The sequence below is a fragment of the Flavobacteriales bacterium genome, from assembly GCA_016712535.1.
Taxonomy (GTDB): domain Bacteria; phylum Bacteroidota; class Bacteroidia; order Flavobacteriales_F; family PHOS-HE28; genus PHOS-HE28.
This window is the reverse complement of record JADJQW010000002.1, coordinates 1,787,819-2,018,504: the sequence shown is the minus strand read 5'-3', so window position 1 is coordinate 2,018,504 and position 230,686 is coordinate 1,787,819. Positions and strand designations below refer to the sequence as shown.

The following is a 230,686-nucleotide window of genomic DNA, read 5'->3' as shown; positions in this document are numbered from 1 at the left end:
AGGAAAACCCGGCTGAAGCGCTGCGGGATCTCCTCCAACAGGCAAAGGCCCAGCCGACCGCCAAGGCTGTAGGCCACCAGCGCGGCTTTCTCGACACCCAACGCGTCGATGAACCCTGCGAAGTAGGCAGCGATCTCCGACGGCGCGAAGGGCGCATCGGCACGTTCCGGGTAGCCCGGACTATGCCCGTGGAAGTGCAGGTCGAAGGAATAGATGGTGAAGCGCAGGCCGAGGGCGCTTTCGAGCACATGGAAATCGGCGCCGGTGCGGCCGAAGCCGTGCAGGGCAATCAGGGGCTCAGGGCCGTTCCCATAGACTCGATAAGCGAGCGTAGTTCCGTGGGTGAAGAAGCGGAGCGGCGGAGCGGGTTGCACGGGGACAAAGGTGGAGAGGCCTGCAATGCCCCCAACTTCGCAACCGAACCGAAGCAACCGGCACCGGGGCCCGTCGGTCAACAGAAGCATGCGCGGCATTACGACCCTCTTCATCTGCCTGGCCTCGGGCCTGAACGCGCAGCACCTCAACTATGCCGAATGGCTGCACCGCGCCATGGCCGATATGCGCCTGGCCCCGCGATACGGCGACCAAGGGAAGAATGCCGCGCAGAAGGCCTCCGATGCCGAATTCGTTGCTGCCGTGCTCGCCGTTGACCCTGTGCCGCGCACCGCTTCGAGCCGCTTGGTGGATCACGGATCGGCCTTGCTCGCCGCCGGCGATCAGGTGCAATCGATGATGCGCTTCAACCAGGCGTGGCTGGTGGACAGCACCAACGCCGATGCCTACTGGGGCTTCGGGAACTACTTCCTCGCGCTCGACCGGCCGGCCATGGCCCTGCAATGGTTCAAGCGTGGCGCTGAGCTGGACCCCACCCACGTGCGCTCGCTGCTGGGACTGGCCACCGCCGCGCTGGCCGAGCAATACGCCACGCGCGCTGAGAACCCCGCGCATGCCGATGAATTGGTTGCCGCTGCCTTGACGGTGCTCCTGCGCGCCGAGGAGCTCGCGCCCAATGACCCGGCCATCGCGTACCGATTGGCCGTGTGCTACACGGTGCGCGGGGAATGCGAGCAGGCACGGAAGCAGCATCAGCGCTGCTTGGGGCTTCCGGGGTGCGCGCCAGACGCTGGTTTCGAGGCCCAGCTACGGGCCAAGTGCCCATGACCCGCCGTTGCCCGCGAACCGGTACTTTGCGGGTCCCCTTCCATCCATGCGCTCACTCACATTCCTCTTCGTCGGCTTGACGGCTTTCACTCGCGCGCAGACCCCCTGCGTGAACGGGTTCGCAGGGCCCTACCCGTGCAGCAACATCGACCTGATGGCGCAGCTGTCCTTGACCCAATTGGGCACCAATACCAACATCGCCGACCTCTGGGGATGGACCGATCCGCTCACGGATAAGGAGTACGCCATCGTGGGCGGCCGCACGGGCACCAGTTTCGTGGACATCAGCCTCGCCACCGCCCCGGAGCTCATCGGCTTCCTGCCCTCGCACAACAACGTGGCCTCACTCTGGCGCGATGTGGATACGCACGGCAATTGGTGCTTCATCGGCAGCGAGGCGGCCGGGCATGGCTTGCAGGTCTTCGACCTCACGCGGCTGCGCGATGTGACCAACCCGCCGGAGACCTTCGCCGCCGATGCACGCTTCGGGGGCTTCGGCAACAGCCACTCCATCTTCGTGGATAAGACCGAGCCCTACGTGTACGCCGTGGGCAGCAACATCGCCAGCGGCGGACTGGTGGTGGTGAACGTGAGCAATCCGCTGGCACCGACCCTCGCAGGCACCTTCCCCTTCGAGGGCTACATCCACGAGAACACCGTGTTCGACTACATCGGGCCGGACACCGATCACTTGGGCAAGCGCATCAGCTTCAATTTCCACATCAATGCCAACGACCGCGTGACCATCGTTGACGTGACCGATAAGAGCGACATGGCCCTGATCAGCACCACGCCGCCCTACACCAGTCCCAGCCTTTGCCACCAAGGCTGGCTCACCGAGGACCACCGCTACCTGCTGATGAACGACGAGGGCGACGAGAGCTCGTACACCTACAACACCCGCACCCACATCTACGACGTGCAGGACCTCGACGAACCCGAGTACCTGGGCTACTTCAGCGGGCCGAACCCGAGCATCGACCACAACCTGTACGTGCACCGGAACCTGGTGTGGGAAGCCAACTACACCAGCGGCCTCCACGTGCTCGACGCGGCGAACGTGGGCAACGGGCAATTGAGCCTGTCCGCCTGGTTCGATACCTATCCGGCGAACAACGGGAAGACGTACAGCGGCGCGTGGGGCAACTACCCCTACTTCGGGAGCGGCAACATCATCATCAGCAGCTTTGGCGAAGGGCTCTTCATCGTGAAGCCGCGGCTCTCCCTTCGCGTAAGGGCCATGCTCGAAGGGCCCTACGATGCGGATACGGGCCTGATGCACGACTCGCTCCGCGTGAAGGGACTGCTGCCCTTCACCGAGCCCTACACCGCGCTCGGCTATGCGCACGCGGGCGGCGGCGCGGAGACCACCTCACCCGCCGCGCTGGCCATCAATGGCCCGGACGCGATCGTGGATTGGGTGGTGCTGGAACTGCGCGATCCCGCCGACCCTTCGGTCGTGCTGGCCTCCCGCAGCGCATTGATCCAGCGCGATGGCGACATCGTAGGCACCGACGGCGCCTCTCCGGTGCAATTCAGCCTGAAGCCCGGGCCCTACCATGTGGCCGTGCACCATCGCAATCACTTGGGGGTGATGACCGCAGCAGCCCTGGAAGTGAGCGTGGCCCTGCGCAGCTGCGACCTCAGCGATGGAAGCACCGCGCTCTACGGCATTTCGGCCACCAAGCCCATGGGTCCGGTGAATCCGCTCTGGGCAGGCGATTGCCAGCGCGATGGCGTGTTGCGCTACACCGGCGAGGACAATGACCGCGACCCGATCCTGACCGCCATCGGCGGAAGCACGCCAACGGCAACGGCCACCGGCTACCTGGGAACCGATACCAACATGGACGGCACCGTGCGATACACCGGCACCGGCAACGACCGCGACCCCATCCTGGTGAACATCGGCGGCAACGTGCCCACCGCCACGCGCAACCAGCAATTGCCGTGAGCGATGGCCCGATCATTGCCAACTTCGCCGCACCTGAATCGAACCATGAGAACAATCGCCGCCCTCGCGCTCGCGCTCCTCTCCTTCCCCGCTTCCGCCCAGCTGCTCTCCTTCGATGAATGGTACGCGCGCGCGGACCAGGACCCCTACCTGAAGCCGCGCTTCGGCGACTACGGCCCCGAGGTGGTGAACAACACGGTGGACGAGGACATCTTCACCGTGATCATGAACAACCGCAACCGCCAGCGCGCGCTGAGCGACAGCCTCTGCAAGCTGGGCTTCGAGCGGCTGAAGAAGAACGATCATGTGGGCGCCATCAAGCGCTTCAACGAGGCCTGGCTGGCCATGCCGATCAACCCCGAGGCGCACCGCGCCTTCGGCGCCTTCTTCCGCAGCATGAAGCGCCCCCTCGAGGCGCACGAGAACTACCAGATGGGCATCGCGGTGGACAGCACCTACGCCCCGCTGCTGAAGGAAGAGGCCGATGTGTACATGGAGCAGCGCTACCACATGCAGCAGGAAGGCCGCGACAAGAAGGCCGAGGAGTTCACCCTGAAGGCCCTCGATCTGTACAAGCGCGCCTATCGCCGCATGGGCAAGGACCCCGAGGTGACCTACCGCCTCTTCGAGTGCTACACGCTCACGCTGAATTGCCCCAAGGCGTGGGAGTTCCACGACAAGGTGGTGGCCATGGGCGAGAAGAGCGTGGAGGATGTTTACCTGAACAAGCTGAAGGCGCACTGCGTGCGGTGAGGGAGCGAATGCTCTGAACGCAGAAGCCCGGCGAAGAGCTGAGCTTCCATTTTTCTGATCATCCGATCCTCTGATTCGCCTTACCCCCGCACCAGCTTCCGGTACTTCATCCTATGCGGCACGATATCACCGCCCAGCCGCTTCTTGTGGTTCTCCTCGTATTCGCTGAAGCCGCCCTCGAACCAGTAGACCTGGCTGTCGCCTTCGAAGGCGAGGATGTGGGTGCACACGCGGTCGAGGAACCAGCGGTCGTGGCTGATGATGACGGCGCAGCCGCTGTAATCCTGGATGGCCTCTTCGAGCGCGCGCAGCGTGTTCACGTCGAGGTCGTTGGTCGGTTCGTCAAGCAGCAGCACGTTGCTGCTCTGCTTCACGGTCATGGCCAGGTGGAGGCGGTTCCGCTCGCCGCCGGAGAGGATGCCCACTTTCTTGTTCTGGTCGGTGCCGCTGAAGTTGAAGCGGCTGAGGTAGGCGCGTGAGTTCATCACCACGTTGCCGAAGGTGATGTTCTCGAGGCCGCCGGTGAGCACCTCGTACACGGTCTTGTCGGCCACCAGGTCCTTGTGGCTCTGGTCCACGTAGGCCATCTGCACGGTCTCGCCGATGGCAATGCTGCCGCTATCGGGCTTCTCCAGGCCCATCACCATGCGGAAGAGCGTGGTCTTACCGGCGCCGTTGGGACCGATGATGCCCACGATGCCGGCGGGCGGCAGCGCGAAGCTGAGGTTGTCGATGAGCAGGCGGTCGCCGTAGCCCTTGCTCACGCCCTTGAACTCGATCACCTTGTCGCCGAGGCGCGGGCCGTTGGGGATGAAGATCTCCAGCTTCGCCTCCTTCTCCTTCACGCTCTCGCTCTGCATCTTATCGTAGTTCTGCAGACGCGCCTTGCTCTTGGTGCGGCGCGCGCTGGCGTTGCTGCGCACCCATTCCAATTCCTGCTTCAGCACGCGCTGGCGCTTGCTCTCGGTCTTCTCCTCCTGCGCCATGCGGGCGGTCTTCTGCTCCAGCCAGCTGGTGTAGTTGCCCTTGTACGGGATGCCTTCCCCCCGATCCAATTCGAGGATCCAGCCTGCCACATTGTCGAGGAAGTAGCGGTCGTGGGTGATGGCGATGACGGTGCCTTTGTACTGCTGCAAGTGCAGCTCGAGCCACGCCACGCTCTCGGCATCCAAGTGGTTGGTGGGCTCGTCGAGCAGGAGGATGTCCGGCTGCTGCAAGAGCAGGCGGCACAGCGCCACGCGACGGCGCTCACCGCCGCTGAGCACCTTGATGGACGAATCGCCCTCGGGGCAGCGCAGCGCATCCATGGCCACTTCGAGCTTCTGGTCGATGTTCCAGGCATCGCTCGCCTCGATCTTGTCCTGCAGCACGCCCTGCCGCGCGATGAGCTTGTCCATCTTGTCGGGATCGGCCAGCACGTCCTCATCGGCGAACTTGTTGTTCACCTCCTCGTACTCCTTCAGCAGGTCCATGATGGGCTGCACGCCTTCGCGCACGATCTCGATCACGGTCTTGCTCTCATCGAGCTCCGGCTCCTGCTCCAGATGGCCGATGGTGTAGCCGGGGCTGAGGTGCACATCGCCGTCGTGGTTCTTGTCCTTGCCCGCGATGATGCGCATGAGCGTGGACTTACCGCTGCCGTTGAGACCGAGGATCCCGATCTTGGCGCCGTAGTAGAAGCCGAGGTAGATGTCGTTGAGGATCTTCTTGCCGGAGGGCAGGGTCTTGCCCACCTTCACCATATTGAAGATTATCTGGCGGCCTTCTTCGGACATGGATGGAAAGGTTGAGGGTTGAAGGTTGAATCCATGGCAGGTTGAGGGTTGCTCAACCGCGACGGGAAGCGAAGGAAAGCCTAGCGCTTTCGGGCCGCGAATATCTCCAATCGCGGCCACTCTTTGTAGAGCACCGGCTGATCGTAGTTGCCGGCCTGCAAGCCGCACCGGGAGATGGCCTCCGGGGGGCTGGGGCCGCCGCGCTTGCCCAAGGCCAGCCACAGCGTGGAGCCAACGGGCATCTCCCCTTTGTAGGAGATGATCTGATGCAAGCGCTCCATCGGCATGCCTTGCGCCAGCAACTCGAAGCTGACGATGCGCTCCCAGCGGGCATCGAAGCAGAGCCGGTCGTCGGCCCTCATGCTGGCGATGATCAGTGCAGCCCCCGGCCGGGTCTCCGCTTGATGGCCCATCCGGGCCTTGGCCTCGCCGAGACCGGAGGCATACACGGCCAGGAGCGCCACCGAGGCCCATGCGGTCCGGCTGCGCTTGCCCATGCTCTTCACCAGTTTCTCCTGGATCAGCTTCAGCAGGTAGAAGAGCGCGATGGCCGAGCCCATGCAGAAGAAGAACAGCATGTACGCCCACAGGTAGGCCGGGCCATCCTCCTGGAGCGCGATGGCGAGCGGCACGGCGCCCAGCAATAGGGAGAAGATGATCGCCCTGAACTTGCCGGAGACATAGGTGGCGTGCATCACCCCGCAGAAGCCCAGGAGCAGCAGCCAATCGTAGGAAGGGTCGGCAGCGAACATCCAGAAGTCGATCACGCGATCGGCATAGCCGGCACTGAAGGTCGCCCAGGTGTCCTCGCCTTCGCTCTGGTGGATGAAGAGCCCATCGACCCCATGCTCGATCACCACCGGCATGTACAGGAGCGCGGTGGACAGCATGAAGACCACCACCGCGAGGCCGAGCATGGTCAAGCGCTCGTTCAATGACCGCTGGTACTTGCCCATGAGCGTGAAGAGCACCCAGAGGAAGGCCATGGCGGCGGTGAACACCGTGGTGGTCACGCTCCACATGCCCACCGCGAGGCAGAGGCCCATGATGGCCGCGCTCCATGGATTGTTCTCGCGCACCAGGTGCCGCGCCACGAGCAGGGCAGCAAGGAAGGCGCACCACGAGAGGCTGTAGCCCAAGGCCAGGGCGCTCAGCTCGATCAGCGGCGGGCAGCCGGCCACCATCGCAAGGGTCATGAGCGCGATGTACCGGTTGAACAGGCTTCGGGTGAGCATGTAGAACAGCGGCATGGCCAGCACCCCGGCAAGGAAGGCCGGGATGCGCAGGCTGAAGGTGCTCAGGCCGAACAGGCTCGTGCTCACCTTCACCAGCATGGTGTGCAGCACGTGGTTGATCGGCAGGCTGTAGTCGGTGAGGATGGCCGTGAACGATTGCGTCCCGAAGGAGACGTACATGCTGGCCTCATCGATCGTCACCGGTTCGCTCAAGAGCCAGGCACGCAAGGCCGCGCCCACCAGGATCAGCAACGCGGCGAACCGCTTGTGCGCGGCAGAGGTCTGCTTGCTGTACCGGCCGATCGCTTCGCGCAGGTCGTGCTTGAACCAATGCCAGGCCGAGCCTTGCTCGCGTTCCTTGCGCTTCGCGCGGCCGCGCGATCGATGGCGGAGGCCTGAACGGCTCCTGCTGCTGGGCCTGCTGGGCTCGTGGTATCCGGAAGCGCTCACGCTCTTGGTGTCTGTGGTGGGTCAGCGATTCACCTCCTGCATGCTCACGATGCTGTCCACCACGTACTTGCTGTGGCCGCGCCAGGGCAGGGCCGCGAGGTACTCCCGGTAGTGCAGGTTGAATTGCTTGCCGCTGTTGGCCATGAGTTGCTGCGCCACGGCGTCGTGCTCCACCGAGAACAGGAACTCGAAGCTCTGCAAGGTGCCTGCCTGGCTGCGGATGCCGGTCTGGATCATCTTGCCCTCGTAGGTCTTGAAGAGCACGCCCTTGTGGACGACGTAGTTCAGCTCACCGGCCTTCACGCCCGTGCCGAACACCCACCAATAGCGGAAATACCCTGCAACTGCCAGCACGATGGCCAAGACGGCTGCGATCTTCCAGAGATGCCTGCGCATGGTGGCGAATGTACCGGGACCGGTGCCACGGCGCAATGACAGTCGATTTCAGCGCTTCGCCGCCTTGAGCGTGTTGAGCAGCAGGCTGGCGATGGTCATGGGCCCCACGCCGCCGGGCACGGGCGTGATCCACGCGCACTTGGGCGCCACTTCCTCGAAACGCACATCGCCCAAGAGCCGGAATCCGCTCTTGCGCGAAGGGTCGTCGACGCGGTGGATGCCGACATCGACCACCACGGCGCCTTGCTTCACCATGGCCGCACCGATGAGCCCCGGTTTGCCCGCAGCCACGATGAGGATATCGGCCTCGCGCGTCACGGCGGCCAAGTCGCGCGTGCGGCTGTGCGCCAGGGTCACCGTGCAATTGCCGGGATCGCTGTTGCGGCTCATGAGGATGCTCATGGGCGTGCCCACGATGTTGCTGCGGCCCACCACCACGCAGTGCTTGCCGCTGGTGGCGATGCGGTAATGGCGCAGCAGCTCCACGATGCCGCTGGGCGTGGCGGGCAGGAAACCCTCGTGCCCCAGCACCATGTTGCCCAGGCTCACCGGGTGGAAACCGTCGACATCCTTGGCGGGGTCGATCGCCAGGGTGACCGCATCGGCATCGAGGTGATCAGGCAAGGGCAGCTGCACGATGAAGCCGTCGAGATCAGCGTCGGCGTTGAGCGCCTGCACCTGCTTGATGAGTTCCTGCTGCGTGGTGGATGCCGGCAGGCGGATCAAGGAGCTCTTGAAGCCCACCGCTTCACAAGCCTTCACCTTCGCTTCCACATAAGTGCGGCTCGCGCCATCATCGCCCACGAGCACGGCCGCCAGATGCGGCGCACGGCCTCGCTTGGCCAGCACTTCCGCGGCTTCTTGCGCGATCCGCTGCTTCAGCGCATCGGAGCAGGCACGGCCATCGAGCAGTTGGTAGGTGGCCACTTCACTCATGCCACAAGGCTACGGAATCACTCGATTCGGCTGACTGCGCAGATTCTCAGGGGTTGGCCGCTTTCGGCCGCCGCAAGGTCCACACATACATGTGCACGCCTTTGTCCAGCGCCACCACATCCTGGCCGGTGACCTCCCAGCCCTGCTTTTCCAGTTCCTGAACCTCTTGGAAGAAGTTGAGCATGTCGAGGTCGCGCTTGCTCATGTTGATCGCTTTCAGGTCGGTGACCTTTGCCGGGATGCCGGTGCCGAAGACCCCGAGCTTGCGGATGCCCGGCGAGAATTCCACGGAAGCGTAATCGTGCACCACTTGCCCGGAAAGGGCTGCGGCGATCAGCACGAACACGGTTGACAGGATGAGGTGGCGCATGACGCAAAGATGGTGGCGCACCTTTGCCCGGTGAAGTTCCAACGTCTGCTGAGTTACATCTGGCCAGTTCCGGTGGAGCGCATCACCGGTGCGTTCGGCCCGTTGGAGGCCCGCTACGAAGAGGGCCGCCTGGTGCTGAACAGCGCGCAGGGCAACCAATCGTTCGGGAGCTTGCATCGGGTGTGGAAAGCCGTGTTCACCGGGCTAGGCGTGCAGGGAGCACCGCCGGGAGAGGTGCTGCTCCTAGGGCTTGGTGCGGGGAGCGTGCCGAGCATCCTGCGGGGTGAATGGGGGCTCTCCTGCCCCATTACCGCTGTGGAGATCGACCCGGCCATGATCTCGGTGGCCGAGCGGCATTTCGGACTTCGGTCATGGTCAGCGCTCACGGTGATCGAAGGTGATGCGATCCTGCAGGCGCATGCGCTCAAGCAGCGGTTCGACCTGGTGGTGGTGGACCTCTTCAATGACCTGGACCTGGCCCGCGGTGCGGACACGCTCGGCTTCGCCCACGCCCTGCGCGACCGATGCTCCGGCACCCTGTGCTTCAACACCGTGGATTACGACGCCCCGAGCGGGGCGCGGTGCGACAAGGTGCTCGCCAATCTGAAAAGGGTTTTCGGCTCGGTGGACGAATTGCGGCTCGAAGGCGTCAACAGGGTGTTCATCGCCCGTTGACAGCTGCCCGCCAAGCCCCATTGACAGTTGCCCCGTCGGCCCGACCTTTGCCATCGGCCGCCCGCCTGAACCTTCGGATGATCAGCAGGATAACCATCGCACTGGCGCTGATCGCCTCAGCATGCCCGCTGCTGGCTCAGCCACCGGCCTGCTCCATCGTGCTGGGTCCCGATGAGACCATCTGCCAGGGTGAAACGGTGCAGCTCAACGGCCCGCCCGGCTTCCCGACCTACAGCTGGAGCAATGGTGACGCGACGCAGAACACCACGGTAGGCGCCGCCGGGGTGTACACCTGCACGGTGAGCTACCCCACGGGAAACCTCGCGGTGAATCCCAATTTCAGCAGCGGCAATACGGGATTCACCAGCATGTTCAACTATGCCCAGCCGCTCACCACGGATGGCAATTACTGGATCGGCAGCAACGCCAACCTCTTGCACAACCAGTGGCAAGGCACGGGCAATGGATCCTTCCTGATGGTGAACGCGGGCTGGATGCACCCGGGCTTCCGCTTCTGGTGCCAGACCCATCCGGTGTGCCCCGGCCAGACCTACACCATCAGCTTCCGAGCGATGTCACTGGCCACGCAAGGCCCGCCGATCCTCGCCGTGTTCGTGAATGGCAGCTGGACCGGGGATGACATGCAGCTGCCCAGCCAGCAAGGCGTTTGGCAGCAATTCAGCACCACTTGGACCGCTCCTGCTGGCGTCACGAGCGCCGATTTCTGCGTGCAAGTGAGCAGCGGACACGGCATCGGCAACGACTTCGGGTTCGATGACGTGAGCCTCAGCGCCACGGTGACCCTCAGCGACGATGTCGAGGTCTTCGTGACACCGCTCCCCGCCTTCGATCTTGGACCGAACGTCACACTATGCGATGGCGAGACCCTCGTGCTCGATGCCACCGTGCCCGGAGGAAGCTATCTCTGGCAGGATGGGAGCACCGATCCCACCTACACGGTGAGCAGCGCCGGGAACTACAGCGTCACGGTCACCGCCAACAACTGCACGGCCACTGACGCCATCACCATTGGCTACAACCCATTGCCGGTCTTCGACCTGGGCCCCGACCTGCAATTGTGCACAGGCGACTTAGCCGTGGTGGATGCCACGACGCCTGGCGCCACCTACAGCTGGATGGATGGCAGCAGCGGGGCCACGCACGGCGTGAATGCCAATGGCATCTACGGCGTCACGGTCACCGTGAACGGATGCTCGGCCTACGACGAAGTGGTGGTGGACTACAATCCGTTGCCGGTGGTGAACCTCGGTCCCGACCAGCAGATCTGCGCGGGCCAGCAAGTGCTGCTCGATGCCACGGAGCCCGGCGCCACCTATCTGTGGAATGATGGATCGGCCGGCGCAACGCTCACGGCCGCATCAACCGGAACGTATTCGGTAACGGTGACGCTGAACAACTGCTCCGCCTCCGATGCGATGGACCTGGTGGTGATCCCGCTGCCCGTGGTGGATCTGGGACCGGATCAGACCGTTTGCCCCGGAACGAGCATCACGCTGGATGCGACATTACCCGGCGCTGCTTATGCATGGAGCAACGGTTCCGGTTCGCCTTCGATCACGGTGAGCGCGCCCGGCACCTACAGCGTTGATGTCACGGTGAACGGGTGCAGCGCGAGCGATGCCTTGGACCTCGTGAACTTCAGCCTGCCCGTGTTCACGCTCGGCCCTGACCAGACGATCTGCGCGGGCGATGTCGCCACCTTCAGCGCGACCGTGGCTGGAGCGAGCTATGAATGGAGCTCGGGATCCGCGGCGAATTCCATCACCACCGGCAACGCAGGCATCTACTGGCTCGACGTGACCACCAACGGCTGCACCGTGCGCGATAGCGTGCTGCTCACGGTAACTCCCCTGCCACTCGTGGATCTCGGCCCCGACCTCAGCCTTTGCCCCGGACTAAACGCCACCTTGGATGCAACGGTAGCCGGCGGCACCTACGCTTGGAGCACGGGCGGTGTGACACCGAGCATCACGGTGGGACCGGGCAACTACGATGTGACGGTGACGGCCAATGGCTGCAGCGCGAGCGATGCGATCATCATCGGCGCATTCCCCGCCGCGCAAGTGGATCTTGGAACCGACCTCACGCTATGCCCCGGCGATCAGGTGCTGCTGGATGTGGCGCAGCCCGGTGCCAGCTACCTATGGCACGATGGAAGCACGGCCGCGAGCTACACGGCGCAAAGCGCTGGCGTGGTGAGCGTGCAGCTAACCGATGCGAATGGCTGCGTGGCCACGGATGCCATCAACGTGGCCGTGCAAGCGCCGCTCCCAGTGAACCTCGGGCCGGATGCCGATATCTGTCAAGGCGATCAGGTCCTGCTGGATGCCACTACGCCGGGCGCAACGGCCTACCTCTGGAGCACCGGTGAGATCACCCCCACCATCACCGTTTCCAGCACCGGCAATTACGATGTCACGGTTTCGCAAGGCACCTGTGCTGTCTCAGACGCCATTCAAGTGACCGCCCAGCCCTTGCCGGTGATCGACCTCGGCCCGGATCAGACCATCTGCACCGGCGATGCCGTCACCCTCGATGCATCGTTGGCCGGTGCGGGCTACGCGTGGAGCACCGGTGCCATCACCTCATCCATCGTGGTGACCACTGGCGGTGCGTACAGCGTCACCCTCACGAACCTGGCGGGATGCACTTACTCCGATCAGATCACGATCGTGGAAGCCACGGCTGATGCGATCGACCTGGGCCCGGACCTGGTGCTCTGCGATGGGGAGTCGGCGATCCTGAGCGCTGCACTGCCCGGCGCGAATTACCTCTGGAGCACTGGCGCCACCAGTGAGGCGATCACCGCCAGCACATCCGGCACCTATTGGGTGCAGGCCACGCAAGGCCTGTGCAGCGTGAGCGATACCGTGCTCATCGCGGTGCTCCCCATGCCCCAAGTGCAGTTGCCACCCGACCAGCAGCTCTGCGATGGCGAATCCTTGATCCTTGATGCGACCTGGCCCGGGGCGAGCTATCAATGGAGCACGGGAGAGAGCAGCTCGAGCATCACGGTGCAAGCAAGCGGCAGCTACAGCGTGGTGGTGGACCTCAATGGCTGCACGGCCACGGACGCCGTCGATGTGGCCTTCACCGTGCCACAGGCATTCGATCTGGGTCCTGACCAGAGCCTCTGCGCAGGCGACCAAGCCACCTTCGACCCGGGCATCGCCGGGGCCATCTATCTGTGGAGCACCGGCAGCAATGCGCCCACGATCACCGTGAATGCCTCGGGAAGCTATTGGGTGCAGATCACCCAAGGAACGTGCGTGGAATCGGATACCGTAGACGTGGTGGTGCTCGACCCCGGCGCCATTGAATTGGGCCCGGCCATCTCAGCGTGCGATGGAGAGACCGTCCTGCTGGATGCCAGCCTGCCCAATGCGACGTATGCATGGAGCACGGGCGCAACGACGCCGACCCTTGACGTGACGGATAGCGGAACCTATAGCGTCACCGCTACCGTTGGCTTGTGCAGCGCGAGCGATGACGTGACCGTCACCTTCCTGCCCTTGCCGGTGTTCGATATCGGTCCTGACCAGTCCATCTGCCCGGGTGCGGCGGCCACCTTCGATGCCACCACGCCGAACGCCAGCTACCTCTGGCAGGACGGCAGCACGGCTCCCACCTACACGCTCTATGGCGAGGGACCAGTGAGCGTGACCGTGACGGTGACGGGTTGCTCTGAAGATGATTCCGCGAACGTGATCGCGCTGCCTGCGCCCGTCGTCAACTTAGGAAATGACACCACGCTTTGCTCAGGAGCAAGCCTCACGCTCTCTGCTGCCCAGCCGAATGCCGCCTACGCATGGAGCACGGGTGCGAGCACGTCCACCATCTCGGTGAATGCGGCCGGCACCTACACCGTGAGCGTGGACCTGAACGGATGCACGGCGAGCGACGCGATCAACGTGAGCGTCTTCGACCCTGTCGGGCTCGATCTCGGCGATGATCAGTTGCTCTGCCCCGGCGAGAGCGCCACGCTCGCGGCCAACATCGTCGGACAATACGAATGGAGCAATGGCGCTGTGACCGCAAGCATCAGCGCAAGCAGCGCCGGCACCTATTGGGTGAACGTGACGCAGGCCGCCTGCGTGGCCACCGATACCGTGGTGGTGGCTTTTGTGCCGCTTGGTGCTCCTGAGCTCGGGGCACCGATCACGCTCTGTGAAGGAGACAGCATCCGACTCTCCGTTCCGCCATCTTCGGCAAGCGTGCAGTGGAGCACCGGCGCCACCGGCGATACGATCACCGTGAGCAGCAGCGGCACTTATTCGGTCACGCTCGCGCTCCAGGGCTGCTCGGCGTCCGACGAGGTACCGGTGACCGTGCTCGACTTCATCGACGCGATCACGCTCGGGACTGATAGCACCTTCTGCCCCGATGCGCCCTTGGTGCTTGATACCGGATTGCCGGATGCCGCGCACGAATGGAGCACAGGCAGCACCGAGTCATTCATCACCGTGTCGTCTGCCGGCCTTTATACCGTGGAGGTCACCAGCGATTGCATCGATGCCACGGCGAGCATACGTGTGGTGGAGGGCATCTGCGGCCCCATCATTCACGTGCCCAATACCGTGACGCCGAACAACGACGGCAAGAACGATGTGTTCGGCGCGTCGTATTACGGCCCGATGCGCGATTTCACGCTGGAGATCTTCGACCGCTGGGGCGAGCGCATCGCCAGCCTCGACCACCCGGACAAGACTTGGGATTGCACGGCAGGTGGAGCCCCCGTTCCCGATGGCGTTTACGTGTGGAAGATCCGCTACCGTGCGCGCGCCGAGGATGGCGCGAAGGCGGAAGAGCTGATCGGGCACGTGAATGTGCTGCGCTGACGCTCACGGCACCTCCAGTCCCTCCTCCTTCCAGATCGCGCGGCCATCGGTGAGGCGCACGTATCCGATGCGGCCATCGCGCTCAACGCGCGCGATATCGTCGCGCATGAGCTTCACGCCATCGTAACGAAGCGCCAAGGCCACCTTTCCGTTGGCGCGAAGCAGGCCTGTTCCCTCTGTGCCGGTGGCGAGCCAGAAGCCGAAGTCCGTTGCAACAAGGTTGCTGAAACCCGGCGGCACGATCTCCTTGCCGGTGCTGTCGATCAAGCCGAAGAGCGCGCCTTGCCGCACGCGAGCGATGCCGTCCGACATTTCGCCCGCCTGTTCGTAGCGGTTATCGAAGAGCACGTTTCCGTTCCGGTCCGAATAGCCCCATTTACCCTTCTTGCGGACAGGGATCAAGGCGCCGGTGGCTGGGCCGATATCGGAGAACACGCAAGGCAGCACGCGTTCGTTGCGCGTGTTGATCAGGCACCGCTTGCCCGCGCTCTGCACCTCTGCAAGGCCGTTCGTGAAATCGCCCCACCCTGCCACATCGTCGGTGGCCTCGTACTCAAGGGGGATCGCTATGCTGCCCGTTGGCGTGATATAGCCGCAGCGCTTCCCTTCAACGACCAAGGCGAGGCCGTCGCGGAAAGGTCCGATGTGATCGTAGCGCAGCGGGACAAGCACATCGCCGAAAGGGCTGATGAGGCCTGTCCTGCCATCCTTCCGCGCGCGGCTCACCGCTCCATCGAACCCTTCGATCCAATCGTATTCCGCCGGAACAACCACCCCGCCCTTGGCATCGATGACACCGAAGCCTTCCTCTTGCTCCACCACGGCCAATCCATTCCGGAAAGTACCCGCCGAAACGAAGCTGAACGGGATCACCACCTCTCCGCGCGGGTTGATGAAGCCGTAAGCGTCATCGCGCTGCGCGTAAGCCAGCCCGCCGCTGAATTCGCCCACATCCGTGAAGGTCATGGGCACCACCAGGTCGCCGTTGCGGTCAACAGCGCCCACCCGGCCGCTGCGCTCCACGGTGCTGGTGCCCTCCACCGGGTCCGACACCTCGTCGTACTCGATGGGCACCACCACGCGACCGCTGCGGTTGATGGTGCCGGTCCGTCCGGCGCGGCCCACCAGGGCTTGCGCGCCTGCGAAAGGCTCTGCCCATTCCAGATCGGCCTTGATGCGCTCATTGCCATCATCATCGACATAGCCCCATAGGCTGTCCCGGCGGAACGGCAGCAGGAAAAGGCTCGCGGTCTTGTAGTCGCCCACGAGCTCCTCCACGAACGGGTAGTCGGGGTACTTCTGCAGGAAACGCGTGATGGCATCGGTGCTGAGGTCGCGCGTGTACTGCTCATAGATGGCGCGCCAGGCATCGTTCACCCTGCGGTTGCGCGGATTCTCACGGATGAATGCCGCGTACTCTTCCATCGTGCGGCCGGGCGTGCTCAGGCGGAACACCTCGTCCTCGGCCTGCTGCACCCATGGGTTATCGGGGTGCTCGATCAGGAAGGCGCGGAATGAAGCGAGGTCGCGGCTTGCCGTGCGCTCCCGGTACACGGCCTCGTTGTAGCGGCTGCGCGCCTCGTAAACCTCTCGCGCCTGCGGGTAGCGGTTCAGGTAGTCGAGGTAGGCCTGCGCTGATTCGCTTCACGCGCCGCTTGGAACGCCAGATGATCGCGCACGGCTTTAGCCTCTGCCACGAAGGGGCTCTGCGTGTAGGTGTTGATGTAACGCTCGTAGGCGGCGATGTCGTTGGCACCCTTGGCACGCTCCCAGCCGAGGCGGAAGGCATGGTTCTTCTGCTCTTCGATCACGGCATGGCTCACCCCGGCCTTGGCGATGCGTGCCCGCTCCTTATCGGGCGCCACGGTGAACGCGGCATCGGCGCGCATGATGAAAGCGTAGCACGAATCCTCGTCGTGGAACGGGTTGTTGGCGCGCCCGCTGATCACGCTGAGGCCGTACCAGGCCGCTGCCGGGTGGCGCTTGGCCTGTTGGCGGAAGAGCTTGCGCGCGAGGAAATAATCATGCACTTCCAGCGCTTCGAAGGCCTTCTTCAGCCGATTGCTGAAAGGCGATGCCACGGGTGCCGAGAACACTTGCGCCAGTGTGAGCGTTGCCGCCAGCGCGAACGTTGAGCGCGAAGGAGTGAACCCCATGGCGGGCAAAGCTACCCGGGCACTGGGGCCCCATGCCGCACCTTTGTCCGCCGCGATCGACCGGCACGTGTTGATGGAAGCGCGAATACGAAGCATCGAGCGGTGGCTCACTCCGCGCCACGCGCGTTTCGCCCTTGTCACGCTCGCGCTGCTCACCTTGGCCTTCGGGGTCGCGCTGCGCGATGTCCGCCTCGACCACGACTTCGAGCGCTTCTTCCCCACCGACGACCCCGAACTCGACCGCTATCTCGGCTTCCGCGAGCGTTTCGGCGGCGATGATGACTTCCTGCTGATCGGCGCAGCGCATTCGCCATCGGTCTTCGACAGCGCCTTCCTGGCCCGCTTCGATGCGCTTGCCGATGCGCTCAGTGAAGCGGACCATGTGCGCAAGGTGACCTCGGTCACGAACTCGGAAGAGCCCCGGCTCACGCCCGTCGGGCTCTTCGCGGTGCCTTGGCTGCGCTGGGAAGCGGATAGCCTTTTGAGGGTCGACAGCGCGCGCGTGTGGAATGACCCGTTGCTGCGCGAGGCCCATTTCGCGCCCGACGCCGGAGCCATGCTCATGGTGCTGCGCGCAGAGCCCGGCCTGAGCAAGGAGCGCAGCGATGCACTGTTCCTTGCTGTGCAAAGCGCAGTTGAAGCAAGCGGCTTGGAGAACGTGCGGATGGGCGGCCGCATCCACGGCCAGTACTGGTACATCCAGAAGATGCAGCGCGAGCTGGTGCTCTTCTTCTCGGTCTCGGTGGCGCTGCTCGCGATCTTCCTGGCGGCTGGCTTCCGCACCTGGTGGGGCGTCGTGGTGCCCATCACCGTCGTAGGCCTCTCGGTGCTCTGGCAAGTGGGGATCATGACGCTCATGGGCAAACCGCTCACGGTGCTGACCATGCTCTTGCCGACGATCCTGTTCGTGGTGGGCATGAGCGACGTGGTGCACATCCTGCAGCGCTACATCGAGGCCTTGCGCAGCGGCCAGGCGAAAGCCCGCGCGCTGGCGATCACCTACTACGAAGTGGGCCTCGCCACGTTCCTCACATCGCTCACCACGGCCATCGGCTTCGCCACGCTCGTGTCCAGCGGGATCCAGCCCATACGCGAGTTCGGCGTCTTCACGGGCATCGGCGTTTTCGTGGCCTTCTCATTGGCCTTCACCTTGCTCCCGGCGCTGCTTCTGCTGCTGCCCACGCCCGTGCAGGCCGGCGTGCGCATCGAGGCGAGCACCTGGCATTGGCCGCTGCACCGGCTCCTACGGTTCGTGCTGAAGCGCCGTGCATGGATCGTGGCAGGCTCGGCCATCCTCTTCGTCGCCTGCTTGCCTGCCATCCAGCTCCTGAAGGTCGACAACCACTTGCTCGAGGATTGGCCCGATGATGATCCGCAGAAGCAGGATTACTTCTGGTTCGAGGAGCGGTTCGGCGGCGTGCGGCCCTTCGAATTGGAAGTGGAGGCCACGAAGGGCGATGCCTGGAGCCTTGCTGCCTTGCGCGAGATGGACCGCGCCGAATCGTACCTGCGAAGCGAATACGGCGTGAGCGCGGTGATGTCCCCATCGGTGCTGATGAAGGCGATGAACAAGGCGGCCAATGGTGGCGATCCCGCATTCTTCACGCTGCCCGAGGACGAAGCGGTTGCGCACCGCCTGGCGCGCATGGCCCGGACAGCGCTCGGCCCAGCTCTGCTTGCTTCTCTGGTGGACAGCACGGGGACTCGTGCCCGGATCGCGGGACGGGTCCGGGACGAGGGCGGCCACGTGTTCCGCCAGCGCAATGCCGCGCTCAGCCATTTCCTCAGCGCGAACAGCTCTGAGACACGCATGTGGCAGACCGGCATGGCTTTCCTGATCGACCGGAACAATGAGAAGCTCAGCAACCAGCTGCTCATGGGATTGAGCATTGCTTTCGTCCTGATCGCAGCGATCATGGCTTGGGTGTTCCGCGACGCGCGCATGACCATCGTGGCGCTCTTGCCGAATGTGCTTCCCCTGGTCATGGTTGCGGCGCTCATGGCCTTCTCGGGCATCGCCATCAAGGTGAGCACCGCCATCATCTTCACCATCGCCTTCGGCATCGCTGTGGACGACACGATCCATCTGCTGGGCAAGCTCCGGATCGAGCTGCGCAAGGGGCGTTCGGTGCCATTGGCGATGAAGCGCGCCTTCCTCTCCACGGGCAAGGCCGTGCTCATCACCAGCATCATGCTCTGCTCGGGCTTCGTCTCACTGGTGTTCAGCGGCTTCGCCAGCGTGTTCTACATGGGTTTGCTGGTGAGCAGCACGCTCGCCTTCGCGCTGGCTGCGGACCTGCTTCTGCTGCCTGTTCTTGTCATTGCCTTGATCCGCGCACGTAGGATCCAGGCCTGAAAAGGAGAAGCCGCTCGGTGGAGCGGCTTCCCATGAGGATCTGCTCAGTACAGAGGATCAAAGGCTATCCCAGAGGCCCTTGAAGTCAGGCTGATCCATGAAGTGGTCCTTCCCGAGCGCCGCGTACTGCTTGGCCCGGTCGCGCTGGCCTTTGCTGACCAGGTAGTCCGCGTAGCGGATCAAAGCGTTCTTCAATTGCGTCTTCTGATCGCGTGGCAGCGTGCCCACATCGCCTGCAGCGGCCAGCACCTTGTCGAACTCCTTCACGCTGAGGTCCCCTTCCTTGTTCAGGTTGCTCTTGTACTGGCACATGGCCAGCAAGAGCCACGGGCCAGGGTTCTCGGGGTAGTACCCGACCATGCCATCGAAGATCTGCTTCGCCTTGCTCACGCCCTTGGGGTCATCGAGCAGGTTCTCACCGGCGGTGAAGGAAACGGTGTTGAGCTCCGCCCAGAAGTCCTCGTAGTTGCTGAAGAACTCCTTGTCCTTGTCCTTCTTGCGGTACTTCTCGGCCCATTTGATCGCATCGCGCGAGGCCTTGGGATAATCGGCGTTGTACTTCTCCTGCTTGCTCATCTCGAAGAGGCACATGCTCACGTACAGGAAGGGGAGTGCATCCTTCTTGGTATCGTCTCCTTGCGTGTAGCCCTCGGCCTTGTAAATGCACTTCTCGTATTTCTCATCCACGAAGAGCACGAGCAGGTCCTCGTAAACGTGCTTCTGGGCTTGTGCGGAAAAGGCGAGTGCGAAGGCCGTGAGGGTCAAGAGCTTCTTCATGGTGCTGTGCATGGCGCCCGCTTGGCAACCGATGTGCCGAAGGTAGCGCGACGCACCGAAAGTGGCCTGCTTAGCGCTTCATTTGCCCCGTGCGCATCGACATCCTCACGGCATTGCCCGACCTGCTCACCAGCTGGTTAGGCGAGAGCATCCTTGACCGCGCCCGGAAGAAGGGGGTCGTTGACGTTCAGGTGCATGACCTACGCGCATGGACCCTGGACAAGCACCGCCGGGTGGATGACTATCCTTTCGGAGGCGGCGCCGGGATGGTGATGCAGGTGGAGCCCATCGACCGCGCTATTGCGGCCTTGAAGGCGGAGCGCGAATACGATGAAGTGATCTACATGAGCCCGGACGGCCAACTGCTCGACCAGCCCTTGGCGAACCAATTGAGCACCAAGGGCAACCTGATCCTGCTCTGCGGGCACTACAAGGGCGTCGATGAGCGGGTTCGGCAGCATCTGGTCACACGGGAGGTGAGCATTGGCGACTACGTGCTCACCGGCGGGGAATTGGCTGCGGCCGTGCTCTGCGATGCCGTGATCCGCTTGCTCCCCGGGGTGATCGGCGATGAGACCTCGGCACTGAGCGACAGCTTCCAGGATGGCTTGGTGGCTCCGCCCGCCTACACCCGTCCGGCGGAATACAAGGGATGGCAGGTACCCGATGTTCTCCTCAGCGGCCACGAAGCCCGAATTGATGAATGGCGGCACGCCCAAGCCGTGGAACGCACCCGGCAGCGCAGGCCGGGCCTGCTGCCGCCGGAAGGCGGAGACCCAGTGGGTTAACGTGACGGAAAGATCCTTACTATTGCGGCCCAATTCCGGGACCGTATGCCCCTGCATCGCAAGGGCCGCTGGGCAACCCGCTAACACCCAAGGTCATGGACCGCATCAAGCAACTCGAGAAAGAGATCGCCCCACTGAAGGAAATGCCTGCATTCAAGGCCGGCGACACGCTCACCATCCACTACAAGATCGTGGAAGGCAACAAGGAGCGCATCCAGCAATTCCAAGGCGTGGTGATCCAGCGCAAGGGAAGCGGCAGCACCGCCACCTTCACCGTACGCAAGATCAGCAATAACGTGGGCGTGGAGCGCATCTTCCCGGTGGCTTCCCCCTTCATCGACAAGATCGACGTGAATAAGCGCGGCGATGTGCGGCGCGCGCGCATATTCTACCTGCGTGATCGTCGCGGCAAGAGCGCCCGCATCACCGAGAAGCGCCAGGCCCTCGCCGAGCAGAAGAGCTAGGCCCATACGGCATCTGAACAGAGGACCGTCGAGCGAAGGCTTGGCGGTCCTCTTCGTTCAGGCCCTGCCCTCCCCGCCTACCTTGCCCGCCGTGAAGCGATTCCTGGTGATCCAGACCGCCTTCCTGGGCGATGCCGTTCTGGCCACAGCCCTGCTGGAGAAGCTCATCGCTTTCTTCCCCAATGCCTCCATCGACCTTGTGGTGCGCAAGGGAAACGAGGGCTTGTTCACCGGGCATCCGTTCCTGAACAGGATCCACGTCTGGGATAAGCGCCAGGGCAAGACGCGCGGCCTCTTTCGCGTGATCGGAGAGCTTCGCAAGACCGAATACGACCACATCATCAACTGCCAGCGCTTCTTCAGCACAGGCTTGATGACCATCCTCGCCCGTGGCAAGGAGAAGATCGGCTACGACAAGAACCCGCTGAGCTTCCTGTTCACGCGCAAGGTGAAGCACGTTATCGGCGATGGCCGGCACGAGGTGGACCGATTGAACGGACTGATCGAGCACCTGACTGATGGATCGCGACCGATGCCCGCCCTGCATCCCGAACCGGGGGAGATCGATGATCTCAAGGCCGAGATCGCTCTGGGCACCAAGGGTGGAAATGTGGGTTACGTGACCATTGCGCCCGCTTCAGTTTGGTTCACGAAACAGTGGCCGGAGCAGAAGTGGACCGAGTTGATCAAGGCCATGCCTCCGGAGGATCGCGTGCTGCTCATCGGTGCGCCCGGTGATGCCGGGCTTTGCGAGCGCATCGCGAAAGGCGCTGGCCGCGGTGAAGTGCTGGCGGGCAAGCTCTCCCTGCTCGGCACTGCCGCCCTGATGAAGGGCGCAACCATGAACTTCGTGAACGACAGCGCGCCCCTGCACATCGCCAGCGCCATGAACGCGCCGGTGACAGCCATCTTCTGCAGCACGGTGCCGGCCTTCGGCTTCGGGCCGCTGCACGCCAACGGCCGCGTGATGGAAACCAGCGAGAAGCTCGATTGCCGGCCGTGCGGGCTCCATGGGCACAAGGCCTGTCCGAAGGGGCATTTCAAGTGCGCTACGGGCATCGAGGCCCGAACCGCCATTTTCTGACCGCCTGATACTCTGATCTTCTGATCACTTTCGCCCCATGACCTACGAGAAGCTCCTCTACAACTTCACCGATGGCGTGGCCACCCTCACGCTCAACCGCCCCGACAAGCTCAACAGCTTCGACCGTCAGATGTCGGAGGAGGTGATTCACGCGTTCGATGGCTGTGCAGCGGATTCAAGCGTGCGGGCTGTGCTCATCACCGGAGCTGGCCGTGCTTTCTCCGCCGGGCAGGACCTGGCCGAGGCCATTGCCCCCGGCACCAAGATCGAGGACATCCTCACCACCCAGTACAACCCCATCGTACGGCGCATCCGTGCGCTGAAGAAGCCGGTGATCGCCGCGGTGAACGGCGTAGCGGCCGGTGCCGGGGCCAACATCGCTTACGCCTGCGACCTCACCCTCGCCGCCGAGAGCGCCAACTTCATCCAGAGCTTCATCAACATCGGCCTGATCCCCGACAGCGGCGGCACCTTCACGCTCCCGAGGCTTGTGGGCATGCAGCGCGCTTTCGGGCACATGATCCTGGCGCCCAAGGTGGGCGCGAAGGAGGCCGAATCGCTGGGCATGATCTGGAAGGCCGTGCCCGATGCCGAATTGATGAGCGAGGCCACGGGTCTGGCGAAGAAGCTCGCCGCCATGCCCACCAAGGCCATCGCCCTCACGAAGGAAGCGCTGAACCGCTCACAGGGCAGCACGCTTGATGCCCAGCTCGACGTCGAGAATGAGCTGCAGACCATCGCCGGCGCCAGCTACGATTACAACGAAGGGGTAACGGCATTCCTGGAGAAGCGGAAGCCCGTATACAAAGGCGAGTAGCTCCATCCCATTCACCAGCACCATCGGCCATACGGGCCGACAATCGAAGATCGATACGCTATGGAAGCATTGAAGAAGATCGCTGTGATCGGCGCCGGCACCATGGGCAGCGGCATCGCGCAGGTAGCCGCGCAGGCTGGGCACCAGGTGGTACTCTACGATGCGCGCCGCGAGGCGGTGGACAAGGCGCTCAACGGGCTGCGCAAGACGCTCGATAAGCTGGTGGAGAAGGGCAAGCTCGCGAAGGAGCAGGCCAATGGCATCCATGGCCGCATCGCACCGGCAAGCGAACTGAAGGAACTCGCGGGCAGCGGGCTGGTGATCGAGGCCATCATCGAGGATCTGGCCATCAAGAAGAAGCTCTTCGCGGAGCTTGAGGGCATCTTGACCCCGGGCGCTGTGCTCGCAACGAACACCTCATCGCTCTCCGTAACGGCGATAGCGGCGGCTTGCGCGAAGCCCGAGCGCGTCATCGGCCTGCACTTCTTCAATCCGGCTCCTATCCTGCCCTTGGTCGAAGTGGTGCCCGGCCTGATCACCGATCCAGGACTTGGCGCGCGCATGACGGATATAATGCAAGCCTGGGGCAAAGTGCCCGTGCTGTGCAAGGACACGCCCGGCTTCATCGTGAACCGCGTGGCACGCCCTTACTACGGCGAGAGCATCCGCATCTTCGAGGAAGGCATCGCCGACATGCCCTCGATCGATACCGCGTTGAAGACCTACGGCGGCTTCCGCATGGGCCCCTTCGAGTTGATGGACCTGATCGGCAACGACATCAACTTCACGGTGACGAAGACAGTTTGGGAGGCCTTCCACTACGACCAGCGCTACAAACCGAGCCTGACCCAGCAGCGCCAGGTGGAGAGCGGGCGCTTGGGCCGCAAGAGCGGAAGGGGCTATTACGGCTATGGCGATGGCGAAGCCATCCCCAGCGCGCATGTGGACATGGTCCTGGGCAATACCATCGTGGAGCGCGTGCTGGCCATGCTCATCAACGAAGCCGCCGACGCCCTTTTCTGGGGCATCGCGACTGCGAAGGACATCGACCTGGCCATGACCAAGGGCGTGAATTACCCGAAGGGCCTTCTGGCCTGGGGCGATGAACAAGGCCCGGCGCATTGGCTGGACGTGCTCGAGCGCCTGCAAGCGGAGTACGGGGAAGACCGCTACCGCCCTTCTCCCCTGCTCCGTCGCTTGGCCAGCGCCGGGACGCGATTCCACTGAATTCAGACCTGGATCCGGTCCCGAAACAAACTTTTGCATTCATTTATTTACCACGGAAAATATTTGGCTTTCTTCGCGGCCCAATTCACCAACACCAATCATGAAATCCACAGTCCTTTCCATTGCCGCCATGGCCACTTTGCTGGTCGCTTGCGGTCCTTCTGAGGCGGAAAAGCAAGCCGCACGCGAGAAAGCCGTTGCCGACAGCCTTGCCGCTGTCGCTGCTGCAGAGCACAACTACACCATCGACCCTGCCGCGAGCGTGCTCAATTGGGCCGCAAAGGTCACCGGCCCCGCCCCTTATGGCCACAGCGGAACCATCGCCTTCAACAGCGGTTCCTTCACCGTGCAGGGCGGCGTTCTCACCAAGGGGGCCTTCGAAGTGAACATGACCTCGATCAACCCGACCGACGACGCCTACCAGCCAGAAGGCAGCGAGCAGGGCACCAAGAGCCAGCTCATCGGCCACTTGAGCACCCCTGACTTCTTCGACAGCGCGAACCACCCCACCGCCAAGCTCACCGTTACCGGTGGCAGCGGAAACACGGCCACGGCCGACCTCACCATCCGCGGCACCACGAACGCGGAGACCAGCCCCGACATCGTGATCACGGAGAATCCCGATGGCACCGTGAAGGCCAGTGGCAAGCTGGTGTTCGACCGCCAGAAGTACAACGTGGCCTGGAAGCACTACTTGAAGGATGCGATCCTCGCCGACAACATCGAACTGACCGTTGAACTGAACGGCAAGGCCGCCCAGTAACCGGTTGGTGAAAGAGGGGAGCGCTCGCCGCAAGGCGGGCGCTTCTCTTTTGGGGCTAGGGGTTATCTCAATAACCCGCTCGGGCTGCGCGAGGGCCTATCGCGCCCATGCTTTGTTGTGAAAGCCTCACAGAGCAAACGGCTACGCTCGGTTATCACGCCTCGCCCGGTCGCGAAATACCTCTCGCTCGCTTCCAAAGGCATTCTTGGGATAGCCTCTAGTTCAACGCCTTCGCCAGCCATTGGTTGAAAGGGCGCATGGCCAGCCAATGGTCCATGAAGGCTTCCATGAGCTCCGGGTCCGTGACAAGCTTGGCCGGCCGCTCGGCAGCCACGTAGAACTGCTTGTTCGCGATCAGCGGCTCCTTGGCAACATGCGCCTTGAACTCCGGCGGCAGCACCTTGTTCGCCTCGCCCTGCACCTCCTTGAATAGCGCAACGAAGGGCTTGTCTCCGATCGCCTTCCGGAATCCCTTGCCATCGCGCATGATCGCCGTGCGGATCGCGCTCAATTGGTCCTTCTCCGGCTGATAGCAGCCACCGTAGAACTTCACCGCTTCCGGCCCAAGGGCGAAGTAGATGCCCGGTGTTGAATGATCCTTGCGACCAGCAGGCGAGATGATCGCTGAAGCCTCAAGCTTGTAGGGCGTCTTGTCCTTGCTGAAGCGGATATCCTTGTTGATGCGGAAGATCGCCTCCTTCGGCTCGATGGCGACGTCCTTGTCGTGCTTGGCGATGCGCTTGATCGCCTCCGCTACGAAGGCCTCGAAGGGCTTCTTCACACTCGATTCGTAACGCTTCCGGTTGGCGTCGAACCATTCCTTGTTGTTGTTCTTCGCGAGGTCCTTGAAGAACTTGTTGAAGTCGGGCGTGAACCAGGCCATTGGCAGAGATTTGCGACCAAGGTAGAAGCGGCATTGATCCGTGGACGGCACCACGCATGGGCAAGTTGACGCACCGTTCAGCGATGACGACCCCTCTCGGCACCCTGTGCATCGAGAGCGATGGTGAACGCATCGTCCGGACCGCGTTCCAAGAGACGACGGGGCCGATCGGAGCGACCATGGACCTGCATCATGAAGCCGAGCGTCAATTGCGCGAATACTTCGCAGGTGAGCGCAAGGCTTTCGACCTGCCCTTGCGAATGGCAGGGACACCATTTCAACGGTGCGTTTGGGAAGCGGTACGCGCCATCCCGTTCGGGCGGACGACGAGCTATCAGTCCATCGCGGGCCATTTGGGCGGCAATACGGCAGCGCGCGCCATTGGCCACGCGAATGGCGCCAATCCCTTGTTGATCCTGGTGCCTTGCCATCGCGTGATCGCAAGCGACGGCGCGCTCACCGGATACGCTGGCGGCCTGTTCCGGAAGCAGTGGCTGCTGCGGCACGAAGGCGCCATCCCAAGCGCGCTTTTTGAATGAGCGCGTGAACCCTTCTTCGCGGGGCGTGTACCGCATGGCCAAATCATCAACGCCATGCTCGCACGCGCACTCGCACTCCTCGTCGCAATAGCTGCTTCCCGACCCATCTTCCCGCAGGCCATGGGCAATCTCATGTACGAGGCCAGCAGCCGCATGTGGCTGCAACAGGCCGAGCAGCCGGTGAAGGCCACCATCCAGGGCAACATGCTGGTGCTGGAGGTGAACGCCATGATGAACGCCACCGCCGACAGCTACCTCGCGATCTTCCACATCACGCAATTGGGCCAGAGCGCACAGGAGGCCGACAGCCTGATCAACGCGCGCATCGCCGCATTCACGGCGCGTGTGAAGAAGCACGGCGTGAAGGAATCCGACGTGTTCATGGACATGCTCTCCTTCGTGCCCGTGTACGAGATCGAGACCACGCGCAAGCTCTTCAGCAAGACCTACCAGGAGGTGCCCGCCGGCTTCGAGATCCAGAAGAACATCCATGTGCGCTTCACCGATGCACGCATGCTCGACAAGCTCGTGAGCGCCGCGGCCATCGAAGAGATCTACGACCTCGTGAAAGTGGACTTCTTCGTGGCCAAGCAGAGCGCCTGCTACGATACGCTGCGCCTGTTCGCCCATCGCCTGCTGCAGCAGAAGCTGGACAACTTCGCGAAGCTGGGGCTCAAGGTGAGCGAAGGGCATCGCCTCGCCGCCGAGCAGAACGGCGCCTATTTCCCGCTTGACCGATACGCGGCCTATAAGAGCCGTGTGCAGACCAGTTTGAACAGCCGTCGAAAGGGCCAGTTGGTGAACGATGTGCGCCAGCCCAGCAGCTTCTTCTACAACAAGGTGCCCTACGGCAAATTCGACATAGTCCTGCACGCCGAGATCACCGAGCCGCCGGTGCAGTACACCTACAACCTCACCATGCAGGTGCAGCTGCCCGAGGGCTTCCCCAAGAAGGAGGCGAAGGACATCGTGAAGTACGTGTGGATCACGGACAAGGGCGACATGAAGGAACTGAAGCTCTGACCGGTTACCTGGCAACGTGGCGTGCATTGAGCGGTCAAATCACCGCTCATGCTCGCCCTTCTGCTCGCTGCCACTTCACTTGTCACACCCTACTCGGAACTCAAGGCATCCATCGAGAGCAAGAGATCGGCCTTCAATGATGAGTACTCCACCACCGACAGCCTTGGCAAGGCCCGCGTGGTCGACAACGCGCGCAGCTACCTGTTCGACCGCATCACGCTCGACATCCTCCCTGCCTGGCACGGCACCAAATGGGACTTCAACGGCACGACGCGCACACCGAGGCAAGGCACCATCGCCTGCGGCTACTTCGTGAACACCGTGCTGCAGGATGCGGGCTTCCGGTTGCCGCGCATCAAGTGGTCGCAGATGGCGGCGGAACCCATCACGGTGAAGACCTGCCACGTGATCAAGCGGTTCCGGAATAGGCCCGTTGGCGAAGTGGAAGCCTGGCTTCGTTCGCAGGGCGATGGGCTCTACAAGATTGGACTGGACAATCACGTGGGATTCATCGTGGTACGCGATGGACAGGCTCGCTTCATCCATAGCAACTACTACCAGCGCGAGGTGGGCGTGATGAGCGAGCCGCTTGAAGGCAACAACCCGTTGGCGCATTCGCGGTACCGGATCGTAGGCAGGTTGCTCGGCGATGCCATGATGATCGCATGGATCACTGGAGCGGATCTCACGACACTTCCCTGACCGCTAGTTTCGGCGCATGGAAGACCGCGATGCCTTCGAGGCGAACAGGCAGCTCTGGAACGCCCGCGTGCCGCACCACCTGGCGTCACGCATGTACGACGTAGATGGATTCTTGGCGGGCAAGAGCTCGCTTACGGACATCGAGCTCGATCTGCTCGGCGATGTGACCGGCAAGCGCATCCTTCACCTGCAATGCCACTTCGGTCAGGACACCTTGAGCATTGCGCGCATGGGTGCGGAGGTCACCGGGCTCGACATCTCGGATGCCGCGTTGGAAGAGGCGCGCAAACTCGCAGCACGATGCGGATCGAAGGCCGATTGGGTGCTCAGCAACGTGGTGGATCATGTGCGCGAACTCGATGGGGAATTCGAAATCGTCTTCACCAGTTACGGCACCATCGGCTGGCTGCCCGACCTGAAGCCATGGGCCGCCAATATCAAGCGCTACCTCAAGCCAGGCGGCCGTTTCGTGTTCGTGGAGTTCCATCCGGCGGTTTGGATGTTCGACAACGACTTCACGCACGTGCAGTACTCCTATTTCAACCGGGAGGTGATCGTGGAGCAGGAACAGGGCACTTACGCGGATCGCGATGCACCGATCAAGCTCGCATCCTACGGATGGAACCACGACCTGGGCGAAGTGCTCACGGCACTGATCAACGAAGGCCTGGTACTGGAGCGCTTCATGGAGCTTGATGGCTCGCCGCATGACAGCTTCACGAACACCGTGCGCGGCTCCGATGGGATGTACCGCGTGAAGGGCATGGAAGGCAAGTTGCCCATGGTGTATGGGCTGACCATGCGCAAGGCCTGAGGCCGTCCACACCCGCCTGTTCGCCAAGGGCAGCTCCTGCCCTGCTCTTCGCACGCGCGCCTTCGCTCCTTTGCGGGCATGGCGCTCAGTCGTTTCTGGACCTTCATCCTCATCCTCAGCATCGCATACGTGATCGTGATGCTCAGCGTGGGCAGGCAATACAGCCTGGGCATGCTCGTGAACGGCAAGCAGGGCGATGCGGTCGTGGTGAATGAGCTCGACACCGCAGCGCTGCAAGGCACTCCGCTGCTCGCGCACATGCGTTCGGCGGGCGAGGCCGGCGTTGAGGTCGATGGCGACCGCTACGTGCTCAACGGCACCGGCATCATCAAGGTCACTCGCGGCAAGCAGCCGGCGGATGGCCTCTTCGCCACCTGCCGAAATACCATCATGGACCTCTGGCTCCCGCTGATCGGTTACCTCACCTTCTTCTGCGGCCTGCTCAACCTGCTCATCGATTCGCGAGCCATGGAGAAGGTGGCCCGTGTGCTCTCGCCCGTCTTTCACCGCGTATTCCCCGAGCTGCGCAAGGACCATCCGGCGTATGGCTTCATGACCTTGAATTTCGCCGCCAACTTCCTCGGCCTCGACAGCGCCGCCACGCCCTTCGGCCTGAAAGCCATGGAGAGCATGCAGGACGACAACGCCGAGAAGGACCGCGCGACCAATAGCCAGATCATGTTCCTGTGCCTGCACGCGGCAGGCCTCACCCTGCTGCCGACCAGCATCATCGGCTACCGCGCGGCCATGGGCGCCGCCAATCCCGCCGATGTGATGATCCCGCTCATCATCACCAGCTTCGTGGGCACCTTGGCCGCGCTCTTCATGGTGGCGGCCAAGCAGCGCGTTAATCTCCTGAACGTGCCGGTGATGGGTGGTGTGCTGCTCGTCACCGCGATCATCGGCGGACTCATGGCCTACATCGGATCGCTGGCTGGCGCGGCCAAATTCCATTTCACTGACAACCTCAGCAACGGCATGCTGCTGGTGATCATATTCCTGATCGTGGGCTACGCTTTCCTCATGGAGCGCTTTTTCAAGGAGAAGGGCACCAATCTCTTTGACAGTTTCGTTCATGGCGCCAAGGACGGCTTCACCACCGGCCTCCGCGTGCTGCCTTACATGCTGGCCATGCTCGCTGCGCTCAGCATCTTCCGCAACAGCGGCCTCATGGGACTGGTGATGGACGGCCTCTCCTGGGCCATGGCGCAAGTGGGCGTAAGCAAAGAGATCATCGACGCCATTCCCGTGGCCCTGATGCGCCCTTTCAGCGCGGGCGGCTCGCGCGGCTTCCTGCTGGATGCCATGAAGACCTACGGGCCGGACAGCATCACCGGCCAGCTCGTGTGCCTCTTCCAAGGCGCCGCTGAGACCACCTTCTATGTGGTGGCGCTCTACTTCGGCAGCGTGGGCGTGAAGAACATCAGGTACACGCTCGGCATCATGCTCTTGGCGGATCTGGTGTGCGTGATCACCGCGATCGTAGTGGTTGGCTTGTATTTCTGACCTTCGGCCTGCACGAACTTCGCGGCATGGAAAGCACCCGTCGCGAAGTGACCGCCGAGTTGAGCGGCCTTCCCTACCGGACCACGATAAGCGCACGCGGCATCACCGCTATCGCCGATGAGCCTTTGGACCATGGCGGTCAGGATGCCGGGCTTCGACCGCACGAGTTGCTGCTGAGCGCCTTAGCGAGTTGCACGGCCATAACCTTGCGCATGTACGCCGACCGCAAGCAATGGGACGTCGGCGGCATCAGCGTGCATGCTGCGCTCGACCGAACGCAGGAGGGCCGAACGATCGAGAGCCGCATCCACCTCGAGGTCTCCTTCAGCAAGGAAGTGCCCGCCGATCAGCGCGAGCGGCTGTTGCAGATCGCGGGGGCCTGCCCAGTGCACCGCACGCTGGAGAGCCCCATCACCCTGACCCGATCCCTGAAGCCATGAGCAAGGAGCACGAATACACCAACGGCGAGGTCACGATCGTCTGGAAGAAGGACCTGTGCAGCCACAGCACCAAGTGCTGGCGCGGTTCGCCTTCCGTGTTCAAGCCGGGCCAGCGTCCATGGATCCAGCCCGAAGGAGCGAGCACTGAAGCCATCATCAACCAGGTGAAGCAATGCCCTAGCGGCGCGCTGAGCATCCGGAAGAATGATGCTGGAACGGCGGCTTCAGGCAATTCGGATACGGCCGTTCGCGTGGAAGTGAGCGCCAACGGGCCCTTGCTGCTGAAGGGCAGGATAAGCCTGGTGCATGACGATGGCCGGGCTGAAGAACGCGATGGGCCGACTGCGCTCTGCCGATGCGGGGCTTCGGCGAAGAAGCCTTTCTGCGACGGCTCGCATCGGCGGGTCGGGTTCACCGGCAGTCATTGACCGGCCCAGTGCGGGCAACCTGACCAAGAGCAGATAGCGCACCACGACTCGGGCCTACCTTTGCACCGTAACGCCATCATGTTCGCGCAGGACCCGAAGCACGTGCCCTTGACCCCCGCCCAGAAGGCGCGGCGGATAAACCTGAACCCGGATTTCTATGGCACCTTCGCCGAGATCGGCGCAGGGCAGGAGACCGTACGCCACTTCTTCCGCGCAGGGGGCGCTTCGCAGACCATCGCGAAGGCGATGAGCGCCTACGACAAGGACTTCAGCAACGCCATTTACGGGCCCGAGCCCGGCAATCGGTTCGTATGCGAGAGCCGGTTGAAGAACATGCTCCGACATGAGTACGGCCTCATCATCGACCGCCTGGACCGACAGGAGCATCCCACGAAGCGCTTCTTCACCTTCGCCAACACCGTAACCACCAGCACCTTCGAGAACCCGCACGGCGGGCACGGGTGGATGGGCGTGCGCTTCCAGACGGCCCCCGACCAGCCCACCAGCGATGTCATCGTCCACTTCCGGCTGCACGATCCGGACATCAGCCTCCAGCAGGAGTGCATCGGCGTGCTCGGCGTGAACCTGCTGTTCAGCGCCCTCACGGATTGGGAGAACCCGGGCCACGTGATGGACTCGCTCTATGACAACGCGAGCCGGCACGTGATGGAGATCGACATGATCCAGATGAACGGGCCAGCTTTCCGGCATGTGGACAACCGGCTGCTCAGCCTCCAATTGGTCAAGCGCGGCTTCACCGATGCGGTGCTCTTCGGCCCGGACGGCCAGAACCTGCAGGCCAGCGAAACCCTCTACAAGAAGAACATCCTCGCCATCCGCGGCAGCTTCCGTCCCGTGACCAAGGTCAACATCGACATGATCATGAACGGGTACAACATGTTCATCAAGGAGAACAAGGTTGACCGGCAGAAGCTCCAGGTCCTCTTCGAGATCACGCTCAGCAACCTGAAGAGCGATACCGGCGATGTGGACGAGAAGGACTTCATCGACCGTGCTGACATCCTTTGCTCCTTGGGACAGACCGTGCTCATCAGCAATTACCAGGAATACTACAAGCTGGTGGAATACTTCAGCCGGTACACCAAGGCGCGGATGGGCCTGATCATGGGTGTCACCAACCTGGTGGAGGTGTTCGATGAGAAGTACTACCGCCACATCAACGGCGGCGTGCTCGAGGCCTTCGGCATCCTCTTCCACCGCGACCTGAAGATCTATGTGTACCCGAGCCGGCCGAATGCCACGGCCGAGATCATGACCACCGGGAACATGACGGTGCATCCGCGCATGCGCCCGCTCTACGATTACCTGCTCTTCAACCGCCGCATCGTCGATATCACCAGCGTCCACCCGAACGTGCTCCACATCTTCAGCAAGCAGGTGCTCGACATGATCCGCGCCGGGCAGCCGGGCTGGGAGGCCTTGGTGCCCCCTTATGTGGACAACATGATCAAGGACAACCGCCTCTTCGGGTTCAAGTCCATCCAGGAAGGCGCCAAGGCCTGAACGTTACGCCGGGGCGCTGCGGGCATTGTATCATCATGCGCGCGCTCGCTTCCGCAGCTTCAGTCATGCTGCTGTCCTGCGTCTGTGCCCAGCAAGGCCCGTCCGTAGGCTCACGCTTCGTCCCGCCCACCGGAGCCGCCCGGGTACCCGCTCCTGCCGGCAGCTTCGCGCACTATCTGCGGAATCTGCCTTTGCTCCAGACCCACGCCCCTGTGCTCCTTTACGATGGAACGTTGAAGCACCGGCAGGACGCTCATGCTGCTGTGATCGACTTAACCGTGGGCAAGCGCGACCTGCAGCAATGCGCCGATGCCGTGATGCGGCTCCGCGCGGAACACTTGTTCACCACGGATCAACAGGATGAAATCGCCTTCGATTTCACCAATGGCTTCCGCGCAGAATGGAAGCGCTGGCGCCGAGGCGAGCGCATCAGGGTCAGCGGCAACCGGTGCAGCTGGGTGAGCGGCGCCAAGGCCGATTCGTCGCATGCTGAGCTGCTGCGTTTCCTCGATCGCGTGTTCAACTATGCAGGCACCCTGAGCCTTGGCCGAGAATTGAAGCATGCTAGCGATGCACCGATCGCGCCCGGCGATGTCTTCATCCAAGGCGGAAGCCCGGGTCATGCCATGATCGTGGTGGATGCCGCACGCGCGCAGGATGGCCGCACCTTCTTCCTTCTAGCCCAGAGCTATATGCCGGCGCAGCAGATCCACATCGTGCGCTGCCCCACTGAGCGTTATGGCGCCTGGTACACCATCGATGGCGATCGACTAGTGACTCCGGAATGGAGCTTCGATTGGAGCGACCGGAAGCGTTGGCCCTGATTCCGAGCGATAGCTTGGCCGCCATGCCTGCCAGCAACCATGGCCTCCTGCACCGCGACCACACCGGTGCCATTTATGCGCTCTTGGTGATCGGGGACGAAATCCTGACCGCTGGCGGCGATGGCTTCCTGCTCTCTTGGACCCCCGATGCCCCCGTGCGCACAACAGCCATCGCCCGTTTCCAGCACCCGGTGTATTGCTTGGCGCACGACTCTCTTCGTCAGCTGGTCCATGCCGGCACCAGCAACGGCGACCTTCACGTGATCGATTACGCCCAGCGCAAGCTGCTCACCAGCATCGCAGCGCATCCGCGTGGCACCTTTGGCCTGCTGCCTCTTCCGGATGGAGGCGTGCTCAGCGTGGGCGGCGATGGGAGCTTGGCCCGCTGGTCCGGGAATGAGCGGGAGCACGAAGCTCCTTCGCGCCGCATTCCGCTCGCGGAAGGCAAGGTCCGGGGTCTCGCCTTGAGCCCGGATGGCCGATTGCTCGCTGTGGCCTGCGGCGATGGGCGCCTTGAGCTGCTGCACGCTTCGGACCTGAATTCCGCTGGGGCTTGGCACGCGCACGCGGGCGGAGCGCTCTGCGTGGCCTTTCACGCTAACAAGCCCGTGCTCCTCAGTGGCGGCAAGGATGGCCATTTGCGCGCATGGCGAATGGATCATCTTGGCGAGCAGGTCGTGGAAGCACCTGCGCATCGCGGGGCCATCTATTCGATAGCGCAGCAAGGGGACGTGATCGCCACCGCTTCCCGAGATAGAACCATCGGCATCTGGGATGCGGGCACCCTTGATCTGAAAAGGCGCTTGACCGGTGGCCATTCGCACAGCGTGAATACGATCGGCTGGAAGGGCGAATCGCTGATCAGTGCAAGCGATGACCGCCGGCTGATCCGATGGAGCCCCGATCAGAACGGGTAGACCACCGGGATCAACAGCACCGCCAAGACGAAGAAGATCAAGCTCAAGGGCAGGCCCACGCGCATGAAATCGATGTACTTGTATTGGCCGGCCGTGTACACCATGGCATTGGTCTGGTAGCCGATGGGTGTCATGAAGCTGGCGCTCGCGGCGAAGCACACCGCCATGATGAACGGAGTAGCGGAAACCCCCAGTTCATTGGCAACGCCGATGGCGATGGGCGTGACCAACGCGGCTGTGGCCGTATTGCTCACGATCTCCGTAAGCATCATGGTGAGGAAATAGATCCCAGCCAGCACGGCCAATGGCCCGAATGGGCTGAGGACCATCACGGCCTTGCCGGCGATCAGAGCATCGAGACCGCACTTGTGCATTCCGGCCCCCAAGCTGAAAGCGCCGGCCATGAGGAAGACCACCTTCCATTCGATGGCCTCGTAGAATTCCTTCATGGAGAGGCACCCGGAGAGCACGATCAGGATCACGCCGACCAGCGCTGCCAGGACCACGGGAACTGCCGTGAGGCTGCTCACAAGCACAACACCGAGGATCACAGCGACCGCGATCCAGAAGCGCCGCTTGTCGAATTCGGCCATGCCTTCCTGCTCGGCCAGGATCGCGAAAGGCGAATCCGGGGAGCGCTCCATTTCCTTGAGCGTGCCCAAGTAGTGCGATTTCACTTCCGCTAGGATCACATCACCGCTGCGCAGCACGGTATCGTGCAGCCGGTCATGCACCACATCCTCCCGGTGCCGCACGGCCAGTGGCACCGCGCGATAGGTGCGGATCAGATCGGCCTCGCGCAGCGTGATGCCATTGAGCGGGCTGTTCACCGTGATCACCAGCTCGACCAGCTTGGTTCCGCGGGTCCGCAAGTCGTCCCCAGCCAGGTGCATGGTGGTCTTCACCGAGATGTTGGCGCGGTCCTTCAGCGCCCGGATGCGCTCCACGTCACAGCGAACCTTCAGCAGGTCGCCCGCTTCAAGCACCATGTCACCGGGCGGCAGAACGAAACGCTGATCGTCCCGGACGATCTCAATGATGTCCATCTCGAGTTCACGCACCAGCGCACTGTCCATGATGCGCTTGCCCACGAAACGCGCACCGGGCAACAGTTCCACTTCCGTGAGGTAGCCGCCCATGCCGAATTTCTCCCGCAGGTCCTCTTGTCCTTTCCCGCCGGGCAGCAGCTTACGCCCCACAAGCACCATGTACGCGATCCCTACCACGAGGAAGACAAGGCCGAGCGGAGCCAACTGGAACATGCTGATCCCGCCTGCGCCGAGCTTGGCACTGAGGCCGCTTACCACGATGTTCGTGCTCGTTCCGATAAGTGTGACTGTTCCGCCGAAGATGGTCGCGAAACTCAAAGGAATGAGCAGCTGGCCAGGGTGCATGTTGGCCGCGCGAGCCAGCTGAACGGCCACCGGTATGAACACCGCGACGATGGGCGTGTTGTTGACGAAGGGGCTGATGCAACCCACCAGGAGCATGAAGATCAGCAGGCCCACAGCCTTGTTCCGGCGGAATTGCTCGCTGAGGCGCGGCCCTACGGTGCTCAGAGCACCCGATTTCATGATGGCCGCGCTTAGCACGAACATGAAGGCCACGGTGATGGTCGCCGGGTCACTGAAGCCGGAGAGTCCCTCATCTGGAGTAATCACACCGGTGGCCACCAGCGCACCCGCGATCATCAGCGCCACCAGGTCGATGCTGAGCTTCTCGCTGATGAAGAGCGCGAGCGAAACCGCCACGGTGCCAGCAACGATCCATTGATCCGGTGTAAGGCTCATGCGGGGCCGAAAGTAGCTGGGGCCGACTGAGCGAGCAGCCGATCCATCAGGGACCCGAGAGGGTCCATCGGGTTCACTCGATCGTGAACTCCTGCGAGAGCAACAGGTCCTTGGCTTCCACGCTCAAGGTGTGCTTGCCACGAGGCAATTGGCCTTTGTCGAGGCGCCTCACCAACTCGCCAGTGAGTGCCTTGCCCTCTTCGCGATAGATCACCCTTCCCTGCTGGTCGCGGATTTGAAGCACCACCTTTCCGATGCGATGGTGATGCTCGAGCAGGATGCTGACGAAGGCTGACCCTTTGGTGCAATGCACTTGCAAGCGCCCGGAACCAGTACCTCCATCGGCGCGCGCCGAAGAGGCTGAAAAGCTGGCTAGGAAAACGGCGAGTATCAGGGCTCGGTACAGCATCCCTTGGGAAGAGAAGGCGAAATTAGGGCAGAAAGCACTGGGATCCAAACCGGCCCATCCGCCAGCTAGCCATGGCTGGCCTGCAGCAGGTTGTTTCCTTGCGCGGTTCGCACAGCAAAGGTGAAGCCCTGTTGCAAGCCGTAGGCACCGAAGGCCCCATCTGCCCGGATGGCCAAGAAGCCTACTTGCATCTTCGATAAGTCCTTGTGCTTGCGCCGGATCCGTTGCACCGCCTCGCGGCATGCTTCCTCAGGCTCCATGCCTTGGCGCATCAATTCAACCACGGTGTGGCTGCCTGCGATCCGGATCACCAATTCACCGACACCGGTCGCGCAAGCAGCGCCCGCTTCACCATCAACGAAGAGGCCCGCACCAATGATCGGACTATCTCCCACCCGACCATGCACCTTGTAGGCCATTCCGCTGGTGGTGCAGGAACCCGCTAACCGGCCCTGCGCATCCATGGCCACCATGCCGATGGTGTCGTGGTTCTCGATGTTGGCCACCGGGGAATAATCAGATGTCTTCAACCACTCCTGCCAAGCGGCGCGTACTTCGGGCAGATCAACCTCGCGGGGGCTGAAGCCATTCCCGGCTGCCCATTGCTGAGCGCCGGCGCCAACGAGCATCACGTGCGGGGTGCGCTCCATCACTGCGCGCGCGATGCTGACCGGATGCTCGTACCGTTGCACGAACGCCACGGCACCCGCCCTTCCGTCGTGGTCCTGGATGCAGGCGTCCAAGGTGACATGGCCATCGCGATCGGGATTGCCGCCGAGCCCCACGCTTCGATTGGTGAAGTCGCTCTCCACGACCATCACCCCTTGCTCCACGGCGTCGAGCACGCTTCCTCCATTCTGCAGCACTTCCCACGCCTTCTCGTTCGCTGGCAGTCCATGGTCCCAAGTGCTCAGCACCAAAGGGCCATCGGCACGCGCACCAGGCACCTTCTGCCGCAGCGCTCCTTCGCTTCGTTCACCGCAACCGGCCAGGTAAGCGGCTGACCCAGCCAATCCAAGCTGGATGAAACGGCGACGATGCAATGCCATGCGGATGGGGCTTGAACTGGGTGCTGCGCCCGCAATGTAGCAGGCCTGCTTCATGCGCAACGGCTTTCCTTTGCACGCCATGTTCCGATATGCGTTTGCACTCCTTGCCCCGGTACTGACGGTTTCGGCGCAACCACCGCCCGGCTATTACGACTCCGCGCAAGGCCTCACTGGCGAAGCCCTTCGCGCTGCGCTCAATGAGATCATCAGCCCTCATTCGGTGCTCGCCTACAGCCAGCTCTGGTCGGCCTTTGCACGAACCGATCGGAGACCGGACGGGAGCGTATGGGACATTTACAGCGATGTCCCGGGCGGTACCCTGCCCTACAGTTATCAGTTCGTGTCGGATCAGTGCGGCACGTACAACGGTGAGGGTGATTGCTTCAACCGGGAGCACTCCTTCCCGGTGAGCTGGTTCAATGATGCCCTGCCGATGAACACCGACCTGAACCACATCTTTCCAACGGATGCCTGGGTGAACCAGCAACGCGGCAATTTGCCTTATGGCACGGTGGCATCCGCCTCTTGGACCAGCCAGAACGGAGGCAAGCGCGGCCCTTGCTCGTGGCCGGATTGCAGCGGCACCGTGTTCGAGCCGATAGACCCCTATAAAGGCGATCTGGCACGTGGGCACCTATACATGCTCACGAGATACTTGAACGAATCCGCCAACTGGCCTGCGCCTATCTTGTCAACAGGCGAGTTCCTGCCCTGGGCGGAAAGCGTGCTGCTTGCATGGCACACGCTGGATCCCGTGAGCGCCAAAGAGCGTGCTCGCAACGATTCAGTGTATGTGATACAGGGCAACCGCAATCCATACATCGATCACCCGGAATGGGTCACGTCCATCTGGGGACCCGAGGCCGGCTTGGGTGAAATGGCGCGGCTTCAAGCGCGTGTCCAGGTGATTGACGATGAATTGGTCATCACCAGCTCGTATCAACTGACGCAGAGCGCTGCGAGCATCATCGACGCTACCGGACGTGAGATCCTCCGGGTCAGCATGATGCCGGGGGCGCGTCAGCATCCCTTTCCCGTTCCCAAGCGGCGTCTATCTGCTCCGCCCGCAATCGGTGCCGGGAGCGGTGAGATTCGTGCGCTAGAGGGCATTTCCATTTTTTTCTTGTTGCGAGCGATGAGGGTCTGGCGCCCAGATGAGGCGCAGAAACAGAGCCTAGCCGCAGCTGCGTGAGGCTTCCCGCAACGAAGCATGGGCGTCAAAGGTCCTCGCGAAGCCCGACTGATGATTTTAAGTTGCTCTTTAGTTCGAGCGCATCACCTTGAAGGGCTGCATGCTCGAATCAGAAGAACGCACCACATAAGCTCCTTCGGGTAAGCCCGACAGATCAAGGGTGGCTATGCCGGCACCAAGCCACTCGGCCAGCACAATGCGCCCACCGAGGTCAATCACTTCCACCATCCCATTCAACGGCATATGGAATCGAAGTGGGCCGTGGGTGGGATTCGGGTATGGCGCGCTGCTGCTCTCCGGTGCTTCGGCCACATCTGTGCTCAGCCCGCATGTGACGGTCTGATTGCACGCGAGCTCGCTGAGGAAGAGTGCGGTCCAATTCAAGGCGTTGGCCTGGTCGGTGCTCAAATAGCCAACGTGACCGGTGCCAGGGTAGCTCTTGAAGCAATTCACCATTCCCACGTGGTCGGCGCGCAGGTGGATATCATGGCTGCCGCTGGCCGTGAGCCCGGTTGGAAGCCCCACCACATAAACAGGCGCCGTGTAATAGGGCACCACGCCATCGCCCACTTCGTGGATGCTGGCAAGAGGCGGGTCGCCGACGTTGATCCAACTCGAATCGCCAATGGCGCCGCTGAAGCTGTAGCAGGCCAAGGCCCTGCTTGAATAGCCGGGGTTCCCGCTGTTGCCTTCAATTCCGCCAAGACTGGCCATTTCAGGCGCGATCACCGCCGGCACCTCGCTCTCTTCATCCAGGTACATGGCATGCACCGCGCTGATCGCTCCGGCGGAAACGCCGCCAATGAAGATGCGGGTGGTATCGATTCCATAGGGATTGCCAAGCTCCGCAACGCTCTTGCGCAGGTAGCGCACGCAGGCCCGCATATCGTGGGCGCCGCGCATCACCGCACGCGTGGTGGTGGTCTGGTTGGGCAGGAAGAAGCCCACGCGGTAATCATTGGCCACAGCCACATAGCCGCGCTTCGCGAAATCGGTACAGATCGGGGCGACATCGGCACGTGCACCGCCGACGAATGAGCCTCCGAAGGCGCAGATCACCACTGGACGCAATGCCAGCGCATCACCAGTTGGCTCATACACATCCATCCGCAGGGTCTGGTTGCTGCCGCTCACGCCGGTGTTACTGCCGAAGACTACCGCGCTGGTAACGGTGACATCGGGGAAGAGATTGGCCGTTGAATACCTGCCGTTCGCGCATTCCTGCCCAAAGCTGGCGCCGGTCGTGATCAAAGCCAGCGCTGCCGCGTAGTGGTGCTTCATCTCATGGTTTGGTTAAGGTGCTGCAAAGTAGTGGGTTCTGAGCAACGGCAAACGCCCAAATGACCGGTAGCAGGTTCGCTGGCACGCGATTCGCAAACCGCGGCTGCCAAACAAGGCCAACCATGAAAAAGCAACTCGTCGTCCTTGCTGCCGCCCTGCTAACCGTGAACGCGGCCGCCCAAGTCCAGATCAACCCGCAAGCGGGAGTCAACTTCCAGAACATCACGAATCCAGGCCTGGGCTTGGAATACAAGGCCAATGTGGGCTGGCAGCTCGGCGCCGACCTGCGCTTCGGGAACCGGCTTTTCTTCCAGCCTGGAGCGCATTTCGGTCGCAGCTCAACGGCTTACAAAGTGCTGAACAACGACACACTCCTCTTCGAGGACGACCTGGTTCGGACCAACCTGAAACTGAATGCATTGGTAGGCTACCGGATCATCGATAGCTACCAGTTCGACCTGCGCTTCATGGTGGGACCCACTTACGACGTGCTGCTCAGCGTCGACAACCGCAACGACGAAATCGGGTACAACCGTGGCGATTACCGCAAAGGGCTCCCTGAACCTTGATGCCGCCTTGGGCTTCGACATGGGACTATTCACCGTGCAACCGGGCGTGAGCTTCGGACTCAGCCGGGTCTTCAGTGATAATCCTACGGTTCAGGACATCGGCTCCCGTTACCTCACCTACGGCCTCACGATAGGGATCAATCTCGGCGACGACGATAAGTAGGCGCCCATCTCCTCGCGCAACGCCTCCTGGCATCAGGGGGCGTTGCTCGTTCGAAGCGGGCCTACTTCACCACCACCAAGCCGGCCTTGCGCCATGCAGCGATCCCCCCCTCGAGATGCTGCACGCGATAGCCCTTGCCCACCAAGTGCTCCAACGCCTGTTCGCTGCGACCTCCACTGTGACAATACAAGAGCACGGGCCTGCTGGCGTCAATGCGCGAGAACGCGGCCTCATAGTCCGCCGCTGTCCAGTCAAGGTTGATGGCACCGGCAAGGTGGCCGCCGCTGAATTCCTGGGGCGTCCGCACATCAATCAACTGGTGGGTGCCCAAAGCTGCAAGCCGCTGGAATTCGGACGGGGGCAGCTCCTGCGGCGCCGCCTTCGCTGCGGATTGAACCGGAGCTTGCACTTGAGCGAGCGCGCAAGGCGAAAGTACCAGGGAGCTGAAGGCGAGGAGGAATGCGTGTTTCATGTTGCTTACCATTAGAGCAGTGCCGTCCAACCACCGCCATTGGCCGCCTGTTCAAGACCAGCAGCCTGCAGCATGCCCAAGGCAACCCCGCTACGTGCGCCGCTGCGGCAGCAGAGAACGATAGGCGGCTCCATGCGTCGGATTTCCTCAATGCGCAGAGGGAGCAGATCGAGCGGGATATTCACCGAGCCGGGCACATTCCCCTCTGCGAATTCCTCAGGGGTTCTCACATCAATGATGGTGGACATGGTGCACCGTTTCCAGTTCGGGTGGAGCTGATGGGAGTCGAACCCACGACCTCGTCATTGCGAACGACGCGCTCTGGCCAGCTGAGCTACAGCCCCGAGGGGTGGGCGAAGTTGCGAAGGATCGGCGAACCGCAAGGTGCCCCGTGCCGTATGAGGCCGCCATGCAACGGAGCGTATTCCTCGCGCTCGCGCTGGCCGCGAGCTCAAAAGGCGCATTAGCCCAAGGCGATCTGGCTTACATGCCGATTACGGCACCGGCCATGACCGCTGACGATGAGCGAATCGCCATGTTGGAGACGAATGACCCGGATATCGTGGAAATGCGTTTCCCACCCGGCACTTACCGGGTGGACCTCCTCAATGCCAATGGCAACGTGGTGGAACAGTTCGAAGCCTCTGAACGGATGGACTTCGACCTTTCGGAAGTCAGAACTGGCACCTGGACCCTTCGGGCCTGCACCCCGCTCGGGTTCCGAGTTCGCCGGTTCGTTGTGCACCAACGAGCCGGGCGCAATTGGATCGTTGAGGCCCAGCCTGTTCGGAGCAAGAAGCGTTGATGCGCTTCTGCCCGCGCCGATCGCTGAGCATCCGAACAAGCGAGGGACGAAACAAGCCGTCCAGCACTGACGTATCGGCCAAGCAATCCACATCCATGCGCGCCCCCGTAAGCTACTACCAAGAGGTCCTCGATAAGATCAGCCACGCAGACCATCGCACCTTCAGGAAAGAGCTGCGCAAGGCCTTCAAGCGCTTACTGCCGGAGGAGCGCGAAGAATTGAAGCGGTGGTTCCGCACCGCTTGCGTTTGCAGGCCAGCCCTGTCCGCAGGACTGGGTCGAAAACCGTGATCAGTTGAAATAGCGGCTGTTCCAGGCGTCCTTGCTGAACTGCCCGAAGAAGGCGAACCATCCGAAGAGGGTGAAGCCACTGATCACCATGAAGCTCCAGAAAAGGAACAGCAGCCGTTTGCCGTTCATTAGCGGATAAGCCGCATCGCCAATCAGGCTCGATGGCATGAGCGAAGCGAGCAGCACAGAGGCCGCCAACACCGCCAAGGCCAGATTGACCGGCTTTCGCACCACCCAGAACGCGAAGGCCCGCACTGGCGATAGGTCGCCGCCCCAGCGCGCGACCAAGTAATACTGATCACCGCCAATCGGGACGAACAGCAAGGGATCGACCTCGCTATCGCAGAGCTTGAACTGCCCCGACGGGGCCATGATCATGTAACTCGTCACGGTTTGTCCGACGCGCCGCTCGACCTGCCTCATGCCATAGATGGCTTGGCCCGGGATGGCCCCCTTGTAATAGGCACCTTCGAGGAACCGAAGGCGATGCTTGATGCAGAGGGCACGGATGGCACTGAGCGAGTAGACCCTTTCAGGCTCGGCAACCGGCAGATCAATCGGAATCGGTCTTCGTGAGGCGCGCAAACAGGCGCGCAACAGTTCATCGCGGTGAGCTTCATCAGCCAGCAGCTCATGCACTTCTTGGAGTACGCTGGCTTGTCCCAAGAGGACCTTTTCCAGCCGCTCGCGCTCGGTATTCGTGGCCATCGGTACGATCTCTGTTGCGTACGGATAACGCTGTCGGTCGCCGATCAGTTCGTGGGCATCACAGGCCCTGCTCGGGCTCAGGCAATTCGCCGGCGCCTTCGGCTTCAGCCGCCTCGGCCAGGCGCACATGCTCAGGGGCGTCACTGGCTACGGTTGAGCGCACCGTGCTATTGGGCGGCAGAACGCCGCACTTGCCATTCACCTCCATTGGATTGCGGAAGGTCCCTTTCTCGACCACCACATTCCAAACGGACTCGAAGGGCACCACGAACCGCACAGGCGATTCCTCGAAGAAGCCGCCGTAGTAGGTGTGGGTCTTGCCCTGCTTGTAGTGCTTGAAATCGCGGCCGGTCATGAACTTCACCTTGGTGGCCACATCGATGTCAACCTCGATGATCTCCTTCTTCTTCAGTTCGAAGGTCTTGTGCAGGAACTTCATGGCGCTTGCTTGTTCGGGGTCGAATATAGTGGGGCTCAGAGCTTCACGCTGAGCACTGGGAAGTTGGTATGGTTCACGATGTCTTCGGTGAGGCTGCCGTTCACCACATGGAAGAAGCCCTTGCGGCCGTGGGTGGCCATCGCAATCATGTCGGCATCGATGCTCCGGCTGAAATTCAGGATTCCCTCTTCGATGCTGAGGTCATTATAGATGGTGGCCGTGTACTTGCTGAGCTCGTGCCGTTGCAGGAAGGCGTCGATGGCCCTAGTGCTGTCCTCGCTGCGCTCGAAGGACTTCGGCGTGTTCACCTTCAAGAGGTGGATGCGCGGATTCCAGACCTCGATCACCGGCCTGAAAGCGTCGAATTTCTCCACATCCGCGGGGCTGAAATTGCTGGCGAAGACAAGATCATCGACCCGCAGGACCTCGGCGTGCTGCTTGATCACGAGCACGGGCATGGGTGCGGTGCGCACGATCCGCTGGGTGTTGGACCCAACGATGCCGCGAAGCCCGGTGGCGCCGTGCGAGCCCATCACGATCAGGTCCGCGGCGGCGATCCGGTCATTCTTGAAGACTTCGGTGAGGGAGAGCTGGCGCAGCATGAACTTCTTCAGCTCGAGGCCATCCAGGAAGGTCAATTCGGGCACGCGGTCGAGCCGGGCCTCGATGTCCTCGCGGAGCTTCTGGTTCTCCGGATGGAAATCGGTCATCTGCTCATACACATGCACCACATCGATGCAGGCGCCGGTAGCGCGGCCAATGGTTGCGGCCACACGCAGTGCGTCCGTGGCGCAGTCAGAGAAATCGTAAGGGACGACGATCGTGCGGATGCTCATGGGGTAGTCGGATGGGCCGCTGAAAGGTATGCGGCGGATGGATTCACGGAAAGCACAGTCCTCATCCTTTTACTTTCGCCCCAATGCCGAGCCTGCCAGCCTTCCGTTCCGGCCCCACGGAGAAGGCGCCTTCCATTCTCTTCGAACCCGCCACGGGCCTGCTGGAGTTGACCGGCTGTTCAATTCCTGAGAATGCTCAGCGGGTCTACGACCCCCTTTTCGATGCCGTAGAGGCATACGCTGGCGCCCCGCTCCCCCGCACCGTGATCCGGATCGGCCTCACCTATTTCAATTCCAGCACCGCCAAGTACCTGCTCGACTTGCTCAAGCGCTTCGAGGACATGCATGCTGGCGGCCAGTCGAAAGTCGTGCTTGAATGGCGGCATGCACCCGACGACCTGGACATGAAAGAAGCCGGAAACGACTTCCGGAGCCTGCTGGAGTTCCCGGTGAAGCTGGTGGAGGATCTCGTTTGACCTACCGGCCGGAAGCCGCCTCGACCCATTCCCGCTCACTGATGGCAATGCCATCGCGGAAGTGCACGACTTGGCCCCAAGGATGCGTCACCTTGCGGTAGACAATCTCCACCCCGTTCCGCGACACCCGCCTTTCCAAGACCACGGCCCTGCCTTCAACATACGTGCGCTCTTGTATGCCATCCGGCTTCGCGGCTGCTTGTTCCCTTGCGGACTCTGACACCTGCGGAGCTGTGTTCTTGATCTCGTGTCGGACCGGTGGGACAACCACCTGCTTCTGCTCGATAACAGGCGGACGCAACGATCCGGCAGCGGTTGCAGTCGGTTTCGTCCCAGGGTCGGGGTCAAGCTCAACCTTCACCTCCGGCGCCGTTCGCTCGGGCTCAGCGAGCTTTGCCTTCGCGGCCTCCGCATCACGCTTGGCAATCAGCGCTTGCAGGTCCTGGATCTTCACTTTCGGGAACACATTCAGCGGACGCAGCGATCGCGCCTCCTTGTATTTCTCCAGCGCTTCATCGAAACGTTGCTGTTGAAAGAGGGCTTCCGCCTCGGTCATGACACCCTGGAAACGAACGTCCTTGGCGGCATTCTCTTGTTCGGCCTTGGCCACACGGGCCCGCTCCTTCGCGCTCATGCCAGCGAACTCCGGCGTGAGGCTCTGCTCGGGTTGGGCACGAGCGGCCCAAGCAGCAAGCACGAAAGGGACGAGGAGCGCGATCCGCATGGGGACTGGCCGAAGGTACCCGGGTCGAACACGGCACTCCCAAGGAAGCACCCGCAGTTCCCACCGGTCGGCGTTGATACGCACTCCGTGCCCTGCCTGTTGCCCAATGGCCGAATACCTTCGCGGCCTTGAACGAAACAGCCGCCGAACAGCGTTCTGCCCAATAATCCACTGCCATGCGCACCGCCTTCCGCCTTTTCCCGGCCCTTGCCATCCTCGCCGCCTGTGAAGGCGACCCCACGGAGAACCCGCAGTACCAGCAACTTGCCGAGGACGCCAGCCGGGCCCAGGTTCAAGTGGCTGAGCGGGACAGCACCATCAATGCGTTGTTCGGCACCATCAACCGCATCAGCGACAACCTGCGCACCATACGCGCCAAGCAGGGGCAGCTCGGACAGCCCGCTGATGGCGTGGAGAAAGCTGATCTGGAGCAGCGCATCATGGAGGACCTCGGAAGCATCGATGGTTTGATCAGCGAGAACAAAGAGCTGATCGCCCGCTTGCGCAAGCAGGCGAAGGCGTCAGCTGCCAGCATCGGCGAGCTGGAAAAGACCATCGCCGGGCTCGAAGGCAGCATTGCCGAGAAGGATGAGGAGATCGGTTCATTGAAGGAGCAGCTCGCCAGCTCCAACAGCTCATTGGCCACCTTGATCGAGATGTACCGCGACAAGAGCCAGCTGAGCGACATGCAGCGGATGGACCTGAACACGGCCTATTACGCCATCGGTACCGCTAAAGAGCTGCGTTCCAACGGCGTGCTCACCAAGGAGGGCGGCGTGGCCGGCATCGGTTCGGTGAACAAGCTGAACGCGGAGAACCTGCCGAAGGACTACTTCACGCAGATCGACATCACCCGCACGCAAGAGATCACGCTGGCGGCCAAGAAAGCCAAGCTGGCCACCACGCATCCGGCTGGCAGCTACCGGATCGAGAACGGGGAGAGACTCGTGATCACCGATGCCAACGCGTTCTGGAGCGTGAGCAAGTACCTGGTGGTGGTGGTTGAATAAGGAGCGGTTCAGCTCCCTTTCGTGCCGCGCACCAGCAGCTCGATCGCGTCCCACATGCCCGGTTCGATCTGCTCCAGCAGATTGAACTGGCCTGCGCCCTTCAGCCATTCGCCGCCATCGATGGTGACCACTTCGCCGTTGATGTAGGCGCTGTAAGGCGAGAGCAGATAGGTGATGAGATCGGCCAGCTCGTGATGCTCGCCCAAGCGGCCAAGCGGCACCTTCTTGCGCATGTCGAACTTCTCCACCAGCTCGCCGGGCAGCAGGCGGCTCCAAGCACCCTTGGTGGGGAATGGCCCCGGCGCCACTGCATTGGTGCGGATGCCATGGCGCCCCCACTCGGCAGCGAGCGATCGCGTGAGCGCCAGCACGCCCGCCTTCGCGCACGCACTGGGCACCACGTAGCCCGAGCCGGTCCATGCGTACGTGGTCACCACGTTCAGCATGCACCTGTCCTTCTCCCCTTTCGCGATCCAATGCTTGCCGAAGCTGAGCGAGCAATTCACCGTGCCGATGAGAACGATGTCGATGATGGTGCGGAAGGCCTTCGGGCTGAGCCGCTCTGTGGGGCTGATGAAATTGCCCGCCGCGTTGTTCACGAGCGCGTCGATCCTTCCCCAACGGGCCAGCACTGCATCGCGCATGGCGTCAACCTGATCGGCTTCGCGCACATCGCAGGCCACGGACATCACCTCACCGAGGGCCGCCATCTCGTTGGTCGCCTTGTCGAGCGATACCTGCTTTCGGCTGGTGATGGCCACGCGTGCGCCCAAGCGCAGGCATTGCTCGGCCATGCTCCGTCCCAGGCCCGTCCCACCGCCCGTGATCACCACCACCATGCCATTGAGCGCGCCATCGCGCAGCATCGGAGCCTTCTGTTCCATCGCCATCGGTTTGCGGCCAAGATACCCGGAGCTTGCATCCGCAGCCGCAGCCGCTGGTAACTTCGGCGACCCAATCACCAGCAATGACCAAGGACCGCAACCTGGAAACCGCCCGCCTGCAGAAGGAGATCGGCAACTACATCGGCTTGGGCAAGGACAGCCTCGTCTTCAGCTTCTCCGCAAAGGGCAAGAAGTCGCAGCTGCACCTGATCACGGTGAACCCGAACCACAACCAGAGCTTCCTTTTCCACGCCACCACCGGCAGCGACAAGGTGGATGCGCTTCGCGAGATGCTCGACTACGTGAAGACCTACAAGGAGCGAACGAGCAGCTACACCGTGCAATGGAGCGCCCGCGGCGACAACGGCCTGCAGACCTCTTACTTCCGCGCCAAGAATGTGCTCGAGGCCCTCGATAAGCTATTCTACGACCGCGACCCCAACAGCATCACCGTGTTCAGCGTGATGCTCAATCCGATCACATGAACACCGTCAGCGGTTGACAGAAGGCGGTCCCCGATTGCGCGCTGCCTGCCGCCCACTGCTTCCCCTCCCGCTCCATGCTCCGCGCCCTTGGCCCGCCTGATTTCCTCGGGCTCACCGCGCCCATCATCGACGTTCGCTCACCGAAGGAATTCGCGCAAGGGAACATCCCGGGCGCTAGCTCCATTCCGCTATTCACCGATGAAGAGCGTGCCATTGTGGGCACCTTGTACAAACAGGTCGGCCGCGAGGCCGCCGTGCTCGAAGGCTTGCGGATCGTGGGCCCAAAACTGGCCCCCATCGTTGAGCAGTCGCGTGCCTTGGCGCCGGATGGGCGCATCCGCGTGCACTGCTGGCGGGGCGGCGAACGCAGCGCCAGCGTGGCCTGGCTGCTGGACAGAGCCGGCTTCGCCGAAGTGAGCACCCTGCGCGGCGGCTACAAGGCCTTCCGGAATCACCTCCTTGCTTCGTTCGCGGAAGAGGTGGACCTGCGAGTGCTGGGCGGTTACACCGGCACGGGCAAGACCGAAACACTGCGGCATCTGCGCGAACTCGGCGAGCAGGTCATCGATCTCGAAGCGCTGGCGCACCACAAGGGTTCTTCGTTCGGCGCCTTGGGCGAATCGCCGCAGCCTACGACTGAACAATTCGAGAACCTGCTCTGGCTGGCCTTGAGCAGCCGCAAAGCGCATAAGCCCATCTGGGTGGAGGACGAGAGCATCATGATCGGCCGTTGCAAGATCCCTGATGCCTTCTTCAACAGCATGCGCACGGCGATGCTCTATTTCGCGGAGATGCCGCAAGGCGAACGCGCTGACCGGCTGGTGGAGGATTATGGCCGCTTTGACCCCAACGATCTGGCCGCAGCGGTGAAGCGCATCGAGAAGCGCCTTGGTCCGCAGCACTGCAAGGCCGCGATCGAAGCGCTTGCTGCCGGCGACTTGCGCACCGTGGCCTTGATCATGCTCACCTACTACGACAAGACCTATGCGCGCGGCGCTTCGCAGCGCGACCCTTCGCGCGTGCTCCGCTTGCCCGCCACCGCAACCGACCTTCGCGGCCTTGCGCAACGCGCCATCACCCTGGCCCATGCCACCTGAACCCTTCCGCCTCACCCAATTCAGCCACGGTGCCGGTTGCGGATGCAAGATCGCGCCCGCCGTGCTCGACCAGGTCCTTAATAGTGAGCTCGGCACTTTCCCGGACACGAGGCTGCTCGTGGGCTATGGCTCGAAGGACGATGCCGCGGTGTACGACATCGGCGGTGGACGCGCCTTGATCAGCACAACCGACTTCTTCTCGCCCATCGTCGATGATGCCTTCGACTTCGGCCGCATCGCCGCCACCAACGCGCTCAGCGATGTGTACGCCATGGGCGGAAGGCCATTGCTTGCCGTCGCCATACTCGGCTGGCCGGTGGAGAGGCTGCCTGCAGAACTGGCCGCGCGCGTGCTGGATGGCGGACGCACCGCCTGCCATCAAGCCGGCATCGCGCTCGCCGGCGGCCACAGCATCGATGCGCCCGAGCCCTTCTTCGGCTTGGCCGTGACGGGCGAAGCGCCGATCGCGCATGTCAAGCGCAACAACACGGCCCAAGCGGGCGATGCGCTCCTGCTGACCAAGCCCATCGGACTAGGCATCATGGCAACGGCCATGAAGCGCGGGGCCTTGAAGCCGGAGCATGCGGGCATCGGCACCGATGTCATGGTTCAGCTGAACAGGGCGGGTGAAGCGCTCGGTGCATTGCCCGGGGTGCATGCCATGACCGACGTCACCGGCTTCGGCCTCCTCGGCCACCTTCTGGAAATCTGCGAGGGAAGCGGCCTGCGCGCAACGATCGACCTCGATCGGGTACCGGTGATCCCCGAAGCGCGCAGCTACCTGCAGCAAGGCTGCTATCCCGATGGTGCGTTCCGCAATTGGAAATCATATAGTACCAAGGTGGAAGGCGCCGGTGCGATGGAGCGCATGATGCTCTTGAGCGACCCGCAGACCAGCGGCGGCTTGTTGATCTCTGCTTCCGAAGAGACCGTAGAGGCCGTTGCAGCCATCTGCGCTTCGCATGGCACGCCCGCCTCACTCATCGGCCTTCTTCGAGAGCAGGTCGACGGCCCATGGGTGCTGGTGTCATAGCGGCCGTGTTTTAGGGAACGCACCTAGCTTCGCCGCACAGGCACACCATCCACTTAACTATTGAATCATGGCTCGGGAACGATTGAAGAAAGAAGAGCTCGACCGCTTGCTGGGCGAACTCTTCGGCGAGCGGCGCTTGCTCATGTACAAGCTCGACCGCGTGCGCAAGGCGATCAGTGAACTGAAGACCCTTCGCGCGAGCAAGGCACTGAACGAGGCAGCACCGGCCGATGGCGAAGCACCCAAGCGCGGTCCGGGCCGCCCGCCCGGCAGCGGCAAGGGCAGGCGCCGCAAGCTCGGCCGTCCGAAGAAACGCCGCGTTGTGGGCGGTTACCGCTTGAACAGCTGGGACAACATGATCGTGGCCGCGGTGACCGGCGCCAACCGACTGCTCACGAAGCAGGAATTGCTTGCGCACAGCATCGCGTGGGCCAAGAAGAACGAGCCCAAGACCAATAAGGCCGGCGTGGAGGTGAAGCTCACGCGCACCTTGCAGAAGCTCAGCGGCCGCCGCGCCGTGCTGGGCAAGCACCGCAGCGGCAAGCTGAAGGGCCTGCACTACGGCATCATGGATTGGTTCTTCCACGGCAAGCTGCGCCAGGAGCACAAGGACAAGGTGGTGCTGGGCAAGAAGTAGCGCATCGCTGCTGCCCGAACCGCACCGGTACCTTTGGCGTTCACCGCCGAACGCTGAAGCACCCGCATGCGCGCCTTTACCATCCCTACGCACTACCGCAGCAATCTGGTCGGCAGGCTCAAGGCCCACCGTAAAGCACAGGACCCGCGCAAGCGCGACCTCTCTCCTTCACTGCTCGACCTGGGTCCTGTCCGCTTCGTCTTCGCCCGCCACTTCGGCTTCTGCTATGGCGTGGAGAATGCCATCGAGATCAGCTACAAGGCGCTGGAAGAGAACCCCGGGAAGCGGATATTCCTGCTCAGCCAGATGATCCACAACCCCGCGGTGAACGATGACCTCACCGCGCGCGGCATGCGCTTCATCCAGGACACGCATGGCCAGATGCTCATGGACTGGAGCGAGCTCACCGCCGACGACATCGTGATCATCCCCGCCTTCGGAACCACGCTCGAGACCGAAGCGCGGCTCAAGGCCATCGGCATCGACCCGCTGAAGCACAACACCACCTGCCCCTTCGTGGAGAAGGTGTGGAACCGCAGCGCGCAGCTCGGCGAGAAGCAGTACACCGTGGTGATCCATGGCAAGGCCAGGCACGAAGAGACGCGCGCCACCTTCAGCCACACCGCCGCCGGAGCGCCCGCGGTGATCGTGAAGGACATGGCTGAGGCGCAGGAGCTCGGCCGCATCATCAGCGGTGAACTTCCTGCTTCACGCTTCCACGAGTTGTTCGGTACGCGCTGCACACCGGGCTTCGACCCGGCCAAGGACCTGCAGCGCATCGGAGTAGTGAATCAGACCACCATGCTGGCCACGGAGACACAGGCCATCGCCGACCATTTGAAGCAAGTGATGGCCGCGAAGCATGGAGAAGCCGGACTGAAGAACCACTTCGCCGACACGCGCGACACGCTCTGTTACGCCACCAACGACAATCAGGACGCTACCTACGAATTGCTGAAGGCCGATGCCGACCTCGCCCTCGTGGTGGGCGGCTACAACAGCAGCAACACCAGCCATCTGGTTGAACTGCTGGAGCAGAAGTTCCCCACCTATTTCATCCAGGACGAGAGCGAGATCCTCAGCGCGGAATCGATCCAGCACTTCAACTACCCCGCGCACGCCATGGAGAGCACGCGTAACTGGCTGCCCGCGAAGCGCCCGCTCACCATCATCATTACCAGCGGCGCCAGTTGCCCGGACACGCTGCTTGACCGCGTGATGCTGAAGGTGCTTGGATACGTGGAGGGGGCGAAGGACCCGGAACGGGCCGTTGCGGACCTGGCCATTTGAGCAGCGGGCCGCTCTTGCTGCGAAGGGAAAAGAAAAGCCCGCACAGCGCCAGGTTCAAGGAACCCATGGAATCACATGGGCGGGACCGCGATGATGGTTTCCGTAATCCTCTTGTGCCCTAAGGCATCCGCCCGAAAGCGGCTGAGGCCCGCCGTACGCCACCCAGGGTGCAGTCCCTGATGGAAATTGTTGGTTCCGATGAACAGCTGGACTATGCGGGCTTCGCGTTGACGGCCTGATGGCCGATGTGATGCTCGATAGTGCGATGGAAAGAACAGTGGGACGAATGTAAGGGCATGGCGGGGCCGATGCGATGATTTTCGCCAGCGATTCATTTCCGCGATCCCAGCATCATGGCACCGCCGACCATCAACATGATCGGCACGGCACCGGCCATGGACAGCATGGCACCGTTCTTCCACAAGATGAAGGTCGACCAAGCGCCTGCGGCAATGAGCAGTGCGCCGATGAAGCCCTTCAAGTAACTGTAGCTGCCGGGATCCTTCTGCGCATGCACCTTCAGCTCAGCCTTGCCGATCTGCTGCAGGATGAAGGCCATTTGATCCGGCCCCAGGCCTTCCGCCGCCAACCACTCGCGCACTTGCGCGCCGGTGCGGCCGTGCTTCTTCAATTCAAGCCCATCACGGATGTACCGGTCGATGTCGGTGGGCATGCCTATTCATGATCGCGGCCATAGCCCTGTTGCCGCTCCTTCCACAACTCCTCCTCCGCGCGCAGCACCGCCTTGAGTGAGTCGCTCACGTCCTTCTGCTCGAATCGGTCGAGGTCGGGCTGGCCGGCATCGACCCATGCCGTGTACCAGAAGCTGCCCACCGCGGCAATGCTGGCGTTCATGCGGCGCTCGACCATTCCTTGCATCTTGTCCTCATACGCTTCGGCATACTCACGGGAGTAGAGGCGCATGCCGCCGCGTCCACGGTCCTCAAAGGTGTAGCGACGGTCCTCGGGGAATTCCTGGCTCAGGCGCTTCTCGATGCCCAGCACGCTATCGAGCAACTGGTGGCTCACGAACACGGCCTCCCAAGCTGCAGAGAGCGGATCCTTCACGTATTCGGCCCGGCCCACGAGGTGATCATAGTTCTCGGCGCTCAACTCGGGTATTCGGCTCTCCCAGAAGGCGTGGATGCCGTGCTGGCCGGTGAGCTGGCCGTTGTAGTTCTCGGTGGTGTGCAAGGGCACGTGCGCATCGCCGATGTAATGGCCGATATCGGCGGCATAACGGAGGATGCGGTCCACATCGCCGCGCATGAAGGCTCTCACCAACCGGCCGTGCATCACTTCGACGTGCCATGGCACAATGCCGTAGGCCTTCAGGGTATCCTCGCTGTACTTGGCCACGGCATCGTTCCATTTACGGGGCATCGCGGCGAAGGGATCCTGGCCGCCCTTGGCATAATGGTCGATGTCGATGTAGTGGCGCTCGGCCTCACCGGCAACGGCATAGCGGCGACGGTCGGGATCCACGGCGTGGTCGCTGATGAAATCGATGTGGCGCTTGAAGAAAGGGAAGAGCTCGGGCGGCAGCGTGTAGCAGGCCATGCGGTTGATGCGCTTGTGGCCATAGAAGCCCCAAGCGTTGGCGGTGGGCGCTGTGCCAGGTGCCAGCAGCAGTGCCACGGCGCCGAGGAGGAGCAAGCAGATGAGGGTGCGGCGGATCATATGGATTCAGGCGGCATGCGCACGAGTTCCCCGTCGCGGAGCATGGGGATCACACGGCTCTGATCGGGCGTGAGGCAGTACTTGGCATCGGGGAGCAGGTGAAGCTGCTCGATGCGACGCCGACGCGGCGCGGCTTTCAGGATGCTGAGGAAATTGTCGCGCGCGGCCATGAACATGTACTTGGCGGCGATGCTGCTGTCCTCTTCCACGCCGAATTTCCCGCTGTCGAGCAGGCGTTCCATCACGGCACCGGCATATACGCTGTCCTCCAGGTTGAATTTGTCCTTCCAGCCGGAGCAGAGCAGCAGGATGTTCTCATTCTGCTTCACCAGCCATTCGCTCAGCGCGCTGAGGTTGAGGAATGATCCGATCACCAGTTTGCGGGCATCCTTGGCCAGGTTGATGGCCTTGGTGCCGTTGGTAGTAGTCATCACGATGGTCTTCCCGCGCAGGTCCTGCCCCACGTATGCGAGCGGCGAATTGCCGTACTGGAAGCCTTCAACCACTTCGCCGTTGCGCTCGGCCGCGGCGATGTAGCCCGGCCGGCCGATGTATTGACGGGCCTCTTCGATGGTGCTCACCGGGATGATGCGGTCAACGCCATGCTCGAAGGCAGCCACCATGGCGCTGGTGGCGCGCAGCACATCGATCACCACCACGATGCCCATGTCCTGCGCGTAGAGCGGGTACTGCGTGGGCACGAAGCACGCCTCCACACGGTACTTGTACTCGCTATTGACGATGGGTTCCTGCATGCGGAGAAGTCCCCACAGAGATACGCAATCAAGCGTGAACGAAGGCGCCCGTGGGAGAACGCCGATGATCAGCCCTGAGTGAGGAAGGGCATCTTCATCACCACGCCCTTGAGCTGCTTGCCGCGCGCATCGATGCTGATGGCAGAGCCGGGCGCGCTCAGCGCCGAGGGCACGTAAGCCATGCCGATGGGCTTGTTGAGGGTGGGGCTCATGGTGCCGCTGGTGACCACGCCGATCGCGGCTCCGGACGCGTCCACCACGTTCATGCCATGGCGCGGGATGCCACGGTCAATGAGCTCGAAGCCCACGAGCTTGCGGGAGGTGCCATTGTCCTTGTGCGCCTTTATGGCCGCGCTGTTGGTGAAGTCCTTGGTGAACTTGGTGATCCAGCCCAGTCCGGCTTCGATCGGCGAGGTCGTGTCGTCGATGTCGTTGCCATAGAGGCAGAAGCCCATCTCGAGGCGCAGGGTGTCGCGCGCGGCAAGGCCGGTGGGCTTGATGCCGAATGGCTTGCCCGCTTCCATGATCGCGTGCCAGGCCTTCTCCGCCAGCGGGTTCGGCATGTACACTTCGTAGCCGCCTGCACCGGTGTAGCCTGTGGTGCTGATGAGCACCAGGCCCACGCCTTTCATCTCGGCGTACATGGCCGTGTAATAGGGCATGCTCGCGATGTCCTCCGTGAAGAATCCCTTGAGCGTGTCCACGGCCTTGGGCCCTTGCACGGCCAACAGGCTCATGTGATCGCTGATGTTCTCCAGCTTCGCATCGAAGGTGTTGAGGCTGTTGATCCAATTCCAGTCCTTCTCGATGTTGCTGGCATTCACCACCAGCACGTAATGGTGATCGTCCTGATGCTGCATGCGGTACACCAGAAGGTCGTCAACGATGCCACCCGTAGCGTTGGGCAAGCAACTGTACTGCACCTTGCCAACGGTGAGCTTGCTGGCATCGTTGCTGGTCACCTTCTGGATCAGGTCCAAGGCGCCCGGGCCGCGCACGATGAATTCGCCCATGTGGCTGACATCGAATACGCCAACGCTATTGCGCACGGTGCTGTGCTCATCGATGACGCCGCTGTACTGCACAGGCATCAGGTAGCCTGCGAAGGGCACCATCTTGGCGCCGAGCGATTCGTGGATGCTGGTGAGCGCGGTGCGCTTCAATTCGGTGGTGGTCTCGCTCATGTGCGTTGCAGGATTTCGTTGAAGTGCTGGAGGTAGCGGTCGCGCCAGGCGCGGGTCGAATAGCGTGCTTCCACCGTGCGCCGTGCCTCTTCCCCCATGCGGCGGCGAAGGTCGGCATCAGCGATCAAGCGTGCGATGCTGTCCACCCATTCCTCGGTGGTCCGCGGCAAGTATCCGTTCACGCCGTTCTGGATGATCTCGGAGTTCACCCCAACCGGGCTCATGAGGGTGGGGATCCCGAGGGCCATGTATTGCAGGCCCTTGAGGCCGCATTTGCCGCGCGCCCATTCGTCATCTGGGAGTGGCATGATGCCGATGTCCATGGCACGCAGGTCATCGAGTTCGGTGTCCTTCCGCCAGGGCAGGCCAGTGATGCCCAGTTCCGGCACGCGAAAGCTGCCGTCGCCCACCACGCGGAAGCAGACCTGATCGCCGAAACGCTCGTGGATGGCCTTCAGCGCCGGAATGGCGTACTGGAAATGCTGGATGGTGGTGATGCTGCCGCTCCAGCCGATGCACACGGGACCGGGAGAACGGCTCGTGCGCGGTGTGTATTCATCGGTGTCGATGGTGGTGGGCACCACGTGCACGTTGGCATTGAATTGCCGGGCGTAATCGGCCAGGTAATCGTTGCCGGCGAAAACGCGGTCGGCCAGGGCGATGAGCTTGCTGGTCTTGCCCGCGTCCTTCACCCAGCGCCAGCGGCGGTTGGCGGCGCTCACGTTGCTGAGCCAGATGCTGTCGTCGAAATCGAATACGATGCGCGCGCCGAGCTTCCGGCATTGGCGCTCGAACCAGGTGCTGCGGGTCATCAAGGCCTCGCGCTGGATGAAGACGATGTCGAATTCCTTGAGCCTGGCCAGGTCGCGCTGACGGTGCATGAAGCACTTGGCCACGAAGCGCAGCTTCTTGAGGAAATGGCCGGGGGCATAGAAGTAGGCGTCGTCGCTGGGACCCACCAGATAGCTCAGCTCGCAGCGGTAGCCCTGGGCCTCCAGATGCGGCATGTACTGCTCGAACCGGAAGCGCTGGCTGGGATTGCGGCCCGCGCGGTGCGGCGCCACGAAGAGGATCGAGGGCATCGGATGGGCGGCCGAAGATAGCCGGGGCCTATTTCACCATCCAGCTCGGCGGCAGGCCTTGTTCGATCTCGATGTGGCTGAATCGGCTGCTCTCGCGGGCGCCGGTTGCCCTGGCCCAGGGCGCCATGCGCGCAAGTCCTTCGGCCAATGTGGTCTCCCGTCGCTTGCCGAAGATGCGCTCCACCTTACTGTGGTCGCTGAAGGCGAAGACGACCTCATTGCGGGCGTCGAGGTGTCTCACTTCACCCTTGATCCCCATCGCCTCCTGCACCAGCGTGGCCAATTGGTTCACGGTGCAAGGCGTGTCGGCGCCCACGTTGAAGACCTCACCGAAGGCCGAGGGCGTGAGCGCCGCCGTGGCGATGATCGGCGCGATATCGCCGATGTAGGTGAAGGCGCGCTTCTGCTCGCCATCGCCGAACACGGTCATGGGCTGGCCCTGCATCAACTGGTTCATGAAGATGCCCACCACGTTGCGGTAGCGGTCGCCGAGGTTCTGGTACTCGCCATAGACGTTGTGCGGGCGGACCACCACGTACTCCAGCCCGAACATGTGCCGGGCGGCGTAGAGGTCCATCTCCACGGCATACTTGGCTACGCCATAGGGGTCCTCGGGCTTGGGCACCATGTCCTCGCGCATGGGCGGCGGCAATGCCCCGTACACGGCGATGCTGCTGGTGAACACGAAGCACTTCACCCCGTGGCGCACGCTGGCATTGATCAGGTTGATGCTGCCGATGAGGTTGTTGGTGTAGTTGAAGCGGCGGATGAAATGGCTGAGGCCCTCGGCGGCATAAGCGGCCAGGTGGTACACGTAATCGAAGCGGTGCTCGGCGAAGAGGCGCTCGACCAGGTCATGGTCGGTGATGCTGCCTTGCACGAAGACGGCGCGCGGATCCACCTGATCGGCGAAGCCGCCGCTGAGGTCATCGAGCGCCACAACAGTGTGTCCTAGCGACAGCAATTCCTTGACGACATGGGCGCCCATGAAGCCGGCGCCTCCGGTGACGAGTGAAACGGGCATGCGAATGGATTGGGGCGAAGATGGCGGTTGAAGACGTTGGCAGGTGCGCGTGGATGCCAGCCGCGATCAGCCGAGGTGCTCATTCAGCGCATGCTGGATGCGCGCATTGATGTCGCTGGTATCCGCGGGCACGAACGCTTTGCCCGTGATCCGCTCATACAATTCCACATAGCGGTCCGTGACGCTCTGCACGAACGCATCGTCCATCACCGGCACCTGCTGGCCCTCTTTGCCCATGAAGCCGCCGGCGATGAGCCACTCGCGCACGAACTCCTTGCTCAATTGCTTCTGCCGCTCGCCCTTGGCCTGCCGTTCAGCAAAGCCATCGGCATGGAAGTAGCGCGAGCTGTCGGGCGTATGCACCTCATCAATGAGCAGGATGCGGCCATCGGCTGCGCGGCCGAATTCGTACTTGGTATCAACGAGCAGCAGGCCGCGCTCCTCGGCCATGCGTGATCCCTCCGCGAAGAGCGCCAGGGCATAGCGGCTCATGGTTGACCATTCCTCGGAGGTGCACAGTCCGCGCGAGAGGATCTCATCGGGCGTGATGTCCTCATCGTGGCCCTCGTCGGCCTTGGTGCTGGGGGTGATGATCGGCCCGGGCAGGCGATCGCTCTCCTTCAATCCTTCCGGGAGCGGGGCACCGCAGAGCATGCGCTTGCCTTCGGCATAGGTGCGCCAGGCATGGCCAGCAAGGAAGCCGCGCACCACCATCTCCACCTTCACCGTCTCGCAGGCGTGGCCGATCACCACGTTGGGATCGGGCTGGGCGGTGGCCCAATTCGGAGCGATGGCAGCCGTGGCCTTCAGCATATGCCAGCTGAGCTGGCTCAGCACCTGGCCCTTGTGCGGGATGCCGCGCGGCAGCACCACATCGAATGCGCTGATGCGGTCACTGGCCACCAGGATGATGCGGCCATCGCTCAGGGTATACACATCGCGCACCTTGCCGCGATAGACCTTCTGGATCAACGGGTGGCTCAGTTCGCTGCGGATGAGCGTGGTATCGGTCGTGGTCATGCTAGTCCCCTTCTTCGTTCTTCATTCTTCATTCTCCATTCTTCATTCTCCATTCTCCATTTTACATTCTCCATTCTTCATTCTACATTCTTCATTCTTCATTCTTCATTCAAATTCCCTCCCCTCATCCCTCCCCCTTCCGCTCATGCTCCGCGAACGCGCCCAGCACGCGCGTCACAAGCTCGTGCCGGATCACGTCGCGCACATCGAGCTCAATGATGGCGATGCCCGGCACCTGCCGAAGCATATCAACCGCCGGCATCAATCCGCTGGGCTGCCGGTCAGGCAGGTCCACCTGGGTCACATCGCCGGTGATGACGAACTTGGCGTTGCGGCCCATGCGCGTGAGGAACATCTTCACCTGCGGGAGCGTGGCGTTCTGCGCTTCATCGAGGATCACGAAGGCATTGTCGAGCGTGCGGCCGCGCATGAAAGCCAGCGGCGCGATCTGGATCACGCCTTCCTCCAGGTATTCGCTCAGGCGCGCTGCCGGGAGCATGTCCTTCAGCGCATCATACAGGGGCTGCAGGTAAGGATCGAGCTTCTCGCGCAGGTCGCCGGGCAGGAAGCCGAGGTTCTCCCCCGCCTCCACCGCAGGACGTGTCAGGATGATGCGGCGCACGCTGCGCTCCTTCAGCGCCTTCACCGCGAGGGCCACCGCCGTGTAGGTCTTGCCGGTTCCGGCCGGGCCGATGGCGAACACCATGTCGCTCTCGCGCACGGCCTCCACCAAGCGCTGCTGATTGGGCGTGCGGGCCTTCACGCGCAAGCCGGCGTTGCCGAACACGAGCACGCCGTCCTCACCGTCTCCGCCATCGCGGGGGGCATCGCCGCCGCCCATGATATCGTCGAGCACCTTGCGCGGCAGCTCGTTGTACTTGGCCACATGGCCCAGCAGCTCCGCGAAGCGCGCGTCGAAGAGCGCGATGTCCTCGGGGGCGCCGCTCACCTTCACGGTGTCGCCGCGCGCCACGAGGCTGAGCTTGGGGAAGAGGCTGCGGATGATCCGCAGGTTGGCGTCGTTGGCGCCGAGGATATCCACGGGATCAACGCCCGTGATGGTGATCAGCTTCTCGCTCAAGGTTCAGCGGCGGTGTGTTGAGAACTTCCCGGAATGGCGTTTCACCGCCCTCTAGTTTTGACCGCCCGAAGGTAGAGGCTATCCACCACGCGCGATGGCGATCATCACCCTCACCACCGACATGGGCACCAAGGACCATTATGTGGCCGTGGTGAAGGCGGCGATCATGCAGCAGGAGCCGGGCGCAACGGTGGTGGACATCACGCACGAGGTGAAGCCCTTCCACACGGCCATGGCGGCGCATGTGGCCCGCAACGCCTTCCCCGCCTTCCCGTCCGGCAGCATCCACATCATCGGCGTGAACCCTGAGGCCGATGCCATCACCGCGCACGTGGTGGCGCGCCATGAGGGGCACCACTTCATCACCGCCGACAATGGGATCCTGCCGCTGGTCTTCGAGGGCAAGCCCTACGAGGCCTTCGAGCTCACCATGAAGCTCGACGACCACCATGCCGCATTCCCTACGCGCTCGGTGTTCGTGAAAGCGGCCTGCCACCTGGCGCGCGGCGGCACGGCAGAGACCATCGGGCGCAAGATGACGGCGCTGCGCGAGCTCATCGGCTTCGCGCCCTCGATCCAGGAGAACGCCATCGTGGGCCGCGCCACCTACGTTGACCATTACGGCAACGTGATGACCAACATCAAGCGCGCGCTCTTCGACGAGATGCACGGCGGGCGCACGTTCCGCATCCGCTTCGGCCGCACCGCCAACGACCTCACGAAGATCCATTCCACCTACGGCGATGTGCCCAACGGCGTGTGCCTGGCCTTCTTCAATGCCAGCGGGCACTTGGAGATCGCCGTGAACAAGGGCAGCGATGGCAACGGCGGCGGCGATTCCAAGCTGCTGGGCCTGCACGAGGGCGATGCCGTTCGCGTGGAGTTCGGCGCGAAGCGGTAGAGCAATTAGCCCCTAAGCGTTCAGAATTCCAGCGCCTCGGTTTACCGAAGGAGGAATCGCCGTGGTTCTGGCTCGGGTACCGGCTGCCAGCGGCCATCCAAGTCTCACACCATGCCCTTGGTGCCTATTGTTATGATCGGCCCGAAAACAGGGTAAGCCTACAGTCGGAAATTGCGGCTCCGGTCCCGCAGGGTCCGCCTCGCTCGCGCACCATTCAATGCGCGGCGAGACCCATGCGGAGGTATTCGCGCGTGGGCGGGCGATCGGCGAAGACCCTGCGTGGGCAAAAGCTTCAAAGCTGCTGGGCCTGCACGAGGGCGATGCCGTGCGCGTGGAATTCGGCGCGAAGCGGTAGAGCAATTAGGCCCTCAGCATTCAGAGTTCCAGCGCCTCATTTTACCAATGGGTGAATCGCCGTGAATCTGGCTCGGGTACCGGCTGCCAGCGGCCATCCAAGACTAACACCATGCCCCTGGTGCCTCTTGTAATGATCGGCCCGAAAACAGGGGAAGCCTACAGCTGCGGTACTTGTTGGTGGCGGCATCGGTGTATACTGTACTCAGAGTATTGTTCCCGCATGCCGCCATCGGTTAAAAAGCACACAACACAAAGCAAGGCAGCCAAGTACTGTCGTAACGCGATAGATCCACTTGTTCGCGAGCATTCGCTCCTTTCTTCTTGCGGCGGACTCATGCTCAAATGTGTGGAAATATGTATGAACCCGACTCTTGAACCTTCGGTATGCAAGATACTCGCACAACAACATAAATATCGTTATGCACAAGCCTGCTTTGTACTTGGTCGTGTAAGGAATGTCAGGGATTCCTTCTAGTGCACTTGTTGATATCATGGTCAGAGTACATAGCGCCAAGAATGCCAGATTCACGAGCACGATGAGCGCTAGCCATATTGCTGCGTCGAACAAGGCGCTACTGGATTGCACATCGACACCTGTTCTTTCGGCGTGAATGGAGGCGCGGTGATAGACAAAGTATGTGATGTACTCAATCATTCATCGTGAGTTGAATTTCATCTCTGCAGGGTCTTCGCCGAAAGTAACCATTCCCCTGCCTCCGATGGGTCTCGCCGCGTAAGGCAAGCGGGCGGGCGGGGCGGACCCTGCGGCACCGTCCTCTTCGAATGCAGGGTTCACCATGGCGCTCCTATGCCACCGATGCAGCCGTGCTCCTCTTTCGCCTGCACCGGCGCTCTGCGGATGCGACCTGCGAGCATGCTGAGCTTGGTCATCCAAGAACCACCGGGCCACGCCGCCCACGCGCCAAGCGTCCATCTTCCACCACGCGCGGCGCTACATTCGGCCGGGCATGATGCAGGTGCGCAACGGACTCCTCTCTTTCCTCGCAGCGATCGCGGCGGTCGCCTGTTCCGGTCAGGCCCGCTTCATCGAGAACAAGGGGCAATGGCCCGATGCCGTCCGCTACAGGGCCGAGCTCGATGGCGTGGTGCTCTGGGCGCAGGACGATGCCGTGCTCTTCGACCTATTCGACGCCAAGGCCCTGCACGATGCTCATGCCAATGTGAAGGACCCGCTGCCGGAGACGCTGCGTCACCACGCCGTGTGTATGCGCTTCGTGAGCGCCACAGCCGGAGGCAGGGCCGATGCCGCGCAAAGGCTCACGGGCCTCCACAGCTATTTCCTGGGCCGCGATCCGAAACGATGGGCGGGCGGTGCGCGCGCCTTCGCCGAAATGAGCCTGAGGGCGATAGCACCCGGTTGCGATGCCGTGTTCCGCGCAGGGCGCAGCGGCGCGAAGTACGATCTGGTGGTCGCCCCGGGCGCTGATCCCGCGGCCATCCGCATCGCCTTCGAGGGCGCCGACAAGGTGGAGCTGCGCGGCGCGGCGCTCGTGGTGCACACCTCGCTCGGCAGGCTCACGGAGCGCATCCCCATCGCCTACCAGGAGATCGATGGCGAACGGCGAACGGTGCATTGCCGCTACACGCTGCGTGATGGGATCGTCGGCTTCAAGCCCGGCGACTACGACAAGCGCCACCCCCTCATCATCGACCCCACCTTGCGCTTCGCCACCTACTCGGGGTCCTTCAGCAACAACTTCGGCTACACGGCCAGCTTCGATCAGCTCGGCTTCCTTTATGCCGGCAGCACGGCTTTCGGCAACCAGTTCCCCGTGACCACCGGCGCCTATCAGACGCAATGGGCCGGCGGTGCGGGCCAGCAGAACGGCGGCACCGACATCGCGATCACCAAGTACGACACCACGGGCACCTTCCTCGTGTGGAGCACCTACCTCGGCGGCAACGGCGATGAGATGCCGCACAGCCTGTTCGTTGATGGCAACGATCAGCTCGTCGTGCTCGGAACAACCGGCTCCACGGATTTCCCCACGCCGGCCACCACCTACGACAACAGCTTCGGCGGCGGCAGCGCCGTGACCCCTGCAGGCCTGGGCATCTCATACCCGAACGGCAGCGACATGGTGGTGGCGCGCCTCAGCGCCGATGGCAGCGCGCTGATCGGCAGCACCTACCTCGGCGGCGCCGCGAACGATGGCCTCAATACCGCCACCGGACTGAAATTCAACTACGCGGATGAGGTCCGCGGCGAAGTGCTCCTCGACCCCCAGGGCCGCGTGTGGGTGGTGAGCTGCACGCAGACCCAGAACATGCCCACCACCGCCGGTTCAGCGCAGGGCGCCTTCGGCGGCGGCAGCCACGATGGCTATGTGGCGCGCTTCAATCCGCAGCTCACGCAATTGCAGTTCGGCAGCTACCTCGGCGGCAGCGGAGCCGATGCGTGCTACAACGGCGACCTCGACGCGCAAGGCCGCTTGTATGTGTGCGGCGGAACGGTGAGCAGCGATCTGCCGGTGAGCAGCGGCGCGGTGCAGGGGGCTTTCAACGGCGGGCCTGCGGATGCCTTCGCGGCACGCTTCAGTGCCGATGGCGGCATCATCGAACGGCTCACCTACTGGGGAAGCAGCGGGTATGATCAAGCCTATTTCATCGAGCTGGACCAGCCCGGCAATGCCTTCCTCTTCGGGCAAACCAACGCGCCCAACGGTCAGCTGATCCAGAATGCGCCGTACAACATTCCCGGCGGCGGGCAATTCATCACCAAGCTCGATCCCAATCTGAGCAATGTGCTGCTGAGCTCTCGCGTGGGCGCAGGCGATGGCACGCCGGACATCTCGCCCACGGCCTTCCTCGTGGATGTCTGCGACAAGATCTACACGAGCGGGTGGGGCAGCAGCGCGGGCGGACTGGGCGGCGGCCTCACCACCACGGGCCTGCCCGTCACCGCCGATGCGCACCAAGGCACCACGGCCGGCCACGACCTCTACCTCGCGGTTTTCGACATCGACATGACCGCGCTCGACTACGCCACATACTACGGCGGTGCGCAGAGCCCCGAGCATGTCGATGGCGGCACAAGCCGCTTCGACCGGCGCGGGCGCGTGTACCAGAGCGTGTGCGCCGGCTGCCAGAACAACGACGATTTCCCCACTACGCCAGGGGCCTGGAGCGCCACCAACAACAGCAGCGGCTGCAACAACGGCGTCCTCAAGTTCGATTTCGATGCACCGCTCACCATCGCGGCCTTCCTCGCCCCCGATACCGTGTGCGCGCCCTTGAGCGTCGCCTTCACCAACCTGAGCAGCGGCGCCACGAGCTACCTGTGGGATTTCGGCGACAGCCAGACCTCCACGGCGTTCAGCCCCACGCACAGCTATGCGCAGCCTGGCACCTACACCGTGACCCTCACGGCCACGAGTCCCGTTACCTGCAACGGTCAGGACGTCACCACGCGCACGGTGACCATCGCCGCCGCGGGCCCATCGCTGCAGGCCATGAACGACACGCTCATCTGCGGGCCGATCGCTTCATTCGATCTCATCGCCACCAGCTTCGGCACGGCGAACACCTGGCATTGGAGCAGCAACGCGCAGTTCACTGACATCCTGAACAGCACCTTCTCAGACAGCACCGGCACCGTTGCGCCCGCCGTGAGCGGCACCTATCACATCCGCGTGAGCAATGGCTCCATCTGTACCGCGCGCGACAGTGTGCAGGTCACCATTTCACTCGGAGCCATCGCCGTGAGCGGTGAGCAAGGGATCTGCGCGGGCGATACCGCCGTGCTCACGGTGAGCGGCGCCGACCCCGGCTCCAGCATCGCTTGGTCACCTGCAGAGGACATCATCAACGGGCAAGGCACCGCATCGGCCCTTGTCGCGCCGGTGGAAGCGACCACCTACGGCGTTAGCGTGAGCTCTCCGCTCGGCTGTTCGTGGTCTGGCACCGTCACCGTGAATGTCTCGCCGCTCTTCGGGAACACGGTAACCGCAACGGCGGATCAAACGCTCGTGCTTCCGGGCACCACCGTGCAATTGCTGGCCACTCCGAGCGCGGGCGTGACCTATTCATGGCAGCCCGCCGGCGCTGTGAGCGATCCCGCCATCGCGAACCCCACAGCGGTCATTCAGCAGACCACCACCTTCACCGCCACCGTGAGCGATGGCACCTGCACGCGCTCCATTCCGGTCACCGTCAGGGTGTACGAATTGCGCTGCGAGGAGCCGGACATCTTCGTGCCGAACACCTTCACGCCCAACGGCGATGGCGCGAACGACGTGCTCTTCGTGCGCGGCCGCCACATCGAACGCATGGAATTCAAGGTCTTCGACCGCTGGGGCGAGAAGGTCTTCGAGAGCACGGATCCCTCCTTCGGCTGGAACGGCGAGTACAAGGGAAAGCTGGTGGATCCGGCCGTCTTCGTGTACCACCTGAAGGTCTGGTGCATCGATGGTCAGGAGTACTTCACGAAGGGCAATGTGACCGTGGTGCGATGAAACGCGCGAGTGGTGAGTACCAAGTGGTGAGTGGTGAGTGGGGCGCAGCTTCTGTGCTGGGTGCGCCCCACTCACCACTCACCACTCACCACTCGCAGAGCGCTTGGATCGTATTGCTCTTCTCGTTGCTGATGACAGCGCAGAACACGTCCGCCCAGGACATCCACTTCTCGCAGTTCTTCAACGTGCCCATGGGATTGAATCCCGGGGCGATCGGGCAGTTCGATGGTGACTACCGCGCGCATGGCGTCTTCCGTCAGCAATGGCGATCGGTCACGGTGCCCTACCGCACCTTCGGGCTGGGTGGTGATGCGCGCGACTTCAATGGCGTCAAGGGCCTTGGCCTCGGTGCCTGGCTCTTCAACGACCGCGCGGGCGACAGCCGCATGAACCAATTCCACTTCAGCCTCGGCGGCAGCTGGACCGAGACCCTCGATGCGCGCGATCGCCACTCGCTCACGGTCGGCGCGCAGTTCGGCCTCACCTCGCTCACCATCGACAACAGCGGTCTGAGCTTCGACGCGCAGTACAACGGCTTCACCTACGATCCCAGCCGCGACAACGGCGAGGACTTCCAGCGCTATGGGCTGCTGCACGAGGATATCCATGCCGGCATCGTCTATCGCTTCGTCCACTCGCCGCGCAACTGGCTGCAAGCGGGCTTCGGACTCTACAACCTCACCAAGCCCGGCGTCGGCTTCCTCAACGAGCCCAGCATCCCGCTCGACCGCCGCGCGGACCTGCACGCCCTCCTTTCCGTTCGTGTGCATGACGACATCGACGTGCTGCCTGCGATCCGGTGGATGGCGCAGGGCACCTTCCGCGAATTCGACCTCGGCGCCAATGCGCGGTACATCCTGCTCGAGCGCTACGGCCTGAAGCGCGCCCTCCTTGCAGGCGTTCACCTGCGCGCACGCGACGCCGGCTTCATCTTCGCCGGCCTGGAGCGCGACGACTGGACCTTCGGCATGAGCTACGACATCAACACCAGCGACCTGGTGCCCGCCAGCCGGAACCGCGGCGCCATCGAGTTCACGGCGATCCGCATCTGGAAGAAACGTCCGCCGGTGCCGGTGCGCTTCAAGGCTTGTCCCGAGCAATTGTGATGAACCACTGATGCGCGGCGCCGATTGAACCACGGATGGACACCGATGAACGCGGATAGGACTTTGGCAAACAGCGTGATGAAGAGATCATTGGCCTGCATCGTCCTACTCTGTGCAGCTATCCGCGTGGATGCGCAGAGCATCGAGCAATGGACGAAATGGGGCGATGCCGCCATGGCGCGCGGCGAGCATTACGGCGCCACACGCTTCTACGACGGAGCGCTCGCGATCGACGGCGGACGCATGGGCCTGCAATGGAAGCAAGCGGAAGCGTGCCGATTGAGCCACCAGTACGACCGCGCCGCCGCCTTCTATGAGCGCGTGCAGAAGAAGGACCAGGGCCGCACCTACAAGGACGCGCTGCACTGGCTCGGCGAGATGCAACTGAGCATGGGCGACTACGAAGCCGCCGAGCGCACCTGGAACAAGGTGCTGCAGAAGGAGAAGGATAAATCCTCAGTGCTCGCCAAGCGCGCCGAGAATGCGCTCATCGGTTGCGGGCTGTCCCGCACCTTGAGGCCGGACAGCCTGATCGCATTGGAGCACCTGCCGCAGCCCGTGAATACCTACGACAGTGAATTCGGGGCGCGCATCGGCCCGGATTCCGCGCTGCACTTCGCCAGCCTGCGCGGCCAGCTGAACAAGAAGGGTGAAGTGGAGGACACCGCCGCGTACCGCACCGTGATCATGCGCAACGGCTCGAAAGGGCCGGAGCCCTTGTCGGGTTCGGTGAACGGCCCGGGCGAGAACGCGAACATCGCCTGGAGCCGCGATGGGCAATGGGTCCTCTTCACGCGCTGCGAAGCCCGATGCCGCATCCACATCGCACGAATCGATTCTTCAGGACGCATCGGCGAAGCAAGCGTGCTGCCCGGCATCGGTGACGAGGTGAGCAGCACGCAGCCCATGATCGCGTGGTGGGATGAGCGCGAGATGCTGCTCTTCGCCAGCGATCGGGCAGGTGGCGCGGGCGGATGGGACATCTGGATGGCCGAGTTCCACGACGGAAGCGTGAGAAACCTGTCAGCGCTGGATCGATTCGTGAATTCGCCAGGCAACGAGCGCTGCCCTTGGTACGATGAGGCCGCGCGCACGCTCTGGTTCAGCAGTGATTTCCATCCCGGCCTCGGCGGCTACGACATCTTCCGCAGCACCTGGGGCGCCGATGTGTTCAGCCATCCGATCCATGCCGGCCTGCCGATCAACAGCCCGGCCAACGACCTCTATCCCGCCAACTACCGAACTCTCGGTGAATTCTGGCTCACCAGCAACCGCAAGGGATCCTTCGCCAACAAGGGCGAGACCTGCTGCAACGACCTCTATCGTTTCCGCCTGCCTGCGGAGCGCGAGCCATCGGATACGCCAATAGCGCTAGAAGTGAACGCCGACCCTGAACCGGAATCGCCGGCGGAGAAGCTCATCTCCTTCGCGCGCGCCTTCCCGGTGAAGCTGTACTTCCACAACGACGATCCGGAGCCGCGCTCCTGGGCCACCACCACCGAACAGACCTACGATGCTTGTTATGCGCGCTACAAGGAGTTGATGGCTGAGTACGAGCTTCAGTCCGCGGATTCCGCAGGCGTGCAGCGCTTCTATGCAGAGGAAGTCGATGGCGGGTGGCGCGCGCTGGCCGAGTTGGAAGGCATCATCTACCCCGTGCTGGAGGAAGGCCGCAGCATCACGCTCGAAGTGCGCGGCCACGCCAGCCCGCTGGCACGAACCGACTACAACCGGAACCTGAGCATGCGCCGCATCGAGAGCCTGCGCAACCACCTGCGCGCGGTGGATGGCGGCCGATTCATCCCTTATCTCGAAGGTTCGGCAGCCAATGGTGCACGGCTTACGGTGAAGGAGCTGCCCTTCGGCGAGGAGCGCTCGGCCACGGGCGTGAGCGACGACCTCCGCGATACGCGGCGAAGCGTCCACAGCGTGGCCGCAATGGCCGAGCGCCGCATCGAAGTGGTGGGCATCGGCATGGAGACGCGCACGGCGACGAACATGGGCGTGCGGATCGCGAAGCACGTGGGCATGCTGCGGCAGGATGAAGTGCGCACGGTGCCCTACACGCTGGTGAACACCGGATCAACGCCCATGAAGCTGCTGAGGGCCGATGCCGATTGCGGATGCACGACCGCCGAACTGCCCGATCGGACGCTGGCGCCCGGCGATAGCGCCGTTGTGGAGGTCACGTTCAATGGCCGGGCGATCATCGGCCCGCTGCTGCGCCTCGTGTACGTGGAGACCGACGGCGACCCTTTCCGCTTCGAACTGGTGCTGGAAGGCGTGGTGGAGTGAGGCCGGCCGTCTCTCTGCTACTTTTGGAACATGCGCAACATCCTGTTCATCCCCATGCTCCTCGCAACCGTCGCGCGCGCACAGGATTGCAGCATCCCTTTCACTGAGCCGCTCTTCGGCGTGCAAGTGGAGAGCGATATCTGGTACGGCAATGCCACGCGCTTCAACGGCGGCACCGACAGCCTTCGCCTCAATCTGTACAAGCCCGTCGGCGATGGGCAGACCGATCGCCCGCTGGTGGTGCTCATCCACGGGGGCGGACTGATCGAAGGGCACCGCAACGACTTCAATGCGCTCTGCGATCAACTGGCCTCCTACGGCTACGCGGCGGCTACCATCAGCTATCGGTTGGGCTACTACGGCAACGGCATCCTCGAAGCGCCCTATGCCTACGATCCGAATGAATTCCGCCGCGCTGCTTATCGCGCCATGCAAGACGCCAAAGGCGCCATCCGCTTCCTGAAAGGACGCAGCGCGCTCGATAGCACCAGCACCACCAGCGTGATCCTGCTCGGTGCCAGCGCGGGCGCGATCACCGCCATGCACGCCGCGTACTTGGACCAACCCGGTGAGAAGCCCGCGAGCTGCAGCACCATCGGTCAAGTGCAGCACTTCTTCAACTTCTTCCCGCGCCCGGATCTGGGCGGCGTGGAAGGCGACCTGAACCTGAACGGGCACAGTGCGAGCGTGCTCGGCGCAGTGAATCTCTTCGGAGCGGTGCTCGACACGGCATTCATCGGTTCGACGCAGGATCCAGCGCTCTTCTCCTACCACCAGACCGGAGATCCCGTCGTGGGATGCAGCATGCAACAGCCCTATTGGGGCATCGGCTTGGGCATGCCCGATCAGCAGCCATGGCTCCAGGGATCATGCACCATTGATCTCCGGATGCAGCACCTAGGATTCTCTGCGGACCGCTATCACTTCCACCTGCACACCGGCAACGAGCACACGGTGCATGACCCGGTCGCGGTGCTCGCGGAAGCCGCATCGTGGATGCGTGACCTTTTCTGCTTCCCGACATCCATCACCGCAGTGGATTCCTTCGATGCCTTCAGCATTCATCCGAATCCAGCGCATGGCGTTGCCTGGATCACGATGCCGCTTGGAACAGCGGGGGAATTGGAGCTGTTGGATCCGCTTGGCCGGTTGGTCTCAAGCACCTCCCTGACTGCCCGGCTCACCGAATTGGACCTGCGTTCATTGGCCTCTGGCACCTACCTGGCCCGATTGCGGCACCACGGCGGCGCGCGCACGTTCCGATTGGTCCTTGATTGAGCACCGAAGCATATGGGCGGGAACTGCTGTTCACGCAGCTCCCGCCCTCACGCATTCATCACAATGCCATCACCATCGCCTCGAATTCGCTGAGCGTTGTCGACGAGAAGGTGATCGCCTAGTTCAAGCCCAAAGCGGCCATCGCATCGGTCACCGAACTGGAATAAACACCTCCGATGTTCGATAGCGCGATGATCTTGATGTTCAATCCGACCGGGACCGTGTAGTAACCGCCCAGGCTGAACACATTGCTGTTCGATGCCGGCATGCACGCGATTGAGTTCTGGTCCGGGAACACCAGCCACATCAGCGTGTTCGAATCATCGTGGCCGTCAGGACAGGTCACTTGCAGGGTGGTCTGTGCACCTATGCCCATGAACGCATCGACATTCACCCAGCCCAGCGAATCATTCGGGAATCCATAGCCTGTGCTGTCCTGCCCCAGCGGAAGGGTGTTATCGAACGGATTCCAGACGATCGTGCCGTCGGAGGCCAGGACACCGCTGAAGAGCGACATGGTCGGATCCGTCCCGTTGGGCGCGGGGACATAGACCTGGCCGGCATTCTCAGCGAGCTTCAGCGGCTCACCGCCTTGGGTGGCATTCAGATAGTACTGGCCACCGCTCCGCAGCAGCGCCAATTGCCCGTTGTCATTGCCCAGGGTCTGCTTATTCAACCAGAGCATCTGCCCAAGGGTCAAGGCCTCTACCAGTTCCACCTGCACCATGCCTGACACCACGCTGCCGGAAACGGTACGGAAGGCATTCGGCGCGAAATAGATGCCGGTACCCGAAGAACCGTTGATATACCCGCCGGCCGATGCCGGAACCGTGAAGGTCTGTTTGGCGTCATCCACATGTCCATGAAAGAGCGCCCTCATCGCATTCACCGCAGGAGCACTCGGCGTTGGCGACGGTGCGCCGGGCTCATCCTTCTTACAGCCGACCAGGGCGATTGCGGCCACAAGCAGGGCCGTTGCGAATTGCTGCGTTCTCATCGTGGTTGTGTTTTGCGAAAGGATCATTCCCTTCGTGCATACTACACGATCACCGCGGCCGCTCGGTTGGGTGGCCCTGCGGTTCCCGAGTGGATCCGGGATCAGGCATTGCCGCGCGGACGCGCGCAGAGAGCCAGTCCCGCGAAGGTGAGCGCACCATTCACCAGCAGCAGCTCGAAGCCGAAGCTGTAGCCTCCGAAGAGCTCCTTGCTATAGAGGTCGAGCAAGTACGTGATCACAGGAGAGAGCACGGCCACCAGAGGCACCCACGCATCGCGCACCGCGAAGCGCGTCATCATCCCGAAGGCGAAGAGCCCGAGCAGCGGCCCGTACGTGTAGCCCGCCACCTTGAACACGGTCTTGATCACGCTATCGTCGTTCAGTGCCTTGAAGAGCAGGATGAGCACCACCATCACAGCGCTCATGATCAGGTGAACGCGGCGGCGCAGGGCCAGGCGCTGCTCCTCCGGCCGCTTGTCGATCTCCAGCACATCCACGCATACGCTGGTGGTGAGGGCCGTGAGCGCGCTGTCGGCGCTGGAGTATGCCGCGGCGATCAGGCCGAGGATGAAGAGCAGGCCCGCTGCAATGGGCAAGGTGCCGCCCGTGGCGATCATCGGATAAATCTGATCGGCCTTCGCGGGCAGCGCGATCCCGAAGCGATCGGCATACAGGAAGAGCATGGCCCCGAGGGTGAGGAAGACCAGGTTCACAACCACCAGCACCAAGCTGAAGGAGACCATGTTCTTCTGGGCTTCGCCGATGCTGCGGCAGCTCAGGTTCTTCTGCATCATGTCCTGGTCAAGGCCCGTCATGGCTATCGCGATGAACATGCCGCCGAGGAATTGCTTCCAGAAATAGGTGCCGGGCTTGGGGTCATCGAAGAAGAAGACGCGGCTCAGTTCGCTGGCATTCACCTGGGCCAATGACTCGCCGATGCCCCAGCCCATCTTATCCCCGATCAACGCCACGGTAAGCCCAACCGCCAGGAGCATGAAGAGCGTCTGCAGCGTATCCGTCCAGATGATGGTGCGCATGCCGCCCTTGTGCGTGTACAGCCAGATGAGCGCGATGGTGAGCACGGTAGTGAGCACGAACGGCACATGCAGCGCATCGAACAGCAGGTATTGCAGCACAATGGCAACCAGGTAGAGCCGCGCTGCGGAGCCCAGGCTGCGGCTGAGCAGGAAGAACCACGCGCCGGTGAGGTAGCTGCTGCGACCGAAGCGCTGGCCGAGGTAGCCGTAGATGCTGGTGAGCTGCAGGCGGTAATAAAGCGGCATGAGGACAAAGGCGATCACCGCATAGCCCGGCAGGTAGCCTAGCACCATCTGCAGGTAACTGAACTGCTCGTTGCCCACCATGCCCGGCACGCTGATGAAGGTGACCCCGCTGAGCGAGGCGCCGATCATGCCGAAGGCCACGATGTACCAAGGGCTCTTGCGCTCGCCGAGGAAGAAGGCGCTGTTGCCTGCGCCGCGCGAGGTGATCACCGAGATCGCATACAGCAGGGCGAAGTAGGCCGCGATGACCGTGCTGACGAGCCAGAGCTTCATGGGGCGAAGGTGGGCGACAGGCTCCGCACTTGAGCCGGAACAGCGGCTGATCTTCATCTAACACGCGATCGTGGAAATACGCTCCGGGCTGCGCTCCGCGTTCTTCCAATGAGCGCCATTCCTTCGCTCCATGCTCCGCAAGCTCGTCTCCCGCATCCCAGCCCGATTCCGCAACCGGTACGGCCTGGTGGCGGCATTGATGCTCGCATGGATCACCCTCTTCGCGGATAACGACATCTGGACCCTGTGGAAGAACCACCGCGCGCTCAGCTCCATGCGCGACCAGCGCGAATGGTACGATCGAGAGCTGGCCCGCACCAAAGAGCAGCTCGCCGAGATCGCCAGCGACAAGGAACTCCTGGAGAAGTTCGCCCGGGAGCGCTATTTGATGAAGCGGGACAACGAGGACATCTTCGTGCTGGTGGCGGAGAGGTGATCACCTCGAACCGCAGCACCGCTCTGGCATGGCCGTGCACAGGTCCTCGATCAAGCGTTCGGTGCGCAGCGCACGTCCATGCCCGCGGAGGTGGTACCAGCTATCGTAGAAGAGCGAGTCGGCGAAAGCGTACCGGTCCGGATCGCCGATCACCGTGAGGCCATGGGCCAGCAGCTCATCCTTCAAGCGCTGGTTCACCGCGGGGTTATAGATCGTATCGGCCATGCTGGAGAAGCCGAAGGCCACATGGGCGCCCTTGGCCTCCGCGCGATCCACCAGGTTCGCTGCAAGCTCCCAGAACGATGGGGCGATGATGAGGGTGTCATGCACATCGCGCTGCGGATCGGGCCATCCGACCTGCGGAGCGTTCAAGTGATTCACCACATCGCCGTTGGGCAGGAACCGGCGGTCGTTGTATCCGGGTGCTTTGCCATGCAGCAGCCAGTGCTCCCAATGATCGCGCAGGGTTTGCAGGTGCAGCGCGGCCAAGCTGGCGATCAATCGAGGACGTTGACGCCAAGGCACCAAGGTGAGCGCCTCAGGCCGGTAATCGACCACGGTAGCGAGCGCATCGGGCGAAGGGTCAGGCAGCTGGTAGGTGCCGCGCTCCAGGCAAACGAGGAGTAGGTCACCCTCACCCGTGGCGGCAAGCGCCTCATCGGCGATGAAGCGGAAGCCCAGCAACGCGGTGAGGCCCATGTTCGCCACCGGCATGCACAGCGCGCGCCCGAGCCGCTCACTGTCCACGCCATAGGCCAGGTTGCTGCCACCTACCAGCACGGCCTTGGGAGAGCCGATGGCACGCAGCCGGTCGTTCTTCAGGACGGTGCTGCTCATGTAGTCAGATGGCGCGGCGGGCGGCCCCCAATGCATCGCCGCCATGACCATTGCGCCGAGCACCGCTGCGAATCGCAGTGCGCGGAACGTGAAGCGCAAGGCGTCAGAAGCGGAAGTAGATGAAGGCATGTTCGGTGAAGAGCTGCATGCGCAGCCCAATGACGATGATGAGGAAAAGGTACACGGCCCAACGGAGCGCACGATGGCCGCCGATGCGTGCCAGGCCATGCTGTTCGCGCCTCGAGCGCCATTCGGTGGCGAGCATGAGCAAGGTGGGCCACCAGATGGCCCATCGCGCCCAGTCTGAGAGTTCGTGCCTGCGCAGGTTGATGTTGGCGGCGATGTGGTACAGGTGCGACGTGGCACCTTCGAGGGTCGGTGCCCGGAACAGGACCCACGCTGCCAGTACGGCCAGGAACACCAAGGCCATGCGCGGGATGTCCCGCCAAGTGGGCTCGGACCGCAGGCGCGCGCGGCGCGTGGAAAGCACCTCCGGCGCGTAATACGCGCCATGGAGCAGGCCCCATCCGATGAAGGTCCAATTGGCGCCGTGCCAGAGCCCGCTCACGCTGAACGTGATGAGGATGTTGCGCAATCTTCCGGCCTTCGCGCGAGCGCCGCCCAAGGGCAAATACACGTAATCGCGCAGCCAGCCGCTGAGGGTCATGTGCCAGCGCCGCCAGAACTCACCGATGCTCCGGCTGAAGTACGGGTAGTTGAAATTTCGGCTCAATCGGAACCCGAATAGGCGCGCGCATCCGATGGCGATGTCGCTATAGCCGCTGAAGTCGCCGTAGATCTGGAATGCGAAGCACAGCGCACCGAAGAAGAGGGTGACCCCGCTGGTAGCGCTCGCGTCCATGCCGAAGACCGCATCGGCCATGGCGCCCAAGGGATCGGCCACGGCCAACTTCTTGAAGAAGCCCCAGAGCATCTGTCGGAGCCCATCGGCGGCGAGCGCTGCATCGAAGCGTCGGGGCGCCTCGAATTGCGGCAGCAGGTCTCGCGCTCGCTCGATGGGGCCGGCCACCAGCTGCGGGAAGAACGCGACGAAGGCCCCGAACGCGATCGGGTCGCGTGTTGGCTGGAAATGCCCACGATAGACATCGATGGTATAGCTCAGCGTCTGGAAGGTGTAGAAGCTGATGCCGACAGGCAGCGCGAGCCGAAGGACCGGCAAGTGAGGATCCATGCCCATGGCCCGCAAGAGCTCGGCGGCGCTCTCCACGAAGAACCCCATGTACTTGAATGCGCACAGCAGCCCGATGTTGATGCCGATGCTCAGGACCAACCATGCCTTTCTCCGACGGGCTCCGGCATCTGCGTGAAGCCGCGCAGCGATAATGTAGTCAGCCGCTGTGCTGAGCCAGAGCAGGCCTAGGAATCGCCAATCCCACCACGCATAGAACGCCCAACTGGCCAGCAGCAGGAAGGCATTCTGCACGCGCCTTTCGCGGAACACCCACCAGTACAGCGCGAACACCGCCGGGAGGAAGACTGCGAACGCGATGGAATTGAAGAGCATGGCCGATGCGAAGAAAGGGAGTTGGGCACCAGTGGAGGCCTCACCTAATGCCTGCTGGCCATTCGGCCGTTCAGAACCTAACGGCCATGCATGCGGTTATGGCTGTGTTGTCCTGCGTGGTCCCGTGGATGCTCTCGAAGAGCGCATCCACGCCATGGAAGGTCCTTCCTTCCAGGCGCACCCATGCATCGGGCGCCACCAGCAGGTCCAGGCCCAGTGAATAGCCGAAGGCGGTCAAGCCATGCGGTGTTCCGGTTGGCACGATCACCTGGCCCGGATCGGTGTAGTACTCGATTCGGCCGGACGGGGCGAAGCGCTCTCCGATGCGCCGTTTCACGATGCAGACCGCGCCGGCCCACTCGTTCCAGGAATCACCTTCGGCCTGCTGCAGACCTGCGTCCAGGCACAGTTGAATGCCCCAAGCGCCTTTCTCCCAGGAGAACCAGAGGTTGTTGAAGATCCTGTAGAACCCCAGGCTATCCGGGGTGTCGCTTCCAGCGAAGGTGCTCCAGTTGAGCTTCACGCGGCTGCTCGGGGTCCACAGCAGCTGCGTGCCGAAGCATGGGATGTTGTTCTGGATCCGCCTGATCCGCTGCCAGCCATTCACGTGGAGCGCGGCGAGCTCGATCTTCTTTGAGATCGTCCAAGTAAGCCGGGCGCCGCTGAGGTAGTATGGTGAGTTCTCCGCGACGATGCTCCGCGTGAGGGTCCAGTTGTCGATGCCGATGGCCGACTCCATGCCGATATGCGAGGTGAAGACGCCGGCATCGAGCCAAATGGCCCTGTTCCGGCTCAGCTTGATTCCGACCCGCGCTTCGTTGATGTTCCTGAGCAGTTCAGGTTCAGCAATGAGGTTGGCCTGCGGGTAGGTGCCGGCCATCAGCCCGAAGGCCGCCCGTACGCGAGGCTTCTCGAATGTGAGATGCAGCAGGCCGAGATTGAGGTCGGTTTCGTTATGCCGATCGTACTGGTAAAGGAAAGGTGGGCGATCATCGTCCTTGCTATGCCCGAAATCATAGGCATGGTAGGCATCGACATAGCCCATGAATCGCAGGATTCCGCCCGAAAGCGAATCAGTCATCTGCGCACGCGCGGTGCAGGTCATCAGCAGCGCAGCGATCAGCAGCGCAGGGATGGGCCTATGCATCATCACGGTGCGATCAAATGCCTGCCCGGCTCCTCGAAGGCGAATTCACGCGCCTTGCCCGATCTCCGGTGGTTCACGATAACCGGCAGGATGCCGGATCCCTCGAGCGGCGCCATGGCATCGTAGGTGCAGTCGCCATAGGCATCGCGGAATTCCCAGAGCTCGATTCCCCGCTCAGGGTCAATCAGCCAGGCGCGCACTTCAATGGTATCCTGCTTCGGGTCCATGGCATGGCTCACAAGGCTCACGCAGCGCAGGCGGATTGCCTCACCGTCGGTAGGTGCCGGGCGATCAACGATCGCATGGGCCAAAGGCCCGTCGGTCTCGTTGGTCACGAGCCAATTCCCGCTCACCTGCATTTGCCGGTGGTGTATCCAATCACTCGGGGCATACAGGGACCAAGCGCCGTTCAAACGCTTAACGCCGATCCGGTCCAACCGGCCTCCGCGCTGATCGGCTGGGATCGGGGCCGGGCGCACGTTCAATTCCTCCAGCGCCCGCGCTTGCAACCGAACGTGCTTGTGCTGGGCCATGTCGCCGGGATCACTGGCCACGCGAGCGCGCCATACCGTGTCATTCCCAGCTGCTATGAAAACCGCGTGGTAGCCCGTCCTGAAATCGCGCAGCAAGAAGGTGGTGTCGTTATGCACGAAAGGCTCTTGGGCGCCGGATGGATAGGCTCCCGCCATCAGCACGGAGAACGCCCCGAAGCGCAAGATGCGCGTCAAGCCGCTCCGCATGGCTCAATGGTGATGGCCACCCTCGCCATGCACATGGCCGTGGGCCAACTCCTCTGCCGTGGCCTCACGCACATCGGTCACTTCAACGCTGAAGTGCAGTGTGACGCCGGCAAGCGGGTGGTTGCCATTGAGCACCACTTCCCCATCCTTCACCTCCAGCACGCTCCATACGCGATGGTCAGGGGTCTGGAACTGCATGCCTTCCTCTACCGTCTGACCGCCGAATTTCTCCACTGGAACGCGCTGCATCAGGCTGGGGTCCACCTCGCCATAGCCTTTGGCCGGCTCCACCTGCACGTTCATGCTGTCGCCCTTGGCCTTGCCTTCCATCTCGGCTTCCAGCCCCGGCACGATCATGCCGCTGCCGTGTATGTACGCGAAGGCATCCCGGCCCGCGCTCGTATCGAGCAAACGGCCATCGCCATCGTTTAGGGTGTAGTGGAACGAGACCACGGAGTTCTTGGCGATGCGCATGGGTGAACGAATGGGCGGCGAATGTAGCCGTGGGGCGGTTTCGGGCATATGCCTGCGGGCAGCAGAGCAATGTCCCGCGCAGCCTACTTGAACGGCCTTTCGCAAGTGCCTCAGAATCCTACATTTGCGCCCCGCCAGCGGAAGGCAATCCGCCAAGGCCAGCAGCAATGAGCAAGAAGACCATCGAAGCGGCGCAGAGCCAAGACATCGACCTCGGGCAGGTGTACACCCGGACCGAACTCATCCTGGAGAAGAACAAGAAGCCGATCACGTATGGGGCGATCGGCTTGCTGGTCGTGGTCGCCGCGATCCTCGGGTACAAGAAGCTCTATGCAGAGCCGCGCGCCACGGAGGCTGCGGAGCTGATCTGGAAGGCCCAGTACTACTTCGAGATCGATTCACTCAACAAAGCGCTGAACGGCGACGAGATCTACCCCGGCTTCATCAGCATCGCATCGGATTACGGCGACACGCCGAGCGGGAAGCTGGCGCATTACTACCTCGGTTCCATCTACATGCAGCAGGAGCAGTACCAGATGGCGCTCGATAGCTACAAGGAGGCCGATTTGGATGACGACGTCCTGCGCGTGATGGCCGTGGGCAACCAGGGTGATGCACTCGTGGAACTCGGCCAGGCCGCCGATGCCGTGAAGCTCTTCGAGAAGGCCGCTGGCATGGTGCGGAGCGACTTCACCACGCCGATGTACTTGATGAAGGCTGGCATCCTGCACCAACAGGCCGGCAGCTGGAAGGATGCCCGCAAGGCCTTCGAGCGAATCGCCAAGGAATTCCCGACCAGCAACGAGGCCAGCCAGGCACGCAAGTATGCCGGGCTGGCTGAGGCCATGGGCGGCTAGTCAAGCGCCATGTCCACGGCGGAGAAGCACCTCTCGCATTACGACCCGGCCGGCGTCCCCAGTGGCGCCGGTCGCCGTTTCGCCTTGGTGGTGAGCGAATGGAATGAAGAGGTGACCGATGCGCTGCGGAAGGGTGCCCGTGAGACGCTGATGAAGCATGGCGTGGCCGAAAGCGACATCGTGGAGCGCTGGGTGCCCGGAAGCTTCGAGTTGGCGGCCGGAGCGCAATTCCTGCTTGAGCGCGGCGGGCTGCATGGCGTGATCTGCCTGGGCAGCATCGTGCGCGGCGAGACCCCCCACTTCGATTATGTGTGCCAGGGCACCACCCAAGGCATCATGGCCGTGGGCCTCAAGTTCAGCGTGCCGGTGATCTTCGGGGTGCTCACGGACGACACCCTGCAGCAGGCCCGAGACCGCAGCGGCGGCAAGCATGGCAATAAGGGCGTCGATTGCGCGGTGGCTGTCCTGAAGATGGCCGCGCTGAAGTCCGAGGGCTGAAGCCCCTGGGTCCCGGATATGCCACCTTTGCCGCCCATGAGCAACGCGTTCGACCCGATCGAGGAAGCCATCGCCGACCTGCGTGCAGGAAAGGCCATCATCGTCGTTGACGATGAGGACCGTGAGAATGAAGGCGACTTCGTTACCGCAGCCCGCAATGCCACGCCTGCCATGATCAACTTCATGGCAACGCATGGACGCGGGCTCATCTGCGCGCCCCTCACCGAGGAGCGCTGCGCGGAGCTCGGCCTCGACCTGATGGTGCAGGACAACACCGCGCTGCACGAAACGCCCTTCACGGTGAGCGTCGACCTCAAGGGCCACGGCACCACCACCGGCATCAGCGCCAGCGACCGCAGCAAGACCATGCTCGCGCTGATCGACCCCGCCATGCAGGCCCATGACTTCGCAAGGCCCGGCCACATCTTCCCGCTGAAGGCCCGCAAGGGCGGCGTGCTCCGGCGCACCGGGCATACGGAAGCAGCCGTTGACCTGGCGCGCATGGCAGGATTCGAGCCGGCCGGACTGATCGTGGAGATCCTGAATGAGGATGGCACCATGGCGCGCCTGCCGCAGTTGCAGGAGATCGCCAAGCGATTCGGCCTCAAGCTGATCAGCATCGAGGACCTGGTGGCCTACCGCATGCGGACAGAGCGGCTCGTTGAGCGCATGGTCGATGTGCAGTTGCCCACGGAGCACGGTGATTTCAAGCTCATCGCGTACAAGCAGAGCACCACCGGCGAGGAGCACCTGGCCCTGGTGAAGGGAGAATGGAAGCCCGACGAGCCGGTGCTGGTCCGCGTGCACTCATCATGCGTCACCGGCGACATCTTCGGAAGCTGCCGATGCGATTGCGGCCCGCAATTGCATCGCGCCATGGAGATGGTGGAGCGCGAAGGCCGTGGCGTGATCGTGTACATGCAGCAGGAAGGGCGCGGCATCGGCTTGTTGAACAAGCTGCAGGCCTACAAGCTGCAGGAGCAAGGCGCTGATACCGTGGAGGCCAACGTGATGCTCGGCTTCGACATGGATGCGCGCGATTACGGCGTGGGCGCTCAGATCCTGCACGACCTCGGCGTTCGCAAGATGCGGCTGCTCACCAACAACCCGCGCAAGCGCACCGGCCTCATCGGCTATGGCCTTGAGATCGTCGAGAACGTGGCCATCGAGATCGCCTCCAACCCGCACAACGAGCGCTACCTCCGCACCAAGAAGGAGAAGCTCGGGCACAACCTCAGGCTCAAGGGCTGATCAGTGCTTCTTCTTCCTCCGGAACAGCTCGCCGACCGTATCGAAATCGCGCCGGAGAACGAGGCCCGCGCCTTGGGTGGTAGGCGCCTGATCGGCCTGGATCAGGTTGCGGTCGTTGGTGAGCGAGAAAGCACGCGCGCGGAAGCGGCCTTCGCGGGTGATCAGGTACTCCAGCTGGAAATCGCCGATGAGCGCGCTGCTCGCGTTGGTGCTGGTGGCTCCGTAATGCACGCCCACGTTGGTGCTGAATAGCAGCCGCTCGTTGAAGAACTGCTTGCTGAAGGCCACCTCGAGCTCGTCCTGCGTGATGGCATCGCCGGGCCGGTAGTTGAAGCCCAGGTCGAAATCGTTGCTGAGGCCGCTCAGCCAATTGCTCACCTGATTGCTCAAAAGCTCGCTCGCCGCGGTGCTCGCCGTGTTCCCTGCCGTTGAGCCCGCCGCCGCCGCACCAGCCCCGGCGTAGAGGGGCGGCTCCAAGAACCGGTTGAGCACGATCAATGCGAACACCTGGCGCCCCATCTCCTGGTCGGTGCTGAGCACGCTGGCCACTTGCGCCTTCAGGTTCTCATCCACCTGCTGCAACCGCACATCGAAGCCGATCTCCGGGTTCATCATCTTCTCACGCAGCTTCATCACCACTTCCACGGGCACCCGCTGGCGGTGGCTGTCGTTGCGCTCGCCCGGTGGTACAATGTCATACAGCGGGGCCTTCAAGCGGTAGATGGCCTGCAGGTCCAACTGGGCATCGAAGGGGTCGCCGTACCAGGTGATGCGGCCGCCGGGCTGCACGGCGAAGCGCTTGTTCACCACATTGCGCAAGGTGAAGAGGTAATCGCCCTCAGTGAGGGTGACCATGCCGCTCATGCTCAGGTCGCCGCGGCTGGTCACGCCCAATTCCACCAGGCCTTCGCCCCGGCCGCTCATGATGTCGCCCACCGTGGGATCGAAGATCAGCTCGAAGCGCGCGTCGGGGGTCACGGTGACCTCCATGCTCAGCGAAACGCCGGTAAGGTCCACATCGGCCTCGGCACCGGTGGTATCGATCGGCCCGAAATGCACGAACGAGATCGGCGACACCTCCATGCTTCCACCAACGGGCAGATGGATATCGGTGCCGGGCGCAGTCGCCGCTTGCACGCTCACTTCCAGCGAGCCCTTGGAACCGCTGACGTTGAAATCGCCTGTGGCGTATGCCGTCCCATAATAAAGGCTGTTCATGGCCTCGGTGGTGTTGAGCACCTGCACGCGGTCCAAGGCTCCCCAGATATCATAGCTCCAATCGCGCAGGCCGATGTGCGCCACCGTGGCGCCGACGCGGGCGATGTGGCCCTCATCATCGCGCATGATCGCGCGGTCAACAGCGAATAGCTCATCACCGATCCGCACCCGCGCATCACCGGTATAGCGGGTGTTCAGGTAATCGATGCGCAGGGAGGCAGCCGTGAGGTCGATCGCGCCATTGAGGTCGGGCTTGGCCAAGGTGCCGGTGAGCGCCACCTGCCCTGTGGCGTGGCCCGCGAGGCTGCTGAGCCCTTCCGGCAGATACGGATTGGCCAGCCCCAGGTCGAAGCGGTCCAACAGCAGCAGCATGTCGAGCTCGCCCTGGTCGCGCAGCCCGAGGCGACCGGTGAAGTCAAGGGCCTTGATCGTTCCCCGTTCCACGCGGCCATTCAGGTCGAGCGCACCCTGGCCTTCGAGCCAGGAAACGGCAAGTGCCACATCACCGACCTGAGTCTTCGCTACGCGCACGCTATCGGCCTTTGCCGCGCTCACCGCGTGCGGCGTTCCGTAAAGGTCGAAGAGGCGGCCGTCGGCGCTCAGTGTCCCGTTGATCGCCGGTCCATCGATCAATGGGGCGAAGTTGGCCAGCTCCAGGGAATCGAGCTCGAACGACAGGGCCTGCTGCGGATCGCGCGCGATGGTGCCGTTGAGGGAGACACGCTGCCTTCCATTGCGCATGTCGAGCTCGTGGATGCGCACCGTGGTGGAATCGATGCGTATGCCTGCGCGCTCCGTATTGGCCCATTCGCCAAGGCCGAAGAAGAGGCGAGACGGCAAGAGTTCCAGCGCCACGGACTTTGGGCCGAGCACTTCGCCGGTGAAGGAGAGATTGCCATTGGTGCCGCCGCTGCTGGCATTCCAGCCGAGGTCGATGTCGAGTTCGTCCTGGTACGCCTTGCCGGTTGCGCCCGTGCCGCTGAACCAGAGGCTATCGCCGAAGTGCTGGCGCGTGCTCTTCACGGAGAACGCGAGCAGGTCCAGGGTCTTATCGGCGATCACCACCAGCGAGTCGAATCGTGTGGCGCCATAGCGCGCGCTGGGCATCACCGCGTGCAGGCCCAGGTCGAAGGTGCGCGTATCGAAGCTGCCGCTGAAGGTGGCGCCTGGGGCGATCTGCGCATCGGGCAGGAAGAGCCGCAGGACCTCCTTGGTATCACGCAGGCGGACATTGAAGCGGAAGCGCTGCTCATCCTGCGCGTAGCTCACCGTGCCCAGCAGCGAAGGGAAGACGCTGCGCAGCACATGGCCCAGCGCAGCGGGCAGCTTGGTGGGCAGGAAGGGCCCGATCACTTCGGCTTCCGCGAACGAGGCATCGAGCCGGAGGAGGTTCTCACCGTCGCGGCGATCGCTGCTGAGGTGCACATCGCCCAATTCGAATTCATCATCGCCTCGGCAATAGGTGATGCCTTTCAGATGGAGGTCTCCAAGCAGGCTGTCTGGCGATAGGCGACCGCGGACAGCGGCATCAAGGCTCAGCGAGCTGTAGCCGGGCTCCGTGACGAAGCCCAGATGATAGAGGTCGGCATTGTGCAGCTTGGCCGTGAAATCGACCTTCGGCCAGCGGCCACGGAAATCGGCAAGGCCACTGAATCGCAAGTGCAGGTCGGGATCGTCGGCCTCGAGCTCGCCATCGAAGAGGTTGCGCGCCAGATGGCCCTTGGCATGGATGCCGCCGATCGTGCGGTTGTTGATGGTGAAAAGCGGGAAGTCGCCCTCGAGGTCCACCTCCATGTCGCGCAGCGCGCGGCCATTCGCCTTCAATTGCACGTTGGCGGTAAGCGGGCCGATGAGGCTCGTGCCGAGCAATGGCCCCAGGCGGAAGCCCTCGGTTGCCATTCGGCCATTGATGCTCCGGCGCTGCGTGATGGTGTCGCGGTTGTAGGACACATCGGTTCGCAAGACACCCAAGGCGGTGCTTGCCCGACCGGTTGCCGTGTAGGAACGCAGGAATCCCGTGAAGCGGCCGCGAACATCAACATCGCCGAGAAGATCGGCTTCTGGAGGCAGCTCGAGCCTGGTGCCTGAGGTGAAGGGCGGCATGGGCACCTGCTTGAGGTCGGCGAGCGCGGCGTGCATGTCCTCCACATCAATGAGCATGAAGGTCTCGGCGATGTCGGGAAGGCCGCTGAGCTCAGCGCTCCCCTCGAACCAAGAGCCTTGGCCGAAGCCGATGCGCAGATCGCGGCCCTTGAGCTCGCTCACAGTGCCGCGCACACGGCCCCTCACGGTCATCGGGAAGCGGATGCCTTCAAGCTCCGGGGCGAACCACGCGATATCGGCCATGTCCACCAAGGAGCTGTCGAAGTCGGCGCGCAACTGCACATTGGTGGTGAAGTCGCTGAAGTCCGCCCAGCCCTGGCTCAGCAGCTTCAGCTCACCGCGCGCACGGCTCATCGGCGTTCGCAGGTCCATTCCTTCCACCACAACGCCGCTTGGGCTCACATGCGCAAGACCGGTAAGGCCCTCGACGCGCAAACCCGACCGCTCGGTGAAATGAGCGCGATCCAGCAGCGCACTGATCGAATCGCCGATGGCCTCGAACCGATAGCCCTGAACCGTGGCATTGGGGATGTCGATGTGCTTGAAATCGACCCCGAATGGCGCCTGCACGGCGTTGGCATCGTGGAAGCTGAAATGGAAGCCGCTGATGTCGAATCGCGTGCACTGGATGGTCCAGTCACCGCCCGATGCCGAGCTGTCCTCGGAGGCGAGCGTGTTCAAGAGCAGCGTGAGGTTGCTGTTCGCATCGCCCTCGGCCGTGACCAGGTTGAATCGCGCATCGCGCAGGGCCAGGTTGCTCACCGTCAGGGTCCGATCGCTGGTGCTCACGCGAAGCCCGCGCACACCGAGGCTCGGTACATGGAAGAGCGTATCACCGCGCAGGTCGCCCACGAACACCCCTTCGAGCCGCACCGCGCCATCAATGGAGAGCGCTACACGGTCGATGGTGATGGTGGCACCCATGCGATCGCTCAGTTCCGCTGCGAGCCAGCGCGCCACGGCGGTCTGCACGCGCGGGAAGAACAAAGAAGCGCAAGCGCCGAGCAAAAGGACGAGCAGGACCAGGACCGCACGGCCGAACCAGCGCAGAGCGGTTTTCATGAATCGGTATGTGCGCTCGCGCTTCAGCCCTCGGATAGCTTTGCCGCGCCCTGCCAACTACCAGGCCGCTTCCGGCCAAAAGTAGCCGGGGCATGCATGACCGCCCCGAAGCCCTTGCTGATACTCGGAATCGAGAGCAGCTGCGACGATACCGCCGCAGCCGTGCTGGCCGATGGCGTTGTGCGGAGCAATGTGGTGGCCGGCCAGCTAGCCCATGCGCTCTGGGGCGGCGTGGTGCCCGAATTGGCGAGCCGTGCGCATCAGGAGCATATCGTGCCCGTGGTGCACCAAGCGCTTCGAGAGGCCAGCGTGCGTGCAGAGGACCTCGACGCCATCGCATTCACGCAAGGCCCTGGGCTCATGGGCTCATTGCTCGTGGGCGCCTGCTTCGCGCGCAGCATGGCGCAGGCCCTGGGCAAGCCGCTGATCGCCGTGGACCATTTGAAGGCCCATGTCCTGGCGCACTTCATACGTGATGCTGAAGCGCGCCCGGTGCCCTCCTTCCCTTTCCTCAACCTCACCGTGAGCGGCGGCCATACCCAGCTGATCGTGGTGGAAGCCCCGGACCGCATGCGCATCATCGGCACCACGCTCGACGACGCTGCCGGCGAAGCCTTCGACAAAGGCGCCAAGGTGCTGGGCCTCCCCTATCCCGGCGGCCCGTTGATCGATCGCCGCGCGCAGCACGGGGATCCATCGCGCTTCGCGCTCCCTTCGCCGGTGATCAGCGGCCTCGATTTCAGCTTCTCGGGGATCAAGACCGCTTTCGCGAACCTCGTGCGGAAAGGCCAAGCGTCCGATCCCGCATTCATGGAGCGCGAGCTCCCGCACCTGTGCGCCGCTCTGCAGCACAGGATCGTGAGCGAACTGCTGGCCAAATTGCGGAAAGCGGCCCATGCCCACGGCATCCGCCAAGTGGGCATCAGCGGTGGCGTCAGCGCCAACAGGGCTTTGCGCGAGCGCGCGGCCGCGCTCGCGGCTGAAGAAGGCTGGGAGCTCTTCCTTCCGCCCTTCGCCTATTGCACCGACAATGCCGCCATGGTGGCCATGGCCGGCCATTTCGCGCACCTGTCCGGCCAGCATGCCACGCTGGACACCGTACCGGTGGCGCGGTGGTGAGGCTCCTTATTTTCGGCCCGCCATGAGCATCCAGCACGATTTGGAAGAAGCCCTCCTCGAAGAGGTGCAACTCGAGACCGGTCGCTTGCGCGAGATCGTCCTGCACAATGATGACGTGAACACCTTCGACCATGTGATCGAATGCCTCGTGGCCATCTGCGGGCACGACCCGATACAAGCGGAGCAATGCGCTTGGATCGTGCATCACAATGGCAAGTGCTCCGTGAAGCGCGGCACCTTCGATCAGCTCGAACCCAAATGCACCGCCTTGCTCGATCAAGGCCTCAGCGCCGATATCCAATGAAGAAGATCATCAAGCGTTCCGCGATCGCCCTCGCCGCCATCGCGCTCATCGTCGCTTGTGCCAAGGTGCCCATCACGGGCCGTCGGCAACTGAACCTGGCCAACGAGAGCCAGCTCATGGCCATGGGCGTTGCCGAGTACGGGAAGTTCCTCAACGAGAACCCGCCCATGCCCGATAACGACCCGCGCGTGCAGCAGACCCGCAAGGTGGGCCAGCGCATCGCAGAGGCCGCCACGCGCTTCTTGAACGAGAACAACATGTCGAGCCGTGTCGCAGGCTTCGAATGGCAATTCAACGTAGTGAATGACAACACCGTGAACGCATGGTGCATGCCCGGCGGTAAAGTGGTGGTGTACACCGGCATACTCCCGGTCACGCAGGATGAAGTCGGGTTGGCGGTGGTGATGGGGCACGAGGTCTCGCATGCGATAGCCCGTCATGGCAACGAGCGCATGAGCCAGGGCCTGGCCCTGCAATTCGGCGGCGTGGCGCTGGAGGTGCTAACCGGTGAGAACCCCGGCATGGCGCGCGACCTGTTCCTTCAGGTGTACGGCGTGGGCGGTGCTTTGGGCATGCTCTCCTACAGCCGCAAGCACGAGACCGAAGCCGATAAGCTCGGGCTCGTGTTCATGGCCATGGCGGGCTATGATCCACGCGAGGCCCCGAAATTCTGGGAGCGCATGAGCCAAGGCGGCGGTCAAGCGCCTCCGGAGATCCTCAGCACCCACCCCAGCGATGAGACCCGCATGCGCGACCTCGAGGCTTTCATGCCTGAGGCGCTGAAGTATTACAAGCCCGGGAATTGAAGGTCGAACCGGCATCCCGCCGGTTGACCAGTTCTCCGGCCCATCTATAGAACCCGCACGCATGCAGCTCCTGCTCATCTCCAACTCCACTATGCCGGGTGAGCCCTTCTTCACGTGGCCGCGTGCGCATGCCCAGTCCTTCCTCGTTGGCCGCTCACGCATCGCCTTCGTGCCCTTTGCGGCCGTTGAGGCGCAGTACGATGCCTATGCCGATCGCGTGGCCGAGGTGTTCTCCTCCTTCGGCAAGGAACTCTTCAGCCTGCACCGCGAGACCGACCCCGCCAAGGCACTCGCCAGCGCCGATGCCGTGGCGGTGGGCGGAGGCAACACCTTCCTGCTGATCCGTGCGCTGTACCGCAAGAACCTCATCAAGCCCATTGCTGAGAAGGTGCGCAGCGGTATGCCGTACGTCGGCTGGAGCGCCGGCGCCAACGTGGCCTGTCCTACCGTGATGACCACCAACGACATGCCCATCGTGGAGCCGCCGAGCATGCGCGCGCTGCATTTGGTGCCCTTCCAGATCAACCCGCACTATACCGAGGCCACGATACCCGGTCATGGCGGCGAGAGCCGCGACCAGCGCATCGCCGAGTTCCTGGCCGTGCACCCCGGGATGCCCGTTGCCGGATTGCGTGAAGGGTCACTGCTGCAGGTGAATGGAAGCACCATGATGCTGGAAGGCATCGGCATGAGATTGTTCCGCCACGGGCAAGCGGCGAAGGAGCTCGCGGGAGGGATGGAATTGCCGGTCTCACTGGCCGGGGCATGAACCGACTTCTCGCAGCCACTGCTTGCGCGCTGATCGGCTTCACCGGTGAGCTCGCCGGGCAATGCCGATGGAGCGATGAGAAGGAGGGTTACAGCACCATCCGCAGTTCCACGATCAAGCGGGAAGTGATCTCGTTCATCGATTGGGTTTGGGAGTATGAAGGCACGGGGACGAAACCCGCGATGCTCCACCTGAAGGGGAAATCGGATTGCGAAAGCTGGGCGAGCTTCAATGGGCATGGGGTCGATGTACGCATCACCTCTGCGCCATTCGATAGCACGAAGCATAAGCTCACCTTCGAGGCGAACGGCTATCCGGCATTGTGCGAGATCGATGGTCGGCCTTTCCGGGGAACCGATGGCGCTGTTCCGCGCGTCGCGATCAAGCGGGTCACTGTCACGATTGACTCCATGCGGGTTCAGTTGCCCACTTCAGCATGGAATGACCTGTATCAACCTCATTTCTGCGGCCAACACTCAACCGATGGCCTCTATTGGACTTGCCATGCGGTGCGATCACTGGATCGGCAGCGTGTGTACATCCACATGAGCAATAGCGACGGCGCTGGCAGCTATGAGGTGGTCTGGATCTTCATCAACGGCAAATACGTTCGGCGGGTGATTGCAGGACCGCCTTGAGCGCTTCACCCCTCCTACTTTCGGCCCGCCATGAAAGAGTTCCTGAACGACATGGGGATCAGCGCGCTGCTGCTGCTGAAAGTGGCGCTGATCGTGGCGGGCGCCTTCGTTGCGGAGCGGCTCATCCGGAAGGCGCTCCGCCGCCTCTACCTGCGCAGCGGCCAGGGCTTTGAGGACCGGACGCGCTACCGTTTCTTCCGCAATGCCACACGCTTCCTCGTGGGCCTGATAGCGCTGGCGGGCGTCATCTACACGGTCCCATCCTTCAAGCATCTGGCCGTTACGCTCTTTGCAGGCGCGGGCATCTTGGTGGCCATCCTGGGCTTGGCCACGCAGCGCGCCTTCAGCAACATCATCAGCGGCATCTTCATCGTCAGCTTCAAGCCCTTCCGCGTCGGCGATCTCATCAAGGTGGGCAGCGTGGATGCCGGCATCGTGGAGGACATCACCCTGCGGCACACCGTGATCGTCACTTTCGAGAACCGGCGCATCATCATCCCCAACGCCGTCATCAGCGATGAGGTGATCGTGAACAGCAGCATCAACGATGAGGCCACCTGCGAGTTCGTTGAAGTGGGCATCAGCTACGAGAGCGACCTGGACAAGGCCATGGCCGCCATGCAGGCCGAATGCGAGGCCCACGCCGACGCCCTCGACAAGCGCACGCCAGAAGAAGCCAAGCGCGGTGCACCGAAAGCGCTGGTGCGGCTGGTGCGCATCGAGGATAGCGCGCTCCTGCTCCGCGCATACGTCTGGGCCAAGGACCCGGTCACTTCGCGCCAGATGCACTACGACCTGAACCGGAGCATCAAATTGCGCTTCGACCGTGAAGGCATCACCATCCCCTACCCTCAGCGCACCGTTCATGTGAGCGGCCCCATCACCGTGAGGAACGCATGAAGAAGGTCCGTGCACGATCTGGCAAGGCCGGCCTGCCTCCCGGCGCGCTCGTGCATGTGGGCGATGACGACCTGGCGCGATTGACGACGATCGACCTCTTCACCTATTCATCGAATGAGGTGAGTGAACAGCGATTGAAGTCCATCGAGGAATTCGCGGACCTCGCGCCTGACCGGAACGGCTGGCTCAACATCGACGGATTGAACAGCGAGCGCATGCTGGCGCGCATCGGCGAGCGCTTCAACCTGCACCCCCTGCTGCTGGAGGACATCCTGAACACCGACCACCGGCCCAAGGTGGAGGAGTACAGCGACTGCCTTTTCGTGGTAAGCCGCATGCTCGGCCTCGATGAGGAGACCGGCGGCATCCAGCAGGAGCAGATCTGCTTCGTGCTGCGCAAAGGGCTGGTGATCTCCTTCCAAGAGACGCCCGGCGATGTCCTGGACCCCATCCGCGAGCGGCTGCGCAAGGACCTGGGCCGTGTGCGCCGATGCGGCAGCGACTACCTCCTTTATGCCTTGCTCGATGTGATCGTGGACGAGTACTTCGCCATCGTGGAGCGCCTGGGCCAGCGCATCGAACAGCTAGAACGCAAGGTGGTCACGCGCCCGGGCAACGAGGACCTGCACACCATCCAGGAACTGCGCGGGCTGCTCATCACCGTGAACCGGTACGTGACGCCCATGCGCGAGCTCGCAGGCCGCCTCAACACCATCCAGAGCGAGCTCATCGACAAGAGCACGCGGCGCTACATCAATGACCTGCAGGACCACACGGTGTACATCGCCGAGACCATCGGCACCTTCCGCGAGATGCTGCTGAGCGTGGAGAACACCTACCACGCCGGCCAGAACCTGCGCATGACGCAGGTGATGAAGCTGCTCACCATCATCAGCACCATCTTCATCCCGCTCACCTTCATCGTGGGCATCTACGGGATGAACTTCGATCACATGCCCGAGCTGCGCTGGCACTACGGCTATTTCGCGGTGATGGCCGTGATGCTGGTGATCGCGCTGGTGATGCTGGCGTGGTTCCGGCGGAAGCGATGGTTGTGAGGGGCGCGAGCCGCGACCCGGTCCATATCATGGTTTACCAGTATTGTGGCACCTTGGAGACCCCGGCATTTTTGCCCCGATGGTGACGCAACGATATTCCCTGGTGCTGGTTGATGACCAGAGCATCTTCCTCGATGGCATCGAGAGCCTTCTGGAGCGCATGCCCGAAGTACATGTGATCGGCAAGGCGCACAACGGCCGGGCCGCTTTGGAACTAGTGGCCGAGCACAAGCCCGATCTGGTGCTCATGGACATCAACATGCCGGGCATGGACGGCATCGAAGCCAGCAAGCGCATGCGCAAGGCCAGCCCGGAGACCCGGGTGATCGTGCTGAGCATGTATGGCCATCGGGAGTTCGTGCTCGAACTGCTCGATAGCGGCGTGGGCGGCTACCTGTTGAAAAGCACGAGCAAGGATGAACTGATGGCAGCGATCCGAACCGTGGCCGAAGGGAGGCAATACATCGCCAAGGAACTCAGGGCCTTGGCGAAGGAAGCCGACCGCCATGCCGACCGGAACGGAGAGACCAAGTACGGGCCCCTCACCAGCCGTGAGGTGGATGTGGTGAAGCTCATCCTGAAGGAACGCACCACCCAGGAGATCGCCGAAGCCCTTTTCCTCAGCGTCCCCACGGTGGAAACCCACCGAAGGAACATTTTCCATAAACTCGACTGCCGCAACATCGCCGGCCTGGTGAAGTACGCCATGGAGCGGGGATGGGCGGAGTGAAGCAACCAAATACCATTAGCCGATGAGCTGGATTATTGAAGGACCTGGACCCACGGAGATCGGTAAAGAGTACATCGCGTCGTACAGCAACCCGGGTGGATGGAGCATCGACTATCCCGAGACCACGCGCGGCGAGGATGAGGAGGAGCACCTCATGTTCATCAACCTTTACATGAAGCGGGACACTGTCAACTCCCACACTGTCGACTGGCATCTCGACCAGTTCAAGCAGGGCGATGACGAAACGGAAGCCTGGGTCCTGCAGATCCATACGGATCCTTCTGAAAAACCGAGCGAGATCAATGGAAGGAGGAAGCCGGTGACGCTGTCCACGTCAGGAGGGGGCGGCGCGGATGGTAAAAAGACGACCCCGAACGTGTTCGAGACGGCCAAGGGGCGCCATGTGGTCCTGAGCGGCCCCCGCGTGCGACCGATCAGCCCGAAGGTCGCACCGTCGATTCTGGACCGGATCCGCCGATTCCTGAGCGGCAAATGAGCTTTCGGCTGTCCGCAGCCGTCTGCCAGGCCGCTCTGGCTTCCTGGGCGAGCGCACAATCGCTTTGCGGCCTTTCCCGCACCGACGAATGGCGCGTCCGGGATTTCTGCGACACCTACCGACCGGCTGAGAACAAAGTCCACATCTGGAGCGGAGAGCATTATGGGTGGTGCGAGTGCCCGATTCGCACGAGGCCGGTATTGCCGGGCGCGGCGGCTGATTCGCCCGAGGCATTCACGGCGCAGAGATTCGCTTACCTGGGGTTTCAGCTTGCAGCTGCAGCTGGCAAGATCGATCGCCAATTTCTGATACGCGGTATTCAGCGCGCTGGTGATGTGAACAAGGGGCAAGCCTTATCTGACACCCTCATCTGGGTGAATGATCTGGCTCCCTGCTACCCGGAACGAGCAGTTCTGGGAATACTGGAGGCATATGCCAACGCAGGAATCAGTCAGCAAGGCGGACTCCACGTGCAGGTCGATGTACTCGATGCATCTGATCATCGATTCATGAGCGTATACAGCCGCCGCGTGCAGGACCAAACGAGAAGTGAGGATTGGCTGCTTATCGAGATTCCAAGGCCGTTGCTCTGGCACCCGGGCATGAGTTATGAATTGCTCGCATTCATGCTCCTGCATGAGATCGGGCATGGACTTGAAGCTTCGGCGACGGTACGGAGTTTCTGTTCGGAGGCGCTGGCCGATCACTGGGCCGCGCACGTCGCCTTGCCTGCTCTTTACGGAGCCGAAGCAGCTGCGGGCATGCGCATCCGGATCGCGCGCCAGTTCGAATCTTACTTGCGCTCTGTGTACACGGAAGCCAGCCATGCGCGTTCGACATGCAGCCGTGAGGCCGTGAAGGGCTATCCGGCGATGGACTGCAGGATCCAAGGGATCCTGGACCCGTTGTTCATGGACCGCAACGCGATGACGGAGAACGACTACCCGGACAGTTGCTGGTCATCGCCCGAATGCGAACCGGTAGTCAACGACTCCGCAGTCTGGCCAAGCGGCGCCTGCACGAATGGGCTGAACTGCATTGCTTATGAGAGCCATCTCCTGTGCAACGACCCAAGGCTGGAATTGACCGTAGAATCCGCTGCCGCCAGCTTCATCGAGGACCTGTTCTCCCTTTGCGCAACACGTCCGGATATCTGCTCACAGAAGCAGCGCCAAAGCGGGAAAGGGAACACGACCGTGATGGATGCCAGGAGATTGGAACGGATGCTGAGGCGGGCACGGAAGCGCCTCGATCCCATCAAGGGTCGGAGCGATGAGGCCGTGAAGCGGCGGTAAACGCACAGCCATGGGTTGCTGCAGGAATCTGCTCATCCTACTCCTCTTCTTCCACCTGCATGCTGCGGCACAGCATTGGCCCGCCTATGGGGATTACAAGCGCCACTTCGACAGGAATGAACCGGATTCGCTGGATGCCTTGGCGCGCAGGCTGGCTGCCGATTCCGATCCGGCCGACCAGGACTTCATCGAGCTGATAAGAGCCACCGCCGCATTCCGGCGTGATGACCTGGAGAACGCGCTATTCATGCTCACCGACCTGGAAGCGCGTGCTGACCGAACCGCCCCTCTCCTGAAAGGCATCGTGCTGCGCCTGCTATCGGTGACCTACAGCAACCTCGGTGCGCATGACCGTGCGGTGACCGATGCGGCTGCCGGCATAGCAGTCCTCCAGGACACGCCTTACAAGGAGGAACTCATGGCGTCCTGGGTGGTGAAGGCGGAAGCGCTCATCGCGTTGAACAAGCTGGAGCAGGCCATGCACGCCTTGGAGACCGCCCAATCGCTCGCGGATACGACCAGGTCGGACCGAGGTGCAAGCATGATCAGACTGGCCATGGGATCGATCCGGTACAAGCAGGGCCGCTATGAGGAGGCCCGCGCTGACTTCACCGAAGCCAGCCGCATCGCTGTGGAAGGGGGCCACTACCGCATCGCGCAAGCCGCCATTGGCAATCTCGGAGGCGTGGCCACCATGCTCGGCAGCTTTGCCGAAGCAGAAGCCATCTACCAGAACCTTCTCCGGATCCTGGGCCGCAAGAGCCCGGAGATCAGGGCGAGGCTGCACGGCCAGCTAGGCTACATCCGCTTGGAGCAAGGCCGCTATGATGAAGCCATCGTGAGCTGCCGCAGAGCCATCGCGCTGGCCGATAGCATCGGCGACCACAGGAATGCCGCAGACGCGCAGCATGACCTGGCCTATGCCATCTGGTCATTGCATGGTGCGGCGATGGCCGAGGGGCAGATGAGGGCGGCCCTCCTCGCATTCGATTCCCTGAATTGGCTGGAACGGGCGCAAGCCGCGCATTACGACCTGTATGAACTGCTCAAGGAGCTGGGGAGGCACGAGGAGTCAGCAGAGCACTTAGCACAATACGCGCAGATCTCCGACTCGTTGGGTCGTTCCAAGCACTCAACGGAGATGGCGCGCTTGGAGATGCTCTTCGAGACCGAGCGCAAGGAGCATCGTATCGCCGAGCAGCAACAAGCCCTAGCGCTCAGCACGGCCGAGAGCCGACGCCGCACCCTCCAACGCAATGCCCTCATCGGCGCCACCATCGCCTTGGGGCTCGTGGCCCTCCTCCTCTACCGTGTGCTGCGCCACCGCCAGCGCATGGCCCGCCAGCAGAAAGCGCTGCACGACCAGCAGGTGGACCAGCTCCTGAGCCAGCAGGAGATCAAGAGCATCAACGCCATGCTTGAAGGACAGGAGAAGGAGCGCGACCGCATGGCCAAGGACCTGCACGACCGGCTCGGCAGCATGCTCGGCGGCATCAAGGCGAACATGAGCGCGCTGGAGGACCGCGTGGAGGCCATGCGGCAGGACCAGCAGTACCAGAAGGTGACCCGCCTGCTGGATCAAACGGTGAGCGAGCTCCGCCACATCAGCCACGACATGGCCGCCGCCACCCTCAGCCGCTTCGGCCTGGAGAAGGCCTTGAACGACCTGCGCGATACCATCCACATCAGCGGGCGGCTCCAGGTCGAGTTGAACACCTTCGGGCTGGATCAACGCCTCGAGCGCGGCGTGGAGATCACGGTCTACCGCATCGTTCAGGAACTGGTGAGCAACGTGCTCAAGCACGCGAAGGCCGATCAACTCACCATCGGGGTGACGCGCGCGCCGGGCCGCCTGAGCGTGGTGGTGAGCGACAATGGCGTGGGCTTCGACCCCAGCACGGCCAGCAACGGCATGGGACTTAGCAACGTGCGCTCGCGCGCTGCTTCCCTCGGTGCCACCGTGCAAGTCGATAGCGCTCCGAGCAAGGGCACCACCGTGAGCGTGGAGTCCCCGGTATTGGAGTGAAGCAGCATTCGACCATGCTGCATCCGAACCTCTTCGATAGAACAAGTCGTAGTTGGTCGCGCATCTTGAGCACAGCCGCTCTCCAGGTGCTGGTCATCGGCACCATGCTCGCGCAGCATTGGCCGGCCTATGAGCAGTACCGTCGAATCGCACAGCAGAACGCTGCGGACGAGCTGCGGTCCATGGCCAAGAACTGGTCAGCCTCAGTGGACCAACGCGAACGGCATCTGGGCCTCCTCGCACTGGCCACGGCCGAGCTGCGCTCTGAGGACTACCGCGTTGCCTTGAACCTCCTGGACAGCATCCGAAGCACAGTGCCCGCCACAGAGGTCGCCATCCGGAGCACCGCGCAGAGGCTCATGGCCAATGCGTTGACCCTGCTGGGCGACCCGGAGCGAGGAAAACAGGAAGCCGAAGCGGGCCTGCGCCTGCTGCCTGATACCGGCTTCATGCGGGAACGGATCGGGCTCATGAACGTGAAGGCCGAAGCACAGCTGTTCCTGCCGGACGGGTTGAACGACGCGTATGATCAATTCGCACGGACTGCCCGCGTGGCGGACTCTGTTGGCTTCGCGCCCGGACATAGCGGATCCGAGAACGGCATGGGCCTCATCCGTCTCAACCAGGCGCGCTACGATGAAGCATGGAGCCATTTCACCGAGTCGCTTCGGCTGGCCCGCGTCGCAGACTCCGAGATGCTCATGCAGAATGCCGTCGCCAACCTCAGCATCACCGCGACGATGGACGGCCGATACGAACAAGCCCTCCGGTTATGCGACAGCCTGCTCAACGAACTGGGCGACCGGAGCCCTGAATTCAGGATGATGCTGCACGATGAGAAAAGCGTGATCCACCGCCGCAACGGCAGGTTCGATCAGGCCCTCACCGAGCTTCAGCGCGCACTGGCCCTGACCGACCCGGCCAACGAGAGCATCCATCAAGCCAAGCTGCTGCAGAGCGTCGCCATCACCTATTGGCAGCTTGGCCGGCATTCCGATGCGTTTCGCACCATGAAGGAAGTGATGGCGGCGGCAGGTCGACTGGGCATGACGGACTTGATGTCCGAAGCCCATTTGGAGCTGCATGACTGGCACGCCAAGCAAGGGAACATCGCAGAAGCGCTCCGGCATCTGCAGGCGCACAAGGCCCTCAGCGATTCGCTCCAGAGCGCGCGGTACGATGAGCAACTCGCGCGATCGGAAGCCCTCTACGGCGCGGAAAAGAAGGATCACCGCATCGCCGAGCAGCAGCAGGCGCTGACCATCGCCGCCGCTGAAGATCGCCGGAAATCCATCCAGCGGAAGGCGTTCATCGGCGCCAGTTCGCTGCTTGGGCTCATCGCCCTACTCCTATTCCTTCTCCTGCGCCACCGCCAGCGCATGGCCCGCCAGCAGAAAGCGCTGCACGACCAGCAGGTGGACCAGCTCCTGAGCCAGCAGGAGATCAAGAGCATCAATGCCATGCTCGAAGGACAGGAGAAAGAGCGCGACCGCATGGCCAAGGACCTGCACGACAGGCTCGGCAGCATGCTCGGCGGCATCAAGGCGAACATGAGCGCGCTCGAGGACCGCGTGGAGGCCATGCGGCAAGATCAGCAGTACCATAAGGTGACCCGCCTGCTGGATCAAACGGTGAGCGAGCTCCGCCACATCAGCCACGACATGGCCGCCGCCACCCTCAGCCGCTTCGGCCTGGAGAAGGCCTTGAACGACCTGCGCGAAACCATCCACATCAGCGGGCGGCTCCAGGTCGAGCTGAACACCTTCGGGCTGGATCAACGCTTGGAGCGCAGTGTGGAGATCGCCGTGTACCGCATCGTTCAGGAACTGGTGAGCAACGTGCTCAAGCACGCGAAGGCCGATCAAGTCACCATCGGGGTAACGCGCGCGCCGGGCCGTCTGAGCGTGGTGATGAGCGACAACGGCGTGGGCTTCGACCCCGGCACGGTCAGCAACGGCATGGGGCTTAGCAACGTGCGATCCCGCGCCGCTGCCATCGGCGCTAACGTGCAGGTTGACAGCGCGCCAGGCAAGGGCACCACGGTGAGCGTGGAGTGCGTGGTGGTGGAGTAGTGCAACGATCATTCATGGTTTGCCAGTATTGCCGACAGGTCGGTACGTGCGCTGGTTTGTATCGCCCGGATCCATTGGGCCAAACCACGAACACCATGAGAACCTTGCTGCCCTCAACCCTCATTGCCTTGTGCATCATTTCCTGCGGTCCACCGCGCAACCAAGCTCCTATTTGCTGCGAGCATGCACCGAACGAACCGGGCATGACGAACCTGGCGCCGCAAAAGGGTCTTGAGCCGGACAGCGTGAGCCCGAATGCGGCAGACCTCCTTATCGATCCGATATACACAGGTGTTCGCGTGCTCGGCGAAACGAGTTATGTGTTCCAGACCTGCATCAGGAACCTCGGCAATAACTGCGCGGACAGCGATCAGTCCTATGCGATCATCACGCTTCCGCAGCAGACCAAGGTGAGAAACGTATTGGCGATCTCCCTGCACCGCCCTGCGCGCTTCCTGCACTACGCGCAATGCCAAGGGCAGCTCACCGTGCGGCTCGACTCGCTTTGCCCGAAGTACAGCGGGAACTTCTTAGCGGTCCAGGTCGATCGATCACCCTATCGACACCCCGAATGTGCACCCGCATTCTCCGTGCATGTATACAGCACCACTCCAGACCCCGACCCCAGCAATAACTACTGGTGGTGGAGGAGGCAGTGCGGGGGAGGCAGCGACGATTGGACACCGGACGACCCGACATGGGGACCGCAGTGACCACAGTGCACCGCCAGCAACGGGGATCCGGAAGACATGCGCTTCCGGATCCCGCATTTACACCCGAGGTTGGCCGAACAAGAGATTCATGGTTTACCATGATTGTATATGGCCCTTGGCTCAAAGAGGTTTGTTCATCCATAGCAAGGCCACATGCGCCCAATCTCCAGCGTTCGTATTGCGGCATGTCTTTGTGTGTTGCACGCCGGTATTTGTTCTGTGCGTTCCAACAACCTCCAAGTAGGTCCAGCCACTCTCGTTGATGCCGATCCGAACGATGGTTCCGCCCAGGTGCAGTTCGATATCGGCTGGGAGAACAGTTGGCGGGTGAGCACGGCGCCGAACAACTGGGACGCCGCATGGGTCTTCTTGAAGTTCAGGGCCGGGATGTCCGATCCGGTCCTTTCCAACGTGAACAGCGCCGGCAATGTGATCACGGTCGCCAGCACATCGGGCCTTAGACCCGGCATGCCTGTGCATGTGGTGGGGGGAACGGGCGCCTTCCCAATGTTCACCCAGGTCCTCGCGGTCACCTCCACCACCACCTTCACCACCACTTCCTTCCCGACGATGGCGCTGAGCAATGCCACGGTCCGCGCCGTGCGTGTGTGGGAACATGCCCAACTGGGGCCGAACGGCACCCATCTGGCCCCACCCGGCGCGACCATCAGCGTCGGGTGTGCCGAGGTCGGACCGCCCTATTCATCCACCAATCCTGGAGTGGGCGTGTTCATCCATCGTTCTGCGGACGGGACGGGCACATTCACGGCATCCGGTTGCGCGCTCACCTGGATGCTGGGCGGTCAGGGGATCGTGATCGGTACACCATTGGAACTCTGCGTGCATGCCCTTGAGATGGTGCTCGTTCCCACAGGCAGCTACTACGTTGGTGGCGCGGGCACCAACGCCTTCCGGAACGGCTCCGGCGGCTCTACCCCACGACATATCACTTCAGAGGCCTACATCGTTTACGCAACTGCCTTCAATGTGACCTTGTCCTATGGAGGTGCAGGTCTTCAAACTGACTTTGGCGGAGGCTTCCCGAAAGGCTATGAGGCGTTCTACTCCATGAAGTACGAAGTTGCGCAAGGGGAGTATGCGGCCTTCTTGAACAAGCTGACCCGTGAACAGCAGGCGGCCATGGTCACCACGAACATCGGGTTAGGCACGTTCGCGGTGGTGAACAGGTACGTGATGACCAACACGGCCGCGATGATGAACCGATCCGCGATCCGATGCCCGGCCATCATGGATCCGCTCTTGCCTGTGACTTTCGTGTGCGATGCCGACGGCGATGGGATCGGCAATGAGATGGATGATGGTGAATGGACCGCTGCCAACTATCTGAACGCACCGAGCGCGCTGGCCTACTTGGACTGGTGCGCGCTGCGTCCGATGTCGGAGATGGAGTTTGAGAAGGCTTGCCGAGGCCCTACGTTTCCCATCGCCGGCGACTATGCGTGGGGCGGCAATACGGCATCCATCGTATTCCCAACCGCACAAGCAGGCGCATTCACGGCCACCGAATCAGTTGACGATCCAGCGAACACCAGTTACGGCTCACTCGCACCTATCGCAGGACCATTCCGCAACGGCATGTTCGCCGAACCAAGTGCAAGCCGAGCTTCCGCCGGTGCGTCCTACTATGGCATCCTTGACCTGAGCGGAAATGTCGCAGAGTACACCTTCTCTGCCAGCTACCTTTCGTTGTGGAGCCTGAGAATCCTGCACGGCGATGGTTTGCTCGCCCCGAACGGCGCCATGAACGTGTTGAGTTGGCCGCCAGATGGTTTCTACGGAATCGGTCTAAGGGGCGGGAGTTGGTCGTCCATCGCACAATACCAGCGGGTCTCGGACCGCACCATGGCCGCAGTCGTAAATACGCTTCGCTATGCCGACAGCGGTACACGAGGGGTGCGCCGCGCAATTCCTTGACCCATGGATCGGCTTGGTGTGCATCGATCGTGTTTCCCCAACGTTGTGTCTCTGCTCCGCCAATGCGCCTGCTGCCTCATTTGCTTTGCCACCAACACGGCTGCACAATTCGGCGGAGGAACGGGTACCGGAAATGCCAGCTCATGTCTTCCTGCCATGATCATCCTGCCGGTGGAGATGCTCTGGATGGAAGCCGCCTGCGACAAGGGCAAACCCTTGCTCACCTGGGCCACCGCCACCGAGCAGGACAATTCGCACTTCGTGATCGAGCGCAGCAGTGATGCGGAGCAGTGGGAGGAAGCCGGGCGCGTGGCGGGTGCTGGCCACAGCCAGCAGGTGACCGAGTACGCGTGGCGCGATGACGCCCCCCTCCCCTTCTCCACCGTGTACTACCGCTTGCGGCAGGTGGACCTCGATGGCCGCGAGGAGGTGTTGGCAGCGCTGCCGCTGGAAGCCTGCGGCCGTGCGGGCGTGGAACTGATCGTGCTGCCCAACCCCACCGATGGCCCCGTGGAAGTGCGATGGAACGCGCAGGAGGAAGCATCAAGCATCCGCGAGCTGCGCGTGCTGGATGCGCACGGGCGCGTGCTCCTCAGCGAGCGCGTGAACGGCGATGCCTCGCGGGCCACGATGGACCTAAGCGGGTTGGCGGCCGGGGTGTACTCCGTCATCGGCACCGGGACTGCGGGCGCGCAGGTGAGCAGCACGCGCGTGATAAGAAGATGAACGATGTGGCAAGGTCTTGATCCATGACCCCTCGCACTCGAAGCCTATCTCCAACCGGAACATCAACTGCACCAACTCCTCGCTCCATGCGAAAGTTTCTCCGCCAACTCGCCGCGCTCAGCGTCCTTGCCTTCGCAAGCACAGCCGTTTTGCGCGCGCAATGCCCGGATCCCAAACCACTCGAGCTGCGCTTGAACCTCGCCGGCGCGTGCGACCCTGCCGCCTCGGAGCCCCTGATGTCCGATTCGCTGCGCGTGCATGGCGTGGTGCCCTTGACGGAACCCTATGCCGCGTTGGGCTACACGCACCGGGGCGGCGGCGGTGGAGAGCTCATGCATGCATCGTTGCTCAACATCACCGGCCCGCATGCCATCGTTGACTGGGTGGTGGTGGAGGTGCGGCATCCCAACGACCCCGGCAAACGCATAGCAACGAAGAGCGCGCTCCTGAAGCGCAACGGCGAGGTGATCGCCGCGAATGGGCAGCCGCTGTCGTTCTGCGTGGATGCTGGCCGCTACCAAGTGGCAGTACGGCACCGGAACCACCTGGGCGTGATCACCAACCGCTCGGTGCTGCTCGATGGCAACCCCGTCCTTGTTGACTTCAGTAACGCCGAAGCCCCCAATAACACGCGCGGTGGGACGGACGCCCTGCAACCCCTGAATGCCGACAGCACGCTCTGGGGCCTCTGGCCCGGCGATGTGAGCTTCGATGGCACCGTGCGCTACGTGGGGCAGGACAACGACCGCGACCCCATACTCGTGAACATCGGCGGCAATGTGCCGACGGAAGTGACCCATGATCAATACACCAACCCGGATGTGAACCTGGATAGCCGCGTGCAGTACGTGGGCCAAGGCAACGATCGCGATCCAGTGCTCGTGGCGATAGGCGGGAACGTGCCCACCGATGAGCGGGAGGATTACATACCGGATGATTCGCTGGTATTCAAGCCGAACGTGCACTTCGTCGATTCCACCGAATGGGTGCTGGACTACGGCCAAAGCGAGCTGGATAGTGGCAACGTGATGGTGTTCGACATTCAAGGACCAATGCCGACAATCGCCGCCGGCCATACGCTCGTGGTGTATGCCGCTGGGGGATGGATCCGGGTTGTTTCCAACGTCACTCTGGATGGCAATACTGTGACCATCGAGTCGGTGCCGGGCAACTTCTTGGACATCGTGGAATCAGGCGAAATGCAATACGAGTTGCAGGTCAATTCAGATGCGGCAAGCGCCTCTTTCGGGCCGCTCTCTATTACCCTCCCTTCTGGGTTCGGTATTCAAGGTGGCCTCATCGACTTTTCGAACAGCCTCAATTTCGGTTTCCTGGAAAGAGCAAGGATCAACTCAACAGGTTTCGTTGATGTCTGGCGGGGAGTAGAAGGCAGCATTGCGGCACAAGGAAGATTAGCGCTCCAAGGAGCCTTGAATGGGCCTCCAGTTGAAACCCCTCCGCTGTTCCTTGGGGCGGTGGCGTTGCCTGGCCCGTTCGGTATCCCGATTCTGGCGCATTTCACCGCGCAGGTTTCGCTCGAAGGGAGCTTCGCTGGTGCAGCAGGGTACGATGCGCTCTTCAACATGAACGGCACAGTGAGCGGCGGGGTCAAGCATGGAGAAAGCGGAAACGAACACTTCTTCCACATGCATGCGTCCTCGCCTTCCATTGTCGTCCAGGACTCCGGTCCGGCTAACGTGAACATTGGTGCGGATCTGGATGGCATCCTTAAAGCGACTCTGCTCATCGGAGGTGTCCCAGTAGGAGGATACCTCGAGATCGGGCCAAGCTTGCGATTGGAGACTGCGTGGAGCGCCGAAGGCCATCATGTGGCATTAACCACGACTGGCAAACTCACGTTGGGCGTTGGTCTGACGAACGGTGACGAGGAATGGGCAATTGAGGGTTCGTGGTCAACACCCCCCTGTAGTCGAGTGGAAGGCCCCCGGTCGGGTCGAGTACGTATCAGGTTCGGATCAAGTTGGAACCTTGGAAACCGTGTTGCCAGCGCCAATCATCGCCCGATCACTTAGCACCTTGGTCGCAGGCGGCACCGAACTGGCCAATTGGCCTTCTGCTGGTAATCTTGTCAAGTTCGAGCCGTGTGCCACCTGTGGCACCGTTGCACCTGCTGAGGAGCCTACGCAAGCGGATGGAACCGCGCAGCGGAATTGGACCCTTGGTCAAGGACAGCCCGGCGTTTCCACGCAAAGCATGGTGGTTTCCCTCAAGGACGGCAACGGCAACCATGTGGATGGAAGTCCATTCTCTGTGGTTGCTGAGGCTTCGCCGCTGCGACTAGAACTGGTCGGCGGAAACAACCAGCAAGGCCTGCCCAACATGGACCTGCCCGGAGGACTGGAGTTCCGTGTGGTCGGCTCGCTTTCACCTTTTGCCCCCGTCCCGAATATCACTGTCGACTTCGATGTGGTCTCCGGCGGTGGGGAGATGATCACCCCGGAAGTGGTGACTGATGCAACGGGTTCCGGTTATGGCCTCTGGACCTTGGGGAGCTACGCCGATGGGGAACAGGAAGTAGTGGCTTATTTGCTCGATGCCGAAGGGAACCATGTGGAGGGAAGCCCCATCCATTTCACGGCCACGTTCAGGCCATTGCGTGTGCTGGAAGTGACCAGCACAAATTGCGTTACGGATCCCGGTACCGCGTGTGAAGAAAAGACCCTGCAGCTTGTGAGCGATTTCGGGAATATCCAATTCAATTTTGACCACCCAATCGCTGGCATACCGGTGAATTTCGAGGTGTTCGGTGGCGGCCAGGTCGGCGCCGCCACGGCGATCTCGGATGCCAATGGATACGTCACTTTGAATTGGACCTTGGGTACAAATTGCCTGGACCATCAACGCGTTGAAGCAACACCTGAAGTCCCAGGGAGCATTGAAGTCGTTCCGCCACATGTGGAGTTCAATGGCTACTTCGGACTTGTCGATCTCGCGTTTCCGGAATTCTCCGGCAACGAACAAGCCGGCGTTTCCTTCCAACCACTGTCTCAACCTCTACGGGTGAAGGTGACGGATCAGAATGGAGACCCGGTCCACGACAACGTAGTGGCCTTCGTCGTCAACTCCGGAGGCGGCAGCGTGACGGCAACCGACGCCACCGACGCGCAAGGGATCGCAGAAGCCACATGGGTCTTGGGCGATCACGCAGAGCCCCAAGAGGTCATAGCCTCAAACCTGGATGATTGCAACTACAGCGTGGGCGCTCCCCTCCTGTTCACGGCCGATGTCCCTTGCCCCCTCACCGTCACCGATATCGATGGCAACGAATACGACGTCGTCAACCTAGGCGGCAAGTGCTGGACAAAGCAGAACCTTCGCGTGACGCACTACAATAATGGCGTTCCCTTGCGCGACACACTCACCTTGGAGCAATGGGGCATGGAGTGGAATACGGATTGGTTCATATCCGGTGGATTCAACCACCCTCCGATCGCGTATTTCCCGAACCCCTTGGGCTCGTACGCAGGCCATTTGTACATGGGCTATCAACCTGGCCTTCTCTGCCCCGCAGGATGGCGGGTGCCCCGGGCCAGTGAATGGAGCGCTTTGATGACGTTCGCTGCGTATGCGGGTCTTGGGTGGACGGACCCGGACGGATTCAACGCGGGCCCTTATGGAACAATACATGCCGACATAGGATCATGGGATCCAGCACTCATTGGGACAACACCGATTCCCGACGGTGCCCTGTTCTGGACATCAAGTCGTGTCGATCCGGATTTCATCACCCCCTACTTCCGTTACGCATCCATCTCCACTTCGGCCCCAGGCTCTGGTGTGATCGGTATCAATCCCTCCATCAACGGATACGCATGCCGCTGCATCCGCGGTGCTGAGAGCAACTCGATGTTCGAGCCCTAGAGGAGGCCTGCAGCTCCGAACCATAGGGTTGCGCTCGTTTCGCGATGCGCCATTGCGTGAGCGCGCATCGTTATGCTCCTTTACTTTGCACGCGAACGCATGGCATTCAACCGCATCTCCGGCATCTGCGGCCTTAGCTGGTCGGCACTGCTCATCGCTGTTGCCGGTGCCGCTCGCTCCGCTTTCCGCTGATGGAATCGCGCGCCCTCCCCGTGCCCCGGCTCATCGCAGCCGCCCACGCGCAAGGGACTTCCATGCATCACATATCGGAAGCAAGCTCCAAGAAAGTCGGTCACCATGGCCTTCTGCGCTTGCCATTGCCCCCTTACCGCTGACCTATGAAGACCCGCTACGTCGACCTCATCGAGCAGACCTTCGACTTCCCGAAGGACGAATTCAAGCTCGACGGCGAGAACCTAATCTGGAACGACCTGCCGCTGGTTGACCTGCTGAAGAAGCACGGCACCCCGCTGCGGATCACCTACCTGCCCAAGATCGGCGAGAAGATCGAGATGGCGCGGAGCAGCTTCGCCAAGGCCTTCGCCGCGCACGACTACCAAGGGAAGTACGAGTACTTCTACTGCACCAAGAGCAACCACTTCCACTACGTCATCGACCAGGTTCTGAAGAAGGGCGTGAACCTGGAGACCAGCAGCGCCTACGACCTGGAGATGATCGAGCTGCTCATCGAGCGGGGCCGCATCACCAAGGACAGCACCATCCTCTGCAACGGCTTCAAGGACGAGCGCTACATCAAGGGCATCGGCCGCCTGGCCAACCGCGGATTCAAGGTGGTGCCCATCATCGACAACATGGGCGAGATCTACGCCCTGGACGAGGTGATCGAGGGCCACTGCGACATCGGCATCCGCATCGCCGCCGAGGAAGCGCCCAAGTTCGAGTTCTACACCAGCCGCCTGGGGATCGGCTACAAGGACATCATCCCCTTCTACATGCGCAACATCAGCAAGCAGAAGAAATTCCGCTTGAAGCTGATGCACTTCTTCATCAACACCGGCATCACCGACACCGCCTACTACTGGAACGAGCTGAGCAAGTGCGTGAACGTGTACTGCGACCTCTGGAAGCTCTGCCGCACGCTGGACACGCTCGACATCGGCGGCGGACTGCCCATCAAGAACAGCCTCAACTTCAGCTTCGATACCGACTACATGATCGGCGAGATCGTGGGCCGCATCAAGGATGTGTGCGAGGAGAACAAGGTGCAGGAGCCCAACATCTTCAGCGAGTTCGGCAGCTTCACCGTGAGCGACAGCGGCGCCACCTTCTTCAGCATCGTCTATCAGAAGAAGCAGAACGAGAAGGAGCGCTGGGACATGATCGACGGCAGCTTCATGACCACCCTGCCCGACACCTGGGCCATCAGCAAGCGCTTCATCATGCTGCCCGTGAACAACTGGCACGACGAGTACGAGCGCGTCTTCCTCGGCGGCATGACCTGCGACAGCGACGACTACTACAACAGCGAGCAGCACGTCAACGCGATCTACCTGCCCAAGTACAACGAGGAGAAGAAACAGTACATCGGCTACTTCAACACCGGCGCCTACCAAGACACCTTGGGCGGATTCGGCGGAATCCAGCACTGCCTCATCCCCAAGCCCAAGCACGTGCTCATCGACCGCCTGCCTGATGGCACACTTGTCGATTCCGTCTTCGCTGAGCAACAGAGCGCTGAGCGCATGCTTCAGCTCTTGGGCTACCTGCCGGTGGAAGAGGCTGTCAAGCACGCAGGCGCTTAAGCCTGAACCGGCCTATCCGCAGGATCGCGCTCAAGGCTGCGCCAGGATGGCCGCTCCGAATTGCTGGAGGAGCGCACTGCCTTCACGCACTGGGATGCGCTTGCCGTTGAGGTAGGCCGTGATGAAAGCGTCCTTCACGCCAAGGCGCACCGCCTCATCCTTGCGGATGCGCGCAGCATCGAGGTCCATGTAGCGGCCCGTGGTGTAGCGCACTTTCGCGCTCTCGGTGAGCTCGCTGTTGAGCGGCGTGATGTTGAAGAGCTTGTCGAGCGGCACCGGACGGCTGTATACGCCGACCTGCACGGTGAAGAAGAGGCCCTTGATGGTCTCCACCTGCTTCGCAGGAGCTGCGCCCGGCACATTGTAGTAGGCCGCAGCCTCGGTGCTCGGAACGAAGGATTCCACGATCTGCTGCGCGCTGGCGGGATAGCGCGCGAGGATCGCAGCGTCATCCGCAGGCTCGCTGGCCTGCACGCCCGCCACCGGCTGCTTGATCACGATGGCCGGCGGCGCAGCGGGCACTGGCGATTCCACCAGGCGTGCAGCAGGTTCCTCGGATCCCCCACGGACCCGGATGGGTCTTTCAGCAAGCTCGGCCCCTTGTTGCGTGGCACGCATGGCCTCGCCGAGCGAGATCCGCTTGCCATCGCGGTAGGCCACCACGAAAGCATCACGGTAGCCGCGCTCACGCACCAGGTCCTTCGCTGCGAGCGCTCCTTGCGCACCCGTGAAGAGGCCCGCGGTGTAACGCACCAGCCCATTGCCCACGGTCTCACCCATCACAGGGGTCATGTCGCTGAAGGCCTCTTGCGGGATGGGCTTGCGGAATGCACCGATCTGCACTTTGAACACGATGCCCGAAGGCAGGTCCACATCCATCGGAATCGCTGCCTCCCGGCGAGCTGTCGGCTCATTCAGCACGAAGAAATCCTCAACCAGCTCGTCGGGCATGCGGAAGGTCGATGGCTGGAGGGGTGAGGGCTGACCGCCTTCGCCAAGCGCTTCGGCGATCGGAGAGGTTGTGGGAATGGCCGGTTGAGCGCCGCCGTTCGCCGCCGCATCCGAAGCAGCGTCGGCCCTTCGGTCCGGCAACGCAGGTTGAGAGCTTGAAGATTGAGCGGTCGCGGATTGAGGGGCCGATCCTGGTTGCGCAGTCAGCTCGCGCCCGGCAGCAGCCTGGCCGCGCGATTCCGCTAGCAATGCTTCCGTCCGGCGCGCGCGCTGCTCGATGGCCATCAGCTCGCTGCTGCGCTCCTCCGGCAGGGCCTGCAGCATCACGCCGGCCTGGGCCTCGTTGATGCCGGCAGCGCCACGCAGGCGCGAGGCGATATTGCTGAGCGAATCAGCCTTCAATTCAAGCTGCACGGCGCGCGCATCGAGCAGGAGGGCTCGGCTGCTGGCTTCTGCTGCGGTGATGCGGCCGTCCACGGCATCGCGCTCAGCGGATCGCGCTTGCTGGCGGAGCAGATCAGCGACCTCGCGGTTGCTCTTCGCTGCGCCTTCAGCGTCCATAGCAGCCTCGCTCTGCTCCATGGCCAGCGCCTTCGCTTGGAAATAGCGGCTGGCATCACCTTCCAGCAGCACCAATCGCTGCTCTTCCGCGGTGAGGTAATAGAACTTCACCAAGCGCTCGCGCAAGGCCTTCGCCTTCACTGCTTCCTCGGCCATGCTGCTCAGATCGGCACTTTCCGTCGCGCTCCGCAGCGATGCCGCGTGAAGCGAATCGGAGATGGCGCGCTCGCGAACGGCCAAGGCTTGCAAGCGGTCCCGGTCGCGCTTGCGGGCAGTGGTGGCGCTGTCGGCCAACGCGGCAGCGCGATCCGCAGCTTCCTGTGACCGTTGCTCCAGCTCCGCGGCATCCCGTGCCTTGCTCTCAGACCTTACCACGAACAAATCGGGGTCGCTCTCCGGATCGAACGTCGCAGCGTTCAGCGTCACGGTCTCGGACTTCATGAAACTCTCATACAGCCGTGCGGGCACCTTGTCCTTATCAGTGAGTCGGCGCTCGGCCTGCGCAATGGCTTGCGAAGCGCCGCTTGAGGGTGCAATGGAGTTGACGGGCCCAGTGCCGGCCTTCCTCGAAACGGAATCCGCAAGCGCGCCGCTTCCAGCCTGCTGAACCTCACCGGTTGAAGCTCGATCGGACAAGGCATCCTTGCTCTCAAGCGACGGAGCAACGGCGATTCCCTCCAGACTCACTTCTCGATCCCCGATGCGCGCAGGGGGCTCGGCGGCCGATAAGGCCGGATGCTCTCCCGTCTCGGATGCCGCAGCTTCCGATGAAGGTGCAGCCGCCTCCTGGCTCGGCTTCGTGGCCTGCTGCGTGAGCATGGGCTCGGCAGGAGCAGGCTGTATGCCCAGCACGCGTGCGGCCACTTCCTCATAGCTGATCTTCTCGCCACGGCTGTGCTTCTCGCCAGCCAGGTAGTTCTGCACCGTGATGGCCTTGTCGGCAGCTTGCAGCGCGAGCAGCTCATCCCGATAAGCACGGCGGTAAAGGCTGTCACGGAGCACGATGTCCTCGCTGCGGTCAGCGCGTTTGCGCAACTGCGCTGCCCGATCATTCAGGCCATTGGCTTCGCTTGCGAATTCGCGGGCCATGCCCAGCAGGGGCTCATCCGGAGCGAGGCCCCGCTTGGCCGTAAGGGCTTCAACCCGCTTCAGGCTATCGGCAGTGGACTTCCATTCCTCGCGCATGAGGAAGGCGCTGCGCTGACCGAGATCGGTGCGGATGATGTAGCGCTCGTCGATGAGCTGATCGGTCTTCTTCCTCAGCTTGTCGCTCTCTTTGCCCAGCGGCATGCCAGCGAGCTGCTTCTCCATGGAATCGATGCGCGTGGACAGATCATCCATGCGCGCCACATCAGCATCGCGGAAGGCGATCGCATCACTCATCCCCTTGGCGGTGCTGCGGTGCTCCACCTTGCTGCTGAAGACATCGCGGGCGTATCGGTCAATGGCGACATAGCGATCCTTGATGGGATCCTGACCCGGCGAGTAATGCGATGTCTCCGCCTCTGCGATCACGTCAGAGGCCTGTCCCCCTCCTCCGGCCAGTTCGGCTTGGCGCTGCGCGATGGCCTGTTCACCCCGTGCCAGATGCTCTTCGCGCATGCGCCTCAACCGGTCAACACGCGGCAGCACGGCCTCCGCCTGTTGCGGGGCCATGTTGAGCACGGCCACCTGGCGCTGCATCTCGGCACGAAGGCTGTCGGCGAGCATGCTCTCGATGCCATTGATGGCGTCGGCGCGCGCGTCAAGGTCCACCAGGCGTTCCGCGCGCTGGAGATCGGATGCGTATTCCTTGTACAGATCAGCGATGATGGTCTCATCCCGAGCAGCGCTGTTGAAGCCCAGCGCCGGTACGCTCATGTCGGCAGGCACTTCGGGCTCTGCCTCAGGAGTGCCTGCTTGGGCATCCAATCGTGCCAAGCTCTCTTCGATGGCCGTGATCCGCTGCTGGATCTGTTCGCGCTTGGCACGGTCGCGCTCGGCGCCTGCCAGCTGCTGCAATTCAGCGCGCTCATTCTCCAGCACGAAGCGCTGGTCCGAGGCTCCGTCCGGAGCAACGCCATTCAACCCCTGGCTTTGCTCAAGTTCGGCTTCCCCGGCTTCTTGGGCTTCGGTCGCAAGACGTTCTTCGGTGCCGCTGGTCCGCGTCACTTGAGCGATGGTGGCGCTCTGGACCGTGCGATCCGTGGTGCCGGTCGAGGGCTGCGTGGTGCTTCGATTGGCAACGCGCTGCGCATCCTCAGGCAAGCCACGGTCCTCGGTGCCGCTGGTCTGCGGTGCTTGTGCCGCAGTCGTGCTGCGCACGTTCTTATCACCGGCTGCACTCGCAGGCAATTCTGCGTTGCGCGCAGCCTCCAGGCGTTCATTCCTGTCGGCATTGCGCTCGGCGGTCCGTGTGGAGTCGCGTTGCTCGCCGATGGCCTGTGCTGCGCTCGCGAGGTCCCAATCGAACGCGCGGGTCTCCGCCTCCGAGCGCTGGGCCATGGCGGCGGCGTCGAAGCGCTCATCAATGGGCAATGCCGCCACGCGCTGATCGGTGCTGCTGATGCGCATGCCGAGCTGCTCCGATTGCGCCGCAGTGAGTTCGGATCCGGCTCCGCGCTCGGTGGTCTGGGTCAGGTGCCGGGTCAGCGAGGCTTGCCCTCGCACCACGGCGGTCTGTCGCTCAGCGATCTCTGCCCTACGGACGGCGGCTTGCGTCTCGTCGCGGAGGGCTTGCTGCTGCTGCTCCAGTTCAGCGATTCGCCGATCGAGTTCCTCCTGCTTCGAGCGCGCGCGCGACTCGATGCGCTCACGCTTCAACCGCGCAAGGCCATCAGCCAGCTCGCTCTCTTCATCGCGCTTGGCCTTGGCCATCGCCAGCAGGCGAGCGGCTTCCTTCTCTTGCTCCTGCACATTGCGCCGCGCTTGTTCCGCCGGCTCCTGGGCCAATTCGGGTTTCGCGCGCTCATCCAAGCGCAGCTTCAGCGTTCGCAGATGGGCCAGTGCCTTCTCATCATCCTTCGCAGTAATGGCGCCTTTCAGGTCGCTGCTGAGCTTATCGGCCTCTGCCGCCCGCTGGCGCGAGTTGAGCGCGGCCGTGCTCAAAGCAACACCCGTTGACTGCGCCGCTCGAGCCCGCATGGCGGCTTCTCGAGCGCGTTGCCGTTCAATCGCTGCCTCGGTCATCAGCGCGTTCCGCTGTTGCTCATCATCGGTGATGGCCGATGCGCGTTTCACCAGGTCGTCTGCCTTGAGCGCGGCCTTCTCGGCTTCCTGAGTCGCATCCAGCGCGATGGCGAAGGCTTCTCCGGCCATGGCTTGCTCTTCCAGCGACTGCGCCTCTCGCTCGCGCGCATCGTCACTGGCTAGCTGAAGCGCCCTGGCCTGGTCGATGTCGCCGGTGAAGCCAGCGCGCGTGAGCAGATCGCCCGTTGGCTGCTCGACTGGCTTGGGGACCTCGGCAACGACCTCTCGCGTGCTCACATCGAGGCGCGCGCGGCGCTTGATCTCATCAAGGGCCAGCGCAACCATGTCCTCGCCGAGCGGGTCGTCGAAGTAATTGCGGATGGTGAGCCGCTCCAGGTCCCCGTTGCGGTCGAGGATGAGCTCTTGGCGATAGGCGCGAGGGCCTTCGGCCTTGGGCACATCCACCACGCCCGTGTGCGTTTTGCCCGAGGGGCCGCAATCCACGCGATAGCGGTACCGGCCGGCACGCGGCAGGCTGAGGGCATAGTTCCCGTTGATGTCCGTTCGCACGACAGCCACTTGCTCCTGCGTGAGCATGTCCTCCACCACGATGCTCGCCTTGCGGTCCTCCTTGTCAAGACTGCTGGCATAGGTGCCCTTGAATACGGTGATGTTAACCGGGGCCTGCGCTGTGCCCACGCGGTACACGTGCAGCATGCCCTGCTTGCTGTTGCGGCCACTGGCGAAGCAGGCTTCCTTCTGCTCGGCATCCACGATGTACAGGATATCATCATCGGGCGTGCTCACGGCGAAATCGAGGTTCTCCGGTCGGCCGAATGCGTCGAGGCCCTTGTCGTATCCGGCCCGGAACACATCGTAACCACCCATGCTGTTATGGCCTTTCCCGCTGAAATAGAAGGTCTTCCCGCTTGGGTGCATGAAGGGGAAGTCCTCGTCCTGTTCGGTGTTGATGTAGCCCGCGAGCTTCACCGCCGCAGCGTACGTGCCATCGGGCAGCAGCTCCGAACGGTAGATGTCGAGGCCGGTGGCGCCATCCTTCCCGTAGCTGCTGAAGTAGATGGGGCCGTTGCGCTCAGGCAAATGCACCAGGCTGCGGTGCTTGCGCTTCTTGTCGAGGCTGGTCTTCAATTCCTCCGGGAGCACGACCAGGCGCCCGCCGATATCGGCGAGGTCGTAGAACCGGAAGAAGTCCGCGTCCGCGACTTCCACCTTGCTGCGCACGGTGATCTCCTTGAGGTTGCTCAGGAGCTTCTCGCCATTGCGGCATTGCTTCTGGAGCGCCTCCACCGGGTAGGCGGCGAGCAGCTTCTTATCGGCGGTGCCCAGGAAGCGCTGATAGGCTGTCTGGGCTTCCTTGAAGCGGTAATTCAGGTGATAGGCGCGGCCGAGCCAGTACCACGCGAGCGGATCAGTGGTGGGTGCATCCGTGGCGAACTTCAGGTGGCCGATGGCCTGCTCCTTATCGGCACTGCCATGCAGCAGGCATGCGCCGAAGCGGTAGTTGAGCGTGCGATCGGACGGCGTCAGGCTGACAAGCTGAGAATACAAGGGCATGGCTTCAGCGAACCGCTGCTCTTGAAAGAGCTGGTCGGCCTTTGCACGCACTTGCTGGTCACCGCCTTGGCCAAGGGCCAGGACAGGGAGGAGGAAAGCGCAAACTATGCCCGAGGTACGGGTCATTATCCGAGAGTGGCCGCTTGTACCGCAACCGAGGTGCTTGGGTTTCACTGTGTTCCGCTGCTCTTCCCAGCGAGGCTCAGGCGGTTCTCCTCGCCGCGCAGCAAGCGGCCGATGTTCTCGCGGTGCGTGTAGAAGACCATGGCGCAAAGCACGATGGCGAAGCCCACCTTGATGCGGCTCTCCTCATCCCAAACCAAGGCGACCGCCAGCGGGAAGGCCAATGCGGCGACCAAGGAGCTCAGCGACACGTAGCGCGATGCGAGGAAGACGATCGCGAAGACCGCCACGCACACCCCAGCCGCACCAGGATGCACCGCAAGCACCCCGCCCAAACTGGTGGCCACGCCCTTGCCTCCGCGGAAGCCCGCGAACACGGGATAGAGATGGCCGAGCACCGTGGCGATCACCAGGGCCACTCGGAACCACATCCACGGTGCCGTATCGGGCTGCAATTCCGTGAAATTGGGAAGCACGCGGACCGGAACGAAGCCCTTGAGCACATCGATGAGCAGCACCGGTAATGCTGCCCGTGGACCGAGCACGCGGAAGGTGTTGGTGGCGCCGGCATTGCGGCTGCCGTGCTCGCGCACATCAATGCCGAAGAAGGCGCGCCCCCACCAAACGCTGGTAGGGATGCTTCCGCAGAGATAGGCCAGAAACATGGCGAACGCTCCGTACACCCATGGAAAGTCCATCGTTCAATGATCTGCCGATGGAATGGCATGACCGATTGGTGCGTGCCGTTTCATCGTGGGGTAAAAATAACCGCGTCCGGATGCGGGCCCCGACCCTGCCCGGCAGTTTGCAACGACCCGGATGTTATCAACCGGCAGGATGCCAGCGCATTCACCCCCCCGGGATCCTCCAGGTTCACACGTTGAAGAGGAAGTGCATGACGTCGCCATCGCGCACGACGTACTCTTTGCCTTCCGTCCGCAGTTTACCGGCTGAGCGGCAGGCGGCCTCGCTGCCAAGCGTGGTGAAGTCGTCGTAGCCGATCACTTCAGCGCGGATGTATCCCTTCTCGAAATCGCTGTGGATCACGCCTGCAGCCTGTGGTCCGGTATCACCTTGGTGAATGGTCCATGCCCGCACCTCTTGCACACCAGCGGTGAAGTAGGTCTGGAGTTTCAGCAGATGGTAGGCGGCGTGGATCAGCTTGTTCACGCCCGGCTCTTCCAAGCCGATGTCCTTGAGGAACATCTCTCGCTCTTCGGGGGTCTCCAAGCTGGCGATCTCCGCCTCGATGGCCGCTGTCACGAAGATCACTTCCGCGTTCTCGCCCGCTACGGCAGCTCTCACCCGCTCCACATGCTCATTGCCCTTCACGGCGCTCTTCTCATCCACGTTGCACACGTACATCACGGGCTTGGCGGTGAGCAACTGGAACTCATTGAGCAGCGCGGGGTCGTCGTTCGCGGTGATGGCCGTGCGTGCGCTCTCTCCTTTGAGCAGCGCGGTCCGGATGCGTGTCAGGAGGTCGAAGCGGCGCTTGGCCTCTTTCTCCCCGATGGATGCCTGCTTCTCCACCTTCTTGATCCGCGCCTCAACGGTCTCCAGGTCCTTGAGCTGCAGCTCGATGTCGATCACCTCCTTGTCGCGCACGGGATCCACGCTGCCATCCACGTGAACCACGTTGGGGTCGTCGAAGCAGCGGAGCACGTGCAGGATGGCATCGCACTCGCGGATATTGCCGAGGAACTGATTGCCCAGCCCCTCCCCTTTGCTCGCGCCCTTCACCAGTCCGGCGATGTCCACGATCTCCACCGTGGTGGGCACCACGCGCTGCGGCTTCACCAACTCGGCGAGTTTGCTGAGGCGCGCATCGGGCACGGTGATGGTGCCCACGTTGGGCTCGATGGTGCAGAAGGGGAAATTGGCCGCCTGCGCCTTCGCGTTGCTCAGGCAGTTGAACAAGGTGCTCTTGCCCACATTGGGCAGCCCGACGATTCCGCACTTCAAGGCCATGGCTACTTCCCGGATTTCAGGGCCGCGAATGTAGGTGACGGGTCCACGCGCCGACCGCGATGCCGTCCGCCCTGCGCAACAAGCTGGTCATAGCCTCGATCCTTTCCCCCCGTATGTTCGCCCAATCATGCGCGAAGCAGCCTTCATCAAGCGCAACCAAGCGAAGTGGCAGCGCCTAGAGCGGAGCGTGGAAGGCCTTGCGCAGCTCAGCGGCGATGAGGCCAGCGCCCTCTACATCGAGCTGAACGACGACCTGAGCTACGCGCGCACCTTCTATCCGCGCAGCGCCGTGGTGGGCTACCTCAACGGCCTCGCCTTGCGCCTGCACCACCATATCTACCGCAACAAGCGTGTTCCGCGCGGGCGCTTCATCACCTTCTGGACGGAAGAGGTGCCCTTGGCCGTTTACGCCGCGCGGCGCGATCTGCTGCTCTCCTTCGCGGTGTTCGCCGTGGCAGTGCTGATCGGAGCCGTGAGCACGGCGCACGATGAGACCTTCCCACGCCTGATCCTGGGCGACTATTATGTTGACATGACCCTTGACAACATCCGCCAGGGCCGCCCCATGCATGTGTACGCCGATGAGGATGGGACCTTCATGTTCCTGCGCATCACCATCAACAACATCAAGGTGGCGCTCACAGCTTTCGTGGCGGGCATCTTCCTTAGCATCGGCGCCATCTACATCCTGGTGCGCAATGGCATCATGGTCGGCGCATTCCAGTGGTTCTTCCACGAGCAAGGGGTGCTGCGTGAGAGCGTGCTCACCATCTGGGTGCATGGCACCTTGGAGATCTCGGCCATCGTCATCGCGGGCGGCGCTGGGCTGTGCATCGGCAATGCATGGCTCTTCCCGGGCACCTACTCGCGAGGTGAGAGCTTCAGGCGCGGCGCCAAGACAGGCCTGAAAGTGGTGCTGGGGCTGGTGCCTGTCTTCATCCTGGCCGGATTCCTCGAGAGCTTCGTCACCCGTCACGCGCTCACGCTAAGGCCTTGGGTGGCCAGCACCATCATACTCGGATCACTCGCTTGGGTGATCTGGTACTTCATCATCCTCCCCTACCATGCACACCGACGAACCCGTTCAGCTGCGCAAAGCGCGTGATTTCGGACAGATCTTCTCGGACACCTTCGCCTTCCTGCGGCAGGAGTGGCGGCCTTTGATCCGGGCCATCGCGCTTGTGGGATTGCCGGCCGGGCTGATCGGCGGCTTCCTTTCCGGTGACGCGCTCGCAGGCGTGCAGCAGTTCCAGATCCGGGCTGATGGCGACCCCGAAGGCGCTCTGGCACTGCTCGGATCCAGCATGATCGGCCTGGTGCCCGGCATGCTGCTCCTATTGGTCGCGTGGTCGCTCGTGGTCGCCATGGTGCACGAATACCTGCGGGCGTACCACCTCGGCGAGCACCATCTGCTCCAATCCGGGGACATCATCAAGCGCGGCTTCGCACAGATCGGCCCCTACTTCGGCGCCTCCTTCCTGAGCGGATTGCTGGTGCTGCTCGGGCTCCTTCTTTGCGTTCTGCCTGCGATCTATCCGGCAACCGTGCTCTCGCTGGCGCTGGCGGCGCATGCCATCGAGCGCACGGGCGGCGCGGGCGCATTGGGGCGCTCCAACAATTTGGTGAGCGGAGACTTCTGGCCCACGCTCGGATTATCGATCGTGATGCTCATCGTGAAGGGCATCATCGACCAGGTCATCGTCCTGCCCTTCACCATCGCGGGCCTGGTGATCGGCGTGAATGCGGGACTGGAATCGGCCATGGAGGGCGGCCCGCTGGAATTGCCAGCGTGGATCAGCGTCTTCAATGCCATCAGCACCGCCGTGCAATGGTGCGCCCAGATGCTCACCTATCCCTTGGTGGCGGTGGCCTACGTGATGAAGTACTTCAGCCGCGTGGAAGAGACCGAGGGCATCGGGCTCAAGGAGAAGATCGCGGGCTTCGACCAAGCGTAGGAATGGGAAGGCTTCTGCTGCTCTTCGCGCTCTTGCTGGCGGCTGCTCCGGCCTTCACCAGCGCGCCTTCCGACAGCCTCGCCCCCGATGAGCGCCCTTCCGTGCGCGCGTTCAATTCAGACCGCATCGACCAGTTGCGCGCCGACCTCGACTACGACAGGGACCTGCGCCGGGCACCGAGCCTGTGGGACCGCTTCAAGCAATGGCTCTTCTATTGGCTGCAGCGCATCCTCGGCTCGCGCGCCGGGGGCTTCGTGGTGGACAACCTCATCTACCTCATCAGCTTCCTCGCGATCCTGCTCGCCATCGTGGTGCTGAGCCGCAACGGCCTGCGCAACATCTTCCATGGCGCACCGCGCAGCGTGGGGCAAGTGATCACGGCCGAAGAGGATATCCGCGCCATGGATATCCCATCGCTCATCGCGCAGGCCGAAGCCGCAGGCGACTGGCGCGGCGCCATCCGATTGCACTACCTGCTCGTGCTGCGCAAACTGGTGGACCAAGGGCTGCTCTCCTGGAGCCCTGAGCGCACCGACCGCGACTACATGCGGCAATTGAAGGACCCTGCGATGCGCGCGCGCTTCACGAATGCCGCGCTCATCTTCCAATGGGTCTGGTACGGCCACGCCGAAGTGGACCGCGCGCGCTACTCCTCGTTCCAGCGCCCCTTCCTTGAATTCGAGCAAGCCCCGGCGCGATGAACCGATTCGAGAAGCGCCTGCTGATAGGGCTTGGCCTGCTGATCGTGCTGCTGGCCGTGCTGGAATCACTCGCGCCGAAGCCGATGGATTGGTCGTGGTCGTTCTCGCGCCACCACAAAACGCCTTACGGCGCCAAGTACTTCTACGAGCGCCTGCCCGAGCTCTTCCCCGAGGTGCGCGCCGTCACCGACCCGATCACGACCACTGCGGGCGAGCGCCTCTATGACGAGCTCGCCTTGTCGGAACCGGTGAACCACGTGCTCATCAACCATCACCTTTCGCTCGATGGATATGCGGCAGAGCAACTGCTCGCCCTGGTGGCCATGGGCGATCACGCCTTCCTGTCCGCGCATTGGTTCGGCAACGACCTGGCTGATACGCTCAATATCACGGTGCAGCAGGATTTCAACGTGCAGGAAGACACCTGCGATATCCGCTTCGTGGGCGAGCAACGCATGGCCAACGGCGTTTTCCGCTTCGCGCGAGGGTTTCCTGGCGCCTTCTTCACCCGTTACGACACCGCCCGCACGCGCGTGGTGGCCGTTGATGGTGCCGCACGTCCCGTGCTGCTGCACATGCGCTGGGGCGATGGCCGCATCGTGCTTTGCAGCGCGCCCCTGGCCTTCACCAATTACAATCTGCTGAAGGACCGGAATGCGCAGTTCGCCGCTGCGGCGCTGAGCCTGTTGCCGCCGCGTCCGCTCTGGTGGGATGAGTACCAGAAGGCCGGCCGCATGGAGAACACCTCCTTCTTCCGCTTCGTGCTGAGCCAGCCTGCGCTGAAATGGGCGCTCTACCTCGCGGAATCGCTGCTCGTGCTCTTCACCTTGGTCTACGTGAGGCGCCAGCAGCGTGCCATTCCAGTGATGGAGCCTCCGCGCAACGCCAGCCGTGAGCTCGCCGATACCATCGGCCGCCTGTACTGGCACAAGGGCGATCATGCCGGCATCGCACGCACGCTCATCCAGCATTTCAAGGAGGATGCTCGCGCACGCGCGTACCTGCGCTCGTTCGCGTACGACGACGAGACCATCAGGCACCTCGCCACCAAAGCCGGCATGCCCACTGACGAGATGAGCCGCCGCCTCCGGAACCTCGAACGCATTGAAGCGGCGCCGCGCCTGAGCGAGGCCGAGCTGCTCGCGCTCAGCAACGAACTTCACGACCTGCGCCAACGCATCCCCTGATCCATGACCGACGAACACACCCCCTACATGCCGCCCGCGGCCCCCGGCCACATCCCTCCCCCAAGCGACGCCGCGCCGGACCACGGCGGCTTCGTGCCGCATGTGCCGCTCACCGAATTGCAGCTCGCTACCGAACGCTTGCGCCAGGAGGTGCGCAAGGTGATCGTGGGCCAGGAAGAAGTCGTCGAACTGCTGCTGGTCGCGCTGCTCAGCGATGGCCATGTGCTCATCGAGGGCGCGCCAGGACTGGCCAAGACGCTCATGGCGAAGCTGCTCGCTCGCTGCGTGCGCACCGGTTTCTCGCGCGTGCAGTTCACCCCGGACCTCATGCCCAGCGACCTGATCGGCACCAGCGTATTCGACCCGCGCACCACCGCTTTCGAGTTCCGTCCAGGCCCCATCTTCAGCAACATCGTGCTCGTGGATGAGATCAATCGCGCGCCTGCCAAGACGCAGAGCGCGCTCTTCGAGGCGATGGAGGAACGCCAGGTCACCGTGGATGGCCGCACCTATCCATTGGCACCGCCCTTCATGGTAGTGGCCACGCAGAACCCCATCGAGCAGGAAGGCACCTACCGCTTGCCGGAAGCGCAGCTCGACCGCTTCCTCTTCAAGCTGAATGTCGGCTATCCGACGGTGGAGGATGAGACCGCGATCCTGATGCGCGCACAGCAGGGCCGTGAGCTGCTCAGCGCCGATGCCATCATCCCGGTGATCGGCCCCGAGGAACTGGAGCGTGCACGCTGGCTCACGCGCCAGGTGCGATGCGAGGAGAAGCTCTTGCGCTACATCGCCGCCATCGTCGACCGCACGCGCCACGATGGCTCCTTGATGCTCGGCGCATCGCCGCGCGCATCGCTCGCCATCCTCAGTGCCTCGCGCTCCAGCGCTGCCGTCGCCGGCCGCGATTTCGTTACCCCCGAAGATGTGCAGGCCATGGCCCCCCATGTGCTCCGTCACCGCGTGCAGCTCACGCCCGAGCGCGAGATGGAAGGGCTCAGCCCTGACCAGGTGGTGCAGCAGCTCGTGAAGCAGATCGAAGTGCCGCGCTGACTATGACCCGTCAGCTGCGCAGCATCTTCCTCACCCGCCGCTTCTTCGGGATCGGCTGGGCCCTGGTGCTGCTCTTCGTGCTGGGCTGGGCGTGGGATCCACTGCTGGTGACAGCGAAGCTCTGTGCGCTGGCCTTCACGCTCGCGCTGGTTGCCGAGCTCTTCCTCCTCTTCGGCCCGCGCTCCGGCCTGCACGGTGCGCGACGGACGTACGACCGCTGGAGCAACGGCGACCAGAACCCGGTGACCATCGAGCTCGAGAGCGGTTACGGCATAGCCATGAGGCTGCGCGTGATGGACGAGCTCCCGCACCAGTTCCAGAAGCGCGACCTGGTGTTCCAGGGCGGCATCGGCGCGTGGGCGAAGCGGGAGTTCATTTACCATGTGCGGCCCGTGCAGCGGGGCTTGTACCGCTACGGCGCCATCAACGTCCTGGTGAGCAGCGTGCTCGGGCTGATGGAGCGGCGATTCGTGCTCGATGCGGATAAGGAAGTGGCCGTCTACCCGAGCTACCTGCAGCTGCGCAAGTACGAACTGCTCGCGATCAGCAACCGGCTCACGCTCGCGGGCATCAAGCGCATCCGCCGCGTGGCCCACCAGAGCGAATTCGAGCGGATCAAGGAATACGTGCCGGGCGACGACCGACGCACCGTGAACTGGAAGGCCAGCGCGCGCCGCGGCCGATTGATGGTGAACCAGTACCAGGACGAGAAGGCGCAACAGGTCTTCTCGCTGATCGACACCGGCCGGGTGATGAAGATGCCCTTCGAGGGCCTGAGCCTGCTCGACTACGCGATCAATGCCGCACTGGTGATCAGCAGCATCGCCATGCGAAAGGAGGACCGCGCCGGGCTGCTCACCTTCAGCAGCACCCCGCACGATTTCGTGCGCGCCAGCCGGCAGCGCGGCCATATGCAGCACATCCTCCAAGCGCTCTACGCCCAGGGCACCGACTACAAGGAGACCGACTTCGAAGCGCTCTACATGGCCGTGCGCCGCGAGCTGCACCAGCGCAGCCTGCTGCTGCTCTTCACCAACTACGGGAGCGTGCAGGCCATGCACCGCCAGCTGCCCTACCTGCAGCGGCTGGCGCGCCAGCACCTGGTGGTGCCCATCTTCTTCCTCAACACCGAGCTCGATGAGGACCTGCGCCACCTGCCCACCGACACGGAGCAGGTCTACGTGCGCGCCATCGCTGAGAAGATGGCCCATGAGAAGCGCCTCATCGCGCGCGAGCTCGAGCGACACGGCCTGCCCGCCATCCTCTGCCGACCGCAGGACCTCACGGTGAGCGTGATCAACCGGTACCTGGAAATAAAGGCGAGGGGACTGCTGTAGGCGAGCTTTGTCATGTGCTGCTCCCCCACCGCCAATACATTTGGCCGCTGAATCCCAACGCCATGACCGTAGCCACCAAGAAGAAGGTCCACAATTACAGCGCAGGCCCCTGCATCCTGCCGCAGGAGGTCTTTGAGCAGGCGGCGCAAGCCGTGCTCGACTTCGAGGGCAGCGGCCTCAGCATCCTGGAGATCAGCCACCGCAGCAAGCCCTTCGAGGCCGTGATGGCCAAGGCGCAAGCGCTGGTGAAGGAGCTGCTGGGCGCGCCGGACCATTACCAAGTGATCTTCCTCGGCGGAGGCGCCAGCCTGGGCTTCCATATGGTGCCGCTCAACTACATGAAGATGGGCGGCAAGAGCGCCTATGCGAACACCGGCGAATGGGCCTCGCGCGCCATCAAGGAGAGCAAGCTCGCCGGCGAAACCATGGTGGTGGCCAGCAGCGAGGACAAGAACTTCTGTTACATCCCCAAGGGCTTCGAGATCCCGGCGGATGCCGATTACTTCCACTTCACGAGCAACAACACCATCTTCGGAACGCAGTGGAAGCGATTCCCGAGGTCGCCCGTGCCGGTGGTGTGCGACATGAGCAGCGACATCTTCAGCCGTCCGGTGAACGTGGCCGACTTCGCGCTGATCTACGGCGGCGCGCAGAAGAACATGGGGCCCGCTGGCGCAACGGTCTACCTCTTCGACCCGGAGCGCACCGGCAACACCGGCCGCAAGCTCAGCCCCATGCTCGACCTGAAGAACCACGGCAGCAAGGAGAGCATGTACAACACGCCACCGGTGTTCGCCGTGTACGTGAGCATGCTCACCATGGAATGGATGAAGAGGTCCGGCGGAGTTGCCGAGATCGAGCGGCGCAACAACGCGAAGGCCAAGCTCCTGTACGATGCGGTGGACCGGCTGCCGCTCTTCAAAGGCACCGCCGCCATCGAGGACCGCAGCACCATGAACGCGTGCTTCGTGATGAGCGACGCCGCGCTGGAACCCGCCTTCGATGCCCTTTGGAAGGAAGCCGGCATCAGCGGCATCCGTGGGCACCGGAGCGTGGGCGGCTACCGCGCCAGCATGTACAATGCCCTGCCCATCGAGAGTGTGCAGGTGCTGGTGGACGTGATGGAGAATTTCGCACAGAAGAACGGATAGACCTTCAACCTTCGCCGAAGGCTTCGGCAGATACCATGCGCATACACGCCAACGACGGCATCTCGGCAGCAGCCAAGGCCCGCTTGCAGGAGGAAGGGTTCAACGTGACCACCGAGCACGTGCCGCAGGAGCAGCTCGCCACCTACTTGAACAAGGAAAAAGTGGATGTGCTGCTGGTGCGCAGCGCCACCAAGGCTCGTCGCGACCTGATCGACGCCTGCCCCAGCATCAAGCTCATCGGCCGGGGCGGCGTGGGCCTCGACAACATCGACGTGGCGCACGCCCGGAGCAAGAACATCCCGGTGGTGAACACTCCAGCCTCTTCCAGCATCAGTGTTGCCGAACTGGTGATCGCGCACCTCTTCACCCTGATGCGATCGCTGCATAAGAGCAACCGCCGCATGGCTGGTGAGGGCCGCACCAAGTTCAAGGAGCTGAAGAAGGAATACGAGAAGGGCTTCGAGCTTCGGGGCAAGACCCTCGGCGTGATCGGCTTCGGCCGCATCGGCCAATGGACCGCCCGCTATGCGCTGGGCTGCGGCATGAAGGTGATCTATTCCGACAACCACGCCACTGCCGACGTGCTGGAACTGGAGGTCGGCGGCGCGATCGTGCGCGTGCCCGTGAAGATGGTGAGCCTTGATGACCTCTTGAAGCGGAGCGATGCCGTGAGCCTGCACGTGCCCGCCCAGAAGGATGGCCGCCCGGTGCTGGGCAAGCGCGAGCTCGGCCTGATGAAGCCCGGAGCCGTGCTGGTGAACACAGCCAGGGGCGGCAGCGTGGATGAGGATGAATTGCTCGCGTCGATCAAGGAGGGCCGCTTGCGCGGAGCCGCGCTCGACGTGTTCTTGAATGAGCCCGAACCCCGAGCTGATGTGCTGGCCGAGCCCGGCTTGAGCCTGAGCCCGCACATCGGGGCCGCCACGGCCGAGGCCCAGGGCCGCGTTGGTGATGAGCTGGTGGAGCGCATCCTCGCTTGGCGCAGTGCCGCAACTGTGAGCTGAACGATCCGAGCGGGAGGGAACCACAGATGGACACGGATGCTCACGGATAAGCTCTGCATCCGGTCCATGCGCATCCGTGTCCATCCGAGGTCGGATTCCCCTCACAGCGCGCACAATCCTTGCGCCGCATGATCGAGCTGCGCCCCTTCCGTGCCTGGCGCCCCGCGCCAGAGCGAGCGCATCTGGTGGGTTCGCGCACCTACGTGTCCTACTCCGAGGAAGAGCTCGCGCAACGCCTTGCGGAGAACCCGCACAGCTTCCTGCATGTGCTGCGCCCCGACGATTCGAGCAACGCCAAGCTCACGCGCACGGAGCGCTTCCACCGCGTGCGCACGGCATTCAAGGGCTTCTGCGATGCAGGCACCATGGTGCGCGAGGAGCGTCCCGCCATTTACCTCTACGAGCAGGAATCTCGGGGCAATATCACGCGCGGCATCGTCTGCGGCGTGAGCACGCAAGCGTACCGCGATGGCCGGATCAAGGTGCATGAGCAGACGCTGACCGCGCGCGAGCAGCTGTTCGCCGAGTACCTCGGCAGCACGGGCATGAATGCTGAGCCGGTGCTTCTGGCCACGCCCGATGGCGCCGCGTGGGAGCCCTTGCTCGACCCGTTGCTGAATACGAGGCCCGCCTATGCCTATCGCACGCGCGACCTGGTGAGCCATCGCCTTTGGCCCATCACGGAACGGACCATGCATGAGCGTTTGCAGCGCGCCTTCGCCGAGGTGCCCGCGCTCTATATCGCCGATGGCCACCACCGGCTGGCGAGCAGCGCGCGCCTGGCCGGGTCGCGCGGCCTCACGGATGTGGATCCCGCCTTCTGGTGCCTGGCGTACATCGTGCCGCGCAAGCAGCTCTACGTATTCAATTTCGATCGCGTGGTGAGTGACTTCGGCGATTCGCACGAGGGCGCGTTCCTTGAGGCGTTGTCGCGGATCGGCAACTTGGCACCCGCACGGGGCCCCTTTGCCGCTCCGGGCATCATCGGGGTGCGCACGGAAAGGGGCTGGCACGCGCTAACGCTCCCTGCACTGAGTGAGCCCTGCGCAGCGGCCGATTGCCTGGATGCCGCACGCCTGAGCTCCTTGGTGCTCGGCCCGGTGCTCGGCATCCACGATCTGCGCACTGACCCCCGCGTGGGCTTTGTGCCCGGCACGGCTGGCACCGCCGAACTGGATCGGCGAGTGGAGCAAGGAGATGCTGCGGTCGCCTTCCACCTGCATCCGGTGAGCTTCGAGCAACTGAAGGCCGTCTCCGATGAGGGCGGCACCATGCCCCCGAAGAGCACCTACATCGAGCCGAAGCTGCGTAGCGGCATGCTGGTGTATTCGTTGGAGGAAGTTTGAATCACTCCGTGCCGGATCACCCACCTTGAAGAGGCTGATCGCTAATTCTTGATTCCTGATCGCTGATTCGCGCGGTCATTGGAATCAGGAGTAAACGGGCTCGGCATCGAAAGAGGCCGCTCGCATCGCAACTTCGCCGCATGCAGGAGAACACACCCTTGGCCGAGCGCATGCGCCCGCGCACCCTCGATGAGGTGGTGGGCCAGTCGCATCTGATCGGGCCGGATGGCGTGCTGCGCAAGGCCTTGGCGGGCGGTATGCTGCCGAGCATGATCCTGTGGGGCCAGCCGGGCGTGGGCAAGACCACGCTCGCCCGCTTGATCGCGCAAGGGCTGACGCGCCCATTCCATACGCTGAGCGCGATCAACAGCGGCGTGAAGGATGTGCGCGAAGTGATCGAGCAAGCCGGCGGCGCAGGCCTCTTCGCACGAAGCGCCGTGCTCTTCATCGACGAGATCCACCGTTTCAGCAAGGCACAGCAGGACAGCTTGCTCGGCGCCGTGGAGAAAGGCACCATCACCTTGATCGGCGCCACCACGGAGAACCCGAGCTTCGAGGTGATCGGTGCGCTGCTCTCGCGCTGCCAGGTGTACGTGCTCGAGCCGTTGGCCGAAGAGCAGCTCCTGGAGCTCCTGCAGCGGGCCATGGCAAATGATGCGGAGCTGAGGGCGCGCAGCATCGAGCTGCGCGAGTCCGCGGCGCTGATGCGCGCCAGCGGCGGCGATGCGCGGCGGCTGCTGAACACATTCGAGCTCTGCGTGAAGGCCGCCGGTGACCCGGCCGTGATCACCGATGCGCTCGTGGCCGAGGTGGCGCGGACCTCAGCGCGCTATGACAAGCAGGGCGAGCAGCACTACGACATCGTGAGCGCCTTCATCAAGAGCATGCGCGGCAGCGATCCCAACGCGGCGGTATACTGGCTGGCGCGCATGGTCGAGGGCGGCGAGGACCCGCTCTTCATCGCGCGCCGCATGGTGATCCTGGCCAGCGAGGACATCGGCAATGCCAACCCGAATGCGCTGCTGATGGCCACCACCGCGATGCAGGCCGTGCAGATGATCGGTTGGCCGGAAGGCCGCATCATCCTCAGCCAATGCGCGGTGTACCTGGCCTGTTCGCCGAAGAGCAATGCGAGCTACCTGGCCATCGGAGCCGCCCAGGCCGAAGTGCGGCGCAGCGGAGACCTGCCCGTGCCGCTGCACCTGCGGAATGCCCCAACGAAGCTGATGAAGGATCTCGGCTACGGCTCGGATTACCAGTACAGCCATGATGGAGCCGGCAACTTCGTGGATCAGGAATTCCTGCCCGAAGCGATCAGCGGGAAGTCCTTCTATGCGCCGGGAGACAATCCGAAGGAGCAGGAATACGCACGGATGCTGGAACGGCTGTGGAACGGCAAGTACTTGGGGAAATCTGAAACATGATCGCTGAAGCGCCGAATCGCTCCCGGCTTTGCTTCAGCATTCGCATTTCCTTGAGCAGGCTCACCCGGCCCGCTCCTGCTCCAGGAACTGCTGGTGCATATCGTAGATGATGCCGAGGCTCACCATCAGGCCTCCGATGGACTGCTCGAACATCTGCCAGATGATATCCACCACCACGTGCGCCATGCCATGCTTCGCGAAGCTCATGCCCAGCACGAAGATCACCAGGTACACGAAGAAGCCGATGCCCGCCGATAGCAGCATGGACATGAAGGGGAAAGCCTTCTTCAAGGAGATCCACTCATACGCCACGGCTTTGTGCGTGGCAATGGTCTGACCCAAGCCCAGCACCAGGTACACCACGGCTGCCAGTGCGAGGTAGAGCCACTTCGGCACCGTGAGGTCCTGCATATCACTGAGCACTACCCCATGCCAGACGTAGGACATGCCGTACATGACCGCGGTCGAGAGCAGCCAAGGAAGCAGGATGAAGCGTCGGAGCGGATTCATGCGTCTAGGACCCAGGCAATGTTACGGAAGCGGACCGCCAATGGAGGTGACGGATGCTAGCCCTACATTGCCACACATGGAGAACGAGCAGAGGCGTGGCGTGGTTGCCTTGCTGCTGGCGGCAGTTATCATCGGCGCTGCGCCCGCCTGCCGCAAGGTGAGCGAGAAGCCCACTTGGGACATCGACCTGCTGGCCCCGTTGGTGCGCACCACCTTCACCCTGCGCGATCTGCTGCCCGATTCGCTCCTGGTCACGGACCCTGATGGCTCGGTGACGCTGGTGTACAGCGGCGAGCTATTCGACCTGAACCTCGACACGGTGCTCACCGCTCCCGACACCACCTTCGCTTACCGCTACGGCCTTCCCTTCGCCGGTCCGCTGGACCTGCCCGCCGGCGTGAACTTCTTCAACCAGGTCGATGTGCAGCGCTTCGACCTCGATGACCTCGCGCTGCGGCAGCTGATCCTGCGCGAAGGCACCCTGGAACTGCGCATGACCAACATGGTGCAGAGCCGCATCCTCGGGTCCATCGAGATTCCCGCAGCGCAATTCGCCGATGGCGGCACCACCCTGAATACCGAGGCCGACGCCGGAACGCCAGCACAGCCCACGGTATCGATCTCCACACGCGACCTCGCCGGAGCCCGATTCGACCTGCGCGGCCCTCAATTGAATACCGTGAACACGGTGCAGACCATCGTGGGTGCGCGGCTCGACCCCGACGGCCAAGGCGCCACCATCACCGACCAGGACAGCCTGATCCTGGAGGCCAGCTACTTCGGCCTCGTGCCCGAATACGCGCGCGGCTTCTTCGGACAGCGCGAGGTGAGCGCAGGTCCTGCTGAAGAAGACCTCGGCCTCTTCGACGCGCTCGTGGGCGGGACGCTCGACCTTGATGCAGCCACGCTCAAGCTGAAGGTGGAGAACGGCTTCGGGGTTGACCTGCAGCTGCGCATGCGCGAGCTCACAGCCATCAACACGCGAACCGGCAACGAGGTCCAACTCGCTCATGCGCTCTTCAACGGCCCGCTGAACCTCACGCGCGCGCTCGATCTGGGCACAGGTCCGCAGCCCACCTATGCGGAGCGCACGCTCAACGTGGGCAACAGCAACCTCACGGATTTCATCGAATCGCTCCCCGATCGCGCGCGCTACCGGATCGACCTCGCGCTGAATCCGCTCGGCGATATCAGCAACGGCAACGACTTCCTTTACCACAGCAGCAAGCTCAAGGCGAGCATCGATCTCGAGGTGCCTCTTCGGCTGATCGCGAATGAGCTGACCTTGCAGAGCATCAGCACGCCGGACCTGCCCGGCACCGCCGAAGGGCATGCCCTCCGCAGCGGAACCCTGCGCCTCTTCGCCACAAATGGCTTCCCCATGGCCGCTCGCATCGTGCTCGACCTCATCGATGGCGATGACGATGTGATCGGCAGCATACCGGTGAATGGCATCGCAGCATCGGGCGTACTTGGTGCGGACGGCCTGGTCGTGAACCGGACCAACAGCCAGCTCTCGGCGGAATTGGACGAAGCCCTTGTCGACCTGCTGTATTCGGGCGCCCGACTGCGCACGCGCGTGGCTTTCACGACCGCTGACCAGAGCCAGCACTTGCGCCTGCTCGACAGCTACGCCCTCGACCTGCAGGTGACGCTCGAGGCCAACTACATGGTGAATGGCGATGAGTAGGTGGGCCACGCTCCTGGCTTTCTCATCAGCATTGGCCGTGGCGCAGGCGCAGCAAGCGCTGCCGAGTGACCCGCTTCCGCCGCGACCGCCAGACAGGCTGCACGCCCTGATCGCTGCGCACGACCGCGCGCTCATCGTTGAAGGCGGCCTCGATTACAACGCCAACAGCCTGTTGAACGAGATGCCCGTCGGGCTCTGGCGCGGCGCCTACCTGGACCGCGAACTGCGCGCTCGCTCACGCGACGCCATGCGCATCCGCAACAGTGCGGGCTACCTCATCGATGCACGCGTCACCTATGTCGGACCTGTGCAGGAGCGCTGGCGCCCGGAGGTAAGCGTGGCGCATCATGAGCACATGGGCGTGCGTTTCCCTGCGGACCTTTTCAACCTCACCTTCTTCGGCAACGCTGGCTACGCCGAGCGCCGCGCCGACCTCGGCCCTTCGGCCTTCACGCGCGTGCGTTTCCAGACCATCGGTGCGGGCGTGCGCCATGCCCGCCAGTCGCACTATGCGCGCATCGATCTGGTGATGGGCCAGAGCCACGATGCCGCCGACATCCGCTGGGCCGACCTGTTCACCGGCGCCGATGGCCGCGTGCTGCGCGCCAATGTGAACGGCGATTACCTCCGGAGCGACACGGTCAATAGCGCCATCGGCACCTTGAACGGCCTGGGCCTCTCCTTCTCAGGCCGATGGCAAGCGCCCATCACGCGCAACCTGCGCGGCATGCTGATCGAATTCGAGGCGCAGGATTTCGGATTCTGCTCGTGGGGCCGCGGAAGCCAGCGCCTCACGCGCGACACCGCTTTGGCCTTCGAGGGCCTCACCGTGGACAATATCCTCGAACTCGATCAGGCGCTGCTCAGCGAAGAGAGCATCCTCGATACGCTGGGCATCCGATTCTCCACGTCACCTTATACCGCTTGGCTTCCCTTCCGCTTGAGCGCGCGGCTGCGGGGGCAGTTAAGCGATCGTTGGAAAGGCTCCATCACCGTTGATCAACGGAACCTGCCAGGTTACGCGCCGCAAGTGGCCCTCGCTGCGGAGCATGCCGTGGGCTCGGACACTGATGCCGGCCTCACGCTGAGCATGGGCGGCTTCGGCGGATTGCGGTTAGGAGCCAGCGCAACGCATGTGATCGCGGAGCACTGGATGCTCGTGGCCTCCACGCCGCACCTGCCAGCCTTCTTCACGCAGCGCACGCGCGGTGCTGGCTTCGCATTCCAAATGGCCTATGTGTTCTGAGCCCATGAGCAAGCTCAGCCCGAAGCAAGCACGCCATGCAACAGAGGCCAAGATCCGGGAAGGTCTCAGCCGGCAGCAGGCGTTCGATGGACTCAAGGCCGAAGGCACGGGCCTCGAACCTCGACGTGAAGAGCACAGCGGACCAACGGACGGTCATCATCTTCCCGCCTGAGCCCGTTCATCCTTGAGCCCATGCCCTGGCTGTTCCTCGTCATCGCCGGCCTGTTCGAAGTAGGCTTCGCCACTTGCCTGGGCCAGGCCAAGATGGCGGAGGGCAGCACGCGCCTGGCCTGGCTCGCGGGATTCGCCGTTTGCCTCACGATCAGCATGCTTCTGCTCTACAGGGCTGCGCAAGCGCTTCCCATCGGCACAGCGTACGCGGTGTGGACAGGCATCGGCGCGGCGGGCACCGCACTGGTGGGCATCGCGCTCTTCAAGGAACCCGCTGACTTCTGGCGACTCTTCTTCCTCTTCACATTGATCGCCTCCATCGTGGGGCTGAAGACCGTGACGCGCTAGCGCTCAAGCCCCGCTCCGCCATAGCAGCGATGCATCGCCGTAGCTGAGGAAGCGGTAGCCATTGGCCAGCGCATGCCCGTAGATGCGTCGCCAATCGGGCCCGACAAAGGCGGCCACGAGCAGCAGCAAGGTGCTCTGCGGCTGATGGAAATTGGTGATCAAACCCTCCGCGATCCGGAATCGATAGCCCGGAGCGATGAGCAATCGCGTGCGCCCGCTCAGCAGCGATTCGCCACGCGCATCCAGATCGGCGATCACGGCTTGCAAGGCGTCAGTGGCTGAAGGCTCCGCTCCGGCACGATCATAAGGCTCCCACTGTCCCACGTCCATCGATGCGGCTTGTTCGCCATGGATCAATCGCACACCATGCCAATAGAGGCTCTCCAGGGTTCGCATCGCCGTGGTGCCCACCGCAACGATTGGCCCCGCGCCTGCTTGATCGACGATGGCGCGCAATGCATCACGCGCTATCCGCACCTCCTCTTGGTGCATGGAATGGCCATCCATGCGCTCGCTCTTCACCGGAAGGAAGGTCCCAGCGCCCACGTGCAGGGTGAGCCTTGCCCGCTCGACATCCTTCCGAGCGAGCTGATCCAGCAGCGCTGGCGTGAAGTGCAGGCTTGCCGTGGGCGCGGCCACTGAGCCTTGATGCTCGGCGAATACCGTGTTGTAGCGCTCCTTGTCCGCTGGTGCATCAGCGCGCTTCATGTAGGGCGGCAAGGGCACATGACCCAATGCATCGAGCACCTGCGAGAAGCTGAGCGCTCTAGGCTCCCATGCGAATCGGACCTGCTCGATGCCGGTGCGCACGGCACGCAACACAAGCCCATCCGCTCGCAGCAATAGCTCCTCCCCTTCGCGCCAGCGCTTGGCGTTGCCAATGAAGCAATGCCAGGTGCTCCCGTCCCTTGCTTCGAAGGCGAGTTCAACGGGAGCGCCATCAACCGGAGAAAGGCAGAGCACTTCGATGCGCCCCCCGGTGCTGCGGTGGAAGACCAGTCGGGCATTCACCACCCGCGTATCGTTGAGCACGAGCAAGGAACCCGATGGAAGCTCGTCCGCGATCCCGCTGAACACGCGATCCGTGATCCGGCCATCGCGCCAGACCAGCAGCTTGCTGGCATCGCGGTCCGCGAGGGGCTGCTGCGCGATGCGCTCCTCCGGCAAGGCATACGTGAAATCGGCGATGGAAAGCCCGCGCGGATGCATGCTGCATGTCCGGTCCTGCCGGAACGGGCGCGAAGATCGATGCTGCGATCAGCGCTTCACCAACCGAGCGAAGAGGCGCTCAACCGCGGAACTGAGCTCCACCGTATAGGCACCTGGAGATGCGTCCTTCAGGTCGATGAACAGGAGCTCTCCCGTTCCGCGCTGATCCAGCACCATGCGGCCTGTAGCATCGAGCACGCGGATCCGCATGGCGCCGGCGCCGCGCTGCCGGATCATGACCTCGCCTTCGGTTGGATTGGGCCAGATGCTGACCCCCTCAGCGGAGGGCTCCTCTACGCTTACGATCCCGAGCGCTTCGGTGATGGCGCGGTAGGCGTTCACCTTGCCCATGCCCCAGCGCAAGCTGCCACCGGCCGGGATCACGCCCGTGTGCACATCCGTCCTAGCGGTGGATTTGATGGCCTCCTTCACTTGGGCCGGCGTAAGCGTTGGGTCGGCATCGAGCAGAAGCGCTGCGATGCCCGCCACCACCGGCGACGACATGCTGGTGCCGGAAAGACGCGCGAACGCGTAAGGCTGGCCTTGGAAAGTGATGGTCTGGTTGGGGTTGTAGCTCGCGTCGGTGAAGGAGCTGATGGCCGAAGACACGCTCATCCCCGGGGCAGCGATGTCGGGCTTCACGCGTTCATCGAGGGTGGGGCCGAACGAGGAGAACGAGGCGATGGTGCCGCCTTGCACGCTGCCGTTGCTCAAGAGGTATTCGCTGCTGAAGGCCGCCACGCTGATCAGGCTCTCGGTCGTGGCCGGCTCACTGATGCCGTACTGGGTATCGCCCGCGGCCCAGCCCGCCACGGAGGCTTGAAAGGCTTGTCCCCAATTGCCCACGTCGGTCACCAGTTCGGTGATGTTCCACGCGTGCACGGTGCCGCTGGGGGCGGTGGCCTTCAGCACCACTTTCAAGTAGGCGCTTCGGTTCTTCACCCGGAGCCGGAAATGCGGGCGGCCATTGAGCGGATGCGCCGCATCGGCGGTGAGGTTGAAGAAGACCGTGTCGTTGCCGACCACGATCAGGCTGTCGGAATACGGCTGCTGCGTGGCCGTGTTGTACCACGGCGATTCGGCCTGCACCTGATTGCTGTTGTTGGTGATGAGGAAGCCGGCGCTGAAGGCTTGTCCGGCTTCGCCCCACAGGCTGATGCTCTGTCCCCACATGTTCGCATTGGCGGCGTAGTTGTAGAACTGGATGCGCGAGCGGAGCGTGTCGCCGGTGAAGGCCTTCTTCAGGTGGAACTGCACATCGCCGTTGTTGCCGGCCGAGTTCACGAAGACCACGCCTTGGGCCGAGAGCGCATCGATGGCCTGGCTCAGGAGTGAGTTGCCGTCGAGCGTGCCGATATGATGCAACCCCCAGCTCTGGTTGATCACGAGGCGCTTCTGGTCAGCATCGGCGATCTGCTTCATCCAAGCGTAGCAATCGATCACGGCGGCTGCATCGATCAACCAGGTGGCCAGCAGGAATTGCGACTCGAAGGCCACCCCGCGATAGGGCGTCCCAGCACCGCTTCCGCCCGTGATGCCCGCCACGTGCGTGCCGTGGTAATGGTAGCTGTAGATGTTCGCCGTGTCGGATCCAGCGGCCATCAGCTCAGCAGGACTGCTGTACTCGGTTCCATAGGGGAATCCGGCCGGTGAAGGCCCGGCTTGCTTGTATTGGTCCCACGCCGCGCGTATGCGGGTCTGTGTGAGCAACGTGTCGTAGAGGTCAGGGTGCGTGTAGTCGAATCCCCAGTCGCAGATGCCGATGAGCACATCGCGTCCGGTGTAGGGCATAGGCAAGTTGATGCCGCGATGGACGCTGTCAGCGCGCGTGGTCCAGAGCACTTTATCCATGTCCGGGCGCGCCTGACCGGCCAATTCGAGGTAACCGATGCCGGGAATCGCGAGCGCTTCCTCCAAATGGTAGGCATCGACCCGGATGGAAACGATGCCACCGATGCGCGCGCCGATGGTGACATTCCCGCTCGCGGCAGCGGCTGGGTCGAATCCGTCATCCTCCTTTCCAAGGAAGCCCACCATGCAACGGCCGTGCACCCACGCCACCGGATGGACGCCTTGAGCGAGTTCCGAGAGCTTGCGTGCATCCGGCTCCTTTTCGGCAAGGGCCTTCAGGAAAGCGATGTCGGCCCTGGTGGCCGCGGGCATCTTGGGCTGCGCGATCAAGGAAGAGACCAGCAGCGAGCACGCAAAGGCAGTGAAGATCCGCATCGGCATTGATTGAAGGACCGAAGTAACGGCACCCTCGCCGTCCGCCGGCAACGATCCTACTTTCGCACGCTTTCAGTTGATTGATGAGTGCCGACCGATTGATGCAGCTGCGGGCCTGGCTCGCCGAAGAGCCGGGCGACGCCTTCCTGCGCTATGCGATCGCCTTGGAGCTGAAACGGCTGGGCGAATCGGAGCAGGCCATCGCGAGCCTTGAATCGCTGCTCGGCGAGAAGCCTGAGCATATCCCCAGCTACTACCAGCTCGCCGTATTGCTGGCCGAGCTGAGCCGGTTCGATGAGGCCATCGCGTGCTGCGAGGCCGGCATGCTGCGCTGCATCGTGGCTGGCGACCAGAAGGCTCGGAACGAGCTCGCTGCGCTGAAAGAAGGGATCGCCGACGCATGAAGCGGCGAGGCTGGAAACCCTGGCTCTTGCGCGCGGCTCTTGCCTGGGTGCTCTTCGTCGCGCTTGTTTCCGTTGCGCTCCATCCCTATTGGGCGGTGACACGCGCCAGCGGCAGCCGCACATTGGTGGTTGAGGGCTGGATGCATGACCAAGGCCTGGAAGCCGCGGCCGATCGATTCAAAGAAGGCGGATACGAGCGGATCGTGGTCACCGGCACGGAAAGGCCATTCGCCTACTACTTGGATCAAGGCGATACGCTCATGCTTCAACTCCCCGCTCCCCGCAAAGCGACGGTTGATCTGCGCATGACGGGATTGCCGGGGGAAACGATCATCGTGCAAGCCGATGGCCGTCCGATCATCCACCATGCGCTCGGGAAGCACGAAGAGTCCTTGCACGCTTCTGCGCAAGCGCTCGGCTCGGTGAGGATCATCGTGGCGACGCCGGGCGCCCTGCCTGCGTCCCATGCTGCGGCCTTCCTCAAAGGACTGCGCATCAATGGCGTCAACGCGCACGGTGAAAACGTCCATGTGAGCATCGCGCATGCTGATGGCTCACGCACTGAGGGCACGCCGAGCTTCGCGCACCACGGCAAGCAGAAGCTCCTCGCCTTGGGCATCGATGCGGCCCGCATCACCGTGCTTCCATCGTGGAGGGTGGAGCGCAGCAAGACCTATAGCGCCGCGCGTGACATGGATGCGTACGCCCGGCTGAACGGCATCGCCGCCTACGATGTGGCAACGCTCGCGGTGCACGCGCGCCGCACCTGGAAGATGCATCGCATCGCGCGTCAGGGATCGCCGGTGGGCATCGTGGCGCTCGACGACCCATGGTGCCGCCGCTGGAGCTGGTGGGGCAATTACTACGGGTGGTACCAGGTGATCAAGGAGAGCATCGCCTTGCCCGCGCCCTGGCTGGTGGACAGGCTGAGCGAGGAAAAGGAGGGTCTCAGCGCACCAGAGCCTCGGTGACCACCGTGCCTGTGCATGCATCGGGCACCGTCATGCCCACGATCATGCTGATAGTGGGCACGATATCGGTGATGGACGTGCGGCGCAGCACGCTTCCCGGACGAATGCCCTGACCATAGAACAGGATGGGAACGTGCGTATCGTAATTCCAGCCGCTGCCATGCGTTGTGCCCTTGGCCGGTGCGGCCCCGTAGCCCTCGAAGTAGCCCGGGCGATAGGCGAAGAGCACATCGCCGCTGCGCTGCGGCATGAACCCGCGCTGGAGCGAGCGCCGAAGGCCCTCCGTGTATGCGAAGCGCGAGAGGTCGCTCGCGGTGATCGCCTCGGCGATGAGGGGATCCGAAAGCAGGAAATCCGCTGCTGCGCGTTGCACGCGCTCGGCGTCGAGCTTCTTCGCGCGGATCAGCGAATCGTTGAGGAAGACCTGCTCGTTGATCAGGCGACGCACCCACTTCCCCGGGCCGAAACGCCGCGCAAGCTCGGCATTCAGCTCGCGCTCCATGGCCGCCGCATCCGGATAGCCAGCGCTTCCCTTCAGTGAAGCGAGGTATGCGGGCACATCCAACGCCGCGTGATCCGCAGTGAGGAACACCGTGTACGCATCCGGTCCCACGCGTTCGTCGAGTTCCTCGAGCAGCCGCGCGATGTCCAGATCCAGGCGCAGGTACATGTCCTCCAGCTCGATGGCGCGCGGTCCAACGCGGTGACCGAGGATGTCAGGACTGCTGTAACTGAGCGCGAGCAGGTCGGTGGCCGCGTCGGCGCCGAGCTGCTCGGCTTCGATGGCGGCGAGGGCGAAGTCGGTTGTGAGCGTATTGCCCCACGGCGTGTAAGCGATGATGCCGGTCGACCCGCTCGCTTTGTGCAGAACCGTCAGGTCAATGGGCAAAGTGGGTGCGCCGGCCCCGGTGAGGGGGATCTCATACGGGTTGTCATCCGGAAGCGGCGAGTGGTATCGATCACGCGGCAGCAGGAGATCCCAAGTGCGCCCGAGGTAGCTAGCCGCCAAGCGCTCGCCGTTGAAGCGCTCCACCCACGGCGGCAATTCGCGCATGTACCAGGTGCTCGTGCCGAAAGCGCCGTCAGTTCCGCCGCCGAACCAATACGCTGCATCGCCGGTGCGCCCAATGGGGAGGATGGCTCCGCGGTCCTTGAAGGCAATGCCGATGGTGCGGCTCCGGCCATCGAAGCGCCGCTCCAGTTCATCGGCGATGGTCGTTGCCAGAAGGTTCATCGGCGACTTGCGGCCGGCCACGCTATCGATGCCCAGACCGTGGATGGTGTCCGGACCGGCAGCGCAGTAGAGCGTCCCGCCGGTGGCGCGCGCATACATATCATTGGCCACCACGCCGTGCCGTGAAGGGGTGGTCCCGGTGAAGATGCTGGCATGCCCCGGCCCTGTCTCGGTAGGCACGTAATCAAAGTGCGCATCCCGTAGGAAGGCGCCCTTCGTGCAGAGCCGCTTGAATCCGCCTTCGCCGTAATTGTCCCAGTAGCGGTAGATGTAATCGGTGCGCATCTGGTCGATCACGATGCCGACGATGAGCTTGGGCGGTTGCTGGTAGGCCGGCGGTTGTGCGAAATGGGCTAACGATGCAAGCAAGAGCATGCTGACGTGCAGGATGCGCAACGCGTTCAGATGCGTCACGCCAGAGGATGCGCAGAGCGCCCTATACCTCGGCTCACTAAAGGATCCGTGCAGCATTGGTGAGCCAACGGGTCGCGCTCGCATCGCTTCACGGAGCCTCGCAGTGACAGCCTCACTTGCCCTTAGTGACGTGGTACGCGGGAAATGGCTCATGAGCTCTTGGCAATGATATAGAACACGGCCAGGCAAGCAACCACGCCGATGGCGATGTTGGCCGCTGCCATCAACGCCTGCCCTTCGCGCAGCAGCAGGAAATTCTCATAGCTGAACGTGCTGAAGGTGCTGAAGCCGCCGCAGAATCCAACGGCGATCATGGCCTTCAGCGCATCGCGGCCTTCGAACTGAGGCTGCATGCGGAGAATGAGCCACGCGAGCATCCCGGTGGCGAGGACGTTGGCGAGGAGCGTTGCCCAAGGAAAGGCGCCCTTCAAGCCGATGGCCAGCACCACGCGCGTGACGCCGAAGCGCGCCACGCTGCCAAGCCCGCCACCGATGAAGACCGCGATCCAGGTGTTCATGATGCCGAAGCTCGTGCTTGCGCGATGAAGCGCCTGAAGGTGAGCGCCGCAAGTGAACCGATCGTTGCCCCGTAGAGGCCGCCCACCAGCACATCACCGGGGTAATGCTTGCCGAGATAGACACGGCTGTAGGCGATGAGCCCGGCCCATGCGAGCAAGGCCACCACCGCCCAGCGCGGCTTGCGGTTGAGCACGCTGATCATGAATACCGCGATGGCGAAGTGGTTGCTGGCGTGCGAGGACACGAAGCCGAATCGGCCGCCGCAATCCTTATGAACCAAGTGGACGAGCCCGTTAAGCGATGGCTCATGGCACGGGCGCAGGCGCTCTACCGTCTCCTTGAAGAGCAGCACGGAGCCTTTGTCGCTGAAGAGGATCATGACGGCGATCAGCGGCAGCGACCAGAGCAGCGCGCGATCGCCATGCCGCTTGAGGATGAGCCAGAGGAAGAAGGCGTACACCGGGAACCACAGCACCATGCTGCTGGCGGCCTCCATGAACACGTCGAAGAAGCGCGAATGCGCGCCATTGATCGCCAGGAAGGCCTCGCGGTCGATGGCTTCGAGGCGCTCCCAGCTGCTCATGCGCTCCACTCCGGGAATTCCGACCTCTGCTCCACGGGCCGGTGCAGCAGCCTCCAAAGCTTGTCCTTGAGCTCATCGAGGCCGATGCGGGCCACGCTGCTGATGAGCACGCTATCCACATCCTTCGGCAGTTCCTTGCGGAGCTGCTCCATCATCTCAGCATCCAGCATGTCGCACTTGGTGACGGCGAGGAGGCGCTCCTTGTCGAGCAGTTCCGGCGAGTACTCCTTCAGCTCATTCACCAGCACACGGTAGTCGTGCGCGATATCGTTGCTGTCCGCGGGCACCATGAAGAGCAGCACGCTGTTGCGCTCGATGTGGCGAAGGAAGCGCAGTCCGAGTCCTTTGCCTTCATGCGCGCCCTCGATGATGCCGGGGATATCGGCCATCACGAAGCTCTGGTGGTCGCGGTAAGGCACCATGCCGAGGTTGGGCGTGAGCGTGGTGAAGGCGTAATCGGCGATCTTGGGCTTGGCTGCCGTGATCACGCTGAGCAAGGTGCTCTTGCCGGCATTGGGGAATCCCACGAGGCCCACATCGGCCAGCACCTTCAGCTCCAGCTTGAACCACTTCTGCTGACCGGGCTCGCCGGGTTGCGCGAAGCGCGGTGTCTGGAAGGTGCTGCTATGGAAGTGCTGGTTGCCGAGCCCGCCGCGGCCGCCTTTAAGCAGGACCACCTCTTGTCCGTGCTCAGTGATATCGAAGAGGGCCTCACCGGTCTCATCGTCCTTGGCCACCGTGCCCAGCGGCACCTCGATCACCACATCCTTGCCGCTCAGCCCGCTGCTCTGATTGCTGGTGCCCATGGCGCCATCCTCGGCGATCACGTGCTTGGTGTAGCGCAGGTGCAGCAGGGTCCAGAGCTGGCTGTTGCCGCGCAGGATCACATTGCCGCCACGGCCGCCATCGCCGCCATCGGGACCGCCCTTGGGCATGAACTTCTCTCGGCGCAGGTGCGCGCTCCCTTTGCCGCCCTTGCCGGAGCGCGCCTCGATGCGGATGTGGTCGATGAAGTTCATGCCGTTCGATCGCAGGTGGTGGATTGAAGGTTGGAGGTTGAAGGTTGTCCGCTCCGGTAATCGCTACTCAACCTGATCCTCCCTTCGGCGGGAATGCCTGCATCATTCAACACTCAACCGACAGCTTGGATCAACCGCTGCGTGATCTCCCCGATGCCCCCCACCCCATTGATCGCTTTGAACTTGCCCTGCGCAGAGTAGTACTCCTTCAGCGGAGCGGTCTTGTTCTCGTACTCACGGATCCGGTTCCTGACCACTGCTTCATCCTGATCATCGGCACGGCCGCTGGTGGCGCCCCGGCCCAACAAGCGCTTCACCAGTTCCTCCTCGGGCACTTCGAGCGCGAGCATCACCGTGATGGGCTCGCTCTTCGCATTCAGCATGCCATCGAGCGCTTCGGCCTGTGCCTTGGTGCGCGGGAAGCCATCGAAGATGAAGCCCTCGGCCTTGTTGTTGGCGTCGAGCTTGTTGCGGATCATGCCGATCACAATGTCGTCGCTGACGAGCTCGCCGCGGCCCATGATCTCCTGCGCCATCAGGCCCAGCTCGGTGCCCGCATCCTTCTCGGCGCGGAGGATATCGCCCGTGCTCAGGTGAACGAGGCTGTACCGGTTGATGAGGAATTCACTCTGTGTGCCCTTGCCGGCGCCCGGTGGGCCGAAGAGTACGATGTTCAGTTTGCTCATGTCTTGTGAAAGCGCCTTGCGGCTCAGGGTTCTGCGATCTTGAGGATGCCGGGCAGGTTGCGACCAAGACCATCGTGGTCGAGGCCGCTGCCCACCACGAAGGCGCTGGGGATGTTGAGCGCCACGAAGTCGATGGGGATCTCCTGCTTATAGGCATCGGGCTTGAAGAGCAATGCAGCGATGCGCACGCTGGCGGGGTGGTGCTCAGCCAACGCGTCCATGATGTAGCGGATGGTGCTGCCGGTATCCACGATATCCTCGAGCACCACGACATGGCGGCCCTCGACGCGCTCGCTCAGTCCGATGAGCTCGCTCACCTTGCCGGTGCTCCGGGTGCCATGGTAGCTGGCCACCTTCACGAAGGTGACCTCGCACTCGATGCTGAGGCGCTTCACGAGTTCCGCAGCGAAGAAGAAAGCCCCGTTGAGCACGCCTATGAGCAAGGGACGCTTGCCCGCGTAATCGGCATTCAACCGGGAAGCCACCCGGTCAATCGCAGCAGCTACCTCCTCCTCCGGGATGAAGGGCACGAAGTCCAGATCATGCAAACGCACTCGCGACATGGGCGGCGAAGGTAGGATTCGGGCCGCGGGCCTTCGGCATCAAGGCATCACCTGCCTGTGACACGCGCTTCCCCCGCCGTGGGCGACCTTCGCCCGCGGAAATCAGTCTTCACGGATATCCGACCCATGCAGTTGAGCATCATGCACAGGATCACGCTTGCACCGGCACTGCTGTCCTTTGCAGCCGCACAGGCCCAGCCCTGCGCCGGCAGCATCGACCTCGGTCCCGATATCACGCTCTGCGATGGACAGACCGCGCTGCTCTCGCCGGGCACGGGCTACCTGAGCTATTCGTGGACCGGCGGCACCACCGGCAGCTCGCTCATGGTAGGCACGGCCGGCGTGTACTACTGCACGGTGCAGGAGCTCGATGCCGGCTCGAACCTGGTGGTGAACGGTGATTTCTCCGCTGGTGCCAGCGGCTTCACAAGCGGTTACATCCCCGGCACGGGCGGAACTTGGGGTCTACTGTCCAACGAAGGCCAGTATGCCGTGGCGAGCAACGCCAGCGCCACGCACAGCAACTTCCCGCCTTGCACCGATCACACCGGTGGGGGCAACATGATGGTGGTGAACGGCGCAGCCACCGCAGGCGTCCCGGTATGGTGCCAATCAATCACCGTTGCGCCCAATACGAGCTATGCGTTCTCGGCCTGGCTGTCGTCCATGGTCGCGCAGAATCCAGCGGTGCTCCAATTCACGATCAACGGTCAGCCCTTGGGCAACACCTTCACAGCGGCTTCCAGCACCTGCCAGTGGAACCAATTCTACCAGATCTGGGCATCGGGCAGCAATACCACGGCAGACATCTGCATCACCAACCAGAACACCTTCGCCAGCGGCAACGATTTCGCGCTCGACGACATCTCCTTCACGCCTTTCTGCGATTACACCGACAGCGCAACGGTGATCGTGAACCCCTACCCCGAACCGGACCTTGGCCCCGATCAGGTGATCTGCGGCGGCGGCACGGTAGTGCTGGATGCCACCACGCCCATGGTGGACACCTACGTTTGGAACGATGGCCTGGCTTCCGGTGCGCAGCTCACCGTGACCACCAGCGGCACCTATTGGGTGAATGTGCTCAATGGCGCATGCTTCGGCCGCGATTCCGTGGATGTGACCTTCGTTCCGCAGCCGAGCGTGGACCTCGGTCCCGATCGAACAGCCTGCACTGGCGATAGCGTGGTGCTCTTCGCCGGAGCGCTCGACGCCGACTACCTCTGGCACGATGGCTCCACGCAGGACTCATGGACCGGCTACGCGAGCGGCGTGGCCTGGGTGCAGATCGCCCAAGGGCCATGTGCCGCATCGGATACGGTGATGATCACGCTCGACGCATGCGACGTGGTGGTGGTGATCCCCAATGTGTTCACACCGAACGGCGATGACCAGAACGCGCAGTTCAGGCCCATCACGCTTGAAGGCGTTGACAACCTCGAGCTCCTGGTCTTCAATCGCTGGGGTGCCATGGTTTACAAGGCCAAGGGCCTGGACTTCGCTTGGGACGGCCGTTCGTCGGCCGGTGAAGTTGTTCCCGATGGCACGTACTTCTGGACGCTCACCTACAGCGGGCCGAAAGGACCGGACCAGCAGCACGGCACGGTCACGCTGCTCCGCTGATCAGCAGGCGGCCGTCAGTGGAAGAACTGCAGCACCTTGCTCCACAGCTTGCGCGTGACGAGCAGCGGCGGCGCGTTGAGCCCATTGATGGCCCATGAGCGGCGCACTTCGCGATTGGCCCGCAGGATCAGCTTCAGGTTGCCGTTGCTCATGCCGCCCAAGCGGAAGCGCACGAGCACCTCGCGCAGATGCACGGTGGGGACCTGGTGCTTGTAGAGGAAGCGCAGCAGGATCTCGTAATCAGCGCCGATGCGCAGATCCGTGTTGAAGTGGCCGAAGCGGTCGTAAACGCTCTTGCGGATGAAAGTGCCCACATGCGGCGGCATCCAGCCCTTGCGGAAGTTCTCCCGGTGATAGGTGCCGCTGAGCCAGGTGCGGTGCACGCGATAGATGTCCTTCTCATCCACCATGATGATGTCGCCATAGACGGCCTCGGCATGGCTGCGCTGGAAAGCACCCACGATTTGCGCGATGGTATCGGGCGTCATCAGCAGGTCGCCCGCGTTCACGAAGCCGATCACCTCACCCGTGGCGCGGGCAAGGCCCTTGTTCATGGCGTCGTAGATGCCTTTGTCGGGCTCACTCACGAGGATGTCGATCCCGCGCTTGCCGGAAACCTCCGCAGGGTCTCCGCCTCGGGACCCTGCGGTTTCGGTGCGCAGGGTCCCCTCGTTCCTCAGGAGACCCTGCGCTGATTTGCGGTACCGCTCCAGAATCTCCACAGTGCCGTCCGTGCTCGCGCCGTCGATCACGATCAGCTCGATGTCCGGATGCGTTTGGGACAGGACGCTGTCGAGCGTCTCCGCGATGACCGGAGCGACGTTGCGGCAGACGGTGATGAGGGAGACTTTCATGATTGCACCAGAGCCACCAAACATGGAAGGGCCTGCGAAGATGCGGATGACCATTGAAGGAATGCGAACACCGGGCCCAAGCCATCGGATGCTCCGAACCTCCACGAGCCCTCGGAATTCCCGATGCGGCCATCCCGCCTCAACGGAAGGGGCAAGATCACTCTACAACGATCCGCGCCGATCCAATGGCCCCGTTCGATGCACTCACGTTGACGAGGTACAGCCCGCACGCCAGAAAGCCCTTGGCCAGGTGGACAGAATTGGTCGTGATGTTGTCCATGGTCTTCACGACTTGGCCAACCGAATTGGTGATGGTGATCCTGCACTTCGCATCACCCGGGTTCTCGAACCGTAGAGTGGACGTCTGGCTGAACGGGTTCGGAAAAACGGAGAGTGCGATGCTCCGTGCTTGCTCTTCCACCCCCACATGCGCCGGAAAGGTCATCCTCCAAAGGCTTCCACCATGCTCGATCACGAAGAGCTCGTTGCCCACCTGCACCGCATCGATCGGCTTATAGAATCCGCCCACGATGCTCGAGGTGGTCATCGTGTAGTTGTCGATGCCCGCATCGTGCAGGAGCTTCATGTGAACAAGCTCACGGGAGGTATCCACGAATGGGCATGGGCTCCCCCAGGGCGAAAGCGGAGTGTATCCTGTGCTATCCCCTCCCGGCATGAAGCTCAGCACGAAACCATCCCCTCGGTACGGTGCGGCCAGCGTGCTGTCACGATCGAAGAGCAGCCCAACGGGCGATCGATGGGCCGTGAACGAGGTGATCCAAGCGCCCTCGTCACTTGCATCCCGCACTTCGCCTGTTATGGGATCCCGGAAGAAGTCAGCAGCCTCGCCATAGTTCCGGACCGGTTCGGTGAATATGACCCCTGCCGGGGCGGCCGGGAACGTTGGATCATCAGCGAGCCAACCATTCTGATAACCGCCGCTGAGCGGATTCACCAATGGGTCCATGTCCGCATCATAGGGCGACACCCGGAGCGGGTTGTCGTTCCCGCCCATGCTCCATGGGTATCCATAATGCCTGCCCGGCCTCAACCAATTCAGCTCATCCGGGTCGTCCCGTTCCCCGGAGTTATCGATGGCGAATAGCTCGTCGTTGCCATCCCAAGCCATATCGTAAGCGTTGCGCGTTCCAGAGGCGAACACGTAGCCGCTGTTCTCGAGCAGCGCTGCATCATTCATCAGCACTGCGCCCTCGGTTCCGATGGGGAACCTCAGGATAAGGGTGGTCAACGGGACTTCACGAAGACCCGGATACGCTCCGTTGTTGGTCCGGATCTCACCCAAGTGCGTCCTTGCCCCGCTCGATACGAAGACATAGCTGCCCGATGGGTCAACGGCGACACCGGTGAACCCATGATCCCCCCCGCTGCTTGCCGTGGGATAAGGCTCCGTGGTCACCATGTCCACCCATACCCGGCTTCCATCGGATTGCAAGGTTCCCTTCACCACCTTCCCTATCCCCGTCACGCTCGACCAGATGTTGCCAGAGAGGTACATCACGCTATCCAGGATGCACATGCCCTGCAACGCGCTGATTCCGTGATCATCGGCCGTGTACTTCAACGATGAGCTTGCCGGACCCGAAGGCGGAACGAGCACCTCATGGATCTCTCCTCCGATGGTGGAGTAGTAGAAATGCCCGGTAACCGATTGATGAGCAAGCTTGGTCGCTCCGGGCATTGCCAGGAGGATCGAATCGACCGTGATCCCTTGCACCAAGGGAACAACGCGCTGAGCAGTAGCCGCGAGCACTGCTGTCACGAAAAGGGCAGATACGATGATCTTCTTCATGGCTCTCGGCTTAGGCTTGTTGATCAACAGGTCAGTGCGTTATGCGATTCAGATGTCTCCAGTCCCATGAACGCTGCTCCGTCCCTCTCGGCCGTGAACGCTGAGATTCGATGCCATCCCCGAACTGAACGATCACCCGCTCCCTCACCGCCACCGCCGGATTCCCCTGATAGATCGTGTGAAACCTCCGCAGGGTCTCCGCCTCGGGACCCTGCGGTTTCGGTGCGCAGGGCCCCCTCGTTCCTCAGGAGACCTTGCGCAGATTTGCGGTAACGCTCCAGGATCTCCACCGTGCCATCCGTGCTCGCGCCGTCGATCACGATCAGCTCGATGTCGGGATGCGTTTGGGACAGGACGCTGTCGAGCGTCTCGGCGATGACCGGGGCGAAGTTGCGGCAGACGGTGATGATGGAAACCTTCAACGGTGTATTTGTTTTACCTCAAGTAATCGCGCTGGGCTTCCTCTTCCAAGCGCATCCTATCCCTAGAAGCTGCGCGACGCGCATGATCGAGAAACGGGATGCTCGTAGTGATCTCGAACCGCCAAGGCAAGACATTGCTATCGACGTCAAAGTTCCTATGGATCCTGCATGCAAAATCCAATCGACTTGCATGGCCGACCATGAACACTCCGCCTTGCTCACAATCCCATTGCTCATTGTACATCCAGCCCTCATGTTGAGCAACAAAGCGCCGGACTGCAAGGCTATCAATGACATCCATGGTGAACCAGTAATGCCTCCAAAGAATCTCTTGATGGCAGCCACGTACCATGTCTCCATCAAACGGCCAATAAGGGTTCTCGGCTGAGTGCTTGGACCATTCCTCAACCCAATTGATCTCCGACACACGCGCAGACCCCGTATCCGATGATGGTACGATTTCGACCAGCTCCTCCTCGACAACTTCGGGATTGAGTGCTTGCCTGGCTTCGCGCGGGTTCGACCAATTGACACAATCCACATCCACATAGTATCTGATCGTAGTGTCCCCCAAGGTCTTCGCAAAGTGAATCATGCCGCAGGGCATGTCGGATACGCGATATCCATCTGCGACGAGATCATCCAACGTAAGGTCAGACCTCAGCTCGAACGGATGCCAAGGAGGCGCCACGGGCGTTCGAGAACGGAACTGCGGGGCAACGAGAAAAAAGCCTGCCGTCAACGCAGCACCCAGACCGAACGCCATTAGCCACTTTCCCGCTTGCATGGTCAGCCTAGTGAAATCACCCGCTCCCGCACCGCTACCGCCGGATTCCCCTGATAGATCGTATATGCGCCAAGGTCCTTGGTGGCCACACTGCCCACGGCTAGCACGCTGTGGTTCTTGAGCGTAACGGAAACCTCCGCAGGGTCTCCGCCTCGGGACCCTGCGGTTTCGGTGCGCAGAGTCCCCACGTTACTCAGGAGACCTTGCGCAGATTTGCGGTACCGCTCCAGGATCTCCACCGTGCCATCCGTGCTCGCGCCGTCGATCACGATCAGCTCGATGTCCGGATGCGTTTGGGACAGGACGCTGTCGAGCGTCTCGGCGATGACCGGGGCGACGTTGCGGCAGACGGTGATGAGGGAGACTTTCAATGGACTGCTGCTTCAATATTACCCACGAAGGAACGGGCTTCCAGAAAACCGCAAAGGACATTGATTGATAAGAGCAACATTATCGAGCAACGTTCTTGTGTCCGTGGCGCTCTTCCAAGATCTGCTCGCTTACTGAGAACGGCGTGTGCCGGCCAATCCTCCAATTCTCTAAGACGCGATCCGTCCGTACAAGTATCCAGTCTGAGTATAACATCTGACTTGGATAGCGACTCCATGGCAAGCTGTAGCTGGCCTGGCTGAATCGAATTACCACCGAATCACCATAGAGCGATTCGAACAGTTTCGGGAAACTTTCAGTCATGAGCGGGAGTTCATAGCTCGTTCGAGGATCGAACATCAACGGGTTGCTTATGGTGCCTTGAACTGCTTCCCCACTCTGCATTGGGTATAGATGAACGCCCGTGTAGCACCCAAAACCGCTGAAAGGAATCGAATCCGCTATGCCATTCCGGTAAACAACCAAGTCTGTTTGCAGTCTGCTAAGCGGGGTACCCCAGCTATGCCAGTAGAAACGTTCGCGTGAGTGATTCTTCAAACCGATCTTAATGGTGTCCAGAACGGTGAGTTGGCCCTCATCAATGTCCCACGTAACAGGCCTCCGTTGTTTCCCTGCGACCTCCACGGGCCAGAAGTCCTGATTCCCTTCAAACAACTTCTCAGCTATGAACCACTCGAAGTGTGCACGGGTGGCCAATCCCTCCTTCACCCCCATTCTGAACCACAGATAAAGGCCTAGGACTGCCAGAAGCACAATCGAGAGGACGGCGATGGTGATGTATTTCAACGCCCGGTTCATTTCATGAGCCCAAACGAATGAATCCTATCCCGAAGTATCATCCTGAATCACCCGCTCACGCACGGCCATCGCCGGATTCCCCTGATAGATCATGTAAGCCTCCAGGTCCTTGGTGGCCACGCTGCCCACGGCTAGCACGCTGTGGCTCTTGAGCGTAACGCCCAAGGTGACGATGGCCCCCGCTCCCACCCAGCTGCCATCCTCCAGCACCACCGGCTTGCTGTACGTGGGGTAATCGACCTTCTTGTAATCGTGGCTGCCCTGGATGATCATGGCGCCTTGGCTGATGACGACGTTGCTGCCGATGGTGAGCATGTCGAGATTGTCGAGCCAGACGCGCTGGCCGATCCAACTGTGATCGCCGATGCGCAGCTTCCACGGGAACTTGATGTTCACACCGGGATGGATCACAACGCCCTTCCCCACCCTGGCACCGAACAGGCGCAATAGCGAGGGCTTCGGCGAGCGGAACGGGAAGCCCGGATTGAGGAAGAAGAGCGCGTTGGTGAAGTACCAGAGCGTGCGCTTAACCACGCCCGCTCCGGGATCGAAGGTCTTCGAGTTGTCGAAGCGGGAGAGATCGACGGAGGGACGGGTCATGACATGAACATCGCCAGGCTTCGTTCCAAGCCCGTGGCATCGGTCAAATATCGCTTGCCCAAAGCGGAAGCGCCCAACGCCCACACCTCATAGGCAGATCCATCCATTCCGACCAATTGCGCCAGTAACGAATCGAACTTCTCCGGCTCTTCCAGCGGCAGGTCCCAGCCCGCGCTCTTCGTTTCCAGCCCTTTCCACGGCGTGCGATCGCTGATGATCAACGGCCTGCCCGCCACCAGCGCCTCCAGCATGGTGTGCCCGAAGTTCTCACCCACGCTGGGCATGAAGACAGCGTGCGCCTCGCCGATCACGTGCGCCACGCGATCCTGATCGATGTGGCCGTGCATGACCACGGCAACGTTCTGCGGCAGCCTCGCCACCGCTTCCAAGCATCGTTGGTAATAGGCTTGGTCATACACGGTGCCGTACAGGTCGAAGCGGACATTCCCTTCGAGCTTCATCAAGCGCTCGATCGCGAAGAGCGTGTTCTTCTCCGGTGCGATGCGGCCTACGCTCACCAAACGGAGCTCGCCTGGCTTCTTCCCGATCGGCATCGGCTCCTGTTGCTCGAGCTTCCGACCAAGGTTGGGCACCAGGTGCACCTTCACCTCCTTGCCGATCCAGCGCTTGATATCATCGACCTCTTCCGCATTCGTGGCCTGGAACTCCACGCCCCGGAAGCAACCCGTGGTCTTCATGGCCAGCAGGAAGGCGCGCTTCTTGGCTGCGCTCTGCCGCATGGGCCCGCGCGCCAGCATGCCGCGCACGGCCACGATCCGTCGCTGCTTGGAGCGTCGCAGGATCCATAGCGGCGCGATGGTGCTCCACTTGGAATAAAGGCCATTGATGTACACCACGTCCCAAGCGCGCTCCTCCAACAGGGCTTTCCACTGCTTCAAAGTGCGCTGCATAGTAGAGGCATGCCAGACGCGCTCGCCACGATCCGCCGTGATCCACTGATCGCGGATGATCCCCTTCGGCGGTGATTTCTCAGTATAGTCGCGGTCGCCGGTGACGATGTGGAAGTCGACCCGGCCGTGCAGGTGATCCACGAGGTTCACCATGCTCCGCACCGGTCCGCCCGCCTTGAAGAAGGGTTTGTACCAATCGATGAAGACGAGGACCTGGGGGCGCAAGGCAGAGCGGGGATCGTTAGCTTGAGGCGGTTGAGCGTTGCAGGTTGACCGGGGTTGCGGGTTGGTCGTCCCCCATCAATTCGTGCGCCGTCCTGGCCCAGTGCGCGGGACTCCACGCCCGGCCCAGTTCCATGCTCCGCTGACCCATTGCGCGCAATTCAGCATCGGTGCTGAGCATGAGCATGCGCAATGCTGTCTTCAGCGATGACTTATCCCCAGCAATGAACCGGAAGCCGTTCTCGCCTTCTTTCAGGAAACGCTCGGACGCGCCCACGGCGGAGCTGAGCACGAGCGGCACAGCGGCGCATGCATGCTCCTGCACCACCACGCCCCAGGGCTCATAGGTGCTCGGCAATACGAAGGCGCCGGCCATTGCCACGATCCCCCGCATCTCCTCCGGCTGCTTGAAGCCGAGGTGGGTGATGCGCGGATGCATGCCCGACGGCGAAGCCTTCACCTGCTCATGCAGTTCGCCGGTGACGGCGAAGTGCAGTTCCCAATCCCCAGCGTCCCCTGAATCGCACAGCTCCGCGAAGGCATCGCAGAGCAACTGGTGGCCCTTGGTGGGGATATAGCGCGCCACGCAGAGCAGCCGATGCGGCCACTGCTCGTTGCGCATGGCCAAGATCCGCTCGCCCAGCGGCACGAAGAGCGCGGTGTCAGCGGAATAGAAACCGGTTCGGATCCCGTCCGGCTTGAAACCGAGTCGGAGCGCGTACTCCGCCTGGGCCTTGCCCGTGACCCAAGCATGCGTGAACGACCGATGCAAGCGGATGCGCGCAACGAGCGCATTGGCCCATTGCTTCCAATGCCCGCGCCAGGCGGTATCGAGCGCGATGATGGAAACGCCACCCAGATGCTTCGCTTCGGCAGCGGCGCGCAGGTAGTCCTTGTCAACCCAGCCGCTGGTGATGGTGAGTGCTGGCCGAAGGCGAGCAACGAGATCCACCATGGCATCACCCGTGAGCGATGCACGCTCGTGAACGGTGATGCGCGGGTGGAAAGCCAGGGAGAAGGGCGCCTCCTGATTCACCGGCCAGCGCACCAGATGGACATCGGCATCGGCTCGCTCCACCAGCGCATTGAGACAGGCAAGGACGTATGGCGCCAGCTCGGTGTAGAGCACCAGGATGGTGGGTCGCTCGCTACGGCTCACGGCGGCCAAGGTATCCGCCAGCGATCAGCGCTGCACGCGTATGCGGATATCGAAGAGGCTGCGCGAACGCCCGCCCGCCGCGAACTTGCGCCGGTAGTGCCTCACCCATAGCACGATGAGCGGAACACCGATGAGGGTGGGCCAGAGCCATTGCAGCCAACGCGGCTGGATCATCCCGAGATTCACTGCGCTGAAGGCCGAGACCGTGGCGATGTAACCGCCCAGGAAACCGGTGATGTGCGCATAGAGCCATTCTCGCTTATCGTTGTTGGTGCTATAGAAGCGCTGCAGGTCGCGCCACACGAAGAACAGGCCGATGGTGCCGAAGACCGTGAAGATGACAGGGCCGCTGGTCTTGTGGCCGAGCGCAAGGTGAATGGCGCCCCAGAGGAAGATGCCGCCATTGACGATGCCCGCCGCGATCATGAGCGCGCGGTCCATGGTGCGCGGCCGCTGGCCCTCGTGCAGCTTCTTGAGGTAGAGGGCCCGGTAGCCGCTGGCGATCATGTGGAAGGCGAATACCGCAACCATGGCCATGAGCCAATTGTCGCGGACCACGCCCAAACCGATCCCGGTCACGGCCACCGCAGCCATGCTCCAGAAATAGGACTTGCCCCAGCGCCGGTGCCAATCGCCGCCCTTGCGCGAGACCATGGCCAATGGCGCCACGATGAGGGCAATGAAGCCGAAGAGGGCGTGGAGGAGCGTGAGAGGGGGCATGGAAAGCGAATCACTCGACGAGCAACCTCGCACGTTCGTGCTGTCGATGGTCGGACCGAATGATCAATTCATAGAGGCCAGGCCGCAGGTCCGGAACCGTGATCTGGTCCTGGCCAGCCGTCAACTTTCCGGAACTAGCGGTCGATCCAACCATCGTGACCAATTCCCATATGCGCATCTCTTCTGCTGATCTTACGGATAAGAGGCCACCGCTCGAAATCGGGTTCGGATAAACGAGGCTCCGGGCGGATTCCGGAGGATCAGCGATGCCCACAGGATCCATGAACGTCGTGATCGTATTCGAAGCCGTGAAGGCATTCTCATCAGTCCTCACAACGAAAACCGCGCGAGGACCCGGTCCAGAGCCCTCGATCCATCCAGCTGCAACGTATCCTTCACCCGGCACTGAATCGACCCCTAGGCCCATGGACCGGTTGCCTTCTCCATAATTCGACCCGGAAATGAACCCGCCATCTTCCGCAACCCGCGTGAGTATCATATCGGAATTGGAGCCGACCGTAGTGTATCCGGTGATGACGAACCCGGACCCATGGGCGCGCTGAATCGCCGTTGCCTTAGCGTCCGTTTCGTTCCCGATGTACCGATCCCAGAGGAAGCCACCGGCACCATCATAGCCAGCAAGCATGATCTTCTGCGCCGCCGATCCTGCCCTTGAACGCCCGCACACAACAAGGTTGCCATTGCTGCCAACGGCAACGCCTCCGAAAGACACGTCGGCCGATGAGGTCCAAGTTGCTTCCCAAAGTTGAGCGCCGTCCGTATCGAGCAGCAGGAGAATCCCATCATCGTCACCATCAACAATCGTCCGGCGGCCAACCAGCGCGATGGTGCCATCCATCCGAACGGCCGCACCGTTGAACTCGGTGAAGAAAGGAGCTTCCAGCGCATAGCTCCAGACCGGGTCCCCGTCCCAATCGACTCGGATGGCGAAACCTCTTCCTTGAGGCACGGCTTCACTGTACGAAACACCATGAAGCAGGAATCCACCCTCCAGTGCCACCATGCCCCGGCACAGGTCCCAGTCCGCATCGCCGTAGTCCGTCGACCACAGAACCTCACCGGAATCATTGGTCCGCACCAAGCGCATATCATAGTTCCCGTTCTGCCCATCACCAACCGTGCAGGCAATCGCGAATCCGCCGTCGACCTCTGCGCATGCCACGGCCTGATCAACATCCGCTCCCCCGAAAAAGCGCGACCAAAGAAGCGTGCCGCCGTCATCCAACCGAAGCAGATAGATATCGCCCGCACCGTTCCCGAAGCTGCCCGTGCTCCCGGCAACCAGGAATCCACCATCCGAACAGGAGATCACGCTTGCGCCATTGTCGGAGCCGGATGCACCGTAAGTCCTGCGCCATGTGGATTGACCACTTGCGCAAAAACCGAGGAAGATGGCGGTGATGAGAAGCAGCAGAGACGGCACTGTGGCAGGGCGCATGAGGAACGCGAAATTACCGTCGTGACCGTTGATTCGCCGCCAAAGCCCGCCCGCTACTTTCGCCCCATGCACTCAGCGCCGCAGCCATCCGCACCCGCAAGAAGAGCGGTTGCGCTGCGCGGAGCATGGATTCCACGGGCGATTCTCCTGCTCGTTGCGCTCGCCTTCATCCTCCTCAAGCTGCCGTATTCGGGCCTGCCCTATTACTGGGATGAGGCATGGGTGTACGCCCCTGCGGTGAAGGCCATGCACGAGAACGGCATCAGCTTCTTGCCATGGGCGATTCCGCCTGAACTCTCACGCGGGCATCCACTCTTCTTCCATGCACTCGGAGCACTGTGGATGAGCGCATTCGGCGACTCCTTCGCTGCGATGCACAGCCTTGCTCTTTGCGTTTCCATCCTGCTCCTGCTTTCCACTTATTGGCTGGGGGCGCGCTTGGGAGGTGAATGGATGGGCGCCTGTGCGGCGGTGCTTGTCGCGGCGAGCGAGATGCTGCTTGCCCAAAGCGGCCTGCTGCTTCCTGAGGTGACGCTGGCGCTGCTCATGACGCTTGCTGCAACGGCCTATCTCGCACGGATCCCTTGGCTCTATCTCCTCACTTGCACGCTCGCGCTCTGGACAAAGGAAACTGCCGTGGTGCTGGTGATCGCCGTGGCCATGACGCATGCGTTGTCGCGCTTCTACGGCGGCAACTGGCCAGGATCCAGGGCTTGGCTCCGATGGTGGGCGCTGCTCTTGCTACCCGTTGGGATTGCTGGATCCTACTACCTGCTGCAATGGTGGGAATCCGGATGGTTCTTCTTCCCGGAACATCTGGAGATGATCACCCGGTCAAGGCTGGACATTGCTTTCAAGGCCAAGCTGGCATTCACCAACGCATTCGAGACGGAAGGCCTCCAGTACCTGACGCTAGCTGGTTGCGTGGCGGCTCCATGCCTCCTGATCCGCCGCGGTGCTGCACTGAGCATCTTGTCCGCGCTTGCGTTCACCGCCGCGATCAAGATGCTCTGGGGCCGCTGGCCGGTGCCCGCGAGCATCCAATTGCCTGCTGTCCTCATCGCCTTGGCGATCGGCATCGGATCGCTTTCGCTGCTCATCCGCCGGACTGAATGCCAGCTTCATGTTCCGGTTTTCCTGTTCGGCATCCTTTGCATCGGGCTTTGGGCATTCACCTCCTTGAACTTCTTCACGCCCCGGTACCTGTTGCCCATCCATCCATTCCTTGTGATGGGCGTGCTGGCGAGCTTGCATGCTTCAGGCCTCTCGGGCAGGGCTTGGGCGCTTCCGGCCGTGTCTGCGGTCATGGCGGCCACCATGCCCGCATCACTCGGCACCGATGGTCATATCGGTGATACGCGATTGAACTACCGCGATGCCATATCGATGCACAAGCAACGCATCGGATTCTGCGACCAGAAAGGCATGCACGACGCTCGCATCATGGCTTCTTTCACGGACTCGTACTACATGAATCATCCGGAGGCAGGTTACCTCGATGGCTCTCCGGTGTTCAGCGGCTGTGGGCCAGGGCCCATGCCTGAAGTGGAATACGCCTTCGTCGATTATCAATCCAGGAAGGAGCTGAGCGATGAACTCAAGGACGCCGGCTTCATCCGGATTGCCAGTTTCAGGTCCGGCCCGGCCTGGGGCGATGTGTATCAACGACGCTGAGCATCAAGCTCCGCCCCTCCACCCCGGTACCTTCGCCCCATGTCCCCCGCCGCGCTCCGCAACTTCATGATCTTCCTGGTGGTGCTCATCGCCATCGACCTGTATGCCTACAAAGGTGTGAATACCGCGCTCGCGAATCACAGCGTGGCGTTGCGGCGCATTTTCCGCTTCCTCTACTGGGTCATCAGCATCGGCCTGCTGGGCATGATCGTGTACGTGGGCTTCAACTTCCGCGACCCCGAGGCGCGCCGAGACCACAGCTTCGCGTTCAGCATGGTGGCGCTCTTCCTGCTCTTCTTCCTGCCCAAGATCGTCATGGTGGTCTTCCATGGCCTCGACGACCTGCTGCATCTGGTGCGCTGGGGCTGGGACAAGCTCACGCCCGGGCCCGTGGATGCCGCCGGCGAAGGCATCGACCGCGCTCGCTTCCTGAGCCAACTGGGCCTTATCGTCTCAGTGGTGCCCTTCGCAGGCGTGCTCTACGGCGTCACCAAGGGACGGCGCAACTTCAACCTGGCGCGCGTACCCGTAAGGAGCAGCAAACTGCCCGAGGCCTTCAACGGCCTGCGCGTTGTGCAGATCAGCGACATGCACTTGGGCAGCTACGGCGGCGACCTGAGCGTGGTGCGCAAAGGCGTTGACCTGATCATGGCCGAGGGGCCAAACCTGATCCTCTTCACCGGCGATCTGGTGAACGACTTCGCAGAGGAAGCCGAGCCGTTCATCGCTGAGTTGGCGCGGATGCAGGCGCCGCTCGGCAAGTTCTCCATCCTCGGCAACCACGACTACAGCGATTATCCGAAGTGGGATAGCCCTGAGCTGAAGGCCAAGAACCTCGAGAAGCTCAAGCGCATCCATGCCGAGATGGGCTTCCGGCTGCTGCTCGATGAGCACTTGCCCTTGGAGCGCGATGGCGAGCGCATCGGGCTGCTGGGCGTGCAGAACTGGGGGCACCGCTTCCAGCAGTACGGTGACTTGCAGAAGACGGTGCGCGGCAGCGAGAGCTTCGCCTATCGCATCCTCATGAGCCACGACCCCACGCACTGGGAGCACCAGGTGCAGGGCACGGGCATCGACCTCACGCTGAGCGGCCACACGCATGGCGCGCAACTGGGCGTGAAGCTCGGCAGCACCACCTATAGCCCTGCGCAATGGGTGTACAAGCACTGGGCGGGCCTCTATGCCGAGGGCGATCAGCAGCTCTACGTGAATCGCGGCTTCGGCTTCATCGGCTTCCCTGGTCGCGTGGGCATGCCGCCGGAGATCACGGTGCTTGAGTTGACCCGTGGTTGAATGGGCTGAGGGTTGATTGCGAGGCCGGTTGGGGGTTGGCCGATCACGGGAACACCCTCGCCGCCTCTGCCACGCATCGATCCAACTGCTGGAGGTTGAGCCCAGTGCTCACTCCGCGCTCTTCCAGGCTCCGAGCGAAAAGCTCCATCTGCAGGTTGCCCACGAGTTCATCCTCGGCCATCGGGCAGCCGCCATAGCCTTTGATGGCGCCATCGAAGCGGCGGCAACCGGCATCCCAAGCGGCATCGGTCTTCTGCTTCCAATTGTCCGGCGTGCAGTGCAGGTGCGCGCCGAACTCCACGGCCGGCAGTGCAGGGATGAGGGCGGAGAACATCGTGGAGATATCACCGGGCCGCGCCACGCCAACGGTATCGCTGAGAGCGATGATGCGCACGCCCAGCTCGTTCACCAGCCGATCGACCCAGTGCAGTGCGACCTCGGCGTTCCACGGATCGCCGTACGGATTCCCGAAGGCCATGCTGATGTACACCACCAGTTCCTTCCCAGCCGCGCGCGTGATCTCCGCGATGCGCGCGATGCGGCCCCAGCTCCCTTCGATGCTCGTGTTCGTGTTGCGCTGCTGGAAGGTCTCGCTGATGCTGAACGGGTAGCCGAGACAGGTGACGCTCGCCTGTTTCACCGCCTCCTCCGCGCCGCGCTCGTTGGCCACGATCACGAGCAGCTTGCTGTTCGATCCGCTCATGTCGATCCGGGAAAGCACCTCGCCGGTATCGGCCAATTGCGGAATGGCCTTCGGGCTCACGAAGCTCCCGATGTCGATGGTATCAAAGCCCACCTTGAGCAGCTCATTCAGGTAGCGCACCTTCACCTCCGTGGGAATGAAGGGCACGATGCCTTGCATGGCGTCGCGCGGGCATTCGATGAGTTTCACCGCTTCCATGCCGCGAAAGATCGATTGATCCGCTTCACCAGCGAAGGCCCTTCATACACCAGGCCGGTGTACACCTGCACCAGATCGGCGCCCGCCTCCAATTTCTCCATCGCCGCCTCCCATGAATCGATGCCGCCCACGCCGATGATGACGGTGGGCCTCGGCAGGCGCTCGCGCAAGCAGGTGATCACCTCCGTGCTTCGCGCCCGAACCGGTGCTCCGCTCAAGCCTCCTGCGCCAACGGACTCCAGTTCAACTTGCGTCGCGTGAAGCCCTGATCGCTCGATCGTGGTGTTGGTGGCGATCACGCCCGCGATGCCGCTCTCCTTCACTACTGCCACGATATCGTCCAATTGGCCATCGCTGAGGTCCGGGGCGATCTTGAGCAGGATCGGTTTGGAAGCTTGAGGAGTTGAGGAGGTGTTGGTTGAAGGTCGAATGCTCTTCTCCCTCAACGCGCGGAGGATCTCCAGCAAGGGCCCTTTCTCCTGCAACGCGCGCAAGCCGGGCGTATTGGGGCTGCTCACGTTCACCACGAAGTAGTCCACCGCGTCATGGAGCGCATCGAAGCAGGCGATGTAGTCGTCGATGGCCCGATCATTCGGAGTGTCCTTGTTCTTGCCGATGTTCCCGCCGACGATGATCCCTGGCCTCCGATTGCGCAAGCGTTCCACGGCCGCGTGCACGCCGCCGTTGTTGAAGCCCATGCGATTGATGAGCGCACGGTCCTTCTTCAGCCTGAAAAGCCGCGGCTGCGGATTGCCGGGCTGTGGCTTGGGCGTGAGCGTGCCCACCTCGATGAAGCCGAAGCCGATGCGCGCGAGGGCATCCACATGTCTCGCATCCTTGTCCATGCCCGCTGCGAGGCCTACAGGCGATGGAAAGCGCAAGCCCATCACGTCGGTGGCCGCGGCACGCGGCGGCTTGGCTCCCCCCACGAGCGAGAGCATGCCGGGAATGCGCGATGCGATGCCCAGCAGCCGGAAGGTGAGGTGATGAGCGCGCTCCGGAGGGAGCAGGAAGAGCAGTGGACGGAGCAGCGCGTACATCGGCGGCGGAGCGATCGCTAAGGGGTCTCGTTAAGCCGTATCAGCTCAAAGGCCTCCCATGCGCCGACATCCTTGCGATCGGCCGTGAGGCAGGTGTAGCAGGCATTGCCTTCGGCGAGTTGCGCCGCCAGATGCATCCCTTCGAGCGTGCGCAGCGCAACACGGCCTTCCGGCAGTTCAACCAGTTCGATGGTCTCCTTCTCGCCGATGCTGTCACGGTCGGCCACTGCCTGGCGCAAGCCTTCACGCTCGAAGCAGACATGCTTGCCATTGCTCGCGCGCAATGCGAAACGGCCGCTATCCATCGGCACGAGCTCGAATTGCTCCCAGGCCCCGATGCTGCTGCGATTGGCCATCAGCGCTCCGTAGCGCGCAACCCCTTCGGCCTGATCCGCGCAGATGTACTGGCCATTGGCGGCTCGCAAGGCCACCATCTCATTAAGCTTGGGAGCCGATGCTTCCGCGGCATCGGCAGGGGTATTCGATTGTTGCGTTGGGCCGCAGCCAACCAAGGCCGCGCTTGCGGAGAAGATCAGGGACCGTGCGACTTGTTTCATGGTTCTTGCAAAGGCCGCAAAGGTGGCACATGCGGGCCGAATCGTCAGGCATGGGACGAGCAGCGCCAGTACTATTGCGGCGCTCCCAGCGTTGGCCAGGACATGCGCGCATCCGTCATCCTCCTGCTCATCAGTTCGAGCAGTTCCATCGCACAGCCCAGCGGGCCCTCCGAGATCCATCGCATGGTGCGCTTGAATGACAGCATCTTCGTGGACCGCTTCGAGATCGGCGTGGCGGATTGGCTGGAATTCATGCACGACGGCGATGGCACTGCGCCGGATCCAACCGTGCTGAAGGAATTGCCCTATGCGTACCTGTTCGCTCCCGCCTCCGGCGAAGCGCGGAGCTTCCGCAGCTTCGGGGTCTTCACCCGCTTCCGGATCGGCGTTCGATCCGACAGCCTGCGCGCACGATCGCAGCGGCACAAGGCTGAAGGTTACGCCCATTATCCCATCGCCGGCATCAGCTACGAGCAAGCCCTTGACTATTGCGCCTGGCGAGGCGATCGGTACAACGAAATGCTTCGCGCGCAGGGAGACACCATGTTCACCGTCATCTACGAGCTCCCTAAGGCGCGCGAGATGGATGCGCTGCTCACGGAAGCAGATAGCACGAACGGGATCTGTCCCTTGTTCAATTACGACTGCGCGCCATGCCAGGCCCAATTGAAGATGGGTCGCCGCCGGGCCTTCGTCCATCCTGGGAAAGAACTCACCCCTGTCACCGGATACGCGCCGGACGCGCTCGGGCTGTACAACCTGCGAGGTAACGCGGCTGAGCTGACCGCCTCCCGTGGCGTTGCCAAGGGCGGGTCCTTCATGGAACCCGCTGGGCAATGCGCCCAAGGCTGGTCGCAGCCTTACGACAAGCCGGAGCCCTGGCTCGGCTTCCGTTGCATCGCTCGCGTGAAGGCCCACTAGCCCGGTACCTTCGCGGCCCTTCCGATGCCTTTCCAACTCATATCAGAATTCACCCCGACCGGCGACCAGCCCGAGGCCATCCGGCAATTGGTGGAAGGATTGCGCGATGGCGTGCCGGCGCAGACACTGCTCGGCGTCACCGGATCGGGCAAGACCTTCACCGTGGCGAACGTGATCGCGCAGGTCGATCGCCCCACGCTGATCCTGAGTCATAACAAGACGCTGGCCGCTCAGCTCTATGGCGAGTTCAAGCACTTCTTCCCGAACGACCGCGTGGAGTACTTCGTGAGCTATTACGACTACTACCAGCCCGAGGCCTACCTGCCCACCACCAACACCTACATCGAGAAGGACCTCTCGGTGAATGAAGAGATCGAGAAGCTCCGGCTCAGCGCATCGAGCGCGCTGCTGAGCGGAAGGCGCAACGTGATCGTGGTGGCCAGCGTGAGCTGCATCTACGGCATTGGCAATCCAGCGGAGTTCAAGCACACGGTGGTGGAGCTGAACAAGGGCATGAAGGTGAGCCGCAATGCGCTGCTCCACCGCTTCGTTTCGGCGCTGTACAGTCGCAAGGACATTGAGCCTGGTCGCGGCAACTTCCGCGTGAAGGGCGATGTGGTGGAGGTCTTCCTCGCGTACGCCGATGAAGGCATCCGCATCCACTTCTGGGGCGATGAACTGGAGCGGATCGAGCGCTTCGACCTGGGCACCACCAAGACGCTGGAGACCGTGGATCAAGTGACGATCTACCCGGCCAACATCTTCGTGACCAGCCGCGAGACGCTGAACGGCGCCATCCACAGCATCCAGGAGGACATGGTGAAGCAGGTCGCCTTCTTCCAGGAGATCGGCAAGCACCTGGAGGCGAAGCGCCTCGAGGAGCGCGTGAGCCACGACCTGGAGATGATGCGTGAACTGGGCTACTGCAGCGGCATCGAGAACTACAGCCGCTACTTCGACCGGCGTGAAACGGGCCAGCGCCCCTTCTGCCTCCTCGACTACTTCCCCGACGATTTCCTGATGGTCATCGACGAGAGCCACGTCACCGTGAGCCAGGTGCAGGCCATGTACGGCGGCGATCGCAGCCGCAAGCGCAACCTGGTGGAGTATGGCTTCCGCCTGCCCAGCGCGATGGACAATCGCCCGCTGAAATTCGAGGAGTTCGAGGGCATGATGGGACAGACCCTCTTCGTCAGCGCCACGCCAGCTGACTACGAATTGCAGCGCAGTGAGGGCGTGGTGGTGGAGCAAGTGGTGAGGCCAACGGGATTGCTCGACCCGCCCATTGAAGTGCGTCCGAGCAAGGACCAGATCGACGACCTGCTCGAAGAGATCCGCAACCGGACCAAGAAAGACGAGCGCGTGCTGGTGACCACCCTCACCAAGCGCATGGCGGAGGAGCTCGACGAGTTCCTGCGCAGGAACGGCGTGAAATGCAAGTACATCCACAGCGACGTGGAGACCCTTGAGCGGATCGAGATCCTGCGCCAGCTCCGCTTGGGCATGATTGACGTGCTCGTGGGCGTGAACCTCCTGCGCGAAGGCTTGGACCTGCCGGAGGTATCGCTCGTGGCCGTGCTCGATGCGGACAAAGAAGGTTTCCTCCGCAGCAACCGCTCGCTCACGCAGACCGCTGGCCGCGCGGCACGGAATGTCAATGGCCTGGTGGTCTTCTACGCGGACAAGATCACCGACAGCATGCGGCGCACCATTGATGAGACCGAGCGCCGCCGCGCCAAGCAGATGGCGTACAACGCGGAGCACGGCATCACGCCCACGCAGATCAAACGCGACAGGGCCGATGTGCTGAAGCAGACCTCGGTGCTCGAGATCCAAGGCCCCACGCCCAAAGCCTACCTCGAACCGGAACCGGTTTACAGCCTCGCCGCCGATCCGGTGATGCAATACATGAGCACCGATCAGTTGGAGAAGAATGCCGCTCTGCTTGAGGCGCAGATGCGCAAGGCGGCCAAGGAACTCGACTTCATCGCGGCGGCCCAGCTGCGCGATGAGTTGTTCGCCGTGCAGAAGCTCATGGAGCTTCGCCTGCAAGCGAAGCCGTGAGTAGTCGGGCGTGAAAGGTGAATCGTCGTCGCGGTGATTGCCTTCGGCGAAAAGGGGCTTCGGTGATTCCCATTGAGCTTCCGAGAGTGGCCTGTGCTGGAACGTTGGCGGCTGTGGCGAGGCGTTTACTTTCGTCCGCGAACCACCCCTCATTGAACCAGAACACCGATGAACCGAATCCTACTCCATGTTCTCGGGGCCACGCTATTGGCTCCGGCATTCACCAACGCCCAGGTCAGCTTCGGCGGACAACCGCTTGGGCTTGACCAGGCCTACTTGCCTGCACCGCCGCTGGTGGTGATGCCCGAAGTGGATGCCAACGCGCTCATGGTGGAGGACGAGGCACGCATCGCAAGCGGCGTCAAAGGGCCCTACCGCTTCGGTTTCAACCACGCCACGGACATCAGCACGGAGAACAGCGGCGCATGGACCACCCTGCCTAACGGAGAAGGGGTTTAGCGGGTAGCCATCGCATGCCCCGGCGCCTTCAGCATCAACTTCGAGTTCAACGATTACGTGGTGCCCGATGGCGGCCAGGTCTTCGTGTACAACGAAGCGGGCGAAGTGCTTGGCGCTTTCACGGCCGAGAGCAATCCCGGCCACACGGAACTGGGCGTTACGCAACTGCCCGGCGACCGCATCACCATCGAGTACATCGAGCCTTTCGCCGTCCGCGGCGAAGGCCGCTTGCGCATCGGGCAGGTGACGCACGCTTATCGCGACCTGTTCCGCACCCTGAAAGGCTTCGGCACCAGCGGGAGCTGCAACAACAACGTGATCTGCCCCGAGGGCGATCCCTGGCGGCCGCAGATCCGGAGCGTGGCCATGATCACCGTGGGCGGAAGCGGCATCTGCACCGGGCAGCTGATCAACAACTGCAACAACGACGGCACCCCGTACTTCCTGACGGCGAATCACTGCTTGGGCGGCAACAATAGCTGGGTCTTCCGCTTCAATTGGAACAGCCCTGTCTGCAGCCCAACCACCAACGCGCCCACCAACCAGACCGTGAGCGGCAGCACCTTGAAGGCCAACAACGCAGCGAGCGACGTGGCCCTGCTCCAACTCAACAGCACGCCGCCCGCCAGCTACAATGTGTTCTACACTGGCTGGGACAAGAGCGGCACCGCCCCAACGGCCAGCACCTGCATCCACCATCCGGATGGTGACATCAAGAAGATCAGCTTCGACACCAACCCCGCCACCCAGGCGAGCTGGGGCGGCGCCGCCACCTGGCGCATCGCCAATTGGGAGGACGGCACCACCGAGCCGGGCAGCAGCGGCAGCGGCCTCTGGAACCAGAATGGCCTGCTCATCGGGCAGCTCTATGGTGGCACTGCTTCATGCAGCAACAACATCAACGATTACTTCGGGCGCTTCAGCACCAGCTACCAGTACCTGCAGACGTGGTTGGGCAACTGCGGCAACACGCTCCAAGGCTACCCGCTCACCGTGGGCATGGATGAGCCGACAGCTGCCGGTGAGCTGGCCATTGCCCCGAACCCTGCGCAAGGCTCCATCACTATTGGCCTTCCAACCGGCATGCGCAATGGCGGTCGGCTCACGGTATTCGATGCCTTGGGCAAGCTAGTCGCGCAGCGCAGCCTCACCAGCGGAGTCGAGCGCGTGACCTTTGAACTGGGCGACCAGCCTGCAGGCCTGTACTTCGTGGAGGCCACGGCCGAGGGATACCACCGCGTGCAGCGCCTGGTGATCGCGCGCTGACCCCTTGCCATGCCATTCTGAAGGACCGTTGGAGTGATCCAGCGGTCCTTCGCATCTTGGGCCTCGTCTATCTTCACGCAGCCAAACCAGCGCGCATGGCACCATCGCTACGCCTCTTCTCCACTCTCCCGCTCTTCCTCGCCGCGCTTTCCGCGTCGTCACAAATCGCCTTCGGCGGAAGGCCGATCGGGCTGATGCCCAAGGGACCTGCGCTGCCGCCTGCGCAAACGATCACCCTCCCGGCGGTTGATGCCGCAGCGCTGATCGCCGAGGACGAGGCTCGCTTCGCTTCCGGCATGAAAGGCCCATGGCGCTTCGGATTCAACCACGAGGTGGATATCCGGAGCGAGGCGCATGGCACCTGGCATGTGCTGCGCAATGGCGATCGCGTGTGGCGCGTGGCCCTTGAATGCCCGGGCGCCTTCAGCATCAACTTCCGGTTCAACATCTTCGACCTTCCTGAGAGCGGCCGCGTGTTCGTGTACAACGAGAGCGGCCAGCATCTGGGGGCCTTCACTGAGGCAAGCGCGAAGCACGGTCGCCTGGGCGTTACGCAACTGGCCGGAGAGCGCATCACCATCGAGTACCACGAACCGGCATCAGCCGCCGGGCAAGGCCGCCTCGCCATCGACCGTGTCACGCACGCCTATCGCGATACGCAGGGATTCACGCGCGGCTTGGGCGATAGCGGCTCATGCAACATCAACGTGATCTGCCCGGAAGGCGACGATTGGCGCGACCAGATCCGAAGCGTAGCCATCATCACCACCGGCGGCAATGGCTTCTGCACCGGCACCATGCTCAATAATTGCGCGCAGGATAGCACGCCTTACTTCCTCACCGCCAACCATTGCCTCAGCCCCGATGTGGCCGACTGGGTCTTCCGCTTCAACTGGGACAGCCCCACATGCGACCCGACCGAGGATGAGCCGGCCCTGGAGACCGTGAGCGGCTGCGTGCTCCTCACCAGCAACACCGGCACCGACATGGCCTTCCTCGAACTGAACAGCATCCCGCCCGTGGAGTACGATGTGTACTACGCCGGATGGGATAAGAGCGGGGTCACGCCCGATACCGTTTGCGGCATCCATCATCCCAGCGGCGACATCAAGAAGATCAGCCTCTCCTACAGCCCGATCACGCAAGCCAACATCGATCTGGGAACCGGTGCTGCGGATTGCTGGCAAGTGACCGTTTGGGATGCCGGAACAACGGAGCCCGGCAGCAGCGGAAGCGCCTTGTTCAATCAGGACAAGCGCGTGATCGGCCAACTCTATGGCGGCGCAGCGGATTGCACGAACAGCGTGGACGATTATTACGGCCGCCTCGATGTCAGCTGGCCCTTCATCGAGCAATACCTCGGCACCTGCGGCGATACGCTAGCCGGCTTGGGCGACGCGGAACCGATCATCGCGTACGACGCAGCCATCACCAGCATCGTGAACATCCCCGAGTTGATCTGCGGCGACAGCATCATCAGCCCGATCGTCACCTTGAAGAACAACGGATTGGCGGTGATGACCAGCGCAGTGATCACCTATGGGCTGGTGGGCGGCACTCCCTTCGTGTTCAACTGGACAGGTTCGCTTCAAGTGCTGCAGACCATGAATGTCCCTCTTCCACCGATCGTGGCCGCCACTGGCGCGAATACCCTGTACGTGACGGTGACCTGGCCCAACGCCAACGAAGACCAGGTGCCGGACAACGACACATGGTTCTACTCCTTCAACGTGAGCAATCCGGGCGGCACCGTGCAGCTCCTGCTCACGCTCGATAATTGGGGCAGCGACATCACCTGGGAATTGGCCACGCAGTCGGGCACGGTGCTCTACGAGGGCGGCCCTTACCCTGACCTGGAAGAAGGCGAGCTATACACCTCCTCCTTCTGCCTCACCAACGATTGCTATTCGTTCACGATCAACGATGCGTTCGGCGACGGCATCTGCTGTGATGAGGGCGAAGGGAGCTACGTGATCATGGACTCCGATTCGACGCTGCTCGTGGAGAGTGATGGCCAGTACGGCGAGCAGGATGTGCAGACCTTCTGCGTGGAAGTGGTGGGCATGCCGGAAACGGGATTCGGGCCGCAGATCGCCCTATACCCAAATCCTGCCCACGGTCAAGTGATGCTGCTTGCAGGGCGCGCGATCCAGAGCGTGCGCGTGCTGGACGCCACGGGGCGAGTCATGCTGGATCAGCGCGTTGGCTCCGACTTGGCCACGTTGGGCATCGAGCAACTGGTGGCCGGGGCCTACCTGGTTGAAGCGATCACGTCCGAAGGCCGTGCAGTGAAGCGGCTGGTGGTGCAGTGATCAGTGCTTGAGCGCGTAGTACAGCGTCTTCATGCACTCGTTGTTCACCATGATCATGCCCGCTTCGCTCTCCCACCAGCGCGCGGCATCGTAATCCTTGCCGGGCGCCGCGCGCACCAGCACCTCAACGCCCGCTGGCGCCAATGCCTTCCGGAAGACCTTGCCGGCGCGGCGCGTATGGAATTCCGTGGTGACCACGATCACCTTCCGCAGGCTGTTCTCCACGGCGAAGTCGCGCACGGCGATCGCCTCTTCCTGGGTGCTGGTGCCCACTTCCAGGAGCACCGCTTGGCCACGCTGCGCGCTGTCGAGCAATGCGGCGTCAAGGCCCAGTGCTGCCTCCGTCCGCGCGATGCCGTACAGCTGGAGGCGCTCATCGGTGATCCCCCCTGTGAATAACAGGCGCGGCGCCCAACCAGCGCGCAACAGCTGCGAGCCCACCGGTGCCCGTTCGATGGGCGCTCCGCCGAGCACCACGATCGCATCGGCCTGTGCCAATGGATCCTCTTCGATCAGCCAATTCCCGAGCGCGCGCATCAGCGGTACCCGTGCGAGCCAGAGGGCCATGAGCACGGCGGCAAGCACCAAGAATCGGCGCGACCAACGACCCGTGCGGGTTCGGAACGGCTTCACGGGATCGTGCATCTCAATAGGCGCCGCTCCGGCGACGCAGTGCCCATTCCGCAGCGAGCAGCATCAGCACCGTGAAGAAGATCCAGCGCATCTCGATCAGATCGGTGAATCGCGGCTGCGAGTAGGAGCGCGACGAGGCCCGGTTATCGGCGTTCAGTGCCTCCGGTATCCCGCCCAACTCAGAAGGGGCCAGGACCTTCCCGCCCGTGCGCGCTGCGATGTCAGCCAGGAGCGCGTGATCGGCAACGGTCGTCACTTGCTCCAAGGTCACCGCGCGCACATGCACCTCGCCTTGAGCAGTCATGCGCTCGCCTTTGTGCTGGGCTTCGGCCTTCCAGGTGTAGCGGCCTACAGGCAGCATGCCGGCGCTGGCGCCATAACCGTTCGCAGTGGGATTGAACGCGAAGGGATAGTCCCGTCCCTCCTCGTCCTTCAAGGTGATGGCCACTTTCGCATCAGGCACGGCCTCATAGGCGGCGTTGTACACCTCGGCGGTGAATTGCACTTGCTCATTGGCAGGCACCACGGGCGGATGGTCAACCCGGAAACGCTTCTTGTCGGCCTTGAGCGAGAGGAACTGCGCCAGTTTCCGGATCAACCGGTCGAAACGGTCATGGTTGCCATGCAATTGGTGATCGGCCAGGCGCCACCGCCAGATGCCCTCGCCGCAGATGGTCGCGCTGCGTTGGCCATCTTGCTGGGACACGGCGATCAGCGGGGCCTCGGTGCGCACGAGCCCCACGCGCTGCCAGGCCAGGGCCGAGGCTGACCGGCTCAGGCTGTATTGCCCGAACGGCACTTGCAGCGGTGGATAGCGCTCGATGGCCTGCACCAGGTCCGCCTCGAGGTTGAAGGTCGCGAAGTCCTTCGCGGCCACGGCTTGCGCATCGGTGATGGCCGGCCTGCTGTCGCTGACGCGCACTCCGGCGAGCAGCGCGTTGTAGGCATCCATGCGCGTGCCCGACCCGAGCACGATCAGCATCGGGATGCCTTTGGCCTTTGCGCCCTCAACGAAGGCGCTCGCCGCTGAACTGGACCCGGGCAGCTGGTGCAGCACGATCAAGTCGTAGCCCGCCGGCACGCCATTGAAATCACCGGCATAGGCGAGTTCCACGGCGTAGCCCTCCACGCCGCTCAACGCCGTGCGCAAGGCGCCGAGGTCAGGATGCGGCGCTGCAGCCAGGATCAGCACCTTCTGCCGGGCGTCGAGCACTTCGATGTAGAAGTCCTGGGTATTGTTGACGATGCTGGCCTCCTCGTCCACCGCTACCACTTCAACCGTATAGCGCTGCGTACCGGCTGCATCGGCTTTCACGCTGAATGCCGATTCGTGCAGGTAAGGGTCGGCGCCGATCAAGAGCTCCTGGGTCGCGATCACCTCGGCGCCGCGCTTCAGCAGAACGCGCGTGCGCTGGCCCTTGAGGTGCCGGGCCGCGATGCGTGCGCGGACCGGGAACTCGTTGCCGAGGAAGCAGATGCGGTTGTGGTCAACGGCTTTCACGGCAAGGTCTGGCCGCACGGTCGTATCACCCAGGGCGATGGTGAACACCGGCACCTGCAAGCGGTCGGCATCGAAGCGCGGATCACGCCCACGGTTCACGATGCCATCGCCGTCGATGATCACCGCGGCAAGGTCCGGTCCGCTCAAGCGGTCGTGCACCTCGCGCAGCGCCTGGCTCATGTCCGTGGCCAGCGCATCCTGAGCGTAGCTGAGACCTTCCGCAATGGCGTCCCCGTAGGTGAATGACCGCACCACGAAGCGCTCGCCCAGCGCGGCCTCCAACTGCTGCATGCGCTCCGCATGCACCATCCGCATCGCCGCGGTATCACCGCTCAGCAGCAGCGATGCCGAGCCATCGTGCAGCAAGGCCACCACCGGCTTGCGCACCTCGCGCACCAGCATGCGCAGCATGGGCTCCAGCAGGAAGAAGGCAATGATGGCCACGGCTAAGGCGCGCAGCACGGCCAGCAGCAAGTTCACTCGCGGCGCGAACCCCTCCCTCCCGGCCTGCTTGCGGTAAAGCCACCACGCCAGCAGCGCGCCCAGCAACAAGCAGAGCGGCGCCAGCCAGAGGGAATGGGCCGTGGTGAGGTGCATGCTCAGCTGGTGGTTGAGGGTTGGAGGCTTGCCCGCCGGTGGCAGGTTGAGCAACTGGCTGGTTGAGGGTTGGGGCGCGAAGATCGCCTTGAGTGACCTTCAAGAGCACGCACGGAGCAATACTGGGGGCAGGGCGCAGCTGGATTGAACCATCGAAGACAGGATCCTGCGCGATCCACCTGCAAGAAACATGGCGGAGCTCTACCTGATGCACGACGGTCCGCGACTGCTCGTCAACCCTCGACCTTCCGCACCATCCCCCAGGCTCATCAAGCTCTCCCCTACGTCAGCATCCCCCCGCACACGTTGATCGTCTGCCCGGTGATGTAGGCGCTGAGGTCGCTGCCGAGGAAGACGCAGGCGTTGGCCACATCGGCGGGGGTGCCGCCGCGCTTCAGGGGGATGCCCTCGCGCCATTGCTCCACCACTTTGGGGTCGAGGGCACCGGTCATCTCCGTCTCGATGAAGCCGGGGGCGATGGCGTTGCTGCGGATGTTGCGGCTGCCGAGCTCCAGGGCCACGCTCTTGGTGAAGCCGAGGATGCCGGCCTTGCTGGCGGCGTAGTTGGCCTGTCCGGCGTTGCCCTTTACCCCCACCACGCTGCTCATGTTGATGATGCTGCCGCTGCGCTGCTTCAGCATGGTGCGCATCACGGCCTTGGTCATGTTGAAGACGCTCTTGAGGTTGGTGGCGATCACGACATCGAAATCGGCCTCGCTCATGCGCATGAGCAACTGGTCCTTGGTGATGCCCGCGTTATTCACCAGCACATCGAGCTTGCCCCAGGCGGCCACCACCTGGTCCACGGCGGCCTGCGCGCTGTTGAAGTCGCCAGCGTCGCTCTGTATGGCGAGCACGTTGCGGCCGCTCTTCGCCTTGAGCTCATCGGCCACCGCATTGGCCTTGTCGGGGCTGCTCACGTATGTGAAGGCCACATCGGCTCCTTCTTCGAGGAAGCGTTCGACGATGCCGCGACCGATGCCGCGCGATCCGCCGGTGATGAGGGCGGTTTTTCCGGTGAGTAGTGCCATGCGGCGAAAGTAGCTGCGCATCCGTTGCCCAAGGGCATCCGGTCAATGGCCCGCCCGGCCCTGCTCGAGCGCGAACACATGCCGCAGGATGCCTTCGGCTGGCGCAGTGAGCACTTGATCGCGACGCGCCAGCACCCGTTTGGCGGCATCGATGGCGCGCTCGATATCATACGTAGCGAAGCCATCCGCTCCGCCCCATGCGAAGGAAGGGATGCGCTTGGGCGGGAAGCCGCCGCCGAACACATTGGCCGCCACGCCCACCGAGCTGCCCGTGTTGAACATGGTGTTGATGCCGCTCTTGGCATGGTCACCCATGAAGAGGCCGCAGAACTGCAAGCCCGTGCCTACCTCCTTGCCTTCAACGTGGCTGTACACCTTCACCTCGCCATAGGTGTTCTTCAAGTTGCTGTTGTTGGTGTCTGCGCCCAAGTTGCACCATTCACCCAGCACACTGTTGCCGAGGAAGCCATCGTGCCCCTTGTTGCTGAAGCCGAGGATCACGCTGTTGTTCACTTCGCCGCCCACGCGGCATTCGGGCCCGAAGGCCGATGGCCCATAGACCTTGGCGCCCATCTTCAACTGCGCATGATCGCCGAGCACGATGGGGCCGCGCAGCAGGCAGCCTTCCATCACTTCCGCGCCGCGCCCGATGTGGATGGGGCCGCCTTTGGTGTTGAGGATGCTGGCCTCGCAGACTGCGCCTTCCTCGAGGAAGACCAGGGCCGGGTCGCCCACAACGGTATTGAGCGCGCTGAGCGGTTGGGAGCGGCGTCCTTCGGTGACCAGCTTGAAGTCCTGCGCGATGGCCTTGCCGCAGTGCTGGAAGAGATGCCAAGGACGCGTGAAGGAGCAGGCCTCTCCCGCGAATTCGACCCGCCTCTCGTAGACCGGCGGCTGCAACCAAGCCCCTGCGTCCGGTGCCTCTCCGCCTGCCAATCCGAAGGCGAGCGGTCGGCCGTCCTTCATCAGGACTTCACCGGGCTTCAGATCGAGCACCGAATCCACCAGGTCATCGGCCGGGAATAACGAGCCATCCACTTCGAAGCGCTGACCATCAGCCTGCGCCATGGGGAATGCCTTGGATAGATAGGACTCCGTGCGATAGAAGACGTCCAGCCCGCTGCGCATCTGCCACCCTTCGCTGATGCGCAGGATGCCGGGGCGCAGCTGGGCCACCGGACGCGTGAAGGTGAGCGGCAGCAGGTGCGCGTGATGGCCTGCGTCGGAAAGGATGATCGCCATGCGGACGAAGGTAGAAGAGCGCTGGCAGCGCTATTCCATTCCGAAGAGGCCGCACACCCACCAGGCCAGGGCTGCGAGCACGGCGCTCACCGGAATGGTGAGGATCCAGGCCCAGAGCAGCCGGATGGTGACGCCCCAGCGCACGGCGCTCACGCGCTTGGTGGTGCCCACGCCGATGATGCTCCCGGTGATGGTGTGCGTGGTGCTCACGGGGATGCCCATCTGCTCGGTCATGTAAAGCGTCATGGCCCCTGCGCTCTCGGCGCAAACGCCTTCGAGCGGGCTCACCTTCGTGATGCGCGTGCCCATGGTCTTCACGATCTTCCAGCCACCGCTGAGCGTGCCCAGGCCGATGGCGGAATAGCATGCTAGCGGTATCCAGGCCGGCATGTGATCCAGGCTCTCGGCCTCGCCGCTGGCCACCAACGCCACCATGATGATGCCCATCACCTTCTGCGCATCGTTGCCGCCGTGACCGATGCTGAACGCAGCGGAGCTGAGCAGCTGCAGCCGCTTGTACAGGTTGGCCGTGCGCAGCGCGCTGGGCAGCTTGGTGAGGTCCACCGCATAGGTGAGCATGAACACGAGCGAGAACAGCGCCATGGCGATGCGCAGGTCGTTGTTCTTCAGGATGAAGATGCTGGTGATGGCCGTGGCCACAGCGATGATCGATAGCCTTACCCAGAGATTGCGCACCAGCGTGACCAGCGTGATGAAGATGCTGATGACCATGCCGACCAGGGGCGCCAGGATGATGAAGGCCGCGACAAGCCCGATCTTGGCCATGTTCACGCTATCGATATCGAATCCGGCACCGGCCAATGCGGCTCCGGCGAAACCGCCGATAAGGGTATGCGAGCTGCTGCTGGGGATGCCGTACCACCACGTGAGCAGGTTCCAGGTGATCGCGGCGATGAGGCCCGCGAGCACCACGCGCAGCGTGATGAACTCCTCGTGCACGGTCTTGGCCACGGTGTTGGCCACATGGTGATCGCTGAAGATGAAGTAGGCGATGAAGTTGAAGGCCGCGGCCCAGATCACGGCCTGCACGGGCGTGAGCACCTTGGTGCTGACGATCGTGGCGATGGAATTCGCCGCGTCGTGGAAGCCGTTGATGTAGTCGAAGATCAACGCTAGGGCGATGATCACGATGAGCAGGGTCATGGGCTCAGGCGTACTTGAGCATGATGGACTCCAGCACGTTGCCCACGTCCTCGCACTTGTCCGTGGCCAATTCCAAGGTGCTGTACAGGTCGCGCAGCTTGATCAGCGCGATGGGGTCCTTCTCGTCGGCGAAGAGCTTCTGGATGGCCCGGTCATACACCTCATCGGCCTGGTTCTCCATGCTGTTGATCTGCACCACGAATTCCATGTGGGCATTGCTCTTGTGCATGCGCCGGAGGTTCTGCACGGCGAGCTGCACGATATGAGCCCCCTCATTCACCAGCCGGGCCAGTTCAGAGCAGGTCTGGTCGGGCTTGCCGATGCCGAAGAGCTCCAGGTTCTTGGCGCTGGCCAGGATGAAGTCGGCCACGTCGTCGAGGCTGGTGGCCAGGCTGTGGATGTCTTCCCGATCGATGGGCGTGATGAAGTTGCGCGCCAGGTCGGTGAAGATGGTATGCGTGAGGTCGTCATTGGCGCGCTCTGCGATCTCCAGCCGCTCCAGCAAAGCCGTTCGCTGCGATCCGGGCTCGGTGTTCATGATCGCCATCAGGTCCTCGCTCATCTTCAGCACGTTCGCGGCGCTGGCCTCGAAGTGGTAGAAGAACACACGGTCGCGTGGCTTGAAGATGCTGAGGAGTTGATCGAGCGCCATGGGGCTTTGGTTGGGGTGGGCAAATGTATCCGGGGAGTTCAGCGCGAAGCTGCTCTTGGGGATTGGTAACCCTAGGTTAACATGATCGTGAAGCGTCAGATCCCGAACTCTACCTGGAACAAGGTGGTCCAGCTGTTCCCATCGTGATCGAATGCGGCCATGCCCTCTGTCCAGCGGTACCCGGCGTACCACTGCAGCTTGATGCGATGGCCGTTGAGGTAGCGATTGATCCCGAGCAGGGACTCCTCGGTGCGAGCGCGCAGCGCAGTCACTTCGCCGGTAGGCCGGACGATGGTGTAGCGCGATGCGATCTCCCAGTGGCTGCGGAAGTGCTTGCTCAATTGCGCATTCAGCCCTTGTCCGGAGGTCACGAAGCGCACCGCGCCCGTTTCACTGGTGGTTATCGGTTCGTCGCTGTCGCGCTGGAAAGCCTCGGCGGACAGCGCCCAGCCTTGGTACTTCAGCACCGCATCGGCGATGAAGGTGCCCATGTCCGTGGGCGCGTAAAGCTCCTGACCCAACTGACCGCCTGAGCGAATGGCGTCGTCGTTGTATGAGTAGCCGGCGGCCAGCGAGAGTCGGGGCATCGCTTCCATCTCCAGGTCACCCTCGCTGAAATCGCCGCTATTCGCGAATTGGCCGAACGGCAACCACTCCAAACGGCCGGTGTAGCAGATGCCATTATTGCCAATCAGCGCGCCTCTTCCCTCGCCGCTTGTCAGTGCGCCTTTCAGTTGCACGAGCTGTTCGCCAATGGGGATGGTCCAGTAGGCGAAGGCGCCTACATCACGGTCCAACGTGAAAGCCGCATTGGCAATGGAGCGGTCAGGGAATTGCTGGTTGCCGGAGCTGATCACCCGCTGGCGATTGCCAGGTAGCTTCCCCTGACCGAAGCCCACATAGAAATTGGTGCCGAAGTAGTAGTACACCAAGGCGTCGCGCAAGGGCTGAGCGATCACATCACCTTCAAGGTCCAGGTCCGCGCGGCTGAAATTGAGTTGCACATAGTAACGGAGCTTGCGCGCGAGCACGTGGCCATCGAGCCGGAGCCGGAGCCTGCGGATGCGAAGGTCCACGGCATCCACGCTCAAGTCGTCACCGCCAACGGTGGTGATTCCAGCGCGGCTCTGCATGCGGAAGCGCAGGTTCAGGGCGAAGACCGAATCCTTGGAGAAGGAAAGGCCATTCCGCACGTCGATCAAGGGAGCCTCGTCCCGTTCGTTCTGTGCGAACAGCAAGGCAGGCAAGGCGAGCAGCATGGCTGCCGCCAGGCATCGTGAGAGTCTCCGGTACATCGCGGCGCGAAGCAGCGTTCGACCTGTTAATTGAATGTTACCGTTCCGGAAACCGCCTTTGAACGCTATGAAGGACCAGGAACGCACCTTTGCGGCAACAAGAGGACATGCTCTACGAATTCAATGGTTATCGGCCCGTGGTTCACCCCACGGCCTTCGTGCATCCTCAAGCCGCGGTCACCGGCAACGTGGTCATCGGAGCTGACGTGTACATCGGGCCAGGCGCAGCCCTGCGCGGGGATTGGGGCGAGATCGTGGTAAAGGAAGGCTGCAACGTGCAGGAGAATTGCACGATCCACATGTTCCCCGGCGTGAAGGTGGTGCTGCACCCCGGGGCGCACATCGGGCATGGCGCCATCATCCACGGCGCCACCATCGGGGCGAATTGCCTGGTGGGCATGAATGCGGTGATCATGGACGATGTGCAGCTCGGCGAAGGCTGCATCGTGGGTGCTCTGGCCTTCCTGCCCGAAGGGAGCATCTGGGAGGCCCGGCAGGTGATCGTGGGCAATCCGGCCAAGGCGGTGAAAGCGGTGAGCGATGAGATGCTCGCCTGGAAGACCGAAGGCACGCGATTGTACCAATCACTTCCCGCACAGCTGCACGCCACGCTCAAGCCCTGCGAGCCGCTCAGCGAAGTGGATCGCAGCAAGCCGCCCATCACCGCGGCCTACAGCACTTGGAAGCGCTCACGGCGCTGACCATCAATCCTGAGCGCCCTCATCGAGGTGCAGCGCGTGCAGCATCCGGTGAACCAAGGGCGCCAGAAGCACGGCCACAGTGGTGAGGAGCGCGATGCCGCTGTAGAGCGCATAAAGGGACGCGAACCACTTGGCCTTGTCATTGGACAGCAAATCCACCGGGCCCATGCCGCCCAGGATCATGCTCGCGTTCAGGAACGCATCAACAAGGCCAAGGCCGGCGAAACGCATGTAGCCCCAAACCCCGATCGCTAAGGAGATGGCCACGATGGCAAGCGCCATCAAGGCAAAGCGCAACTGCCGGGCGACGAATCGCCTCTTCGGCATGAGCGGCTTCGAACGGTGCTCGAACACGCCGCCAAGGTATCCAGGTCCTCGTTCGCCTTCGATGCGCATTCTACCTTCGGCCACGGGTTCAGTGCCAGCACCGCGATCGGGCAACCTTCAACCAGCTTCTTTCAACCATCAACCCTTCATCCTCCTTGAACAGCGTCATCTGCCCCCTCTCCATCGTCCCTGTGCGCGCCGAGCCGAGCGATCGCGCTGAGATGGTCACTCAATGGCTCTTCGGCGAGACCGCGCAAGTGCTCGACACCGAAGGCAACTGGAGCCGATTGCGATTCGACCACGACGGCTATGAAGGCTGGGTGGACCAGAAGCAGCTCCTGCCCTGCCCTACGCCCAACTTCGATCCCGACCTGCGCGTGATCGATCAGAGCACCATCGTTGATCTGGGCGAGCGGCAGGTGCCGCTCACCTATGGCGCCGTGCTGCCGTTCTACGAGGAGGGCACGATCCTTTGGGGCAAGCATCGCGTGCCGGTCCAGGCCGTCACCAACCACAAGCCCGATCTGGAGCGCGCAGAGCTGCTCGAGCTCTACATGCACCCCTTCCTCGGGGCGCCTTACCTCTGGGGAGGCCGCACGCCGTGGGGCGTCGATTGCAGCGGGCTGGTGCAGATGATCTTCATCCTCATGGGCATCTACCTGCCGCGCGATGCGGGCCAGCAGGCCGAGGAGGGCGACGTGGTGGAGCTGCTTGACCTGAGCGAGCCCGGCGACCTTGCTTTCTTCGACAACGCCGAAGGACGCATCACCCACGTGGGCATCGTGCTCACCCGCAATGAGGACGACGACCTGCGCATCATCCACAGCAGCGGTCGCGTGCGCATCGATAAGCTCGATCAGCAGGGCAGCTACAACGCCGAGGAGGCTCGATACACGCACAAGCTGCGCATGGTGCGCAGGGTCCTGTAGCGGCGCTTCGGCCAGATGTCGAACACCGAGCCCGACCTTTGCGGCGCATGCCCATCGCGATCACCTTCCACGGCGCTGCCGGTACCGTTACCGGGAGCAAGCACCTGCTCGAACTGACACGCACCGATGGCAGCACCGCTCGCGTGCTGCTCGATTGCGGCATGTTCCAAGGCGAAGCCCTCGCGAACAGCAGCGGGAAGGACCGCAACCGTCGCTTCGGCTTCGATCCGGAGACGATCGATGCCGTGGTGCTCAGCCACGCGCACATCGACCACAGCGGCCTGCTGCCGCGCTTGGTGGCCGAAGGCTTCCGGGGGACCATCTGGAGCACGCCGGCCACGCGCGACCTATGCGCCATCATGCTCGAGGACAGCGCGCGCATCCAGGAATACGACTTCACGGATGCCGTGCGCCGCGCAGAGAAGCGCGGCAAGGCCGTGCCCACTGAAGGCCCCTTGTACACCGTGGCCGATGTGCAGCCCACGATGGCACGATTCCAGACATCGGATTACGATGAGCGCCTGGCCATCCTGCCCGGCATCGAGCTCACCTATTCCGATGCCGGGCATATCCTGGGCAGCGCGGCCGTGCACTTATCCATCGACGACGGCGAGCGCAACCTTCGCCTCTCCTTCACCGGCGACGTGGGCCGATATGTGGACCGGTTGCTGCCTGCCCCAGCGCCCTTCCAGCAGGCCGATGCGATCATCTGCGAGAGCACCTACGGCGACCGCGACCATGCCGACATCGCCGAAGCGGAAGAGGAACTGCTGCGGCACGTCACAGAGGTCTGCGTGAAGCGTCGCGGGCGATTGATCATCCCGGCCTTCAGCATCGGCAAGACGCAGGAGATCCTGTACACCTTGAACGCGCTCAGCAACGCGGGCCGATTGCCGCGCATCCCTGTCTTCGTTGACAGCCCCTTGGCCATCAGCGCGACCGGCATCGTCCGGCGCCATGCGGCGCTGTTCCGCCCCGAGGTGCGCGAGGAATTGCATAGCGACCCTGACCTCTTCTCGTTCCCCGGAGTATCGTTCGTTCGGGAATCGGAGCAGAGCAAGCGCTTGAACGGATCGAAGGAGCCCTGCATCATCATCAGCGCCAGCGGCATGATGGAGGCCGGCCGCGTGCGCCACCACTTGCTCCACGCCCTGCCCGATGCGGATAACGCCGTGCTGGCAGTAGGCTTCTGCGCACCGGGCACCCTGGGCCACGAACTGCTCAGCGGCGCGCGGGAAGTGCGGATCTTCGGTGAGCATGTGCCGGTGAATGCCGAGGTGCTGCGCATGGAGTTCTACAGTGCCCACGGCGACCGGAAGGAGCTGCTCCATTATCTCGAATGCCAGGACCCCTCGCGCGTGCGCACCCTCTTCCTGGTGCATGGCGTGGATGGGTCGCGCGCGGCCTTGGCAGAAGAATTCAGGCAACGCGGCTTCGCTGACGTGAAGCTGCCGAAGCTTCGCGAGCGGTTCGAGCTGTGAAGCGGCGACCGGTCACGGCCGGAAGCGCCTTGCACCCCCGCCGAGCTGGCCCGCTTCGCAGTACAGCAGCTCAATGATTGCCGCCGAGCGGCATGATCTTCGCGAACGGAAACCAGAGAAAACCACGGAACATGAACCGCATCCTCCTTCCCCTGACCCTCCTGCTCAGCATCAACGCAGCCGCACAGCAGTTCAAGGTGATCACCATCGTCGAGAGCATCGTGCCCATGGGCCTCGGCCGCTCACGCATCATCGAGAGCACCACTCCGGTGAATGTGGAATCCGCCACCACGGTGCGCACCGATGGGAAGAAAAGCGATCAAGGTGAAGTGGAACGCAGCGATCTGAAGATCGACAGCTTCAAGGAGACCAAGCTCCTGAACTTCTACAGCGGCGTGGGCATCAACTTCCAGAACATCGCCAGCAACGATGCCATGATCGCCGACAAGATGACCAGGCTCACGGGCGAGGGATGGCATCTGGTGCACATCGCCAGCGGCGTGGAGAGCGATGCCGGCAAGGATGACGGCAATGGCATCTTCATCACGCGGTTGTACTTCAAGAAGGACTGAGGCTCAGCAGCTGAACGAACGAAGGGCCCCGCAGAGGGGCCCTTCGCTATTGCATCGTTACCGGACCGGGTGCTCAGAACCGCAGCGTGTACCCCATCACCGGCAGGATCGCCAATTGCGAGACACCTTCAATGCGCTCGGTGCTGCTGTTGTAATAGGAGTACACCACGGTCTGCGCATTGAGCACGTTCTGCACATCGGCCTTGAACTCGTGGCTCACTTTGGCGCGGCCGATGCGGTAGGCCAGCACCAGATCGAGCTTGTGGATGGGATCGCCCTTGAAGCCCATGAGCGCGGTGCTCTCCACCTCGTAGCCGGCGGCCAGCGTGGCGTTCGCATCCAGCGGCGTTTGCCATTGCCCGCCCTGCACGCTGTAACGGGCGCCGGTGGTGAGCACCTTGTCCTTATCAGCCTTGCCCACTTTCCACTCCTTGCCCGCGAGCGCATTGGCCACAGCTCCCAAGCCGAAGCGCGCGTTGTACCAGGTTCCATCAGCCGCGCGGTACCGCGACTCGAAAACCGAGAGCGTGGCCAAGGCATGCCAGCCGCGCGTGAAGAACTTCTCGATGCTGAGCTCAACGCCCGTGTTGTAGCCGATGCCCTTGCTCACCAACGGCTTGTCGGTGTACCACTCCTGCGTGTTGCCCAGCCAGAAAGCGCTGCCTGCCGCATCTTCCACGGGCTGGCTGTAGAGGTTTTGGCAGTAGGCCTCCGCCTTGAACTGCACATCCTCCATGATGAGCTGCTCATAACCAAGCACCGCGTGCGCCGCACGGCTGAGTCCGAGGCTCCGGTTGCGCTGCACCGAGCGGCCTTCACCGTCGGTGGTGCGCACCAGGTGGTTCATCAGGCTCTCGGTCTTGCTGTGCAGGCCGGCTCCGAAGGTGAATGCCCGGGCCGGCGTGCGCTGGTAACGGAGCGCGGCGCGCGGTTCCACGCTGCTCGCCCCATTGAGCGCGTAGTGCAGGAAGTGGACGCCGCTGGTGAGGCTCCACTGCTCGTTCCAGCGCCACTTCCAACTCGCGAAGGCCTGCACGGTCGTTGCTTCTCCTCGCTGGTCCAGGTTCACCTTCATCACGCTATCGGCGCGATCAAAGGTGTTGGCGTACATGCGGAAGCGGTCGAGCGAGAGGATGACCCCGGTGCGCAGCTTGTGGCTGGCATTGATGCGCGTGTTGAGGGTGGTCGAGGCGCGCATGGTGGTGCGGGCGAAGTCGGTCTCATGCCGCAGCACCAGCGGTGATTCGCCGGGCGCTGGCGATTCGGAGTAGTCCACGCCGCTGCCATTGCCGCTGAGGCTGGCGGTGGTGTACAGGAAGTTGTTGCTGCCCAGCAGCAGCGTGTGCGTGATGCCGGCGACGCCCATGCGCGATCCGTACTGCGCGCTGGCGAAGAGCGTGTCGCCCAATTCGCTCTCCTCTTTCTGGTCGATGCCGCTGCGGCCACCGATGCCGAAGAGCGAGAAGGTTCCGGCCTTCGCGGTGGGCAGCTTCAGCTTGAAGGCGGCGTCCGTGTACTTCGGGACACCCTGATAATCGACGATGCCGGCTTGGTCGAGCAGCGATAGCGTGCTGTAGCGGTAGTTCGCGAGATAACTGCCGCCCGGCACGCCGGGGACGGGCCCTTCGGCGGTGAGGTCGGTGCCGAGCACGCCGGCCTTCAGCGTGTATTCCCGTTTGCGGTCGTTGCCATCGCGCAGCTTCATGTCGAAGACGGCGCTGGTGACATTGCCGTACTCGGCTGCGAAGGCGCCGGTGTAGAAATCACTGTTGTCCACCACGTCGCTGTTGAGCACGTTGATGGGGCCGCCGGTGGTGCCGTCGTCGGCGAAGTGGTTCGGATTGGGGATCTCCATGCCTTCGAGGCGCCAGAGCACGCCCTTGGGCGAGTTGCCGCGCACGATGATGGTGTTGTTGCCGGTGGGATCGCCCGATACGCCTGGGAACACGGTGACCATGCGCGCGGGATCGTTGATGCCGCCAGCGATGCGCGAGGTCTCTTCCACGCTGATCTTGCGCGCGCTCATCACCGCCATGTCGTTGCGCACTTCGCCGTGGCCCTTCTTCCCGCTGACCTCCACCTCCTCCAGCTTCACGAGCGACTCCTGAAGGCGGATGTCGAGCACCAATTCCTTGGCCGAGTTCACCAACAGATTGGCGAGGGTCTGCTCCTCGTAGCCGAGCATGCGCACCTGGAGGGCGATGCGCCCCGCGGGGACCTTCTCGAGCGTGAAGCGGCCATCGAGGTCGGTGGTGGCGCCGATCAAGGGGTCGCTGCCGATCAGGAGCACGGTGGCGCCGATCAAGGGCTGGCGGGTGTCGGCATCGACGATGGCGCCGCGCACGGATTGGGTCTGCACCTGCGCCGCGAGGGGGCCGGCCAGGGCAATGAGCATCATGACGATCGATGCACGAAGGATTGCGGAATGCATGGGGATCTGCGGTTGTTTCCCCTGTGACAAGGACCACCTGAGATACCCCTATCCGGTCAGGCAAAAAATCCTCAGCGGCGAGCCCGGTCGCACCTCAGAACCGCACCCCCACGCTGGCTTTCCAGCCCAACCAACCGCTCAAGCGCAATTCATCAACTTGCTCGGAGTAGGCCAGTTCCGCTGGCGGGATCCCGCTCCGGTACAGCCCGGTGAAGGCATCGCGCCAATTGCTCACGAACAGGTTGGCCACCGGACCTGCGGTGATGGCGAAGCGATCCTTGATGAGCACGCCAGGCGAGAGGCTGAAGCGCCCTGCGATGTTCACCGCATCGAACCACTCGCCGGTCTCCACGACCTGTTCCGCAGTGAGGTCGATGTTGGCGAAAAGGTGCTTGCTGAAGCGCGGCTCGAATCCGAAGCCATAGAGGAAGCCCCAGCGCTCCGTGCTGTCTACCGGAGGCGAATAGCCCAGGATGTTGTGGAAGGCCCGTGTGCCGGTACGGATCTGCACGCTCACGGGCAACGCATCGGTCACCACGAGGTCTGCGCGATGGTAACCCTTGAGCGAAACCGTGAGCAGGCCCACCGCGCCACCGCTGAGCGAATCGCTGAGGTTGATGAAGCCCACCTGACCACCGAAGACGCGCCGGCCGAAATTGAGCGCGCCCACCTGCCCCCCTCGGACCGTGCCGGGCACCACGTTGAGGCCGAAGGAGAATTGACCGCCTTCCACCTGCCCGGCGTAATTCAAGCCGAAGCCCACCTGCCCCTTCGACACCGTACCGGGCACCACGTTGGCGCCGATGCTGAATTGGCCACCAGTGACATGACTCGCGTAATTCAAGCCGAAGCCCACCTGCCCTCCGCTCACTTCGCCGGTCGCCACGTTGGCCCCGAACGAGACCTGTCCACCCGTGACGCTTCCCGCATAGTTGGCGCCGAATCCCACTTGCCCTCCGCCCACTTCGCCGAGCGAGACGTTCACGCCGCCACTCACTTGGCCGCCCTTCACCGCCTTGGCATAATTGACCGCGCCGCTGATCTGCGTCTTGTTCACCACGCCAGTCGCGGCATTCAAACCGCCGCTCAATTGAACGCCATCAAGATCGCCGATGGCCACGTTGGCCGCACCGCTCACCTGCGTGCCCGCCATGCCGCGCTTCACCACGTTCACCCCGCCAGCCACCTGCACTCCGCTCAACGTATCCCAAACCGTGTTGGTGATGCCCGCCACCTGCACGCCCTTCATGGCGCGCATGCTGTGGTTCACGCCGCCCGCCAATTGCAGGCCGCGCACCGTGCCGCCCACGAGGTTGCCGATGCCCGCGATCTGCGCGCCTTTCATGTCGTGGCTGAGCACGTTGGCCCCACCGCCGATCTCCAGGCCATCGAGACCGCGCGCATAGCCCGCGAGGATGTTCACGGAGACTTCATTCACCACGGCCCCGGCAATGGGACCGTTGGTGCTCAAGCCCGGCAGCAAGGAGAGCTGGATCGCCCTTCTCTCCGTGAAGCCGAGGTTCTCGGCGAACTGGATGCGCGACGCGGGCACAAGCAGGCGCGCCGTGCCGAGGTCCTCCACGTCGCAACGGTCCCATGCGCAGATCGGATCGATGCGCTCGATGGGCGGTATCGGCCGCAGCGCGATGCGAATCGCCTCTCCGCGCTCCACGAAGACCACGGTATCCTGATACCCGCTGCGGGCGACGAGCAATGGCGTGCGCTCCAGTTCGCCGCTGAGCGCGATGCGGAAGGCACCCTTCGGATCGGTGGCCACCGCGTTGCTCTTGCGCAGCTCGAATACCGTGGCTGCCGGAACAGGAAGGCCGCTCGCGCCGTCGCTGACCTCGCCCCCGATCTCGAACCGCTGCTTGCGGCCCGGCGCGGCCGTGATGATGAGGTGATTGCCGCTTTCCTTCCAGGGAAGGCCTTCGGGAAGAACGCTGTGCATGGCGCGTTGCACGGTCCAATCCACGGCGTTCAGGCTCACCAGGCTATCAGCGGGCACAGCCGCAGCATTGTAGCTCAAACGGAATGCGCCATCCTTCGCGATCAGCGTGAGCACATTGCCCAGTGGCGCGTTCTCCGCACGCACGGTGATGCGGCGCTCGAGGATGCCCTGCGCGCTGCCTGCACATGCACCCAGCGAAAGGAACACGGTCAGTGCGATCCGGTCAGCAGCCTTCACCATCGAGCATATAGTCGTTGCCTTCATGGGTGAGCACCAATCCGAAGGTGTCGGCGATCACGCGCAGGATGGCCTCGATGGGCTCATCGTCGAACTCGGCGGTGAGCGCGCAACGCGCGAGGCCTTCATGCTTGAGGGAGACCTTGACCTTGTAGATGCGCTCGAGTTGACGGGTGACCTCATCGAGCGGTGCCCGATCGAAGTGGATGATGCGCCAGCCCCAGACCTCGGCAGGCGGCGTCGGGGCGCGCTCCAGCAAGTGCCGCGACTTCCGGTACCGCGCATGCTGGCCGGCCGTGAGCGTGAGCGTATCCCTGCCCGCTGCCGCTTGCACCCTGCCGCTGCGCACGCGCACCTCCACGATGTCCGCCGTATCGTAAGCCGAAACGGTGAACGCCGTGCCCAGCACCATGACCTTGACATCACCGGCGTCGATCACGAAGGGGCGAGCTTCGTCGCGCTTCACCTCGAAGTATGCCTCGCCTTTCAGGCTGATAGCGCGCGTGCGGCCCATGCGCGCCTCGATGGACGAAGCGGGCGAGAGGATCACGGAGCTGCTGTCCTCCAACCTTGCTTCAAGCGCATCGCCAGCGGCTGCATAGCGATCGGCCGTTGGCTGAATGAACCAGCGCGCGGCGAGGAGGACACCGCCCACGATCGCTGCGGCGGCTGCCCAGCGCTGCCAGCGGATCCGGCTCAAAGGAATCACGCGCCCCTTCCCTTCGGCTTCCGCGATGCGGCCTTGCACCTTGGCCCAAGCCAGGTCTTCCATGAGCCGGGCCTGGGCTTCGGCCTCTGCTCCAAGCGCCCAAGAACGCCGCTCGGCCTCGGCGCCCTGCGCCCTGGCCCGCTCTTCCGCGGCATTGGCCTCGAAGCCCGCCACGCTGTATGACCAGATGCGCTGCCAGCGATCAAGCTCCTGCGCGTTCGCTTCATCCAGGCGCACCCAAGCCTCTACTTGTGCGCGCTGAAGCGCATTGGCCTCACCGGCCACATACCGCGCCAACAGGTTGCTATCGATGCCGTTCTGATCCATGCTCCCGCAATGTGACAACCGGTCCGACGAATACCCCTATCCCCCACCCTCACCCCACCAGAAGAGCCAGGGCAATAGCGGCACCAGGTCCTTCAGTTCCAGGCGCAAGGACTTGAGCGCGCTGCCCATCTGGTTCTCCACGGTCTTCACGCTGATTCCAAGGCGTTCTGCGATCTCGTGGTACTTCAGGCCTTCGTAGCGGCTCAGCTTGAAGACCTTTCTCCGCTCCTCCGGCAACGATTCGATCGCGGCTTGCACGCGCGCGATCCGCTCGGTGTGCTCATCCTCGCTCAGCATATCGGTCTCCGAGCGATCCTCCACCTCCTCGTTCAACGCACGCACCTTGGCCCCTGCCTTCACGGCATTGAGGCAGCGGTTGCGCACCGATGCATAGAGATAGGCCTTCACGCTGGTGGTCACCTGCACCTTCTCGCGATCAAGCCAGAGCCGGAAGAAGAGATCCTGCACGAGGTCCTCAGCCTTGTCCGCATCCTTCAGGTAGCCGCTGGCGAAGGCGCAGAGCGCGCGGTAGTGCAGGCGGAACAGGGCCTCGAAGGCCATTCGGTCGCCACCGGCGATGGGCGCGAAGTCGGCGTGCATCGGCGCCGAAAGTAGAAGTGCTAGCGCTGAAGGGTCAGGTGGCCGGTACGCGGCTTCACCGCACCGTTCGCGAGGGTGAGCAGCAGCTCGAAGTAATAGGTGCCCTCGCTCAAAGGCTCGCCATTGCGATGTTCTCCTCGGAATGCGCCGCTGGTGGCATCGCCCTCCCAGACCAATTGTCCCCAGCGGTTCCACACGCGCAACTGCGCGCTCACGTAGCCGCCCGGGGGCAGCCTGAAGCCATCGTTCCAGCCATCGCCATTCGGCGTGATGACGTTCGGGAGGTCGGGATCGCAGCCCTCGACGGTAACCTGCGAAACCGCCGAGACCAAGCAGCCGTTCGGATCAGCGGCTGTCACAGTGTAAGTGCCACCGGAAGTGATGATGATGCTGTTGCCCGAAGCACCGGTGCTCCATACCGCATTGGAGTAACCGTCAGGCAAAGCCATCGCGAGGCTGCCGCCTTCGCACAGCACGGTATCCGCGAGCACCGGATGCTGTGGTGATACCACGACGATGGTGACCGACAATAAGCTGCCCGCGCAACCACCAATGGACGGGACAACCAGATACTCGCCGCCATCTGCAGCATCGGCCGAACCGATGCTCAGCACGGCTCCCGTGATCAGCGTGCCTTCCGGTGTAGCCCATGCACCGGTAGGGTCGCCCGTGCCGGTCAACCAGAGCTCGAATGGAGCACCCATGCATACCGGCGATGTCGCATTCACCTGCGCATCATTCGGCGTCGGCGTCACATTCAACGCAATGGGCAGCGCTTCAGATGAGCAGGCGCCTTCGGTCTGCACCACATGGAAAAACGCACTGTCCTGCGGCTGATCGAAGAACCACTGCGCGCCCGTATGCACCGATTGGGAAAGCCCGGCATCGGCGTACCACGTGAACGTGCCGGACCCATTGGCGAGGAGCATTGCATCCTGCCCAAGGCAGATGGTGGCGCCTGTTACGCTGAGCGGATCGGTGAAGGTGAAGACGGCGACGAGCGCGGTATCGCTGGTGAAGCAGCCCGTCGCGTCAGACGCGATCAGGATCACCTCGCCAGCAGAACCGGTCATGAAGGTCGATTGGGAGGATCCATCGGACCAGCTCGGTGATGCAAAGCCCGCAGGAACGTTGAAGGTGGCGGAGCCGCTTGGGCAGATCAACGTGTCGTTGCCGATAGAGAGCGCACCCGCAGCATTCACGGTGAATACGAACGAAGCGCTCGTTGGCGCGCAGCCGGGATTGACCGCCCACACGGTGTATTCGCCATCCGCCGCGAACGTGACGGGATCGATCACGAGCGGATTCCCGGCCACAGACCCGGTCGGAGTGGTCCACGAATAGAGCATGGCTCCCGGATTCACTGGTGCGATGCTGACGCTGTCGCCCGTGCAGCCGCTGAACGGCCCGTTGATCACCGGCGCATCCGGTGGCTCGCTCACGATGAGATCGACCTGGATCGATCCGCTTCCGCATTGCCCCACGATCTGCTCCACCCACACGGTCATGCCCTGTTGCGCGGTGCCGAGGTCGAGCGTATTGCCCGTGCCGATCACCTGCGTCTGCGCCGCATCGGCGTACCACGTGATCTGCGGGATACCGCTCACCACGGCGATCATGGGATCACCGGCGCAGAAAGCCGTGTCAACCAGTGCGAGCGCATCGAACTCCGGCAGCACCTCGACCGTGGTGTACAAGGAATCGCGGCAACCGTTGGGATCGGCCACCACCAGCAGGAAGGTGCCGGCGGTATCCACGGTGATGGACTGGCTGAAGATCAGCCCGGGCTCCCAGTAGTAGATAGCGTTGCCGCCGATGGCCATCAAGGCGACCTCATCGCCGGGACAGAGGGTGAACGGGCCTGGCACCACCAGGTCCGCGCTTGCCGTGTTGCCGTAGATCTCGACGCTGAGCACCGTGGTGATCCCGCATGCGTTCACCTCACAGGTGTAGATGCCGGGCTGCGTCACAGTCTGCTCCGTGGCGGTGCTGCCCGCGAAAGGCGCCCACCATTGCAGGGTGGACTCACTGGTGGTGACCACTTGCAATGTGCTGGTCTCGCCAGGCTCGCAGATCACATTGTCCGGGATCACGTTCAGGAAGGGCGTGGCGTAGTCGGTGATCAGGATCGGGTTGCTGGTGACGCGACAACCGAGCGTATCGGTCATCTCCAGGTAGTAGAAGCCCTGCTGGGAGGAGTAGATGCTGTCGTTGTACTGGCTGAGCGGGCCCAGCGGCCCGAACCACTGCCAATCGCTGCCGGGAGCATCGGTCCAGACCATGGCTGAATCGTTGGGGCAGATGATGCCATCGAGCGGGTCCACGAAGAGCGGCGGCAGCGGGTTCCAAGACACGGCCACGCTGGTCTGGCCGAAGCCGACGCACCCTTGCGGGGAGATCGTGCTGCCCGTGAAGTAGTAGTCGCCGGCCATCACCACCCAAGCGGTATCGCCGCTGAGGGCAACGATGCCGAGCCCGGTCCAACCGGTGGTGGTGCAATTGGCGCAGCTGCCCGTGATCGCAAGGGTATCGCCCGGGCAGATGAGGGCGCCGGGCGAGACATCGATCACCGGCTCGGTGCTCTCGTACGGGATCACATACACGCTATCGATGCCCGTCACGAACAGGGTATCCTCACCACAGGGTGCATTGGTGAGCATGAACCCGAATCGGTTCACGTACCAGCCTTCGCCCTGCACCGCGTAGTTACAGGTGAAGCCCAGCAAATCGTTCACGGTCGGGGTCCATGCGCCGTTCTGAGTGCACCGGTAGAAAGGCTTCACACCATAGGTGAGGCCCGATGGCTGTCCATTCAGCGTGAGTTGCGCCTCCACTTGCAGCAGCAAGGACACTCCAGGGCACATGCTGATCGTATCGTTCTGGTCGACGTCCTGCGGGTAATTGGAGGTCAGTTCGATATCGAATGGCGGCAAGGGCCCCACCGGATTGATCACGACGCTCACCGAAGCGAAGCGCTGGCACCCGTTGGGCGAGGTGGCAATGACCACGTAGAGCCCGCTGGCCACGGCCTGCGCCGAATCGGAATTGGAGAGCACGCCGCCTTGCAGGATCCATTGCACCGTATTGCCCGGCTCCAGCCCAGTGGCCCAGAGCCAGGGCTGCTGCGGCTCGCAAACCTCGATGGGAAGCGCGTCGATGGCCTCGGTGTTCACCACCACGTCGTCACTGATCAGCGGCTTGGGCGGATTGGGCTCCACGCTGATATGCACCGAATCGCGCCAGGTATAGCACTGCAACCCGATGCTCACATCGACCCAATACCAGCCGCTGATCGCCGTGACGATTTCGTGCGCGGTGGCGCCCGTGCTCCAGAGGAAACGGTAATCCGGCGCGTTGTGCCTGACCGAAGTATCGGGATCGAAGGCGGTGAAGGTGTGCGCCCTGAGCGTCGCCTGAACGCATGCATGGATCGAATCCGGGCCCAACTCCCCCTGCTCACCCCTGCGGATCACGGGCAGCCTGAAGCTGCGGTCGCAATCGGTGCCGCTGCGCTCGTACGGATCGTGCGGCTCGCGCCCATCGAGGTAGCCGCGCGCGATGAAGCCATCCTTGAGCGCCGAGCCCCGCAGGAAACTGTAGTTCGGATAATTCGCATCGGTGCAATAGCCCGGCGGCGCCTCGGCCGATTCGCCGCCCGCAATGGGCCAGATGGAGAAGAGGCCATCCGAGGGGAGGCTCAGCACATGCTCGAAGGACCCCGCGAAGACCGGCTCGCCATCGCTGGCATGAACGATTCCGCCGGGCACCTTCTCCCCGATGCCCGCGAACTGCTGGGCCTGCTTGAAGTCGAGGTCGCTGGTCTGGAAGCGCGCGATGTAAAGGTCCCAGACGCCGGAGGAAAGAAAGCTGCTCGCGCCGTACTGGCTGATGAATCCGGTGAGCTGGCAGGTGAAGCGGCCGAACACGGCCACGTCCTCATCCTGCACGGAGAGCGCGCGCGTGTTCAGGGCGAACTCGCTGCCCCAGGTCTTGTGCGCGATGAGCTCGCCATCGAGGCCCACCTTCAGGAGGTAGGAGCTGCGCGCCTCAACTGGCGTGAAGAGATCAGGCTGCGAATCGAGGAAGATCACCGTGCCTTGCACGTCTCCCACGAGCATCAGGTAACTGTCGGCCACCAGCAGCATCTCGAACACCTGGTTGTAGGTGCCGCCGCCGAACACGCGGAACCAATCCTCCGTGCCCGATGGGGTGAAGCGCGCGAGGAAGACCGCGCTGAACATCGCGTTCTCATGCACGTTTCCTGCAAGAGTGAGCGTATCCGTGAACTGGCCGGTGAGGTAGAGGTTGCCCTCGGCATCGTGCTCCACGTCCATGCCACGATCGGCGAACTCGGCGGCCCCATGCACGATCCAGAGCGGCGTGCCATCACCCGTATAAGTGGCCAGGAAGATGTCCACGCTCGGTAGTCCGGTGTCCGGGTCCGTGGTACTGGTGAGGCTGCCCTGATCGAAGATTGCCGTGCCGCGGAACTCACCCGCCACCGCGATGCTGCCATCAGGCCCCACGCTCACGCCATTGGGCTGATCAACGCCGTTGGCGCCGCCGCCGCTCCGCGCCCAAAGCACCTCGCCATCGGCCTGCCCCATCTTCAGCACGAAGCAATCCTGCGTGCCGGCCTGGGAGATGAGGCTCGAAGCGCCGAAGTTCACCGCGCCCATGTATTGTCCCACCACGGCAATGCCGCCATCGGCGGTGATCTCGAGCTTGATGGCACGGTCGAGGCCGGGGCCGCCGAAGCTGTGCGCCCAGAGCAGCGATCCATCGGCGCTGTACTTCGCCACCATGGCATCGAGGCTCCCGTTGCTGATGAGCGTGGCGCCTGCCAGGTTGATGTTGCCGCCGAACTCGCCTGCAACGAACAGATTGCCATCAAGGTCTACCGCGACATCACTGAAAGCATCGTTGCTCCAGGAACCCACGCGGCGCGCCCAATGGTCCTGGCCAACTACGCTCGTTGCAGCGAGCATAAGCTTGGTGAGCACAAGAAGGATCTGTGGCCTGGTCATTGCATCCGCAGGGTGAAGATACCCGAAGGACTTCGATTGCTGCCTGCTACCAGAGCGGCCATCGGCATTCGGCCGCCTCACTCATTCACATATGCCCAGCGCAGAACCTCCCATTCGTTGCTCAACCAGCTGCGGTCCGGGAAAACCCAATGGCTGCGCGCGTACTTCGCCAGGAAGAGCCTCAGTTCAGAGGTCTTGAAGTGCCGCACCTGGAGCAAACAGCGGCGCTTCGGATCATCGGGCACCTCGAAGGGCGGCATCCAAGGGCCGGCAGCGTGCATGCGGGCAAGGATAACGCTTCGGTCATTCCTTCAGTCTGATCCTGAACTCATGGACGTTCTGGCGTAACGCACGAACTTCACCTGCCAGAAGCGCCGTTCCCGATGTGCGGAGCGGGGGTTGATAGGCGAGACATCGCCAGTGGCTCACGAGCCCATTTCGCTCCGCTCTTGGTCACCGGCTACCAACACAAGCATAGCACCATGGACCTCAACAAATTCACCATCCGCTCCCAGCAGGCCATCCAACAGGCGCAGACCATCGCCACCGGATACGGCCAGCAGATGCTTGAGAACGGACACCTGCTCAAGGGCATCCTGGAAGTGGATCCCGATGTGACGCCCTTCCTGCTGAAGAAGCTCAATGTGAACGTGCCGGCGATGACCCAGGCGCTGGACCGCATCGTGCAGGGCTATCCGAAAGTGAGCGGTGGGCAGATCAGCCTTTCGCGTTACAGCAGCGATGCGCTCACCAAGGCCCTGGCCGCGCTGAAGGAGTTCGGCGATGAGTTCGCCAGCGTGGAGCACATGCTCATCGGCATCCTCGACAGCGGCGATACCGTGAGCCAATTGCTGAAGGACAACGGCGTCACCAAGAAGGATTTGATCGCGGCGATCAAGGACCTGCGCAAGGGCGGCAAGGTGACCAGCCAGAGCCAGGAGGAGACCTACAACGCGCTGAACAAGTACGCCAAGAACCTCAACCAGCTCGCCAAGGACAACAAGCTCGATCCCGTCATCGGCCGCGACGAGGAGATCCGCCGCGTGCTGCAGATCCTCAGCCGCCGCACCAAGAACAACCCGATCCTGATCGGTGAGCCCGGCGTGGGCAAGACCGCCATCGCCGAGGGCATCGCCCAGCGCATCGTCAGCGGTGACATCCCCGAGGACCTGCAAGGGAAGCAGGTGTACGCGCTCGACATCGCTGCGCTCATTGCCGGCGCGAAGTACAAGGGCGAATTCGAGGAGCGACTCAAAGCCGTGGTGAAAGAAGTGATCGCCTCGGAAGGCACCGTCATCCTCTTCATCGACGAGATCCACACGCTCGTTGGCGCGGGCGGCGGCGAAGGCGCCATGGACGCGGCCAACATCCTGAAGCCCGCCCTGGCCCGCGGTGAGCTGCGCAGCATCGGCGCCACCACGCTCAACGAGTACCAGAAGTACTTCGAGAAGGACAAGGCCCTGGAGCGCCGCTTCCAGAAGGTGATGGTGGATGAGCCCAACCGCGAGGACGCCATCTCCATCCTGCGCGGCCTGAAGGAGAAGTACGAGAGCCACCACAAGGTGCTCATCAAGGACGCCGCGATCATCGCCGCCGTGGAGCTGAGCACGCGCTACATCGCCGATCGTTTCCTACCGGACAAGGCCATCGACCTCATCGACGAGGCCGCGAGCAAACTGCGCATGGAGATCAACTCCAAGCCCGAGGAGCTCGACGAGATCGACCGCCGCATCATGCAACTGGAGATCGAGCGCGAGGCCATCAAGCGCGAGAACGACGAGCCGAAGCTCGCCGAGATCAACAAGGAACTGGCCGAGCTGGGCGGACGCCGCGACGGCTTCAAGGCCCGCTGGGAGAGCGAGCGTGCGCTGGTGGAGCGCATCAACAGCGCCAAGGACAAGATTGAGGAGCTGAAGCACCAGGCCGCGCAGTTCGAGCGCGAAGGCGACTTCGGCAAGGTGGCCGAGATCCGCTACGGCCGCATCCAGGAGACCGAGAAGGAATTGCTCACGGCAAAGGATGAGCTGCTCCTGATGCAGGCGGACAGCAAGATGATCAAGGAGGAAGTGGACGTGGAGGAGATCGCCGCCGTGGTGAGCCGCTGGACGGGCGTGCCCGTCACCCGCATGCTCGAAGCCGAGCGCAGCAAACTGCTGAAGCTGGAGGACGAGCTGCACAAGCGCGTGATCGGTCAGGACGAAGCCGTGCGCGCCGTGGCCGACGCCGTTCGCCGCAGCCGCGCCGGCATGGGCGATGAGAAGCGGCCCATCGGCTCATTCATCTTCCTCGGCACCACGGGCGTGGGCAAGACCGAATTGGCGAAAGCGCTCAGCGAGATCCTCTTCAACGACGAGCACGCCATGACGCGCATCGACATGAGCGAGTACCAGGAGCGCCACAGCGTCTCCCGCCTCGTGGGCGCGCCTCCGGGCTACGTGGGCTACGATGAAGGCGGCCAACTCACCGAGGCTGTGCGCCGCAAGCCCTACAGCGTGGTGCTGCTCGACGAGATCGAAAAAGCGCACCCCGACGTATGGAACATCCTGCTGCAAGTGCTCGACGACGGCCGCCTCACCGACAACAAGGGCCGCGTGGTGAACTTCAAGAACACCATCATCATCATGACGAGCAACATCGGCTCGCACATCATCCAGGAGAACTTCGAAGGCGCGAAGGACAAGGTGACGGATGAGGTGATCGACCGCACGCGCGATCAGGTGATGGACCTGCTGCGCAAGACCGTGCGCCCCGAGTTCCTCAACCGCGTGGACGAGCTGATCATGTTCCGTCCGCTGAGCCCGAGCGACGTGCGCGAGATCGTGAAGCTGCAGCTGCACCTGCTCATGCAGAAGCTGGAGGAGAAGGACATCCACCTCATCCCGAGCGAGGAGCTGATCGCCCACATCTCCACCACCGGCTTCGATCCTCAATTCGGTGCACGGCCGATCAAGCGCATGATCCAGAAGGAACTGCTCAACGAGTTGAGCAAGCAGATCATCGCAGGTACGCTGGAGACCGGCAAACCGCAAGTGATCGACGTGTTCGATGGGAAGATCGTGCTGCGGAAGCCCGTGGATGCGAAGGAGGCGGAGAAGGCGAACGGGAACGGGAAGGCCCGGAAGAGCAAGGCGGAGGTTTGACCTGGTAGTCATACCAGAACAGCGAAGGCTCCATTTTCGGAGCCTTCGCTGTTCCGAACAAGACCGCATCATTCAATCCCTGATGCAACGCAGACAGAAACCATCCCTCTTTGCGCTGTTGAACCTGTAGACACCTGCATCGTTGCCGTCCAGGGTGCGGTACCAAGCGTCCTCTGCACCACTCTCCGAGACACTCCACCAGAAACCGGCGTTGCCAAGGTAGTTGAAGGCGCCATTGGCGTTGGTGCGGAAGCCGCCCGGAAGGCCTGAGAAGCCGCTTTCGTTGGTAGCGCCAGTATTGGGGGCAACCCATAGAGTGGTGGCCTTCATTTTACCGCCAACGTTCTGCGCCGCCCCCCTGAAGCTTGTGTTGCTCACCTCGCCAGCAGGCATGCCCAGAGTGAGTTCCAACTGTTGCCACTCCGCATCGGTAGGCACATGCCAGCCTTGGGGGCAGATGTTGGTGTTGGTGGCGACATACCAATTGTAGAGCTTGCCATAGATGGCACTGGCCGGGCTATTGTTATAGTAACACCAAGCGTCGCTGCTCAGTTGGCTCCAGGCCGCGCCGTCTGTTACATTCGGTATATCAGTTCCATCATTGTTCCGCGTGGTCTTCAGGTTCTCTGCCATCCAGCACTGCCCGCCGATCCGCACGCTGCGGTAAACATTCCCATCAACATCCGTCACTGTGGGCGACTCCGAACAAGCAAGACCCGCGAACAACGCGAAGGTGCGCGTCGCCGAAGCCACCGGCACCTCATCGATGGCCGCGCTGTGCGCGATGCCAGCGTCCGTCGCATAGCCGATGTAACGCAATTCGTCACCGGGCATCCAGGTGAACAAGGAGCGATCGTCTTTCGCCCTGCCGCTTCCCCACAGTCCATTGTACTGCAGGTCCGATGCACCCTGGCCTTCCGCTGCCATCAGGCGAACGGTGCGGCTCACAGCACTCTGCCGCGCCATCAGCAAGTGCATCCCGGGCTGCCCGCAATCGATGCGGAAGCGGTGTACTCCTTCCGCCACCTCGAGCGTATGGCTCTTCAACAAGCGTCCTGTGGCATCCTGGAGGGTGAGCAACAGTTCGCCACTTGTTGCACTGAGCGCCACCTCCGTGCTGCCCACAAAGGGATTCGGCCAGCCCTGCATAGTCATGGCTGACTGGTTCCCTCGCGCAATACCTGTGGTGCCGTCGAGCACCAGCACATTGTCCGGGAAATAGACCATGGTGTCTCCACCGGCCGTCAGGTTCATCACGAGGATGCTGTCCAACGGTATGGGCAAAGCATTCAGTGTGCCTTCAAAGGTGATGGTGATGACCTGGGACCTCACCTGGCTGATGAAGGAGATGACCACGAGCACAAGGGTCGAAAAGCGTTTCATGGCGACGGGTAGGTGGAGCCAAAATATTCGGAATCGATATACAGTGAGCTAAGGTCAACCGCCGGGACCTTTATTTCTCGGCCGAGCTGATCATGCTCCGTCGGCTGAGCCGACGTGATGTGCACGAGATCGTGAAGCTGCATCTGCATAGGCTGATTCACAAACTGGAGGAGAAGGACATCCACCTCATCCCCAGCGAGCCTGCCTGCCGTATGGCAGGGAGTTGATCGCACACATCTCCACCACCGGCTTCGATCCGCAGTTCGGTGCGCGGCCCATCAAGCGCATGATCCAAAAGGAGCTGCTGAACGAGTTGAGCAAGCAGATCATCGCGGGCACGCTGGAGACCGGCAAGCCGCAGGTGATCGATGTGTTCGATGGGAAGATCGTGCTGCGGAAGCCGATAGATGAGAAGGAGAAGAACGGGAAGGGGAAGAAGGAAAAGGCCAACGTGTGAGCGGTTCTGGACCATGGAATTGAATGAGGCCCCGATGGGGGCCTCATTCATTCGCACATCCATGGATCATCGTCCTCTCATCCAACCTCAATGCATCGTCCTGCAGTAAGCTCTGAAGACGCCATACATCAATCCATCACGCAACGGACCGACAGTCCGACAGGATAGACAACATGGATCGCGTCAACCCCAGCGCTGCCATTATGTATCGATCGTGTCCTTGCATAGTTGCCTCCGACATCTGTTGCCGTCCACCACCAAGCCTCTTGCACCAAGGTCACAAAAGGCCCGTCCAGGTTCCTTCTGCCTGCTGCGATACCGGAGAAACCGCTCTCGTTCGTAGCAGGCATGGTGCCGATCCAGAATTGGTTACCCGTGGTCCTCAACTTCAGGCCGACCTGTTCACCAATTCCTCGATTCCCAGTGAGCTCCAAGTCCTCAACGGGCATGCCCATTCCCAGTTCCATGGTCTGCCAGTCCAATTCCGTCGGCACGTGCCATCCGCTCGGGCAAATGTTGCGCGGATCATTCACCGCGTACCAGTTGTACAACTTGCCTATGATCGTATCGAAGTTCGGGTCGTTGTTGTAGAGGCACCAGGCCCCTTCTTCCGGAGCGGTCCAGCCCCACCCAGCGGGTTCGGTTGAATTGGGTATGGGGTCACCATTCGCATAGGAGGACGAACGCAGGTTCTCGGCCATCCACACTTGCGTCCCGATGGCCACCGTCGCATAGCTGTTGCCATCCTGATCGGTCACTGAGCCATAGGTGATGTCCTCATTCAGTGGTGTGCTAGGGAGTGTCATGAAACTGGTCTGATTGCCGTAGGCCGTCCCTTGGGCATTGGTGACGAAAGCCCGCGCATAGTAAGTGACCTCCGGTTGCAGTCCAACGACCCATGCATAGAACAGCCCGGCGCTACCGGATGCGGTGACGAATTCCCCTCCGAGGTCGGGGAGAGGTTCAGTACCATAGCAGATACCCCGAGAAGTGACCGGTGAGTCGCCGATATCCCCAACATAACCCCGGCAATTCGCCGCCATGGAGTGCACCGAAAGGGGTGGCATGGTAGCCACCAAGCCCGTTCCTTCCGGACCTGCCGGGCTGTAGGTGACGCTATCAATGATCGAAAAAGGAAAGGCCTGCACACTGCCGTCCGTTCGATGCACACGCAACTGGGCAGGTGGCGGCTCCAATTGGTTCACCACACTGTCGATCTCCGACATGCTCACCTGTGTGACAGGTGGTGACCCAGTGTTCCGGTGGATGTTCAAGCTGCCTTGGGCATGCAGAGTGACAGTGCAGCTAAGAAGCCAGGAAGTAATGAGGATCCGGTTCATCGTGCTCTGATTCGCGGGTTCAATGCAGGACGATCACTTGAAGCGTGGCAGAACGCGGACCTTGGACCACACGGACGAGGTAGTTTCCATCGGCCACCAGCATGCCTTGGGCATCTCGTCCGTCCCAGACGAGTTCATGCCTTCCAGCGGGCAATGGCCCTTTGCTAACGGTCGAAACAAGCCCACCCCGCAAATCCCTTATTGTCACCTCCACCTCTCCGCTCCCATTCGCCACGATCCCGATGCGCAACTCCCCATTGCTTGGGTTGGGGAAAACCTTGACCGGCTCAAGAACGAAGGACCCCTCGGGCATATCTGTCGAGATGTCCGTGAACTGGTACTTGGCCAAACTGCTGAGGTTCCAGATGTAGGTAGTGCCATCCCATAAGAAGACACGCATGTCGGCGCCCTCGATGTCCGTGCTGCGAACATCGGTCACAGCATGACTGACCAACGAGCCATCCGTGAAACGGTAGGTGACATACTGGGCTTGCGCAACCTGAAAGCAGAACAGTCCGGATGCTGCGAGTGCGAATGATCTGGTCATGCTGGATGCCATATGCGTTCAAAGCTAGGAGATCAACATTTGCAGAATAGGTTTGACCTAGAATCCAAAACCGCACGATCAAGCGAAGCAGCTCGAAGAGAAGGGCATCAACCAGATTCCCATCGAGGAAGGACTCGAGCACATTGGATCGGCCGGCTTCGACCCGCAGTTTGGTGCCCGACCGGTGAAGCGCCTGATCCAGAAGGAGCTCCTCAATGAGATGAGCCGTCAGATCATCGCAGGCACGCTCGAACCCGGCGTGGAACAGGTGATCGATGTGTTCGATGGGAAGATCGTGCTGCGGAAGCCGATTGATGAGAAGGAGAACGGCAAGGGGAAGAAGAAGGCGAAGGCGGAGGCGTGATCCCGATGCGACATGAATAACAAAGGCTCCTGTTGGGAGCCTTTGTGGTCGTGTATCATGCTGATGGTTCAATCCCTTACGCAGCGCAGGCAGAAACCATTCCTCTTAAAGTTGTAGAACCGGCTGACGCGAGCTTCGTCGGTGTTCAAACCCCGGGACCATGCGAGGTCAGCACCAGCCCCTGAGGCACTCCACCAAAACCCGAAGTCACCTATGTAGTTGAAGTAACCACTGTCGTTTCGGCGGGAGCCGCCTGGACGGCCTAAGAATCCGCTCTGGTTGTTCGCCCCTGTGTTGGGTTCATTCCACAAAGTGGTGGTCTTCATCTTGCCCCCTACGTACTGGTCGGCACCTCGGTATCCCGTTAGGCCCAGCTCATTGGCCGACATACCCAATGCAGCTTCCAATTGCTGCCACTCGGCATCGGTGGGCACATGCCAGCCTTCGGGGCAGATGTTGGGGTTGGCCGCTGCGTACCAGTTGTAGAGCTTGCCGTAGGTGGCGTCGTTGGCCGGGCTGTTGTCGTAGTTGCTCCAGGCACCGCTGTTCAGTTGGGTCCAGGCGGTGTTGCCCGTCACGTTCGGGATGGTGCTGCCATCGGAATACGTGGCCGTTCGCAGGTTCTCCGCCATCCAGCATTGCCCGCCGATCTGCACTGCGCGATACACATGACCATCGATGTCCGCCACCGTGGGTGACTCCGGACATACCCTGCCCGCGAACAGCGTGAAAGTGCGTGTGGCTGAAGCGATGGGCACCTCATCGATCGACCCGCTCTGTGCGATGCCGGCATCCGTTGCATAACCGATGTAACGCAATTCATCCCCCGGTGTCCACGTGAACAAGGAGCGGTCGGACTTGGCCATGACCGAGGACCCAACGGCGCCGGCATAGGTCAAGCTCGAACCCGAAGCATCCCCTGCCATGGCCACCATGCGGTGCGCGGCACGCCGGCCATCCTGGATCACCGTGAGCACATGCACCCCCGGCGTGGCCGTGGTGAAGCGGAACCGGTGCTGCCCGGCGGCGAGGTTGCCGGCGTATGTTGCCTCCAAACGCCCGGTTGCATCATGCACCTGCGCCACCGTCTGGCCGGAACGATCGGTGCCCACGAGGATCTCGGTGTGGTCCGAAAATGGGTTGGGCTGGTTGCGCAGCACCGGCGCTTGCGCAGCCGCGCCGGATACGCCCGTGGAACCCAGCACCAGCATGTTGTCCGGGAAGTATATCATGGTGTCACCACCGGCCGTCAGGTTCATCACCAGGATGCTGTCCAACGGAACGGGCGCACCATTGAGCGTTCCTTCAAAGGTGAGGGTGATGACCTGGGACCTCACGCTGGTGATGAGGACGAGAAGCACGAGCACAAGGGTCGGGAAGCGGGTCATGACAGGTGGTTTGGTGTAGCCAATGTAAGCGGCTTCCGTATTCGACGAGTGAACCTCAACCGCATACACGAGCTCATCATGTTCCGCCCACCCATCAACCCTTTTCTTGCCCACGCCTACCTTGGCTACTCGTTCGGCAGGCACACCTGATGTCCCTGTCCGTTCGTGTCTGCCATCCACATGAGCAAGATCTCCATCCGCTTCTTCGACGACCGCGAGGTGCGCGCCGTTTGGGATGAAGACCATGCGAAATGGTGGTTCAGCGTGCTGGATATGGTGGCCGTGCTGACCGACCAGGACGACTACGACAAGACACGCAATTACTGGAAATACCTCAAGGCCAAGCTGAAGCGAGAAGGCAGCCAAGTGGTTAGTGCCGCTACCCAGTTGAAGCTGCTCGCACCGGATGGCAAGAAGCGCCTGACCGACGTGCTCGACCATGATGGCATCATCGCCCTGGGCAAGGAGTTCCCGAGCAAGAAGGCGAACCGCTTCATCCAATGGTTCACCCACAGCGAGGAAAGCGTGGATGGCAAAAGCCGGACAAAGGCCTATGCCTTGTTCGAGAGCTCGTTCATCGACAGCATCGAGGTCGGCACCGCCAAGGGCCTGCAACAGATCCACGCCTACCTCTTCGGCGGCCTTTACCCCTTCGCCGGCCAGATCCGGCAGAAGAACATCTCCAAGGGCGGCTTCCAGTTCGCCACATCGCACTTCCTCGGGGCCACTCTCAAGCAGATTGACGCGATGCCCGAGGACACCTTCGACCAGATCGCAGCCAAGTACGTGGAGATGAACGTGGCGCACCCGTTCATGGAAGGCAACGGACGAAGCACACGCATCTGGCTGGACCTGATCCTGAAGAAGCGCCTGAAGCGATGCGTGGATTGGAGCCGCATCGGCAAGAAGGAGTACATGCACGCCATGGTCCAGAGCTCAGTAGACTCCCGCATCCTGAAAAAGCTGCTGAAGAACGCGCTGACCAACCAGATCGACAGCCGCGAGATGTACATGAAAGGGATCGATCACTCGTACTACTTCGAGGAGGAATGACCAGCACCCTCATTGTCGGAAGGACTCTAGCCGATTGATCATGTGCTGCAATCAGTCGGAGGAGCCGGCCATTCCACAGATGAAGGAGCCCTTCGGCGAATTACGAAAGCCTCATCCCTTTCGAGCACTATGCCGCAACTTCAGCGCACCACCACCCTCCCGCTCACCATCGCCGCATCCTTCACCGCGCGAATGGCATAGCAGCCAGCCGCCAAGGACATGGGCGCGCGCCACACCACACCCTCACTGCGCGCCATAGCCCGCGCCACGCAGCGCCCGGCCGCGTCGAAAGCCTGCACCTCCACGCGGCCTTCATGCCATTCAGCACCGCGCACCACCACTTCGCCCGTGGCCTCCACGTACCACATGCCCGCCACGCCGCGCGATGCTGCCTCCACGCCGGTGCTCAACTCGGAAGTCAGGCTGCCCTCCTCCAGGAACACCGCTGAATCGTACACCCCATCGTGCGCATCGGCGATGGCGATTTTGAGCTGATAGAGCCCTCCCGGCTGCACCGCTGCCTTCGCAGTGAGCACTTCGGTGTAGCCATCAAGGCCGCAGTTGGGGCCGAAGAAGTTGTCCAGGTAATGCACCGTATCCATCTGCCAGTTCGGATAAGCCCAGCAGAGGCCTTCGCCGTTGCTGCCGGGCACGCCTAGGTTCACGGTGTTCACGCATACGGGCAGGCCGGTGGCAGGCAAGGTGGCCATGTTGATGCCGTCGTTGCTGAAGGAGCCATCGATGCCGGGGCCAGAGAGGAAGATGCCCAGAATGTCGTTCTTGATGGAGCACACGTACTCATCGTACTCCTCGCTGCCGAACACGTAGCGCAGCTGCAACGAGTCGCCTGCTGGGATGAGGTCGATCGTGAGCACGGCGGCATCCCATTGCGGCGCGGGCGGAATGAGCAGCTGCAGCAGATCCGGGTCTGTCAGGCCGCTGGAACCGCCGCCCATGCTGGTGCCCTGCGAGAGGTTGGGCGCTTCGATCACGTGCACCAGTCCCGTGGACATCACCAGTCCTTCGGTCATGCCGATGCTGCCGATGGTATCGGTGAAGGTGCCGATGGCGTAGGGCAGCAAGAGGTAGCTGGCGCTGATCACCGTGACGCCCGGACCCACCAAGTGGTCGTTCACTACTGCGCTGTAGTCCGGGTTGGGGGGCAGCACTGCGGCGTGTGTTTGCCCAAGCGAGGCAGTGCTCAGGAGAAGCAGGATCGTAAGAAGGCCATTGCGCATGGAGGCAAGGTAGCGGGATCGTTCTTAGAGCGCTGGGTTACGGCGGGATCCAAGCATGGCGACCTGCCCGGGGTGACTGTTCCATGGAACCCATCTCCAGCCATTGCATCCCTGAACAAAAAGCACGGTCACGGTGACTGAAGCACGATCCGCGCATGGCGTTCCTGCTGGCCGCTGCGCATCGAGATCTGGTATAGGCCAGGAGGTAAGCCCGCAAGGTCGAGGTGCAGTCGATGGCCGCTGGATGCGGCGTGGAGATCGCTGCGAAGCACGCAACCAAGGGCATTGGTCACCGCCACATGCACGGGGCCATCGAAAGGTGAATCAATGCCCACTAAGCCCATAGCAGGGTTCGGCGATACAACCAGCGGCACATCCCATGGGTACGAAAGGCCGGTCCCGAAATCGACCGTCCAATCGTGGATCACCACGCCGCCGAAGCTGCTGTAATAAGGCTGGAATGGCAGGTTGGCGTTGTTCACGAAGCTGGACACGGCTCGATCGCCGAACACATCAACGCCCCAGGCAGCAGCGGTATCGTTCGGCAGGATGTGGCCGCCGCGCAATGCAGGCACCGGCCCGCTGATGTCATACACGAGGAGCTCGCTGTCCCCTCCGCTCACGAAGAGCAGGCTGTCGCCCATGGAGGTGGCGGTCTCGTTGGCGTGTCCGTCGCTGCCGAACCAGGAGAAGCCGATGCAATTCCATGGATTCAGCCAATGCAGCTGCGCCATCGCCGCAGGTTCGCTCACGTCCACCACTTCCAATCCGCAGAAGTCGACGGTCACGTACGCCTTATCGCCCACCACGGCAACATGGTTGTAGGCGGGCGGCGTGAGCGCTGGCTGTTGCGGGTTCACATATCGCCCCAGTTCCACCATCGCAGCTGGGTCGTTGACGCTGAGGATGCGCAAGCCGCCCGCATCATAGGCCAGGAAGAGCAGACTGTCGACGATATCCATTCCACGCGTGGCTGGTGGGTATCCTGCGATCCCGGGCCAGCTCGGATCCGGCTGGAAACTGCTGATGAACGTGATGCTCGCCGGGTCGCTCACATCGAGCGCGACCACGCCATCTTCCATGACGCCCACATAAGCCACTCCTTCCTGCACCCGCACGCTGGACGCTCCGTTGGCGAATGCGGGATCGGTCCACAGGTCGAGCAGCACGGGCTGCACAGGGTCACTGACCTCCACGATGGCGAGGCCCGCCATCTGCGCGGTGCCCTCGAACGCGCCGATGCAGACATAGAGCAATTCATCCACCTGCTCCACATTCATCACCTTCAAGCCGCTGAGGTCAGCTGGCCATATCGTATCCACGGGCACCGGCGCCGTCAGGTCGGAGATATCGAGCGTTACCAAGCCTTGCTCCGCGCAGGCCATGTAGAGGTACGGCCGCTCTAGGCGATCGAATCGGCTATGCAATGAATAGTAGGATGCGTTCGGAGGCGCAGCCCAATACGGGAACTGGAAGCGGCCCGATTCCGCAAGAAGCACGGTATCGATCGGTTGGGCCGAAGCAAGCAACGGAGCTGCGGCGAGCAGAAAGGCGCAAGGGCGGAACATGATGTGAAGGTAGAGGGAGCCGAGCCATGTGCCAGCTGCGATGCACTGCCTATCACGGCAGGTCCCTCGAAGCGCCTCTCCAACCAAGCCTGCCGCGCGGGCAATGAGCATCCGGCTATATTGGCGCGCCATCGGCCGCCTTCCTTGGGTGGTCAGGCATAAACCCCAAACCTTCAGCATGAACGCGACTGCTGCCCAGAACGGGTCCACCGGCCGATTGCTCGGCTTCTTCATTGTCCTGCTCGCCCTCTCTTATGGCCTGCTGAAATTCGCCGTGGGACTCGATCAAGGCCAGCCCGGCGCCACCTTCCAGCTCTGGCTCTTCAGCAGCATCATTGCTTTCCTGGGCACCGTCATCTTCTGGCTCTTCCAGCAGAAAGAGCACCCCCGCGGATTGTACCTGCTCTTCTTCACGGAGATGTGGGAGCGTTTCAGCTACTACGGCATGCGTGGGATCCTCACCTTGTACCTGAGCAAGACCGCTCTGGAGGGCGGCTTGGGCTTCGCGAAAGAGGACGCCACCGTGATCTACGGCTGGTTCACCGGCTTGGTCTACCTCACGCCCATCATCGGCGGCTGGATCGCCGATACCTACATCGGTCAGCGGCGCGCCATCCTCATTGGCGGGGTGCTCATGATGCTGGGGCAATTCAGCCTGGCAAGCGGCATGGGGCCTTCGGGCGCCTACCTCGGCTTCGCGCTCCTGATCATCGGCAACGGCTTCTTCAAGCCGAACATCAGCACCATCGTCGGACAGCTTTATCCCCAGGGCGATCCCCGCCGCGACAGCGCCTTCACCATCTTCTACATGGGCATCAACCTCGGCGCCTTCCTGGCCCCGCTGGTATGCGGCTACTTCGCCGAGGACCTCTTCGCGGTGAAGGCCGATGATGGCACCATCACCAAGTATGCGTTCGAGTACGGCTTCCTTGCCGCGGGCTGTGGCATGCTGCTGGGCCAGGTGATCTTCAACTCATTGGCAAAGCGCTACCTGGGCGAAATCGGCGTGCAACCGGCCAAGAAGAACAAGAGCGACGCTGAGGCTCATGCCGAGGCCAATCGCCCGCTCACCAAGCAAGAGACCGACCGCATGGCCGTGATCTTCACCATCACGGTGTTCGTGACCTTCTTCTGGGCCGGCTTCGAGCAGGCGGGCAGCTCGCTCACGCTGTACACCGACGAATACGTCAACCGCACCGTCTTCGGCTGGACCATCCCGACGAGCTTCTTCCAGAGCGTGAACCCCCTCTTCATCGTGCTGCTGGGTGCGCCTATCGCGGCCATCTGGCTTCGCCTCGCCAAGAAGGGCAAGGACTGGAGCATACCCGTGAAGATGGGATTGGGCATGCTGCTGCTGGGCGTGGGCTTCCTCTTCATGCTGGGCGCCGTGATGGAGCGCGGTGGGGAGAATGCGGACCCCACGGTGAAGGCGGCACTGAGCTGGTTGCTGCTCACATATTTCTTCCATACCGTGGGTGAGCTTTGCCTTTCGCCCATCGGCCTGAGCATGATCACGAAGCTGGCACCGGTGAAGTTCGCCAGCATGCTCATGGGCGTGTGGTTCCTTTCGCCTTTCGTGGCGCAGATCATCGGCGGTTACATCGCGGCTTATGTGGAGAAGCTCGGTGCCTTCATGGTCTTCGGCCTGATCGCCGGCTTCGTCATGGCCGCGGGCCTGGTCATGTTCCTTATCAGCCGCAAGCTGGTTACCATGATGCACGGCCGCGGCTGACCCGGCACGATCATTGACCAGCGCTGACAACTGAACAACCCGATGCACACCCGAATCCTCGCAATCACCGCCGCCGGCCTATTCGCCATCGGCCTCCTGGCCCAAGACCCGAAACCGGCCGGAGGCGGAACCATCCAATGGATGAGCATGGAACAGGCCCAAGCCGCCGCCAAGAAGAGCCCAAAGCCGCTTTTCGTGGATGTGTACACCAGCTGGTGCGGTCCATGCCGAATGCTCGATGCCCGCACCTTCAGCGATGCCCGCGTGGCCGAATACGTGAACAAGCACTTCTATCCGGTGAAGTTCAATGCCGAAAGCGGCGAGCCGGTGACCTTCAAAGGGCAGAAGTTCGAGAACCCGGACTACAATCCGGCCATGAAGCAAGGGCGCAACGGCACCCATCAGCTCACCATGGCTATTGCCAACGTGCAAGGGCGCATCGCTTACCCCACCATCGTTTACCTCGACAGCGACCTCAACGTGTTGGCGCCGGTGCAAGGGCTCATGGACCCGCCGCAGATCGAGCCCATCCTGCACTACTTCGGCGAAGGCCACTACAAGACCCAGGAGTACCAGGCATTCTTGGGAGCCTTCAAAGCGAAGTGGACCGCGCCATAGCCCGAGCCGCTCATCATTGGAAGCCCTGCTGACGCGGGGCTTCTGCGTTTCGTGCGAACCAGCAGTCATGGGTGCTTGTTCGGAGGCTACATTAGCGGCCATTCCAAAAACACCCACCCCTTTCACTTAGCGGCGATGAGCGAGAAGGCGCAGATCATCCTCAACGGCAAGACGTTCGAGTTCCCCGTGTTCACCGGCAGCGAAGGCGAGAAGGCCATCGACATCAGCAAACTGCGCGACGAGACCGGCTACATCACCCTCGACTTCGGGTATAAGAACACCGGCGCCACCACCAGCGCCATCACCTTCCTCGATGGCGAGGAGGGCATCCTGAGCTACCGCGGTTACCCCATCGAGCAACTGGCCGAGAAAGCGAGCTTCATCGAGGTGAGCTACCTGCTGCTCTTCGGTGAGCTGCCGAACAGGAAGCAGCTCGATGAGTTCGAGGGCAACATCCGCTACCACTCGCTGGTGCATGAGGACATGAAGCACTTCTTCGAGTTCTTCCCGAGCAATGCCCACCCCATGGGCATCCTCTCGGCGATGGTGAACTCGCTGAGCACCTTCTATCCGCGCAGCCAGGACCCCCACCGCCCGCAGCATGAAGTGCTCCGCACCGTGTACCGCCTCATCGCCAAGATGCCCACCTTGGCCGCGATCAGCTACAAGAACAACCTGGGCCATCCGTACATGTACCCCAACAACAAATTGGGCTACGTGGAGAATTTCCTGCACATGATGTTCGCCATGCCCACCGAGGAGTACACGGTGGACCCAGTGGTGGCCAACGCGCTGAACACCCTGCTGATCCTGCACGCCGACCACGAGCAGAACTGCAGCACCAGCACCGTGCGCATCGTGGGCAGCAGCCAGAGCAACCTGTACAGCGCCGTGAGCGCCGGCATCGCCGCTTTGTGGGGACCGCTGCACGGCGGGGCCAACCAGGAAGTGATCGAGATGCTGGAGACCATCCGCAATGACGGCGGCGATATCCAGAAATGGGTGGACAAGGCGAAGGACAAGAACGACCCTTTCCGCCTATTCGGCTTCGGGCACCGTGTTTACAAGAACTTCGATCCGCGCGCCAAGATCATCAAGAAGAGCTGCGACGACGTGCTCAAGAAGCTCGGGGTGAACGACCCTGTGCTGGAGATCGCCAAGCAATTGGAAGAGATCGCCCTCAAGGACGATTACTTCATCAGCCGAAAGCTCTACCCCAACGTAGATTTCTACAGCGGCATCATCTACCGCGCCATAGGGATCCCCACCCGCATGTTCACCGTGATGTTCGCGTTGGGCCGTTTGCCCGGCTGGATTGCGCAATGGATGGAAATGGTGCAGAACAAAGAGCCGATCGGCCGTCCGCGCCAGATCTATACCGGCGCTACCAAGCGCGACTATGTGCTGGTGAAGGACCGTAAGTGACCTTCTGAATAAGCGCTCAAGAGCGGCTCCGAATGGGGCCGTTCGTGCTGTATGGCCATCGGTACGGGCGGGTGAAACAACTTGGAGGCCTAAGGGGGCACCCGGCACTGACAACAATCAGTATCGATCCAGTCGATCATCATCCTCGGAGGTCGCGCACAGCGTTCCCTTCGGGGGCACACCTCCCGTATCCATGAAGAAGATCCTCGTTCCCACCGATTTCAGCGCCCCCGCGAGCAATGCGCTCGAAGCGGCCGTTCAACTGGCCAAGAAGCATGGGGCAAGCATCCATTTGCTGCACGCCGTGGATGTGCCCAGCACATGGCAGGATGGGCAGTTCAGCACCGCAGTGCTTGCTAACAAGCCAACCAAGGCCCAGCATGATCTTTACCCGGAGGCACGGCAGCGTGTAGGCGCAGCAAGGCAGCAATTGGAGGTGACGACGATGGCTTTGCAGAAGCGCGGCGTGAAATCAGCTTACACGTTGGCGCCGAACGCGGTCTGGAAGGAAGTGGTTGACGCGACCTCCAAGCTCAGCGCCGACCTCGTTGTGATGGGCACGCACGGAGCAGGCGCTCTTGAGGAAGCCTTCCTCGGGAGTCACGCCCAGCGCGTGATCCGGTATTGCAGAGCACCTGTGCTCACTATCCGGCACAAGTGGGCCGGGCGCGCGGAACGAGTAGCATTGCTGGCCGATCCGATGGAGAAAGGGACCGAAAAGCAGCTGAACCGCCTGATGGCGATCCTTGAAGGGCCACGCACGCGTTTCCACCTTGTTCGCGTGAACACCCCCGGCCGCTTCCAAGACACGCGCACGAGCTTCGCGCAACTCGAAGCGCTGGCGAAGAAGCTCGCCTCGGCGGTCAATCTGCATGTTGTCGATCACTTCAGTCCCCAAGAAGGGGGCATTGATTTCGCCGTGGGCGAGAGCATGGATCTGATCGCAATGGCGACGCATGGTCGTACAGGCGCCAACGCGTTCCTGAATCCAAGCGTGGCGGAAACCATCGCCAACCGAAATCCACTGCCCACGCTGACGCTGCGGGTCGGTTCGTGATCGCGCAACGCGGGAAGTCGCCGCCTAGGGGTCCCTGTTCCAGCCGACGCTACGCTTCCTTCACGAACTTGGCCATCACCTCCGGGGTGACGCCGGTGCTGCTGAAACCGCCATCGTGGAAGAGGTTCTGCATGGTGATGCAGCGCGTGTAGTCGCTGAAGAGGGCAAGGCAGAAGCGGGCGCAATCCTCAGCGGGCGCATTGCCAAGCGGACTCATCTCCTGCGCGAAGCCGAAGAATCCATCAAAGCCCTTGATGCCTGTGCCAGCGGTGGTGAGCGTCGGGCTCTGGCTCACGGTGTTCACGCGGATGCCCTTGGCCTTGCCCAGGCGATAGCCCCAACCGCGACCGATGCTCTCAAGCAGCGCCTTGGCATCGGCCATGTCGCCGTAGTCGGGGAACACCCGCTGCGCCGCGATATACGTAAGGGCCACCACGGAGCCGCCTTGCGCGATGGCATCGGCCTTGTGCGCGGCTTGCAGCATGCGATGGAAGCTCATGGCGCTCACATCGAGGGTCTGCTTGTACCACTCGTAGTTCAGATCATCGTACTTGCGGCCCTTGCGCACGTTGGGGCTCATGCCGATGCTATGCAGCAGGAAATCCACCGGGCCGCCGAGCTTGGCGGTGGCTTCTGCGAAGAGCTTCTCCAGATCGGCATCGTTGGTGGCATCGGCGCCGATCACCGCGCTCCCGGTAGCATCGGCCAGCTTGTTGATCTCACCCATGCGCATGGCCACCGGGGCATTGGTGAGCACGAAGCGCGCACCTTCGGCGTGCGCCAGCTCGGCCACCTTCCACGCGATGCTCATTTCATTGAGGGCGCCGCTGATGATGCCGCGCTTGCCGTTGAGGAGTCCGATGGCCATTGGGAATCTTTGTCTGCGGCGAAGATAGGAGCGCTTCTTCGCGCGAATCCGTCGATCCCGATTGCATGGCGAACTGTGGCCCCATACTTTGCAGGCATCCAAAGGCAAGCCATGAACCTGAAGCCCCTACCCCTCCTCATCGTTGCCTTGGCACCGGCTTTCGCGCAAGCCCAGTGCATCACCAGCTTCCCGCATAATCAGCCCTTCACCAGCGGCACCGTGGGCACGCCTGGGACTTTGCCCACCAATTGGACGAACCTCAGCGGTGACGATCTCGAGTGGAACGTTGACAACAATGGCACCAACGGCAGCACCATACTCGGCACGGGGCCATGGACCGATCGCACGCTGAACAACACCACGGCCAACGCCAAGTACATGTACGTGGAGAGCGCGGGCACTGGCAGCACCCCGAGCAAGACCGCTATCCTCGAATCCCCCTGCTTCAACATCAGCGCGCTCGGCACGCCATACCTCACCTTCTGGTACCACATGCGCGGCAGCCAGTTGGGCAGCCTGCACGTCGATATCGATGCGAATGGAACCGTTGCCCAGGGCCTGTGGAGCCAAAGCGGCGATCAAGGCATCTATTGGAAGCAGGGCTGGCTGAGCCTAGCCCCCTATGCCGGACAGACCAACTTGAAGATCCGCTTCCGCGCCATCACGGGAAGCGGGCAGCTTAGCGACATCGCTTTGGATGATGTGTTCATTGGGAACCTCACGCCCGTATTCGGTTGCAGCGAAACAACCGCCGCGAACTACAGCGCGAGCGTGAACGTGAACAATGGCAGCTGCGACTACAGCTGTCCCGCCGGCCAGAAGCGCGTGCGCATCGACATCTTCCATGACAGCTATCCCGGCGAGACCAGCTGGACACTGAAGAACGCGAGCACCGGAGCCACCTTGGCCAGCGGCACCACGAGCAGCAGCATCTGCGTGCCGCAGAATACGTGCATGGTGTTCCGGATCAACGACTCCGTGGGCGATGGCATCTGGCACAACACCTATGGCTATGGCCAGTACTTCGTGTGGTTCGATGGCGCGGTGATGAAGCAGGGCGGGCAGTTCGGCAGCTTCGAAGAGACCACCTTCAACTGCCCGGCAGGCTTCGCGTGCAGCACCGCCGTGCCCATCACCCTGGCGCCTCTTACCGGAGTCTACCCGCAAACGCTCGCCACCGCCACCACGACCATGCTGGAGCAGTGGTACACCTTCACCCCGCCGCAGACCGGGCAGTACCAGATCACCACCTGCGGAAGCAACGCGTGCGACACGAGGCTCTGGATCTATGACATGGCTTGCGGGAGCATCGTGCTGAGCAGCGGCGTGGAAGGCGCCACCTTCGCCGATGACGACGATGGAGGCTGCGGCAGTCAAGCCGTGGTGAACGCCAACATGCCGGGCGGCACCCTCCACCGCCTGCGCGTGGGGCATAACACGGCAACCCTGGGCTGCGGGAGCACGGTCACGTTCAGCATCATCTATCTCGGCGCTGTCTCCGGGTGCATGAACCCGGTGAGCTGCAACTACGAGCCCTTGGCCACGGTGCCTTGCGATGATTGCTGCATCTTCTATCCGAATCCCAGCTGCCCCAATGGCCCGGACCTCACCATGGACCAGCCGCGATTGCAGAGCACGCTCACCCTGCAGCAGGTCACCATCACCGATGCATGCGCCCCGACCGAAGGATGCGTGCGCGGGCTCGGATCCCGATACGTGCTGCGCTTCGCCACGCGCATCAATAACATCGGGGCAACGGATTACTACATCGGCAGCCCAAGTTCACAGCCGCAGATGTTCAACACGAACAACTGCCATGGCCACGCGCATTACGCCGGTTACGCTGATTACCTGCTCTTCGACCAGGACAACAATGCGATCCCTGCCGGATTCAAGAACGGCTATTGCGTGATCGATGTGGGCTGCACCCCAGGGCATACCGGCCAGTTCGGCTGCAGCAACATGGGCATCACCGCCGGCTGCTTCGACGAGTACGGCACAGGCACCACCTGCAACTGGATCGACATCACCGATGTGCCGAGCGGCACCTACACCCTCGTGCTCCGCACCAACTGGCAGCAGGCGCCTGACGCACTTGGCCGGCATGAGGTGAGCTATGCCAACAACTTCGCGCAGGTCTGCATCAACATCACCCGGAACGCCCAGAACGTGCCCTCCTTCACGCAGGTGGCCAACTGTCCCACATGGACCGATTGCCAGGGCCAGGCATACGGCGACGCGCGACTCGATTGCAATGGCGTATGCAACGGCCCCACCAAGCGCGGCGACCTTACCGGCGAGGGCCAGCAGAACCAGGCCGACGCCATGGCCTATGTGCAGGACATCCTAGGGGACGACATCACGCCCTCGACATGCAATGACCTGAACAACGATGGCGAGGTGACCGTGACCGACGCTTCGCTCATGGTGTACGCCTACACGCAGCAAGCATCGCATGACGCCACTGGCCATGTGCTTCATTTCCACCCATGGTTCGATTTCCCGCGCGGCTACACCACCGCCGAACAGGCCGAATTGAGCCTCGCCAACTTCAATCCGGTGAACAAGACCGTGGACGTGATGATCCGCAACCCCGACGCGCGCGTGATGGCCTACGAATTCACGGTCAATGGGCTCACCATCCAGAGCGCCGCTAACCTCGCACCGAACCTGGCGGGCGACATCAGCATGAACACCGCGCTCGGCGGCAACAAGGTGATCGGCATCTGCTACTTGGACAGCTCCTTGGTCAAGAACAGCGGCTTCGTGCCGTTGGCGCGGATCACGTACATATCGCTCACTGGCGCGGAGATCTGCATCAGCTCGGTACAGGACATCGTGAACCCGGATGGCAATAACATGATCGCAAGCGTGAACGGCGGCTGCCTCACCGTTCCGAACACCGTGGCGCTGCGCCCGCAACTGTGGCTTGAAGGGCCATACGACGCGACGTCCGCCCCGCCGATGATGCGCGACGACCTGCGCTTGGGAGGCTTCCTTCCGACACTTGAGCCTTACACCGCCATGGGCTACCCGCACATGAACGGGGGTGGCGGCGAGCAGATCGCCACGGGCGTGCTGGGCATCAGCGGTTCCAATGCCATCGTGGACCATGTCGTGGTGGAACTGCGGTCGGCGACCACGCCTGCGCAAGTGGTTGGCACCCGCTCAGCCCTGCTTCAGCGCGATGGCGACGTGGTGGGCATGGATGGCTCATCGCCGGTACTGGTGCAAGTGCCGCCCGGCAACTACCACGTGGCCGTGCGCCATCGGAATCACCACGGTGCCATGACCGCGGCACCGCTGGCCATCAGCACGACGCCGATCACGGTCGATTTCAGGTCCGCGGCCACGCTCACATACGGCACCGAAGCGCGCAAGAGCGAGGACGGAACGCTGAAGCTTTGGGCGGGTAACGTCTCCAGCGATGACCTGCTCATGTACGTCGGTACCGGCAATGACCGCGACCCGATCCTGGTGCGCATCGGCGGAGCGTGCCTACGAGCATCGTGAACGGCTATTTCCCCGAGGATGTGAACCTGAGCGGGGCGGTTAAGTACACCGGCACGGCGAACGACCGAGACCCGATCCTGGTGAACATCGGCGGCGTGCTGCCCACCGCCGTGCGGACCGAGCAACTTCCCTGACCTGTTCTGCTGTGCATCCTGCAATCCCCGAACCCATGCGCATCCTGAGAACCGCAGTCCTTTCCGGCCTCCTTGCAGCGACATCGGCTGCCAACGCGCAAATCGAACATGGCGGAATTCCATTGACCATCGCGCGCGGCGCTGACCTGCCGCTGATCGAAGGCACCACCCTGGCAGCACCGGACCTTGCAGAGCTCGCCGCACAGGACGCCCTGAACGACCTGGACAAGGGGATCCCCTACCGCTTCGGTTACAACCATGCAGTCGATTTCGACCTTGGGAACAGCGGGACTTGGGGACTGCTGGAGGATGGCACCCGTATTTGGCGCATGGAGATCGAATGCCCGGGTGCGATCAGCATCAACTTCGAGTTCAACGAATACCACCTTCCCTTGGGCGCGCGCGTGTTCGTGATCAACGGCCATGGAGAGCATATCGGCGCCTTCACGCACGAGAACAGCGTGGGTGGCGTGCTGGGTGTGCAACCCATGCGTGGCGACCGCATCATCGTAGAGTACCAGGTACCCGCCAAAGGCCCCATAGGCCGGCTTCGCATCGGGCAGGTCACCCACGGCTACCGGGATGTATTCGGCTATGCCCGTGCACTGGGCGAGAGCGGCTCATGCAACAACAACGTGGTGTGCCCGGAGGGCGATCCGTGGGACGACCAGATCCGCAGCGTGGCCATGATCGTGGTGAGCGGCAACGGCATCTGCACAGGCACCTTGCTCAACAACTGCGCGCAGAATGGAACTCCATACTTCCTCACCGCGCGGCACTGCCTGCCCAGCCCGGTCACCAACGTGAGCACCTGGGTGTTCCGCTTCAACTGGCAGAGCTCCGTATGCAACCAGAACCTCAATGGCCCCACGAACCAGACCGTGAGCGGCGCCACGCACCTGGTGAACAACGCTGGAAGCGACGTGGCCCTGCTGCAATTGAGCAGCGCGCCCCCATCGAGCTATGGCGTTTACTACAGCGGATGGGACCGGAGCGGCACGGCGCCCACCAGCAGCACCTGCATCCACCACCCCAGCGGCGACATCAAGAAGATCAGCTTCGATGTGAACGCGGCAACAACCGCCACATACGGGAGCGCCACTTGCTGGCGGATCGCCGCTTGGGAGGATGGCACCACCGAGCCCGGCAGCAGCGGCAGCGGCCTGTGGAACCAGAGCAAGCGCATCATCGGCCAGCTCTATGGCGGCGAAGCGAGCTGCAGCAACAATGTGAACGATTACTTCGGCAAGTTCTCCACGAGCTGGACCTCACTCTCCACCTACCTCGGCAGCTGCGGCAACACGCTCGACGGCTGGGACCCCAATGCCGCCACCCTCGCCCTCGATGCGCAGATCACCGGCATCAACGGTGCGAGCGGCAACAACTGCTCAGGCACGATCAGCCCCACCGTCACCGTGCGCAACGGCGGCCTCACCACGCTCACCAGCTTCCAGCTCGCCTGGTCCATCAGCGGCGGCGCATCGGGCAGCATCCCTTGGACGGGCAGCTTGATCAGCGGCGCGAGCACCAACGTGGCCATCGGCACGGTGAGCCTGCCTGCCGGCTACCTCACGTTCACAGCCACGGTGAGCGCGCCCAACGGCGGCACCGACCAGAACCTGGCCAACAACACCGCTAACAGCAACATCACGTACGGCCCGAACTCGCTCACCTTGCAACTGAACCTTGATCGCTATGGATCCGAAACGACCTGGGTGATCCGCAATGGCTCGGATATCTTGGCCAGTGGGGGGCCTTACGCGACCCAGGCTGCGAACGGGGTGTATCCGCAGCCACCGATCGTGGTGTGCGTGCCGAACGGCTGCCATGAGCTCGTTGTGTACGATAGTTGGGGCGATGGAATCTGCTGCGCTTTCGGAGCCGGGAGCTTCACACTGCTCGATGCGCAGAACAACACGCTCGTGAGCAACTCGAACTTCACCGGAGCCTCCGTCACGCACCCCTTCTGCGTCACGCAATCGATCCTGGCAGCGCCTAAGGTCTTCCTTGAAGGTCCATACGGAACCGGACCGATCATGAGCGATGCATTGCGTGCCGCAGCGCTGATCCCTGCAACCGAGCCTTTCACCGCGCTCAGCTTCACGCATGTCGGAAGCGGCGGGGAGACCATCAATGCCAATGTGCTGAGCACCACCGGCAATAACGCCATCGTCGATTGGGTGTTCCTGCAATTGCGGAACGCGACCGCAGGATATCCGGTGATCGCAACGCGTTGCGCACTCGTGCAGCGCGATGGCGATGTGGTTGACATGGATGGGACGAGCGCCGTGTCATTCACAGCTCCTGCAGGCAACTACCATGTGGCCGTGCTGCACCGGAACCACCTCGGCGCAATGACCGCCACGACGCGCGCGCTCAGCGGCACCGCCACCGTGGTCGACTTCACCGTGCCAGGCACCACCACCTATGGCACCGATGCGCGTAAGGCCATTGGGGCGGTGCAGGTGCTTTGGAGCGGGAACTGCAACGCCGATAACACCCTCGCTTATACCGGAAGCCCCAACGACCGGGACCCGATCCTCGTCCGCATCGGGGGCAGCGTTCCAACCAACACGGTGAACGGCTATTACTTGGAGGATGTGAACATGGATGGCGTGGTCAGTTACACAGGCACGCTCAACGATCGCGACCCCATCCTGGTGAACATCGGTGGCAGCGTGCCCACGAACACAAGGGTCCAACAGCTGCCCTAACGCAATGAGCAGGCGCGGCAACGGACATTCGTAGGCTCAGGCTCTGCATGTTGAATCACCTTGCCAAGTCCGGATCGGATCCGCGATTTTCGCGCACTCAAAACACATTGACCAGAATGTCCAGAACCGTATTGCTCCATTCCGCTTTCCTCGCTGCCGGAATGAGCAGCCTGAATGCTCAGGATTTCAACGAGTACCGCAACGCGGAGGTGCAGGAGATGGTGTTCTTCGGTGAAACCGTCGCCTATCGCGATTGGGATTCCACGCTCACCTTCCCCAATGAGGCCGTGCGCGACGAGAAAGGACTTCTCATCAGCACCGGAAGGCCACCAGGCCTGAAGGCATCGCGCTTGCACCAGAAGGTGAATCCGAATGCGCTCCCAATAGGCGATGACCCCGCTTGGCAACGTGAGTTCGGCGAACGGGACACGGACCGTGCGCTCGATATCACCGTCAATGGCCAGGGCTACACGAGCGTGAACCCGGCTGATCCCTGCCTTGATGTTGGCCCGAACCACGTGATCCAGATGCTCAATGGCGGCAGCGGCGCATATTTCCGCATCTACGACAAGAACGGCACGGCCCTCGGCGCACAGGTCTATCTGGACAACTTCGTGAATGCCATCGGCGGCATCAGCAGCTACAGCGGGTTGGGCGACCCCATCGTGCTCTATGATGCGATCGCCGATCGCTGGCTCATGAGCGAGTTCAGCAGCAGCGGCAACCGCATGATCGTGGCCGTTTCCTCCTCGCCGGACCCCACAGGCACTTGGTATGCCTACAGCTTCACGGCGCCCAGCTTCCCCGACTATCCGAAGTACGGCGTGTGGAACTCCATGTACCTGATCACCACCAATGAGTCGCAGCCCGCCACCTATGCGCTCGATCGCACGCGGATGCTGCAGGGCCTCAGCGCCACCGCGCAGCGCTTCACGGTGCCCGGTGTGCCGACTATTGGCTTCCAGGCCACCACGCCAATCACGCACGATGGCGGCCCCGCTCCACCGGTCGGTGCCCCCGGCATGTTCATGCGCATGGCCGATGACGGCTGGGGTGCATCGATCCCCAACGACCGGCTCGAACTGTGGTCGCTGACGGTCGATTTCACCACGCCCGCCAACTCCGTGCTCTCCGGACCGGTGCTGCTCGCCACCCAGCCATTCGAAACCGAGCTCTGCGGCTACCTGTCATTCAGCTGCATCCCGCAGCCCGGCACCACCACACGGCTCGACCCCCTGCGCGAAGTGATCATGAACCGAGCGATCTATCGCAATCTCGGTACGCACGAAGCCATTGCCTGCAGCCATGTGACCGACGTGACCGGCACCGACCGCGCGGGAGTGCGGTGGTACGAATTGCGGCGTACCGCGCTGGCGAATCCGTGGAGCATTCATCAGCAGGGCACCTACTCGCCCGATGCCGCCAACCGCTGGATGTCGAGCATCGCGATCAATGCCAATGGCGACATGGGCCTGGCATACAATGTCTCCAGTTCGTCGGTCTTTCCGAGCATCCGCTATACCGGCCGCTATGCGAGCGATCCGTTGGGGCAGATGACCTTCGCCGAGACCAGTATCGTGGCCGGCACCAGCCGCAACGCCAGCAACCGCTATGGCGATTACAACTCGCTCGATGTGGACCCCGCCGACCAGAGCTTCTGGGGCACGGCCAAGTTCAACACCAGCACCAGCTGGAGCACGCGCATCTTCAAGTTCTCCTTCACGCCGCAGAACGTGAGCGTGTCGCCGCGCGTGCTGCTCGAAGGGCCGTACGCAGGTGGCGGCTTGATGAACGATGGCTTGCGCAGCGCGGGGATCATCCCGCTGGTGCAGCCTTTCACGGCGCTGGGCTACGGCTTCACCAATGGTGGAGGCAGCGAATCAACCACGGCACCCGTGCTCTCGGTCACGGGCAGCAACGCCATCGTTGACTGGGTGGTCGTGGAGCTGCGCAGTTCATCGAATCCGGCCACCATCATCACCAGTCGTGCAGCACTGCTTCAACGCGACGGCGATGTGGTGGAAGTGAATGGCACCGGCGCCGTGGTGATGAACGCGCCACCGGGCAGCTACTATGTGGCGGTGCGCCACCGCAACCACCTGGGCATCATGACCGGCACGGCGCAATCGCTCAGCGCTCTGCCCTTGAGCATCAACTTCACATCTGCGGCCACCACGACCTGGGGCACTGAAGCGCGCAAGGACCTCAGCGGCACCTTGGTGATGTGGTCCGGCAACAGCGACTTCAGCAGCCAGCTGGCCTACATCGGCGACCCGAATGACCGCGATCCGATCCTGGTGCGCATCGGCGGCACGGTGCCCACCAATACAGTGAGCGGCTACTTCAGCGAGGATGTGAACATGGATGGCGTGGTGCGTTACATAGGAGACCCCAACGACCGCGACCCGATCCTGGTGAATATCGGCGGCAGCGTGCCCACGAATACGCGGGCGCAGCAATTGCCTTAACGCTGTTCCAGCAGCACCCGCGCGTTCTCCAGCGCCTGCTCCGTGACCTTGCGCCCGCTGAGCATGCGTGCGATGGCCTCCACGCGCTCTTCCTGCCGCAGCGGTGCGATCGCCGTGCGAACCCGATCGCCGTCGGCATCCTTGGTCACCTGGAGATGATGCGAGGCCTTGCTCGCGATCTGCGGCAGATGGGTGATGGCGATCACTTGCCGCTCCTTCCCCATCGCCGACAGCAGCGCCCCGACACGGTCGGCCACTTCGCCGCTCACCCCGGTATCGATCTCATCGAAGACCACAACGGGCAGATCGCGCGACCCGGCGGCCAATGAGATGAGCGCGAGCATCACACGGCTCAGTTCCCCCCCGCTGGCCACCTTGTCCAAGGGTGCCGGCGCGCGGTCCTTGTTGGCGGTGAAGAGCGCGCGCACCTGATCGATGCCATAGGGCCCAGGCTCTCCGGTGCGGTGATCGAACTGGAACACGGCGTGCGGCATGCCGAGCTGATGCAGCAGCGCTTCCACCTTGTTCGACAAAGGCTTGATGGCCTTGGTGCGCGCCAATGAGATGGCCTTGGCCTCCTTCGCGTACGCAGCCGCGAGCCGCTGCGATTCCTTCTCCAGCGCTGTGCATCGCTCGCTCAGGTCATCCACGGCCGATGCGCGCTGGCGAAGCTCCGCGAGGACATTGATCAAGCCGGCCTCATCCGGAGCGCGGTGCTTCTGCTGCAAGCGGATGAGCAGGTCGATGCGGTCGCGCAACATTTCGGCACGGCCGGGATCCACTTCCACCGACGCGGCCAGCCGCGCGGCCTCTGCGCCCACATCCTTCAATTCGATGGCCGCCCCCTCAACGCGTTGCAGCAGTCCGGCAAGCACCGGATCGATGCGCGCTGCCTTCGAGACCAAGGCGCGCAAGCGTTGCAACAGCACAGCCGCGCCTTGATCCCCCGACGCGCCTTCCTCGATGGCGCGATAGGCTTCGGCTCGCTCGCCGGCATGCTCCGCAAGGCGCAGTTCGTCCTCGATGCGCGAATGCTCCCCCTCGGTGATGGCGGCTTGTTCCAATTCCTCGAGTTGGAAGCCCACGAAGTCGGCCTCGGCCACCGCGCGCTGATGCTCGGCGCGGGCTTCATCCAATGCATGCCCGGCTGAGCGCCAATCGGTGAACAGGACGCCAAGCTCCTTCACGGCTCCTTCCTGACCGGCCAATTGATCGACCAGACCGAGTTGGAAGCGCGCATCGTTCAGCAACAGCGTGTGGTGCTGGCTGTGGATGTGGATGAGGCGCTCGCCCAGTTCGCGCAGTTGCTCGAGGCGAACGGGCGTATCGTTCACAAAGGCGCGGGAGCGACCGCCGGGGTCGAGCTGGCGCCGCAGCAATGCGTTCTCCTCGTACGGCAATTCGTTCGTGGCGAACCACGATCCGAGGCCGAGGCCAACGAGATCAAGCTCCAGTTCAATCGCGCATCGCTTGCTGGGGTCGCGGAGAAGCCCAGCATCGGCTCGGGCGCCCAGGGCCAGCTCCAATGCTCCGATGAGGATGCTCTTGCCGCTGCCCGTTTCACCGGTGATGGCCGTGAGGCCCTGCTGCCATTCGAGCTCCAAGGAGTCGATCAGCAGGTAATTGGTGATGGCGATACGGGTGAGCATGGGGCGAAAACGGTGAGCTCGACTACCTGCAAGGCCTCGGCCCTAACCTCGCATCATGTTCTGGTACTGCCCGATGTGCCCGGGGTCGATGATCTGCAGGGTATTGAAGAGCTTGGTCTTCTCGGCGGGATCGGCGGGCTTGAAGAGCTCCACCAATTCCTGGTACTTGGCGTTGAAGATCACCTGCAGGTTGTAGCTGGCGGGCTTGGCCTGGTGCACGGTCTTGAGCTTCTCGATGCTCGCGGCGATCTTCCTGCGGGCAGTGGCGGCGTCTTCCGTCATGGTGTCCATTCCCTGCCGGTGGTAGTCGTAGAGCAGCTCGCGCAGGGGCCGGAATACGGGCTGCAGCTGGTTATCGAGCAGCCAGTACCGGTTGCGCTGCGCCTCGAATGCGCGCCAGCCGTCCTCCCCGCTGTTCTGCGCGTTGTTCACCACCTGCTGGGCCTGGGTGTAGAACTCGGCTCCGCCCAAGGGTGAATAGGTATCGCCATCGAGGCCGAGGATGAAGTAGGCGTAGAAGCCGAGCAGTGAACTGAGGTTGTTGATGTAGCGGTCGGGGGAGAACTCGATCTGGGTGTTCTCCAGGAAGTTGAACTTCACTTGCTCATCGACCAAGTCGAGTATCGGGCTATTGTAATCCGAACCGAAGACGGGCCGCGCGTAAATCACCTGCAAGGTGCCCTCGAAGCGGTCGGGTGCGGGCTGGTTGCTGATGGTGAGCAGCAGGTTGATGTCGACGCGTTCGGCGGGCGCGTAGTTGTAATTGGTGAAGCGCCGCACATTGAAGAACTCCTTGATGGCGAGTTCCATGCTCCGCACCACGCCGGTCTGCGCTTGGGCGATCTGCGGAGCGATCACGCTCACTTGGCAATTGAATTCCTGGGCGCGGAGCGCGTGTGGCAGGAGCAAGAGCAGTAGGAAGGCGTGGCGAAGCATGGTTCAGAGCAGTTCTTCGAGGCGGTCCAAGATAGCGCGAGCGGCTTCGCGCTTGCTCATCAACGGAAGGGCCATCGGATCCTTGCCCGGTACGAGCATGGTGATCTTGTTGGTGTCGGTGCCGAAACCGGCGCCCGCATCGCGGAGGCTGTTGAGCACGAGCAGATCGACTTTCTTGCGCACCAGCTTATCCGTCGCGTTCGCCAATTCGTTGTCGGTCTCGAGCGCGAAGCCCACGAGCCGCTGGCCGTTGGTCTTGTTGGCGCCCATCCAACCGAGGATGTCCTCGGTGGGCTCCAAGGCGATCTGCAGCGGAGCATCCTTCTTCTTGAGCTTGCCATCGGCTGCGTTCACGGGGCGGTAATCAGCGACAGCGGCGCACATGATCACAGCATCCGCATTCGGGGCGAGGGCCCTGCAGGCCGCGGCCATGTCCGCTGCGGCGATCACATCGGTCCGCGTGATGCCCGGGCGATCGAGCTTCAACTCAACCGGGCCCGAGACCAGCTCCACCTGAGCACCGCGCAAGGCTGCTTCCTCCGCAATGGCGAATCCCATCTTGCCACTGCTGCGGTTGCCGATGAAGCGCACGGGGTCGATGGCCTCCTGCGTTCCGCCGGCGGTCACCAGCATGCGCTTGCCATTCAGCTTTCCATTGCCAACGAGGGCATCGTGCATCGCGGATACGATCGCCTCCGGCTCACTCATGCGCCCTTCGCCCATCAGGCCGCTTGCCAACTCACCGCTTTCGGGACCGATCACACGAGCGCCGCGCTCACGCAGAAGGTCCAGGTTGGCCTGCGATGCGGAATCCTTCAGCATCTCCAGGTCCATGGCCGGAGCCACGAATACCGGCCTGTCATTCGGCATGCTCAGCCAAACGGCCAGCAGGAGGTTATCGCAAAGGCCATGGGCCATCTTACCGACCGTGTTGGCCGTGGCAGGGGCAATCACCAGCGCATCGGCCCATTGCGCCAGATGAACATGGTCATTCCAGGCGCCGCTGCCGTCGCGCAAGAACAAGTCCGTGAGCACGGGCCGCTTGCTCAGCGTGGCCAAGGTCAGCGGAGTGACGAAATCGTGGGCAGAAGGTGTCATCAGCACCTGCACCTCGCAGCCAGCCTTGACCAGCAGCCGCGTGAGCTGCGCCGACTTGTATGCAGCAATGCCGCCCGTGACGCCGAGCAGCACCTTCCGGTTCAGGCGGTTCTCCACGGGTGCGGAGGATGGTGGCCTGATCAGGCCTTGGGAGCCGTTGGCTCGATGGCGGGAGCCTCTTCCCCACCACGGCGCCAGTAGAGCTTGCCTTCCTGGAGCTCCTGGATCGCAAGCGCGCCGGGCTTGGGCATGCGCTCGTAGTGCTTGCTCACCTCGATCTGCTCGCGGTTCTCATACACTTCTTCGAGGTTCTCGCCGCTCATGGCGAACTCCTCGAGCTTGGTGCTCAATTCTTCCTTGATGCGCACGCTGATCTGGTCAGCGCGCTTGCCGAGGAGGGCCACGGACTCATACACGTTGCCGGTCTCGAGGTCGAGCTTGGCGACGTCGCGCGTGATGGTGGTCTTGGCTGCGGTGGTGGGCTTATTGCTCATGGTACGGGTGTGGTCTTCGTGGTCTTTTCAAGTTCGTCTTCCAGGTCCTTGCGCAGCCGTTCGGCCTGGTCGCGCTCAACACTGGCCGGATAGGCGTCGGCGAAATTACGATATGCCCGCAAGGCTTCCTGGATCCGTTCGGCGCGCTTGGCCTCGATGCTGTTCAGGGCGAGCGAATGGTCGGACTGGAGGATTCGCAGCATCGCGTCCTCACGATAGTCGCTGTTGGGGAATTGCCGCATGAACTCCTTGAAGGCCATGCTGGCGCCCTGGTACTGGCGCATGTGGAAATACTGCTCGGCGGCGTGATAGGCCTTCACCTCGAGCTTCGACCGCAAAAGGTCAATCATGTTATTCGTGCTGTCGCGCAAGCTGGTGTTCGGGAACCGCACCAGGAAAAGCTGGAAACGGTCGATGGCCGTGCGCGTATCCGTCTGATCGAGCTCGTAATTGGGGCTGTTATTGTTGTAGCAGATGGCGTCAAGGAAAGCGCACTCCTCGGCATGCTGCCCAGCCGGAAAGGTGCGCACGTAATTCTCCAGGAAATAGGACGCCATCGTGTAGTCCTTCATCAAGTAATGCGACTTCGCATGCAGGTAAGAGATCTCCTCGAAATCCGAGGTGCCGCGCTTCAGCATGATCATCTCCTCGAGCAGCGGGATGGCCCTGTCGTAGGAGCGCTTGTCGTAGTACTTCCGCGCTACGCGCTGCTTCAAGGCCATCCCGGCCGAATCACCTGGAGCCTTCAGCGCCCGATTGAACTCGCTGCAGCCTGTGAGCGTGGTGCCTCCGGCAAGCCCGAGAAAGAGCCACAGCGCACCGCCCAGAGCGGATGCCCAGAACAGCGAAAGCCGTGAAGGATTGCGGGGGCCTGTGGAACAGGTCATGCGAGCGGGGCGCGAATATAGGCGCAGGCCCTTCACCGCCAGACGGTTGAAAGCTCCTGATCAACATCCTTTGGCCCCAAAGGGAGCCCGTTACATTTGGCCAGCTTTTCCCAAGCCCCATGAACGACATCTTCGACAAGCTCCGCAAGGACCTGGGCCATATCGGCCGCCACGCCAAGGACAGCCATGGCTATTTCAGCTTCCCCAAGCTCGAAGGCGAGCTCGGCCCGCACATGACCTTCCGCGGCAAGCCCGTGCTGGTCTGGAGCCTGAACAATTACCTGGGCCTGGCCAACCACCCGGAGATCAGGGCCGTGGATGCCCAAGCCGCCAAGGACTGGGGCATGGCCTACCCCATGGGCGCCCGAATGATGAGCGGCCAGACCAAGTATCACGAGCAATTGGAGGATGAGCTCAGCGAGTTCATGGGCAAGGAGGACACCTTCCTCCTGAACTACGGATACCAAGGATGCATGAGCGCCATCGAGGCCCTCTTGAGCCGCCACGACGTGCTCGTGTACGACAGTGAGTGCCACGCCTGCATGATCGATGGCGCCCGCCTGCACATGGGCAAGCGCTTCGTGTTCCAGCACAACGACATGGCCAGCCTTGACAAGCAGCTCGAGAACGCTCGCAAGGTGGTGGAACAGACCGGCGGCGGCATCATGGTGATGACCGAGGGCGTCTTCGGCATGGCCGGTGACCAAGGCAAGCTGAAGGAGATCGTGGAGCGCAAGGCGAAGTACAACTTCCGCCTCTTCGTTGACGATGCCCACGGCTTCGGCATGGTGGGCCGCGATGGTCGAGGCACGGCCGATGCCCAAGGCGTGCAGGACCAAGTGGATGTGTACTTCGGAACGTTCGCCAAGGCCATGGCCACGATCGGCGCCTTTGTGAGCGGGCCAGAGGATGTGATCATGTACCTGCGCTACAACATGCGCAGCCAGACCTTCGCCAAGAGCCTGCCCATGCCCGTGGTGATCGGTGCCCTCAAGCGCTTGGAGATGATCCGCACGCGGCCGGAGCTGAGCCAGAAGCTCTGGCAGATCACTAAAGCGCTGCAGAGCGGCTTGCGCGAAGCCGGCCTCGACATCGGTGTGACCAATAGCTGCGTGACACCCGTGCTGATGCACGGCAGCATCCCCGAGGCCACCAATGTAGTGCTCGACCTCCGCGAGAACCATGGCATCTTCTGCAGCATCGTGGTTTATCCCGTGGTGCCGAAGGACACCATCCTGCTCCGGTTGATCCCCACTGCCGCGCACACGCTTGAGGACGTGCAGCGCACGATCGACAGCTTCAAGGAGGTGAAGAAGAAGCTCGAGGCCGGGGCGTATAAGGCCGAGCGGGTGGCGGCCATGTGACCGAAGCCATGCGCGTCGCCGTCTTCTGCGGGGCCAGCACAGGCCGTGACCCCTTCATCATCGAAGCTGCCAAGGAGATGGGACGCGCTATTGCCCGGCGCGGCTTGGGCGTGGTGTACGGCGGCGGGCACGTGGGCCTTATGGGCGCCGTGGCCGATGCGGCGCTCAGCGCTGGGGGCGAGGTGATCGGTGTGATCCCAGGTTTCATGGTGGAGAAGGAATTGGCGCATACGGGCCTTTCGGACCTGATCATCGTGCGCGACATGCACGAAAGGAAGATGCGGATGCACGAGCTCAGCCAGGCGGTGGTGGCCCTGCCAGGCGGTTTCGGCACCATGGACGAATTCTTCGAGCTGCTCACGTGGCGACAGCTTGGCATCCACGGCAAACCCATGGGCGTGCTCAACGCGAACGGCTTCTATGACCACTTGCTCGCCCAAGCAGCGCGCATGAAGGCCGATGGCTTCCTCCATGGCCCCACGCGGATCATCGCTGAAGCGGAGGTTGGGCCCTTGCTCGATTCGCTCCTAGCGACCCAGTGATAGGGACGGAATATGCCCAGCGGTGCGCATCTTCGCCATCCGCTTCCAAATCCGCGCGACCATGAACCCACGTTACGCTTCGTTCCTCCTTGCCGCCTTGACCTTGGGCAGTGCCTATTCCCAATCGGGCACCCTCGACCCCACCTATGGGAACGCTGGCATCAGCATCCTGCAGCCGGGCGATTTCCACGATGTGACCCATGACGTGATCGCGCTCGACGACAATACATCATTGATCTGCGGCGTGGCACGGGTGGATGGCCGCAATTCAATCCTCATCGCGCACTTGCTCGAGGATGGATCGCTGGACGCCGGCTTTGGCACCAACGCAGGCTACACCTTCTTCACCATCGGAGAGGAGGCCTACGGTTATGCCATGGGCCGCGACAGCCAAGGCAACATCTATGTCACCGGAATCGCTTACCCCACCTTCGCCCAAGCAGTGGTGCCCTTGGTGAAGACCGATGCCAGCGGCATGCCCGACGCCAGCTTCGGCGACAACGGCGTGATCACCTTCGCGTTGAGCGACAGCGAGGCCGAAGCCCGCGGGCTCGCCATCATCCCCGGCGACCGCATCATGCTGGGCGGCAGCTTGATCGACGCTGGCTTCGACCGCGACGCCTTCATCATGCGGGTGATGCCTGACGGCACGCCCGACGCCACTTTCGGCGACAATGGCGTTGCCGTGAACACCAGCCACGAAGGCGAGGACCTGATCACATGCCTTACGGTCATGGAGAACGGCAACACGGTGGGCGCGGGATATGCCGATGAGAGCTTCGTGATGAAGACTTTCCTGTTCATGGTGGACGGGTTCGGCTTCCCAGAGAATGGCTTCGGCACCTCAGGCCAGTTGCTGCCCGCGATCGGGACCGGCAATCACGCTGCATGGGGCATCACCGCTTCCGGCACCACCATGTGCTTGACCGGTTGGGCCGATAGTCCTTCCGGAACTGACCTGGTGGTAGCCTCCATCCGATCCGATGGATTCTTCAATCCGGCATTCAGCACCGATGGGATTCACACCCTGGATGTCAATCCTATTGATAACGGCTTGGACATCAAGCAATACGTGAACGGTGATTTCATCGTCTGCGGCACCACGGGTGAACCGGGGTTCGGCACACCGCGCGATTTCATCGTTGCACGCTTCACCAGCGCAGGAGATGCAGTGATGTCCTTCGGCACCAATGGGGCGACGGTCACCTCCATACAGGCCGATTTCGATGATGCTAACGCGTTGGCCATCCAACCTGATGGCAAACTGCTCCTTGCGGGCTTCACGGCAGGCTTCAGCACGGGCGGCGATAACGATGTGGCCGTGGCCCGTTATAATGTGGATTGGACGCTCGGCGCTGATTCCCAGATGAGCTTCTCCACCGCAGTGCATCCCAACCCCAGCACGGGCGATCTGATCACGGTCAAGCATTCTGGGAATGCCGCAGCCCAAGTGGTGTTGCTCGATGCCCTTGGCCGTGAGGCACGGAGCTTTCAGATCATCCAGCCGGATTCGCATGCGAACCTATCGGTCGCTGGCCTTGCGGGGGGGCGCTACACCCTTCGTCTGCAGTGCGCCGGCCAGGTCATGCACCATGCCTTGGTCATTGCACGTTAGGTCACCGCACTAACAGAAGGGGCCGGCTCTCGAGAGCCGGCCCCTTTCATTCGAGGTCATGCGGGCTTACAGGCCCAACTTCCCGCTGAGGTACTTGTGCACTTTGCCTACGCGCTCCACCTGCCCTTTCGCTGCGAAGCGCTCGTAGAAGCCATCGTCGCGGAACTCCCGCTTCTCATTGCTCCAAGCATTGGTCAGGCGCTGTGTCCAGCGCTGCAAGCGGGTGTCTTCGTCGCCGCGGTCACGGGCATTCAGGTCAGCGCACACGCGGATAAGCGCCTTGATGGTGACCGGTTTGGTGACATGGTAGCGGGGATCGCCCCAAGTGTCTCCGAAGGCAGCCTTGGCGGCCTTGAAGAACTCCTGCAGGATCCGGTAGCGCTTCATCACATTGGCATCGTTCACCTTCTCCCCTTTCTCGAATCCGCGCGCCACCCAGCGATGCACCTCTCCAGCTCACGCGCTCATACAGGTCGATCAGGTGGCTCTTGTTGATGCGCGTGGGCGTGCTGTTGATGATCACGAACATCTCGGCGGCGAAATCCTCGCTCTCGCCGTCGAAGATGATGCACGGCACGTGGATGGTCTTGGCCTCCTGGGGATGCGAGCGCATGTAGAACTCGAGCGCGGCCAAGCGGTGTTGCCCATCGATGATCAGGTACTTGTCCTTGGGCTCCTTCAGGTCGCCCACGTTCTTGGTGTTGCCGATGGGCGAGAAATCGAGGATGTCGCTGCTGAAGAGCAGCACGGTTCCGGGAATCGGCGGCTGAGCCACGGCTGTTTCATAGAAGTTCCGGATCGCCTTGATCTTGCCATGCGACATGGTGCGCTGGAAGGCGGCATCGCTGCGTTCGATCTTCTGGATGAATCCAGCGATGTCATCCCCTTTCTTGGCTTCCTCAGGAGCGATGCTCTTCTCTCCTTCAGCGTAGAAGCGGCTGATGAAGCGGACGCGGCGAAGGATATCCTCTGCCGGATAGGAAACGAAGTAGAAGCTGGCGTCCTTCTGGCGGATCTGGGTAGCAATCATGGCGCGTTGGTTAATAGGCGGTTCCGAAAGTAAGGGCCTTGGCGATCCGGCCAAATCGGAACGCCCTTAAGTGCTGGAAAACTGCAGATCAAAGCTTCACCAACCGCAAAACCTCCGGTGCACCGGCTTCGGGCGTAAGCCTGAGGAAATATGCTCCTGGCATGGCCCCGGAATGGTCAAGCACCAAGCGCCCACCAGCCTGTTGTTGGCCGTAACTCCCAACCAGACGGCCGGCAGCGTCAAAAAGCTCAAGGTGCAGCAGGCCGATTGACCCTATTCGGAGCACGATTTCCTCGTTGAAGGGATTCGGCAAAGCCTCAGCAAGCGCAACCTCCAGCTCTGGTCCACCGGTGCAGACTTCCACCACAAGGTCAACCGTGCTGCTGCCTGGGCATTGCCCCGGCTCGCTTGCTGTGAGCGTGAGCGGCCATTGGCCTGGCCCGAGCGCAACGGGGTTCACCATCACGACCTCGCCTTCACCCACTGCGGCTCCGCTCCAAATGCCGCCCGGAAAACCAGAGATCGGCACGGCTTCAAGATCATCGCAAAGCACCCCGACGGGTTCAATCTCGACCGTTGTGGTGGTGAGCACCGAAATGGTCTGTTCGGGGGCATTGAGCACGCAGCCATCAAGACCGACCCATGTGTAAACCACGGCATATGCACCTGCTTGAGCCGTAGAGGGGTCGAATTGGCCATTCGCATCGATCGGGGCATTCCAAGAGCCGCCTTCCGGGAAACCGGTGAACTGGAGCGGATCATCGCCCGGACAGAGTTCGAGGCTTGCTGATGGCGTCACCTCCGCCTCGTCGAGAACCTTGATGGATGCGACCTGTGAGGCCAAGCATCCTTCGAGGTTGGCGGTGTAGGTGACTAAATAGGCTCCGGCGGGAACGGTTGCGGGATCAAAGCCGCCGTTGCTCACCCCAGGTCCGGCCCAAATACCTCCTTGGGGCGTTGCATAAAGGTCCAGGTCAACCGGACCGCTTACGGCGCAAAGCACAGGGATCTCACTGATTTCGATGTCGGGGAACTGGTCATTCACAACGACCTGGATCGTATCGTAACCAGGGCATTGCGTGGGGCCTGAAGGATTGGCCGTGAGTATGACGGTATAGGTACCAGGCCCTTGGGCTGGCGAGAAAACGGCGCCAGAGGTATTCCACGACACGATATCGCCCGACCACTCAAAATCGAAAGCAACCGTGCTTCCGGTAATCAACTGGGGCCCGCTGTTCACGCAGAACGGACCAACTGGATTGATGCTGACCGGCAAGGGGGACTGCATAAGAATGGGAAAGGACTCCGCCGCACAGGCCTCGCCGGTCACATCCACGAATTCGGCCACGATGAAACTCCCTTGAAAAGTCGCCGGGTCGAAGACGCCATCCTGCTCGATGCCATACCACGTGACTTCAGAAGGCGTTGCGCTTAGTTGGATCGGTGCCTCATTCCGGCAATAAGACCCACCGATGAAGGGGCTGATCAATGGTTGATCGACCACCGCGATGGACTCCACACCGCCAACAGCGCAGCCAGCCGCTTCGTATGCAGTGTAACGCAGGTTGAAAGTGCCGGCACCTGGCAATAGGGTGCGCAAGAATTGATTCTCGAATACACCAACTCCATTCCATTGACCTTGAGCAGGTTGTCCATCAGGAAGCGACAATTCAGCCCCAATCCTGCACAATGTTGGAAGTTGCGGCAGGATGGCGGGTTCTGACGGGGCCTCGGTCACATTGAGCAACAGCAGCCAATCCTGTTCGATGCGCATGAGCAAATCATCGCGGCCATCGACATTGAAATCGGCCATGAGGAGTTGCTCTCCACGCGGCAGATCAGGCAGTTCCCGCTTGAAGCTAAACCCATCCACCGGCTCCACCCAATGCGCATAGCGCGGCAGTTCAGCGGGATTGGAGGGCACGCAGACGTAGCCTAATCCGGCACCGCAGCCCAGGTTCCCAAAGGCGGATGGACCTCCACTGAGCCACGATTCCAACTGCACCAATGGCCACTCCCCCCATTGTCCTCCCTCATCCAGCGGATTCTCCCGCCAATGGACCGAACTCATGGCTGTCTCCACGATGTCCAGATCACCATCGCCATCAACATCCATGAGCTTGGGTTTCATGAACCAATCCGGCGCATTGGGCAGGGCCAGGGTGTCCACAGACCAAACCGAGCCATCGCCCTCGACATTGCGCAGCACCAGCACGGAATTGCTGCCGTCCTGCACCAGCAAGTCAATGCCGCCCGCAAGATCAAGGTCGCCGTGCAGCACGAATTCGGGCAGGGCGCCGGTGATCACAGGTCCGATGGGCTCGAAAGGGCCGAATCCGATCCCGGTGTTCGGGGCAAACCGAAGCTGCTTCTCCTCGATGCCCGGAGCAGTCACGAGCACCATATCCAGCAAGCCATCGCCGGTGAGTTCGGCCAAGGCGATCTGGAGCAGGTCAATGGGTTCACCTGAGAAATCCCAGACCAGCACCGATTCTCCGAATGAACCGCCGCCATCATTCACGGAAAGGAATAGGCTATCTAAGAACGCATGCACGATGTCAGGCGCTCCATCTCCAGTGACGTCGGCAATGGCCCAGATCACGGACCCCTCGGTCATCGGAACGAGAAGTTCACTGGTGCCGAAGCTTCCTTGGCCATCAGAATTGGGATAGCTCACGAGACCCACGCCGAACTCCATGCGCACCAAGTCCGGATCGCCATCGTGATCCGCATCGATGGCCTCGAAGGCATCGAAACCGCCATTGGGGACAGCCGTGATGGGAGCTGCGAATTGGCAAGCCAAGCGCAAACCGATCAAGTACGCCGGAAAAAGGAGGCCTATTCGCATGGGAATTGTCAGACGGGCGGTGGAAACGGACAACGAAAGTAACTGAAAGGGCCCCAACGCCCATGCAACTCAGGCGCAAATCACCGGGATGCGCGCCTCGTTGGCCAGGATCCGTTCCTTTTCTGCATCGGCAATGTAGCGGAACTCATCACTGGCTTTCGCCATGATCGCGATGGCACCCGCACCCGCGCGCTGTGCGTATTCGATGGTGGCCTTGGCGAAACCCACGCTGAACGAGGTGGAAGGCTCGTTCACCTCACGATGACGGATGCCTTCTTGCTCCAAGCGCTCCAGCATCCGCAGCTTGTTCTTCAGGAGGATATCGCTGGGCTGTTCACCAGGCCGGACGAGCTGGAACACATCCACTTCCGCCGCCCACGCTTTGGCCTGAATGCAAACGGTATCGATGAGGCGCTCGATGTCCTGGTGGCCTGCCACAGGCATCACGATCCTGCTGAGTTCCTTGTCCACTGGGCTTTCAGCTTGCACCACGTAGCAAGGCACGGCCGAGCGTCGCACGAGTTTCAGGATATCGGCTCCGAAGATGGACTGCCTCAAGCCCCTTGGGCCGTGGGTTCCCATCACCACCAGCAAGTGCCCGCGCCCGCTCTCGGCGGCGATCTCTTCCATGAAATCGCCATCCGGCAAGAGGATGCGCACTTGTCCACCTCCGGCTTGTTCGGCACGGGTCCGGATGGCCGCCTCCACACGATCCTTCGCATCGTTGTCCCGATCGTTCTTGCCCAGCACATGGAGCAGGCTTACGCGAGCGCCCAAGCGGTCGCCGAGGGCCAGGGCATGCAGCAAGGCGGTGTCTGCTGCTGGGGTGAGATCGGTGGTGCAGAGTATGTCGGGCATGGCTTCTAGGGCGGGCCAAGATACCCGCTGCGCTCGTCGGCTGACCGCACGCCTTCATCGTAACGCAAGGATCCTATCTCAAGCCCGGCCCTGAATGCATGGCAGCAGCCCCTACATTGGCACGATCAGTACCCCCATGAGAGCCATCCTCCTTTCCGCCGCCTTGATTCCCGCGTTCGCTTCCACGGCCCAGCTGAACATCGATTTCGTGGGGCAACTCGATTACCAGGTGCTCCGCAACAGCAACCTCAGCAACCTCTGGGGCTATACGGACGAGTTCGGCAACGAATACGCGCTGATGGGCGTTTGCGGAACGGATGACCAGAACCCCGGTGGCCTTAGCGTGGTAAGCCTCGCCGACCCTACGGACCCGCAGGAGATCTTCTTCTTCCCGGGGCCCGCGAGCATCTGGCGCGAGATCAAAGTCTGGGGCGACTACGCCTATGTGACCACGGAGGCCGCCGACGGTGAACTAACCATTGTTGACCTGAGCCCGCTGCCACAGAGCACCAACCTGCCCGCCATCGTGTGGGACGCACCGGGCTGGACCACCTCGCACTCGCTTTTCATCGACGAGAACGGGCGTCTGTTCATTCATGGCGCCAACCGCGGAAATGGCGGCGTTATCATGTACGACCTCACGCAGGACCCGATGAACCCGGTGGAGGTGGGCGAATTCGACACATGGTATTGCCACGACAGCTTCGCCCGCGGCGATACGCTCTATGCCGGCCACATTTACGACGGGTTCTTCTCCATCGTCGATGTCTCGGACCCCTCGGCTCCTGTGCTGCTCGGCACCAAGAACACACCCAGTGATTTCACGCACAACACCTGGCTCGATTCAAGCGGCGATTACCTCTTCACCACCGACGAGCGAACCAATGCCTATGTGGGCGCCTATGATGTGAGCGACCCCACGGACATTACCGAAGTGGACCGCTTGCGCAGCGACAATGGCTCCGGTGCCATCCCCCACAACACCTACTGGCTGAATGGATATGCCGTCACCTCCTACTACACCTTCGGCGTTACCATCTACGATGTGAGCGATCCGCACAACATGGTGGAGGTGGGCCATTATGACACCACTCCGCTTTCCGGTGATGGGTTCAGCGGAGCCTGGGGCGTGTATCCCTATTTCCCATCAGGCAACCTGATCATCTCCGACATGCAACGTGGGCTTTTCGTGCTCGCGCCCACCTACGTGCAAGCATGCTGGCTCGAAGGCCCTGTGACGAATGCAGTGACTTCGGCCCCGGTGGGCAATGCCACGGTGCAGATCTCCGGCACTTCCGCAACGGACAACACTGACGTAAGCGGCCAGTATGCCACGGGCTTCGCCACGGCAGGAAGCTATACGGTCATCGCTTCAGCTCCGGGATACTACCCAGCCACCATCAATGGTGTGCAGCTCGTGAACGGCCAGGTGACCGTATTGCCGATTGAGTTGGAGCCGATGGTCCCATTCGATGTGACCTGCAGCGTGGTCACCCAGGGCACTGGGGTTCCGGTGGAAGGTGCAACAGTGGTGATCGAGAGTCAATCATACAGCTACACCGGCACCACTGATGCCAGCGGCAATTGCACCCTGCAAGGCGTGTTCGCAGAAAGCTATTCGATCACGGCTGGGCGCTGGGGCTGGCATACCTCCTGTATCGCGCCCGCGCCGATGAGCCCTTCGAGCAACAGCTTCCAAGTGCAGCTGCCTGCGGGCTATGCCGATGATTTCGCCCTCGACCTGGGCTGGACGGTAAGCGGCGATGCCACTTCAGGCCAATGGGAGCGCGGGGTTCCCGAAGGCACCAGCTTGGGCAACGACCCCAGTAATCCATCCTCGGACGCAGCTGCCGATTGCGGCGAATCGGCTTTTGTTACCGGCCTGAGCGGCGGCGGTGCAGGGGACAATGACGTGGATGGCGGAAGCGCAGTGGTCACCTCTCCCCTATTCGATGCCACGGGCGACGGCGCGGCCCACGTGCGCTACGAGCGTTGGTTCGTGAATGGCGGCGGCAGCGGCAACCCCAATGATCAGCTCTTGATCAGCCTGGATAATGGCAGCACCACGATGACCCTGGAGACCATAACCGCCAACGGCGCTAGCAACGGGACCTGGCTTTCCCGCGACTACCGGATCAGTGACTTCCTGGAGCCCACGGCCACCATGAGACTGATCGCATCCACGGCCGATTCCAGTCCCGGGCACGTGGTGGAAGCCGGCTTTGATGTATTCGAGCTGTACTATGTGGATGACACGGGCATTGAAGACGCCACGGCGCGCGTGCTCCTGTTCCCGAATCCATCAGATGGCATGGTGCGCGTGCAGGCCATGGGCATCGGGGCCGGCACCTATGATGTGATCGATCACGCGGGGCGCGTAGTCGTGCTGGGGAACTGGCCGTCTTCAGGGGTGCTCGACGCCGACTGGGACCTCGCGCCCGGAGCTTATACCCTGAACATCACTGGGCAGCACAACGGCAGTGCGCGCATAAAGCTGATCATCACGCGCTAGCGCTTGGGCTTCTCGCCATCGCAGTGCTCGATCAGCATGCGGTCAACCTCGGGAATCTCGGCGAGTGCCTTTGCCAGTGTGAGATCGTCGCAAGCCTTTGCGCGCTCGCCTTTGCGCAAGCGAAGAATGGCCCGCGTGCGCAGTGCGAATGGGTTGCTCGGATAGTTGCGCAGGCTCCGGTCGAGCACTGGCCAGGCATCCGCATCCCGTTCCAGCTTGGTCAGCGCGTACGCCTTGTGGCTCATGGCAACGGGCTCGTCCTTATCTGAGCTGAGCGCTCGATCGGCCATGCTGATGGCTTCCTCGTACCGACCGAGCATGTTCAGCTCGTTCGCGCGGTTGGTCCAATTGCCCATATCGCTTGGATCGAGCTCACAGAGCCGCTCCAGCACGCGAAGAGCCTCGGCGTACTGGCCCTCGCCATCGTAGAGCCTGGCCAACGTCCGCATGGCCGGAACATCCTCCAAGCCGAGGGCCCAGGCTTGAGCAAG

The 230,686-nt window shown here is 62.5% G+C and carries 198 protein-coding genes, 1 tRNA gene and 1 pseudogene (2 of these 200 cut by a window edge); 105 read left to right on the top strand and 95 right to left on the bottom strand.

Translation table 11 applies throughout. The features are described from left to right. Positions 1-374 carry the start of an alpha/beta fold hydrolase gene (locus IPK70_08340; protein ID MBK8227172.1) on the bottom strand. 469 nt of this gene lie to the left of the window's left edge, so the window shows 374 of its 843 coding nt (coding positions 1-374); the start codon lies at positions 372-374; its stop codon lies off the left edge, out of view. Between the two features lie 88 nt (positions 375-462). Here IPK70_08340 and IPK70_08335 point away from each other — a divergent pair, with 88 nt between their 5' ends. From IPK70_08335 to IPK70_08325, 3 genes are read left to right on the top strand one after another with little or no spacing between them, the layout of a single operon-like run. Further along, the gene (locus IPK70_08335) at positions 463-1,161 is read left to right on the top strand and encodes a hypothetical protein (protein ID MBK8227171.1); all 699 of its coding nucleotides are present in this window, start codon (positions 463-465) and stop codon (positions 1,159-1,161) included. A 46-nt stretch (positions 1,162-1,207) separates the two neighbouring features. Further along, positions 1,208-3,115 (top strand): choice-of-anchor B family protein, encoded by a 1,908-nt coding sequence (locus tag IPK70_08330; GenBank protein MBK8227170.1) that lies wholly within the window; start codon positions 1,208-1,210, stop codon positions 3,113-3,115. Positions 3,116-3,160: 45 nt separating this feature from the next. Beyond that, positions 3,161-3,868, top strand: a complete 708-nt coding sequence (locus IPK70_08325; GenBank protein ID MBK8227169.1) for a hypothetical protein — start codon at positions 3,161-3,163, stop codon at positions 3,866-3,868. Between the two features lie 80 nt (positions 3,869-3,948). On the opposite strand, the gene ettA is transcribed toward IPK70_08325, so the two are convergent. From ettA to IPK70_08300, 5 genes are all read right to left on the bottom strand, one after another. After that, positions 3,949-5,643 (bottom strand): energy-dependent translational throttle protein EttA, encoded by a 1,695-nt coding sequence (gene ettA, locus IPK70_08320; protein ID MBK8227168.1) that lies wholly within the window; start codon positions 5,641-5,643, stop codon positions 3,949-3,951. 80 nt (positions 5,644-5,723) lie between these two features. Next, on the bottom strand, positions 5,724-7,328 hold the full coding sequence (locus IPK70_08315) for a glycosyltransferase family 39 protein (GenBank protein MBK8227167.1): 1,605 nt from the start codon (positions 7,326-7,328) through the stop codon (positions 5,724-5,726). A gap of 21 nt (positions 7,329-7,349) precedes the next feature. Further along, positions 7,350-7,724, bottom strand: coding sequence for a hypothetical protein (locus tag IPK70_08310; GenBank protein MBK8227166.1), 375 nt, complete (start codon positions 7,722-7,724; stop codon positions 7,350-7,352). 48 nt (positions 7,725-7,772) lie between these two features. Then, a complete protein-coding gene (folD, locus tag IPK70_08305) occupies positions 7,773-8,660 on the bottom strand; it encodes a bifunctional methylenetetrahydrofolate dehydrogenase/methenyltetrahydrofolate cyclohydrolase FolD (GenBank protein MBK8227165.1) in 888 nt (295 codons plus the stop codon). Between the two features lie 46 nt (positions 8,661-8,706). Next, entirely contained in the window at positions 8,707-9,030 is a 324-nt protein-coding gene (locus tag IPK70_08300; GenBank protein ID MBK8227164.1) for a hypothetical protein, read from the bottom strand. 30 nt (positions 9,031-9,060) lie between these two features. Between IPK70_08300 and IPK70_08295 the strand changes: the two genes are divergently transcribed. Both IPK70_08295 and IPK70_08290 read left to right on the top strand, forming a co-directional pair. After that, positions 9,061-9,705: a hypothetical protein gene (locus IPK70_08295; protein ID MBK8227163.1), complete on the top strand. Its 645-nt coding sequence runs from the start codon at positions 9,061-9,063 to the stop codon at positions 9,703-9,705. A gap of 77 nt (positions 9,706-9,782) precedes the next feature. After that, a complete protein-coding gene (locus tag IPK70_08290) occupies positions 9,783-14,564 on the top strand; it encodes a gliding motility-associated C-terminal domain-containing protein (protein ID MBK8227162.1) in 4,782 nt (1,593 codons plus the stop codon). Positions 14,565-14,567: 3 nt separating this feature from the next. On the opposite strand, the gene IPK70_08285 is transcribed toward IPK70_08290, so the two are convergent. Then, complete coding sequence (locus tag IPK70_08285) at positions 14,568-16,118, bottom strand: WG repeat-containing protein (protein MBK8227161.1); 1,551 nt, start codon at positions 16,116-16,118, stop codon at positions 14,568-14,570. A gap of 56 nt (positions 16,119-16,174) precedes the next feature. Next, positions 16,175-16,720: a hypothetical protein gene (locus IPK70_08280; GenBank protein MBK8227160.1), complete on the bottom strand. Its 546-nt coding sequence runs from the start codon at positions 16,718-16,720 to the stop codon at positions 16,175-16,177. A gap of 73 nt (positions 16,721-16,793) precedes the next feature. On the opposite strand from IPK70_08280, the gene IPK70_08275 reads away from it, so the two are divergent. Next, positions 16,794-19,076 (top strand): MMPL family transporter, encoded by a 2,283-nt coding sequence (locus IPK70_08275; protein MBK8227159.1) that lies wholly within the window; start codon positions 16,794-16,796, stop codon positions 19,074-19,076. Between the two features lie 57 nt (positions 19,077-19,133). Here IPK70_08275 and IPK70_08270 read toward each other — a convergent pair whose 3' ends face one another. Beyond that, entirely contained in the window at positions 19,134-19,853 is a 720-nt protein-coding gene (locus IPK70_08270) for a hypothetical protein (protein ID MBK8227158.1), read from the bottom strand. 89 nt (positions 19,854-19,942) lie between these two features. On the opposite strand from IPK70_08270, the gene trmD reads away from it, so the two are divergent. The 6 genes from trmD to IPK70_08240 all read left to right on the top strand — a co-directional run bounded on the left by trmD (position 19,943) and on the right by IPK70_08240 (position 24,996). Beyond that, entirely contained in the window at positions 19,943-20,641 is a 699-nt protein-coding gene (trmD, locus tag IPK70_08265; GenBank protein ID MBK8227157.1) for a tRNA (guanosine(37)-N1)-methyltransferase TrmD, read from the top strand. Positions 20,642-20,745: 104 nt separating this feature from the next. Continuing rightward, entirely contained in the window at positions 20,746-21,105 is a 360-nt protein-coding gene (gene rplS, locus IPK70_08260) for a 50S ribosomal protein L19 (GenBank protein MBK8227156.1), read from the top strand. Further along, positions 21,008-22,189, top strand: a complete 1,182-nt coding sequence (locus tag IPK70_08255) for a glycosyltransferase family 9 protein (GenBank protein ID MBK8227155.1) — start codon at positions 21,008-21,010, stop codon at positions 22,187-22,189. The genes rplS and IPK70_08255 overlap by 98 nt, the downstream gene beginning before the upstream one ends. A gap of 37 nt (positions 22,190-22,226) precedes the next feature. Next, positions 22,227-23,006, top strand: a complete 780-nt coding sequence (locus tag IPK70_08250; protein ID MBK8227154.1) for a 2-(1,2-epoxy-1,2-dihydrophenyl)acetyl-CoA isomerase — start codon at positions 22,227-22,229, stop codon at positions 23,004-23,006. 60 nt (positions 23,007-23,066) lie between these two features. After that, positions 23,067-24,233: a 3-hydroxybutyryl-CoA dehydrogenase gene (locus tag IPK70_08245; protein ID MBK8227153.1), complete on the top strand. Its 1,167-nt coding sequence runs from the start codon at positions 23,067-23,069 to the stop codon at positions 24,231-24,233. 100 nt (positions 24,234-24,333) lie between these two features. Beyond that, positions 24,334-24,996 (top strand): YceI family protein, encoded by a 663-nt coding sequence (locus tag IPK70_08240; GenBank protein ID MBK8227152.1) that lies wholly within the window; start codon positions 24,334-24,336, stop codon positions 24,994-24,996. A gap of 217 nt (positions 24,997-25,213) precedes the next feature. On the opposite strand, the gene IPK70_08235 is transcribed toward IPK70_08240, so the two are convergent. Then, complete coding sequence (locus IPK70_08235; protein ID MBK8227151.1) at positions 25,214-25,879, bottom strand: DUF2461 domain-containing protein; 666 nt, start codon at positions 25,877-25,879, stop codon at positions 25,214-25,216. Positions 25,880-25,962: 83 nt separating this feature from the next. Between IPK70_08235 and IPK70_08230 the strand changes: the two genes are divergently transcribed. The 10 genes from IPK70_08230 to IPK70_08185 all read left to right on the top strand — a co-directional run bounded on the left by IPK70_08230 (position 25,963) and on the right by IPK70_08185 (position 34,596). Next, positions 25,963-26,418 carry a methylated-DNA--[protein]-cysteine S-methyltransferase gene (locus tag IPK70_08230; GenBank protein MBK8227150.1) on the top strand — a complete coding sequence of 152 codons (456 nt, stop codon included), beginning with the start codon at positions 25,963-25,965 and terminating at the stop codon, positions 26,416-26,418. Between the two features lie 54 nt (positions 26,419-26,472). After that, positions 26,473-27,441, top strand: a complete 969-nt coding sequence (locus IPK70_08225; GenBank protein ID MBK8227149.1) for an SIMPL domain-containing protein — start codon at positions 26,473-26,475, stop codon at positions 27,439-27,441. Between the two features lie 48 nt (positions 27,442-27,489). Further along, positions 27,490-28,143: a hypothetical protein gene (locus IPK70_08220; GenBank protein ID MBK8227148.1), complete on the top strand. Its 654-nt coding sequence runs from the start codon at positions 27,490-27,492 to the stop codon at positions 28,141-28,143. 16 nt (positions 28,144-28,159) lie between these two features. Continuing rightward, on the top strand, positions 28,160-28,957 hold the full coding sequence (locus IPK70_08215; protein MBK8227147.1) for a class I SAM-dependent methyltransferase: 798 nt from the start codon (positions 28,160-28,162) through the stop codon (positions 28,955-28,957). Positions 28,958-29,035: 78 nt separating this feature from the next. Continuing rightward, positions 29,036-30,463, top strand: coding sequence for a spore maturation protein (locus IPK70_08210; GenBank protein ID MBK8227146.1), 1,428 nt, complete (start codon positions 29,036-29,038; stop codon positions 30,461-30,463). Positions 30,464-30,489: 26 nt separating this feature from the next. Then, complete coding sequence (locus tag IPK70_08205; protein ID MBK8227145.1) at positions 30,490-30,903, top strand: OsmC family protein; 414 nt, start codon at positions 30,490-30,492, stop codon at positions 30,901-30,903. Next, positions 30,900-31,331 (top strand): (4Fe-4S)-binding protein, encoded by a 432-nt coding sequence (locus IPK70_08200; GenBank protein MBK8227144.1) that lies wholly within the window; start codon positions 30,900-30,902, stop codon positions 31,329-31,331. The genes IPK70_08205 and IPK70_08200 overlap by 4 nt, the downstream gene beginning before the upstream one ends. Before the next feature lie 78 nt (positions 31,332-31,409). Continuing rightward, entirely contained in the window at positions 31,410-32,855 is a 1,446-nt protein-coding gene (locus IPK70_08195) for a TonB-dependent receptor (protein ID MBK8227143.1), read from the top strand. Between the two features lie 65 nt (positions 32,856-32,920). Further along, on the top strand, positions 32,921-33,679 hold the full coding sequence (locus tag IPK70_08190; GenBank protein MBK8227142.1) for a DUF4846 domain-containing protein: 759 nt from the start codon (positions 32,921-32,923) through the stop codon (positions 33,677-33,679). Between the two features lie 23 nt (positions 33,680-33,702). Then, positions 33,703-34,596 (top strand): hypothetical protein, encoded by an 894-nt coding sequence (locus IPK70_08185; GenBank protein MBK8227141.1) that lies wholly within the window; start codon positions 33,703-33,705, stop codon positions 34,594-34,596. On the opposite strand, the gene IPK70_08180 is transcribed toward IPK70_08185, so the two are convergent. The 3 genes from IPK70_08180 to IPK70_08170 all read right to left on the bottom strand — a co-directional run bounded on the left by IPK70_08180 (position 34,584) and on the right by IPK70_08170 (position 37,844). Continuing rightward, positions 34,584-36,386, bottom strand: coding sequence for an SLC13 family permease (locus IPK70_08180; protein ID MBK8227140.1), 1,803 nt, complete (start codon positions 36,384-36,386; stop codon positions 34,584-34,586). The genes IPK70_08185 and IPK70_08180 overlap by 13 nt on opposite strands. 73 nt (positions 36,387-36,459) lie before the next feature. Continuing rightward, a complete protein-coding gene (locus IPK70_08175) occupies positions 36,460-36,795 on the bottom strand; it encodes a hypothetical protein (GenBank protein ID MBK8227139.1) in 336 nt (111 codons plus the stop codon). A 65-nt stretch (positions 36,796-36,860) separates the two neighbouring features. Then, on the bottom strand, positions 36,861-37,844 hold the full coding sequence (locus IPK70_08170) for a N(4)-(beta-N-acetylglucosaminyl)-L-asparaginase (GenBank protein ID MBK8227138.1): 984 nt from the start codon (positions 37,842-37,844) through the stop codon (positions 36,861-36,863). A 79-nt stretch (positions 37,845-37,923) separates the two neighbouring features. Here IPK70_08170 and IPK70_08165 point away from each other — a divergent pair, with 79 nt between their 5' ends. Next, a complete protein-coding gene (locus tag IPK70_08165; GenBank protein MBK8227137.1) occupies positions 37,924-39,036 on the top strand; it encodes an endonuclease in 1,113 nt (370 codons plus the stop codon). Between the two features lie 69 nt (positions 39,037-39,105). Here IPK70_08165 and IPK70_08160 read toward each other — a convergent pair whose 3' ends face one another. Then, positions 39,106-40,317: a carboxylesterase family protein gene (locus tag IPK70_08160; protein ID MBK8227136.1), complete on the bottom strand. Its 1,212-nt coding sequence runs from the start codon at positions 40,315-40,317 to the stop codon at positions 39,106-39,108. Between the two features lie 122 nt (positions 40,318-40,439). Between IPK70_08160 and IPK70_08155 the strand changes: the two genes are divergently transcribed. Both IPK70_08155 and IPK70_08150 read left to right on the top strand, forming a co-directional pair. Beyond that, positions 40,440-40,886, top strand: a complete 447-nt coding sequence (locus IPK70_08155) for an outer membrane beta-barrel protein (GenBank protein MBK8227135.1) — start codon at positions 40,440-40,442, stop codon at positions 40,884-40,886. A gap of 7 nt (positions 40,887-40,893) precedes the next feature. Further along, positions 40,894-41,049: a hypothetical protein gene (locus IPK70_08150; GenBank protein ID MBK8227134.1), complete on the top strand. Its 156-nt coding sequence runs from the start codon at positions 40,894-40,896 to the stop codon at positions 41,047-41,049. A 61-nt stretch (positions 41,050-41,110) separates the two neighbouring features. Here the strand turns inward: IPK70_08150 and IPK70_08145 are convergent, their stop codons facing one another. From IPK70_08145 to IPK70_08135, 3 genes are all read right to left on the bottom strand, one after another. Beyond that, positions 41,111-41,521 (bottom strand): rhodanese-like domain-containing protein, encoded by a 411-nt coding sequence (locus IPK70_08145; protein ID MBK8227133.1) that lies wholly within the window; start codon positions 41,519-41,521, stop codon positions 41,111-41,113. Between the two features lie 11 nt (positions 41,522-41,532). Further along, the gene (locus IPK70_08140) at positions 41,533-41,769 is read right to left on the bottom strand and encodes a rhodanese-like domain-containing protein (protein ID MBK8227132.1); all 237 of its coding nucleotides are present in this window, start codon (positions 41,767-41,769) and stop codon (positions 41,533-41,535) included. 22 nt (positions 41,770-41,791) lie between these two features. Further along, a tRNA-Ala gene (locus IPK70_08135) sits at positions 41,792-41,865 on the bottom strand. 65 nt (positions 41,866-41,930) lie between these two features. On the opposite strand from IPK70_08135, the gene IPK70_08130 reads away from it, so the two are divergent. Beyond that, positions 41,931-42,326 carry a hypothetical protein gene (locus IPK70_08130; protein MBK8227131.1) on the top strand — a complete coding sequence of 132 codons (396 nt, stop codon included), beginning with the start codon at positions 41,931-41,933 and terminating at the stop codon, positions 42,324-42,326. Between the two features lie 95 nt (positions 42,327-42,421). Continuing rightward, positions 42,422-42,616 (top strand): hypothetical protein, encoded by a 195-nt coding sequence (locus tag IPK70_08125; GenBank protein ID MBK8227130.1) that lies wholly within the window; start codon positions 42,422-42,424, stop codon positions 42,614-42,616. Here the strand turns inward: IPK70_08125 and IPK70_08120 are convergent, their stop codons facing one another. The 3 genes from IPK70_08120 to IPK70_08110 are packed head-to-tail and all read right to left on the bottom strand — an operon-like array spanning position 42,617 to position 44,599. Next, complete coding sequence (locus IPK70_08120) at positions 42,617-43,324, bottom strand: hypothetical protein (protein ID MBK8227129.1); 708 nt, start codon at positions 43,322-43,324, stop codon at positions 42,617-42,619. 58 nt (positions 43,325-43,382) lie between these two features. Then, positions 43,383-43,763 carry a DUF1883 domain-containing protein gene (locus IPK70_08115; GenBank protein MBK8227128.1) on the bottom strand — a complete coding sequence of 127 codons (381 nt, stop codon included), beginning with the start codon at positions 43,761-43,763 and terminating at the stop codon, positions 43,383-43,385. Between the two features lie 35 nt (positions 43,764-43,798). Continuing rightward, positions 43,799-44,599 carry a universal stress protein gene (locus IPK70_08110; protein MBK8227127.1) on the bottom strand — a complete coding sequence of 267 codons (801 nt, stop codon included), beginning with the start codon at positions 44,597-44,599 and terminating at the stop codon, positions 43,799-43,801. 83 nt (positions 44,600-44,682) lie between these two features. Here IPK70_08110 and IPK70_08105 point away from each other — a divergent pair, with 83 nt between their 5' ends. After that, the gene (locus tag IPK70_08105) at positions 44,683-45,075 is read left to right on the top strand and encodes a DUF1987 domain-containing protein (GenBank protein ID MBK8227126.1); all 393 of its coding nucleotides are present in this window, start codon (positions 44,683-44,685) and stop codon (positions 45,073-45,075) included. Position 45,076: 1 nt separating this feature from the next. Here the strand turns inward: IPK70_08105 and IPK70_08100 are convergent, their stop codons facing one another. After that, positions 45,077-45,799 (bottom strand): tetratricopeptide repeat protein, encoded by a 723-nt coding sequence (locus tag IPK70_08100; protein MBK8227125.1) that lies wholly within the window; start codon positions 45,797-45,799, stop codon positions 45,077-45,079. Between the two features lie 176 nt (positions 45,800-45,975). Here IPK70_08100 and IPK70_08095 point away from each other — a divergent pair, with 176 nt between their 5' ends. Beyond that, positions 45,976-46,809, top strand: a complete 834-nt coding sequence (locus IPK70_08095) for a hypothetical protein (protein MBK8227124.1) — start codon at positions 45,976-45,978, stop codon at positions 46,807-46,809. Positions 46,810-46,817: 8 nt separating this feature from the next. Here IPK70_08095 and IPK70_08090 read toward each other — a convergent pair whose 3' ends face one another. After that, positions 46,818-47,693: an SDR family oxidoreductase gene (locus IPK70_08090; protein MBK8227123.1), complete on the bottom strand. Its 876-nt coding sequence runs from the start codon at positions 47,691-47,693 to the stop codon at positions 46,818-46,820. Positions 47,694-47,776: 83 nt separating this feature from the next. Between IPK70_08090 and IPK70_08085 the strand changes: the two genes are divergently transcribed. The 5 genes from IPK70_08085 (at position 47,777) to IPK70_08065 (ending at position 52,235) form a co-directional block, all read left to right on the top strand. Continuing rightward, entirely contained in the window at positions 47,777-48,178 is a 402-nt protein-coding gene (locus tag IPK70_08085; protein ID MBK8227122.1) for a hypothetical protein, read from the top strand. 74 nt (positions 48,179-48,252) lie between these two features. Beyond that, a complete protein-coding gene (mnmH, locus tag IPK70_08080) occupies positions 48,253-49,275 on the top strand; it encodes a tRNA 2-selenouridine(34) synthase MnmH (protein ID MBK8227121.1) in 1,023 nt (340 codons plus the stop codon). Then, positions 49,265-50,308 (top strand): selenide, water dikinase SelD, encoded by a 1,044-nt coding sequence (selD, locus tag IPK70_08075; protein ID MBK8227120.1) that lies wholly within the window; start codon positions 49,265-49,267, stop codon positions 50,306-50,308. The genes mnmH and selD overlap by 11 nt, the downstream gene beginning before the upstream one ends. A 67-nt stretch (positions 50,309-50,375) precedes the next feature. Continuing rightward, a complete protein-coding gene (locus IPK70_08070) occupies positions 50,376-50,945 on the top strand; it encodes a hypothetical protein (GenBank protein MBK8227119.1) in 570 nt (189 codons plus the stop codon). A 66-nt stretch (positions 50,946-51,011) separates the two neighbouring features. Then, the gene (locus IPK70_08065) at positions 51,012-52,235 is read left to right on the top strand and encodes a 4-hydroxy-3-methylbut-2-enyl diphosphate reductase (GenBank protein ID MBK8227118.1); all 1,224 of its coding nucleotides are present in this window, start codon (positions 51,012-51,014) and stop codon (positions 52,233-52,235) included. Between the two features lie 331 nt (positions 52,236-52,566). On the opposite strand, the gene IPK70_08060 is transcribed toward IPK70_08065, so the two are convergent. The 8 genes from IPK70_08060 to IPK70_08025 all read right to left on the bottom strand — a co-directional run bounded on the left by IPK70_08060 (position 52,567) and on the right by IPK70_08025 (position 60,061). Beyond that, positions 52,567-52,908 carry a hypothetical protein gene (locus IPK70_08060; protein ID MBK8227117.1) on the bottom strand — a complete coding sequence of 114 codons (342 nt, stop codon included), beginning with the start codon at positions 52,906-52,908 and terminating at the stop codon, positions 52,567-52,569. A gap of 2 nt (positions 52,909-52,910) precedes the next feature. Continuing rightward, positions 52,911-53,915, bottom strand: coding sequence for a S1/P1 Nuclease (locus IPK70_08055; protein ID MBK8227116.1), 1,005 nt, complete (start codon positions 53,913-53,915; stop codon positions 52,911-52,913). Then, positions 53,912-54,670, bottom strand: a complete 759-nt coding sequence (locus tag IPK70_08050; GenBank protein ID MBK8227115.1) for a 2-phosphosulfolactate phosphatase — start codon at positions 54,668-54,670, stop codon at positions 53,912-53,914. Before IPK70_08050 ends, IPK70_08055 begins: the two co-directional genes overlap by 4 nt. 68 nt (positions 54,671-54,738) lie before the next feature. Beyond that, positions 54,739-55,833, bottom strand: a complete 1,095-nt coding sequence (gene gcvT, locus IPK70_08045) for a glycine cleavage system aminomethyltransferase GcvT (GenBank protein ID MBK8227114.1) — start codon at positions 55,831-55,833, stop codon at positions 54,739-54,741. Between the two features lie 17 nt (positions 55,834-55,850). Continuing rightward, a complete protein-coding gene (locus tag IPK70_08040) occupies positions 55,851-56,936 on the bottom strand; it encodes a glycosyltransferase family 4 protein (protein ID MBK8227113.1) in 1,086 nt (361 codons plus the stop codon). Between the two features lie 28 nt (positions 56,937-56,964). Beyond that, positions 56,965-57,960 carry an NAD-dependent epimerase/dehydratase family protein gene (locus IPK70_08035; GenBank protein MBK8227112.1) on the bottom strand — a complete coding sequence of 332 codons (996 nt, stop codon included), beginning with the start codon at positions 57,958-57,960 and terminating at the stop codon, positions 56,965-56,967. A gap of 66 nt (positions 57,961-58,026) precedes the next feature. Further along, entirely contained in the window at positions 58,027-58,980 is a 954-nt protein-coding gene (locus IPK70_08030) for a phosphoribosylaminoimidazolesuccinocarboxamide synthase (GenBank protein ID MBK8227111.1), read from the bottom strand. A gap of 124 nt (positions 58,981-59,104) precedes the next feature. Then, positions 59,105-60,061: a PhoH family protein gene (locus IPK70_08025; protein ID MBK8227110.1), complete on the bottom strand. Its 957-nt coding sequence runs from the start codon at positions 60,059-60,061 to the stop codon at positions 59,105-59,107. Between the two features lie 94 nt (positions 60,062-60,155). Between IPK70_08025 and IPK70_08020 the strand changes: the two genes are divergently transcribed. The 5 genes from IPK70_08020 to IPK70_08000 all read left to right on the top strand — a co-directional run bounded on the left by IPK70_08020 (position 60,156) and on the right by IPK70_08000 (position 70,473). Continuing rightward, positions 60,156-60,962, top strand: a complete 807-nt coding sequence (locus tag IPK70_08020) for an SAM-dependent chlorinase/fluorinase (GenBank protein ID MBK8227109.1) — start codon at positions 60,156-60,158, stop codon at positions 60,960-60,962. 1,325 nt (positions 60,963-62,287) lie between these two features. Further along, positions 62,288-65,794 (top strand): gliding motility-associated C-terminal domain-containing protein, encoded by a 3,507-nt coding sequence (locus IPK70_08015; GenBank protein ID MBK8227108.1) that lies wholly within the window; start codon positions 62,288-62,290, stop codon positions 65,792-65,794. Beyond that, on the top strand, positions 65,791-66,900 hold the full coding sequence (locus IPK70_08010) for a PorP/SprF family type IX secretion system membrane protein (GenBank protein MBK8227107.1): 1,110 nt from the start codon (positions 65,791-65,793) through the stop codon (positions 66,898-66,900). The genes IPK70_08015 and IPK70_08010 overlap by 4 nt, the downstream gene beginning before the upstream one ends. Before the next feature lie 78 nt (positions 66,901-66,978). Then, on the top strand, positions 66,979-69,195 hold the full coding sequence (locus IPK70_08005; protein MBK8227106.1) for a DUF1573 domain-containing protein: 2,217 nt from the start codon (positions 66,979-66,981) through the stop codon (positions 69,193-69,195). Positions 69,196-69,225: 30 nt separating this feature from the next. Continuing rightward, positions 69,226-70,473, top strand: a complete 1,248-nt coding sequence (locus IPK70_08000) for a carboxylesterase family protein (protein ID MBK8227105.1) — start codon at positions 69,226-69,228, stop codon at positions 70,471-70,473. A gap of 118 nt (positions 70,474-70,591) precedes the next feature. On the opposite strand, the gene IPK70_07995 is transcribed toward IPK70_08000, so the two are convergent. Both IPK70_07995 and IPK70_07990 read right to left on the bottom strand, forming a co-directional pair. Beyond that, positions 70,592-71,470 carry a hypothetical protein gene (locus IPK70_07995; protein ID MBK8227104.1) on the bottom strand — a complete coding sequence of 293 codons (879 nt, stop codon included), beginning with the start codon at positions 71,468-71,470 and terminating at the stop codon, positions 70,592-70,594. 101 nt (positions 71,471-71,571) lie between these two features. Beyond that, complete coding sequence (locus IPK70_07990; protein MBK8227103.1) at positions 71,572-73,026, bottom strand: sodium:solute symporter; 1,455 nt, start codon at positions 73,024-73,026, stop codon at positions 71,572-71,574. A 130-nt stretch (positions 73,027-73,156) separates the two neighbouring features. On the opposite strand from IPK70_07990, the gene IPK70_07985 reads away from it, so the two are divergent. After that, entirely contained in the window at positions 73,157-73,462 is a 306-nt protein-coding gene (locus IPK70_07985) for a septum formation initiator family protein (protein MBK8227102.1), read from the top strand. Here IPK70_07985 and IPK70_07980 read toward each other — a convergent pair whose 3' ends face one another. The 5 genes from IPK70_07980 to IPK70_07960 all read right to left on the bottom strand — a co-directional run bounded on the left by IPK70_07980 (position 73,463) and on the right by IPK70_07960 (position 78,185). Next, positions 73,463-74,398 carry a hypothetical protein gene (locus IPK70_07980; GenBank protein ID MBK8227101.1) on the bottom strand — a complete coding sequence of 312 codons (936 nt, stop codon included), beginning with the start codon at positions 74,396-74,398 and terminating at the stop codon, positions 73,463-73,465. Positions 74,399-74,402: 4 nt separating this feature from the next. Continuing rightward, a complete protein-coding gene (locus IPK70_07975) occupies positions 74,403-75,824 on the bottom strand; it encodes an MBOAT family protein (protein ID MBK8227100.1) in 1,422 nt (473 codons plus the stop codon). A gap of 70 nt (positions 75,825-75,894) precedes the next feature. Next, a complete protein-coding gene (locus IPK70_07970; GenBank protein ID MBK8227099.1) occupies positions 75,895-76,974 on the bottom strand; it encodes a porin in 1,080 nt (359 codons plus the stop codon). Next, the gene (locus IPK70_07965) at positions 76,974-77,711 is read right to left on the bottom strand and encodes a hypothetical protein (protein ID MBK8227098.1); all 738 of its coding nucleotides are present in this window, start codon (positions 77,709-77,711) and stop codon (positions 76,974-76,976) included. The genes IPK70_07970 and IPK70_07965 overlap by 1 nt, the downstream gene beginning before the upstream one ends. A gap of 3 nt (positions 77,712-77,714) precedes the next feature. Further along, positions 77,715-78,185 carry a peptidylprolyl isomerase gene (locus IPK70_07960; protein ID MBK8227097.1) on the bottom strand — a complete coding sequence of 157 codons (471 nt, stop codon included), beginning with the start codon at positions 78,183-78,185 and terminating at the stop codon, positions 77,715-77,717. 167 nt (positions 78,186-78,352) lie between these two features. Between IPK70_07960 and IPK70_07955 the strand changes: the two genes are divergently transcribed. The 3 genes from IPK70_07955 to IPK70_07945 are packed head-to-tail and all read left to right on the top strand — an operon-like array spanning position 78,353 to position 80,791. Further along, positions 78,353-79,042, top strand: a complete 690-nt coding sequence (locus IPK70_07955; protein ID MBK8227096.1) for a tetratricopeptide repeat protein — start codon at positions 78,353-78,355, stop codon at positions 79,040-79,042. A 9-nt stretch (positions 79,043-79,051) separates the two neighbouring features. After that, positions 79,052-79,540 (top strand): 6,7-dimethyl-8-ribityllumazine synthase, encoded by a 489-nt coding sequence (locus IPK70_07950; GenBank protein MBK8227095.1) that lies wholly within the window; start codon positions 79,052-79,054, stop codon positions 79,538-79,540. Positions 79,541-79,576: 36 nt separating this feature from the next. Then, positions 79,577-80,791, top strand: coding sequence for a bifunctional 3,4-dihydroxy-2-butanone-4-phosphate synthase/GTP cyclohydrolase II (locus tag IPK70_07945; protein ID MBK8227094.1), 1,215 nt, complete (start codon positions 79,577-79,579; stop codon positions 80,789-80,791). Here the strand turns inward: IPK70_07945 and IPK70_07940 are convergent, their stop codons facing one another. Then, positions 80,792-85,174, bottom strand: a complete 4,383-nt coding sequence (locus IPK70_07940) for a translocation/assembly module TamB (protein MBK8227093.1) — start codon at positions 85,172-85,174, stop codon at positions 80,792-80,794. A 96-nt stretch (positions 85,175-85,270) separates the two neighbouring features. On the opposite strand from IPK70_07940, the gene tsaD reads away from it, so the two are divergent. The 18 genes from tsaD (at position 85,271) to IPK70_07850 (ending at position 106,406) form a co-directional block, all read left to right on the top strand. Then, a complete protein-coding gene (gene tsaD / locus IPK70_07935) occupies positions 85,271-86,293 on the top strand; it encodes a tRNA (adenosine(37)-N6)-threonylcarbamoyltransferase complex transferase subunit TsaD (protein ID MBK8227092.1) in 1,023 nt (340 codons plus the stop codon). Between the two features lie 22 nt (positions 86,294-86,315). After that, positions 86,316-86,597 (top strand): ATP-dependent Clp protease adaptor ClpS, encoded by a 282-nt coding sequence (locus IPK70_07930; protein ID MBK8227091.1) that lies wholly within the window; start codon positions 86,316-86,318, stop codon positions 86,595-86,597. Further along, positions 86,594-87,403, top strand: coding sequence for a M48 family metallopeptidase (locus tag IPK70_07925; protein ID MBK8227090.1), 810 nt, complete (start codon positions 86,594-86,596; stop codon positions 87,401-87,403). Before IPK70_07930 ends, IPK70_07925 begins: the two co-directional genes overlap by 4 nt. Positions 87,404-87,464: 61 nt before the next feature. Continuing rightward, on the top strand, positions 87,465-88,172 hold the full coding sequence (pepE, locus tag IPK70_07920) for a dipeptidase PepE (protein ID MBK8227089.1): 708 nt from the start codon (positions 87,465-87,467) through the stop codon (positions 88,170-88,172). After that, positions 88,169-88,810, top strand: a complete 642-nt coding sequence (locus IPK70_07915) for a hypothetical protein (protein ID MBK8227088.1) — start codon at positions 88,169-88,171, stop codon at positions 88,808-88,810. Before pepE ends, IPK70_07915 begins: the two co-directional genes overlap by 4 nt. 30 nt (positions 88,811-88,840) lie before the next feature. Then, the gene (locus IPK70_07910) at positions 88,841-89,710 is read left to right on the top strand and encodes a mechanosensitive ion channel family protein (GenBank protein MBK8227087.1); all 870 of its coding nucleotides are present in this window, start codon (positions 88,841-88,843) and stop codon (positions 89,708-89,710) included. Further along, on the top strand, positions 89,707-90,768 hold the full coding sequence (gene corA, locus IPK70_07905; protein ID MBK8227086.1) for a magnesium/cobalt transporter CorA: 1,062 nt from the start codon (positions 89,707-89,709) through the stop codon (positions 90,766-90,768). The genes IPK70_07910 and corA overlap by 4 nt, the downstream gene beginning before the upstream one ends. Positions 90,769-90,847: 79 nt before the next feature. Beyond that, complete coding sequence (locus tag IPK70_07900; protein ID MBK8227085.1) at positions 90,848-91,498, top strand: response regulator transcription factor; 651 nt, start codon at positions 90,848-90,850, stop codon at positions 91,496-91,498. Positions 91,499-91,520: 22 nt separating this feature from the next. Then, the gene (locus IPK70_07895) at positions 91,521-91,994 is read left to right on the top strand and encodes a hypothetical protein (protein ID MBK8227084.1); all 474 of its coding nucleotides are present in this window, start codon (positions 91,521-91,523) and stop codon (positions 91,992-91,994) included. A gap of 509 nt (positions 91,995-92,503) precedes the next feature. After that, positions 92,504-93,289, top strand: a complete 786-nt coding sequence (locus tag IPK70_07890; GenBank protein ID MBK8227083.1) for a hypothetical protein — start codon at positions 92,504-92,506, stop codon at positions 93,287-93,289. Between the two features lie 10 nt (positions 93,290-93,299). Beyond that, a complete protein-coding gene (locus IPK70_07885; protein ID MBK8227082.1) occupies positions 93,300-95,315 on the top strand; it encodes a tetratricopeptide repeat protein in 2,016 nt (671 codons plus the stop codon). A 14-nt stretch (positions 95,316-95,329) separates the two neighbouring features. Further along, complete coding sequence (locus IPK70_07880) at positions 95,330-97,387, top strand: tetratricopeptide repeat protein (protein MBK8227081.1); 2,058 nt, start codon at positions 95,330-95,332, stop codon at positions 97,385-97,387. A 203-nt stretch (positions 97,388-97,590) separates the two neighbouring features. After that, positions 97,591-98,100 (top strand): hypothetical protein, encoded by a 510-nt coding sequence (locus IPK70_07875; protein ID MBK8227080.1) that lies wholly within the window; start codon positions 97,591-97,593, stop codon positions 98,098-98,100. A 219-nt stretch (positions 98,101-98,319) separates the two neighbouring features. After that, positions 98,320-100,035, top strand: a complete 1,716-nt coding sequence (locus IPK70_07870; protein ID MBK8227079.1) for an SUMF1/EgtB/PvdO family nonheme iron enzyme — start codon at positions 98,320-98,322, stop codon at positions 100,033-100,035. A 156-nt stretch (positions 100,036-100,191) separates the two neighbouring features. Further along, positions 100,192-100,761 (top strand): T9SS type A sorting domain-containing protein, encoded by a 570-nt coding sequence (locus tag IPK70_07865; GenBank protein ID MBK8227078.1) that lies wholly within the window; start codon positions 100,192-100,194, stop codon positions 100,759-100,761. An 86-nt stretch (positions 100,762-100,847) separates the two neighbouring features. After that, positions 100,848-102,794 (top strand): hypothetical protein, encoded by a 1,947-nt coding sequence (locus tag IPK70_07860; protein MBK8227077.1) that lies wholly within the window; start codon positions 100,848-100,850, stop codon positions 102,792-102,794. A gap of 181 nt (positions 102,795-102,975) precedes the next feature. After that, entirely contained in the window at positions 102,976-104,643 is a 1,668-nt protein-coding gene (locus tag IPK70_07855) for a hypothetical protein (GenBank protein MBK8227076.1), read from the top strand. Positions 104,644-104,981: 338 nt separating this feature from the next. Continuing rightward, positions 104,982-106,406 carry an arginine decarboxylase gene (locus IPK70_07850; protein MBK8227075.1) on the top strand — a complete coding sequence of 475 codons (1,425 nt, stop codon included), beginning with the start codon at positions 104,982-104,984 and terminating at the stop codon, positions 106,404-106,406. 30 nt (positions 106,407-106,436) lie between these two features. On the opposite strand, the gene IPK70_07845 is transcribed toward IPK70_07850, so the two are convergent. From IPK70_07845 to ychF, 3 genes are all read right to left on the bottom strand, one after another. Further along, positions 106,437-112,787 (bottom strand): hypothetical protein, encoded by a 6,351-nt coding sequence (locus tag IPK70_07845; GenBank protein MBK8227074.1) that lies wholly within the window; start codon positions 112,785-112,787, stop codon positions 106,437-106,439. Positions 112,788-112,831: 44 nt separating this feature from the next. Then, positions 112,832-113,482 (bottom strand): glycerol-3-phosphate 1-O-acyltransferase PlsY, encoded by a 651-nt coding sequence (gene plsY, locus IPK70_07840; protein ID MBK8227073.1) that lies wholly within the window; start codon positions 113,480-113,482, stop codon positions 112,832-112,834. A gap of 175 nt (positions 113,483-113,657) precedes the next feature. Further along, entirely contained in the window at positions 113,658-114,749 is a 1,092-nt protein-coding gene (gene ychF / locus IPK70_07835; GenBank protein ID MBK8227072.1) for a redox-regulated ATPase YchF, read from the bottom strand. A 133-nt stretch (positions 114,750-114,882) separates the two neighbouring features. Between ychF and IPK70_07830 the strand changes: the two genes are divergently transcribed. The 10 genes from IPK70_07830 (at position 114,883) to IPK70_07785 (ending at position 125,913) form a co-directional block, all read left to right on the top strand. Further along, positions 114,883-115,860 (top strand): stage II sporulation protein M, encoded by a 978-nt coding sequence (locus IPK70_07830; GenBank protein ID MBK8227071.1) that lies wholly within the window; start codon positions 114,883-114,885, stop codon positions 115,858-115,860. Next, on the top strand, positions 115,820-116,710 hold the full coding sequence (locus IPK70_07825; GenBank protein MBK8227070.1) for a hypothetical protein: 891 nt from the start codon (positions 115,820-115,822) through the stop codon (positions 116,708-116,710). The genes IPK70_07830 and IPK70_07825 overlap by 41 nt, the downstream gene beginning before the upstream one ends. A gap of 2 nt (positions 116,711-116,712) precedes the next feature. Beyond that, the gene (locus IPK70_07820) at positions 116,713-117,411 is read left to right on the top strand and encodes a DUF4129 domain-containing protein (protein ID MBK8227069.1); all 699 of its coding nucleotides are present in this window, start codon (positions 116,713-116,715) and stop codon (positions 117,409-117,411) included. Further along, the gene (locus tag IPK70_07815) at positions 117,408-118,598 is read left to right on the top strand and encodes a hypothetical protein (protein MBK8227068.1); all 1,191 of its coding nucleotides are present in this window, start codon (positions 117,408-117,410) and stop codon (positions 118,596-118,598) included. Before IPK70_07820 ends, IPK70_07815 begins: the two co-directional genes overlap by 4 nt. A 27-nt stretch (positions 118,599-118,625) precedes the next feature. Continuing rightward, on the top strand, positions 118,626-119,651 hold the full coding sequence (locus IPK70_07810) for a MoxR family ATPase (protein MBK8227067.1): 1,026 nt from the start codon (positions 118,626-118,628) through the stop codon (positions 119,649-119,651). A gap of 2 nt (positions 119,652-119,653) precedes the next feature. Further along, complete coding sequence (locus IPK70_07805; protein ID MBK8227066.1) at positions 119,654-120,988, top strand: DUF58 domain-containing protein; 1,335 nt, start codon at positions 119,654-119,656, stop codon at positions 120,986-120,988. A 62-nt stretch (positions 120,989-121,050) separates the two neighbouring features. Next, positions 121,051-122,139, top strand: coding sequence for a 3-phosphoserine/phosphohydroxythreonine transaminase (gene serC, locus IPK70_07800; protein MBK8227065.1), 1,089 nt, complete (start codon positions 121,051-121,053; stop codon positions 122,137-122,139). Positions 122,140-122,174: 35 nt separating this feature from the next. Beyond that, on the top strand, positions 122,175-123,143 hold the full coding sequence (locus IPK70_07795) for a D-2-hydroxyacid dehydrogenase (GenBank protein ID MBK8227064.1): 969 nt from the start codon (positions 122,175-122,177) through the stop codon (positions 123,141-123,143). Between the two features lie 128 nt (positions 123,144-123,271). Further along, positions 123,272-124,489, top strand: a complete 1,218-nt coding sequence (locus IPK70_07790; protein ID MBK8227063.1) for a DUF1015 domain-containing protein — start codon at positions 123,272-123,274, stop codon at positions 124,487-124,489. Positions 124,490-124,629: 140 nt separating this feature from the next. Further along, a complete protein-coding gene (locus tag IPK70_07785) occupies positions 124,630-125,913 on the top strand; it encodes a replication-associated recombination protein A (protein ID MBK8227062.1) in 1,284 nt (427 codons plus the stop codon). Positions 125,914-125,973: 60 nt separating this feature from the next. On the opposite strand, the gene IPK70_07780 is transcribed toward IPK70_07785, so the two are convergent. Then, on the bottom strand, positions 125,974-126,423 hold the full coding sequence (locus IPK70_07780) for a hypothetical protein (GenBank protein MBK8227061.1): 450 nt from the start codon (positions 126,421-126,423) through the stop codon (positions 125,974-125,976). A 76-nt stretch (positions 126,424-126,499) separates the two neighbouring features. On the opposite strand from IPK70_07780, the gene IPK70_07775 reads away from it, so the two are divergent. From IPK70_07775 to IPK70_07760, 4 genes are read left to right on the top strand one after another with little or no spacing between them, the layout of a single operon-like run. After that, positions 126,500-128,113, top strand: coding sequence for a hypothetical protein (locus tag IPK70_07775; GenBank protein ID MBK8227060.1), 1,614 nt, complete (start codon positions 126,500-126,502; stop codon positions 128,111-128,113). Then, positions 128,100-129,359, top strand: coding sequence for a hypothetical protein (locus IPK70_07770; GenBank protein ID MBK8227059.1), 1,260 nt, complete (start codon positions 128,100-128,102; stop codon positions 129,357-129,359). The genes IPK70_07775 and IPK70_07770 overlap by 14 nt, the downstream gene beginning before the upstream one ends. Positions 129,360-129,363: 4 nt before the next feature. Continuing rightward, the gene (locus IPK70_07765; protein ID MBK8227058.1) at positions 129,364-129,531 is read left to right on the top strand and encodes a hypothetical protein; all 168 of its coding nucleotides are present in this window, start codon (positions 129,364-129,366) and stop codon (positions 129,529-129,531) included. Between the two features lie 20 nt (positions 129,532-129,551). Next, a complete protein-coding gene (locus tag IPK70_07760; GenBank protein ID MBK8227057.1) occupies positions 129,552-129,878 on the top strand; it encodes a multidrug efflux SMR transporter in 327 nt (108 codons plus the stop codon). Between the two features lie 3 nt (positions 129,879-129,881). Here IPK70_07760 and IPK70_07755 read toward each other — a convergent pair whose 3' ends face one another. Both IPK70_07755 and IPK70_07750 read right to left on the bottom strand, forming a co-directional pair. Further along, positions 129,882-131,087 carry an S-adenosylmethionine:tRNA ribosyltransferase-isomerase gene (locus IPK70_07755; GenBank protein MBK8227056.1) on the bottom strand — a complete coding sequence of 402 codons (1,206 nt, stop codon included), beginning with the start codon at positions 131,085-131,087 and terminating at the stop codon, positions 129,882-129,884. 48 nt (positions 131,088-131,135) lie between these two features. Beyond that, entirely contained in the window at positions 131,136-133,313 is a 2,178-nt protein-coding gene (locus IPK70_07750) for a S8 family serine peptidase (protein MBK8227055.1), read from the bottom strand. A gap of 83 nt (positions 133,314-133,396) precedes the next feature. On the opposite strand from IPK70_07750, the gene IPK70_07745 reads away from it, so the two are divergent. Next, positions 133,397-133,717 (top strand): tetratricopeptide repeat protein, encoded by a 321-nt coding sequence (locus IPK70_07745; GenBank protein MBK8227054.1) that lies wholly within the window; start codon positions 133,397-133,399, stop codon positions 133,715-133,717. A 26-nt stretch (positions 133,718-133,743) separates the two neighbouring features. Continuing rightward, positions 133,744-134,688 carry a hypothetical protein gene (locus tag IPK70_07740; GenBank protein ID MBK8227053.1) on the top strand — a complete coding sequence of 315 codons (945 nt, stop codon included), beginning with the start codon at positions 133,744-133,746 and terminating at the stop codon, positions 134,686-134,688. Here the strand turns inward: IPK70_07740 and IPK70_07735 are convergent. The 6 genes from IPK70_07735 to hpt form a co-directional block, all read right to left on the bottom strand. Then, the gene (locus IPK70_07735) at positions 134,666-136,336 is read right to left on the bottom strand and encodes an alkaline phosphatase family protein (protein ID MBK8227052.1); all 1,671 of its coding nucleotides are present in this window, start codon (positions 136,334-136,336) and stop codon (positions 134,666-134,668) included. The two genes, IPK70_07740 and IPK70_07735, sit on opposite strands and share 23 nt — an antisense overlap. A gap of 149 nt (positions 136,337-136,485) precedes the next feature. Next, entirely contained in the window at positions 136,486-136,854 is a 369-nt protein-coding gene (locus IPK70_07730; protein ID MBK8227051.1) for a CrcB family protein, read from the bottom strand. Next, complete coding sequence (locus IPK70_07725; protein ID MBK8227050.1) at positions 136,851-137,438, bottom strand: phosphatase PAP2 family protein; 588 nt, start codon at positions 137,436-137,438, stop codon at positions 136,851-136,853. The genes IPK70_07730 and IPK70_07725 overlap by 4 nt, the downstream gene beginning before the upstream one ends. Further along, positions 137,435-138,457 carry a GTPase ObgE gene (gene obgE, locus IPK70_07720; protein ID MBK8227049.1) on the bottom strand — a complete coding sequence of 341 codons (1,023 nt, stop codon included), beginning with the start codon at positions 138,455-138,457 and terminating at the stop codon, positions 137,435-137,437. Before obgE ends, IPK70_07725 begins: the two co-directional genes overlap by 4 nt. A 113-nt stretch (positions 138,458-138,570) precedes the next feature. Next, positions 138,571-139,143 (bottom strand): adenylate kinase, encoded by a 573-nt coding sequence (locus IPK70_07715; GenBank protein MBK8227048.1) that lies wholly within the window; start codon positions 139,141-139,143, stop codon positions 138,571-138,573. A gap of 23 nt (positions 139,144-139,166) precedes the next feature. Beyond that, positions 139,167-139,706, bottom strand: a complete 540-nt coding sequence (gene hpt / locus IPK70_07710) for a hypoxanthine phosphoribosyltransferase (protein ID MBK8227047.1) — start codon at positions 139,704-139,706, stop codon at positions 139,167-139,169. Positions 139,707-139,847: 141 nt separating this feature from the next. Here hpt and IPK70_07705 point away from each other — a divergent pair, with 141 nt between their 5' ends. Further along, positions 139,848-141,329 carry a gliding motility-associated C-terminal domain-containing protein gene (locus IPK70_07705; GenBank protein MBK8227046.1) on the top strand — a complete coding sequence of 494 codons (1,482 nt, stop codon included), beginning with the start codon at positions 139,848-139,850 and terminating at the stop codon, positions 141,327-141,329. 14 nt (positions 141,330-141,343) lie between these two features. On the opposite strand, the gene IPK70_07700 is transcribed toward IPK70_07705, so the two are convergent. The 11 genes and pseudogenes from IPK70_07700 to IPK70_07650 all read right to left on the bottom strand — a co-directional run bounded on the left by IPK70_07700 (position 141,344) and on the right by IPK70_07650 (position 151,461). Continuing rightward, positions 141,344-142,183 carry a glycosyltransferase gene (locus tag IPK70_07700; GenBank protein ID MBK8227045.1) on the bottom strand — a complete coding sequence of 280 codons (840 nt, stop codon included), beginning with the start codon at positions 142,181-142,183 and terminating at the stop codon, positions 141,344-141,346. A 157-nt stretch (positions 142,184-142,340) separates the two neighbouring features. Further along, on the bottom strand, positions 142,341-143,993 hold the full coding sequence (locus IPK70_07695) for a PQQ-dependent sugar dehydrogenase (protein MBK8227044.1): 1,653 nt from the start codon (positions 143,991-143,993) through the stop codon (positions 142,341-142,343). Positions 143,994-144,016: 23 nt separating this feature from the next. Further along, positions 144,017-144,415 carry a glycosyltransferase gene (locus IPK70_07690; GenBank protein ID MBK8227043.1) on the bottom strand — a complete coding sequence of 133 codons (399 nt, stop codon included), beginning with the start codon at positions 144,413-144,415 and terminating at the stop codon, positions 144,017-144,019. Between the two features lie 13 nt (positions 144,416-144,428). Beyond that, complete coding sequence (locus tag IPK70_07685) at positions 144,429-145,202, bottom strand: hypothetical protein (GenBank protein MBK8227042.1); 774 nt, start codon at positions 145,200-145,202, stop codon at positions 144,429-144,431. Positions 145,203-145,429: 227 nt separating this feature from the next. Beyond that, positions 145,430-145,573 (bottom strand): annotated as a pseudogene (locus IPK70_07680) (glycosyltransferase). 79 nt (positions 145,574-145,652) lie between these two features. After that, positions 145,653-146,390, bottom strand: a complete 738-nt coding sequence (locus IPK70_07675) for a hypothetical protein (GenBank protein MBK8227041.1) — start codon at positions 146,388-146,390, stop codon at positions 145,653-145,655. A gap of 24 nt (positions 146,391-146,414) precedes the next feature. Beyond that, positions 146,415-146,990, bottom strand: coding sequence for a colanic acid biosynthesis acetyltransferase WcaF (gene wcaF, locus IPK70_07670; GenBank protein MBK8227040.1), 576 nt, complete (start codon positions 146,988-146,990; stop codon positions 146,415-146,417). Next, positions 146,987-148,126: a glycosyltransferase family 4 protein gene (locus tag IPK70_07665; protein MBK8227039.1), complete on the bottom strand. Its 1,140-nt coding sequence runs from the start codon at positions 148,124-148,126 to the stop codon at positions 146,987-146,989. Before IPK70_07665 ends, wcaF begins: the two co-directional genes overlap by 4 nt. A 16-nt stretch (positions 148,127-148,142) precedes the next feature. Further along, positions 148,143-149,282 (bottom strand): glycosyltransferase family 4 protein, encoded by a 1,140-nt coding sequence (locus IPK70_07660; GenBank protein MBK8227038.1) that lies wholly within the window; start codon positions 149,280-149,282, stop codon positions 148,143-148,145. Positions 149,283-149,306: 24 nt separating this feature from the next. Then, positions 149,307-150,002: a hypothetical protein gene (locus IPK70_07655; protein ID MBK8227037.1), complete on the bottom strand. Its 696-nt coding sequence runs from the start codon at positions 150,000-150,002 to the stop codon at positions 149,307-149,309. 10 nt (positions 150,003-150,012) lie between these two features. After that, positions 150,013-151,461, bottom strand: coding sequence for a hypothetical protein (locus IPK70_07650; GenBank protein ID MBK8227036.1), 1,449 nt, complete (start codon positions 151,459-151,461; stop codon positions 150,013-150,015). Between the two features lie 66 nt (positions 151,462-151,527). Here IPK70_07650 and IPK70_07645 point away from each other — a divergent pair, with 66 nt between their 5' ends. Continuing rightward, on the top strand, positions 151,528-153,135 hold the full coding sequence (locus IPK70_07645) for a hypothetical protein (protein ID MBK8227035.1): 1,608 nt from the start codon (positions 151,528-151,530) through the stop codon (positions 153,133-153,135). A 39-nt stretch (positions 153,136-153,174) separates the two neighbouring features. Further along, entirely contained in the window at positions 153,175-154,428 is a 1,254-nt protein-coding gene (locus IPK70_07640; protein MBK8227034.1) for a metallophosphoesterase, read from the top strand. A 43-nt stretch (positions 154,429-154,471) separates the two neighbouring features. On the opposite strand, the gene IPK70_07635 is transcribed toward IPK70_07640, so the two are convergent. Genes IPK70_07635 through IPK70_07625 form a run of 3 tightly spaced genes read right to left on the bottom strand, consistent with a single transcriptional unit; the run spans position 154,472 to position 156,926 of the window. Next, complete coding sequence (locus IPK70_07635; protein MBK8227033.1) at positions 154,472-155,329, bottom strand: hydroxymethylglutaryl-CoA lyase; 858 nt, start codon at positions 155,327-155,329, stop codon at positions 154,472-154,474. After that, a complete protein-coding gene (locus IPK70_07630) occupies positions 155,317-156,369 on the bottom strand; it encodes a quinone-dependent dihydroorotate dehydrogenase (protein MBK8227032.1) in 1,053 nt (350 codons plus the stop codon). The genes IPK70_07635 and IPK70_07630 overlap by 13 nt, the downstream gene beginning before the upstream one ends. 17 nt (positions 156,370-156,386) lie before the next feature. After that, a complete protein-coding gene (locus IPK70_07625; GenBank protein ID MBK8227031.1) occupies positions 156,387-156,926 on the bottom strand; it encodes a hypothetical protein in 540 nt (179 codons plus the stop codon). A gap of 102 nt (positions 156,927-157,028) precedes the next feature. On the opposite strand from IPK70_07625, the gene IPK70_07620 reads away from it, so the two are divergent. The 5 genes from IPK70_07620 to IPK70_07600 all read left to right on the top strand — a co-directional run bounded on the left by IPK70_07620 (position 157,029) and on the right by IPK70_07600 (position 163,948). After that, positions 157,029-157,847: an SUMF1/EgtB/PvdO family nonheme iron enzyme gene (locus tag IPK70_07620; protein ID MBK8227030.1), complete on the top strand. Its 819-nt coding sequence runs from the start codon at positions 157,029-157,031 to the stop codon at positions 157,845-157,847. A gap of 24 nt (positions 157,848-157,871) precedes the next feature. Next, positions 157,872-159,911 (top strand): excinuclease ABC subunit UvrB, encoded by a 2,040-nt coding sequence (gene uvrB / locus IPK70_07615; protein MBK8227029.1) that lies wholly within the window; start codon positions 157,872-157,874, stop codon positions 159,909-159,911. Positions 159,912-160,079: 168 nt separating this feature from the next. Next, positions 160,080-160,370, top strand: a complete 291-nt coding sequence (locus IPK70_07610; protein ID MBK8227028.1) for a hypothetical protein — start codon at positions 160,080-160,082, stop codon at positions 160,368-160,370. A gap of 60 nt (positions 160,371-160,430) precedes the next feature. Next, positions 160,431-161,636, top strand: coding sequence for a trypsin-like peptidase domain-containing protein (locus IPK70_07605; protein MBK8227027.1), 1,206 nt, complete (start codon positions 160,431-160,433; stop codon positions 161,634-161,636). A 95-nt stretch (positions 161,637-161,731) separates the two neighbouring features. Beyond that, the gene (locus IPK70_07600; protein ID MBK8227026.1) at positions 161,732-163,948 is read left to right on the top strand and encodes a T9SS type A sorting domain-containing protein; all 2,217 of its coding nucleotides are present in this window, start codon (positions 161,732-161,734) and stop codon (positions 163,946-163,948) included. Here the strand turns inward: IPK70_07600 and IPK70_07595 are convergent, their stop codons facing one another. The 7 genes from IPK70_07595 to IPK70_07565 all read right to left on the bottom strand — a co-directional run bounded on the left by IPK70_07595 (position 163,949) and on the right by IPK70_07565 (position 172,027). Then, positions 163,949-164,581, bottom strand: coding sequence for a YdcF family protein (locus IPK70_07595; protein MBK8227025.1), 633 nt, complete (start codon positions 164,579-164,581; stop codon positions 163,949-163,951). 13 nt (positions 164,582-164,594) lie between these two features. After that, positions 164,595-166,679, bottom strand: coding sequence for a hypothetical protein (locus IPK70_07590; protein MBK8227024.1), 2,085 nt, complete (start codon positions 166,677-166,679; stop codon positions 164,595-164,597). Between the two features lie 281 nt (positions 166,680-166,960). Then, positions 166,961-167,710, bottom strand: coding sequence for a 3-oxoacyl-[acyl-carrier-protein] reductase (fabG, locus tag IPK70_07585; protein MBK8227023.1), 750 nt, complete (start codon positions 167,708-167,710; stop codon positions 166,961-166,963). 42 nt (positions 167,711-167,752) lie between these two features. Further along, positions 167,753-168,952 (bottom strand): glucose-1-phosphate thymidylyltransferase, encoded by a 1,200-nt coding sequence (locus tag IPK70_07580; GenBank protein MBK8227022.1) that lies wholly within the window; start codon positions 168,950-168,952, stop codon positions 167,753-167,755. A 30-nt stretch (positions 168,953-168,982) separates the two neighbouring features. Beyond that, on the bottom strand, positions 168,983-170,116 hold the full coding sequence (locus IPK70_07575) for an inorganic phosphate transporter (GenBank protein ID MBK8227021.1): 1,134 nt from the start codon (positions 170,114-170,116) through the stop codon (positions 168,983-168,985). Between the two features lie 4 nt (positions 170,117-170,120). Further along, complete coding sequence (locus IPK70_07570; protein ID MBK8227020.1) at positions 170,121-170,768, bottom strand: DUF47 domain-containing protein; 648 nt, start codon at positions 170,766-170,768, stop codon at positions 170,121-170,123. A 95-nt stretch (positions 170,769-170,863) separates the two neighbouring features. Further along, on the bottom strand, positions 170,864-172,027 hold the full coding sequence (locus IPK70_07565) for a porin (GenBank protein MBK8227019.1): 1,164 nt from the start codon (positions 172,025-172,027) through the stop codon (positions 170,864-170,866). A gap of 143 nt (positions 172,028-172,170) precedes the next feature. Here IPK70_07565 and IPK70_07560 point away from each other — a divergent pair, with 143 nt between their 5' ends. Continuing rightward, positions 172,171-172,764 (top strand): transferase hexapeptide repeat family protein, encoded by a 594-nt coding sequence (locus IPK70_07560; GenBank protein MBK8227018.1) that lies wholly within the window; start codon positions 172,171-172,173, stop codon positions 172,762-172,764. A 3-nt stretch (positions 172,765-172,767) separates the two neighbouring features. Here IPK70_07560 and IPK70_07555 read toward each other — a convergent pair whose 3' ends face one another. Beyond that, positions 172,768-173,160 carry a hypothetical protein gene (locus tag IPK70_07555; protein MBK8227017.1) on the bottom strand — a complete coding sequence of 131 codons (393 nt, stop codon included), beginning with the start codon at positions 173,158-173,160 and terminating at the stop codon, positions 172,768-172,770. Between the two features lie 152 nt (positions 173,161-173,312). On the opposite strand from IPK70_07555, the gene IPK70_07550 reads away from it, so the two are divergent. From IPK70_07550 to IPK70_07540, 3 genes are all read left to right on the top strand, one after another. Continuing rightward, a complete protein-coding gene (locus tag IPK70_07550) occupies positions 173,313-174,020 on the top strand; it encodes a C40 family peptidase (protein MBK8227016.1) in 708 nt (235 codons plus the stop codon). Between the two features lie 53 nt (positions 174,021-174,073). Further along, positions 174,074-175,501 carry an MBL fold metallo-hydrolase gene (locus IPK70_07545; protein ID MBK8227015.1) on the top strand — a complete coding sequence of 476 codons (1,428 nt, stop codon included), beginning with the start codon at positions 174,074-174,076 and terminating at the stop codon, positions 175,499-175,501. Positions 175,502-175,632: 131 nt separating this feature from the next. After that, positions 175,633-176,073, top strand: coding sequence for a hypothetical protein (locus IPK70_07540; GenBank protein ID MBK8227014.1), 441 nt, complete (start codon positions 175,633-175,635; stop codon positions 176,071-176,073). 73 nt (positions 176,074-176,146) lie between these two features. Here IPK70_07540 and IPK70_07535 read toward each other — a convergent pair whose 3' ends face one another. From IPK70_07535 to IPK70_07510, 6 genes are all read right to left on the bottom strand, one after another. Then, positions 176,147-178,471: a TonB-dependent receptor gene (locus tag IPK70_07535; GenBank protein ID MBK8227013.1), complete on the bottom strand. Its 2,325-nt coding sequence runs from the start codon at positions 178,469-178,471 to the stop codon at positions 176,147-176,149. Between the two features lie 127 nt (positions 178,472-178,598). Continuing rightward, a complete protein-coding gene (locus IPK70_07530; GenBank protein ID MBK8227012.1) occupies positions 178,599-180,695 on the bottom strand; it encodes a hypothetical protein in 2,097 nt (698 codons plus the stop codon). Then, positions 180,679-181,728, bottom strand: coding sequence for a FecR domain-containing protein (locus IPK70_07525; protein ID MBK8227011.1), 1,050 nt, complete (start codon positions 181,726-181,728; stop codon positions 180,679-180,681). The genes IPK70_07530 and IPK70_07525 overlap by 17 nt, the downstream gene beginning before the upstream one ends. Positions 181,729-181,764: 36 nt before the next feature. Continuing rightward, on the bottom strand, positions 181,765-182,328 hold the full coding sequence (locus IPK70_07520; GenBank protein MBK8227010.1) for an RNA polymerase sigma-70 factor: 564 nt from the start codon (positions 182,326-182,328) through the stop codon (positions 181,765-181,767). A gap of 20 nt (positions 182,329-182,348) precedes the next feature. After that, on the bottom strand, positions 182,349-187,355 hold the full coding sequence (locus tag IPK70_07515) for a gliding motility-associated C-terminal domain-containing protein (GenBank protein MBK8227009.1): 5,007 nt from the start codon (positions 187,353-187,355) through the stop codon (positions 182,349-182,351). A 77-nt stretch (positions 187,356-187,432) separates the two neighbouring features. Beyond that, positions 187,433-187,636 (bottom strand): hypothetical protein, encoded by a 204-nt coding sequence (locus IPK70_07510; protein MBK8227008.1) that lies wholly within the window; start codon positions 187,634-187,636, stop codon positions 187,433-187,435. A gap of 201 nt (positions 187,637-187,837) precedes the next feature. On the opposite strand from IPK70_07510, the gene clpB reads away from it, so the two are divergent. After that, complete coding sequence (gene clpB / locus IPK70_07505) at positions 187,838-190,495, top strand: ATP-dependent chaperone ClpB (protein MBK8227007.1); 2,658 nt, start codon at positions 187,838-187,840, stop codon at positions 190,493-190,495. 72 nt (positions 190,496-190,567) lie between these two features. Here clpB and IPK70_07500 read toward each other — a convergent pair whose 3' ends face one another. Then, the gene (locus IPK70_07500; protein ID MBK8227006.1) at positions 190,568-191,878 is read right to left on the bottom strand and encodes a fibrobacter succinogenes major paralogous domain-containing protein; all 1,311 of its coding nucleotides are present in this window, start codon (positions 191,876-191,878) and stop codon (positions 190,568-190,570) included. A gap of 223 nt (positions 191,879-192,101) precedes the next feature. Here IPK70_07500 and IPK70_07495 point away from each other — a divergent pair, with 223 nt between their 5' ends. Next, the gene (locus tag IPK70_07495) at positions 192,102-192,335 is read left to right on the top strand and encodes a hypothetical protein (GenBank protein ID MBK8227005.1); all 234 of its coding nucleotides are present in this window, start codon (positions 192,102-192,104) and stop codon (positions 192,333-192,335) included. 128 nt (positions 192,336-192,463) lie between these two features. Here the strand turns inward: IPK70_07495 and IPK70_07490 are convergent, their stop codons facing one another. Both IPK70_07490 and IPK70_07485 read right to left on the bottom strand, forming a co-directional pair. Beyond that, positions 192,464-193,675, bottom strand: coding sequence for a fibrobacter succinogenes major paralogous domain-containing protein (locus IPK70_07490; GenBank protein MBK8227004.1), 1,212 nt, complete (start codon positions 193,673-193,675; stop codon positions 192,464-192,466). 19 nt (positions 193,676-193,694) lie between these two features. After that, a complete protein-coding gene (locus IPK70_07485; protein ID MBK8227003.1) occupies positions 193,695-194,222 on the bottom strand; it encodes a T9SS type A sorting domain-containing protein in 528 nt (175 codons plus the stop codon). A 106-nt stretch (positions 194,223-194,328) separates the two neighbouring features. Between IPK70_07485 and IPK70_07480 the strand changes: the two genes are divergently transcribed. Continuing rightward, positions 194,329-194,586, top strand: coding sequence for a hypothetical protein (locus IPK70_07480; GenBank protein ID MBK8227002.1), 258 nt, complete (start codon positions 194,329-194,331; stop codon positions 194,584-194,586). 68 nt (positions 194,587-194,654) lie between these two features. On the opposite strand, the gene IPK70_07475 is transcribed toward IPK70_07480, so the two are convergent. After that, positions 194,655-195,974, bottom strand: coding sequence for a fibrobacter succinogenes major paralogous domain-containing protein (locus tag IPK70_07475; GenBank protein ID MBK8227001.1), 1,320 nt, complete (start codon positions 195,972-195,974; stop codon positions 194,655-194,657). A 180-nt stretch (positions 195,975-196,154) separates the two neighbouring features. Here IPK70_07475 and IPK70_07470 point away from each other — a divergent pair, with 180 nt between their 5' ends. Continuing rightward, positions 196,155-197,027, top strand: coding sequence for a Fic family protein (locus IPK70_07470; GenBank protein MBK8227000.1), 873 nt, complete (start codon positions 196,155-196,157; stop codon positions 197,025-197,027). 140 nt (positions 197,028-197,167) lie between these two features. Here the strand turns inward: IPK70_07470 and IPK70_07465 are convergent, their stop codons facing one another. Further along, positions 197,168-198,265: a choice-of-anchor L domain-containing protein gene (locus IPK70_07465; GenBank protein MBK8226999.1), complete on the bottom strand. Its 1,098-nt coding sequence runs from the start codon at positions 198,263-198,265 to the stop codon at positions 197,168-197,170. Positions 198,266-198,393: 128 nt separating this feature from the next. Beyond that, on the bottom strand, positions 198,394-199,833 hold the full coding sequence (locus IPK70_07460; GenBank protein ID MBK8226998.1) for a hypothetical protein: 1,440 nt from the start codon (positions 199,831-199,833) through the stop codon (positions 198,394-198,396). A 178-nt stretch (positions 199,834-200,011) separates the two neighbouring features. Between IPK70_07460 and IPK70_07455 the strand changes: the two genes are divergently transcribed. The 4 genes from IPK70_07455 (at position 200,012) to IPK70_07440 (ending at position 204,665) form a co-directional block, all read left to right on the top strand. After that, positions 200,012-201,565 (top strand): peptide MFS transporter, encoded by a 1,554-nt coding sequence (locus tag IPK70_07455; protein MBK8226997.1) that lies wholly within the window; start codon positions 200,012-200,014, stop codon positions 201,563-201,565. A gap of 42 nt (positions 201,566-201,607) precedes the next feature. Then, positions 201,608-202,183 carry a thioredoxin family protein gene (locus tag IPK70_07450; GenBank protein ID MBK8226996.1) on the top strand — a complete coding sequence of 192 codons (576 nt, stop codon included), beginning with the start codon at positions 201,608-201,610 and terminating at the stop codon, positions 202,181-202,183. 135 nt (positions 202,184-202,318) lie between these two features. After that, entirely contained in the window at positions 202,319-203,608 is a 1,290-nt protein-coding gene (locus IPK70_07445) for a citrate synthase (protein MBK8226995.1), read from the top strand. A gap of 193 nt (positions 203,609-203,801) precedes the next feature. Beyond that, the gene (locus tag IPK70_07440; protein MBK8226994.1) at positions 203,802-204,665 is read left to right on the top strand and encodes a universal stress protein; all 864 of its coding nucleotides are present in this window, start codon (positions 203,802-203,804) and stop codon (positions 204,663-204,665) included. Between the two features lie 49 nt (positions 204,666-204,714). Here the strand turns inward: IPK70_07440 and IPK70_07435 are convergent, their stop codons facing one another. Continuing rightward, the gene (locus tag IPK70_07435) at positions 204,715-205,533 is read right to left on the bottom strand and encodes an SDR family oxidoreductase (GenBank protein MBK8226993.1); all 819 of its coding nucleotides are present in this window, start codon (positions 205,531-205,533) and stop codon (positions 204,715-204,717) included. A 111-nt stretch (positions 205,534-205,644) separates the two neighbouring features. On the opposite strand from IPK70_07435, the gene IPK70_07430 reads away from it, so the two are divergent. From IPK70_07430 to IPK70_07415, 4 genes are all read left to right on the top strand, one after another. Next, the gene (locus IPK70_07430) at positions 205,645-209,046 is read left to right on the top strand and encodes a hypothetical protein (protein MBK8226992.1); all 3,402 of its coding nucleotides are present in this window, start codon (positions 205,645-205,647) and stop codon (positions 209,044-209,046) included. Then, the gene (locus tag IPK70_07425; protein MBK8226991.1) at positions 209,028-209,180 is read left to right on the top strand and encodes a hypothetical protein; all 153 of its coding nucleotides are present in this window, start codon (positions 209,028-209,030) and stop codon (positions 209,178-209,180) included. The genes IPK70_07430 and IPK70_07425 overlap by 19 nt, the downstream gene beginning before the upstream one ends. A 35-nt stretch (positions 209,181-209,215) precedes the next feature. Further along, on the top strand, positions 209,216-211,894 hold the full coding sequence (locus tag IPK70_07420; GenBank protein ID MBK8226990.1) for a trypsin-like peptidase domain-containing protein: 2,679 nt from the start codon (positions 209,216-209,218) through the stop codon (positions 211,892-211,894). 161 nt (positions 211,895-212,055) lie between these two features. Beyond that, positions 212,056-214,362, top strand: coding sequence for a hypothetical protein (locus IPK70_07415; protein ID MBK8226989.1), 2,307 nt, complete (start codon positions 212,056-212,058; stop codon positions 214,360-214,362). Here the strand turns inward: IPK70_07415 and recN are convergent. The 5 genes from recN to bamD are packed head-to-tail and all read right to left on the bottom strand — an operon-like array spanning position 214,359 to position 219,426. Beyond that, a complete protein-coding gene (gene recN, locus IPK70_07410; protein MBK8226988.1) occupies positions 214,359-216,011 on the bottom strand; it encodes a DNA repair protein RecN in 1,653 nt (550 codons plus the stop codon). The two genes, IPK70_07415 and recN, sit on opposite strands and share 4 nt — an antisense overlap. Positions 216,012-216,053: 42 nt before the next feature. Beyond that, a complete protein-coding gene (locus IPK70_07405; protein MBK8226987.1) occupies positions 216,054-216,947 on the bottom strand; it encodes a DUF4835 family protein in 894 nt (297 codons plus the stop codon). Between the two features lie 3 nt (positions 216,948-216,950). Beyond that, a complete protein-coding gene (gene coaBC / locus IPK70_07400) occupies positions 216,951-218,150 on the bottom strand; it encodes a bifunctional phosphopantothenoylcysteine decarboxylase/phosphopantothenate--cysteine ligase CoaBC (protein ID MBK8226986.1) in 1,200 nt (399 codons plus the stop codon). Between the two features lie 35 nt (positions 218,151-218,185). Next, the gene (locus IPK70_07395) at positions 218,186-218,539 is read right to left on the bottom strand and encodes a DNA-directed RNA polymerase subunit omega (protein ID MBK8226985.1); all 354 of its coding nucleotides are present in this window, start codon (positions 218,537-218,539) and stop codon (positions 218,186-218,188) included. Next, a complete protein-coding gene (bamD, locus tag IPK70_07390) occupies positions 218,536-219,426 on the bottom strand; it encodes an outer membrane protein assembly factor BamD (protein MBK8226984.1) in 891 nt (296 codons plus the stop codon). The genes IPK70_07395 and bamD overlap by 4 nt, the downstream gene beginning before the upstream one ends. Positions 219,427-219,545: 119 nt before the next feature. On the opposite strand from bamD, the gene IPK70_07385 reads away from it, so the two are divergent. The 3 genes from IPK70_07385 (at position 219,546) to IPK70_07375 (ending at position 222,947) form a co-directional block, all read left to right on the top strand. Then, on the top strand, positions 219,546-220,790 hold the full coding sequence (locus tag IPK70_07385; protein ID MBK8226983.1) for an aminotransferase class I/II-fold pyridoxal phosphate-dependent enzyme: 1,245 nt from the start codon (positions 219,546-219,548) through the stop codon (positions 220,788-220,790). A gap of 8 nt (positions 220,791-220,798) precedes the next feature. Then, positions 220,799-221,332: a TIGR00730 family Rossman fold protein gene (locus tag IPK70_07380; protein ID MBK8226982.1), complete on the top strand. Its 534-nt coding sequence runs from the start codon at positions 220,799-220,801 to the stop codon at positions 221,330-221,332. A 61-nt stretch (positions 221,333-221,393) separates the two neighbouring features. Beyond that, a complete protein-coding gene (locus IPK70_07375; protein ID MBK8226981.1) occupies positions 221,394-222,947 on the top strand; it encodes a hypothetical protein in 1,554 nt (517 codons plus the stop codon). A gap of 66 nt (positions 222,948-223,013) precedes the next feature. On the opposite strand, the gene IPK70_07370 is transcribed toward IPK70_07375, so the two are convergent. The 4 genes from IPK70_07370 to IPK70_07355 all read right to left on the bottom strand — a co-directional run bounded on the left by IPK70_07370 (position 223,014) and on the right by IPK70_07355 (position 227,683). Continuing rightward, positions 223,014-223,214, bottom strand: a complete 201-nt coding sequence (locus tag IPK70_07370) for a hypothetical protein (protein MBK8226980.1) — start codon at positions 223,212-223,214, stop codon at positions 223,014-223,016. Continuing rightward, entirely contained in the window at positions 223,204-223,977 is a 774-nt protein-coding gene (locus tag IPK70_07365) for a DGQHR domain-containing protein (GenBank protein MBK8226979.1), read from the bottom strand. The genes IPK70_07370 and IPK70_07365 overlap by 11 nt, the downstream gene beginning before the upstream one ends. 88 nt (positions 223,978-224,065) lie before the next feature. Then, a complete protein-coding gene (locus IPK70_07360) occupies positions 224,066-226,825 on the bottom strand; it encodes a T9SS type A sorting domain-containing protein (GenBank protein MBK8226978.1) in 2,760 nt (919 codons plus the stop codon). Between the two features lie 69 nt (positions 226,826-226,894). Further along, a complete protein-coding gene (locus IPK70_07355; protein MBK8226977.1) occupies positions 226,895-227,683 on the bottom strand; it encodes a universal stress protein in 789 nt (262 codons plus the stop codon). A 136-nt stretch (positions 227,684-227,819) separates the two neighbouring features. Here IPK70_07355 and IPK70_07350 point away from each other — a divergent pair, with 136 nt between their 5' ends. Next, positions 227,820-230,195: a choice-of-anchor B family protein gene (locus IPK70_07350; GenBank protein MBK8226976.1), complete on the top strand. Its 2,376-nt coding sequence runs from the start codon at positions 227,820-227,822 to the stop codon at positions 230,193-230,195. Here IPK70_07350 and IPK70_07345 read toward each other — a convergent pair. After that, positions 230,192-230,686, bottom strand: partial view of a tetratricopeptide repeat protein gene (locus IPK70_07345; GenBank protein ID MBK8226975.1) — the 3' portion only. It continues 429 nt past the right edge of the window; only the last 495 of its 924 coding nucleotides appear in the window; the start codon falls outside the window, past its right edge — the gene reads right to left on this strand; it ends in the stop codon at positions 230,192-230,194. The genes IPK70_07350 and IPK70_07345 overlap by 4 nt on opposite strands.

Coding starts and splice junctions, on each gene's coding strand:
- IPK70_08200 (MBK8227144.1), top strand. CDS start 30,900: ATGAGCAAGGAGCACGAATACACCAACGGCGAGGTCACGATCGTCTGG.
- IPK70_07450 (MBK8226996.1), top strand. CDS start 201,608: ATGCACACCCGAATCCTCGCAATCACCGCCGCCGGCCTATTCGCCATC.
- IPK70_07515 (MBK8227009.1), bottom strand. CDS start 187,355: ATGACCAGGCCACAGATCCTTCTTGTGCTCACCAAGCTTATGCTCGCT.
- IPK70_07780 (MBK8227061.1), bottom strand. CDS start 126,423: ATGAATCCGCTCCGACGCTTCATCCTGCTTCCTTGGCTGCTCTCGACC.
- IPK70_07675 (MBK8227041.1), bottom strand. CDS start 146,390: ATGAACCGGGCGTTGAAATACATCACCATCGCCGTCCTCTCGATTGTG.
- IPK70_07725 (MBK8227050.1), bottom strand. CDS start 137,438: ATGAGCAGCTGGGAGCGCCTCGAAGCCATCGACCGCGAGGCCTTCCTG.
- IPK70_08160 (MBK8227136.1), bottom strand. CDS start 40,317: ATGAAGCACCACTACGCGGCAGCGCTGGCTTTGATCACGACCGGCGCC.
- IPK70_07815 (MBK8227068.1), top strand. CDS start 117,408: ATGAACCGATTCGAGAAGCGCCTGCTGATAGGGCTTGGCCTGCTGATC.
- IPK70_08035 (MBK8227112.1), bottom strand. CDS start 57,960: ATGCCCGTTTCACTCGTCACCGGAGGCGCCGGCTTCATGGGCGCCCAT.
- IPK70_08060 (MBK8227117.1), bottom strand. CDS start 52,908: ATGCCCACCGACATCGACCGGTACATCCGTGATGGGCTTGAATTGAAG.
- hpt (MBK8227047.1), bottom strand. CDS start 139,706: ATGTCGCGAGTGCGTTTGCATGATCTGGACTTCGTGCCCTTCATCCCG.
- IPK70_08190 (MBK8227142.1), top strand. CDS start 32,921: ATGCTGCTGTCCTGCGTCTGTGCCCAGCAAGGCCCGTCCGTAGGCTCA.
- IPK70_07555 (MBK8227017.1), bottom strand. CDS start 173,160: ATGCGCATCGAAGGCGAACGAGGACCTGGATACCTTGGCGGCGTGTTC.
- IPK70_07830 (MBK8227071.1), top strand. CDS start 114,883: ATGCGCGAAGCAGCCTTCATCAAGCGCAACCAAGCGAAGTGGCAGCGC.
- IPK70_08115 (MBK8227128.1), bottom strand. CDS start 43,763: ATGAAGTTCCTGCACAAGACCTTCGAACTGAAGAAGAAGGAGATCATC.
- IPK70_08255 (MBK8227155.1), top strand. CDS start 21,008: ATGTGCGGCGCGCGCGCATATTCTACCTGCGTGATCGTCGCGGCAAGA.
- IPK70_07890 (MBK8227083.1), top strand. CDS start 92,504: ATGAGCGTATACAGCCGCCGCGTGCAGGACCAAACGAGAAGTGAGGAT.
- IPK70_07365 (MBK8226979.1), bottom strand. CDS start 223,977: ATGATTGCTACCCAGATCCGCCAGAAGGACGCCAGCTTCTACTTCGTT.
- IPK70_07520 (MBK8227010.1), bottom strand. CDS start 182,328: ATGCACGCCGACTTCGCGCCCATCGCCGGTGGCGACCGAATGGCCTTC.
- IPK70_08165 (MBK8227137.1), top strand. CDS start 37,924: ATGTTCCGATATGCGTTTGCACTCCTTGCCCCGGTACTGACGGTTTCG.
- uvrB (MBK8227029.1), top strand. CDS start 157,872: ATGCCTTTCCAACTCATATCAGAATTCACCCCGACCGGCGACCAGCCC.
- IPK70_07900 (MBK8227085.1), top strand. CDS start 90,848: ATGGTGACGCAACGATATTCCCTGGTGCTGGTTGATGACCAGAGCATC.
- fabG (MBK8227023.1), bottom strand. CDS start 167,710: ATGGCACTACTCACCGGAAAAACCGCCCTCATCACCGGCGGATCGCGC.
- serC (MBK8227065.1), top strand. CDS start 121,051: ATGACCGTAGCCACCAAGAAGAAGGTCCACAATTACAGCGCAGGCCCC.
- IPK70_07845 (MBK8227074.1), bottom strand. CDS start 112,787: ATGACCCGTACCTCGGGCATAGTTTGCGCTTTCCTCCTCCCTGTCCTG.
- IPK70_07620 (MBK8227030.1), top strand. CDS start 157,029: ATGCGCGCATCCGTCATCCTCCTGCTCATCAGTTCGAGCAGTTCCATC.
- IPK70_08280 (MBK8227160.1), bottom strand. CDS start 16,720: ATGGGGTTCACTCCTTCGCGCTCAACGTTCGCGCTGGCGGCAACGCTC.
- IPK70_07965 (MBK8227098.1), bottom strand. CDS start 77,711: ATGCGGAGCGGCTTGACGCGCATCTTGCGCTTCGGGGCGTTCTCCGTG.
- IPK70_07975 (MBK8227100.1), bottom strand. CDS start 75,824: ATGCTCTTCAATTCCATCGCGTTCGCAGTCTTCCTCCCGGCGGTGTTC.
- IPK70_08230 (MBK8227150.1), top strand. CDS start 25,963: ATGACGACCCCTCTCGGCACCCTGTGCATCGAGAGCGATGGTGAACGC.
- IPK70_07895 (MBK8227084.1), top strand. CDS start 91,521: ATGAGCTGGATTATTGAAGGACCTGGACCCACGGAGATCGGTAAAGAG.
- IPK70_08180 (MBK8227140.1), bottom strand. CDS start 36,386: ATGAGCCTTACACCGGATCAATGGATCGTTGCTGGCACCGTGGCGGTT.
- IPK70_07455 (MBK8226997.1), top strand. CDS start 200,012: ATGAACGCGACTGCTGCCCAGAACGGGTCCACCGGCCGATTGCTCGGC.
- IPK70_07885 (MBK8227082.1), top strand. CDS start 93,300: ATGGGTTGCTGCAGGAATCTGCTCATCCTACTCCTCTTCTTCCACCTG.
- IPK70_08225 (MBK8227149.1), top strand. CDS start 26,473: ATGCTCGCACGCGCACTCGCACTCCTCGTCGCAATAGCTGCTTCCCGA.
- IPK70_07430 (MBK8226992.1), top strand. CDS start 205,645: ATGAACCTGAAGCCCCTACCCCTCCTCATCGTTGCCTTGGCACCGGCT.
- IPK70_07695 (MBK8227044.1), bottom strand. CDS start 143,993: ATGAAGAAGATCATCGTATCTGCCCTTTTCGTGACAGCAGTGCTCGCG.
- folD (MBK8227165.1), bottom strand. CDS start 8,660: ATGAGTGAAGTGGCCACCTACCAACTGCTCGATGGCCGTGCCTGCTCC.
- IPK70_07415 (MBK8226989.1), top strand. CDS start 212,056: ATGAGCAGCCTGAATGCTCAGGATTTCAACGAGTACCGCAACGCGGAG.
- IPK70_07960 (MBK8227097.1), bottom strand. CDS start 78,185: ATGCGCATCGCCAAGAACTCCGTGGTCTCGTTCCACTACACCCTAAAC.
- IPK70_08110 (MBK8227127.1), bottom strand. CDS start 44,599: ATGAGCATCCGCACGATCGTCGTCCCTTACGATTTCTCTGACTGCGCC.
- IPK70_08270 (MBK8227158.1), bottom strand. CDS start 19,853: ATGAAGAAGCTCTTGACCCTCACGGCCTTCGCACTCGCCTTTTCCGCA.
- IPK70_08325 (MBK8227169.1), top strand. CDS start 3,161: ATGAGAACAATCGCCGCCCTCGCGCTCGCGCTCCTCTCCTTCCCCGCT.
- IPK70_07880 (MBK8227081.1), top strand. CDS start 95,330: ATGCTGCATCCGAACCTCTTCGATAGAACAAGTCGTAGTTGGTCGCGC.
- IPK70_07925 (MBK8227090.1), top strand. CDS start 86,594: ATGAAGAAGATCATCAAGCGTTCCGCGATCGCCCTCGCCGCCATCGCG.
- IPK70_08205 (MBK8227145.1), top strand. CDS start 30,490: ATGGAAAGCACCCGTCGCGAAGTGACCGCCGAGTTGAGCGGCCTTCCC.
- IPK70_07785 (MBK8227062.1), top strand. CDS start 124,630: ATGCAGGAGAACACACCCTTGGCCGAGCGCATGCGCCCGCGCACCCTC.
- IPK70_07440 (MBK8226994.1), top strand. CDS start 203,802: ATGAAGAAGATCCTCGTTCCCACCGATTTCAGCGCCCCCGCGAGCAAT.
- IPK70_07445 (MBK8226995.1), top strand. CDS start 202,319: ATGAGCGAGAAGGCGCAGATCATCCTCAACGGCAAGACGTTCGAGTTC.
- IPK70_08130 (MBK8227131.1), top strand. CDS start 41,931: ATGCAACGGAGCGTATTCCTCGCGCTCGCGCTGGCCGCGAGCTCAAAA.
- IPK70_08030 (MBK8227111.1), bottom strand. CDS start 58,980: ATGACCACGACCGATACCACGCTCATCCGCAGCGAACTGAGCCACCCG.
- IPK70_08145 (MBK8227133.1), bottom strand. CDS start 41,521: ATGAAACACGCATTCCTCCTCGCCTTCAGCTCCCTGGTACTTTCGCCT.
- IPK70_08040 (MBK8227113.1), bottom strand. CDS start 56,936: ATGCCCTCGATCCTCTTCGTGGCGCCGCACCGCGCGGGCCGCAATCCC.
- IPK70_07915 (MBK8227088.1), top strand. CDS start 88,169: ATGAACCGACTTCTCGCAGCCACTGCTTGCGCGCTGATCGGCTTCACC.
- IPK70_07875 (MBK8227080.1), top strand. CDS start 97,591: ATGACGAACCTGGCGCCGCAAAAGGGTCTTGAGCCGGACAGCGTGAGC.
- IPK70_07930 (MBK8227091.1), top strand. CDS start 86,316: ATGAGCATCCAGCACGATTTGGAAGAAGCCCTCCTCGAAGAGGTGCAA.
- IPK70_07610 (MBK8227028.1), top strand. CDS start 160,080: ATGAACCGAATCCTACTCCATGTTCTCGGGGCCACGCTATTGGCTCCG.
- IPK70_08250 (MBK8227154.1), top strand. CDS start 22,227: ATGACCTACGAGAAGCTCCTCTACAACTTCACCGATGGCGTGGCCACC.
- IPK70_07850 (MBK8227075.1), top strand. CDS start 104,982: ATGAAGACCCGCTACGTCGACCTCATCGAGCAGACCTTCGACTTCCCG.
- IPK70_07395 (MBK8226985.1), bottom strand. CDS start 218,539: ATGAGCAATAAGCCCACCACCGCAGCCAAGACCACCATCACGCGCGAC.
- IPK70_07730 (MBK8227051.1), bottom strand. CDS start 136,854: ATGAACACCTGGATCGCGGTCTTCATCGGTGGCGGGCTTGGCAGCGTG.
- IPK70_07590 (MBK8227024.1), bottom strand. CDS start 166,679: ATGCACCTCACCACGGCCCATTCCCTCTGGCTGGCGCCGCTCTGCTTG.
- IPK70_07535 (MBK8227013.1), bottom strand. CDS start 178,471: ATGATGCTCATTGCCCTGGCCGGCCCCCTCGCGGCGCAGGTGCAGACC.
- IPK70_08105 (MBK8227126.1), top strand. CDS start 44,683: ATGCCGAGCCTGCCAGCCTTCCGTTCCGGCCCCACGGAGAAGGCGCCT.
- IPK70_08185 (MBK8227141.1), top strand. CDS start 33,703: ATGCCTGCCAGCAACCATGGCCTCCTGCACCGCGACCACACCGGTGCC.
- IPK70_08095 (MBK8227124.1), top strand. CDS start 45,976: ATGCGCACCGCCTTCCGCCTTTTCCCGGCCCTTGCCATCCTCGCCGCC.
- IPK70_08235 (MBK8227151.1), bottom strand. CDS start 25,879: ATGGCCTGGTTCACGCCCGACTTCAACAAGTTCTTCAAGGACCTCGCG.
- IPK70_07570 (MBK8227020.1), bottom strand. CDS start 170,768: ATGGCGCTCGATCAACTCCTCAGCATCTTCAAGCCACGCGACCGTGTG.
- IPK70_07470 (MBK8227000.1), top strand. CDS start 196,155: ATGAGCAAGATCTCCATCCGCTTCTTCGACGACCGCGAGGTGCGCGCC.
- IPK70_08300 (MBK8227164.1), bottom strand. CDS start 9,030: ATGCGCCACCTCATCCTGTCAACCGTGTTCGTGCTGATCGCCGCAGCC.
- IPK70_07755 (MBK8227056.1), bottom strand. CDS start 131,087: ATGCATCCGCGCGGGCTTTCCATCGCCGATTTCACGTATGCCTTGCCG.
- IPK70_08220 (MBK8227148.1), top strand. CDS start 27,490: ATGCTCGCCCTTCTGCTCGCTGCCACTTCACTTGTCACACCCTACTCG.
- IPK70_08335 (MBK8227171.1), top strand. CDS start 463: ATGCGCGGCATTACGACCCTCTTCATCTGCCTGGCCTCGGGCCTGAAC.
- ettA (MBK8227168.1), bottom strand. CDS start 5,643: ATGTCCGAAGAAGGCCGCCAGATAATCTTCAATATGGTGAAGGTGGGC.
- IPK70_07685 (MBK8227042.1), bottom strand. CDS start 145,202: ATGCAAGCGGGAAAGTGGCTAATGGCGTTCGGTCTGGGTGCTGCGTTG.
- IPK70_07825 (MBK8227070.1), top strand. CDS start 115,820: ATGCACACCGACGAACCCGTTCAGCTGCGCAAAGCGCGTGATTTCGGA.
- selD (MBK8227120.1), top strand. CDS start 49,265: ATGCCACCTGAACCCTTCCGCCTCACCCAATTCAGCCACGGTGCCGGT.
- IPK70_07655 (MBK8227037.1), bottom strand. CDS start 150,002: ATGCCCCCTCTCACGCTCCTCCACGCCCTCTTCGGCTTCATTGCCCTC.
- IPK70_08120 (MBK8227129.1), bottom strand. CDS start 43,324: ATGGCCACGAATACCGAGCGCGAGCGGCTGGAAAAGGTCCTCTTGGGA.
- IPK70_08050 (MBK8227115.1), bottom strand. CDS start 54,670: ATGCAGGAACCCATCGTCAATAGCGAGTACAAGTACCGTGTGGAGGCG.
- IPK70_08070 (MBK8227119.1), top strand. CDS start 50,376: ATGGCTCGGGAACGATTGAAGAAAGAAGAGCTCGACCGCTTGCTGGGC.
- IPK70_07820 (MBK8227069.1), top strand. CDS start 116,713: ATGGGAAGGCTTCTGCTGCTCTTCGCGCTCTTGCTGGCGGCTGCTCCG.
- IPK70_07865 (MBK8227078.1), top strand. CDS start 100,192: ATGATCATCCTGCCGGTGGAGATGCTCTGGATGGAAGCCGCCTGCGAC.
- IPK70_07385 (MBK8226983.1), top strand. CDS start 219,546: ATGAACGACATCTTCGACAAGCTCCGCAAGGACCTGGGCCATATCGGC.
- IPK70_08005 (MBK8227106.1), top strand. CDS start 66,979: ATGAAGAGATCATTGGCCTGCATCGTCCTACTCTGTGCAGCTATCCGC.
- IPK70_08245 (MBK8227153.1), top strand. CDS start 23,067: ATGGAAGCATTGAAGAAGATCGCTGTGATCGGCGCCGGCACCATGGGC.
- IPK70_08195 (MBK8227143.1), top strand. CDS start 31,410: ATGTTCGCGCAGGACCCGAAGCACGTGCCCTTGACCCCCGCCCAGAAG.
- IPK70_07565 (MBK8227019.1), bottom strand. CDS start 172,027: ATGCTGCTCGCCTTGCCTGCCTTGCTGTTCGCACAGAACGAACGGGAC.
- IPK70_08170 (MBK8227138.1), bottom strand. CDS start 37,844: ATGGCATTGCATCGTCGCCGTTTCATCCAGCTTGGATTGGCTGGGTCA.
- obgE (MBK8227049.1), bottom strand. CDS start 138,457: ATGAACTTCATCGACCACATCCGCATCGAGGCGCGCTCCGGCAAGGGC.
- IPK70_08275 (MBK8227159.1), top strand. CDS start 16,794: ATGGAAGCGCGAATACGAAGCATCGAGCGGTGGCTCACTCCGCGCCAC.
- IPK70_08290 (MBK8227162.1), top strand. CDS start 9,783: ATGATCAGCAGGATAACCATCGCACTGGCGCTGATCGCCTCAGCATGC.
- IPK70_07805 (MBK8227066.1), top strand. CDS start 119,654: ATGACCCGTCAGCTGCGCAGCATCTTCCTCACCCGCCGCTTCTTCGGG.
- IPK70_07530 (MBK8227012.1), bottom strand. CDS start 180,695: ATGGTGAAGGCTGCTGACCGGATCGCACTGACCGTGTTCCTTTCGCTG.
- IPK70_08065 (MBK8227118.1), top strand. CDS start 51,012: ATGCGCGCCTTTACCATCCCTACGCACTACCGCAGCAATCTGGTCGGC.
- IPK70_07355 (MBK8226977.1), bottom strand. CDS start 227,683: ATGCCCGACATACTCTGCACCACCGATCTCACCCCAGCAGCAGACACC.
- IPK70_07765 (MBK8227058.1), top strand. CDS start 129,364: ATGAGCAAGCTCAGCCCGAAGCAAGCACGCCATGCAACAGAGGCCAAG.
- IPK70_07375 (MBK8226981.1), top strand. CDS start 221,394: ATGAACCCACGTTACGCTTCGTTCCTCCTTGCCGCCTTGACCTTGGGC.
- IPK70_07910 (MBK8227087.1), top strand. CDS start 88,841: ATGAAAGAGTTCCTGAACGACATGGGGATCAGCGCGCTGCTGCTGCTG.
- IPK70_07750 (MBK8227055.1), bottom strand. CDS start 133,313: ATGCGGATCTTCACTGCCTTTGCGTGCTCGCTGCTGGTCTCTTCCTTG.
- IPK70_07860 (MBK8227077.1), top strand. CDS start 100,848: ATGCGAAAGTTTCTCCGCCAACTCGCCGCGCTCAGCGTCCTTGCCTTC.
- IPK70_08140 (MBK8227132.1), bottom strand. CDS start 41,769: ATGTCCACCATCATTGATGTGAGAACCCCTGAGGAATTCGCAGAGGGG.
- IPK70_07420 (MBK8226990.1), top strand. CDS start 209,216: ATGCGCATCCTGAGAACCGCAGTCCTTTCCGGCCTCCTTGCAGCGACA.
- IPK70_07405 (MBK8226987.1), bottom strand. CDS start 216,947: ATGCTTCGCCACGCCTTCCTACTGCTCTTGCTCCTGCCACACGCGCTC.
- IPK70_07700 (MBK8227045.1), bottom strand. CDS start 142,183: ATGAAAGTCTCCCTCATCACCGTCTGCCGCAACGTCGCTCCGGTCATC.
- IPK70_07770 (MBK8227059.1), top strand. CDS start 128,100: ATGGCGATGAGTAGGTGGGCCACGCTCCTGGCTTTCTCATCAGCATTG.
- wcaF (MBK8227040.1), bottom strand. CDS start 146,990: ATGACCCGTCCCTCCGTCGATCTCTCCCGCTTCGACAACTCGAAGACC.
- IPK70_07435 (MBK8226993.1), bottom strand. CDS start 205,533: ATGGCCATCGGACTCCTCAACGGCAAGCGCGGCATCATCAGCGGCGCC.
- IPK70_07970 (MBK8227099.1), bottom strand. CDS start 76,974: ATGATGCATAGGCCCATCCCTGCGCTGCTGATCGCTGCGCTGCTGATG.
- IPK70_07790 (MBK8227063.1), top strand. CDS start 123,272: ATGATCGAGCTGCGCCCCTTCCGTGCCTGGCGCCCCGCGCCAGAGCGA.
- IPK70_07645 (MBK8227035.1), top strand. CDS start 151,528: ATGCACTCAGCGCCGCAGCCATCCGCACCCGCAAGAAGAGCGGTTGCG.
- IPK70_07550 (MBK8227016.1), top strand. CDS start 173,313: ATGGTCACTCAATGGCTCTTCGGCGAGACCGCGCAAGTGCTCGACACC.
- IPK70_07810 (MBK8227067.1), top strand. CDS start 118,626: ATGCCGCCCGCGGCCCCCGGCCACATCCCTCCCCCAAGCGACGCCGCG.
- IPK70_07600 (MBK8227026.1), top strand. CDS start 161,732: ATGGCACCATCGCTACGCCTCTTCTCCACTCTCCCGCTCTTCCTCGCC.
- clpB (MBK8227007.1), top strand. CDS start 187,838: ATGGACCTCAACAAATTCACCATCCGCTCCCAGCAGGCCATCCAACAG.
- IPK70_07575 (MBK8227021.1), bottom strand. CDS start 170,116: ATGACCCTGCTCATCGTGATCATCGCCCTAGCGTTGATCTTCGACTAC.
- pepE (MBK8227089.1), top strand. CDS start 87,465: ATGCAGCTCCTGCTCATCTCCAACTCCACTATGCCGGGTGAGCCCTTC.
- IPK70_08155 (MBK8227135.1), top strand. CDS start 40,440: ATGAAAAAGCAACTCGTCGTCCTTGCTGCCGCCCTGCTAACCGTGAAC.
- IPK70_07955 (MBK8227096.1), top strand. CDS start 78,353: ATGAGCAAGAAGACCATCGAAGCGGCGCAGAGCCAAGACATCGACCTC.
- IPK70_07525 (MBK8227011.1), bottom strand. CDS start 181,728: ATGGATCAGAACGGCATCGATAGCAACCTGTTGGCGCGGTATGTGGCC.
- IPK70_07635 (MBK8227033.1), bottom strand. CDS start 155,329: ATGGAAGCGGTGAAACTCATCGAATGCCCGCGCGACGCCATGCAAGGC.
- IPK70_08175 (MBK8227139.1), bottom strand. CDS start 36,795: ATGCTGTACCGAGCCCTGATACTCGCCGTTTTCCTAGCCAGCTTTTCA.
- IPK70_07945 (MBK8227094.1), top strand. CDS start 79,577: ATGAGCAACGCGTTCGACCCGATCGAGGAAGCCATCGCCGACCTGCGT.
- IPK70_07460 (MBK8226998.1), bottom strand. CDS start 199,833: ATGTTCCGCCCTTGCGCCTTTCTGCTCGCCGCAGCTCCGTTGCTTGCT.
- plsY (MBK8227073.1), bottom strand. CDS start 113,482: ATGGACTTTCCATGGGTGTACGGAGCGTTCGCCATGTTTCTGGCCTAT.
- IPK70_08215 (MBK8227147.1), top strand. CDS start 28,160: ATGGAAGACCGCGATGCCTTCGAGGCGAACAGGCAGCTCTGGAACGCC.
- IPK70_08330 (MBK8227170.1), top strand. CDS start 1,208: ATGCGCTCACTCACATTCCTCTTCGTCGGCTTGACGGCTTTCACTCGC.
- IPK70_08055 (MBK8227116.1), bottom strand. CDS start 53,915: ATGATCCGCCGCACCCTCATCTGCTTGCTCCTCCTCGGCGCCGTGGCA.
- IPK70_07855 (MBK8227076.1), top strand. CDS start 102,976: ATGGTGGTTTCCCTCAAGGACGGCAACGGCAACCATGTGGATGGAAGT.
- IPK70_08125 (MBK8227130.1), top strand. CDS start 42,422: ATGCGCGCCCCCGTAAGCTACTACCAAGAGGTCCTCGATAAGATCAGC.
- IPK70_07360 (MBK8226978.1), bottom strand. CDS start 226,825: ATGCGAATAGGCCTCCTTTTTCCGGCGTACTTGATCGGTTTGCGCTTG.
- IPK70_07560 (MBK8227018.1), top strand. CDS start 172,171: ATGCTCTACGAATTCAATGGTTATCGGCCCGTGGTTCACCCCACGGCC.
- IPK70_07940 (MBK8227093.1), bottom strand. CDS start 85,174: ATGAAAACCGCTCTGCGCTGGTTCGGCCGTGCGGTCCTGGTCCTGCTC.
- IPK70_07625 (MBK8227031.1), bottom strand. CDS start 156,926: ATGAAACAAGTCGCACGGTCCCTGATCTTCTCCGCAAGCGCGGCCTTG.
- IPK70_07715 (MBK8227048.1), bottom strand. CDS start 139,143: ATGAGCAAACTGAACATCGTACTCTTCGGCCCACCGGGCGCCGGCAAG.
- IPK70_08210 (MBK8227146.1), top strand. CDS start 29,036: ATGGCGCTCAGTCGTTTCTGGACCTTCATCCTCATCCTCAGCATCGCA.
- IPK70_07705 (MBK8227046.1), top strand. CDS start 139,848: ATGCACAGGATCACGCTTGCACCGGCACTGCTGTCCTTTGCAGCCGCA.
- IPK70_07540 (MBK8227014.1), top strand. CDS start 175,633: ATGAACCGCATCCTCCTTCCCCTGACCCTCCTGCTCAGCATCAACGCA.
- IPK70_07350 (MBK8226976.1), top strand. CDS start 227,820: ATGAGAGCCATCCTCCTTTCCGCCGCCTTGATTCCCGCGTTCGCTTCC.
- bamD (MBK8226984.1), bottom strand. CDS start 219,426: ATGACCTGTTCCACAGGCCCCCGCAATCCTTCACGGCTTTCGCTGTTC.
- IPK70_07775 (MBK8227060.1), top strand. CDS start 126,500: ATGGAGAACGAGCAGAGGCGTGGCGTGGTTGCCTTGCTGCTGGCGGCA.
- IPK70_07990 (MBK8227103.1), bottom strand. CDS start 73,026: ATGAAGCTCTGGCTCGTCAGCACGGTCATCGCGGCCTACTTCGCCCTG.
- IPK70_07490 (MBK8227004.1), bottom strand. CDS start 193,675: ATGAACCGGATCCTCATTACTTCCTGGCTTCTTAGCTGCACTGTCACT.
- IPK70_07500 (MBK8227006.1), bottom strand. CDS start 191,878: ATGAAACGCTTTTCGACCCTTGTGCTCGTGGTCATCTCCTTCATCAGC.
- IPK70_07510 (MBK8227008.1), bottom strand. CDS start 187,636: ATGCACGCTGCCGGCCCTTGGATGCCGCCCTTCGAGGTGCCCGATGAT.
- IPK70_08310 (MBK8227166.1), bottom strand. CDS start 7,724: ATGCGCAGGCATCTCTGGAAGATCGCAGCCGTCTTGGCCATCGTGCTG.
- corA (MBK8227086.1), top strand. CDS start 89,707: ATGAAGAAGGTCCGTGCACGATCTGGCAAGGCCGGCCTGCCTCCCGGC.
- mnmH (MBK8227121.1), top strand. CDS start 48,253: ATGCTCCGCGCCCTTGGCCCGCCTGATTTCCTCGGGCTCACCGCGCCC.
- recN (MBK8226988.1), bottom strand. CDS start 216,011: ATGCTCACCCGTATCGCCATCACCAATTACCTGCTGATCGACTCCTTG.
- IPK70_07380 (MBK8226982.1), top strand. CDS start 220,799: ATGCGCGTCGCCGTCTTCTGCGGGGCCAGCACAGGCCGTGACCCCTTC.
- IPK70_07630 (MBK8227032.1), bottom strand. CDS start 156,369: ATGTACGCGCTGCTCCGTCCACTGCTCTTCCTGCTCCCTCCGGAGCGC.
- IPK70_07640 (MBK8227034.1), top strand. CDS start 153,175: ATGTCCCCCGCCGCGCTCCGCAACTTCATGATCTTCCTGGTGGTGCTC.
- IPK70_08020 (MBK8227109.1), top strand. CDS start 60,156: ATGGCGATCATCACCCTCACCACCGACATGGGCACCAAGGACCATTAT.
- IPK70_07760 (MBK8227057.1), top strand. CDS start 129,552: ATGCCCTGGCTGTTCCTCGTCATCGCCGGCCTGTTCGAAGTAGGCTTC.
- IPK70_08015 (MBK8227108.1), top strand. CDS start 62,288: ATGATGCAGGTGCGCAACGGACTCCTCTCTTTCCTCGCAGCGATCGCG.
- IPK70_07465 (MBK8226999.1), bottom strand. CDS start 198,265: ATGCGCAATGGCCTTCTTACGATCCTGCTTCTCCTGAGCACTGCCTCG.
- IPK70_07650 (MBK8227036.1), bottom strand. CDS start 151,461: ATGCGCCCTGCCACAGTGCCGTCTCTGCTGCTTCTCATCACCGCCATC.
- IPK70_08000 (MBK8227105.1), top strand. CDS start 69,226: ATGCGCAACATCCTGTTCATCCCCATGCTCCTCGCAACCGTCGCGCGC.
- IPK70_08100 (MBK8227125.1), bottom strand. CDS start 45,799: ATGCGGATCGCGCTCCTCGTCCCTTTCGTGCTTGCTGCTTGGGCCGCT.
- IPK70_07475 (MBK8227001.1), bottom strand. CDS start 195,974: ATGACCCGCTTCCCGACCCTTGTGCTCGTGCTTCTCGTCCTCATCACC.
- IPK70_07995 (MBK8227104.1), bottom strand. CDS start 71,470: ATGAGAACGCAGCAATTCGCAACGGCCCTGCTTGTGGCCGCAATCGCC.
- IPK70_07795 (MBK8227064.1), top strand. CDS start 122,175: ATGCGCATACACGCCAACGACGGCATCTCGGCAGCAGCCAAGGCCCGC.
- IPK70_07485 (MBK8227003.1), bottom strand. CDS start 194,222: ATGACCAGATCATTCGCACTCGCAGCATCCGGACTGTTCTGCTTTCAG.
- IPK70_08090 (MBK8227123.1), bottom strand. CDS start 47,693: ATGGAACAGAAGGCTCCGATGCTGCGCGATGGCGCGCTCAATGGCATG.
- IPK70_07950 (MBK8227095.1), top strand. CDS start 79,052: ATGTCCACGGCGGAGAAGCACCTCTCGCATTACGACCCGGCCGGCGTC.
- IPK70_07745 (MBK8227054.1), top strand. CDS start 133,397: ATGAGTGCCGACCGATTGATGCAGCTGCGGGCCTGGCTCGCCGAAGAG.
- IPK70_08010 (MBK8227107.1), top strand. CDS start 65,791: ATGAAACGCGCGAGTGGTGAGTACCAAGTGGTGAGTGGTGAGTGGGGC.
- IPK70_07580 (MBK8227022.1), bottom strand. CDS start 168,952: ATGGCGATCATCCTTTCCGACGCAGGCCATCACGCGCACCTGCTGCCG.
- IPK70_08240 (MBK8227152.1), top strand. CDS start 24,334: ATGAAATCCACAGTCCTTTCCATTGCCGCCATGGCCACTTTGCTGGTC.
- tsaD (MBK8227092.1), top strand. CDS start 85,271: ATGACCGCCCCGAAGCCCTTGCTGATACTCGGAATCGAGAGCAGCTGC.
- IPK70_07985 (MBK8227102.1), top strand. CDS start 73,157: ATGCTCCGCAAGCTCGTCTCCCGCATCCCAGCCCGATTCCGCAACCGG.
- IPK70_08085 (MBK8227122.1), top strand. CDS start 47,777: ATGACCAAGGACCGCAACCTGGAAACCGCCCGCCTGCAGAAGGAGATC.